This window comes from Nostoc sp. (assembly GCF_036917555.1).
Lineage (GTDB): Bacteria > Cyanobacteriota > Cyanobacteriia > Cyanobacteriales > Nostocaceae > Nostoc.
Map to the genome: position 1 here is coordinate 1 of NZ_JBALDD010000043.1, position 169,311 is coordinate 169,311.

The window sequence follows — 169,311 nt, forward strand, 5'->3', positions numbered from 1 at the left end:
TGAATTGATGAATGGTTTTCGAGCTTCTCCGATTCATTTCTCTATAGCTAGCTAATCTTCTCCTATTTTTCTTCCCCGAAGGTAACAAAAGAGGGATAATACTGACACAATTGGCAAACAATGAAAAAGTCGAAGTCCGCCGCGCAGTTGCTCAAAATCCCAACACCCCTGCACCCATCTGCAAAAGCCTCCGTGATTTGATTGTACAACCCACCACCCGCCAAACCAGTCCCACATTGCGCGGACTCAGCCGCCTTTACAACCCCAGCACTGATGATTTAGTGAGCATACTTGCAGAATATGCGAGTTCAGAAAATGCTTTTGTACGGTTCGTGACACTGCTTCATCCCCTAACTCCCCATGAAGTCTTGACTCAAGGAGCGCAGTCTGCATCCTGGCTGGAACGCTACGCCGTTGCTAATAATTCTGGGACTCCAACCGTTTTACGCCAGCAACTTGCTGAAGATAGCAACCGGATTGTCCGCGCAGCCGCTAGAGTTAAAACCAATTCGTAATTCGTAATTAAGAACCGTCAGATTTAATATAGGTTTCAGGGTTTGAATTTGTTGCTGGATTTAAGAGAATTGATATAACTTGTAAATAATTGAGGATGTTGCAGATGGCATACAGTGATTTCACACTTGCCAAAGTTCGAGAACCGTTTCAACTTGTAATTGATGAAAAGCGCAATCTATTCAAAGATGTGTCGCCTATTCAAGCTTCCGCTAGCTTAACAACGCTCTTAGAAGAATATACTCAACTAGCAACTGCCATCAACACTGAAAAAGCCCGTTCAGAATTACTAATTATGCCAGTTCTTACAGAAGTTAGACGACAGTTAAATTATCAAATTTCACTGTTTTCTGGAACAGATTTTGATGTAGATAGTAGTAAAGGATTGAATGGATTTTGTGATTTCATTCTCTGCGGTTCTGAAGAACAGTTTTACATTAAAGCGCCTGTGCTTACAATTGTTGAGGCGAAAAATGAAAATATCAAAGGTGGTTTAGGACAATGTATTGCCACTATGATAGCTGCCCAATTATTCAATCAAAATACTCAACAAGAAGTTAAGACAATCTATGGAGTTGTCACTAGTGGAACCAACTGGCGATTTTTAATGTTGGAAAGATTAACAGCATACATTGATATAGTTGAATACTACATCAATGATATTGATAAGATTCTTGGTATTCTGCTGCAACCATTTCAATCTGCTTTGCTACAAGAATCGTTATGATAATCATCGAAAATTTATCAATCACATAACTATAATTAAATTGCACTTAATATACTATGCACACTGAAACAGAACGCATTTTTGGAACTCTACAAGTTCTTGTTGAGCCTCACTTAACTATTGATTTACCAGGTCATGAAAATGGCGGTAGTATTGTTCCATTTGTTTGGGACGTATCTGAGCAAGGAAAATTTAATGTTATCAATCTCTGTTTGGCTAATGGTTGGCTACAGCTTACAGATGTAGATAAGCGAATCAGAAGTTGGCAAAAAATGGAATATGCTAAATCGTTTTATGACTTTTATTTAGGTGTTGAAGAGGAAAACTTAAGGAAAAATCAATTTGAATATTTGTTGCAGATTTTACAATATTTAGAATCATTTTTACAAGATTTAGAATCTTTTAGCTCGATGCCTTATTCTTGTAGCAGAGGTGTTATTTTACCAGGTTTAGTAATTGGTAGAACAGCAGACGGAACTTGGATTTGTATTTGTCCAACTGTTTATAAAGAAACAGCAATTCCGCAAGAGTTAATTTCTCGTTCTCCTCTATCTCAATTAACCTCTAGTGAATTATACGCAGAAAACACACTAAACTTTATTTCACAAATTAAAGCAATTACCTCAGAACTAGGCATAATTTCCTTAGAAGGTGATTTGGGTGGTGGTTATTACTATAACTACGATCATCAAATTGTTTATGGTGTTGCTGTATCTAAAGAACTAGTATTTGAACAGGCTTTCCAAAAGGCTGGAATTCTAGAGCTAAAACAATTTCATAGCTTTTATCCTGATAAAAACTATTTAGGAGACTACTATGAAGGTTATAAACTTGAAGAAATTTTTGCAAAATATCAGCAAATTAATAATTTTTTTAAGCAGACATTTTCTGAAGTAATTATGTATAAATTCAGTTTTTTTACTCAGGAACATATATACGTAATAGCTCAAACTAACCCTGGAGATTGGGTAGGACTATATCTAGAAAGTGAATTTGTTTACAATCCTTAAATTTATTAATATCAAAAATGAAACTGGAAACAGAACAACTTCTTGGTACACTAGAACTACTCTGCTCAAGTTCGTTTGTTTGGGAAACTGCAACCCAAGGTGAATTTAACCTCTGGAATTTAATGATTTCCGAAGGCTTTGTTAATCTCATCGACATAGAAGTTGCTTTTAAACATTGGCAAAAAATTGAAGAATGGGGAACTCCTACTAATCAACGAGAATATGGTGAATACGCTCCGCCGCGTTCTGAACGCAAGGACAATAGTTGGAACGAAAGTATTGCTAATGAACGCCTTGGTTACTATCAACAACTCCAGCGGTTAGTTAAAAAACATCTGCAAAATATTCAAGCATATAATTTATCTGTTCCCAAAACAGCACATCAATACTTTGAGTGGAAACATCCATATTTTTCCGTTTCTATTGTGGTTGGTGAAACTAGCGATCGCCATTATTTTTGTCTTGCCCCCACTGTCCCCGATCAAGTAAGCTATGATAATCGCAGCCGCCATCAACGCACAACACAAATTATCTGCGAAGAATCGCCAACCCAAGCAACTCAAACTCTAATAACTGAAGTTCAAATTCTCTTAGACAAACTCACCCCAATTACCAACTACGGTTACTACTACGGTGGATATAATTACACTTACCAACATCAAATTGTGGGTGCATTAGCTAAAACCAAAACGACTGCCATTGAACTTGCACTGCAAGCAGCAACGATGGTTTTCTTGGAGAAGCGAACAATTGAATTTGCTGATGGTCGCAACAATAGCCGTAAACTTAGCCAGTTTATGAATCAGTGTTTAGCTAATTGTACTTACTATAGTATCAGCTTTTGGGATGTTGGCTACACCTACGAAGTCGGACAAACCCCTGCAGGAGATTGGCTAGGGGTGCGATCACAAAGCGAATTTGAGTACAATCCTTAGAAATAGCAGAAAAAACCTCATCTTTAAAAAGTCTGATTCGCAGCTTCAAGATGGGATTGACAATAATTTTTTTATGGGCAATAAATTAGTATACTTTCGTAGGGTCGTACAAATAAATGCCCCGACAAAATTCCTATAGCAATCCGATTTAATTTGTGATTTGCTTAAGATGCTGCAACAACAGCGCGGTCATTTACTAACTTGCCATCTTCCATATAAACGATGCGATCGGCAATATCTAAAATGCGGTTGTCATGAGTAACCAAGAGAATGGTACAGTCTTGTTCTTTAGCTAGTTTTTGCATAAGGTTGACCACATCTCGTCCCGATTTACTGTCAAGGGCGGCGGTGGGTTCATCTGCTAAAACAATTTTAGGGCGACCAACCAATGCACGAGCGATCGCAACTCTTTGTTTTTGTCCCCCAGATAAATCATCAGGATAATAATTCAGGCGATCTCCTAATCCTACCTCCTCTAATATTTGGGCTGACCGGATTTTCATTTCTGGCGGCGAAATATTATTATGTACTTCCAAGCCCATTCTGACGTTCTGGAGTACTGTCAGGCTACCGTGCAAGTTGTGCGCTTGGAAAATATAACCGTTATTGCGTCGCGCTTGGGTGAGTTGTGCTGTCTTAGCACCACAAAGTTCTTGTTCCAATATCTGCAAACTACCAGATTGAGCAGAACGCAAGCCGCCTACTAAGGTGAGAAGTGTAGTTTTCCCAGAACCCGAAGGCCCAGTCATTATAATAATTTCACCAGCGTTAATATCCAGGTTGATATCAAAGAGAACTTGCTTGCGGAGTTGACCATGACCAAAATAGTGGTCGAGATTTTTAACAGAGATTACCAGAGGCATAATAATTTTAGATTTTAAATTTTAGATTTTGGATTGGGTAATTATCCCCATGTCCCATGCCCAATGCCCATTTATTAAAACATATCTGCGGGGTCAGCAGATTGTAATTTACGGGTGGCGATCGCCCCAGAAATTATGCACATAATCATAGTCAGTGTTAATACCGTCAAGGCCCGTGCTACGGTCATGTAAACTGGTAAATTGGTGGCATTACGAGTTAAATGATAAAGTCCTAAAGGTGCGATCGCTCCTGGGATAAACCCCAAAATCGCTAAAATTATCGCCTCTTCAAACACCACACCTAATAAATAGAGATTGTTATACCCCATTGCTTTGAAAGTTGCGTATTCTTTGATATGGGAATTCACATCTGTAGAAAGAACTTGATAGACGATAATCACGCCCACCAAAAACCCCATTGTGACACCCAAGCTGAAGATAAATCCGATCGCCGTATTTGTTTTCCAGTAATTTATTTCAAATTCGAGAAATTCTGCTTTGGTTAAAACTTTAACATCATTATCTAAATGAGATTGTAAAGCTGTTTTCATCTGTTTTGGGTCATAGCCTGGTTGCAGCTGCACCAAACCAAGACTGACACTGCTGGCTTCTTGTCTGGGAAATAGCCGCAGAAAGTTCTGGTCGCTGGTGATTAAAGTACCATCGGCTATGAAGGAAGCCCCGACTGAAAATAAGCCGCTAACAGTAATTGTCCGCCGTTCTATTTCGGTTGTAACAGGTTTACCTTGGTCAATTTTGGCGAGTACTTCGTTGTAATCTCCTCTAGAGGCGCGATCGAACAGAACAGTATCTGGTAGCTTAATAGCATCTATCTGGCGATTCACATCCGTTAAGTTCAACACTTGCCGATCGGGATTCAACCCCATAACTAATATTGTCGTTTTCTGATGTGTTTGGGGATTTTTCCAATCAACAATGTTGACATACATTCCTTCTGCCGACTTTACACCTGGTACATCCATTGCTTGATACAATCGCCGCCGCGTAAAGCTAGACATATATGCTAGGTTACGTGCTTGGGGGCTGATGACAAACATATCAGCCTGCATACTCCGATGCAGCATTGTATTACTTTCAAACAGGGCATTCTGAAACCCTAGCTGCATAAACATTAGAACATCGGCAAAGGCAATACCTGACAATGCTACCAGAAGACGACCTTTTTCATGACTCAGTTGCAGCCATCCTAAAGGCGTTCGCCGCCGTAGTTGCTGGATAAATCCAATCACAGTTCAATTACCGCCTTGACTTGCAAATTAGTTAAGCTAGAAGCATTTTGGCTGGATAGTTTATTCAGTTGCACATGCACTTCCACTACTCTGGCATCAATATTGCTAGAGGGATCAGCATTGATCAGATTTTGCCGCTTTACCTGCATACCAATCCAATCGACTCTTCCCCCTAATTCATTGTGTAGGGAATCACTGCTTACCAGCACCGGTTGTCCCGGACGCACTCTCTTGATATCACTTTGGTAGACTTCTACTACTGCATACATCTGGTCGGTTTGACCTAAAGCCACAATTCCTTCATTGCCAACAGTTTCTCCGGCTCGTGTATTAATCTCCAAAATTCGACCGGGTTTAGGAGCCAGAACGTATGCCTCTGCCAGTTCTGCTCTAATTTTCTCCACAGTAGCTTGAGCACTGTCTATCTCTGCTTGTGCATTTGCTATATCTGTGGGACGAACTTCAGTGGTTTGATTTAGGTTAGCTTTTGCTTCGTTAATCTGCTGTTGCAAGCTGGCGAGGGTTTGATTTTGGTTGGCTTTTGCTTCCTTAAGCTGCTGTTGTAGGGTCGCTACAGTTCTTGTTTGGGTGGCTTGGCTTTCAATTAAGGCTTGAGTAGAAGTTTCGGCGCTTAAGCGTCTTTTATCAACTTCTTCGCTAGAAATTGCTCCTGCTTTGTATAAAGTCTCGTAGCGCTGCACGTCAGCTTGGGCATTACCTTTCTCGGCTGCTACGCGAGCCACTGTTGCTTGCAAGCTGCGTTGTTGCCCAAGGAGTTCTGCTTCTAGACGATTAATAGTGGCTTGCTGAGTTTTAATGTTTCCTTGTAGTTCTACTTGTACACGATTCACCGTAGCTTGACGCGCTCCAATTTCTCCCTGTTTAGCTCCAGCTTTTACCTGGTTAAGGCGGGATTTGGCAACTTGAACTTGTTTTTGTGCTTCAGCCAAAGTAGCTTGTAGGCGAGCGCGGTTATCCATAATCGCAACTACCTGCCCAGCTTTGACGCGCTCGCCTTCTTTCACCAATAGTTGCTCCACCCGATTTCCTTCACCATTTGAAGAAGGCGCTGACAGTTTTATTACCTCTCCCTTTGGTTCCAACCGCCCTAATGCTGTTACTGTTTTTACCACAGGCTGAACTGCTACTGGTGCTTTTTGCTTTTCATTAGTAGTTGCAGCTTGAAGCTTCATCACTGTATAAACACTGATTCCACCTATTGCTAGAGATGCAATTATTGCAAGTAAAAGAGGCGATCGCAAAAGATTCTGAGAAGACCTTAAACCCTCTGAATTCCTGTTTTGCTCCATACTATTTTCCCCTGACCACCAGTAGCAACTTGTACTAAACTGTACAGTTCAATTTATGCTAAACTAAACGGACTAGTTTAGTCAACATGATATAACTAAACTTGTCAATCATGTTTGCTCGGCATTATGCAGCTGAATGCTATTCCCTATTGGGATTGATTGTCTACTACAAGAAAGTAGAACAGAGGAAAGCTGACAATAGAGGCTTTTGAGCTTTATCGAAGGGTAAGTAAGTTGGCACAATTAAACAAAACTATATGAAGAACGATAAACTACACTAAAAACCTCTTCCCTCCTACTTCCTGCTTTATTCCAACCACAAATTTTTCCGCCGACCTACTTTATGTTTATTTTCGCCATTTTGTACTGGGCATTTTGCAGCATCTATTAATATTGTTTATAAGAAAGGATGATTATTAAATGGTACGCATCAAAGCTGGCGAAGTGGATCGAGACAATTCCGTTGATAAAGTGGAGCAAATTCTGCAAGGAGCAATGCAAGAATTCCTTCAACATGGTTATGCTGGTACAAGTATGGATCGGGTAGCAGTAGCAGCAGGTGTTTCTAAAGCGACAGTCTACAGCCACTTTCAAGATAAAGAAGGACTTTTTAAAGTACTGTTAGAGCAACTGACAAGCAAAAAGAATAGCTCCATTTTTGGCACAGAACCGATTGAGGGAGAACCAGCCACCATACTGCGCCAGGTAGCAACTAAAGCATTAGGTCAGATGCTTAACGACAAAGAACATAGTGCATTTATGCGAGTAGTAATAGGGGAATCTGGGCGTTTTCCTGAGTTAGCTCAAATTTGTGTTCAAGCGATGATTAAGCCAGTAGCCCAAACTCTCACTCAATACTTGGCGGCTCCTGAATTAAACATACCTGACCCAGAGGCAACAGCGAGAATTCTCTTAGGAGCATTGGTGCATTTTCATATTACTCAAAATGTGATGCATGGACAGGACATTGTACCAATGGAAAGCGATCGCCTGATTGATGCCTTGACACACCTAATTACTAAATGCGCCGATTGATTGGTTATATCCCGGCGCGTGGCGCTTGTTTGGTCAGAAAGTCAAATTCACCTTGAGTAACAGTTGACTGTTTTTTCCATAGAAGCTACAGTACTATCTCCGGCTTTTTTCGTTCCTTACAAGCTGCCACAAATACATCTTCGAGCGATCGCCAGATAACTAGGCAGGAATAACTTGAACAACTAGGGCGCGTTTATCCAGCGACTGGATTTTACCTACTTGACTGAGATCGTTTGCAATTCGGTCTAGCAGTTCTCCCGCTTTGTCACGATATTGATGTTCTCGGCCTCGTAAACGAATGGCAAACTTGACAGAATCGCCTTTACTTAACCACTCACCTGCTTGTTCGATGCGTAAATTGTAATCAGCCACACCCACGTTTAGACCGAATCGAACTTCCTTTACCGTGGGTCTAGCACTTTGGCTCTGACGTTTTTTCTTTTGATACTGTAGCTTGCCATAGTTGAGAATCTTAGCGATTGGAGCGTCTTTACCTTGGGAGACTACAACTAAGTCAAGCTCTAAGCTTTCAGCTAGCTGTAACGCCTCATTGGTGTCGATCAGACCACGATTGTTATTCTCATGGTCAATCAAGAAGACGCTAGGTGACTTTATTTGTGAATTAATCAGTTGCTTTTGGATTGCGATAATGAATTTCTCCTATTTGTTCAATACTTTGCTTTACAAGCAGGTAATGCCAATTTAACACAACACTGAATCAGAGCAACTTTAACAACACGAAGGATAGCAATCTGTTAGAATAAACTACTGCGGCACTCGCTCTTCAGTCTTTGCGCTACTGCCCATCCAGCTTTTCAATGATTTTTTATCCGTCCGCCTAAGACTGACGCCTTGATTGGCGACAGGCCGATGTTATTTTTGGAGTCTTATGTCTTTTTCCGATCTCGGCTTGTCCAATGAAATTATCCGTGCTGTTACCGAACGAGGGTACACGGAACCCACGCCAATCCAGATGCAGTCCATTCCTGCTGTCTTGTCGGGTAGAGATTTATTAGCTGGGGCACAAACTGGCACTGGAAAGACCGCTAGTTTTACACTGCCGCTCTTGCATCGGTTGTCGTCCAACAAGAGCAAAGGTACGTCTAATGGATACCCACCAATCCGGGCGTTGATTCTCACTCCGACTCGTGAACTCGCTGCACAAGTGGAAGAAAGCGTGCGCGAATATGGTAAATACTTAAATCTCAACTCGATGGTGATGTTTGGCGGAGTCAGTATTAATTTGCAAAAACAGCGTTTGAGGGGTCGAGTGGATATTTTGGTCGCTACTCCAGGGCGACTGCTAGACCACGTACAGCAGGGTACGCTGAACCTATCGCAAATTGAGGTTTTGGTACTGGATGAAGCCGATCGGATGCTGGACATGGGTTTTATTAATGATATTCGCCGCATCCTCTCACTCCTGCCCAAACAGCGACAGAATTTGCTATTTTTCGCTACTTTCTCAGACAAGATTAAGGCACTGGCCGCCGGACTACTCAATCACCCAACGATGATTGAAGTGGCACGCCGCAACGTTACTGCCGACACGATCGCACAGAAAGTTTACCAAGTAGACCGTGACAAGAAACGCCAATTACTGGCTCATCTGATTCGACGAGATAATTGGTATCAAGTGCTAGTGTTCACTCGCACTAAGTATGGTGCTGACCGTTTGGTGAAGCAGTTGGGCGAAGACCGCATTCAAGCATTGGCAATCCACGGTAATAAGAGCCAGCCGATGCGTACCAACGCTCTGGCAAAGTTTAAAAACGGCAGCTTACAGGTATTGGTGGCGACAGATATTGCTGCTAGAGGTCTTGACATCAGCGAACTGCCCCATGTTGTTAACTTTGATTTGCCCAATGTACCAGAAGATTATGTTCATCGCATTGGTCGCACCGGTCGCGCTGGCGCATCAGGAGAAGCTGTATCGCTGGTGTGCATCGATGAACAGCATCTATTGACAGATATCGAAAAACTGATTGAGCAACGCTTGCCGAAGGAAGTGGTTGCTGGTTTTGCGCCCAACCCCGATACCAACCCCGAACCAATCCCAAATGGACGGCAACACAGAACCAAGCCTGGAGGTGATAAGCGTCCGGCTCGTAGTACTCCTAAACCGTTACCACAGACATCGGCTAAACGTAAAGCAGCGCCACCTGCCACTAATGGTGAGAAACCTGGCGCTCGTTCATCTGGATCGCGCCGTTCTGCTAAACGCGATCGCTGATATTCGTTAGCTGTTCAATAGATTGATTTTTCACGGGTTCTGGAAAACCTCACTTCCATTCCTCTGGCCTACAAATTTTCGCTATACACACAAGTCTTTATAGAGTTGTGCCAGAGACTTTTCATCCTCCCAACCCCCTCTGATATTAAGTCCGGTTAATCACTTATGATTACCGAATCTGTGCAAAAATCCTAAAAGCCTCTTTCCCCCAGCAAGAACTGCGGTCTAAATGATAAGTCTTTAGCCAGACACGATATGAACTGAAACTCTAGCAAAATTGCCTCATTAAATGTAATATCTGTCACATACAATTGTCAGAATGCAGTTAACAGTGTCATAAAGAAAAGGTGAAGGTTAACCTGTAGGGTATAACTTACCTTAGAGTTGCTTGACCTCTAGCTTCGATGGATCTATCACACTCATGACTGAACTCACGCTACGCCTACAAGAGGGAGATACCGAGACAACGATCGCAGTTGACCAAGATATATTTACAATTGGTCGTTTGCCGGAATGTAACTTGTACTTACCTTTTGGTGGAGTATCCCGTAACCATGCTCGCCTAGTAAAAACGGCTGATGGTGTGTGGACTATTGAGGATCTGGGCAGCAAAAACGGGACGCAAGTCAATAAATATCTGGTTAACTATCCCCAAGAGTTACATCACGGCGATATCGTTTGGCTGGGCAATATCAGCCTGGTTGTACTGCTCACAACCCCTGTTTCTCAACCGACACCTGAGTATCCTGGAATTTCGGACATTAATGAGCAAAGAACAATCCTTCATAATGTTGAACAATTACAACAGCAATGGATTGCAGCTGATAGCAAAGATGGCAACATCAATAATAAGGACAAAACTATTGCCCGTCTCAAAGACTTAGTGGATATAGCGAAAAATCTTTGTGCAGCCGCGTCTATAGAAGAGATTTTTTCTCAGGTGCAGCAAGTAGTTTTTCGTTACCTTGATAGTATCGATCGCTTGGCATTATTAATTGATGTCAATGGTTGCGGCCAGTTGGAATTAATGAATGCTGCCACTAGAAATGTTTCCCAACAGAAACATCTCCCCTCTGATGGCAGTTGGATTAGTCGTAGTATCTGTCAAAAGGTATTTGAGGAAAAAGTCGTCATTCAAACCGGTGATACTCATCAGGATGAACGGTTTGCTAGCGAACAGAGTATTTTAGTCAAAGGCATTCGTAGCGCGATGGCAGTGCCTTTATGGGATGAAAATAAAGTTGTGGGCGTACTGTATGCCGATGCCAATTTTTCTTCTTACCATTGGGCGAATGAAGGTGAAGAAGAATTGAGCTTTTTTTCAGCTTTAGCAAACCTTGTAGCTTCTAGCGTGCAGCGTTGGCTATTAGTAGAGAAACTCAAAACTGAAGAGATGATTCGTCACCGACTAGAACGTTATCATTCTCCAGGAGTTGTACAGCAGTTGATATCTGTAGGCGGATTACCGGGTGGTCGTTTAGCTCCCACCGAGAGCGAAATCAGTATTTTGTTTGCTGATTTAGTTGGCTTTACGGCAATTTCTGAACGGTTAACACCAACTGCGATCGCTCAACTATTAAATAATTTATTTGAAGAAATGCTAAAAGAAGTGTTTGGTTGCGGCGGCACTTTAGATAAGTATATTGGCGATTGTATTATGGCATTTTTTGGCGCTCCAGAACCGCAAGCAGATCATGCCGATCGCGCTGTTACTGCTGCCAAAGGAATGCTTACTCGTCTCGAACATCTTAATGCCAATGGTTTTTGGTACGAACCCCTACAATTACGTATTGCAATTAATAGCGGTAAAGCTGTAGTGGGAGATGTCGGTAGTTCCCAAAGGGTAGATTACACAGCATTAGGCGCAACGATTAATCTTGCTGCTCGGATGGAAGCAGTTTGTCCCCCTAGTGAGTGTGTGATTAGTGAAGCCACCCATACAATGCTTTCAGAACCCTTAGACTTCCAAGAAATGGGAGATTATCGTTTCAAAGGTATTGAGCGATTAGTTAAGGTTTATCAGACTCAATTGCAGCCAGTGCCAACAATCATTGCTCCAATCATTAATCTTTAGAGATTGGGCATAATGGAGAATAAGAAAAAATCACTAATTATGAATTACGTTAGGGGCTTCCAAACGAAAAATATCTAACTATCCTGGTTAGGATAAATCTGCTATGCATAGCTGTGACAGCCTCACTCTATGAAAGGTTGAATAGCTTCATGCTAAATTTAGCTGACTGTGCCAGCGCGAAAAATTTGTTCTGCGGTCAAATCAAACTGTGGAAAAGTTGGCGACTGGATACGGTCATCTCCTCGAAACTTACTAATGCGATACTCACCTTCTTCTAAACAGCAAACCAAAATAGTAGGTTGTTTGGGCTTGCCAATAAATTCTCTACCACCCAATGCAGCATAATCTACAATCCAGTATTCAGGAATTCCCATTTCTTCATAATCAGCGTATTTTTTCAGATAATCATCACGCCAGTTTGTACTTACCACCTCAATTACTAAAGGGATTGATGTTGCTTGAGTAACAGTTGATTCTTTTTTCCACAAAGGTTCATTAATTAAATTAGGAAGATTTAGGAGTAGCACATCTGGCGAGTAAGCTGATTCGTTTTCAAGTGGTTTAACTAATACTGTTTTTGGTATACCATAGGGCAGACTGAGGCGACTATATTCTAAAGTAATTTTTGTAGATAAAAATACAACAACCTCTTCATGGTCGCCTGTTGGTTGGGGCATTTCGACTACTACTCCATCATATAGTTCGTAACGTTCCCCTGTATTATCTGGATATTTAGCAACGAATTCATTGAATGTAACTACTTTGCGTAAAGCTTGAGTCATAGCTTAATTCCTCTATGGCTTGGATGGTTGAGAATTGCAATGCTGCAATTGTCTGAATTCTAGCAACTCTACTTGCATTTAATTTATCACTATTAATACTTATTGATTGGTATATTTTATTTCAAAAATAATTGCAAAATTGTAATATTCAGCAACCAATTCTGGGTTATAAGACTAGAATTTGGGTGGTAGCTTCCAGAATTGATCTGTGTAACACTAGGAAGCCTACCGAAGCTATTTTTTAACGGGAGGTCAGGTAATGGCGATCGCCACCATTAATCCCGCCACTGGGGAGACGCTCAAAACCTTTGAGGCGCTCAATGATGAAGAGATTGTCGCTAAACTCGATTTGGCTAATCAGGCTTTTGAACAGTATCGTCAGACTAGTTTCTCTGAACGATCGCACTGGCTGCAAAAAGCTGCTGATATTTTAGAGCAAGACAAAGCAGAATTTGCTAAGTTGATGACTCTAGAAATGGGTAAGCCATTTAAAGCTGCGATCGCAGAAGTCGAAAAATGTGCCGTCGTCTGTCGCTACTATGCCGAACACGCCCCTGGTTTTCTAGCTGATGTCAGTATAAAAACTGATGCCAACCAGAGTTTTATACGTTATCAACCAATGGGTGCGATTCTCGCGGTGATGCCGTGGAATTTCCCTTTCTGGCAAGTTTTCCGCTTTGCTGCACCAGCCCTGATGGCGGGAAATGTCTGCTTACTCAAACACGCTTCCAATGTGCCGCAGTGCGCCTTGGCAATTGAAGATATTATCCGACGGGCAGGTTTTCCTGAAGGTGCTTTTCAAACTCTATTAATAGGCGCTGCCAAAGTTGCCGATTTAATGGCTGATGACTGCGTAAAAGCTGCTACCTTGACAGGAAGCGAACCAGCCGGCGCATCCCTCGCCGTCGCCGCCGGCAAACAAATTAAAAAAACAGTTTTGGAATTAGGAGGAAGTGACCCGTTTATTGTGTTAGAAAGTGCTGACTTAGAGACAGCAGTTGTCACAGCTACTACAGCACGAATGTTAAATAACGGGCAATCATGTATTGCAGCGAAACGTTTTATTGTCACAGAAGCGATCGCAGACAAATTTGAAAAATTGCTTTTAGAAAAATTCGAGGCGCTGAAAGTAGGCGATCCTATGCAACCAGATACCGATTTAGGCCCACTGGCGACACCTGGTATTCTCCAGGATTTAGACCAACAAGTGCAAGGTGCTATTAGCAGCGGTGGTAAAGTCATCACCGGTGGACATCCTTTATCAGATCGTCCAGGAAACTTTTATCCGCCAACGATTATCATAGATATCCCCACCGACACACCAATCGCCAAAGAAGAATTCTTTGGCCCGGTAGCCTTGTTATTCCGGGTTCCAGATATTGATGCTGCCATTAAACTTGCTAATGACTCACCCTTTGGCTTAGGTGCAAGTGCTTGGACAACCAACGACCAAGAGAGCGATCGCTTAGTTGAGGAAATCGAAGCTGGTGCCGTGTTTATTAACAGTATGGTCAAATCCGATCCTCGGTTGCCCTTTGGTGGCATCAAGCGTTCTGGATATGGCAGAGAATTGAGTATCCAAGGTATACATGAGTTTGTCAATGTTAAAACTGTGTGGGTTAAATGATTATGGGTAGAGCATGGGGCATGGAGAATAGCGAATAGGTAATAGAGATGAAATTTAATTACCAATGCCTAATGCCCCATTCCCAATATTTATTCGTCAATAGTTAGGAAATAAAATGAATACAGCAGAATTATTGGTGCAGTGCCTAGAAAATGAAGGAGTGCAATACATTTTTGGACTTCCTGGTGAAGAAAACCTTCACGTTTTGGAAGCGTTAAAACATTCTTCAATTAAATTTATTACGACTCGTCATGAACAGGGTGCAGCATTCATGGCCGATGTCTACGGACGCTTAACCGGAAAAGCCGGAGTGTGTCTTTCTACTCTTGGCCCTGGGGCAACCAACTTGATGACTGGGGTAGCAGATGCTAACCTCGATGGTGCGCCCTTAGTGGCGATTACCGGTCAAGTAGGAACAGATAGAATGCATATTGAATCCCATCAATATTTAGATTTGGTGGCAATGTTTGCACCTGTTACCAAGTGGAATAAGCAGATTGTGCGACCGAGTATTACACCCGAAGTAGTACGGAAAGCATTTAAGCGATCGCAATCTGAAAAACCTGGTGCAGTTCACATCGATTTACCAGAAAATATCGCTGCTATGCCCGTCGAAGGCAAACCTTTGCGTAAGGATAATAGCGAAAAAACTTATGCATCTTTTGCTAGCATTCGGGCAGCCGCCGCCGCAATTTGCCAAGCCGTTAACCCATTAATTTTAGTCGGAAATGGGGCAATTCGCGCTCATGCAAGTGATGCAGTCACGCAATTTGCCACCTTACTGAATATACCTGTTGCTAATACTTTCATGGGTAAAGGCGTGATTCCCTACACACATCAATTAGCTTTGTGGTCAGTGGGATTACAGCAAAGAGACTTCATTACCTGTGCCTTTGATAATACAGATTTAGTAATTGCGATCGGCTATGATTTGATTGAATTTTCCCCTAAGAAATGGAATCGTAATGGTGAAATTCCGATTGTGCATATTGGGGTAAGTCCGGCAGAGATTGATAGTAGTTATATTCCCAACGCCGAAGTTGTGGGAGATATTTCAGATTCCCTCTATGAAATCTTAAAATTAGCAGACCGCCAAGGTAAACCCGATCCCTTGGCTATTAGCTTAAGGTCAGAGATTCGGGCTGATTACGAACAGTATGCCCATGATGACGGATTTCCGATTAAGCCGCAAAAGTTAATTTATGACTTACGCCAAGTGATGGGCCCAGATGATATCGTCATCTCAGATGTTGGCGCACATAAAATGTGGATGGCTCGTCATTATCATTGCCATAGTCCCAATACTTGCATAATTTCCAACGGCTTCGCAGCTATGGGTATTGCCATTCCTGGCGCTTTAGCAGCAAAACTCGTTCATCCCAAGCGCAAAGTCGTTGCTGTCACAGGCGATGGCGGCTTTATGATGAATTCTCAGGAATTAGAAACAGCCTTGCGTGTCGGTACGCCCTTTGTCACGATAATTTTCAATGATGGTGGCTATGGGTTAATTGAGTGGAAGCAGGAAAATCAATTTGGCAAAGGAAACTCATCTTTTGTGCATTTTAGCAATCCTGATTTTGTCAAATTCGCTGAAAGCATGGGTTTAAAAGGCTACCGAGTTGAATCAGCTTTAGATTTGATTCCCACTTTGAAAGAAGCCCTCGCTCAAGATGTACCCGCCGTGATAGATTGTCCCGTGGACTACCGGGAGAATCACCGCTTCAGCCAAAAAGCCGGCGAGTTGACTTGTGCGTTGTAAAAAGAAGAGACGCGATTAATCGTGTCTGTACAAGAGTTAGGAGTTATTTATTCCTAACTCCTTATTAATTTCTACTCCTTTAGTCTTTTGGTAGGGTACGTTACGTCGAAGGCTAATGCACCGCTTTACTTCACTTCATTTATAGATATATTTCTCCTCTTTCTTTGCGTCCTCTGCGTCTTTTGCGGTTCGTAAAAAAAACCACGAGTATCAAAGACTCATTCACGAGCATCAAAGACTCGTCGGCGAGTATCAAAGACTCGTCGGCGAGTATCAAAGACTCATCCACGAGTATCAAAGACTCATCCACGAGTATCAAAGACTCATCCACGAGTATCAAAGACTCGTCGGCGAGTATCAAAGACTCGTTTACAATAAATTAGAAGTTATTGATTCTAACTCATCACTGATTTTTACTCTTATTTAATCGTTTTCTGGTTGGAATTTGTGCTTTCTTGCTTTTGGGCAATATCTTCTACTGTTTTGCATTGTCTTTTGTCAATATCTGACTTAATGATGAGTCCCTTAGTATTGAGCGCTATTTCAACTTGGTATTGACCATTCACCATATTAATCGCAGCGTAAGTTACTGTACCAAACATCATCACCCCGCAAAGTAATAAACTAATTTGCAAAACTCCCAGTACTCGTTTCATTTTTAAAGCCCTAATCTCTTATATTCATCATTAAAGTTTGGTGCGGTGTGAGAACTGAGTTAAGAAGTAGCTACTGATTAGACGAGTTTTAGTTGATTATTCAGTTAACTTCAGGATGACTATAATTTCTAGGGTGCAAGACGTTATCGCTCAACAGCAAGGCTATTTAGCTAGTATAAAAACCTGATATACTCACAGCAGTTTCTCAATGAGGAATGATGGCGCGATCGCTCCGAGTAGCCCCAGAGTATATTGAAAAAGTTAAGTCAGCACCTCAGCGTAACGGCTATCCCAGCCAGCAGTCTTTGGCTACTGATATAGGATTTTCTCTCTCCACAATCAAAAGCTTTCTCACTGGTAAACCTGTTGACTATCTAAATTTTGTAGAACTTAGCAAAAAACTGGGGTTAGAGTGGCGAGACATTGCATACAAAGAACCAGAAACTCAACCAAATAAACCCCAGCCAACTAACGGGGAAGCATCACCCTTCATCACTGGCGCATCCATCACCCAGCCGCGTTATTTTTTTGGACGAGAGAAAGAATTAAAACGCCTCTTCAACTTACTCAAACGCCATCCCCTACAAAACGCCGCCATTATCGGTAAAAAGCGTAGCGGTAAAACATCCTTGTTGCACTACTTAAAAAATATCACCACCACCCCAGCAGAACAACTGCGTCCTGCTCAAAAATCTGACTGGCTACCGCATCCAGAAAATTACTGTTGGATTTTTGTAGACTTACAAGACGCACGAATGCAAAGCCGAGAAGGACTACTAAAGTACATCCTAGAATCACTGAAGATGCAAGTGCCTACACCTTGCGATTTAGATCGTTTCATGAATGTAGTCAGCGATAATTTGCATTCTCCCACAGTCATTTTATTGGATGAGATTGGCGTTGGCTTGCAACGCTGTCCAGAATTAGATGATGGCTTTTGGGAGAGTTTGCGGTCTTTGATGACTAACCACACAAGCGGGAATCTAGCGTTTGTCTTAGCTACCCCCAAATCACCAATTGAACTAGCGCACAATACAGGACACAGTTCACCCTTTTTCAATATTTTCGGCTACACCGCATATCTGGGAGCATTGACTGAGAAAGATGCGCGAGAATTGATAGCAAGTTCGCCCATTCCCTTCACTGATGAAGATGTAGAGTGGATTTTGACACAAAGTTACTGCTGGCCACTGTTATTACAAATTCTGTGTACAGAAAGATTATCTAATTTAGAAGAAGGAGAGACTGCTGATAATTGGCGTGAGGAAGGTTTACGACAAATGAAATCATTTGCTCATTTATTAGATTCATAACTAGCAGAGTAATCATGAAAGCACACCGAATTGAAACAAAGTTAACTAAAAACGGAACCTTGATTCTTGAGGATTTACCGTTTCAGGCAGGGGAAGCAGTAGAAATCATTGTTTTAGAACGTTTTCCCCAACCTTCAGAATCTAATCCTTATCCTTTACGGGGAACAGTTATTCACTATGAAGATCCCTTTGAGCCTGCTGTACCTATAGAGGATTGGGAAGTCTTGCAATGATAATTTTAGATACCCATATTTGGATTTGGTGGGTAGATAATAGTGAACGACTAAACCAGGAATATCGAGATTGGATTGCAGAATATCAATCTCAAGGGCTAGGAGTCAGCATTATTTCTTGTTGGGAAATTGCCAAACTGGTTGAGAATCGCAAACTTGCTTTTTCAATTTCAGTTGACGAGTGGATAACAGCAGCTTTAGCTTATCCAGGAGTGCAGCTACTCGAACTGACAATTCCAATTATCGTTGAATCAACCAAACTCACTGGTTTTCACCGAGATCGATCTGACCAAATCATTGTAGCCACTGCCAGAATTAACGATTGCCCGTTACTAACTGTTGACGCCAAAATTCTGGCATATCCTGGGGTGTAAACTCTCAAAAAGTGAAAGAAAAGTTGGCGTTGCTGAATTAACCTATGGATTGTTCTTTACGTCTTTGCGCTTTTACGTGAAGCTCTTTAATATCCTGATTTAGCAAAGCTGAGTATCAAATAGGAGTGCAAAAACGTTGACTTCACCACAACTACCCCCCAACGCCTACACCGATGCACCTCAACAGCACCCCAACATAATACTTGGTAGCCTGCAATTACTTTTCTGGCTTGTCTTTCGTCCTTCAGCATGGCGTAACCAGCTCAAGCGTATTGACACAACATTAGACACAGGTAAGTTTCTAATTTCCTTTATCCGACTGATAATTCAGGGATATCTTATCTTACCTATCTTAGCTAACTTACTCTTGTGCTTGGCGCTGTGGATATGGGGTGAACCAATCGCAAGTATAGCTTTTCACCTGGCATTCGGCGTAGCAGTCGGTGTAGCAGTCGGTGTGGCGGTACGCATGGCGGTACGCATGGCGGTACGCATGGCGGGAGGCGTGGCGGGAGACTTGGTGGTACGCGTGGCGGGAGACTTGGTGGTACGCGTGGCGGTTGGCTTGGCGGTTGGTTTGATCGGAGGCGTTGTGTTTGGTGTGGAGTTCGGCTGGGTGCTTGGCGTGGCGGGAAGCGTGATTGTACCTGTGAAAAGAGACGTGGCGGGAGGTGTGGCGGTACACCAAGCGGTTGGCGTTGCGGTTGGCGTGGTGGTCGGCATGGTAAACTTCGGGGCTGGCGTGGCGGTTGGCGTGGTGGTCGGTTTGGCGGTGGGAAGCGTGGCAGTACGCGTGGCGGTTGGCTTGGCGGTACGCGTGGTGGTCGGCTTGGTAGTTGGCTTGGTAGTCGGCTTGGCAGTCTGTTTGGCAATGGGAGGCTTGGCGGTCGGTTTGGCGGTGGGAGGCTTGACAGTCCGCTTAGACACAGGAAGCGTGGAGGTAGTCGGCTTGGCGGTCGGCTTGGCGATTGGGGTAGCGGTCGGCTTGGCAGTGGTCCGCTTGGCGGTTGGGATAGTGGTCGGCTTGGCGGCGGTCGGCTTGGCGGTTGCGGTCGCGGTCGGCTTAGGAGTACACGAGGCGGTTGGCTTTGCGGTCAGCGTAGGAATTACTATTAACTCATGGCGACCTATTGTATTCTTGCCATTTATCACAGCATGGAATTATCTACTCTATGTATTAGACAAAAGACGTAACGCCAGAAGCCCTTGTTTATTGCGTTATCACTCGGCTTTCTGGGACGAGTGGCAGCGTTTACATTTACCTGGTTTAGATGAATATCTGCTTTTCGTCCTCGAAAATAACCCAGTTGAAGGCAAAGCCGCTTTAGAATATTTAAATATCAGTCCCCAGCGTTGGGCTATTCAATCTGCACAAATTAAATTAGATATACAAAGATTAAAACGTTGTACTACTGTCGAAGCCATCCGCCAAGTTCATCGCAGTCTGACATCTGATCAACTAGAAAGCCCTGTTAGAGACCTGATAAATATTTTCCTTAAAATCAGTAAGAATGTTGATGCTGCCCTCAAGCAGACAAGCATTTACAATCAACGCAAAATACTTAGTGATGTCGCAAAGCGTTTAAAGCCAGAGTTGCAAGAAATCACCCGTAGTAGCAACAAATATGCCCCTCTTTTTTATCCTATAGCTGAAAGTTGGTTTCAAATAATTACGAATCATATAGAAGAACTGGTTAAAATCACAGAACTCCGCCAAGAAATTGATAATCCCTACATTATTGGCGTACCACTCAACGAGCAACTAGAAATTTTCACCGGACGCACCAGCATCGGCTTACGTATCGAGCAATTACTGCGTGATCGCCGTCGTCCACCTCTGCTACTATACGGTCAGCGACGCATGGGTAAAACTTCTCTCCTCAATAACATCGGAAAGTTACTACCTAGTAACATCATCCCCATGTTTGTAGACTTGCAAGGCGCACCTTCATCAGCAAGTGACCATGCAGGTTTTCTCTACAACCTGGCTAAAGATATGGAGAAGTCAGCAAAAAAGCAAGGTTTAACTCTACCGTCCCTAGCCCGCGAAGTGCTAAAATCTGACCCTTTCACTTATTTCTATGAATGGCTAGATAAAGTAGAACAGGCTCTAGAACAAAATACTGCTTTACTAGCACTAGACGAATTCGAGGTGCTAGACAACGCCATATCTAAAGGTCGCTTTGATGAACAGGATGTTTTGGGAATGCTGCGTAACCTCATCCAACATCGTCCCCGCTTCAAGGTGTTACTGGCTGGCTCTCATACTATCGAAGAATATCAGCGCTGGGCTAGTTATCTGATTAATGTTCAAGTAGTGCGTATCTCGTACCTCAAAGAAGCGGAAGCACGACAATTAATTGAACGTCCCGTCAAAGATTTTACCCTCCGCTATGAACCCAACGCTGTTGAGCGAGTGCTACAAGTCACCCGTTGTCACCCATTCTTAGTACAACTACTCTGTGCAGAAATTATTGTCCTTAAGAACGAACAAGACCCGTCTATCCGGCGATTGGCAACTTTAGCGGATGTGGAAGCCGCGATATCAGAAGCTTTGCAAAGTGGTGGCTTTTTCTTTGCTGATATTCAAAACAATCAAGTAGACGCTACTGGACAAGCTATTCTACGTTTTATCGCCGCTCAAGGGGAAGGGGCTATAGTTAGCCGCCAAACTTTATTGCAACAGTTTCCTGATGCTGATATTACACTCAAATTGCTGTTGCAACGTGAGTTAATTGAAGAAGTTGACGACGGCTATGGCTTCCAGGTGGAGTTGATTCGCCGCTGGTTTATTTGAATCATGTCTGATAAGTTAACTGATGACAAATACTATTTGTGCTGACGTAATTGCTCTACTATATAGTCTTCTAGTTCTTGTTTTTCTCTGTTACTAGCATTTCGTTGATAAGTTCTTCCAGTTTCTTGAATAAACCTACGTTTCTCGCTGGGAGAAGATTTTAGTTTACCTCCAGTTCCTTGCAGCTTTTGCTGTAATTCTTCCCAAGTCTTTTCACCCACACTTTCACCTAGTTTGACCAGTGCCTTTGGGAGTAACATTTTTGCTTCTCGTTGAAAATCTTCTTCTGTCTCAAGAGAAGCTAAATCTATATTGCTGAAGTCGATATCTATTTGAAACTTACTCATAAAATTGTATTTATTCTGTTCAAAATTATTACCCCAATCGGGGGAAGATGGGTTTTCAATTTTCAGCTATGAACCCAATATAGTATGATTGTACTGTTTGAAGTTGATAATTGATTTGAAAACATCAATTCCGAAAGTTGATTGAATACTTCCGGTAGTATAGCCCTACTTAATCATTCACAACAAGATTCCCGACTTCTTAAAAGTATGTAGGGAATCTAAGCCTTTTGATTTTCACTTATACAATAAGATTGCTATATCTTCAGAAAGAAGACATATCAATAATCTCCGTACAACCAAGTTAGCAATATTAGAAATGCTATCTTAAAGGCAAGGTCATTTGCTCAAACTTTGAGGATAATATTATGACTACAACGCTCAAAGAGGCTAATTCTATTGAGTCATTCCTAGGTAAAGAGGCAGAAGACCTACTTACCCACAAAGCAAAAGTTTCTCGTGATTTAATACATTTGCCGGGCCCAGACTTTGTAGATCGAATCTGGCTTAACAGCGATCGCAATCCTCAAGTATTGCGTAATCTCCAGTTACTTTATTCTACTGGTCGTCTGGCAAACACAGGCTATCTCTCGATTTTACCAGTAGACCAAGGGATTGAACACTCAGCTGGTGCGTCTTTTGCGCCCAACCCGATTTACTTCGATCCAGAAAATATTATCAAGCTAGCGATCGCCGCAGATTGCAATGCTGTTGCTACCACTTTGGGGACATTAGGTATAGTTTCGCGCAAATATGCCCACAAAATTCCCTTTATTGCTAAAATTAATCACAACGAATTGCTGACTTTTCCCAACCAATTTGACCAGGTATTGTTTGCTGATGTCGAACAAGCTTGGAATTTAGGGGCCGCTGCCGTAGGTGCGACAATTTACTTTGGCTCAGAGCAGTCTACCAGGCAAATTCAAGAAATCAGCAAAGCTTTTAAACGCGCCCATGAACTCGGTTTAGTGACTATACTCTGGTGTTATCTGCGGAATAACGCTTTTAAACAAGACAAAGATTACCACCTTGCGGCTGACCTCACCGGACAGGCGAATCATTTGGGTGTGACGATTGAAGCCGACATCATTAAACAAAAGTTACCCGAAAATAACAATGGTTACGGTGCTGTTGCCAAAGCCAGTGGTAAGAGTTACGGCAAAACCGATGAGCGGGTTTACACAGAGTTGACAACCGATCACCCAATTGATTTAACTCGTTACCAAGTACTGAATTGCTACTCTGGGCGTGTGGGGTTGATTAATTCTGGTGGCGCGACTGGTAAAAGTGATTTCGCCGAAGCAATACGCACCGCCGTAATCAACAAACGCGCTGGTGGTTCTGGATTAATTTCTGGGCGAAAAACCTTCCAACGTCCCTTTGAGGAAGGTGTAAAACTGTTTCATACCATTCAGGATGTTTACTTGTCGCCAGATGTGACGATAGCTTAGTGAGTAGGGAGATGAGGGAGCAGGGGAAGTAGGGGACAAGGGGGAATTATTACAAGTCTCTCTCTTGTCTCCCCCTCTTCGTTGTCTTCCTTGTCTCTTCCTAATGCCCAATCCCCCCTTGTCCTACTTCAAACCGAGAATATTTAAGACTATGTACAAACCCCCTGCGTATGTAGCAGAACCAAGCAGTACGCAAACTGGCAGTGTTAGCACCCAGGCTAGCAACAGATTTCTTAAGGTGTCCATTTGCAAACCCGAATGGTTCGCCGCCATTGTACCCGCTACACCAGATGACAGCACGTGAGTGGTGCTGACTGGTAGACCGAAGTAATCTGCAGCACCAATGGTTGTCATAGCTACTAACTCGGCGGAAGCTCCTTGAGCGTAGGTAAGGTGGTCTTTGCCAATCTTTTCACCTACTGTCACTACGATGCGCTTCCAACCAATCATTGTGCCAAGACCCAGTGCAATGGCAACAGCAAATTTAACCCAATTGGGAATGAATTTAGTTACTTTATCCAACTGCGTTTTATAACTGGTAAGCACCTCTTCTTGTTTGGCATTGGTTAATTTTTTTTGTTTGTCCAACTTTACAATTGTTCCAGCTACTAGATACATATCGGTTCGTAATGAGCCAAGCTCATCCTTTGAAAGCTGCTTGAAACTAGTCTTACCAGCAAGCTTATCTCCGATCGTACGGCTCTCTACAGCAAGGGCTGGTAATGTTTTTTCGGTGGCTTCGTTACTTGGCTTGAGGAAGTCGGAAAGCTCATCTGTGACGTTTTGGTTGTTTAAGAATGTTCCAGGTACTGGTTGTTGCAGCACTGAAATCACAGAGTTGGACGTAGCGGCCAACTGAGCAATCGCTCCTGCATTGGTATCTATATTCAGTGCAAACATCCCCGGAAGAATGCCCACTAAGATGAGCATAATCAGACCCATACCTTTTTGACCATCATTTGAACCGTGGGCAAAGCTGACACCAGTACATGTCAAGATTAACAAAGCACGTATCCAAGGTGGTGGTGCTTTACCATGATCTGGCGCACGGTACAACTCTGGTCTTTTGATCAGTATCTTCGCTAGGATTAACAGCAGTGCAGCGCAGGTAAATCCAACAATTGGCGAAACCAGTAGCGATGTGAAAACTTCCTGCGCCTTTGACCAATTCACACCCTCGCCAAAGACATGACCTGAAGATAACATTGAATTTGCTAAACCAACACCCATGATCGAGCCAATCAATGTGTGTGAACTGGATGCAGGTAAGCCCAAGTACCAGGTTCCCAAGTTCCACATGATCGCCGAAATCAAAAGTGCAAAGACCATTGCGAAGCCTGCACTTGAGCCAACATTGAGTACCAATTCAACGGGAAGCAGGGCAATAATACCAAAAGCAACGGCTCCAGTTGATGTCAGCACACCAATTAGGTTCCAACAGCCTGACCAAATAACGGCAATATTTGGCTTCAAGGTGTTAGTGTAAATGACTGTGGCAACTGCATTTGCAGTATCATGAAAACCGTTGACAAACTCGAAGCCGAGTGCTAGACTCAGCGCCAATGCTAGAAATAAGTATTCCATTTAGCACTCCTAGTAAGAGACAAGAATGCAGCCTGACAAAAATAATTTGTATTGCAAAAAACTATTAAAACTGGGAAAAAACCTGAAGTTATTGCAATTCAGCGAGCTACACAAAAAGTTATGGTTATAAATACAACCTTTTCCTGAACATACTCTCTGATTACATTTGCTATCTCGAAATTAAAAATGGTTCTAATTACAATTGAAGATTACAATAGATAGGTTAAGAAATAAATAAGAAACAGTAAATAATAAATTAAGAAATTTCAAATCATATTTGCAAAGAATGGGGGAGCAAGGGGAAAATTACAGCAAGTTTTTCCCCTCTGCCTTTTTCCATGCCCAATGCATACCTTATTTGGTAGCACTCGCTTGTTGTTATCTAACGTTTCTCAGTAGAAAATCTGGCTGACCACAACTTTTTTGCGATCGCTTCAAAATCTCGGCACTACAAATACCAGGTTCGCCGTTTTTGGAATAACAAAAGAAGACTTCTTGCAAAAATCTTCCTGAACCTGAACAAAAAGGTGCTACACCATCAGCAGTAATTTGATTATTCGCACTCACAAATGAATTTTTAAAATTTGTAATTGTGATACGCACGGGTTTATTGGGACGATTATAAGCTGCGGGAATAGCGATCGCATCTTTTAACTTTTTACTCAATGCCAAGTATTCTGCAGGAGTTTTCCCCGAACAAGTACCATGTTTTTCCCATTCATGATCGGGAAGTTTCGCGCTAGGAAACAAATTAGGAAACCGTCGTTTTACTTCCGACGGTAATTTTTGTGTGGAACAATTAGCAGGATAACCAGTTTGGTATTGCGGCCACAAACCATGTAGTACAAAATCAAGTTTCCTTCCAGAACCGCACTGCTGTGGGTCACTGGTACCATTTTTTGCACAATAATCTGGCGACCAAGAGAGTGTCAGTACATAAAAATCAAATTTACCCGGAGTACCGCGATTTTGAGCAATGGCAGCATTAGGTATAAAAATACCAGTAATCAGCAGAGAAGATGCAATTAAAAGTTTCTTAATCTGCATAAAAACAGTTGGTTTCCACTAAAAATAAAGTTATATACGATACATTCTTAAGAGTCAATATCAAACCGCTTCGCAAAGTCATTAGTCATTAGTTACTCTCCCCTGCTCCCTAGACCTCTTACATAAATCAAAAATAAAGAACTGCACCCCGCATTTGCTGACGTAAACGCTCCCCTCCCCAAAGCATCGGGGAGGGGTGTTAGGGACTTTTGCAAGAGGTCTTCTCATCTCCTCATTCCCCAGTTCCCGATCCCCAATCCCCAACGAATTCAAAAAAAGCAAATCTTGGTAGGGATTCTGGGATATCCTTAGATAAGTGAAAGATTTGCCAAAAATAGTAAGAATGAAGCTGGCAGCAAGAGTAAGTCAGGTAACACCTTCATTAACCTTAGCGATCGCAGCCAAGGCTAAGGCACTGAAGGTGGAAGGAATAGATGTTTGTAGTTTTAGCGCTGGAGAACCAGATTTTGATACCCCGGCGCATATTAAAGCCGCAGCAGTAAAAGCTTTGGAAGAAGGCAAAACCAAGTATGGTGCAGCAGCCGGAGAACCAAAGTTAAGGGAAGCGATCGCCCACAAGCTTAAAATTGACAACAGTCTTGATTACAAGTCAGAGAATGTGATTGTCACCAATGGCGGAAAGCATTCTCTGTACAACTTAATCGTGGCATTGATCGATGCAGGTGATGAGGTAATTATCCCTGCACCCTACTGGCTAAGTTATCCCGAAATGGTAACTTTGGTCGGTGGGGTTCCAGTAATTGTCCCTACAGATGCAACGACGGGTTATAAAATTACTCCCGAACAACTCCGTAAAGCAATCACGCCGAAGACGAAGTTATTTATCCTCAACTCCCCATCTAATCCCACAGGGATGGTTTACACGCCAGATGAAATCAAAGCACTGGCGCAGGTAGTAGTTGATGCAGATATCTTTGTTGTCTCTGATGAGATTTACGAAAAAATTCTCTACGACGGTGCAGAACATATCAGCATCGGTTCTCTAGGGAAGGAAATTTTTGACCGCACTTTGATTAGTAATGGGTTTGCGAAGGCTTATTCCATGACTGGGTGGCGTATCGGTTATTTAGCGGGGCCCGTGGAAATCATTAAAGCAGCGAGTACCATTCAAGGGCATAGTACATCTAACGTGTGTACCTTTGCCCAATATGGTGCGATCGCGGCCCTACAAAGTTCTCAAGATTGTGTCGAAGAAATGCGCCAAGCTTTCGCCAAACGCCGACAGGTAATGTTAGACAGACTCAACGCCATTCCCGGATTGAGTACCGCAAAACCTGATGGCGCTTTTTATCTGTTCCCTGATATCAGCAAAACCGGTCTAAAATCCCTAGAATTTTGTGACGCTTTGCTGGAAAAATATCAAGTTGCAGTCATTCCCGGAATTGCTTTTGGCGCTGATGACAACATTCGCCTTTCCTACGCCACAGATATGGCGACGATTGAAAAGGGAATGGATAGATTAGAGAAATTTGTCAAGTCGCGTATTTAGTTGGTTGTCAGTTGTCAGTTGTCATTTGTACTGAGCGACTTGTGCCGAGCGAAGCCGAGGTAAGCCGAAGTATTTGTCATTTGTGAGGAGAATTTCCCAACTCTCCAACTTCTTAACTCCACCTTTTCGACTCAGAACGGGTGGATTTCATTTTTAAACCTGAAGTTCCGAGTTCCAAGCTTGAAGTTCCGAGTTCAGAGCTTGAAGTTCCAAGTTCAGAGCTTGAAGTTCCGAGTTCTAAAATATCAATTAATTCCAGCACTATCAAGCTGAATTTTGCATCAAAGTATATGGTTGAATCAAAATTTGTACCGGAATCTTATCATGACTGAACGTCAGCGTTCCCCGATACTTAAACCAAATGAATTCTATACATTCGGCAGCTATTTCCAAATGAAATTTGCTCCCGCCGATATTTTGCGGGAATTAGGAGTAACCTTAACTAAAACAAGAATCAATTTACCTATCGCTGCTTCCGAATTACTGACTCGCTTACCAGACTTAAAACAACGGCTAGAAGAAGCGATCGCTCGTGTTAATCTAACTAGTAAAGCGGCTAGACGAGAGGTACTAATCGCACCCATTTTATTAGAAGTAGCCCATATCACAAAAGCAATAGTTAATATTGAGTACCCTATCGAAGTTAACCAGTACCTCAGAGGTGACTTAGACTACTATCTTCAGTCAAAACACAATGTCTTAGTGGTTGAAGCAAAACAGGCAGATTTAACACGGGGGATTTACCCAGTTAGCGACGGAGTTGATTGCCTTGGATACGTGGGTAGAATCAGATGAGCCAATCTTGTATGGTGCTGTGACTACTGGGGATATTTGGCAGTTTGGTAGTTTTGATCGCCAAGCACAAAAAGTGAGTCAAGATTTAATGTTGTATCGGGTGCCAACTGATTTGGAAATCTTGATGCAGATTTTAGTAGGAATTTTGATGCAAGGCTAAATGGATAAAGTCGAGCTAAGCAGGTGTCAGAAAATCATCAAAATCATCCCGCATAGATGCAACGCCTCAAGTATCTACTTCTGAACTTGGTTGATGATTTCCAACACTTTTTGGTAGTCCTCTATTTTTCCTTGTTGTTTAAAGATATCAGCGGCTTGCTGCAAGTCAGTAATTGCCCCCTTGTGATCTCCCAATTTAGCGCGGGTAATACATCGGTTGTAGTAAGCTTCAGCTAAGTTGGGATTAATTCGCAAAGCTTGGTTGTAATCTTCGATTGCCGCCTTTTGATCTCCCAAATCAGCGCGGACACCACCCCGGTTGTTGTAAGCTTGTGCATAGTTGGGATTAATCTGCAAAGCTTGGTTGTAATCTTCGATTGCCGCCTTTTGATCTCCCAATTTAGCGCGGACAACACCCCGGTTATAGTAAGCTTGGGCATCGTTGGGATTAATCCGCAAAACTTGGTTGAAATCTTCGATTGCCCCCTTGTTATCTCCCAATTGGGCGCGGGCAATAGCCCGATTACCGTAAGCTTCGGCATAGTTGAGATTAATCCGCAAAGCTTGGTTGTAATCTTCGATTGCCCCCTTATTATCTCCCAATTGGGCGCGGACAATACCCCGGTGGCTGTAAGCTTTGGCATCGTTGGGATTAATCCGCAAAACTTGGTTGTAATCTTCGATTGCCCCCTTTTTATCTCCCAAATCAGCGCGGACAATACCCCGATTACCGTAAGCTTCGGCAAAGTTGGGATTAATCCGCAAAACTTGGTTGAAATCTTCGATTGCCCCCTTTTTATCTCCCAAATTAGCGTGGGTAATACCTCGACTACCGTAAGCTTCGGCATCGTTGGGATTAATCCGCAAAGCTTGGTTGTAATCTTCGATTGCCCCCTTTTTATCTCCCAAATCATCGTGGACAATACCCCGATTAGCGTAAGCTTCGGCATAGTTAGGATTAATCCGCAAAGCTTGGTTGTAATCTTCGATTGCCCCCTTTTTATCTCCCAAATCATCGCGGACAATACCCCGGTGGCTGTAAGCTTTGGCAAAGTTAGGATTGAGGCGAATTGCTTCAGTATAAGCTGCAACTGCTCCTTGCAAATCTCCTTTCTTTTGCTTATCCAAACCCTGATTAAAGAAGTCTTCAGCCGTGAGTGTTGTAACTTTGGGAGCATCGGTTAGACGAATTCCCAAGAAATTTATGTCGCTAGCATAACTAGGCTGATTGATGGTCGCAGTAGTAGTAAATGTAGTCAAGGTTGCTATGGCAAAGGCTTTTGCAACCCCTATCGACAATTGAGGAAACAAGAATTGCCTTATAAATAACATAAAGAATAAATGTTATTGTCGAGTGGTTATACAAAATAATACAGGCTTACGAAGAAACTTTATGGCAATTTGTCTCTAAGCACCACAATATGTAAGATTATGCATTACGCTACTGGACATTTTTTTAATTGCAAGTCTTTTAACCTGATGTTCAGGGTTCTCAGCTTTATGTTTTCTGTTCCAAGCTTAAAGTTCTGAGTTTTAAGCTCGAAGTTCCAACTTCCAAGCTCAAAGTTCCGAGTTCTAAGCTCGAAGTTCCAAGTTCTAATACCAATTCAAAAAATGTTTGCGACAGATAGGGCATTCAAAATATAGTCATAGCCAGTCAGGGAAGCGATAATTTCTGGGGTAAGTTGAGCTAACAATTGGGCCACCTGAGATCGCAAATTATCTAAATTCTCAAACAGTTCCCATTTCAAATCTTTTTTGATATATTCTCAAACACTTGTTTTGCTACCTAAACGCTGGGTGGTGTAGCGAACTTTCGGATTGCTGACTTGGTGTCGGCGGTTAAACAAAGACTACGAGCTACTCCCTGAAACTGCCGAAACGTTTATTTACATTGCGATGATCCGAATTATGGTGAGACGATTGGCATAAAATTCTACCTCTGATAACTTTTCAAACATCCTCTAACAGCTAAACAATTGTCGATATCTGAGATGAATCCCGAATCGCCTAACTGGTAGGGACGAAAGATGGTAAAAGGAATTAGGCGTGTAGGGACGGCAGCACATCGACGCAAACACATACAGCAGTTTTACATTCATGCGAACGAAAGACTTAGAAAACAAGCCGAAAACGACGCAAAACCGAGCGAAAGCGATTAGCTTATACCATTTAGTATTATGATGTTTTTTTGGTATTTATATATATAAGTGGAAATTTTGAAATGAAAACTCGTAATGCTTTTGTCACATTTACGATTTGTGTACTTTCGGGACTCACAACTACTTTCTTTGTGAATGTGCATAAAGTAGAAGCTCGACCTACAACGGATTGTAGCAAAAATGTGACAGGCACGTACCTCGCTACAAACTCTTCTAGTGAGTTCGGTTCTTTTCGTACAATTATAACTTTCACCCAAGATGGCAACTATTTTGCCAGTAGCTCGATCCAAAGCGGTGTTCCGTCACTCCAACCCCTTAGTAACGTACAGGGCAGTTGGAAATGTATTGGAGACAGAGAGATTACTGTTACGGCATTCAATTTCAGATTTCAAACAGCGACATTACCTGCGGGCATTTCCAGAAGCGATCTTCGTGCAATTTTTGACCCGAAAACTGGGACAGTCGAGGTAGAAGGGAAACTTCGTACCTTTGATATAAATGCAAATCCGCTCGTAGATGATGTCCCGGTAATAGGAACTTTTACTTTTACAGGACAGCGTGTAAAAGCTGGAATTTAATAGTTTCCAGTGCGATCACTTTCGCGCACTACAATAACTTTTACACAATTGTACAAAACTGCAAAAATACAAATTTCTTTAATTTGCTTCTACCAGAGGGATTTTTTGGATCTCATATCCCTCTTCTGTCACTTTCCGGTAGGGCGATCGCTAGAAGCCTTATCAGGCAATCAATACAAGCTATCCTATTAGAAAAAAATGGGCGTTGTATTTGTGATTAGAAAATAATCGTGCGTAGGCGTAGCCCGTCGTAGACATCGCTTGCTATACAAAAGCTCTAGAATTGAGAAATGGCAAATGTTTTCGGAGAGTGACAGAAGATGAATAATTCGCCATTGTGCTTTTCATAGTAGTAGGCGTTCTCGCTAGCGACTAAGGGCATGGCTTTGATAACTTTGTTGTACGGTGTCATGTGGGTTCGGAGCGATTCCAGTGTGGAATATTTTTCCCGCATAAACTTGTCAAAGGCGATCACTATAGCCTTAATCTCATCCTCATGTCGGCATTCTATCTCTGCCTTGGTGTTAACGCTTGTCCGCATATCCGCAATGGCGTTTATACTAAAGTGTTAACAGGAATTGGAGACTCAAAATTGGGCGTTGCTGAATTGCAGTATGAACTCAGATGTAGAAACGTTGCAATGCAACGTCTCTACAGGGATTTTGATATCATGCACAATCATTTTCATACATGAAATCAGCAACGCCCAAAATATAGTCATAGCCAGTAAGGGAAGCAACAATTTCTGGGGTAAGTTGAACTAACAGTTGGGCAACCTTAGCTCGCAAATTGTCTAAGTTCTCAAATAGCTCCCATTTCAAATCTTGTTTAAGATATTGCCAAACTCGTTCAATTGGATTAAGTTCAGGGGAATAAGGGGGTTGGAACAATAAGATGATATTTTCTGGAATTTGTAACTTTTTGGCTTTATGAAATAAACCGTTGTCTACTTGAAGAATATTGAGGGTGTCGCGATGACAGGCTGCGAACTCGTTTAAGAATTGCTGATAACATTCACTATCGACGTGGGAAAACTGCCAAAAGAAACTATCACCTGTAAGTGGCTCTACTGCACCGTATAACCAAAATGCTTTAAACTGCCACTCTAACTCACCAATTGGCTTAACACCTTTTAATGTAATTCTTCGTCCTTCGATTGTTTTAAATCCAAATCGACTTTCGTCTTGCACGAAGTAACGAAGATTTTTGTAATTTGGTAACATGATGGCAGCATATTGAGTAATCAGTTCTAAGTCGTCGCCAAGGTTTTTTTAAAAGCTTCTAGTTTTTGCTCGTCCTGTTTTATGTTGCAAGGGCGGGGTACTTTCAATTTCACTTTCAGTCTGTAACGTGTCGAATAATGTACAGTTGCATACTCCGCTTGCACTCCTAAAACTGTGTCTAGCCACTGCTGAATTTGTGTGTACCTTTGAAATCCTCCATCAGGCTGTTCTAGTTGTTTTTTAATACTTTCAACCGCCCAATTTGGTATCACTTTTGTCCGACCTGTGCTTGTCTTAAACTCAACAACTGCATTAATCCCCTCGCGACGGTAATCCGCTAACCATCGTTGTACTGTACTTCGATGTTTGCCCAATATTTTGGCGATCGCGCAAATGTCCAGGTGTTGAACTTTAATCAGATATAGTGCTTGCACACGCTCTTTGATTCGAGCATTTTTTTGTTGGCGCAAATACATCTCCAGTTCCTCTGGGCTTTCTTTGATGTCGATATGCATTACCCCTGCCATTACATTACCTTGAATGCGACTTCTCTTACTTTTACCATCTGTCGTATTCTTTTTTCAAATTGGTATGAGCTCAAAGTTCCGACTTCCAAGCTCAAAGTTCCGAGTTCTAAGCTCGAAGTTCCAACTTCCAAGCTCAAAGTTCCGAGTTCTAAGCTCGAAGTTCCAACTTCCAAGCTCGAAGTTCCAAGTTCTAAGCTCAAAGTTCCGCGCATTCACACGAATAATCGTGCCACGCTGCAAATAAAATTTGGTAACAGAGGTGAAGAGAGGTCATCTGTTGCGAATAATGTTGCTACTAATTTCAGAACTGCTTTTTCTCGGCGATACACTTCAACTTGTTGTAATTGCCAGTTCAAAATCCAATATTCTTGAACTCCTCTAGAAGCATATAATTTTAGCTTGATTTCGCAATCGCGTCGCTCGTTTTGGACTCCAGGGGAAAGTACTTCTACAACCAGTTCCGGCGCTCCCGTTAAATGTCCTTCCTGGTCAAGTAAAATCGCAAGGCGTTCTTTACTTACCCAAACCACATCAGGAATAACGTTATCTGCATCACTAAAAATAATTCCTGGTGTTGGGACAGCCTCACCAAGACCTGTTGAGAGTGACCAAGTTCTTAATTCTCCATAAATATTACCAGTAGCTTTTTGATGTCCCCAATGCGGTGCCCTAGTCACAAATAATTCCCCATCGATAATTTCGTAGCGATTACCGTTATCTGGCAATAACTCTAAGTCTGCACTTGTCCAGCGTATCTGTTCATCAATGGTTTGGCTCATCGAAACCTCTAAAATATTGATACTAATATCCTAATGTCATTTGTCATTATCCTCCATGCCCAATGCCCAATGCCCTACATCAACTCCATCTCCTGCAACCCTTGGCGTAGTCTCTTCGCCTCTTCGGGATTATACCTTTCGTGAAGGGCGATCGCTTTTTTAAAAGCTGTTAAACTATCTTGATGATTGCCAATTTTCAGCAACACTACCCCCAAATTTTGATATGCTTCGGCATAGTTGGGATTTAAGGTGATTGCATGTTGATAATATACGATCGCATCTGTAAATAAACCCAAAGCCTTAAATGTCATCGCCAAATTATAATGTCCAAAAACAAAAGTAGGGTCAATTTTCAAAGCTGTGGCATAAGCAGTTTTCGCACCGTTGAAATCTCCTGCTGCTTTGAGTAAGTTACCCAAGTTGTTGTATGCTCCTAGTTTAAGCATGGGATAAATTGGCAATTTGATGGCAGCTTGATAGTGAGAAATCGCCTGTGGGGATTTTTGCAACCGATTGTAAGCTATTCCTAAATGATAGTGGAGTTCATATAAAATATCGTAGTTGTCTTCAGCAACGGTGATTCCTCGTCTTAGTAAATTCATACCTTGAGAAATTTTCCCAGTTTGTACATACAATGCCCCTAATTTACTGCAAACATAGGGATCATTGGGATGAGTTGCGAGAAACCCTTCCATCGCCGTAGCGGCTTTGGCATATTTGTTATTTTGAGCGATCGCACTTTTTTGATATCCTGTGTGTACAAGTGCCACCCCTGGTAAATAACCTACTTGCCAGTGAGGTTCTCTGGTTAAAATTTCTGACACACTATCATCTACCAAGGCATGGTAAGGACGGTCAAAATGAATGTCTGGATGATTGCGGAATAGCCTAGATACCAGAGAATACGGGGATTGTTCTGCACCAACTTCCTGGCGGACGAGGTTGATGAGCAGGTATTCATCTGTTGCGATCGCCTCTCGTAACTGCGGTACAATTGCTGGAGTCAGAGTTTCATCAGCATCTAATACCAAAATCCAATCACTAGTGACATATTTGAGAGCTGCATTGCGGGCAGCACTGAAGTCATTACACCATTTAAAATGATAGACTTTTGCACCGAGCTGTTGGGCAATATTGGGAGTGCGATCGATTGAGCCTGTATCCAAGACTATCATTTCATCCACTACTTTTCTCACACTGCTCAGGCATTTAGGCAATGTTGCTGCTTCGTTTTTCACAATCATGCATAGACTCAAACTCATAATTTAAAACTAGGGAGTGGGGAGTAGTGAATAGAGGGATAAGGGCAATGAGAAAGCAACATCTTTACTTCCTATTCCCTTTAACAGTGATAAACTCTGCATAGTGGAAGATTTGCCTCGATTATGAAATGTTACAATCAAGGCTTTTGGATAAAGCACAAACACTGACAGATGGTGTCAATGATGACAGTGTAATGGATAAACTGCCAATATAAATAACCAGTGTCAATTTATGCTGATCCATCTGAGTTTACAGGTAATATAAAATTGCTAGCGTAGGCGTAGCCCATCGTAGACATCGCATCAGGGAGTATTACCTGAATCTTGATTGGACTAACTATTTAGCTGTTATTACCCATTTTTTATGATTATATAACTATAATACACATTATCTAAAAGTCATATATGTAATGAAAAACTCACTTACCAGAACAGCAGAATTACTCCGCCAAAATTTCCAAAAATATTTGCGATCGCTTTACCGTTGGTTTTCAGATACACCAGAAAGGGCACTTTTAGAAGCTTACCAAGCAGCTCAGAGAATTAAAAACATTGAGAACGAACATTTTGATCAGAAAAAAATATCTTTACAATCAGTAAAATATACTGAAAATGTAATGTCTTATTGGCAAGTATATCTTAATAAGAACCTAACTATTATTAAAATTAGGCTTGCGGAATTCCAGCTTAGTCGGGGAATTGTCAATATCTCTAATTCTGTTTTATTAGAAAAATTGAAGGTTATTGATGAAGTAGTAGAGAAGTATGCTATCAAAGATGAACTAATTAACAATACTCCATTAGGGTCAACTTATCAGCCTTTAAACATTAATAATAAGGAAATAAAAAAACAGCTAAATTCATCTAATATAAATGATCCTCAAGTTAACGCTCCTCAAAAAACTGGACTGCCTAAGAGTTCTATTGGCAGAAGAATTAATAAAATTCAAGTAGATTTTGCACCGCAGACAGAAGAAGAGTTTGTCAGGAATTATCGCATTTCTAAAGGTAGAACAATAATTGCCCTGCGATTTTTAATAGTTATCATTATTGTACCGCTTTTAACTCAATATTTATCTAAAGAATTTTTAGTAACTCCAATACTAGAAAGAGTTAGAGGAGATAATATAACTAAAATATTCATCAATTCTGACATGGAAAAAGAAGCTCTCCATGAATTACATAATTTTCAAGAAGAATTGAGATTTGAATATTTTATTAATCAAGCACCACCACTTTCTTCAGAGCTAACACAAGAAAAAATAAAAAGTAAAGCAATTGAAATCTCTGAAGAATTTAGCAGAAAAAGTAATAGTAGTATTAGTAATGCTTTAGCTGATTTAATATCACTCTTTTCTTTTAGTCTAGTTGTCGCCATGAGCAAAAGAGAAATTGTGATTCTTAAGTCTTTTATGGATACGATTGTCTCTGGTCTCAGCGATAGTGCCAAGGCTTTTTTAATTATTCTGTTTACAGATATATTTGTCGGATTTCACTCACCAGATGGGTGGGAAGTCCTTCTGGCGGGATTGGCAGAACATTTAGGTCTACCAACCAGTAGAAATGTAATCTTTTTATTTATTGCGACATTTCCTGTGATTTTAAACACTATCTTTAAATACTGGATATTCCGCTATCTCAGTCGTTTATCTCCATCGGCATTAGCTACATTAAAAGAGATGGACGAGTAATTTGTAATTATCCAACGCCTAAATTCACTTACTTTGAGTAAAGAATATATTTTTTACCAAAAATCAATTAATTACAAATTACGAATTATTTTCACGCATTTGTCTTTTGATTCGCTAGGCTATGTATATCCTGGTTTTTCCGAAGTATACTATGGATTTTGAAAGCAAAGCTAATGCCTCAACTCCTACAGACAACATAGAGTTTGCTCAACCAACTACTACCCGTAAGCCGTTGGAACTGCTGCGAGATACTGAGGCTTTGCTTCGTCACCCAACTGTAGCGAAACTGTCGCTGATTTTGCCACCAAAACTGAGCAATAGATTCCAAGCAACCTCATCTTTGGCAGATGACTCCTTTAAAGAACTGGCAGAAATTGACCTAAATACTATTAGTGATTTTGAACTGCGTCCTGCACGAATTCTTGTAGGCTTGAGCTTAGTTGGTTTTGGAGCACTGATGATATTGCTGCTGCTGCTATACTTAAATACATTGCATCCAAAAATCAGTACAGTTGTACAGATTCGGCAATATTGGTATCAATATATTTGGTTTGTCAGTTTAGGTGTCACGGGAATGTTTATCTTAGGTCGTGAAGCAATGCGTCCTATGCCAAAACCACGGAAGTAAGTAGGTGAGAATAAATCGAAGTAGATTAAGTAATGTAAGAAATCTTGAGATTAGTTCGTAATGAGGGCTTTAGCCCTGATTTGAGGACTATAGTCAGTCTTCTCTACGTTCGCGCAGGGTGTCGCAGACAGACGCTACGCGTAGCTTGCTTCCCCGAAGGGGTACACTACAAACTTTTAATTATTTACGCCGCTCTACTTAACTTTCAGGAATTAACACTTCAAAATATGCTTGTCTATTAATTAGGTGCTAGGAGATTTTATACATGAATCATGATGCTTTCATTGTTCCACCAGGTTCAAAGATTTCTCTGAAAAAAAACTATGACCCAGCTTATAAAACTGATTTTCATCAGAAAACTGATGCTGCCACAAAATTACAGGTAGATATTGAACGACTAGCCAATTATCAAAATATTCTTTATGCTCAAAACACCTATGCTCTGTTAATTATTTTTCAAGCAATGGATGCTGCTGGCAAAGACAGCACTATTAAACACGTGACTTCTGGTGTTAATCCGCAGGGATTTCAGGTGTTTAGTTTTAAGGGACCCAGTGCGGAAGAATTAGACCATGACTACTTGTGGCGCTCAATGAAAGCTCTGCCAGAAAGAGGAAGAATTGGTATATTCAACCGTTCATACTATGAAGAAGTGCTAGTGGTGCGTGTCCATCCAGAAATGCTTCAGAAACAACAACTTCCTCACTTCCCTAATGGAAAAAAGATATGGAAACAGCGTTTTGAAGAAATCAATAACTTTGAAAAATATTTGGTTGATAATGGTGTAATCATTTTGAAGTTCTTTCTAAATGTCTCTAAGTCAGAGCAGAAAAAACGCTTTTTAGCACGGATTAACTCTCCTGATAAAAATTGGAAGTTTTCAGATAACGATGTCCGAGAACGAGCTTTTTGGGATGACTATATGAATGCCTATGAAGAGGTTTTTAATAATACTAGTACTAAATGGGCACCGTGGTATATTATTCCTGCCGATCGCAAATGGTTTACACGCCTGACTGTTGCCAATATCATCTGCACAAAATTAGAAGAACTAAATCTGCAATACCCAACAGTTAGTGAGGAACATAAGCAGCAACTTTTACAGGCGAAACTGATTCTAGAGCAGGAAGATTAACCTGTGAATTTGATAGGTAATGGCAAAAAAATACTGAAGTAGTTCAGATAGACTGTATAATCTATGTAAATAAGGATAAAAAATTGTAACTTTATTAATGCTATTTGTAACTAAAGAAGTTACGTAGGCGTCAACATAGTTTAATGAGTCTTTGATACTCATTAATGAAGCTCATAACTCAGTTAATGAGTCTTTAATACTCGTGAATGAGGCTTTTAACTCCGTTAATGAGTCTTTGATACTCGTGGACGCAAATCAGAACTCCATAGCACCTTGCAAATCATCAACCCAAAAGTGCAAATTAGTGCCATGAGTGGATTAGTTAGGGCTGAGGCATTACTAGAAACTACGGGTATTGGTATCCAAGGCTTTTTAGCGAAACCCTTCACCGCCGAGCAGTTATTGAACTTTGTCCAAACAATATTCCGTTAAAATCAATTTGCTACGATACTCAGTCAAATTTAAATTCTGGAGTTTTGTGACTCTGTGCTTACTCAGTTATCGACTATCAACGCCCTGAAACAGCCCACTAGTTCTGCTTGGGTTGAACAAGCGATCGCTAATTTAGACATTATCTTACTCGACCACTCCCACTGTGAGCGCAAAGCAGCAGGCGTGGCCTTGAATATGATGTTTCGCTACCCTTCCAATACTAAAATGGTTCGGGAGTTAACTGCGATCGCCCGCGAAGAACTAGAACATTTTGAGCTAGTTAACCAATGGTTAGAACGCCGGCATATTCCCCTAGCTCCCCTACCACCGCCTCCCTACGGCGCTCTTTTAAAAGCTCAAGTACGCCCCAAAGAACCTGAGCGATTTCTGGATTCCTTACTAGTCACTGGTTTAATCGAAGCTCGCTCTCACGAACGCTTGGGACTATTAGCTGCTCACTGTCCAGAGCCAGAGTTAGCAAAATTTTATCGTGGGCTAATGGCATCCGAAGCGCGTCACTACGGTATATATTGGGTTTTAGCTGCTACTTATTTCGACAAAGAAATTGTCATGCAACGGCTTGATGAATTAGCAATTGTCGAAAGCGAGTTGCTAGCGACTTTGCACCCAGAACCTAGAATTCACAGTTAGTAGACTAACCCAACAGATATGAAGCTTCAGCTAACACACCTGAGACTGCTTGTCTCCAACTACAAAGATTCTTTTCTGTTCTACCGGGATCTGCTGAAATTTGATGTCGATTGGGGCGATGAAGATAGCGGATATGCTGAGTTTAATACTGGATATCTCAAGCTGGGTTTGTTCAAAAAAGAATTAATGGCTGAAGTAGTCCCAAGAATTGAACAGCCTTCGTACGTTGTCAATCGAGATAAAATTGTCTTGATTTTCGCAGTTGATAACGTAGATGAAGTCTATGAGCAAGTAAAGGCTCAGAATGCGATCGTTGTGACTCAACCACAAGATCGCCCAAGCTGGGGAATCCGCACAGCTCATTTGCGCGATCCTGATGGCAATCTGCTCGAAATCTACAACAATCTAGGAATTATCAGTTAAAAGTTCGCCACCAACAACTATTAAGGCTGCAAGAGAGAAAAGGTAAAGACATTCTCATTCACACGCTGAACAAAGGTGGTGGACTGCCCTTGGCTAATTGCACTAACCAAGCCTTGGGTAACGAAAGAAAACAAGTACTACTCCGACTCGATGGTCTTAGTTATGAAGTAATTAATCATGAATTAGCATGATACAGAAATGGCTTTCTATTGTTGGCATTGGGGAAGATGGATTACAGGGGTTAAGTGCGATCGCTCTTTCTTTACTCGCTCGAGCGAAAGTAATTGTGGGAGGCGATCGCCATTTATCGATGCTCCCTACAGATGACCAACGTGAGAAACTAGTCTGGACATCTCCCATTAGTGCTTCAGTAGAGGAAATCATTCAGCGTCGGGGTCAGTCAATCTGCGTACTCGCAAGCGGCGATCCGATGTGTTATGGCATTGGTGTCACCTTGATGCGGCGAATTCCTGTCTCTGAAATGATGATTATCCCCGCACCTTCAGCCTTCAGCCTCGCCTGTGCTAGGGTGGGATGGTCTTTAACTGAGGTGGAAACTTTGAGTTTGAATGGTCGTCCATCCTCCCTACTCCAGTCTTACATTTATCCGGGAGCGCGGCTGTTGATTTTGAGTGAGGGAAAAGATACACCAGCGATCGTTGCTCAAATTTTGACAAATCGCGGCTATAGTGGCAGTAAAATCACTGTATTGGAGCGTATGGGCGGCGCTCATGAAAGAATTGTGGAAGGTACGGCTGCATCCTGGAGTGAAACTGAAGTTGCAGTGTTGAATGCGATCGCAGTTGATTGTATTGCTGATGCTGGGGTTATCCCATTACCAAGATTACCAGGATTACCAGATAACGCCTACCACCATGATGGCCAATTAACAAAGCGTGAAGTTAGGGCAATCACCCTTACAGCTTTAGCACCCACACCGGGAGAATTATTGTGGGATATTGGCGCGGGTTGTGGCTCAATTTCAATTGAATGGATGCGGAGTAATGCTCGGTGTCGAGCGATCGCGATCGAACAAAACTCCTCTAGACTACTGTATATTGCTGACAACGCCGCCACTCTTGGTACTCCAAATCTGCAAATCATTGAAGGTAAAGCGCCCCATGCCCTGAAAGATATGCCAGCACCAGATGCTATTTTTATTGGTGGTGGGGTGACAGCAACGGGACTTTTTGATATTTGCTGGGAAGCATTGCGGCTGGGTGGGCGTTTAGTAGCGAATGTTGTCACGGTAGAGGGTGAGCAAACTTTATTTCAATGGCATGAACGAGTTGGTGGCAATTTAACTCGTATTGCCATTCAGCGGGCGGAACCTATTGGTAAATTTTTAGGTTGGCGAGCAATGGCGGCTGTGACGCAATGGGTAGTAGTGAAGTCTTAAAAATTGAATAGTTAAAGTTCTAAGTGCGTAGACGCTTCTCCTGTCGGAGACGCTACGCGAACGTCTTGTCGCAGACATCGCTTTTGTAATTTGGTATAACTTACGTAAATTCTTGGCTTGTTATACGCGGTATAGTTTGTAAAATGTATTTTGCTAAGACCATGAAGCATTATAAGTATATTCTCTACCTCTACATACAGCAAAATGAATATCTGCTATACCTACGATCTGCTGTAAATTGGTGATGAATACACTTAATTTTTAGCACATCACAAAATCGCCCTGCCCACTGATAGTAGTAACTCTCTTCTGGGTATACTAAACCAGAGAAATCAAATTATCATAATTAGATGCAATGTTAATAGAATCAAATGAACTATTTCTAATACTTGGCTATCGCCTTGTTAAGCAATTATATTCCGGTAAAAAAACCTTAGTTTATCAAGCTATAAGAGAAAAAGATCAGCAATCAGTTATTTTAAAACTGATGCGTAATGAAAATCCTAGTTTTGCTGAAATTAATCAGTTTCATAATCAATACACCATTACCAAAAATCTTGAAATTCCAGGCATAGTCAAACCAATAAGCCTAGAAAAATACGACAATAGATATATTATGGTAATGGAAGATTTTGGCAGTATTGCCCTTAATGTCTGGCAGCAAGAAGAGTATAAAAAAGGAAATAATTCTGTTTCCTTGAGTGAGTTTTTTGATATTGCCATTGAAATTAGTGCAACTTTGGAACGGCTACATCACCATCGCATCATTCACAAAGATATCAAACCTGCTAATATTTTGATTCATCCAATAACAGGTAAAACTAAGATCATCGATTTTAGTATCGCTACTCTATTACCAAAAGAAATTCAATTTCTCACAAATCCCAACGTCCTAGAAGGAACTCTAGCTTATATTTCCCCTGAACAAACAGGACGCATGAATCGAGGTATAGACTACCGTACCGACTTTTATTCCTTGGGTATCACCTTCTTTGAACTCCTGACAGGCCAGTTGCCCTTTAGTACCACTGAACCGATGGAGTTAGTCTACTCTCACATTGCCAAAGAACCGCCAAAAGCCAGCTATATTAACTCCAATATTCCCACAATTTTATCTGATATTATCAGCAAGCTGATGGCAAAAAATGCCGAAGACCGATATCAGAGTGCTCATGGACTCAGGTATGACTTGGAGAAATGTCAAAACCAATGGCAAGCGAAACAAAATATTACAGTCTTTGAATTAGGAAGTCGAGATATCTCAAATCATTTTGCCATTCCTGAAAAACTTTATGGTCGTCAAAGAGAGATTGAAATTCTACTCACTACTTTTGACCGGGTGACAAAGGGGAACACGGAAATGATTTTAGTCTCTGGTTACTCAGGTATTGGTAAAACTGCTGTGGTGAACGAAGTCCACAAACCCATTGCTAAACAGCGTAGTTACTTCATCAAAGGAAAATTTGACCAATTCCAACGTGATATCCCGTTGTCAGGATTGGTACAAGCTTTGCGGGATTTAATTGAGCAAATACTCTCCGAAACAGATGCCCAAATTCAACAGTGGAAAACCAAAATCTTATCGGCATTGAGTACGCAATCTCAGGTAATCATTAATGTAATTCCTGAACTTGAAATCATTATTGGCAAACAACCTGTACCTGCTGAACTTACTGGTAGCGCAGCTCAAAATCGCTTCAATTTATTGTTCCAGAGATTTATCCAAGTGTTCTCTACTAAAGATCATCCTCTGGTCATCTTTTTAGATGATTTGCAATGGGCTGATACGGCTTCCTTGAAGTTCATTCAATTATTAATGGATGGAACTTCTTCCCGCTTTGCTAAGGATGCAGAGAATATATCTGAAAATAAAGGTAGTTTACTACTCATTAGCGCCTATAGGGATAATGAAGTTTCAAATCTACATCCGCTACATTTAACACTACAAGAAATTGCTAAGATAGGAGGAGTAATTAATACAATTAAACTTTTACCTTTAAGTCAGATTGATTTAAATCATCTAATTGCTGATACGCTGCGTTGCCCAGAAGTCATTGCTGTGCCTCTGACTCAAATGGTGTTTTTCAAAACTAAAGGGAACCCCTTCTTTGCATCTCAATTTCTCAAGCTATTATACGATGACGGACTAATTGAATTAAATTTCGATGCTGGTCATTGGAAGTACGATATTACCAAAATTAAAACTTTATCTCTTACAGATGATGTAGTAGATTTTATGGGCATACAAATAGAAAAGTTGCCCCAAAATGTACAAAATGTATTAAAAATATCTGCTTGTATTGGTAATGATTTTGACTTAAAAACATTGTCACTTGTTAATGAAAAATCTGTCATAGATACTGCATCTGACTTATGGCAAGCATTACTTGAAGGATTGATTATCCCTCATAAAGATGGTTATAATTTTGCACCAGAAAATGATAGACAACTATTAAGCTTTTCAACTAGAGAATCAGAAAATTTATCAACGACTAATTCCCAACTACCCAGATATAAATTCGTACATGACAGAGTTCAGCAAGCAGCTTATTCTCTAATTCCCAAAGACCAAATCAAGCAAATGCACTTAAAAATTGGGCTGCTTCTCTTGAAGAATACTCCAGTTGCTGAACGGGAAGAAAATATTTTTGAGCTTGTCAATCATTTCAATATTGCAGCTGAATTTATCACCCATCAAGCTAAACGTAATGAGTTAGCTGAAATGAGTCTAATTGCTGGACGTAAAGCTTTAGTATCAACAGCTTATTCTTCGGCACTTAAGTATTTAACTACTGGAATTGAGCTACTAGCAGATGATAGTTGGGATACTAAATATAATATCACCTTAGCTTTATATAATACAGCAGCAGAAGCGGCATATCTCAGTGGTGACTTTGAATATACAGAAAAATGTGTCCAGATTGTGTTAGTAAAAGCGAAAACTCCACTAGATCGAGTGAAAGCTTATGAAGTTGAAATACAGTCTTATGGTGCACAAGGGAAAGAACTAGAAGCTGTCCATATTGCAAAAACCTTTTTGAAAACTTTGGGAGTAGAGTTTCCTACAAATCCCAGCCAATCAGATATTCAGTTAGCAATAGAGACAACATGTGCAAAATTGGCTAATAGATCCATTCAAGACTTAATTGAACTGCCGGAAATTACAGAAGCACAACCACTGATAATCATGCGTATTCTATCTAGTGTAATTGCTCTTGCTTATACAGTTGCGCCGGAATTATTAGTCTTTATTATTCTGAAACAGATCAATTTATCAATCAAATTTGGTAATTCTCCTTTGTCTGCTTTTGCGTATGTGATGTATGGAGTCATGTTGTGTGGAGTAATCGGAGACATTGATTCTGGATATAAATTTGGGAAACTAGCTGATAGTTTGTTGCCTAATTTCCAAACAAGAGAAATAACTGGCAAAGTTATGGAAACATTTAATCATCTTGTCAGACATTGGAAAGAGCATTTAAAGGAAACATTGAAACCTTTACTTGAGGCTTATACTACTAATCTTGAAGTAGGAGATATGGAATTTGCAGCTTATGCTCTTTATGGTTACTCTCAACATGCATACTTTACAGGACAAGAACTAATAAAACTTGAACAAGATATAGAAATATATAGCAAGACTATTAAGCAAATAAAACAAGAAAGAGTATTTTATTGGAGTGAAATATTTCGGCAGACAATCTTGAATCTTCTAGGAGATGTTCAAAATCCGCAGAGTTTAATCGGTGAAGTTTATGATGAAGATAAAATGTTACCACTTCATCTGAAAGCTAAAGATGGAGGGGCACTTTTTTTCTTATATTTCTGCAAACTTCACCTATCTTATCTGCTGGCTGATTACTCTCAAGCTCTTAAAAACACAGTCATGGCAGAAAAGTACTTATCTGCTGTTATAGGTATGTTCGTGACTGCTCAATTTTATTTTTACGATTCATTGACGCATCTAGCAGTATATTCTGATTTCAAGGAAGTTGAACAAAAAGAAGTCCTTCATAGAGTGACAGAAAATCAGAAAAAAATGCAAAACTGGGCAGATCAGGCTCCCATGAATCACTTGCATAAATTTTATTTAGTAGAGGCGGAACGGCATCGAGTTCTTGGTCAATATCTTGAAGCGATAGATAATTATGAGTACGCTATTTCCCTTAGCAAAGAAAATGAGTACATTAACGAAGAAGCTCTTGCTTGTGAATTAGCTGCTAAATTTTATCTCGAATGGGGTAAACAAAGAATCGCCCAACTATACCTCACTGATGCCTACTATTGCTATGTTCGCTGGGGAGCATTAGCCAAAGTTTATGACTTGCAAAAACGCTATCCTCAATTACTTCTCCCCATGATTCAGCAAGAAGAACTTAGCTATTCTTATAGTGAAAAAAATCTACCTGAAGTGAGCTTACACTTATCTACACTTAGCAATAAATCTACTCTGGTGACGAATGAAACTGTGATTGGCTCTAATAGTATTTCAGATATGTTAGATTTGGGAACTGTCATTAAAGCTTCTCAAGCAGTGTCTGGAGAGATTCAACTAGAGGCACTCATTTCTACTTTAATGGAAGTTGTTATGGAGAATGCAGGAGCTTCTAAATGTGTGCTGATATTGAGTGAAGCTAATAACTTAGACTTAACTGTTGCTGCAATTAGTTCTGGTTCAACTTTTAGAGATACTCACACAGATTTTTTATCTATTCCTTTAGAATCTAGCGATTGTGTTCCTATTTCTTTGATTAATTATGTAAAACGAACTCAAGAAATATTAGTAATTGATGATATTAAAGCAAAAGCTTATTTCACAGTAGATAGTTATATTAACCGTGAGAAACCAAAAAGTATATTATGTATTCCGATGCTTAATCAAGGCAAGTTGCTAGGGCTGATTTATCTAGAAAATAATTTAACAACAGGAGCATTTACAAGCAATCGCCTAGAAGTTCTCAAACTCTTAACTATCCAAGCTGCAATTTCTTTAGAAAATGCCATTCTCTACAATAATTTGGCTGAAGCGAATGAGCAATTGGAGGAATACAGTCATATACTAGAGGAAAGGGTGATAGTAAGAACAGCAGAACTTAACGAAAAAAATCAGCATCTGCAAGAAGCTATAGAAGAATTACAAAGTACCCAAAGTCAATTAATTCAAAGTGAGAAAATGTCTTCATTAGGGCAAATGGTGGCGGGAATTGCCCATGAAATTAATAACCCCATCAATTTTATTCATGGTAATATTACTCACGCAAGTGACTACGTTCAACAATTGCTAGATTTGATTAATATCTATCAGCAACAATATCCCCATCCCTCAGCAATAGTAGAGCAAAAAATTGAGGAAATGGATGTACAATTCCTGATAGAAGACCTTCCAAGGGTTCTCGATTCTATGAAGGTGGGAAGTTCCCGGATCCGAAATATTATTCTGAGTTTACGTAATTTCTCTCGTCTAGATGAATCGGAAATGAAGCCTGTAAATATTCATGAAGGCATCGACAGTACCTTAATGATTTTGCAGCACCGACTCAAGGAAAAGAGCGAGCGCCCAGAAATTGAGGTCTTTAAAGAATACGCCCAATTGCCGAATGTTATTTGCTATGCCGGTCAACTCAACCAAGTGTTTATGAATATTTTAAGTAATGCAATCGATGCTTTAGAGGACTACAACTATGGAGAAGATTCTCCCAGCAAAAATCCTCAGATTTGTATTCGTACTGAACTAGGAGAAGTAAACACGTTGAAGATTCGGATTGCTGATAACGGTTATGGCATGACTGCACAGGTGCAGCAGAAAATATTTGATCCATTTTTTACCACTAAGGCAGTAGGAAGTGGTACGGGGTTGGGGTTGTCAATTAGCTATCAAGTGGTTGTGGACAAACACAAGGGTCAGTTAAGCTGCAAATCAACTCTGGGAGAGGGAACTGAGTTTGTGATTGAGATTCCAATGCAATAGTGAGACAAGCTACCGTTACTAAAAAATTTGGCGTTATTAAGTACAAATCTCTTTTTCGGGCAGATGCTCTAGTACAATAGGAGTATAGACGGCTTACAGCGATCGCTTCTTCATCATTCTCTAAAAGTAAAGATTGTTTTGCGTTTTTGAGCCTTAATAAGCGGAGAATGAAGGTTTAAGAGTTCTCGCCATCGGGGAGGATTGAGAAACTTGTCAGGACATAAAGGAAAAATCCTGGTAGTAGACGATGAAGCCAGCATCCGCCGAATTTTGCAGACACGTCTTGAGATGATTGGCTACGATGTAGTAAAAGCAAAGGATGGCGAAGAAGCTTTGTTAGCTTTTCGTCGAGAAGCTCCAGACTTAATAGTAATGGAAGTGATGATGCCAAAACTGGATGGTTATGGTGTCTGTCAAAAAATGCGGAAACAATCGGATGTACCAATTATCATGCTTACAGCTTTGGCAGATGTTGCAGAGCGAATCGCTGGACTGAATATAGGCGCTGATGACTATATGACGAAACCTTTCTCACCCAAAGAACTAGAAGCCCGAATTGCCTGTATACTTAGGCGACTTTTACAAAAAACCAGTGTCAATGTCATTGATAATTCTAGGCTAATCCATCTGGGCAATCTCAAAATTGATACAAGTAAGCGGCAAGTCCATAAAAATGAGCAACGCATTCGCCTGACAGGTGTGGAATTTAGCTTGCTAGAGTTATTGGTCAGTCATTCTGGAAAAGTTTTTTCCCGATTAGAAATCTTGCAGCAACTATGGGGTTTTGTACCAGAGATTCATGCAGATACCCGTGTAGTAGATGTGCATATCTCCCGATTGCGGACAAAAATAGAATCCGACCCAAACTTGCCAGAGTTGATTGTCACAGCAAGAGGTAGTGGTTATTTTTTCCCACGAATTATTTCTAAGAAAGCAGGAATAGCAGAAAAATATGACTAAGCTCATCTTAATTACAGGTATTAGCAAAGGTCTAGGTTATGCGATGACCGAAGGTTTTATTCAAGAGGGACATACTGTTATTGGTTGCGCTCGTTCATCAGATGCTATTGATAAAATACGCCAGAAGTTTAGCGCGCCCAACGATTTCACATCTGTAGATGTGGCAAATGAACAGCTTGTAAAAAAATGGGCACTAGACGTACTTCAAAAATACGAACCGCCAGATATAGTGATTAATAATGCAGCAATTACTAATTACCCAGCACCTTTGTGGGAAATACCATCCGAAGAATTTTCCGATCTAATAGATATCAATATCAAAGGAGTAGTGAATATAATTCGCCATTTCGTACCAGCAATGGTAAAAAAGAAGCGGGGTATTATTGTTAACTTTAGTTCTGGCTGGGGACGTTCGACTTCAGCCCAAGTTGCACCATACTGTGCTTCCAAGTGGGCAATAGAAGGATTAACTCGTTCTTTGGCACAAGAATTGCCGACTGGTATGGCAGCTATACCTCTCAATCCAGGGATTATTCATACAGATATGCTCTCTATTAGCTTTGGAGAAGAAGCTGCTAATTATACACCCGTGTCCGATTGGGTATTGAAAGCTGTGCCATTTATTCTCAAGTTAAAACCCAAAGATAACGGGATTCCCTTGACTATACATTAAAGAGTGAATCTCAATTGCATAGGCGTAGCCCGTCGTAGACATCGTTGCGATTAGGTGCCGACAGTTGAATCATCTCAGAAAAACGTGAATACTTAACCTCAATTCATACCGCCATTGTGCAATGCCAGAAATTTAAAATACGGTTCGGTTGGGAACTTCACCAAACCGTATTAGGAAGATATCAACGAACGCTTCTCAACTCTATACTTGCCGCGATCGCAAAATCATTGAGAGATGGATGTTGTTTTTGTTTTGCTTGTAATTCCTCGCCCAAATGCTTGTAGGCAGATGGATCTATTGGCATGAAAAACTCCTCAAGCAAGTTCCCTGGTTGACGACGGCTACTCAGACCCATATCCTGAAGCAATTCATCAATGTAGTGGAATGTAAAAGGAATTAAACATGCTCCACTGACGAAAGCATAGGGTCTATCTTTCTTCCTCCATTCCAACTCTGCTTTTACATCCTCTAGCATCTGTTGCGGGGATGGTAAAGGTATACTTCCTTTGAAATACTCTGATAACCACCTAGCACCAATTTCTGCTGATAACTGGGCACAGAAAGTATAGTTATAACCAACAAAACCCATCTGTGGAACATGAGGGTGAATGAGATGGCGGTAAAGATGGATAGTGCCTTGCTCATCAAATACGTGCCTGTGGTACTTCTTTTCTAAAAAAGGGATATCCTGAAGAAAACCTGTGCCAAAGACAACAACATCTGCCTGTATTTGTTCGCCGTTATCCAATTCGACGCCACTAGCAAAAAACTTGTTGATCTTTGTCTTCACAGCACGAATTTTGCCTGCGCGCACATATTCAAAAAAGCCTTTAGGTACCAAGCCGATACTACAACCAATCAATTTGTTCATCGGTTGTTTGGGCACCATTCCACAAGCATCAAGGGGAAACTGTAAGCGCAAGATAGTCTCATTTAGCCGCCAGAATGCCCACACCAATGGCTTCCCAAAACTATGCAGCCACTTTTCCCATCCTTGAAGTTTATGATAGGGCATCCAAATTTCTGCAAACCGAGTCAGGAAAATATACTTGATGTTCAACAGACCGAGAAAGAAGTTGGGAACTTTCCACGCGGCTTGACGGAAGACAAGGGTACATTCCTTGGCCTTGCTAGCTGCGAGATTCGCCAAATCGGTGGCTGATTTGCCAAAACCGACAACAACCACTCGCTTACCCTCAATTACAGAGCTGTCATTAAAGTCGTTAGTATGTATTACTTGACCTCCAGTGGCAATGAACTCTTCCATTCCCGGCAAGTTAGGAATGTAGGGAATATCACAAAGGCCATTGCACACAATCACAAAGTCGAACTCGTAATTTTGTTTTCCGATCTCCTTACCATCTTCTTGAAAGCTAACACTTACTATCCATCCAAGAGTATTTCCTGATTTGCGCTCCAGTTTAGTTACTTTTGCACCGAACTGAATTCTTTCTGCTACACCAAAGTATTGAGCATAGGATTCAAGGTAAGCGCATATTTGCTCTCCTGAAGGCCATTCTGGATAAGAGGCAGGCATAGGAAAGTCTGAGAAAGCATAGGTATCTCTGGGATTTTGGATCGACAGTCCTGGGTAAGTTCTCGACTTTTCCCAGACACCACCAAGTCCCTGCCGTTTCTCAAACAATGTCACTTCGTAACCTTGCTCGAGAAACGTCTTTGCTGAGACTAATCCGCTGACTCCAGCCCCAATGACGCATACTTGTTTCACCGTCATCTTGGATTCTCCTAAATTATGAAATTAGTGTAGGAATCTGATATGAGCGATCGCTAACCCCACTCACATACTCCGACTGTTCTTGTGACTTGATTACATGAGTTAAGTATTCATATTGAGACGGTAAAGTTGAAGTTAGGTAATTGGCTCTTTCGCTAATTTCCACAAATGCAGCCTCGGCATTGTGATTTCCGATATGTTCTAAGATGGGAAGACTGTTTTCAGGCATGTAATTTAGCCCCAGCAACATTACCGAATAAGAGTAAGACTCGAAGCCGTGGTATTTCGGGTTGATAGTCTTATTGCTTGGCAGCCTATTTTTCCATAACCTTAATTTTTCCTGTAATTCTTCTGGAACTTTGATCTTGTTCTTAGTTGCTTTCCAGAACTCTGTGTCAGTGCGATCGCTAGCATAGTAATGAAGTGTCAAAAATTCTCGCACACCATCTATGCAGTCAGCGACAACTTTGTTATAGCTGTGAATTAGCTCTTGATTGAAAGACTTGCTGGGAAAGTGGTTAACTAACTCTTCAATTCCATGTTGAATGAAGAAGATGCCAGTAGATTCTAGTGGTTCAACAAATCCACTGGAAAGGCCAATTGCTACACAGTTTTTCACCCATGAGTTTCTGTTACGTCCAATCCGCATCTTGATATGAGAGGCCTGACGATTATCAGCAGCGGCTCCCAAATGCTGGCGAAATTCCTGTTCTGCGTCCTCAGCAGAAATGAATGCACTCGAATAAACATACCCAGTACCATTTCTGCCATACAAAGGTATATTCCAGACCCAACCAGACGAAAGTGCAGTTGAGGTGGTGTAAGGGTTGATGCCATCCTTTTTGATATCAGTTGGTATCTGCATTGCGATCGCGCGATCGCACAACAGTGAATCTGAATAAGAAATGAATGGCTCACCAAGGGCTTTGTTGATCAAAAGACCACGGAAACCAGTACAGTCAATGAAAAGGTCGCCACTGAGAATGCCATGCTCTTTGGTTGTGAGACTATCTATGCTCCCATCCTCAGTTAACTTAATATCCACCACATCATCAACAATTTGCTTCACTCCCCTTTCCATTGCATAATCTTTCATGAATCTTGCGAGTAGATTCGCATCAAAATGATAGGCATAGGGGTACTGAATCTTTAACTTATCCAAGATATTTTTCTTGACGATATGCTCTTGGGAAAATTCATTTTGAACTTTGTCGTCGAATACTTTACCATCTAAATATCTCGGCGATTGTTGACGATCGCACAGCCAGGGAATTAGAAAGCAAGCATAATCAAATGCTTGTTGGTCTTTCTTCATTTTTAGCCACCATTCAGAGATATCAAAGCCGTCAATTACCTCATATCTCTGGAAAGGATGGTAGAAGTGTTGCCCTTTTGCATTCCAGTTGACAAACTTAATTGCCATCTTATATGTGGCATTACACTTTGGCATCCATTCATATTCTTGTAACCCAAGAAAATCAAAGAATACCTTGATGGTACTAAAAGTTGCTTCTCCAACTCCAACTTTTGTGATGTTAGATGATTCCACCAGAGTGATTTTAATATTTCTATCTAGTGCTTTACTTAAATAAGCTGCCGTCATCCAACCGGCTGAACCACCACCAACAATTACAACATTTTGGATGTTCTGTGACATAGTTAAAGTTCCTCTTTCAGTATGTAAGTCAATTTCAAAAAGCTTGCTTAATAACTTATGCCGTTTTCAATTGCTGCTCAATTTTGTGAGTCTCAGCATATACCAAAAGCTCATTTGTAAATTGTGTGAAAACTGTAAATAAGTTCTCAACTAATTCAAAAGCTTCTTGTCGAGTTGCTTCTGATAGTTGAATATCTTGTAAAAATTGCTCTATTCCAGATGTACCCGTGATGTGACCAGTTTCAACATTTAGATGAAAATCTGCAAAATATCGGCATGGTTTTTGGGTAATGGCTTTAATTTCTTTACAAACCTCTGCCGTAGTTGAAAACATTATGTTACCTGTCGCTTCAAGAACTTCAATAACTATGATTTTCTGAATAGGAGTAGCGTTTGAAGTATATCGATATAGCTGATAGTTTAGCCAGCGAGCATTCTTAGTTTCTTCATTCCAAAGAAATTTTAATGCATCACTAAATTTTAATGATTTGTCAAGTTCTAGGTTTTTCAAATCTTCCAAAAACCACAACCAATGATGGTCATCTTCATAAGTATGCTTGTTAATTAATGCCTGAATTGGATCGTTTGTTGGTTCTACTCGCAAAAAATACTTATTAAGTTCTCCAAAATTCATAATAAAATGAGCAGCAGATGGTGCCCAAGCTAACCTTTGTCTGGGATTTATACTTTTGTTTTGCATAAAATCAAACAAGGGTAATTGAGCATATTCTTGTTTTTTTTGTTCAATTAATGCTAATACTTGTTGCATTTTTAATCACACCGATTTTCAATGTTTAAGATGAAAGCAAAATTAAATTCTCTACTTTTTTTACTCAGGATAATCTGCCCCAGTTTTGGTTGTTAAATCCCCAAACTTTGGTTGATAGTCATTAGAGCAAAACCCACTACTTTAATAACAAATAGTATCTAATTTGTTATCTTGCAGGGTTGGTAGATAATTAGTCTTTTAAGAAGTGATAAATCGCGTCTTTACATCAGGGTTTTAGGCTTGTCTGAACTGTATTTTGTTATATCGTATTAAGGCTAGTGCTAAATTGTAACCAGCTAATTTACTGTTATTCGTTTTTACTTTAACTTCAATATCTCTATGTAATAAACGTAGCTTTTACTTAAGTGGACTTGTTAAGAAATGGTCTTACATGAGCGTTTTCTTTGCCCAGAAAAACCAAATCAGTTAGTTAAGCCTTCTACCCTAGTTAAAATTTGAAAGCAGACTCGTATATACTTGGAAAGATTTTTAGATTCGTTACAGATAAATATAGTATCAATAATTACTTTTAGCACTTCAGTGGTACTATAGACTCAATAGTACGCCCAAATTCTTCTGGTGCATATTGCAAATGTACTTGAGTACCAGACCAAGAAAATGTACCCAGAATCACAGAACAGACTAAGTAATGGAGGCTATAAACTCCTGGTTCTATGTGGTCGGCATAGGCGATAATGCGATCGCCTACTCTTCTCTCAGTAGTGGTAGTGCGATCGCTCTTGTTACAAAAGCTCATATAGTCAATCATAGATATTCTCATGGCGCAAAGTTTCATCAGACAAGTCTAGACTGTTAGCTAAATGACTAAGTACCACTGTAGAACTCAGCAGCAGGTTTATTCCAACCAGTCTTCTGGTGAATAAAAACCCGTATTCCAAGATATTGAATTAGCCTTAAAGCCTCTTGTGCCTTAATATTGCCTCTTGGCTGTCTTGGCTTTAACCAGATGGTGTAATACTCAACTACCGCAGCACAAAATGTATCTTCTACAATAACTCGCCCCTATGAATCTGAATACTCTGTAAAGGTCAACCTCATGCCTGCAAACGATTTAAGGCATGGAGGTAGGTTGTTAACTGTCGGATCGGATAGTCTGACTTTAGCAATTAATCTACTTATAGCTGCTGGAGTTGTATCCACAAATCTAGCTAGTCCAGACTAAGACATTCCTGATTGTCCAGTAGTTTTGATAGTAAAGTATTCAGTACCATCTTCATCAAGACTACGCAATAATTCTTTCGCTAGGTTTGACTGTTTATCTACCATCAGATTCCTGGATTTTTCTTCATCAAAAGTAAGCCCGTGACGTTCTAAATATGGGCGTAAATTTATTTGAATGAATAAATCTTTTAGTTCTTGGGCAATTTTTTGGGGTGGATTTCCTGATAATGCGATCGCAATTAAACGTTCTGCTGCTCGAAATTCATCACAGTCTATTGCAAGGGTTGCAGCACTACGATGTAATACTGAACGAGTTGGTTCGGCATCAAGTTGATTGGCAATCAGCGCAGCGGCTTGAAATTCTTTTTTAAAAGCTTGTCGAGAAACTTAACGAACTTTCTTTAAGTCTCCTCTGAGTTTAACAGTAAAAGCTGCTTCGGCCAAATCCATCGCCTGTTTATGCAACTCCTGAATCTGACTCATTTTTCCACAATAAAAGATAAGGGTCTGCTAAATTCAACAACAATAACGAGAAGTGCTATATAAGGTGGGTGATTTGAAGAGTAAGATTGACTGGCAATTGCCACTCACTGGGGAAGGTAGACTGAAGTTGTGTTAAGTAATTAGAGGTTAAACTATGGTTTGGAAAATAACTCCTGAAGAATTGTTGGAGCGTTACGCTGACGGGGAACGTAACTTTGCTGGAATTGAATTGGTTTATTCTGGCTGGCCTTCCTCCAGTTCCAAGTATAGTAGTCCAGGGATTGATCTTGACGGTGTGGTTTTGCGAGATATCAACTTGCAAGGAGCTTACTTCGATCAAGTCTACCTGACTGGAGTCGATCTGACTGGAGCCGATTTGGGAGGAATTTTCATGCGTGGTTGTAATTTGGTTGAAGGGATAATTCGTGATGCCAATTTGCGTACTGCTAATTTGGAGCAAAGTGGCTTCTTCGATGCTGATTTGCGGGGAACTAACTTGGATTACATGAACGCCTGTGGTGCTGGATTTCGTGGAGTTCAAATCGGTTCTTTCGAGCGTGCTATTCTCGCTTATACTGACTTTGAAGGTGCCCATATCAGTAGCAATTTGATCTGTCGAGGTCAGAATTTGATTTGGCACACCACTATGCCCGATGGAAATGTTGTTGAAGGTCCACAGTGGGGGAATGGTCGTGATGCCAGATGAGGATAATTCTTCATCAGTTGCAGTAATTAGAGAAGCCGATAGGGTATCAAACTGTGATACTGTTTAAGACTCAATATTTATATCTTGCAAGAATTCACAAGAAAAGAGCGATCGCCTTCTGTTATCTCAGTAGCGGTAGGCCGAATGCTTTTGTTACAAAAGCTCATATAGTCAATCGTAGATATTCTCCCGACGCAAAGCCTCATCAGGCAAGCCTGGACTGTTAGCTGAATAGACTTGCAGCCCACCTCCTCCACTTTGCTGCTTTCTCTTCTGGAGACAATACGCGTAAACGTTCAGGACGCAAAGATCAGTACATCTCCCTGAACTTCTAAACTGTAGAATGTCCCAGGTTGTAGTTTTCCCAACACCTCAGATAATAAATACAAATCGCCATGTTTGTTGACTTTGAGAATATGTGTCACTGCCTCGATCTCCCATAGGCTTTGAACATTTATAAATTCCCTTTCTTACATCTTAAGTTGTCACGACTTATCCTCAACCACCAATGTAGATTCAGCAGTACGCCCAAATTCTTCTGGTGCATATTGCAAGTGAACTTCAGCACCAGGCCAAGAAAATGTACCAGGAGTAACAGAACGGACTAAGTAGTGCAGGCTATAAACTCCTGGTTCCAAGTGGTCGGCGTAGGCGATAATGCGATCGCGGTAGATATTTCTAAAGCCAAGTTCCCAGCTATCAGCTTTTGCTTGTAATGCAGCAGTAGCAGTTTGAAAACTCGCATCCACCGCCTCAAAACCTGATGGTAAGGGATCTTTAATCACCAGATGATCCACAGGATGATCGGCGATGATTTCTAAATCAATATCAAACACCTGTCCAGAGGCTAAAGTCAAGGGTTTATCGAAAGCATAAAGACCTGTTTTTTGCAAAACTTTTTCTTTATTTCCTTGACTAATTTCTCGTGTTATGCGTAGTCCGTTAAACTTGCCTGGTTGATTACCTTGCAAGCGATAATTATAAGCAACTAGATAGTGCAAAGTGCCATTACCTGATTTTTGCAGCGTTAAATCATTACGACCACGAGGTAATTTATTCATCGGTAGATTTAGCTGTAAGCTAGGATTTTGGTAGCCATTAAACCGATTTTCTCCTAACTTATTACCAGGTAATTCCACTGTGGCAACAAAATTAGGCGGTGTGGATTGCAGTTGGCTATATTCTACTAAAGCTGTTAAAGCTTGGGCATTATTATAGTTAGTTTGCCATGTACCATCGCGTCGCAGTGCCAAAAGACTCTGGAATAACTTATCTATAACTTCTGGTTTACTTTGTTTGGCAATAAATAAGCGTAAAGCTTGCGCTTGCGTCGTGGTAGATGAACTCATCCATCCCCAACTGCTGGGTAAACTTACAACTGCTGTGCGGCCAGTTTCATAGATATTCTGTTGCAGCTTGTTCACTAATTGCTGAGATTCATCTTGCCAATCTGGAAATTGAGATAAGTATCGTGCTAGTTTAATTTGAGTTGCTACATCAAAATTATTGCGTTGTTCATAAATATCTGCAAGGAAAGTATTGCGTTTGTCTCCCAATTCTGCTAGAGCGATTAAAGCATGAAGTTGCAGTTGCCTTTTACAGAGTAATTGTTTGCAAAAGTCGTATTCTCCAGGGTTTGCTAAAACTTTTTGCAGATAAGCTTTCAGGCGAGATACCATTGCATAATCGACTAAATTAGGAAATACCTGACTGGCTTTAGCCAAAGATTCTCCTGTATAAGAAGAAACCCAAGGGTCGGATTTTTCTTGTCCTGGAAAAGCGGCAAAACCACCATCGGCTATTTGAAGCTTTTGTAATTTTTCAATTGCTTGATTAGCTTGTTGGCTAGGATTAAATTCTGCAAAGTTCTGACCATATTTTTTAGCAAGAGTTTGCAGATTCGCCGCAATTATTAACTGACTCGCCGCCGGTTCTGTAAACGGTAAATCATCATCTTCTAAAACTTGTTTTGCTGGTGCTTTAATTTCTGGTATCAAAGTACTCGCCAATTGAATATCTAAACCTCCTGCATCAGGGAAGGTATTTTTATCGACATTTAGGGGAATTTTCACCTGTTTTTCAGTGACACCAGATTCAACGACTTGTTCTGTAATTTCAATTGGCTTAATTTCCAAAGGTACTTCAAAAGCATCTGTGGCTGTACCATTTAGCTGAGTATTAAAGCGAACTTTCCCAACTCCCACACTATCCGCCACCATTGGAAAGCGATAAGCGTGAGTTGCGGATTCAGCTTTGGTTTGCAAAGAAGTTGCTGTGGGGTTTTTATCAGCAAACTTCACCGTACCGCTAAGTTTGCCATTAATTGAGAGATTTCCTGTATTCCCAGTGTTGTTAGTTACAGATAAACCAGCGAGAATGCGATCGCCTGGACGGGCAAATTGTGGCAAAATGGCATTAGTTAGCAGTGGCTTGGTGCTGATAAACGTCGCGTCCCCATTCCCGAAACGCAGATTTCCATCGGTGGCGACAGCCATCACTCGCCATGTAGTTAAGTCATCCGGGAGTTTAAAGGTTATCTGTGCATTACCATTTGCATCGGTAAGGACAGAACCGTTGTAGTAAGCTAAGGGTTTAAAATCGGTGCGAGTGCGAGTATTGGCTGCACCAGTTGAGAAACCACCGCCATAACCCCAACCTTTCGGTTTAGCTACATCTTGTGCTTGTAATATGACATCTGGGCGATTATCGCTAAAGCGGGTAGATATTGGCTGTTCTGCATAAACTGTATCTACCAAATCTGGCGGACGATAACCAGAAAGTTGTAACACCGCCTCGTTTACCACCATGACTGTAAACTGTCCTTTGGTGGGGTTTCCTTGATTATCCTTCAATTCTAGCTGTACCATTTCTTCTGCACCAGGTTCTAATGATGCTTGCACTGGCTTAACTTGCAGTTTTAAATACTTATCTTCCAAGTTAACTTTAAAAGGTGTAAAACCAATCTTCACCAAGTTATCTAAACTTCCCGCTTCCACTTGGTTTATGGGTTTACCTTGTCTGATTAACACAGCTTCAATGGCTGCGTTTGGCAGCATTTCTGGGGTGACTTGAAACTGAATTTGTGGTGCGCCTCCCTGAACTTTAATAATCTGCTGATAAAGGGGTTTATCTTTAATCACTGCAAAGTACAATTCTGCATCTGGATAGGGAGATTGAATTAGGGCAGTAGCAGTTTCACCAGGTTTGAATTCTTTTTTATCTAATTTAACTTCTAAAATATCTTCTTCTCTAGAACCCCAAAAGACTGGATTTTCTCCAGTTGCCCAAATTTGTAAATCTGTAGCACTTAATTCACCTTTAGCATCGCTAAAATTAACTCTAATCCGATATGAAGCAGATTCCGGTGCTGTTAAATTCACTGATTGCGGATTACTCGCAGATGTAATTTCTGCTTGTCCCACTGTTTTATATTCAACTTGATTTTTTGGTGTTCGGCTACCTTCCACTAACTGCGTGACGCTGCTATATTTAATCTGTTGTAATTCTAGATGCACCCGTTGACCTGTGATTGGTTTTCCTGTAGGGTCAGTAACAATCACTTCAATGGGAAAAGGTTTACCAGCATCAGCGATGAAATTACTTTTTAACCCAATGAGGCGATTACTTGGTAAGGCTGTAAATGTTTTGGAATTCGCTACAGACAGATTAGAAACATCTGCAACTTGTACATCCACTTGGTAAGTCATCGGATATGGTAAATCATTAGCCACATTCACAGTTTGACTACTTTTACCATTAGCATCTAGTTGGGCATTAGTTTGCAATACATCACTAGATATAGTAGGCGTTTCCTCTGGCCATAACCATTGCCTACCAAAAGTAAATCCTTCCCAATCTTTAGGAACAAAATCAGCCTGCTGACGAGTGATAAAATATTTTGCTTCTCCACCTTCCACAGGCGCACCAAACAAATAATTGCTTGTAGCATTAATATTAACTTTCTCATCAATGTATGCAAATTCTTTATCTAAGTTGAGTTCGACTTTAAAATTGGGTGGCTTAAACTCAGCTACCCGAAATTCTCCAGAAATTTCTTGCCCATTTTTACCTTTCGCCTCGATTGTATAGTAGCCTAAGCGCTGAGTAGTTTTGATTGGTAGTTCCAGAGAAAAACTGCCAAATTCATTTGTAGTTTGCGTACCTAAGCTGGTTTTTTGTCCATCAGGATTTACCAAAGTTAATTGGTAAGCAGCATTTTTATCTTGCTGAATTACACCATTTTGTAAATAGTCTGCAAAACCAGTTAACCAAGCATTTTCGCCTGGTTGATATAACTGTCTATCTGAGAAAATTACCCCACGTGATTCTGGCTTACTATCTTGCCAACCTGCGTCAATACCGTAGCCATAAACACCGCTATACTCTTCAGTTCTAGCGAAGGCCCAATCTTGATTTTCACGGGCAATTACTAATAGTTGTGGTGATTTACTAGAGCTTTCATTGCCAGAATAACATTGCTGTAATCCTTCACGAACAATTCTAAAAATTCCATTTTCATCTGTTTTACCTATTGCACAAGGTAAAGGTTCTGGACGAGATTTTGCTTGTAATTTTGATTGATAAATTTCGATAGCGCCATTTTTAACTGGCGAACCATCTGTAAGATGATTGATGCGAATTAACCCTGACTCAGGAAACCACTGAGTAAATACGCCCAAATTTGTCAATTCAACTAAGCCATAAGTCGTAGGTTCGCGCCACAGTTCCTTACCATTCTCTTGATATTTATTAGTCCGGGCTTGGACTCCATAAGCTAACATTCCCGTAGCTGCACTTATTTTTTCTCGGAGAGGAACAGCAATATCAACTGATTGATTTTTTTTACCCGATACCTTAAAGCTTTGCCATTCAGAAGGTTGTGGTAATAAATCACTGCTATTATTAAAATAAACTAAATCTGTCGGTTTAACTACTCGATAAGCTGCTTTATATTTAGATTCTGGTAGATTTCCTGTACTAATATTTAACTGTAAATCTTTACTTGTAGGAAAAATATTCAAATCTGATGGTACCCAGATATCCCCAGCTAAATCTCCAGTATCATATTTAAGTGTAACGGGTTTACCCAAAGTTTGCCCAAACTTATCTTTGAGATTTCCGCCGACAGTAATTGTATAAGTCTTGGCAGGTTCTAGCGCATAAGGATTGATTCCGACAATTTTATCTTCATCATTTATTTGGACAATTCTCGAAATCTCTTTTGGTGATGGATTAATAGAAATATTTTCTTTAGCTGAATCTGGCAATAAAACATTATTAAATTCTAGCTGTGGACTACCTTTAATAAATCTTCCAAAAGTTCCCCCTGCATCTGGTTGTCCGTAAAAGTTAATTTTCTGAAATGCCAAAGGCGAATAAGTTGCTAACTTCGTTGCAAATTCTTTCTCTGTAGGCAGATTACCATAAGCAGGACGTATTCCTGGAGAAAATACCAAGCGATAACTGGTTGCTTTTTCCAGATTTTGCTGTGGGACGAGGTTATAAATCCAATTGCGTGCTGAAGGGTCAAATTTTTCTAAAGGGTCTTCTTCATTTTTTAATGGTTTTTCTTCTTTGTTTAATTCAACTCTAAAACCTGTACCTTTATTTTTACCTTCGGGAATTAACTGTATATGTTCTTGGATAGAAGCTAAATCCAATTCGACATTGGAAGTAAACTGTAACTTCTGTTGTAAATCAATTGGCTCAATCTCAGCTTTTTCAATGGGATTTACACCGGGTAAATTAGTTAGGTTGATAGATTCGGTGTTGAAAGTCCAAGGTAAATCTTTGTCTAGGCGATGATTTTTTAAATCCGCTAAACCTGCTTTGAGAGTGACTTGAAATCTTGTCGCTATTGGTAATGCTTTATCAGCTTGAAATCCTACCATGCGCGGTGTTAAAAAGCGAAATTTACCGGGTAAAGGCGGCCAAAGGGCAAATTTTTGTAATATTTTTTGCTGTTCTGGACTATCAAGACTTTCAACTAGGATTAAAGCTTCTTTAAAACGGATGCGGATTTGATTGAGGGGTTTTGCATCTCCAATGGGACTAATTTGTTCAATCCAGTCTGGTAATTTTGGTGGTGTAAGTGGGGATACTGCTGGCAGTTGTTCTTTACTTGAGTTGATACCAAAAAAATTACACCCTGCCATCCCTAATATAAATGTAAATATCAGAATAAACTGTATTGTTTTCTTCCGGCTTAAAGAACGCCTAATTTTTTTTAAATAACCGCCAAAAATGCGAAGAACGCGATAAATTATTTGATGCTGGAAGTGCAGTAAAACTCTGATAATCATCTTTCTAGTAATTAAAAATAAAAAATTTACGAACTATAGCAAATAAAAATTTGCATTCTTTTATAGAATGGGCAATACCAAGACTAATAAAGGACGCAATACGATTAGTTATTTATACCCAAAGATTAGATGTAACGTATGTTTATTTACATAGATAACTAATCTAGTGTTATTGTTCCAAAAATGACTACAAATCTTAACTATAAATAAGTATTTAAATTTCTCAAACATTAATTTACATCTGCTAAGTTAGTAAAAACTAATTATTAAGGATTTGAAATATTTACTGATATAGATGTAATCGCTGCGTCAAGATTAAGGTAGGTTTTCTTGGACAGGGAATTCCCTGATGAAACTAATTTTACGATCGCTACTCAAACTTAAGCACACTAGTAAGATTATCCTGGCTGTGCTGCTAATCTGTCTGGTGGTACGCTTACTCCCTTATTTTGCGCCCATTCGTGCCGCAGATATTGCCCAAAATCAGTTGGCAATGCAATTTAGCGATCGCAATGGTTTACCATTAGGAACATTGCTCACGCGTGACCAAGAGCATACATCAGTAGTACCACTCAATCAGGTTTCGCCCCAGTTTATCCAGGCGATTTTAGCCGCCGAAGATGGCAGCTTTTACCATCATGGGGCGTTGGATGTGAAAGCTGTTATCCGCGCTAGCAAAGAAGCCATCCATGCGAAACGAATTGTTTCTGGTGCTTCCACAATTACCATGCAGTTAGCGCGGATGTTAGATCCAGTGCCCCACAGTTTCTCTGGTAAACTGAGTGAAATTTGGCTATCTTGGCGGTTAGCAGCAGGAATGAACAAAGATGAAATTCTCTCTGCATATATCAATCGGCTGCCAATGGGAGGGAATATATATGGTGTGGAAGCAGCGGCGCGGACTTATTTTTCCATTCCAGCTAGTGAATTGAATCTTGCCCAAGCTAGTTTGTTGGCTGCTATTCCCAATAATCCCACATATTTTAATCCTTATGAGCATTGGGAACGGCTGAAGCAGCGACAAAAATATGTCCTTAATCGGATGGTACAGGAAAAGTATATTAATGGAGCGATGGCTGCGCCAACGTCTGCGACGAACGCAGCCCGAACACACACCGAAAAGGTTGTGTTTCAGTCTCGCCAGCAGGGAATTATCGCTGCACCACACTTTTTATTTTGGTTAGCCAATCAGTTTGATAAGACGCAAACAGAACAAAATTCCCCTATTCTCACGACTATAAATCGCCCTTTGCAGCAGTTTGTCGAAGCACAGGTACAGCAGGTAATTTCTTCCCTAGCCGCTAACAATGTCCATGATGCAGCTGCGTTGGTGATTGATAACCACACTGGTGAAGTTTTAGCTTATGTCGGTTCACCTGATTACTTTAATGAAGCCAAACTGGGACGCAATGATGGAGTGCAAGCACTACGTCAACCAGGTTCTACCCTCAAACCTTTTGTCTATGAACTAGCTTTAGAAAAAAGTGTCATTCGCCCAAATACCATTTTGGCAGATGTTCCTGCCCATTATGCAATTCCCGGCGCGAAACTTTACAGCCCCACAGATTACACCGAAAGGTTTCTTGGCCCTGTGCGGGTGCGAATCGCTTTAGCAAATTCTTTAAATGTACCCGCAGTGCGCGTGTTAGAAAAAGTAGGTGTGGAAACTTTCTTAGAACAACTGCATCAACTGGGATTTGAACACCTCAATCAAACTCCAGAATATTATGGTTTGGGTTTGACTCTAGGCAGTGGCGAAGTCAGTCTCTGGGAATTAGCCCATGCTTACCTGACCATAGCACGACAAGGAGAAGCTACCCCTTTAGTAAGCACATTTTCCAATTCCCCAATCCAAAATCGTTCGACTGAGCGAAGTCGAAGTCCCAAATCTCAAATCCAAAAGCCGACAATTTGGCAATTAATCACCAACATACTCAGTGACAGTCATGCTCGTGCAACAGCATTTGGTGTAGACTCGGTGTTAAATTTACCCTTTCCTGTTGCTGTTAAAACTGGCACTTCTTCCAATTTTCGTGATACTTGGACTGTTGGCTTCACCACAGATTACACCGTCGCTACTTGGGTAGGCAATTTCACTGGCGAACCAATGCGACAAGTTTCAGGTGTGACAGGTGCAGCACCCTTATGGAATCGAATTATGTTACATCTGCACGAACATCAAGAACCAGCAGCTTTTCCATCTCCAGAAGGTTTAGTGCAATTACCTGTTTGTGCAATTTCTGGATTACGACCCACCCCAGATTGTACCTCAGTGGTGCAGGAATATTTTTATCCTGAAGATAAAAGTAATTACGAACGTGACAATCAATTCAATTTGCCACCAGAGTATGATGAATGGTTGGCAAAACAACAGCAGTCAAATTTTACTTCTACCAATTTGAGAATTTTATCTCCGCATCATGGCGATTTATTTTTACTTTATCCTGGTGAAGAAGCAAAGCAAAAACTCGAATTTAAGCTAGTGGGAAAGAAATCTGCACCAGTGGAGTGGTGGTTAAATGGCGAAAAGTTAGATACAAACTCAGCTAATTCTTTATTTTGGAATTTACGTCCTGGTAAGTGGACTTTGGAAGCCAAAAGCGGGGAAATGAGCGACAAAGTAAGTTTTCAGGTGGAGTTAGCTAATATTAAACCTACGCGCCGAGGATTTTCTATTAGTAATAATTGAAATAGCAACGATGGCTCTCTGTCAATGGGTAACTATTTAACGTATCTGCTTGATAGGAATCTCAATCACAAACTCTGTACCCTTACCAGGTGCAGAAATACACTTAATTTTTCCTTTATGTTTTTCCACTATAATCTCGTAACTAATAGATAATCCTAAGCCAGTACCTTTACCGATAGGTTTAGTAGTAAAGAAAGGGTCAAATAATCTAGTTTTATCTTCTTCAGTTATTCCTAAACCATTATCTTTAATACTAATAATTACGCATTCGTCATTTTTCACTTGAGTATGGATAATAATAGAATTCAGCTGTCTTTCAATATCTCCTTTTAAATACTCTACTTCTCGTTGATGTAAAGCATCAATAGCGTTACTGAGAATATTCATAAATACCTGATTTAATCCTCCTGCATAACATTCAACAAGAGGTAAATTATCATAATCTTTGAGAATTGCAATTTCTTGCTGTTTATGATTTTCTTTGAAACGATACTGTAAAATTAATAGGGTACTATTAATTCCTTCATGAATATCAACAAATTTCATTTCTGCTTCATCAAGGCGTGAAAAGTTACGCAAAGTTAGGACAATTTCACGAATACGTTCAGTACCAACTGCCATTGATAATAATATTTTCGGCATATCATCAACAATAAACTCTAAATCTATCTCATTAATTAGATGATTTATTTCTGAGTTGTCACTATAATATTGTTGCTTATACAGTTTAATTAAAGTTAGTAATTGCTGACTATATTCTCTAATATACATTAGATTACCATAAATAAAATTAACTGGATTATTGATTTCATGAGCAACGCCAGCAACTAGCTGACCTAATGAAGACATTTTTTCAGTTTGAATAAGTTGTACTTGAGTGTGTTGCAATTCTTGGAGTGTATTTTGTAGCTGAATATTTTTATGTTTTAATTTTGCCGTTCTCTCCGTAACTTGCATTTCCAATCGATAATTCGTTTCTTCTAAAGCGGCTTGAGCAATTTTTTTAGCTTTTAAGTATTGCTGTAATAAGTGCAATACTAAAAGCCATGCCGGAATCAACATTGCTAAACTTATAATAGACTCCGAAATTGCCCATAAAATTCTTTGATAATATTCATCAACATTCTGCTGTAATTCAAGCGAGATATTATACTTTCTTTTCATCACCCCATCAGCATAAATTTGCTTCTGAGTTTCATATTTGTGGCTGAAAAGTAATTGTTGTGCTGTTTCTTTTTGATTTTTATCAACTAAATCAAAAGATTGATATTCCATTGCAACCAGGCGCTGATTAGCAGCATCAATTCTCTTAGCATCCTCATTTTTATATGCTTTAGGAGCTAGTTGAATCGATTCTTTAATAGCAATATCAAGCTTAGGTTCAAATTGGCGATATCGTTGCTCCCAAATAGTGTTTCCTGTAGCAGCATTCATGCGGGCTGACATAGTTAGTACTTCATCAAAATAAGTAATTTCATCACTTAATCTTTGGAGTTTAAATTCATTTTTAGAAATACTATTGAAGTCATAATATGCTTGCAAATTGAGCCAGACTTGAGGAATGAATAAGAGCAGAGTAAGCAGTACTGTTATAGTTATTAGTTGAGAGGAAGCAAATCTCAGTTTAGAAGGTAGGTGCATTTTAATACTATTGTTTTAGATATATTTTAATTCGGTGTTATCGCTATTAGTACTCTTGTAGAAGTTTAGACTCATCAGTATTAATACCGAAAAAATCTCTCAACAATCCTATATTTTCATTTTGGTAAAGTTCAAAGTTAATTTCATTTATTTGTTTAATTTTAATCTTTCTGCCATAAACAAATCCTAAATTAAAACTCATGAAATCTAACTTTGAAAAATTATAAGGAACTGGATATATAAATTTAGCAAAAAATTGATAGATGAATAAATGTAGTTGATTAGTCTTTAAGTCATTACCCATTGTAAATCCTATTACAAAGGCTTCATCTTGCGAAGAAATCCCTCTATCTAAAAGTATGTGAATATAATCATGATGGAGCAGACTAATTTTTCCAGGTAATGCCACTATGCTATTAGGGTTCTCTAGTAACCAAATGGCAAAAGGCATTTTCGGCTCACCATATAACTTAAATACTAATGTATGTACTTTTTTCAAATTCATTTGAGCTATATCTAGTTGAAAAGCTTTATCTAAATCAAAAGCCATATTCTGTATATTTATAATCAAACAACTAACTTATTAATATTTGTTTTTCTTCTAATTTGTCTATAATTATCAATAAAATTATTTTTATTTTTATAATTAAGTATAGTAAAAATAATTTTACATAAAATTTCAGTATTATCACTGAAGCTTGTGCTAAGGGCAAAAGCATCTAAATGAAGAATCATCGACTGATATAAATTGTTGCAATTCTGCTGTGAAAAAAGATGTTGCTGCAATAGCTCGATCGCACTTTGGTTGATGAACTGTTTCTCACAGTCGATCGCTGGTTAACTTGGGTAGATGCATCTAAACCTGTGCCAGAAGATGCACGCGAGGGTTTAACTGCTCGTGATTTGGCGCTTTGTCGTATCAGTGCTGAACGCAATCCAGGTAATAAATTTGCCGCACAGATGTTTGGCTCAGAATTGACAGATAGACTTGTGCGATCGCATTCTCTAAATTAGTCATTTGTCATTGGTCATTGGTCATTTGTTATGACTCTCAATTTTCCATGTCCACTAATTTAGAATCGTACTGTACTTTAGCATTGCAAGTTACCTGTAATGCAGTCAACCAAACAAGCGATCGCCGCCGACCGTGGTTAAATAATTTACTTGCCCACCAGCGGTTTGAACTATATGCCAAAAGTTACCACCAGTCACACTTTTACCCCGCTAATACTATGCTGGAAAGAGAAGTAGACCGCAAACACAGCAAACCACCATTGAGCGCTTAACCCAATTGGGGATAATTTGAATTTGGGAATGGTACATAGGGCATTGGGCATTGGAATACAAAAAATAATTCCTGCCTCCTGCCCCCTGCCTCCTGCCCCCTGCCCCCTGCCCCCTGCCTCCTAATGACAAAACCAATAGAAGTCCGCAATCCCCGAACTGGCAAATTTGACTACGTAATTATCCCGCCGCCTCCAAGGTTGGTGGTACAGCAATGTAAGCGGACGCGCCGGGCACAAGTTCGCTGGCAGCAGTTGGGTTTAGAAAGGAGAATTGAAGCTTTACAGCAGTGGAAGGATGCGATATTATCTGGACGCGATCGCCTCACGGAAGCTTTGGTAAACGATACAGGAAGATTGTCAACCTCGGTATTAGAAATAGATTCTTTCCTCTCCAGCATCAATCGCTGGTGTCGGTTAGCACCAGAATTGCTGCAAGAATCTGCAAAAAATACAGCCATTCCCTTTATTGCCTTGCAACAAACATCCGTTCCTTATCCCCTAGTTGGAGTAATTAGCCCGTGGAATTTCCCGCTGTTACTATCCACCATCGATACCATTCCGGCATTGTTGGCGGGTTGTGCTGTGATTGTTAAACCCAGTGAAATTGCTCCCCGCTTCGTAGCACCACTCAAAACAGCACTCAACGCCGTTTCTGAATTGCGCGATGTTTTAACTTTTGTCGAAGGAGCAGGCGAAACTGGATCTGTTTTGATTGAAAATGTAGATTTAGTATGCTTTACAGGCAGTGTAGCCACAGGGAGAAAAGTTGCACAAGCTGCTGCAAAACAGTTTATTCCAGCTTTTTTGGAATTAGGAGGAAAAGATCCTGCGATCGTTTTAGAATCAGCCAACTTAGAATTAGCAACCTCAGCAATATTGTGGGGTTCCGTCGTCAACACCGGACAGTCATGCCTCTCAATTGAGCGAATTTATGTTGCAGACTCTATATTTGAAAAGTTTTATCATCAACTAGTAGCCAAAGCACATCGCCTTGAGCTAGCCTACCCTACAGTCGAAAGTGGAGAAATTGGCCCCATCATTGCTGAAAAACAAGCAGCTATTATTAGCGATCATCTCCTAAATGCAGTGGAAAAAGGAGCAGTAATTCATTGCGGCGGTGTCATTGAAGACTTAGGTGGCGGTTGGTGGTGTCGTCCGACAGTACTTACCCAGGTTAATCATTCCATGAAAGTGATGACCGAAGAGACTTTTGGCCCAATTATGCCAGTAATGCCTTTTTCCACAGTTGAAGAAGCAGTCTCTCTAGCGAATGACTCAATTTATGGATTGAGTGCTGCTGTGTTTGCCTCAGAATCCGAAGCTTTAGAAATTGCCCAACAGATAGATGCAGGTGCTATCAGTATCAACGATGCTGGACTCACCGCCATCATGCATGAGGGAGAGAAAAATGCCTTCAAATTCTCCGGTTTGGGAGGGTCACGCATGGGTGCGGCAGCGCTAAAACGATTCATGCGAAAAAAAGCTATTTTGATCAAAACTAACGATACTAATGACCCTTGGTGGTTTGATAACAAAGAATAGTGAAGGGATAATGGAGAATTGATAACCGGAAAAATAAATACTAATGACAAATTAGCTGCTCTAATAAAGTATGTACAAACAGGAGTTTAATATGTCTATAATTAAAACAGAAATGCCCATGATGGCCCGTCATGAAGGAGAGTGGTCGGGTTCTTACACACTGGTTGATACAGAAGGAAAAATCTTAGATAAATATACTTCTCATTTAAGCTGCCAATTTATCGAAAATCCTCCCTATTCCTACCACCAAATAAATCGCTACAAATGGCCTAATGGTAAACAAGAGGAACACCATTTTCCTGGTTTATATCGAGATAAAAAAGTGTGGTTTGACACCGAACGTCTTGAGGGTAATGCCTGGGAAGTAGACGATGCAACTATTATGTTTCGATTTGCTTTTAAGAACGCTCCGGGTGCTTACTTGTATGAAGTGATTTTTCTCAGCCCTTGCAATAACTATCGTTTCCGCACCTGGCATTGGTTTAAGAATGATCAACTCTACCAACGTACATTGGTGCAAGAAGAACGGATAAAATAGACATAGTAGTAAAACGTTTGTAAAGACTTAGCAGTGCTACGTCTTTACAAACGTTTGAGTAATTAAGCAGACATGATATAACTCTCATCTCAAATCTCAACTTAGTAAGGTACATGCATGGCCAAAGGTGACAAAATAAACTTTTTTACCCCTAGCGGTTTCCCAGAATTTCTTCCTAGTGAAAAGCGTCTAGAATTACACTTGCTAGATATCATCCGTAGAGTTTTTGAAAGCTATGGATTTACGCCCATCGAAACACCTGCTGTAGAACGTTTAGAAGTGCTGCAAGCTAAAGGTAATCAAGGCGACAATATCATTTATGGAATTGAACCCATATTGCCACCAAATCGCCAAGCCGAGAGAGATAAATCAGGCGAAACTGGTTCGGAAGCAAGAGCTTTAAAGTTTGATCAAACAGTTCCTTTAGCGGCGTATATTGCCCGTCACCTGAATGAATTAACCTTTCCCTTTGCTCGTTATCAAACCGATGTAGTTTTTCGGGGAGAACGCGCGAAAGATGGGCGTTTTCGTCAGTTTCGTCAGTGCGATATTGATGTAGTTGCTCGTCGTGAACTCAGCTTGCTCTATGATGCTCAGATGCCTGCAATTATCACTGAGATATTTGAAGCAATTAATATTGGTGATTTTCTGATTCGCATCAATAACCGAAAAGTTCTTACTGGTTTCTTTAAATCATTGGGAATTGCCGAAAATCAAATTAAATCGTGTATTGGGATTGTTGATACTCTAGAAAAGATTGGTGAAACTAAAGTAAAACAAGATTTAGAGAAAGAAGGAATTTCAGCCGAACAGGCGCAAAAAATTATTGAATTTATTAAAATTGACGGTTCGGTTGATGAAGTCTTAGATAAGCTCAAGCACCTCGCCGAAAATCTGCCAGAAACCGAGCAATTGAGCTTAGGAGTTACCGAATTAGAAACGGTAATTGCTGGGGTGCGTAATCTCGGAGTTGCCGAAAACCGTTTCTGTATTGATTTATCCATTGCCCGTGGTCTTGATTATTATACTGGCACAGTTTACGAAACAACTCTATTAGGACATGAAGCTTTAGGTAGTATTTGTTCTGGCGGTAGATATGAAGAATTAGTCGGGGTATTTTTGGGTGAAAAAATGCCTGGTGTAGGTATTTCTATTGGCTTAACTCGTTTAATTAGTCGCTTGTTAAAAGCTGGAATTCTTAATACCTTAGCTGCTACACCAGCCCAAGTGATGGTAGTGAATATGCAAGAAGATTTAATGCCCACTTATTTAAAAGTTTCTCAACATCTGCGTCAGGCGGGAATTAATGTCATAACTAACTTTGATAAGCGTCCTTTGGGTAAACAATTTCAATTAGCAGACAAACAAGGAATTCAATTTTGCGTAATTATTGGTTCTGAAGAAGCAGCAGCACAAAAGTCATCACTCAAAGATTTGAAAACAGGCGAGCAAGTAGAAGTACTACTAGAAAATTTAGCTGAGGAAGTTAAAAAAAGGCTTACTTAATAGTTTACTTATAAAGTAGCAACTGTCTATTGCAATCTGCCTCATATACCCTACTTATTTGGAAGTCCTTTATGAGTTTGTCGGATGTCCCTAATCTTTGGGTTCCTTTAGCACTTTTAGGTTTAATTGTTATAGCTGCTGTATTTTTCAGCCGCAGCAATTGATATTTAAAGTATTACAGTTGAGGTGGAGGTATCAGTTCTATGTTCGCTGTTGTCACACCTGATACAATCCATTTGCCCCCAGGTGCGGTAGTACGCCTACTCGGAAGTTGGCAAGATTATCAAGCATTGAATGAACAACTAGGCGATCGCTCCTCTCCTCGTATTAAGTATCGAGATGGAGAAATTATTTTGATGGCACCGCTACCAGAACATGGGCGTAAAGTAAGTGTAATTGCAGATGTAGTAAAAGTTTTGCTCGATCATCTGGGACGAGAATACGAGGCATTTACCCCAATCACAATGGAATTACCACAGGAAAGTGGTATAGAACCAGACTACTGTTTTTATATTGAAAACTGGGAGGCAATTGCAGGTAAAAATCGCATCAATTGGGGCGTTGATCCATCACCTGATTTAGTAGTGGAGATAGATATCACCAGCTACACTGATGTGAATGACTACCTACCTTATCGAATACCAGAAGTTTGGTTGTTCAGGAAGAACCAGCTTGTGATTTACAGATTGCAAGACGATCGCTACACTGTTGAAACCAGTAGCCGTTATTTCCCCAACATTAATGTGTCAGAGGTAGTCACAGAGTCTCTAAAAATTGCCTACGAGCGTAATACTAGCGCCGCTATTCGGGAATTACGGCGGAAATTAGCGAGTGAGAATTAAATATTTTGCGTTGGCGTAGCCCGCCGAAAATCTTCATTAATGGCGACTACTTGGTACGATAAAATACAGAATGTCATAACTTACTTTCAAGTAAATAGAAAAGGAATGCGTACATGGGAAAAGGGAGATTAGAAGCATTCAGCGATGGGGTTATTGCCATCATCATCACCATTATGGTGCTAGAAATCAAAGTGCCGCATGGATTCGATTTAGCTGCGCTACGTCCACTAATCCCGGTATTTCTCAGCTATGTGTTGAGTTTTATTTATATCGGCATCTACTGGAACAATCATCATCACCTACTACAAGCAGTCCGACACGTTAATGGCCGTATCCTTTGGGCTAATCTGCATCTGCTGTTTTGGTTATCGCTAATTCCCTTCGTCACTGGCTGGATGGGCGAGAATCACTTTGCCGCCATACCAGTTGCCTTTTATGGTACGGTGTTGTTGTTGGCTGCGAGCGCTTACTTTATCCTTACCCGCACCCTGATTTTTTCCCACGGCAAGGATTCGACTCTAGCGATCGCAGTCACTGGAAACTTTAAGGAAAAGATATCGCTGGTATTCTATGCTCTGGCAATTCCACTTGCCTTTGTGAACTCATGGTTTGCCTGTGCATTATACGCTTTAGTCGCGATCATCTGGCTGATTCCTGACCGTCGAATTGAGAAGACTCTCACTTCCTAAACGAATTACGAATCACCTACAAGTGCAATACCTAAACACAAAAAATATCAAAACTGCAAAACCAGTTGCAGCATAAAACACACTACTAATTCCGCCAAAACCGAAGGCATAACCCATCAATAAGGGCCCTAATGTTTGTCCTAATCCATAGAATGTCCCATTTACCGATATAATCGTCGCCAAATATTCTCTTGGTGCTAAATTTGCTAAAAGTGTTTGGATGCTAGGAAAATTAATACCAAGTCCAATCCCAAAAATTGTACTCGGAATTAATAGTAACCAGATATTTGACACAAAGGGAACTATTAACATCCCTAAAGCATAAAAAACATAAGATGCACTAATTAAACTTGTGGCGGGAAATCTTCTCGCTAATCTACCTAACTGGGAGGCTGTGATGGTAATTGCTAGGGAAACACTAGAAAGTAGCAATCCAATAATGGTGGGCGGCGCTTTGAAGGTATCGTTAATTAGCTGTGGTAAATATGTGACATAAGCACCATAAAGGAAAACAAAGTTAGCAGCACTGGCAATAAAAAGTCCAAATAGCTGACGATTTTTCAGAACTTTTACGGCATTGCTCAAATACTCTTTGAGGTTGCGATCGCCTTTTGGTTCGGGATTCTTAAGTGCAAACAATACCAACAACCCAAGAGGTATTGCTAATATGGGCAACATGAAAGGATAATACCAGCCCATTGTTGCTAATGCGCCACCGATTATTGGATAACTTGATGTGCCGATGCTGCTAATACTGGCATTGTAACCCATTGCAGTAGTCCGTCTGTCTCCGGTGTATAAATCACCGATTAAAGTGATACTTAGAGAAAGCAAAGAAGCAGCACCAATTCCTTGCAGCAAACGTAACCACAGTAATAAATTAAAATCACGGGCAAAGGCGCAAGCTGTACCAGCTATGCCAAATATAAATAGTGAAGGAACAATAATTCTCTTTCTGCCCCATCTATCGGCAAGAATACCAATAACTGGCCCTAAAATCAGAGATGGTAATGTAAATGCTGTAATCAATAAACCCAAATTTTTCGGGTTAATATTTAAGTCTTTAGCTAACTTAGGAAAAGCCGGAGTCACGCTAGAAACGCCGATAACAGCAATCAATACAACTGCACAAATAATCTGAAAGTTTAACTCTAAATAAATAGGTTTTTGGTCTTGAAAATGGTTACGATCTTTTGGTGAATTCATATTATTTACCATGTATACAAAGCCAGACAATTAAGTTAATAGTAATTCTGTATGAAGATGCACTTTATAAAATCCCCCTGCTGGCTCCTCTTAAAAAAAGGGGGTAAAATATATTGCAGCTTCATAAAGAAACAGTATAAGCCTCAAAGTCATGTAAATCTAAGTATTCTTTCCAAGAATGAAAATACAATAGTTTGTAACTCAGTGAGGCATAGAACTTAGGTCTCAAAACCAAATATACAGTCTGTTGGACTCTTGACTATTGGAACTTCTAAGCAAAAGAAGTCAGAAGCTCCAGAGTTATCTGTAAAATGTGGTGTATCTCCAAGAGTTCTCCTACAGTCCTACAAAATACAAAAAACCGAGATATTCAAAGCAATAGATACAGCTATCCCAGTAAAAGTAATCAAACAGGCAATGCTTCTTTTAGAAGGTTGTGGATAATTACCGATCAAAATAGTCATAATATGAGCTAATCTTGAAGCTTTCAGCATTTTCACCCTTATTCCAACAAATAAAAATATGTTATTTAAACACTTGTAGTGTCATTTTTAATTAATTATGCCTACCCAGTCAGTTTTGGGTGTGGAAAAAAATTACAAATCAGTCATGAAGCTTCCGCGTTCCTTAACTGCTATTGAAACTTTTGGCTTTGGTTTGTCTGGCTTACTTTCATGGTTTACCTCTGCACCATTCATAACTTCTGGGCTAGGAATACAAGCCTTGTTTGTGTGGATACCAGCAACGATTATAGGTGTAATGCTGTGCTTTCAAGTGCAAGCGTTGGGCAGGCAATGGCCGGATGTGTCAGGAGGAACACCTAATTACACCAGCAGACTGCTGAAAAATTTTCCGCTTTTAGGACGCTACGCAGCACTAGGATATTTTGTTGGTTGGGTTTCATTTCCGATCAACGGTGTCATTCTTACAGAATTGATTAAAGTTCAGCTTGAACCTTGGGGCATTCATTGTCCAGAGATGGTGATGAAAATTGGCTTCACACTACTTCTATTCAGTATCGCGTTTAGTGGTACACGCGCTTTGGCGATTCTGCATTTATGTTTTATTATTCCAGCAGTAGGATTAGTGCTTCTGTTTTCTGTTCAAGGCATAGGCTGGTTAGCGTTTTCGCCACAAAGTCCTGGTTTGTTTGCTGGCAGTTTGCCTAGTTTTTCGGCTGTTGAATGGCCGAAGTGGTTTTTCTTCGCCGTTTATGCTGTTTATAGTGTTGAAACAGGTGCGGCGTTTGTAGCGGATAGTCAAAAACCCCATCAAACTTTACGTTTATTATCAGTAGCTGGTTATTTAATCGCTATCATTTCTCTGTGTGGCTCTTGGGTGTTGATACGTTTAGCTAGTAACCCAGAGTTAGAAGGCGATTTATTTAAGACTTTTGTAGCAGCTTCACCTTTTTGGGGCCAGGCAGCTTCATTAATTGTAACGTTATTGATTTGCTCTAGTTGCCTTCTTGGTGCTGCTATCGGGGTAGCGAATACTCCTCGTATTTTGTACCAACTAGCTTTAGACGGGTATATGTCTCCAGTCTTTACAGTTGTTTCCCGTCAAGGGGTATTGCAACCTAGCCTAATATTTGCCTTTATATTTAGTTTGTTTTATTTACTTTCGAGCGATCTTAATAATTTAGTGATAACTATCACTATTAGCTATTTGTTATGTATTATCACATTCCACTTTGGGCTATGGTTAAACCGTGGAGAGCCTGGAATACGATGGCCTTGGTTATCCTTGGGCTTTTGTTTTGTGGAGATAGTAGCTTTAGTAGTTGGTGGTTTAGCCTGGAGGTGGCAAAACTTAGCTGCTGGGCTACTGTTACCTATGATAGTTTTAGTAGCTGATGCGGCTATCCGGCGAATTCCTTTTGCACCTTTCGATCTTAGATGGTGGGTACAACGTCGACAATCATACAGTACTCAGATTAAAGATTTTGTCGGGTTTCAGGTAGGAATTTTAGTAGCATTAATTTGCAGTACTGCCACTATTATCTGGGTAGTTAAGGAGCAGTTTGAAAAACTCCCTAGTGGTGCAGATAAAAATCTTTTTTTCATTCTGCTGATGGTAATCTCATTTATGGCAGTGGCGATCGCTTGTTGGACTACTTTACCACAAATTGCATCGATTGCTGAAGCGCGCGAAGTGGCTGAAAGTCGCTTCATTACTGCCTTAGATACTGTCCTAGATACAGTTTTAGTGCTAGATGAAAATGGCGTAATCACTCAAGCTAACTCGGCTGCTGAAGCATTATTAGGAATAAATGTCAATCACTTGCTGGAGCGTCATCTTGATGATTTTTTTCCGCAATTAGGTGATACCCCTGCTTTTTGGCAAAGCAGAAGTGAGCAAATCTTACAAAAATCCCCAGAAGATAAGCAAATCATTGAAACAACGATTTCACACAAAATCAATCACCAGCGCCAAGAATATATTGTTTTCTTACGGGATATTAGCGATCGCAAGCAAGTAGAAGCAACTTTGCGCCAGCAAGCGGTTGAACTGGAAAAAACTTTACAAGATTTACAGCACACCCAAGGACAGCTAATTCAAAACGAGAAAATGTCTAGCCTCGGTCAACTTGTTGCTGGTGTGGCACACGAAATCAATAACCCTGTTAATTTTATCCACGGGAACCTCACTCATATTGATAACTATACCCAGGATCTAATTAGTTTAATCGAGCTTTATCAAGATGTCTATCCAAATCCAGTACCAGAAATTCAAAATTTGATCGCAGAAGTTGAACTTGATTATCTGTTAGAAGATATGCCCAAAATCCTTTCTTCAATGAAAGTCGGTACTGAGCGTATCTGCGAAATTGTGCTTACCTTACGCAACTTCTCTCGACTGGACGAAGCAGAGATGAAACCTGTCAACATTCATGAGGGAATAGATAGCACACTGTTAATTTTGCATAATCGTTTGAAGACAAAATCAGAACATCCCGTGATTGAGATTTACAAAGAGTATGGAGAATTACCAACCGTAGAATGTTATGCCGGACAATTGAACCAAGTATTTATGAATATTCTTAGTAATGCTATTGATGCGTTAGACAAGTACAACGATGAAAGAACAGTAGCAGAAATCAAAAACTACCCTAGTAAGATTATCATTTGTACTAAAGTATTAAATCCTGATTGGATAGCTATCTCTATTCAAGATAATGGCCCTGGAATCAGCGCAAGTGTTAAACAGAAGCTATTCGATCCTTTCTTCACCACAAAACCCGTGGGTCAAGGCACGGGTTTGGGATTATCTATTAGCTACCAAATTGTAGTGGATAAACACGGTGGCAAGATAGAGTGTATTTCTGAGTCAGGACAAGGGGCAAAGTTTTGCATTGAAATACCGAGTAAATCAGTATATATTGCCAAGAAAGGCAACATTAGTACTCTTTAATCTAGTTTGTTAAGATAATAACTCTTTTTCACTTTCAATAAAGAAAATCTGAAATCCTTGATTGAAATAACTTTATTTCATTGTTAATTAAATGAAATTTATTTTTAATCTAAAGTCCAAAATTTTCATGCAATCAAATTCCCAAAAATCATAACTATTTTTTCTTGCCACGCACAATAGGAATGACCTAAACCTTATACACCACCCATTGAAGCTTCTTATATTCTACAGGTGAGAACTTTTCTTTGAAGCTAAACAATCCACTTGTTTCCGAACCACCTAAATTTAAATAGCGATATCCTGCTTTTTGCAGGAGCCGACAGCATTCCACAATCAAGTACTCTGAAAGGTTAGGAAATTCTTGATGCAGGGTGATACTAGCATAAAGCCCCACTGTATCATCACTTACAGGCTCCATAGCAAAGAAAGCCGCAGCCTTACCACCAATCCGAATCAACCGTGAGAAGTACATTTTGCCGTTGTTGCCCAGTGGGGGGTAATGAATAATGTTGTCATAGTCTGAGGTCTGGGAGATGTGCAACTGCTTGATATCCAAATAGTCAAAGAACTTATTGACGATATCATGTGCTTCAGCAGCATTCTCTTCGCCGAGAAACTCAGATGTGGTTTGCTCTCCAAACTTAGAGCAGAAGTAGCGATAGTTGGTCTTAAGACCACTGCGTTGATGCACCTTTACCTTTTCCAAAACAGCATTGACATCAAGGATTTGTTCAGCAAAGGTATCATCTTCTTCCATAGCTTGGGCGTGCCAGGGATAATCCTCGATTGGTGAAAAGCCAATGCCTAAAAGGCGATCGCGTTCTTCTGTCGTTAACTTTTTCACGAACACAGGAACGCCACTTAGCTCTAATAAATGCCGACATAAACGCAGTAAGCTCTCTGGATCGAATTCTCCCATCGGGTTAACAACATGGAAGTGCCAGTTACCTCCGAGTGAGAAGCGATTACCAATACCGATACCAGCTAGCATCCGACCATCAAAGTACTTCAGTCCGAGGCGATCTGGCCCGAGTCCATTAGCTGCTTGGCAGACATAATAAAAGCTGTTACCGTAAGTCTGCGTTTTGTCTAATAGGCGAAAATCTCGAAACAGCTGCCGATCTTTGCCACTAATGTAGCTGACCCGACCGCCAAATCGTTTGATTATTCGTTCAGCTAGCAGATCCTTTGCTTCCAGTGTGTTGCTTTCTGTAGTTGGAATCTCTGCTTGTTCCCACATACAAAGAAACTGTTTGCGCTGTGCGTCAGCAAAGGCAAAATCTTGCACTACTAATACCTGAGCCGGAGAACCCCAAAGAATTGTGGCGACCTTATCGCCGTAGACACAAATAGTAGTGGGATTAAAGAAATGCTCTGGAATCCAACGATGTTGGGATTTGGAGTCTTTAAGGGTGAAAGCATCACCAAACCGGGTAAGTACTCGTGTTTCAATCCCTTGAGCTATTAGTTGACGCCAACGAGAAACAATGTTGTCTGGATCGAATTCCATAAAACGACGCTCATCAACACCACTGAAGTAAACTTCACCCCCTGTATTACCAAGGGTTTGGTGAATATCGTCAAGCACAGTCTGCACCACATTATTCCCTTCAAAGGTAGACATTACAGAAGGCCGATTTCCTAGTTCAGCCTTGATAGGTAATACTCCGGTCATGGGTAAAGTTCTCCTTTTTTTTTAGTTAGTACGTTTCTTAAGCGAATAAATCACCCAACATGGATGCTCGAGTTCACTCACCCAGGTAAAGGGTTCGTTCCCTTGAGCGAGAGGTCGTTGCGCTTGAATGACCTCAAACCCCGCCTGCTCAAACGCAATTCGGTAGTCTCGATCCGTCCAGTAGTAGTCATATAAGACTATCTCTGTTCCCCGAATCGAGACTCGAACTCTTTCCCCTGACTGAAGGCTATGATTCTCTGGAAAATCATTTTGAAACGACAGCCAATCATGGGAGTAATATTCCTCTGAACAAGTCACGACGATCGCCATGCCATCATTTTTTAGTAGGCGATCGCACTCTCTGAGTGTTTCTATCATCTGAGGAATGGAGGAATATTCGAGCAAGACAAAACTTTGAAAAATCAGATTAAAGTTAGCATCTGCAAAAGGCAACGGCAATGCATCAATCAAATAGTATGTTCCAGTTGGATCGATTTGATGAGCTTGGGCTAACATTTCGGCATTGATATCAACACCGATCGCATCCCATCCCAAGGACTTGAGAAACCGAGTCGATCGCCCTGCTCCACACCCAAAATCTAGAGCTAGTAAACCGTAAGCAGGGTTTTGAATACGTTGGGGAATATTGGCGAACGCAAGATAATATGTCCCTTCAATTCCTAAGTTGGAATACTGTTCTGAAAATCTTTGGTATGCATGGGTCTGCTCGTGTGCAATTTTAATAACTGACACAAAAATATCTCCGAAATATTTGAAACTTAGTAATAGCTAGCAAATCTAAAATTTACATAAAGAATACGTAACTTGTGTATTTATTGAAATATAAAACGATAATACTAAAAAGTATTGCCCAAAGTTAATTATTATTTATATTAACTAATATCTTATTAAAAATTATTGAAGTTGAAGTAAGTAATATACTTAAATATTAAACATTCTGTAAATATTTTGAGATTTTTAAGAATAAGGCATTTGGGTAGCATCTATGCAGAAAGTTATGTTAATAACCTGTTAACTGACTGTATAAGTTGTATATAAAGCATAAATGCGAAATATCTCTTGAGATACTTCGCATTTATGTGCTAAAAAGACAGCAGTTTGCAAGTTAATGAGCTGCAATTTTTAAACTCAAGAACCAGATATAAAGCAAATTTTATTTCTGAGTCTTGTAACTTCTGTTCGTCGTACTTTCTGCATAGAGAAAGGGAATTATAACTAATTAGCCGGACATGATATTAATACAAACTTTTTCAGCCCCATTTAGCAATCCGTTTTCATCGTCAGATAGCACGGGCGTGTTCTCCTATTTGGACAAATATAAAACCGATAAGTTTTGCAACTGACAAATATATTTTTGATTTAGAGATGACTGTGATTCCTTTAAGTGGTCTGAAGTTCTAAAAATGGGTAGTCGGTGTATCCTGTAGCGTCAGAGGCATAAAATGTTTTTGGATCTGGGGTGTTCAAATGTGCGTTAAGTTCTAAGCGTTTTGGTAAGTCAGGATTAGCAAGATATAACTTGCCAAAAGAAACTAAATCTGCATTGCCACTAGTAAGAATACTATCTCCTGTTGGGCGATCGTAGCTACCATTGGTAATCAAAGTACCTTGGAATACTTGGCGGAAGTAGGGTGTAACGGGGTTCATGACTTCGCAGGTTGCTAAATCGACTTCGTTCGGTTCCATCAGGTGAAGATAGGCAAGTTCAAAGGGGTTAAGAGCATTGATTGCATAACTAAAAGTCTCTTGAGGGTTGGAGTCATACATTCCATAAAAAGCGTTACTTGGCGAAAGTTTGATACCAACACGGTTTGCACCCCAAACGCTAGCGACTGCTTCCACAACTTCTAAGAGGAATCGGCTACGCTTTTCTATTGAACCGCTATACTCATCTGTGCGCTGGTTCGAGCCATATTGGAGGAATTGGTCGATTAAATAGCCAAATGCACCGTGAAGTTCAATCCCATCAAAACCAGCTGCCAAAGCATTTTCGGCACTTTTGCGGAATTGCTCAACAATCTCAGAAATTTCTGGGGTTTCTAAAGCGCAGGGAGTTTCCAACGATACTTTATCTATGGGTGTGTGGAGTGAGCCAATCCCAGCGATGTCTGACGACAAGCCGCTTTGCATCTACGCACTAGGAGCAACTTGCAACTCTCCACCAAGTAAAGCCGAGTGAGAAACTCTCCCAGAATGCCAAAGTTGCAAAAAAATTCTGCCCCCTTGTTCATGTACTGCATTAGTTATCAACCGCCATCCTGCCACTTATTCTTCTGAGTAAATTCCTGGACAGTTAATGTATCCTAAACTCCGAGGTGAAACCATTGTACATTCGGTAACGATCAGCCCTGCACTAGCGCGTTGGGTGTAGTAAGTTGCCATCAGCGAGTTGGGGATGCTTGCAATTGCCTGCAAACGTGTCATCGGTGCCATTACGATCCGATTTGGTGGGGTGTAAGAACCAAGTTGAACTGGTGTGAAAAGATTGATATTGGAATTCATGGCTTAAATTTCTATTACGGCGTTGCACATTACTGGCTGAGGTTTTGAAACGGGGAATATCGTTTTCATCAGGAGAGCTTTTCGTCACGCGATTCCACCGTTGACACGAATATTTTGTCCAGTGATCCACCTGGCTTCGTCGCTAGCGAGAAATGCTACTACATCGGCGATTTCTTGCACATCTCCCAGTTTGCCAAACGCAGCCATTTGGGACAACCTGTCTATCTGTTCTTGTGTTTTGCCTTCTCGAAATAATTCTGTATCGGTGGGGCCAGGAGAAATAACATTAACTGCGATCGCTTTTGCACCCAATTCTTTAGCTAGTACCCGTGTGATTTGTTCAACAGCACCCTTAGTTGCGACATAGGCACTATAAGTTGGCAGCATCATTGCCGTAGTTGATGAGGAAAAGTTGATAATCCGCCCGCCTTCTGATATATGTTGTGCAGCTTGTTGACAAGTAAAATAAGTGCCTTTGACATTAATGGCAAAAATCGCGTCGAAATCTTCTTCACTCACCTCAGTAATTGGTTTATAGAAGGCGATTCCGGCATTATTGACCAAAATATCGACTTTACCAAAGCGCTCAAGTGTTTGCTTAAATAACCGTTCGATGTCGGGTATTTTGCTAATATCAGCTTGAATAGCGATCGCCTCTACTCCTAACTTTTCAATTTCTGCAACAACTTCTTGTGCTTTGCCTGCATTACCCGCATAGTTGACGACAATAGATGCGCCGTTACCAGCTAACTTGAGTGCGATCGCTCGTCCAATTCCCCGTGATGCACCTGTAATAATTGCAACTTTCCCTGCTATTGATGCCATAGATTAATCGAGTTTTTTTTGGTTCACCAAAGTGATTATCTGCTCTTACAGTACTGTTCCAAGGTTAAATTTAGCGATCGCAGTTATATATTAAAATGTCATGAATGCTTTCTTTTTAACAGAAAAGAATGGAAGTGAGTTCAAAGTGTATTGTATAGATAGACACCTAGATACTACTTTACAAGTTCTCCAAGAAAGAGCGATCGCTATAGTTAACGCTCTTGAGTGAAGATTGGTAGGAGACAAGATTGAGACATCTCCCCTGCTCCTCCTCTCTACTCCCCTTAATTAAAATTCTGGAACGATCGCAACACCATCCCTAAGATTAAGCAACCCTGAAATAATAACTTTATCTTCTGGCTGTAATCCTTCAATAACTTGGTAATTATTACCTTTGATCTCGCCTAGCTTCACTCGCCTTTGCCGAGCTACTTGTTGGGATACACCTTGGGGAGATGTCTTTTCAACTACATAAACAAAAGTGTCCCCGCCTACACGAGTCATTGCTGTTGTGGGAATTAAAACTCCGGGACGCTGATTCCAGAATACTCTAGTCCTGACCAATTGATCTGCACGTAGCTGACCGTTAGTGTTGTCAAAAAGTGCTTTAATCAGTATCGTTTGTGTTTCATTGCTGGCATTAGGTGCAATAAAAAATATCCTACTTCTACCAAGTTTTTGACCTTGTGTGTTCATCACCTCTACTGGCATACCCTTACGCAATTGAGACCCTTGCTGTAATGGTACAGAGATATTCACTTCTAAAGGTCGATTTTGGGTGATATTAACTAATGGTGTAGAATTATTAACTAAATCACCGACTTTCACAGGGATGTTACCAACTGTGCCACTAAAGGGAGCGGTAATTTTGTCAGACTGGGGCTGTTGTGTTTGAGTATTTACATTAGATTTTTGCAAGGATTGTTCAGCCTGCAAGATGGTGGCTCGTTGTGCTTGAATCCTGGAATCTATTGCATCCAGACTAGTCTTAGCATTGGCGAGCCGATTAGCAAACTGATTGCTAGTCTGTCGAGACACGGCTCCTTGTTCAGCTAGGCTAACAAACTTATCATAGTTCTGTTGGTACAATTGCACATTCGCAACGTAGGATGGTCGTTCTATTTCTAAAGATTTGAGTGTGACGCGGGCATTTGCCAGTTGCACTAAAAATGCTTGAGGTAGATTATTATTCCTAGCGATCGCTACCTGTGGCGTAGGATCTACTTGGAGAATTGCCGCTCCTTCGACGATTGGATCTCCCGATCTGACAAGTATCTGGGTAACTTGACCCTGAATCCTCGGCTGGAGCGTGACTGAGCGCAGGGATTTTAGACTAGCAATAAAATCTGAACTTTCCTCAATTATGCCGCTTTGTACTGTTGATATTTTGACTCTTACCCCTTGAGGTTGAGCATTAGCATTTGAAGGTGCTGAATTTTGGGGAGTGAGTAAACGCCAAATTAGAGTTGCTCCGCCCCCTAACAATAGGAGTGCGGCTAAACTCAACCAAAGCCACCGCCGTTTTCCAGAAGGTGGCTCAAATGACGTTTGTGGAGCTTTTTCTCCAAAATCAGTTTGAGGCTCAGGGGATGTCATGGCTTTTGAGGAACTTAAGGAACAAATTAACTGGAATTCAATCAAAATTTCATCTGTTGATCTGGAAATTACTGATTTAGCATGAGGTTTTGTGGCAAATTATGTGTTACCCCATTCAAATATACAGTTTTGATGATTCTGTCTAAATCTACCGAAAGGTGAATCCGCTCTTTAAATTTCTGACTTCAGCTGTATCCTTCAAAAAGTCGGGGATCATTTTGTTCATAACTCCTGCACAGATTTCTATAGATACATTGACATAATTTTATCGGAATCACTTTTATCTACAGCAGATTTCAAGTTGGTGAGGTACACAAGTTAAGTCTGTTACCCACGTATAAAGCGTATTTTACCTCTGAGTTATGCTGTAAGTATAAATCAATACTAACAGGTTGCTTGTTTCAGACATTGAAATTCAAACTAGCTACCACAATCAGCTCACCGCGTTGAACTCATATTGTATTAAGTAGTAAGAATAACTGTTAAATATTGATGCAAAATAGGCTAATTTCTTGAATTTGCTTCGGAAAGTTTCAGATTATGTTTTCAACCATTAATAAATTTCAGGAGCAAATCAGGTGTTGACCTCAACCTTACTCGCTGCTGCAACCACGCCTCTGCAATGGAGTCCTACAGTTGGACTGATTATGATTATTGCTAATATCGTTGCCATTGCCTTTGGCAAATCTACCATCAAGTATCCCAACGCAGAACCAAAAATACCCTCAGTCAATTTCCTTGGTAATTTTGGTTTACCAGCCCTTTTAGCAACTACTGCCTTTGGTCATATCTTAGGAGTGGGTACTATCTTAGGGCTGCATAACCTGGGAAGAATTTAGGTTCTTACCCAAGTTAGCCTTTATTTGATGATTCTTTTGTCTCCAGCTTTGAGCCAGAGAACTAACAACACTCTCTGGCTCTTTTTTAACTAAATAGATGCTTTAGTCCAATAACTCAACACAAAACTACGTCAATGACAACCTGACATTGCTCAATAAGTGCAAAGATGCTGTTAAAGGCGATGTCTACGGTGGTCACTGACTTGTACTGAGCGCAGCCGAAGTAGCTTTGTCGTACCCCTGCGGGGAAGCAAGCTACGCGCAGCGTCTCGTAGAGAAGTGCTGGCTACGTCTACGCATTCCGAAAAGTGCCTGTAGAAGCCAAGCAAAAAGGCAAATCTATTTGGGTTGCAGATGATAACCAAAATCTTTAAACTGAAATTATTGGTATCTAAACAGCATGATAGATATAACAGACTCATCAAAAATAATTGCCAGCAAAGGCGATGATCCGCTAATTTTTTCACCTTTAAACTTGCAGTCACAAGAAGACATAGAACTTGAGCGAAAACTGCGAGAACTCAAGTTTAAACAAGAACTAAGAAAAGATTGGATTTTATTTATTGTCAGGGATGTAGTAATTTTTCCTGCCGCCATCCTTTTTATTTTTGCTGTCAGTGGTTATTCCCTATTTATTCAGATTCATGGGTGACATACAGCAGAATTCAGAATTCTGCTGTAAATAGTTATTTTAGCAAAAGAGTATCATATTGTACAAAAAATATTGATATTGCCTATAGGTATTAACTTATCTGAAAAAGTTTAGACAAAATGCCAGCATTCTAGAAATTTGATTGCTATATTAGATTAAATAACTATTCTGGCAAAGGTTGAAAAGCTGTGCGGGATGATTTACAGGGCTTGGGAATTAGTCAAAACGATCTGCAAAATCTGACTAATTTACCTGTCAATGGGAAACTTTTAATCATTACAAATCCTCTCAAGAGATTAGCAAACATATATATAGAAAAACTTAAAAGCTCTGAAGGAGCAACTGTAGTTTTTATTGGATTTTCTACATTTGTTTTTGTCTATATTTTATTTGATATCATTATTAAAATGTTTGTTACGTGGATAACAATTCCATCATGGATATTATTAATTTTCTTAGGGCTTTGGGTTGGTGGTCTGACGCAAAGCGTCTTATATTTTATCTGGAAAAGTAGAAGTAAGATTGTAAAAGCAAATATGACAAAATCTCTGCAAATCCTGTTAAATGAGGTTAATAGATATAATACCGTTATTAGAGTTATAGATATCAATGACCAAATAGAAGAAGCTGGAAATCCAGAAGTGATTATAAAGGAAAGAGAGGATGTAATCGAAGCACTTAAACTCACCAAAGCTGATTTAGTTCGCGCTTTGAAGACAGAAAGGATTTTAAGAGAGAATAAGAATTTTATCTTGAGTAATACAGAACTATTTGTCAACAATTTAGCAACTTTAACAGCTATGCAAGTAAATGAACAGGCTACTGAGCATGGAAGGTTACTCAATGAAGCATTACAAATTGCATTAGATGTGCAATACGAGATGAAAAGATTGCAGACTCAACGTTAAGATAATTCGTAATTAAGTTTTGTAATGGGAATTTAGAAAGCACTCGTGAATTCACTCGGTACTTAGTAAGAGTTAAAGAAAGCGTAGATGCTGCTGATAAATTCATAGAGGTTGCTGGGTGGGTTGGCTTCCAATCTACTAGTCAGATATTCTCAATGGCTTTTTTCCATAATCTTTCCCACGGTTGCGATCCCCGGTCTAACATAAAGAATATTCGTAAAGCGATCGCTTATCCACATGGACTGGAAAGAAATTAGAGGGAACTGGGTAATCATTCCCCAAAATCCCATAGGTATCGTTCATTTTTTAGGAGGTGCATTTGTCGCCACTGCACCGCATATCACTTATCGCTGGTTACTCGAACAACTGGCAAGTAAAGGCTATGTTGTAATTGCTACGCCTTTTGTGAATACATTGGATCATACTGCGATCGCAAAATCCGTGCTGTTAAACTTTGACCGCACCCTCGAACGATTGCATGATTCTGGGGCATTACGCAAGCTTTACTTTCCCATCTACGGCGTTGGACATAGTATGGGCTGTAAACTCCACTTGCTGATTGGTAGCCTTTTTAAAGTAGAACGTGCAGGCAATATTTTAATATCCTTCAACAACTACGCTGCTAAAGAAGCTATCCCTTTAATAGAGCAGTTCAATTCTACTTTGAATATCGAATTTACCCCCTCGCCGTTGGAAACTAACAAACTTATCCAAGAACGTTACAATATCCGGCGCAATTTATTAATAAAATTTAGTAATGATACCATCGATCAATCGGCAGCTTTAACCAAAATCTTACAAGAACGTTTTGATGAGATGGTAACAGCACAAACGTTACCAGGAAATCATACAACACCTTTAGGTCAAGATATTAAATGGCAAACAGGAACATCTTTCACCCCCTTTGACGCTTTAGGGCAATGGTTCAAGCAAGAAGCATACCGCGACTTAAACCAGTTAAAAAGCAACATTCTTTTATGGCTAAATCCTTTGGGAGCGCCATAATATTTTATGACTGTTAAACAGTCGTAAATTCGATGAGTAAATAGAAATGAGTTATAGTGCTTCTCATTTGAGTCTAATAAAGACCAAACCCTCAACTCCTTACGCCTGTTGCTACAACATAGGGTACTCTCTGTTTTTAAGACAGAGGAGTCAAAGTCTATTGCATACATACACGCGTAACGGCTACTCTACGAGTTCTTCGTTCGCGCTAGCGTCTCCCCTTCTCCCAAAGGGAGAAGCAGTACGCGCAGGGTACGATAAGCGCTATAGCAACATCTCTGTATTGATACTACTCGCTTATTAGCTCATATCATATTTTTATTTTCTATTTTGACAAAAAACTATTAATAAGTGTTTTCAACAAATTTATATGTTTCAAATACTAATAATTGATGACGACTATTCAATAAAAATACTCCTGAAAAGGATGTTGGAAAAACAGGGTTATGAAGTAGTTACTGCCAGTAGCGGCGAGGAAGGAATAGAAAAGGCACTAGCTTATCGTCCAGCACTAATTATTTGTGATTGGATCATGCCGGGTTTGACTGGACTGGAAGTTTGCCACCGCATTAAGACAGACCCCAAATTTTTTACCACATTCTTTATTTTATTAACATCCTTAGATTCCGTTGCCGATTGCGTCAAAGGTCTAGATGCTGGTGCTGATGATTTTATCTCTAAACCTATTGAGCATAATGAATTACAAGCACGGGTAAGAGCGGGATTACGCCTGCATCAGTTGAGTAGAGATTTGCAGGCTCAAAAGTTGCTTCTCGAATCAGAAATGTCAGAAGCAGCAGAATATGTGCGATCGCTACTACCTCTTTCTATGACTGAACCCTTCAATATAAATTTCCGATTCATTCCCTCACGACAACTTGGTGGTGACTGTTTCGATTACTATTGGCTCGATGATGACTATCTGGCAATTTACTTACTCGATACTGCCGGACATGGACTCAAAGCCACTCTTCCCTCTGTTTCTGTGCTGAATCTGCTGCGTTCTCGTGCGCTGAAAAGTCTCGATTACTATCAACCGAGTGATGTATTGAAAGCTTTAAATGATACTTTTCAGATGAATTATCAAAATGATAAATACTTTACGATTTGGTACGGAGTTTACAACCGAATCAACCGCCAGCTAATTTATGCTAGTGCAGGTCATCCACCAGCAGTTTTAGTAACTGGCACATCTCCAAGAAAGTCTGAAGTTAAACTATTGAAAACCCCTGGTATGCCAGTTGGCATGTTTCCAGAGGCAAAATATGTTGATGGGTTTTGCAATATCGAAAAATTCAGTACCCTTTATATTTTTAGTGATGGCGCTTATGAAATAACTAAATCAGACGGCACATTTTGGAGTTTGGATGCTTTTATTCAGCTACTAGTTAGCTTACAAGATCCTGTTGATAGCCAACTCGATCGCGTACTCAGTTATTTAATAGCTCTGAACTCCAAAGATGCTTTTGATGATGATTTATCTATTTTGCAAATGAAGTTTGATTAATTACGTATTAGACACTAAAACCTGATTAAATGCATCTTGACTAGGAAAGATTTCAAATACTTTATCCATATTAGTCAGTTCAAATAATATCCTAACTTGCTCATTAATTGAGCAGAGAGCAAGCTTAGTATCTGCGGCTCGCAAGGTTTTAAAAGCTAATACTAAAGCTCCCAAACCGGAACTATCCATAAACGTTACATCTTTAAAATCAACTAACACAATTTTCGCACCACTTTCTAGAATCTCAGTGATTTTTTGCCGAAAGTCTTGTGAAGTTGTGGCGTTCAAATTCCCACTGAGCTTAATAACTTTTACTTGTTCTCTCATCATTATGTCACTCTGACTTATGTAAATAATACTCTGATTTCGCTATTATAGAACATTTAAAAATGCTTGTAAAATAAAATTTAAGATTAAATATTGAGTAATCATTGATAATTAATCAGGATAGATAAAGATTAATTATAAAATTTTGAATTTATTTTTTTGTAATTAAAAAAAATCATTAGCTTAATTAAGTATAGTTTTCCTACTAGAAATAGACCAATTATAAATCAACCAGCTAAGTAAGTTGGCATGATAAAAAACTGGTATATTTAGTTTTGTAAAAATGTTATAAAGACCAATTTATAAGCCGTTCGTTGATTTGATGTTTTATCATATATGTTGATTTTTAACGCCGACTTACTTGCATCTTATGGATTTAGATATATACTTACATACAAGCTGAAGTTACTGCTTTTCAGATTATTTACCAAAAATTTTTGCAAAACTGAGATTCTCCAATAAATCTTATGATAATTGCTGTCATTAAGCAATTCCAAATTTAACTAGTCGCAGCGATGCCTACGGGGGGCTACGCCTACGCATAGTTAAACTGAGTCTAGCAATAGCTTTTCCTCCCTGAGTACTTCTGATAGTAACTAGGATCTACATTTATTTATGTCCAATTACTTACATAATTGAAAGAATTTACCTCTGGACTACCGCTCTAGAGCCAAAAATTTAGGTTTCAACAGCGCCAAGCAAGCTAGAACCGACACCTTGGCTTTGAAGGAAGTTTTCTCAAGGCGATCGCTGTGCTATTTTAGTATTCCCAATATTTGTCATTTCTCGACAGACAATACAAAAAGTAAAGAGTTATGAATTTGTAACTCCTAACTCCTGTACAGACGCGATTAATCGCGTCTGTACTCCTCACTCGCTCAAACAGGACTCACTTTGGCTCTGTAAAGCAGTTTCTCAGCTTGAAGGTAGCCAGTGTAGCGTACTTTGACTGTTTCTCCAGGTTGTGCAGTTCCCTCCAGCAATTGATGCAGTTGGGGATCGTAAGGTAATTCTGCTCCCACAGGTGCGATCGCTTCCACTCCCCACGCTTGTAAAAGCTTTTCCAGGGGTTTCTGCACCAACGGTACTATTTTGACTGCTGCTAGCTGGGGATTCTCCTGCGCTTTCTGTGCTGCTGTTGGCCATTGCAATAATAAAGACTCCAGCAGTTGCAAACTCGACTGCTGGAGTTCTTGTAGTAATATCTCTCGCTGCTGTTCTAATTGAAGTTGCGAGCGATCGTACTCTCTTCTTAAATCTGTAATTTCTTGTAACAATTCCTGAGTAGGCGCTGTTTTCTCTTGTAACAACTCTACGGTTGAAAAAGTTGCGATTAATTCATTCAATGGCATCTGTAGCACTGGCGAAAGCCTAAGCAGCACATCTACCCGCATCTGCTCTAACTTTCCTTGGCGTAAGCGCAAAAGTTGACGCTCTGAGACACCAGCAGCGCGACTCAGCCCTTTAAAACTAGAAATATTTACCTGTTGCATTAAATCTTGCAACTTTTGGGTATGGGGCATTGGACATGGGGCATTGGGCATGGGGCATTGGGCATGGGGCATTGGGCATTGGCGATTAAGTTTTTCTTTGTCCCCTATTCCCTATGCCCTACTCCCTATTCTTTATTCTTCCAGTAAACTTCTCAACATCCAAGCTGTCTTTTCGTGTACTTGCATCCGCTGAGTCAATAAATCGGCGGTAGGTTCGTCGTTAACTTCCTCTATCACGGGGAAAATAGACCGTGCAGTTCTAACTACGGCTTCTTGTCCTTCCACAAGTTCCTGAATCATCTCCCCAGCTTTCGGAACTCCGGGAGTTTCTGGAATCGAACTCAGTTTGGCATATTCGCTGTAGGTTCCTGGTGCGGGATAGCCAAGTGCTCTAATTCTCTCGGCTATTAAATCAACTGCTAAGGCTAATTCTGTATACTGGGTCTCAAACATCAAATGCAATGTTTGAAACATCGGCCCCGTTACATTCCAATGGAAGTTATGAGTTTTCAGATACAGTGTATAAGTGTCAGCCAACAGGTGAGATAAACCATCGGCAATTTTAGCCCTACTCGCCTCGTCAATGCCGATATTTACATTTTTTACTGTTACTTTCGATGACATAATTTTCTCCTAATTAGGTTATATGTAATTGGGGATTGGAAATTGGGGATTGGGAATTGGGCATTGGTTATTAATTATTCTCCCTCATCTCCCCATGCCCCATGCCCAATCCCTATTTTCTATGCCAAGTGCATCTTCAAAACGCTACGGGGTGCTTTACGGACTCTTGCTAAAACGGTTTCTTTGCCTAAACGCTGGCAAGCTTCATACCGATGGCAACCAGAAAAGCCATAATATTGTCCATCTACTTCTAGGACATCAATAGGTTCTTGCTGCCCAATCTCCGCAATCGATTCCATTAAGGCTTGTACTTTATTTGGATCGTTTGTACGGGGCAATGGCCGTTTTATCTGATTTAATGGAATTTCTTGGACTTTAACCATAAAGAGTTTATCCAACTAGTTCTGTTTTTTGTCTCTAAATAAATCATAGTCATTATGACTTCGTTTTGCAACTAGTGTTTAGGGCAAAATTGGTAATGGTATCATTGGAGCATTCATGCGACAAAAAAACCGCGCTACAAAACAATTGGAAAATCGGCTCCAACGACGCATTAAGGGGCAGAAGACGCTTAAGTACTCGCTATCGCTTCCCTATCAGGTAGCCATGAAATTTTCGTTTTGGCGTTTTCCCCACACTGTGCTGACAACATTTTGTCTATTGGGACTGACTGCTGCATCAGGGCCTGAGAGCAACATCCAGGATATAGAACTGAAAATTGGGATTGTGCAGCGATTTGGCGCCGAAGCCACAGCCAAGCTGCAACTGGAACCCATAAAAGGCGATCGCTTAAAGCTAAAATTTCAAGCGGGCAATAAGCAGCAAATCTTGTTTACTAAGAATCCTGTAAAGCTGGAAACAGTCATGCAAGCTTTACCCCAGTCAGCAGTTGAAGAAGTAGTAGTTTTGGGCACATACCGCACTTTTGAAAATGCGGAAGACAGTGCTAATAAATGGCGTTCTCAGGGAATGGAAGTAGAAATAGCCCAGCCAGAACGCTGGCAGGTTTGGGCAAAACGAGATGTTTACAGCACTCCTTTACTGCGACGCTTGTTATTACAAAACATCCAAGCCTCTACCCAAGAAAAAGTATATCTTGATACTAAAGTTTTAAAGCAAGTGCCGCGAGTGAGTTGGGTGGTGGATGGTAATCGCTATAGCCCGAATGACTTGGAAATTAGCACTGATAAAAATTTGATTCGGGTAAATAAAAGCGAAAAACAAGAGTTTGCTCGTCTTTATGCCGGTCGAATGAATTTGCAGCCAAATTCTTATGGCACATACACTCTCGTTAACCAAGTACCTTTAGAAACTTATTTGCGTGGGGTTGTTCCTTACGAAATAGGCACAGATGCACCAAAAGCGGCGCTAGAGGCTCAAGCAATTCTCGCCCGGACTTATGCCTTAAGAAATTTACGTAGGTTTGTGGCAGACAATTATCAGTTGTGTGCAGATACTCACTGCCAAGTTTATTATGGGCTGAAGGGGGCAGTTGCCAAAACAGACCAAGCGATCGCCTCAACTAGGGGTAAAGTACTAACTTATAAAAATGAACTTGTAGACGCCCTGTATTCTTCTACCACTGGTGGCGTCACTGCTTCCTTTAGCGATGTCTGGAATGGCGACGATCGTCCCTATCTGCATCCTGTACTAGATGCTCCGACTAATTTTTGGGACTTGTCTAAGCAGAGTTTAGCAGATGAAAAAAACTTCCAAAAATTTATTAACATGCAACAAGGATTTAATGAAAGCAAGTGGGATATGTTTCGTTGGCATAAGGAAACCCCTTTAAAAGATATTATCAAGGACTTGCAGAAATTTTTACAGGTGAAAAACAGTCCCCATGCCAAATTTAAGACAATTCAGGCTATGGCAGTAGTGAAGCGAAGCCAGAGTGGACGTATCCTCGAACTTGCAGTTAAAACCGATCGCAGTACCTTTATTTTGCACAAAGACGAAGTTCGCAGTGCTTTTGCAGCCCCTACAAGTACGCTTTTTTACATAGAACCGCTGAACAAAGGCAAACCGGAACTCTGGGGATACGCTTTTATTGGTGGTGGATTAGGACATGGAGTCGGCTTGAGTCAAACTGGCGCTCAAAATTTAGCGAAACTAGGTTGGTCAAGTCCAAAAATTCTCCAATTTTACTATCCTGGTACTCAGATTCAAATTCTCAAAAAAGAGACTAAGCTTTAAGCTAATTGCCATTGAAGTTGCATCTTGAGCCAGGAATCGGGAGTTAAGAAGAGGCAAAAAATAGACAGGAAACTCTATACTTAAAAAATTAAGCAGGAACACAAGATTTACTGTGTTCTTGCTCAATATAAAATTAGACTTTTTGTCAAAGTCGCTTTCAGAGGTATACACGGCATTGCATTGCAAGGGTGTTAACTCTAAATATCCTGCTTCTATTTTGTCAACATTAGTAACTCTTGCAAGAGGTTTATGTTTGAGTCGCTTAACTGTTAATAAAGGTCTTCTTCTTTGTGAGTTTCGATTGTTACGTCAGAGGTTGGGTAAGCGACACAAGTCAGTACATATCCCTTTTCTATTTGTTCATCATCTAAGAATGACTGATCGCCCTGATCGACAGTACCCTTGGTGATTTTACCTGCACAGGTCGAGCAAGCACCAGCGCGGCAAGAGTAGGGCAGGTCAAGACCAGCTTCTTCGGCAGCGTCTAAAATATAGACATCATCATCAACATCAAGTGTTTGGTTCAGGCCTTCAGCATCGTTGATTAGTGTCACTTTATAAGTTGGCATTGAGTAATCCTCTCTTTTGCAAACGGCAGTATAAGTTATCTTAAGGCAAAGGTCACGGCTGTTCTGTGGAATTAGCCGCTGGTTTAAATTTGCTTCAATTCTGATACTACGAGAAAAATTAAACGATGTAACTGGAAATTGAACCCGATTAGTAATGAAATTTAGTTACTTAATCCCGATAAGTTTTCTTTATATTATTTTCTACCCTAGTCCGGTTGTGATTAGAAAAAGTTATATATCTGTAAAGTAAATATGAGTAAGGTTAATGTTACCTATATTTTGTAGGACTTACGTAGAAGAGGTTCTCCAATTCCTTTAAAAAGCAGTAGGGCTGTTTCATTTTCTAATCTGACTAAACACGCCCGTTATATATAAATGAAAGAAACATTAACAGTACAGTAGAGATATAATTTTTCTTTTGCCAATTTTTTTGTTCATTATATTGACAAATTTCTGACATTATGAGTTAAAAAGGGACTTTATTTTGAAGTCTTCCTTTTTGAGTACACGTAATTCTATCTAGCTTCAAATAAAGTCTGATTTGTCCTTGAGGGGGTAGGACGAATGTTGTAGAGTCTAGACTGGTGAACCCCATGAAGAGAGAATCTCACCACTAGAAGCGTGGAAAGATCAAAAACAGAACTAATGAGGATCATGTATAATTCAGAAGCAGCTTTGGAAAAAGCAAGAGTGCGTGTAGGTTTGGTAGGTACTGGGTATGTAGCAAAGTTTCGGGCTGAGGCATTGCTTCATGATGAGCGATCACACATAGTCGCGGTTATTGGTCATACAAGAGAAAAAACCGAAACCTTTGCCAAAGAGTACCAGATTGAAGTCTTGAGTACTTGGCAAGAGCTAGTAGAGCGTGAAGATATAGACCTAGTAGCAATCTCCACTATTAATCGAGATCATGGTGCGATCGCTCGTGCAGCACTTGCCAATGGCAAACACGTAATTATAGAGTATCCCCTTTCGTTGGATGTAGTCGAAGCAGAGGAACTGATTGCTTTAGCCAAAGCACAAAAGAAACTCTTGCACGTGGAACATCTAGAACTTTTGGGTGGTTTGCATCAAGCCTTGAAGCAAAACTTAGCCAAAGTTGGTGAAGTGTTTTATGTTCGCTACAGCACCATCAATCCCCAAAATCCTGCACCTCGGAAATGGACTTATAACCATGAGTTGTTCGGCTTTCCCTTAATTGGTGCCCTGTCTCGCCTACATCGCCTAATCGATTTATTTGGTACAGTATTTACTGTTAACTGTCACCAGCGATATTGGGAAATAGAACCGGAATACTACCAAACCTGTTTATGCATTAGTCAACTCTGCTTTAACAGTGGACTTTTAGCTCAAGTAGTCTATGGCAAAGGCGAAAGTATTTGGCAATCAGAACGCAAGTTTGAAGTTCACGGTGAAAAAGGTGGTTTAATTTTTGATGGCGACACCGGAATATTCGTCCAGCCAGGGGAAACAATATCTATAGAGGTTGGCCCTCGCCGGGGTTTGTTCGCCAAAGACACGAGTATGGTTTTAGACCATCTTTTTGATGGGACTCCTTTGTATGTTACCCCAGAGGAGAGCTTGTATACCCTCAAGGTTGCTGATGCTGCACAAAAAGCTGCACAGACAGGGTTAACTATGTTTATGAAAGATACTTTAGATAAAAGTTAATGAAAACTGAGAAAACTGAACTAATTGTTATTTTATCCCAACGAGAATTAGACAAAATGCGTCAAGCTGGGCGTTTAGCTGCTACACTTCTCCAGCATCTGGAACCGTTTGTGAAGCCAGGGGTCAGCACTCTTGAACTAAATGATGAAGCTGAACGTTGGACGCAAGTGCATGGAGCAAAAAGCGCACCCCTTGGCTATAAGGGTTATCCTAAGTCGATTTGCACTAGTGTCAATGAGGTAATTTGTCACGGCATTCCCAACGCCAAGCAAATTCTTAAGGAAGGCGACATCATTAATATTGATGTCACGCCGATTGTTGAAGGTTATCACGGCGATACATCCAAGACATTCTTTGTTGGTACTCCTTCTCCAAAAACGAGAAAGCTGGTAGAGGTGACAGAGGAGTGTCTGCGCCTGGGTATTGCTGAAGTTAAACCTGGGGCACGCATTGGCGATATTGGTGCAGCCATTCAAGAGTATGCTGAAGGACAAGGCTTTTCTGTAGTGCGAGATTTCGTTGGACACGGCATCAGTAACATTTTCCATACTGCACCAGATGTTCCCCACTATGGCACACGGGGTAAGGGCAAGCGCCTCAGACCAGGCATGGTTTTTACCATAGAACCAATGATTAACGAAGGTACTTACGAAGTCGAGGTTCTGGGCGATAAATGGACTGCTGTAACGCGCGATCGCAAGCTTTCTGCTCAATGTGAGCATACCTTAGCTGTAACTGAAGATGGGGTTGAAATTCTTACCTTACCTGAAGGTGATAATTACTGGGCTGTATAATAACACCTACAAAAAAATTCCTTTCGTTTGGGATGAACCAAAGCCAGTAGTCTGAGGCGGTAGCCCATAAGTAGAGCTAGCTAGAATAATTAAAAGCAGATATTGCTGCTTTAGTTCTGAACCTGAAAGGACAAATCTTTATGGTTTCAGCCACTATTAATACAGGCAATATTAGCTCTGAGGCATTCGTTGCTGGCTATCTGAATGATGTACGCTACGAGTTAATCGACGAACAACTAATCAACTTAAAATCTACTGGACTTCATGAACAAGTAGCTGGGTTAATTAATCGTAAGCTCAACGTAGCAATTGATCTGCTCAACTTACCTTGGTTTATTCCCATGAAATGCCTGATTAAACCATTAGGTCAAAATTCAGCCTTTAGACCTGATGTTGTGATTCTTAATCAGACGGCTTTGGCGAATGAACCATTATGGAAAACTGAGCCAGTGATTACACTAGGCAAGTCTGTTAAATTGGTCGTGGAGGTTGTCAGCACCAATTGGCAGAATAACTATGCCCGGAAAGTGGAAGACTACGAAGCTTTAGGGATTGGGGAGTATTGGATCGCAGATTATTTAGGGTTGGGAGGCAAACGCTACATTGGCTTATCCAAACAACCAGTGATTACAATTTATCAGTTAGTTGATGGAATTTATCAAGGACAACAATTTAGGGGAACAAAACGCCTCATCTCCCAAACATTTCCAGATATAAATTTGACGGCAGAAAAGATATTTGTTGCAGGTCGCTAGAGTTAGAGATTGGGAACATGTGGTGCTCTCTGAGGAGAAGTATGTGAACTGCTAATAATTCGTTAGTGGGGGTTATGTTGGAAAAGTGCAAAAACGGTATAACATGACTCTTGATACTGTTTTGATGTCAACAATTATCGATATAGCGCTTTTCACTTAAGTGCAATACAGACCTAACCCCCAACCCCTTCCCTACTAGCGTTGGGGAGTAAGATTCAAAGCCTCTCTCCTAAAAGGAGAGAGGAATGGAAGTGAGGTCAAACTGTGTTGCATCCAAGCAAGAACCGCTATAAATCCAGTGCTTCTTAAATCTTCAGAGTTAATAGCAAAGACCTGTTCAAATCGGGTGTACTTCTGTTATCTCTTCCCACTCGTTATTTTTCCACCTTATTTTCTCGGTGTTGCTGAATGAAAGTGTGAAACTCCATGTTTTAAACTGTTTCCTTTGCGCCTTTGGAGGAAACCAAATTCATACTTTTAATCAGCAACGCCGTTTGATGATGGGGAAGTGATGAGGTAATTTTTTACCCTCTAAGTTTAGGAGAAACTCATTAATGGCAGAATTAATCACAGATGCAAATCCTCTTAACGGTACTCCAGGCCCTGACACTCTAATTTACTTTAAGGTAGATGATCCGATAGGAGATAATTTTCTTCCGAGTAGTTATTTGGAGCAAGTTTACATAAACGGATTCGACGGTAACGACCTTATCAGCGATGTTTCTTTTAGCTACGATATCATCAATGGCGGTGCTGGGAACGATACTATCTATGGGTATAGTAACTTCGATGTCATTCAAGGAGATGATGTAGATGGCGTTGCAGGCAACGATTACCTCTATGGGGGAGAGGACACTGATGGTCTCTTTGGCGTTGGTGGCAATGATACTCTCATTGGGGGTACTGGCAAGGATACTCTTGATGGGGGTGCTGGCAACGATGTTTTCGGGTTCGACTCAGTTTCAGATAGTCAACCTGGTTTGTTACGGGATATTATCCAAGACTTTGTTGGAAACGGTAACTTGCCAGGAGATCGAATCGATTTATCTCGCATAGATGCTAACTCCACCAAAGGGGGCGACCAAGCTTTCACTTACATTGGGACTCGCACATTCTCCGCAGCAGGTCAAATCCGTTATTCAGGAGGTATTCTCCAAGGTAATACTGATAGTAATCTATCGGCTAATTTCGAGATTCAGCTTGCAGGATCACCACTACTAGTGGCAAGCGATATTATCGCTTAACGAACTTTGGGGGTTTAAGTCCCCTGTCTCTACAGGCAGCGTTAGAAATACTAACTGTAGGTTGGGTTAAGCGGAGCCTCACCCAACGTTTCCGCGCTTGCTGGGTTTCGTTCTTCAACCCAACCTACAAAAAATTAAATTTCGACCCTTTTTTAGGGTGACGTGTACTAAGTTCCTATATTGAATTTGGACAGTCGTTGATTGAATTCGGACAGTCGTTGATTGAATTTGGACAGTTGTTAATTGAATTCGGGCAGTCGTTGATTGAATTCGGACAGTCGTTGATTGAATTTGGACAGTTGTTGATTGAATTCGGGCAGTCGTTGATTGAATTTAGGCAACCCCCAAGAATTTATATAAAGCCATTTAATATATTTGTAATTCTAATCAATATTTATTGCATGATAAAGTAAAACATATATGGAGGTAGGATTATGACCCAAGCGTTGCCCAAATTACTAACCTTCAATGAATTTATCGAATGGTATCCCAACGATGGAAAACGCTACGAATTGCACAAAGGAGTAATTATTGAAATGCCGCCTCCGATCGGTTCGCATGAAAAAGTTGTAGGATTTATAGCCCGTAAGCTAACTGTCGAGTTTGATTGCCTGAATCTTCCCTACACTATACCCAAAACTGCATTGATCCAAACTCCTTCTGCCGAATCGGCTTATTCGCCTGATGTGTTGCTGCTAAATCTTGATAATCTCGACAATGAACCACTTTTTCAAAAACAGTCAACAGTAAGCCTTGCAGCATCGGTTCCAATAGTCATCGAAGTTGTTTCAACCAACTGGCGAGATGATTACTACAATAAATTTGGAGATTATGAAGAAATGGGAATTTCTAAATATTGGATTGCTGATTATGCTGCATTGGGTGCAAGAAAGTTCATCGGTAATCCCAAACAACCCACTATTTTTGTGTGCGAATTATTTGATGGTGAATATCAAATGACAGCGTTTCAAGGTAACACCGTGATTTCATCACCTACTTTTACCCAATTAAATTTAACTGCACAGCAGATTTTTAATGCGGGTAACTAATTTTTTATCTAGTCTTATAATTATCTTCCCAACTTATTGGAGATGCCTTCACAACCACCAGGAATAGTACCTCTAGTTTTTTCGCCACCCCAAGCGCAACAGTAGTTACGTGTAGACTCAGACATCCGTTGCACATTGCTGAAATCGGCATTTTCCACCACAGCGCCAGTTTGTTCGCCAGTTTGATAATTTGGTGGTTGAGTGCGACTACGGGGTGATGCTTTATCCACTACACCGTAAAATAGGCGAATCCCGTTGATGTCGGCACCACTGAGATTAGCATGATATAAAATTGTACGGGAGAGGTTGGCTTTTACTAAATCACAACCGCTCAGATTAGCGCGGACAAGATTAGCTTCGCTCAGGTCAGTCCAACGTAAATCAGTACCAGAAAGGTCTGCTGCGGCTAACGTTACGCCTAAATCGATGACACGCACACCTTCTAGGCGGTCTTCTGCATATCCGCCACTGCCATCGAGAATGGCTCGACCTAATAGCCGATCGCGTTGTAAGGGTGACAGCAACTTGGAACGTGAGAGAAAGCGGAGAATTTTCGCTTTACCACTGCCATCTACACTACTTAAAATTGCCGCAGTGCGTCCTTCGGCGATCGCTCTCTCTTGAGGCCAATCTTCTAATAATCCTTCTTGATCTAATACTAAGTCTGAAACGCCTTGAAAATAGGAATCAATTGTCTGTTGCTGGGTAATAATGTTTTGCTGAACTGTTAGCAGGTTTTGCTGAATTGTCAAGTCTTTGGAAATGACATATTGTCGCCACGCCACGTAGACGGCGATGACGGCGATCAGAATTTGCCCCAAAGCACCAAACCAATCTGCTAGGGTTCCAGCAATGTCCCAGTTAATCTGGCGTCCCCAAACAAGTAAGCGATCGCCTACACCTGTGAACCTGATCAAGCCGATAATGGCTACTATTAGTCCCAAAAAGGCCACAAACAAGGTGCGTTCTTGGGGTGAAAACCATTCGTTTAAAACTTCTTGCAACCAAGGCAATAATATCGCTAGGGATAATAGCAAAGCCATCAGCGTTCCAATAATGCCAACGATCCAGTTATTGAGGATAACTCCAATGAAGGTGATGGCGATCGCGATTAGAGTAATCAACAATGCCCTCGGCTTAACTGTAAATTGCTTGGTAATGGGTTGTTTGAAGTCAGAACGGGCTTGTTGGAGAGCAGTTGTATATTGCGGAGATTGCAAAGATGCAATCGCTGCTAGTGCTTGTTGTGTCGCTAGTACTTCTGAGCTTAGGTTTTTCTCGGTTGCACTCCCGTCAAAGTCATCTGGTTGCAAATCGTTTTCGGGGGCTGGTTCTGGGGTTGGTAGATTAGAAGAATCAGATTCAATCGTCATGTTTTCTATTTTGCCCCCTCAATCCAGGTTATGCAGCGTTCCTACCGTAGTAAATTCTTAAAAAGTAGGCTGAAGATTATCCTGCTTGTCCTTTTGGCAACTACGACTATTGCCCTGACAGTCATCGCCAGACCAGTTGCTCACCTGACTTTAATAGCCTGGAGCGATCGCGATGACCGTCAACCTCTGCCTCCTGGCACAGTTGATGATGCCAGTCACTTGAACCAGACACAGGTGACAATTAAGCAGGTTAAGAGTCAGCCTGGAGTTGCTGAGGTAATACTACAGTCTGTACTTAGAGATGCCTTGCGTCAAGGTAAGAAGGTAGCGATCGCAGGTTCACGCCACACTATGGGAGGTCATACTCTGTATGCTAAGGGCATTTCCCTGGAGATGCTCCACTTCAACTGGATGCAATTCAACCCGGCAACTAAAATTCTGACGGTGCAATCGGGAGCTAAATGGTCTGAGATTATTCCCTACCTAAATGAACGTGGCTATTCTGTCGCCGTGATGCAGTCCAACAACGATTTTTCTGTCGGCGGCACGATGAGTGCTAATGCTCATGGCTGGCAACATAATAGTCCCCCCTTTGCTAGCACTGTTGAAGGTTTCCGGTTAATGCTGGCAAGTGGCAAGGTTGTGGAGTGTTCCAGACAGCAAAACCCAGAGTTATTTTCTCTAGTTTTAGGCGGTTACGGACTATTCGGGATCATTCTTGACGTGGACTTGAGAGTAGTACCCAATGAGACGTACATAGCTGAACGGTTCGTGATTAAAAGTGAGAACTATATTGATATTTATCGGCAACGGGTAGATGATGCAGCCACTATTGGTATGGCATACGGTAGACTTTCTGTTGCACCGGAAAGCTTTTTACAAGAAGCTATTCTCACAACCTACCACCGAATTCCAGAAACAACTCACACTATTGTCTCTTTAGAAAAACAAGCAGAGTCTGGATTACCTCGGACGGTTTTCCGTGGCAGCATCGGCAGTGACTATGGCAAAAGCTTGCCCTGGCAACTAGAAAAAATTGTTGGGGGAGAAGCCGGAAACCGGGTTTTGAGAAACCAGATTCTTAATCGTTCTTCCGCCTTATTTGAGAATCATCACCAGGCAGAGACTGACATCCTGCATGAATACTTTATTCCCCCTAAATCTCTGGAAGCATTTTTAGCAAAGTGTCGCACTATTATTCTCCAATACGAAGGGGATTTGCTCAATATCACAGTGCGAAATGTTCACGAAGATAACGACAGTTTTCTCAGATATGCCGATCAGGAAGTTTTTGGACTGGTGATGCTGTTTCATCAGCAACGCACCCAAGAGGCGGAAGCAAAGATGCAGGTAATGACCCAGAAACTGATTGAGGCAGCCCTAGCAGTCGATGGTAGGTACTATCTTCCCTATCGTCTTCATGCCACACCTGAACAATTTCGTAGAGCTTATCCACAAGGTGCTAAATTTTTTGCCCTCAAGCGCAAGTATGACCCTAATGGGATTTTCCAGAATTATTTTTACCTGAAATACGGCAGTTAAAGGGGAGTATTGATATATGTTGTGGGGTGGGCGTCTCGCCCGCCCTGATTAATCAGCGTGCAAGATATCCACCCCACAGAATTGGGTAATTTATTTGTTAGAATTCCCAATCCTTTGCACTCAATTAAGGTGCAAGGGCATTACCGCGAATTAGACTACCAATGGTTTTGGCAGTAATTTTCAGTTGGGTGATCGGATTAGCTGGGACAACCGTCTTATACAGATAGCTATCGAATGTTAGCCGTTGCACATCGAGATCATCACACATTTCTACAAAAGCTTCGCGGGTAGCATCGGAACGATAGAACACAGTTTGCAGAATGTCCAACACCTTGTAGGTGAGTCCGTATCTTTTATCCCAACGCTTCAGGTAAACCTTGAGGTCGCCTTCTGTAGGAATACGGCTACCACCGTTAGATGCTTCTACAATGGTTTCGGCACACATCCGCCCAGATTTAGCGGCAAAATAAATACCTTCACCAGAAGACTTGGTAACGTAACCAGCAGCATCTCCCACCAAAGCGATGCGACCGACAACACGACGGGGACGGGGATGTTCAGGAATGGGGTGGGCTTCGACTTTGATGATTTTACCGCCTGCAAGCTTTTCAGAAGCACGAGCACGGATACCAGCTTGTAACTGTTTGATGCTGGCTTTATTGATTTGCATTGTACCAGTACCGACAGCTACGTGGTCATATTTGGGGAAAACCCAAGCGTAGAAATCGGTAGAAACGTCATCACCAACATACATTTCGGCCAGGTCGTTGTAGTAGGCCATTTTGTCTTCGGGTAAGCGAATTCGCTCTTGGAAAGCGATCGCATAATTGTAATCTCCAGCGTCCATTTCTTTGGCAATACGGGAATTAGCCCCATCTGCCCCAATAATTAGATCCACTTTCAGAGTTTTGGCAATACCCTGTGATATCCCATCTGTGTGGTCAATGTAATGAATGGTATAGGGATCGGTATTGTTTCCTGGTATATCGAGTTTATGAACAGTGGCATTAATTAAATTTGCGCCTAATTTTGCCGCGCGATCGCGCAAAAAGCCATCCAGCACTTCCCGGCGGCACATTCCTATATATTCGTCTTCATTTATCAGATTGATATCAACCTCACGATTGGAAGGCGAAATCATTTTCATCTTCCGTACCCGGCGATCAATAATCTCTGGTGGTAAGTCAAATTCACTCACCATACATAGAGGAATTGCTCCCCCACAAGGCTTTGCATTGTCTAGCTTCCGCTCAAACAGGTAGGTTTCAATCCCAGAGGCTGCCAGTGTTTCTGCGGCAGATGAACCAGCAGGGCCTGACCCAATAACAGCAACCCGTAGTGTCAAAGGTCTTTCTCCCAATCTTCACATTTACCGAGAGCATACTACCACGGTCTTTTGGGTGATTTGGCGCTTTTCCTCCAGGTTTCTGCACAAATGCAATATTCCTTAATGTTTCGATACGAAAAGCGAGATGGAGAATTTGGTTAATGGAAAATTTATTCCCGAAATCAATAAAGCTATCCTCATCGTCACCACTGGTAAACACGCTGGCGATGGCTCTATCACTGGACTTAACCGTGCAATCACCCTTAGCCTTGAACTGGACTCCATTGAATCTTTTCTAACTGCGATCGCTAGTGGTGACGTAAAATTTACAGGTATAATTTTTTTAACCCAACCTAATTACTACCCTTAGTATTAATCGTTGTGTGGTAGCTAAATCTTGTTCATCCATAAATAACGATGTATGGTATATATAAGACACAGTAATCCTACCAAGGATCTGTAGATTTAGTTGCAGAGGTATAGCAGCAGTGGGCATAGTAGTTGAGAACGTCTCCAAACAATTCGGGAGTTTCAAGGCAGTTGATCAGGTCAGCCTGGAAATTAAGAGTGGTTCGCTAGTTGCATTGCTCGGGCCATCGGGATCGGGTAAATCTACGCTATTACGGTTAATTTCAGGTTTAGAAATGCCAGATAGCGGCAAAATCCTGCTTACCGGTAAAGACGCTACATACCAAAGTGTGCAACAACGAAATATTGGCTTTGTGTTTCAGCACTATGCCCTATTTAAGCATCTGACTGTTAGGCAGAATATTGCCTTTGGCTTAGAAATTCGTAAGGCACAGCCAAAGAGAATTAAGGGGCGGGTAGAACAGTTACTCGAATTGGTGCAATTGAGTGGACTAGGCGATCGCTATCCATCACAACTTTCTGGTGGTCAAAGACAACGGGTAGCTTTAGCCAGGGCATTGGCAGTAGAACCGGAAGTTTTATTGCTAGATGAACCCTTTGGCGCACTTGATGCTAAAGTCCGCAAAGATTTACGGGCATGGTTACGCCGCCTCCATGATGAGGTTCATGTTACCACGGTTTTTGTTACTCACGACCAAGAAGAAGCAATGGAAGTCTCCGATAAGGTTGTGGTGATGAATAAAGGACGTGTGGAACAGGTGGGGACACCAGCCGAAATTTACGATAATCCTGCGACGGCATTTGTAATGAGCTTCATCGGGCCAGTGAATGTATTACCCAGCACCTCAAAGATTTTTCAAAGCAGTGGGTTTGATGCACCATACCCACAAGTCTTTTTGCGTCCGCAAGATGTGATTTTGGAAAAGGTTGCCAACGGTGCTACTACTGCTGCCACAGTGAGCCGATTGATACATTTGGGTTGGGAAATTCAGGTAGAATTAACTTTTGATGACGGGCAAGTGGTGATGGCGCATTTAACACGCGATCGCTTTAATGATTTAGAGTTAGAACCGAAACAGCGAGTCTATGTGAAGCCAAAGGATGCAAAGTCCTTTCCAGTGTCTTATTCAATTTGAAGGAGGCAGGAGTTGATATTAGCCATCTTAAATCATCCATGAACAATGAGATTCCCGACTTTTTAGAGAAGTCGGGAATCTTGTTATTGCGATTTTTACCAATCAGATAGGATTGCTATGTGTCTGAAATAATTAGCTACCCTTGGTTACACCATCTCCAGGCCCGGCGGTGACAATCACCAGATTTTCTGGCTTAATTAAATCTTCAATTGCCTGCTGCATATCAGTCATAGTAACTGCTTGAATCCGCTGGGGAAACTCTCGGATTTCTGACCGTGAAAGCCCCAAGACAGCATTATCCAAAATGATACTTGATACACTACTGGGATTAGCTAAATCCACGGGGTAGCTATTAGTAATTGAGCGTTTTGCGGTGTTGAATTCAGCCTCAGTTACTCCTTGCTCACGCAGCTGTTTGAGTAAAGCGAGAGTACTGGCGATCGCTTTTTGAGCATCAAGAGGAGCAGTCTGCATTTGAATCAAGAACGGGCCAGGATTTATCCCAGCGGCAAAACCACTGTATATACCATAGGTTAGACCTTGGCGATCGCGCACTTCCGTACCCAGGCGGCTGGCTAAGGTATCACCACCCAAAATTTGATTTAGCACCAGTGCCGCATAATAACGTGGGTCTTTCCGAGAGATGCCATTGTAGCCGATATATGTCACAGCCTCAGCTTTACCGGGAATTACTTTGTTTAGTTGTGTCAAAGTTTGCGGAAATGGTACGGTTTGGATTTTGAGAACAGGTGGCTTACCTGTGGCTTGCCATTTACCAAACACCTCATTTAGCAAAGCTTTTACTTTAACTCGATCGAAGTCTCCCACTAAAGCGATCGTTGTGGTATCCGGTCGGTAATGTGTCTGGTAGAAACCAAGCAAATCATTACGAGTAATGGTCTTTAGACTCTCGGCTGTGGGAAAGCTGTGGAATGGATGATTTTCAGGGTAAATTGCCTGCTGGAATACTTGCCTTCCCAAACCTCTAGGGTCATCTAGCTGGACTTTCAGCCCTGTCAGTGCCCTTTGGCGACTCAGTTCTAACTGATCGGCTGGGAAAGTGGCGTTTTCTAACACATCTGCTAGAGTTTGAATCAATATTGGCAGATTTGCTGAAAGTCCCTCACCACTAACGTTAGTTCCCTCACGGCTAGCACTGAAGCTCAAATCGGCTCCCAGGTCTTCTAAGGTTTTTGCTAGGGTCAGAGCATTTTTAGTCTGCGTCCCATTCATTAAGTTATTTGCAGTTAGATTCGCTAACCCAGCTTTTTGATTGCCATCAAATTCAGCACCAGCGTCAATTTGTCCGCTCAGGTTAATCGTGGGAAGGTTGCGATCGCTTAACAACAAAACCTTCAAACCATTCTTTAAGGTAAACTCTTCTGGTAGTGATTGTTTATTAGAATCTGTCTCTGATGTAGCAGGTGGCAAATATTTTGCCAGTTCTGCTGGATCTACAGGTTTACCAGGGCTGAAATTTTCCACCGTGCGACTAGAACCAGCGTTAGAAGTTCCTGGTTTACCATCTGGTTGAGTCGGCTCAAAGAAGCCGATGGTTTCTTGAGCCGGATTGAGGTAAGTTTTCGCTGCTTTCTGGACTTGAGCAGGGGTAACTTTAGCGATCGCAGCCAGATACTTTTCAATAAAATGATAATCTCCTGCGATCGTTTGGTTATATCCCAGTTGATTAGCCTGACTAGTGATATCTTGGTTTCCCAAAATATAAGAAGCTTGCAGTTGTGTCTTCGCCCGGTTCAATTCTTCTGAGGTGACAGGCTCCTGTTGCAATTTTGCGAAAGATTCCTGGAGTACCTGGGCAATTTTACCCAACTCTTGACCGGGAGCCGCCGTAGCATTAATTTCATACCAACCCGGTTCGATCAGTTCAGCAGCACCGCCACTCACTGAACTCGCCAGTCCAGATTCCACCAAAGCCTGATAAAGCCGAGAGCTACGCCCACCTGTGAGAATAGCGTCCATCAAATCAATTGCCGGAACATCAGGATGTTTGATATCTGGCAGAGGATACACTGCTTGCAATAATGCTGCACTTCCAGGTTGCTTGAGGACTATCGGCGCTTTTTTCGCAACAGGGGTAGATGAAGAAGCGTCGGCAACGGAAGAAGATGCCGAGGAATTATCAATTGCTCTGCTGGCATTATGGAGTGGCGTATTCTTTTTTGCTCGTTGCGATAACTTACCAAAAGTTTCTTGGACAACTTTGAGTGCAGGTTTTGTGGCAAAATCTCCGGTAATCACCAACGTGGCATTTTCTGGGCTGTAGTAGGTTTGGTAATAATTCCGTACCTGCTCCACCGTGAATTTTTCTACATCGGCTTTTGTGCCTCCCACCGATAAACCATAGGCTCGATTGGGGAAAGCAGCTCGCATCACTGTCTTACTCAGGCGATAACCTGGTGAATTTTCGTACCCCTGTAACTCGGAGATCACCACCCGCTTTTCACTGGTGAGTTGTTCAGTCCCAACTAAGGAGTTTTCCATGCGATCGGCTTCCAGTGTCAGCAGTGCTTCCAATTTGTCTCGCTGCACTGTGCCAAAGTAAGCTGTTTCGTCATAACTAGTAAAAGCATTAAACTGGCTACCCAAAGCACTAAACAACCGTCCAAACTGTACTGGACGGTCATTTGTGCCTTTGAACATCAAATGTTCTAGCTGGTGAGAAATACCATTCTCTCCCTTAACCTCGTTGCGTGAGCCAACTTTATACCAAACTTGCACACTCACGACTGGAGCGGTATGGACTTCTTTGGTTAGTACCGTTAAACCGTTGTCTAATACCGTTTTTTGCACTCCTTGGGTGAATGAGACAGCAGAGACAGGTGTGACTGCTGTTGGTGTTGCAGCATTAGTGAAATTGCCAGGCATTGGCACGATAGTTAAAAGCAGGCTGAAGAAAAATCCTAGAAGCATGTACGATCGCCGTTTCATAAGCAATACAAAATTTCCAATTTAAAAATAAAACCCCAAAGGGTATTTCAAAATCTAAATCTAACTCAAGTTGCTAGTAGACTGTGGCGGAAGTTTGCCCACCTTTGACAAGTCGCTCAAGCAATTTGTTTGGTTAATTAAGATGGTGATCTGGATTTTTGTCGTTAAATCTACTGAGGTTAATCAGATTTACAGATAAAATTTTGACGTAATCTCAGAAATTATTCTAAGTAAGTATATTAACAACCTTTACAATGTGTTCCATTTGACACGATTTTCGGAATATCATTTTTTAAAATTGGTTTTAGACGTATTGTCATCCCATATAAAGCAGTTATCTCTATCAAACTAGCAATAACTTTTTGAGATATGCAAACAAGAAACTTAATTGGATCGTTTACATTAGGTATGCTGTTAACAGCAATACCTGTATTATCAGCTAATGCCTCAGAAGTAGTACCAAACTTATACCAGTTTCAAGGTAAGAATGTCAGCATTAGTTACTCAACGACAAGCTTTATTGGCAAGCCCCTTTTTACTTATAAAGATAAGCAACAGACATTAAACTTTCAAGGTACAGAGCAGATCCGTAGTGTAGAAACAGAGATTGGTACACTAGTAACTGTAACTATCCGTAAAACAGTAGATACTGGCAATACCGTGTTTACCTTGATCTTACCCCGTGTAAACCTTGGAAAAAGCAACTCAGCCGCAGTGGAAACTAAGGGAATCACAACCACAAACCTCTTTTCTGTGATTCCTAAATTCAACCAGGGGCAAAGACAAACTTATACCACAATCCATTTGACTGGTACAGCCCAAGCTGTTGCGTTTTAACTACACAAGAAGGATAAAGATATTAAACTTTTTGCTTAGATGGAGCAAAGCATTAAGGGTGAAAGTAAATAATTGTTTACCTTCACCCTTTGCCAAGGTTAATATCGTGTCATTTATGAAATAGATAATAATTTAAATCAAGTAACGATTATTTTAATTCAGCATCAAAGTAAAATTTATAAATAATTTTAAGATATCTTTTAAAAAGAGGTAATTTAGGCGATGCCTACGGCGGTAAACTACGCTCTCTGCCCTATTCTCTAGAATTACCGTTTAATTTGTTTAGGAAACTTAGGAACTAACAAAGATTGTCCTAATTCACCTTGCTCATTATAGAATTTAATTTGACCTTGTTCATTACATAACCATACTTCAATAGCTTGAGCTTCTAAATATAAACTTCTTTTAAATTCCATTTCTTCCAAAGTGTTACCAGTTGATTTGACTTCTATACAAATTTCTGGTGCAATAGACGCTGATACTTCCTCTTCAATTTGAGAAAATCGTTCTTCTGAACACCAGACAACATCAGCAACTTTCACACCGTCTGATGTGTTGATAGCACATTCTGGCATTACTTCTCCTGTGTTCAATAAAGATTCCAATAAACGTTGGATTCTTCCTTGATAAAAAGAATGTTTAATTTTGACTGGACTCATGACGATTTGACCCCATTTATTTAATTCAATTTTGAAGGGTAAATCTTGTAATTGTTTGTGTTCACAAACTTCTTCCCATCTCATAGTTAATATTTGCCTGGAGTGATTGATTGAATTTTAACTCATCTATCAATATTAAGACTCACCCTCTGATTGCAGATAAGAGAGTGGAAGCAAATCCAGTCGTACTATTCTATGGGCAGAATACAATAAATGGTATCAATATCTGGTTACACTCATTGCTATGGAACACGAAGCCTTAACAATCTGTTTTCCGCCTGACTTGCTTGCAAAAGCCAGGAACCTGATGGAAGGCAGTGAATCATTTAATGATTTAATAGTTAAGGGTTTAGAACGGGAGATGCGACACCGCCGGGGATGGGCTGCTGATCGCACAAAGGCTGAAAACCTCTTTGTTAATGGCGGCGAGATCGGTGCATTGTTGAGATCGCACGATTGGTCGCAAACGCCGTTAGGAGCCGTCGAAACCTGGTCGGACAGCCTAAAAACGGCTGTGCAGATCCTGTTGACAGAACTAGATCGAGTCCAGCCGCTAGAATCCGAGCTGCTGCCGATTAGCACATCAACAGATACCTTGCCTCAAGCTGCCCAAGCCGATGCGTTTCCAGTCAAGCTTACCAATGCACTACGCCCGCTGACTGATGCTAATGAAATTCAGGCGATCGCTGCCCTTGTTCTGGGCGAATCTCTAGGCGCAAGCCGCGTTATTTACATCGAAGTGTTACCGGACGGCAAGGAGGTCATCGTTCATAAAAACTACACAAACGGCGTTGCCGAACTGAGCGGACTGTACCATCTCGAAGACTTTGGGCGCAACCTAACGGACGACCATCGAGCGGGGCAAACGGCGATCGTTCCCGATGTGGCAAACTACCCTAAATACACAGCCAGCCAGAAGGTAATGTATCAAACGATTGATATTGCCGCACATATTGATGTGCCGTTGATCAAGAACGATCAATTTGTCGCGTTGCTGGCGGTGCATCAAGCAAACCCTCGTCCGTGGACGGAAGACGAGGTGAAACGAGTCAAGGAAACAGCAGAGCAGACGTGGGCAGCCGTCGAGCGTGCCCGTGCTGAAGCAGCATTACGCGAGAGCCGCACCGAACTCGAAGGGCAATTGCGGAAGTTCGATGCGCTCGTCGCTGCAATTCCCGATTTTATTTACACCTTTGATTTGGCGGGACGGTTCACGTATGTCAGCCCGGCGTTGCTCAATCTTTGGCAGAAAACTTCGGATGAAGCTTTGGGAAAGAACTTTTTTGAGCTGGATTATCCAACGGATTTAGCGACTCGACTTCAGCAACAGATTCAACAGGCGATCGCCACACGCCAGCCGCTCAAGGATGAAACGCCCTATACTAGCGCAATCGGCACAGGCACCTATGAATACATTTTTGTGCCACTTTTCGGCATAAACAGCGCAGTAGATGCAGTGGCAGGCGTGACGCGAGACATCACCGAGCGCAGACAGGTAGAGCAAGCCTTGCGCCAAAGCGAGGAGCAGACTCGAAATATTCTGGAGAGCATCGCTGAAGCCTTTTTTGCACTGGATGAGAACTGGCAGTTTACTTATATAAATCCATCTGCCGAAACACTACTCGATCGCACTCCAGGCGATTTAGTTGGCAAGAATTTGTGGTCAGAGTATCCAGGACTGATTGGCAATGAATTGGCCCAGGTTTACTGGAGCACCATGCGCGATCGTGTGGCTGCGTCAATGACCGCGTTTTACCCTGAACACGATCGCTGGTATGAGGTTCGCACCTACCCCGCCCCAAATGGGATCGCCGTTTATTTCAGAAATGTGACCGAGCAGATTCAAACTGCCGCAACCCTGCGTCAATCCGAAGAACGCTACCGGACGCTGTTTGAGTCGATCGACGAAGGTTTCTCTATTATTGAAGTGCTATTTGACGAAAATGATACGCCCCTCGACTACCGCTTCTTAGAGATCAATCCCACCTTTGAGCAACAAACGGGACTTCGACAAGCAGTCGGGAAAACGGCGCGTCAGTTAGTTCCAGATTTAGAAGACCATTGGATTCAGATTTACGGTCAAGTTGCTCTAACGGGTGAACCTGCTCGCTTTGAAAATGGCTCTGCTGCAATGAACCGATGGTTCGATGTCTATGCCTGTCGCATGGGTGAAGCCCAAGCACGAAAAGTTGCCATTGTCTTCAAGGATATCAGCGAACAGCAAGCTGCGCTACGCGAACGCAAACGGGCAGAAGAAATTTCGCGGCGAGCCGCCGAATTTAATGCTTTCCGCGTCTCTCTCACCGACGCGCTCCGCCCACTTGCCGACCCAGTAAAGATTCAGGCTACAGCCAGCCGTGTGCTGGGTGAATATCTTGGCGCGAACCGTGTATTGTACTTCGAGGTTCGCGGCGCTGATTACGTCGTTGAGCGTGATTATGTTAATGGAGTCGCAGCACTCGCCGGCAACTACCCAATTGATTCCTTCGGCCCCAAGCTGCTCGCAGCCTACCGCACTGGTTGCGCCGTGTCCGTCTTTGATGTGGAAGCCGATCCCAACCTCTCCCCGGAACAGCGAGCAGCCTACGCTGCAATTGAGATCGGTGCTTACATCGGCATACCCCTGATCAAGAGGGGCGAATTTGTAGCGGGGCTGGCAGTTAACACATCCGAGGCGCGAGCTTGGACACCAGACGAGGTGTCCTTGGCGGAAGAAGTAGCCGATCGCACTTGGGCGGCAGTGGAACGCGCCCGCACCGAAGCAGCTCTGCGCGACAGCGAAAACCGCTTCCGCATGGCGATCGAAGCTGCTCAATTAGGCACCTGGGACTGGAATCTGATCACCAACCAATTGATTTGGGATGAGGGTTGCAAAGCCATGTTTGGCTTACCACTAGAAGCCGAGAGCAGCATTGAGGTCTTTTATGCCGGACTGCACCCCGACGATCACGAACGACTAGAACAGGTGCTGCAATGGACTTTCAACCCAAAAAGCAACGGCAAGTATGACGTAGAATATCGCACGATCGGGATTCAGGATGGGATTGAACGGTGGATTGCAGCCAGAGGACAAGCTTACTTTGATGCTGCCAACAATCCCCAACGCTTTATCGGCACTGTACTCAATATCACTGAGCAAAAACGCATTCAGGCAGAACGAGAACAACTCCTTGCCAGTGAGCAAGCCGCAAGAGAAGCAGCCGATCGCGCCAACCGTATCAAAGATGAGTTTTTGGCAGTGCTGTCCCATGAATTGCGATCGCCTCTCAACCCAATCTTGGGCTGGACGCGCTTACTACAAAACGGCAAACTGAGCGAAGCCCGTAGAGTCGAAGCCTTAAAAACAATCGAGCGCAATGCCAATTTACAGACGCAACTAATCGAAGACTTGCTCGACATCTCGCGCATCATGCAGGGCAAACTAAGCTTAACAGCGGCTCCGGTCAGTTTGACCTTTGTGATTTCTGCTGCCGTTGAAACGGTGCGTCTGGCAGCAGAAGCAAAAAATATTGTGATCGCTCTCGATCTTGATTCTAAGATCGCTCCGATTTCTGGCGATGTAGCCCGCTTGCAGCAAGTAGTGTGGAATTTGCTTACCAATGGAGTTAAGTTTACACCCCACGGCGGACAAGTAAGCGTTGAACTGCGGCAACTCGACGGGCTTGCTCAGATTCGGGTAATCGATACTGGTAAGGGCATCAATCCACAGTTTTTGCCCTATGTATTTGAGTATTTTCGCCAAGAAGACGGCTCAACCACACGCAAATTTGGCGGGTTGGGATTGGGGCTAGCGATCGTGCGACAAATTGTAGAAATGCACGGGGGCACGGTGACAGCAGAAAGTCAGGGTGAGAATCAAGGCGCAACCTTCATCATCCAATTGCCCCTGATGCAGCAGGCAACATCGATCGCATCCGAGCCAATCCACACACAAATAGAAGCAGAAGTGCCTTTAGACGGCGTTCAAATTTTGCTGGTGGATGATCAGCCAGATACCCGCGAGTTTCAGGCATTTGTCCTGGAACTAAGCGGGGCAAATGTGACAGCCGTCGCTTCTGGCTTAGAAGCTTTGCAAGCTTTAGAGCAGTTCACTCCTGATGTGCTAGTGAGTGATATCGGTATGCCTGAAATGGACGGCTATATGCTGATGCAGCAGATTCGCTCTCGCCCACCGAATCAAGGAGGAAACATTCGGGCGATCGCATTAACCGCTTATGCCGCAGAAATTGACCAACAAAGAGCACTTCAGGTAGGATTTCAAACTCATATTACAAAACCTGTAGAGCCAGAGAAGTTAGTGAGGGCGATAGTTAGTTTAGTCTCGTAGGGTAGGCAATGCCCACCCGACAAAGTTGCTAAAATTTCACATCTAAAGCACGTACCAAAAAAGCCCATTTGTCTGCGGCTTCTTCGATAATTTTAGCTGTAGGTTTACCTGCGCCATGTCCTGCTTTAGTCTCAATTCTAATTAGCGTTGGCGCATCACCTGCGTGAGCCTCTTGTAAAGCAGCAGCAAATTTGAAACTATGAGCAGGGACAACGCGATCGTCATGATCGGCTGTGGTAATTAAGGTTGCTGGGTAAGCTGTATCTGGTGTGATGTTATGTAATGGCGAATAAGCATACAGCGCTGGAAACTCTTCTAGATTATCTGCTGAACCATATTCGGAAGTCCAAGCCCAACCGATGGTAAATTTATGGAACCGCAACATATCCATAACACCGACTGCTGGTAAAGCTGCACCAAACAAATCTGGACGTTGCGTTATACAAGCACCCACTAATAAACCGCCGTTACTACCACCTGCGATCGCTAGCTTCTCAGTCTTAGTATACTTGTTAGCAATCAACCACTCAGCAGCCCCAATAAAGTCATCAAAGACATTCTGTTTTTTATCCTTCATTCCTGCTTGATGCCATTCTTCGCCGTATTCTCCACCGCCGCGGATATTAGGCATAGCATAGATACCACCCATCTCCATCCATACCAACAAACTCACAGAAAAGCCAGGTGTCATTGAAGCATTAAAACCACCATAAGCATAGAGATAAGTAGGGTTATTTCCATCTAATTTAATGCCCTTTTTGTGCGTAATAAACATTGGTACTCTAGTACCATCTTGGCTATGATAAAAGACTTGTTTTGTCTCGTACTCATCAGGATTAAAATCTACCTGTGGTTGACGGAAAACCTCACTTTTTCCTGTCACCATGTCGTAACGATAAATAGTACCTGCTATGGTAAAGCTGGTAAAGCTATAAAAAGTTTCAGTATCATAATGCTTGCCTCCAAAGCCTCCGGCTGAACCGAGTCCGGGTAGTTCTACCTCTCGAATAAATCCACCTTTGAGGTCAAAAATTTTGATTTGACTGTGAGCGTCTTTGAGGTAATCAGCAACGAACTGATTATTAAGTATACCGACACTTTCCAAAGTTTCTGCTGATTGGGGAATAATTTCTTGCCAATTTTCTGGTGCAGGGTTTTTCGTGTCAATCGCAATCACTCTTCCTCTTGGTGCATTTAAATCTGTGCGAAAATAAAAAACGCTATCATCATTGTCTATAAAGCTGTAATCTGCCTCAAATTGGTTAATTAGTTCTACAACTTCCGCATTAGGGTTAGTTATATCTTTGAAGAAAACCAAATTTTTAGAATCAGTACCTAGCCAAATTGAAATTATTAAATAGCGTCCATCTTCAGTAACGCCACCACTAAAACCCCATTCTTTTTGGTCAGGACGATGATAAATTAGTACATCTTCTGATTGAGGTTTACCTAGTTGATGATAGCAGAGCTTTTGATAATAATTGACATCTTCTAATCGAGTTTTTTCATTTGGCTCATCGTAACGGCTGTAGAAAAAACCTTGATGATCGTGTGTCCAAGATGCACCAGAAAATTTAATCCACTTCAGGTGGTCTTGGAGGTCTTCACCAGTTTCAACATCGCGTACTTTCCACTCTTGCCAATCAGAACCAGAGGAGGATAGACCATAAGCTAAAAGTTTACCATCCTCGCTAATCGACAATCCCGAAAGAGCAACAGTGCCATCTTCTGAGAGTTTATTGGGATCGAGTAAAACTTTGGGTTGGTCATCGAGGGTTTTCAAGGTGTAAAGGACACTTTGATTTTGCAGTCCGTCATTTTTGAAATAAAAGTAGCGTTCGGTGGAACCGTCTCGCAGAAATTCACCTTCTTTAAAAGGAATACCGTATTTTTCATAATCCCAAAGTTTGGTAAGGCGCTGTTTAATTTTTTCCCTAGCAGGAATTTCACTCAGGTAGCCAAAAGTAATTTGATTTTGTGCCTCAATCCAAGTTCTTGTTTCTTGGGAGTCAGGATCTTCTAACCAACGGTAAGGATCTGCAACTAAAGTACCGTGGTAGTTATCGACTTGATTCCTCTTGGGTGTGGATGGGTAGGTGAGGGATTTTTCAGACGAAGGCATAATTTCAGGTTAAAAGTACTATTTTACATATTACAAAGATATACCCAATATTTGGAGTATATACTAAGCTAATGTGCGCCCACCTTCGGAGCATTGATCGTCTTTTTATTGCTCATTATTCTTGATTCCTAACGATATTGATTGGGATTGATATTACAAAACGCGATCGCTCCACTATTAGATGCCTTCGTATAACAGCTGTGCCCCATCATTTCCTCGGTTCAATAATGGCGATCGCTTCTAAGTCTACAAAAGGCAAGTCAGGCATTAGAATATTTTATTGTTCAAGTGAACAATATTCATCTCAACCAATTGCAACAAACTAGTGATACGTAATCAGAGAAGACTGAATCAGCTTCATCTAATGAGTCAAACAAATCAGAAGCAGAGGTAACAAACCAGAACAAACAATAGCTGATTAGCTAATTGTGTCCATGCTCGTGGTTATTCTTTCAAATAGGATTTATTCAGACTGACTCAAAAATATGAGATTCCCAACTTTTTTAATAAGTTGGGAATCTTATTGTTTTTTCACTCCAGCACTCATTATCCCAATCGCTTCAAAATTTGCAAGACTTCATATAACTCTGAGTGACTAATCTTATTTTTTCAAGATATCATCATCAATTGATGGATTCTCATTTATATCTGGATTTTCTGCCGTCCAATTATCATCTGTTCCAGGAGATTCAGAAACTATCACAAACTCAGTCTCTTTTCTATTGTTATTCCCCCATTCATCCAAAACATCTTTAATTAACACTTCTTGCAACCAAATTTTAGCGACAACAGTTAGAGGTAGCGCTAGAAATAACCCTAAAAAGCCAAAGAAAGTCACGAAAAATAGCTGGGCAATTAAGGTTATGGCTGGCAGCAATGATACTTGATGCGCCATAACAACGGGCGTGATGAAATTACTCTCAACTTGTTGAATAATAAAGTAGAGAATCAAGACAGCGATCGCTTTCCAAGGTTCATCCAAGAAGGCGATCGCCATTGCTGGGATTACACTCAATGTTGGTCCCAGATTGGGAATCAAGTTAAAAAATCCCGCTAAAACCGCTAAAGCAAGTGCTGCCTTGACATGCAAAATTGATAAGCCAATCAGACTCATCAGACCGACTACACAGATGGCAATGGAAGCGCCTGTAATCCATCCCTCCAAAGAGACTTCACATTTATCTAAAATCCCATCTACCCGCCGCCGATAAAATGAGGGGAAAAGCCGCACAAATACTTTGCGATAAGCTATGGGGTCGGCTAACATCATTCCTGTTAAAACCAACACTAGCAAAATCTTGAGGACGACTTCTAAAGAACCAGATACAAAAGCAAAGGAGTTTCCCAATAGCCGATTGGCGAAGGGCTGTACTTGTTGGATGAGACTATTGATATCTGGGATATAAGGAACTAACTGGTCAGGAATACGAGTTCTCAGGGCATCAAGCCAACTATTAAAGCGTCCAAACCCTTTAGGAACTTGATAGGTTAGTTCTTGAAACTGCTGGGCAAATGGCGGCACAATTAGCCAGAAAAAACCCACGACACCTGCGAAAAAGATAGCTACTGCTAGGAGGACGGCGAATCCACGCCTCATCCCAAATCTTTGAAAGCGTTTCGCTAGGCGATTTAAGGTGGTGGCTAACACAACTGCGGCAAACATGAGCAAAAGCACTTCCCGAATTTGCCACAGGATGTATAAACAAAGAAGTATGGCGATTAAGCCGATCCATTGACCGAGGTTCACAGGCTAACTCCCAACGGTTGGCGAGATGCAATTTTCTTGTAATTAAGCTAGGTTAGCTGATTTTAGGAACTTGTGCGTAAAACTCTTGAGTTAATTTTGTTTTTGTGCTTGAAATCGCCACAGTAGAGCGATCGCTACGATCGCAATCGGCAACAATATTATAATCAGCGCGTTGGTTGCTGTCGCCGGAATTGAGAGACTTGGCCCTGCATACTTAATCAATACCGATAACAAAGCCGAGAGCAAAAGCAGTTTTAGAATTAATCCTAGTTGATTTTCCATAAAAGTACGGCAATACAGATTTTTGTGGTACATACAAATTTGCGCTGTACCGTGTAGTTTCTAGAATAAACCCACAGATACAATCCTTGTAGTTTTCACAAAAATATAATTTCTAGTACCTGTCAGAAGTGAAAGATGTGAGGTGTGATCGCTATTGCACTTTGTTAGTGCTGTCTGAACACAGACAGCACATTATACACTATTAAAGCTATACAGAAAGTAACCAAAGCAGCCTTTGAGTAATTTAAATTAAGCACAAAGTAATGCAGAGTTTTACCAAACTTTATTTGCTCCGAACTGGCTCAATTCTATATTTAGCTTTAATCAACTCAGGCAATTCTATCAAAAAATTTTTCACTCTAGCTTGAATATATTTAGAATTTTTAGGTACACGTTTAGCTATATACCTTAAGAAAGCAATCTGATAGCCAAACTTATATTTAATTGCAGAAAATATATTAGACTTAACCTGGTTAGCTGAACCTTTATCTAGGTTTTTTAACTTTGATACTTCACGATGATATACGGGATGTTCTCCCCAAACGCAGGCAAAGTGTACAAGAGCAGGAGACACTACCTGATTGTATTTTTTAAAAGTAGATTGACCTGTAATCGCATCTATATTAAAAGAACCACGAAGACCGATAGGTGTTCGCATCATCTGACCATGATCTTCAAACATACTTTGATTGTGTAACATCATAGCTAGACCAAAAATACGTTCATCATTAGGGCCATCACCACGAAATTCACTAATACCTAGCTTTTTCCAGTCCCTTGCCAATTCTAGTGCTGTTTCAAAAAATGCCTTAGCAGTATCGTTTTTTTCAAAATAATAGAGACCTCCATTAAATCTAGGTAATTTTGTGAGATTAAATCGTTTGAGTGTATCATCTACATCAATGAACTTATCTTTATCGCCTGCTTGAAGATATACATTACCTGCCACACTAAAACTTCTGCCTTTAAAATCATCAAAAATAAAGTTAATATCCCTCACTGCTATGCAATCACTATCAATAGAAAGTGTATATTTGAATGGAGAATAATTATATATATGAAGCTTTTGTTTTACGTTAGAACCGTATTCATATTTAATATTTATAACGTAATCATAAAGTTCTAGTAAATCTTGATCATTTTCATTATCAGTAACAATAGCACGCGGAATAGTTGGTGAATGAAGACGTAGAGAACGTGCTAATGACTTTGCCATTTCGAGATAATAAGATGCTCCGTAAGCATAGGTAATAATGCCACGTTGTGAAATCAACATGTTTTTTTATTAATTAACAGTATTTAAGCTTTAGTTGTCTAGCTGAATTCTAACTTACACGCCAAAGGATAGATATCTAATAATATTAACTAAGCTTAAATTCTCTATAAAGTGTCCGTAAAGTCTAGTCTAGATTTTATTTATATCTGTTTAAACAGACCTAGTTAGTTGCCTTTATAAAAATGAATATATACAGCAATAAACAACCAATAAACAACACAGATATCAGATTTTATATTCATCTAACCCTAAAATTAAATGTAGAAAATAGATTTCTATTACATTTATTAACTTGATATTGAAATCATTGTCAGAAACTAGCGCGATCGCTGGTAGTATACTTAGTGTTAGTCTGGCTTTGCTAGTAAACACAAAGCAGTAGGGTGCGTTACGGTATTAACCCTAATGCACCCTTTAGTTGAGACAATTGTTACTATCTTGAAAATATTCTTTGCTAATTGTGTCAGTAGGGAAATAATAGTTTTTTTCAACAACTACGGTATTATGGTTGTGGGCTAAAACTGCACAACTTTAAATTGCTCTTGGTATAATAAATAACTTTGCGATTAAAGTTTACATATATATTTTGAAACTTCCACAGTTGTAAGCACCCGGCGACTAAAAATCGCTAAAGAATCTGTCTTAACATGAGTTGGGCAAATAACCCTGGTTGATTTGCCAAATCAGTGAAACTACCTTGCTGTACTACCTTGCCAGCTTGGAGTACGTAAATTCAATCAGCGTTTTGGATGGTACTAAGGCGATGAGCGATTCTCTTTCAGAGAGGCTTCGCCAACGCAATTCTCGTCACTTTTAACTGCTTTAAGCTTTGACTGACAATTGCCTGGGTTCTATTATCTAAGGCACTAGTCGCTTCATCAAATAGCAAAATCCTGGGTTTGAACGCCAACGCCCTCGCAATCAACAGCCGTTGTCGTTGTCCGCCAGAGAGATTACTACCTCCTTGACTCACCACTGTATGGATTTGCATTGCCAAGCTTCATCCATCGTCAGAGACTTTGAATTTTTCCCTGACTGCAACGATAAGGGGGTTAGGTTTTTCGTGGGTCTTTCCAGATGACCTGAAAAGTCAGAATCCAGCAACTTTACAGAACGCTTTTTTACGTCAAACTCAACCAGCCAAAAACTTGTTCAACAGTCAGTTCCAATTCGATACCCTCAAGAATGGGTAATTTATCAGTACCTTCGTATAATTCCACTCGCTGTCCAGGAAAAATCCCCAGCACGCTTTCGTCTTCTGGGTTGATTAACCAGCCAAGTTCAGTACCATTGCGTGAACAATGCAATAATTTACTCAATACTTTTTTTAACCTTTGCTCTGGGGAAAGAATTTCAATTGCCCAGTCGGGATGAATTTCAAAGCGATTAGCAATTCTGCCAGATGGAGTTTTAGGAATTCTATCCCAGCGAAACACAGAGACATCAGGAACGATCGCAGCGCCACCAAAAGTACAGCGCAGTTCGGGCAAAGCCAAAGCAATTTTTTGCCTTTCGATTATCTGATTGATGACATGATAAGATTCGCTCCGCAGTAGGCTATGTTCACCTTGGGGCATGGGTTTTTGAATGATTTCCCCGTTGATAAAGTCTGATGCTGGCTCCGTTTCCGGCAGTTTCAGGAACTCGTCTAAAGTTAGTTGGGGTTTACTGGCAATAGCCATAGTGAGTGAAATAGAGGGGATGATTTAATTATGTGCGTTAGCGATCGCCTACTCTTAAAGCTTGCTACGCCTAGCCTTCTTCGTTTTTGACAGGTGCTAGAAATTATATTTTTGGGAAACCTACAAGGCGATGAACTTGGACGGATACATCACCAAAGGCTAGGGGGACAATAGTACCTGTGGTTAATGTCAGTTCTGTTGTGTATTGCCCATTTGTTAAGTCTCGAAATACTAGCAACTGAGAATTTTTGAGATTGACAACCCAATATTCAGCGATGCCTGCTTCTGCATAGATGTCTTTTTTATCACCTAAGTCTTTGCTCAAGGTGGACTGAGAAAATTCGATAATCCAGAAAATCTCTTCAGGGTAGGGATGGTGTTCTAAGTAAACCTCGCCTAAAGGTTTGACAATAGCAATATCGGGGACGGGTTCTGAGTCGTTGAGTAGGGTGATGGGTTTGGCATCGCGGATTTTTGCGCGTTCACCTAGCAGTGTGCAAAGATAATCGGCTGCTTCGGTATTGTAGTAGGCATGGGGTTCTCGTTCTGGGGGCATAACTATGAGGTCGCCGCGCAATAGTTCAATGGGTTGGTCATCAAAGATCCCTGCTTCTATTGCTCGGTGATAACGTTCAATTGTCCATTTATAGGTAGTTACCGTCATAGCCGCCTTTTTTCTACCGCTTCGACAATAGCTATTAGCTACGCAAGTAGGGGAGCCAGTGCGTTGGGCGAGTTCCCCGACTTGTAGCAACTGGCGTTATGTTATCGCTTTAGCGTAACGCACCATCGACAATTCAGGGTGTGTTAACCTTCAGCCGACCCCAGTATCTCCAATTCCTCTGGCGTGAGGGGATTATTTCCTGACTTCAGTGCTTCTATCCACTGTAGCCGTCGCTGTTTTACATCTTCTAAGTAATCAAGTGCCCCACTGTCTACAGCAGCCTGAAAGTCTTCTAATGCCCCTGCCAAATCGCCAGTCAAAACTCTAGCAAGCCCTCGACTGTCTTGATAGCTTTTATTGTCAGGGTCTAGAGTAACTGCTTTTTCACCAAAGTGGAGAACAGCTTTAGCATAGCCGTGTAAACAGCCAACCCAGCAAATGCTATTTTGAAATCCAGCAAAGTTACTCAAACTAGGGTCAAATATTTGGGCTTGCTTGAAAGCTTCTTGTGCTTCTTTAATTTTGCCTTCTCTCACCCAACTGATGCCCTGACTCAAAGCAACTGCAGCCGCAAAAGCTGGTTTGTTCGCCAAGCCTGGATATACACTTACTGCTTCATGCAGTCCTTTGGCATTAAGCCATTTTGTACCACTGTTCCATAAAATTATTGTAAGGTTGGCACGGCTGAGGTTGGCACGGCTGAGGTTGACACCACTGAGGTTAGCCCGGCTGAGGTCGGCATCACTGAGGTTGGCATCGCTGAGGTTGGCACGGCTGAGGTTAGCACGGCTGAGGTTGGCACCACTGAGGTTGGCACGGCTGAGGTCGGCATCGCTGAGGTTGGTATCGCTGAGGTTGGCACCGCTGAGGTTGGCACCGTTGAGGATAGCCTCACTGAAGTCAGCACCGTTAAGGATGGCACGGCTGAGGTTGGCACCGCTGAGGTTGGCACGGCTGAGATCAGCACCTCTGAGGTAGGCAAGGGTAAGGTTAGCAAGGGTAAGATTGGTACGGCTGAGATAGGCAAGGGTGAGGTATGCATTGCTGAAATCGATACCTCTGAGGTCGGCACTGTTGAGGTCAGCATAGCTGAGGTCGGCACCCTTGAAGTTAGTACCCCTGATAAATAGCCCTAAATTGTCCCTAAAGGCAGAGACACCAAGGCAATGGCTATAGCCTATAATACGGAGCGAGCGTTGTGAGTCAAATTGATCACTATCTAATTGACCGCAGGGGTGAAACGTGATTTTGTCTTTTAATTGATCTTTTGTTTGAGCGTAACGATGCAACTTTAAAAGCACAATCATCACATTCAGCCCTGTACACACATCTACTTGACGTAATCCCAACTGAATTTCTCGCTCTGGCAATTGCTCCCTCAATTGTTTTTTCTTCATCTGAGGCAGGTTTACATCGTCTGCATCAATAAATTCGCCATCGCACCAACGGAAGTAAAAATACTCCAATCTTTTGAACAGTTTGCACAAGCGTTCAACGTCGTGAAATTCTGAACTCTCAGTCAACAACCCCATCAAATATTCCACGATCGCAGGCGTTAAATTCCCATAACCTAATAAATCGTAAATCTGCTTATCCATTGCGACTGTGGAAACCAAGTCTTCTTCGCGCTGACGCTTGCTTACCTTCGTTGTCCAATCTTCAAAGCTTTCTAGTAACCGTTCCGCGAATAAAAACTCGCTAAAACTCTTATGCACAAACTCCACAGAGCCACCTTTATCGCCTGAAGCGGGTTTGATATAAAATGCCGTCAACAGGTTATTGAGTAGCTTATCTTGTTGATTTTTTTGGGAGGCATTCTCCTGTCTGGCTTGCTGAATTAACTTTGCAGCTGGGTTGTTGCTATCTTTGAGCCGTGCTTCTAACATCGTCACTCTGGCTGATTCATTCCCAGACTGCACCACACACAAAGCGGCTTCCGTGAGAAATTGCCGTAAATCCTCACTCTCTAATCCAGTCAAGCGGGAGTTATCATTCTGATTTTCACTGTCACGCTGTTTTTCTAGTACCCACTTTATTGATTCGTCATAGATGCGGATTTTTGCCTTAATAGCGTCTGCGCCTGCAAACATTTGGATGTTGAGACGGTTGTCTCGGTGCATTCGCGCCAGTAAATAGAGTAGTAAAGGTTCTCGCGCCAGGTTGTTTTTGACTTCATCAGGACAAGCCTGCAAAAATTCTTCAAACTCACTCTTGTTAACTTGAGCTGCAACTGACCATTTTTCTAGCCATTTTTGCCGAAGTGAGTCATCCATTGGCTGAAGTTCGACGCGCTTCAAGCTTTTGGTTTGTGAAAGCAGGCGCTCAATTCCTTGCAGCGCTAGGGGACGACCGGTAATCAAAAACTGATGACGGCAAAAGGGGTCTTTTTGAAACTGTTCCACCTGTTCTAAAAATTCCTTTAAGCCGCCGCTGGCTCGTCCTTCTAGCAACAACTCGTCAAACCCATCCAGTAAAAACAAAAAGCGAGTATTCTTATCGGTCAGCCAGCCGGAATCACTGGTGACAAAATCAAGGTGTTGTAAATAGTTCTCTAGGGTATCAGTTAAGTTATCTTTTAGTACCCGCAAATCTCGCAACCGAATCAGAATTGGGGTAAAATTCGGATGTAATTCGCGCTGTACCCAATCGGCAAACATCCGACAAAAAACACTCTTCCCACGTCCGGCTTCACCCTGAATAAACAAAACTTGTTTGTGTTTCGTGTCTGGGTCATTCAATATTGCCTTAACCCACGCTTCCAGTTCCAGACTTGCATTGTTTTTGACATCCAGTTCTTTGACTTGCAAAGGTACATACAAATCTCGAAAGGTAATATGGGTTTCATCAAAAATTTTTTCTTCTGGCTTTGGTTTAATTACCTGTTCTAAATAATCTTCAATATTCAGATTTTTCTCTAGCTTTTCTTTTCCTCCAGCGCTGTACCATTTCCAAAGTTTGTCCGCTTTCTCTCCGACTTCTACCAATGCGTCTTGCATATATTCATCGGTATGACGCGCCACCCGTTCAGTAAAGGTTTTTGCTTCTGCCTGCGTTAATCCGGCTTCTTGCAAGCGTTGCTGTAAAATCTGATTAAATGATTCTGCTAGTTGAGATTCGTGAAAATAGAGAATAGCTTTTTTCACTTCCCGCTCATCAAATTCTTGCTCACCCAATTTCTGAATCTGCAAAGCTAAAGTCTTAGAAGCTTCACGGTTTTGATCAATTTTCTTGAGTAATTCCGAATCTTGTTTGAGAATGTCCTGAAAGCTATCTATATAGGCAGCTTGACTAACGAGTACCACACAGTTTTCTAAACTTGGCTCTTTGTGAGTTGCATCAATAATGAACTTTAAGATGGTAATAGCGACAGGTGCAAAAGGAATCACTTCCTTGGTAATTTGACCGAGAGGAGAATTAAATACATCTAATAGCGACGAAATCTGTTCTACATAAGGTTTGAAGTTTTGAACATTGGGTTTTTGCTCCTTAATTGCTTTTGCCAAATCAAGCACGGCTTTAGCAGCTTCGGCTCCTGTCTTTGTTACCTCTACGCCTTGTCCCCAGTTCAAATCTTGAATGTTTCGCAAAAAGTTCCAGAGCTTCGTCATCGCCATAGACTATTCTCCAACAGCATCAATTTGGTAAAAATGCACCTGTTTAGCGCTTTTCGTTTGTATGCAATAGACTTTGACCTCTCTCCAAACCTCTCTCCTAAAAGGAGAGAGGCTTTGAATCTAACTCCCCTTCCCTTATAGGGAAGGAGTTGGGGGTTAGGTCTATATTGCACTTAGCTGAGAACCGCTATATTACTTAACTCATAGTCAACCAGCTAAAAACTTGTTTAATTGTCAGTTCTAACTCGGTATCAGTGAGTGTAGGCAACTGATAAGCTATTGTATATAATTTCACTCGCTACTTATGAAACGCTGTTAGCACAGTTTTAAGTTTTCCACAGAAGCGTAAAAGCGCAGAGAGTTTTTAAAGTTTGTTGTCCACGAGTATCAAAGACTCGTTAATGGAGTTCAAAGGTGGATTCATCCAGTTCAAATACTCGTCAACGGAGTTCAAAGGTGGATTCATCCAGTTCAAACACTCGTCAACGGAGTTCAAAGGTGGATTCATCCAGTTCAAACACTCGTTAACGGAGTTCAAAGGTGGATTCATCCAGTTCAAACACTCGTTAACGGAGTTCAGAGGTGGATTCATCCAGTTCAAATACTCGTTAACGGAGTTCAGAGGTGGATTCATCCAGTTCAAACACTCGTTAACGGAGTTCAGAGCTTCATCCACGAATCTCAAAAACTCAGCAATTAATTACGAATTACGAATTACTTTTAACTTCGTTGCCAAATTTTAATAGTCTTATCCAAACTCCCGCTAACCAACATCTCGCCGGAAGCTGTGAAAGCTAATGCTGTGACTATATGAGTATGACCTGTAAACGTACCCAGCAATTCTCCGGTTTGTAGATGCCACAACTTGATGGTTTTATCAGCACTACCGCTAGCGATAATTTGTCCATCGGGACTTAAAGCGATCGCATATACTCTATCTCTATGCCCTTTAAGGGTATGAAGTAATTTTCCAGTCTCCAATTGCCAAACTTTAATCGTTTGATCCCAGCTACCACTCACGAGCATACCATCTGCACTGATTGCTAAGGAACAAACGATGTGAGAATGACCCATGAGGGTATGCAGTGGTTGTGTATCTTTTAAACTTTTGATTCCCGTTTGGGGTGAGGTGCGCCAAACTTTGATTTTACGGTAGCTACCTGTAACTAGAGTTTCCCCGTCTTCACTTAAAACTAGGGAATGAGCAGCTGTATCATCTAAAGAAAGGGCGATCGCTACCTGACGTTGCATCAAATCCCAAAAAAGAATTTTTCTGTCATCTCCGCCTGTAGCTAACATTCTGCCATCTGGGGTAAAGGCAGCACACCGGACTACCCCATTGTGTTTGTGCAAAATATCTATCAAGTCTAAAGCGCCTACGTGCCAAAGCTTAATTGTCGAATCTGCACCGCAACTGACTAAAGTCTGTCCATCTGAACTAAAAGCTAGGGAATTCACTTCATCCACCAGCCCAGATATTACCCAAGGATACTCTGATAATGTCTCTATTAATTCACCCTTGCTTAAATCCCAGAGTTTCGTTTCTCCACGACTACCACTTGCCAATATGGGTAAGGCTTTGCCATTGTTACACCCGGAACTGAAAGCTAGGCAATTAATGCCTCTGGTGTGTCCTTCCAAAGTCTGCCAGCATTCCCAGTCACCGACTATACCCTTGAGACAATGTTCTGATGGTAGAGTTTGTATTGTATCTGCGATCGCTCTCTCATTAATTACTGGCGACGTGTCTTTTTTACCCATAAGTGATTCTAAATACCAACTCAACCCCCCCGCATATAACAAATTACTCGGTGTGACATACAGTTTTGGTTCGCTAAACTCCAGTTGATTTGTAGGTAAAAAGCCTGTTATTATGCTTTGCTTCTCGTAACCTAAATTACCTGTAGATGGATAAAACAAACATAGAAAAATTAATACTTGGTGATTTTTTAAATCTTCTTGAGTAACTGACCACCTAATTTTGTCTTTCTTAATACCATTAAAACTTTCTCCATCAGCAACGTAAACTTGAACACTTAGCTGAGGATGATCTTTGAGCGTATAAGGAAATTTACTTTCGCCACCCAAATTTCCCTCCTCATCTAAAATCATGTTTTGCAAAGTATCTTGTGACACCTTTTTTACTAACTTGCCCAAGCGTTCAGTTATTAGCCTGTCAACAATATGCTCCCGTAAAAGATAATCTTGGGCTTGTTGTTGGAAATATTTGGGAAAAGGTATCGTCCACTCAGGAGGCTCAGGATATTCCGGCGGCGTCGGCGGCGGATTTTTGGCGAGAACTTCTGCTTGTTGGCGAGAAAGTTCTTGGAGTCTAGCCAATGGCTCGCCCCAAAAGGCCATAACTTCAGTGTGACAACCTTTAACTTGACTTTCCAGCAAAGATAAGTCATAAGTTTTAGGTTTTTTCACACGTTGAAGGAAGTCAGTTTGTTGAGCTTTGAGTAAGCTAATCCAATCCATCTGCATTCCTGCGGCAAACTATTGCATACCTACGGTAAGCTATACAAATGCAATTACTCAAGTTTATAACCTTAGTTAATTAAAAATTCAGTAATATTAACAGTCTAATAAAACACAGCCATTAACAAATGTTTCTGTGAAAGAGATAGATGGATAGCACTTAGACATTTCATGAACTGATGCAGTTGAAGTATATAGAATTAGATGATATCAGTCAATTCTAACGGAGATGGATAACGAGATACTGTTTTCCTAAAAACACTTCTAGCTGTAAAGGAAAGTTGAATTTGAGACGGATTTCAAAGATTGCAGTAACGTTAAGTCAGCAAATAGCTACATAAAATAACCTAGTAACGATAATTCTAGGAAATATCATCTGAAATCGAAATAAATGGTGAAGATTGGCTAATTTTAACCTTTGCGTTTTGGTTGTCTAGGTGTAGTACTTACATCAGAAGAGTCACCAAAAGTATCCCTTGCTTCAATCTGTTTAATTTTCATTTGCAAGTTCAAGTCATCGCTGCTAACAATTGTTTCTAAATTAGCTAATCTCCGTTCTAGCAGTTCTATTTGCTGCTGGTGCAAATAGTTAGTTTTTGATTTTTGCTCATCGGAACGCCAAACAGCAATAGTACCAACAGCTGCGCCACCAATAGCAACTAAAGGAAGAATAGCACCGCTTCTAGTAACGGCTGACAATGGGACGCAAACTCCTAGAATGGCTACCGTAATTACCCAAATTCTTGTGGTAGCAGATAATCTGACATCTTGATATTGTTCTAGATTGGGTTGAGATTTTTTAGCCATAAGTCAATCCATTGAAAAGTTATTTCCTACATTTGCACAAATATTTACTAAAATACTTCCTACAATTGGGTTAAGTATAATTGCTATCCTAATATTTTTGTAATTATAGTTACTCAGTTATTTGCGATCGCTAGATTGGGATTGTTAGGAGCATTTGCACCTGGACAATAGAAAAATTTTCTGAAAAGTGCTTTTTTCCAAGCTGCTAAATCGAGGGTTTCCAGTCTCCTTACGATACCATTCACCTGAAAATTCTCTATCTAGTACAGATGTCGAAGGGTAAGGTAGAAAGAAATAGGGGAATTTGCCAGTTGATTTAGAAAAGGCACCTTTTCCAGTAGTGATTTTCTTCAACGGCTTTAACTGTGATGCTTAACAATATCAATGGTTGGCGGTTAAACTTGCTGAACGTGGACTAGTGGTGATTCTCTTTAACTGGATTGCGGAAATTATACCAGGAATAATTAGTCTGAATCCAGGAGTTGATTTTCAAAAGATGAAACCAACAATTTATCGTAGTGTGTCCACTGCTTTGGCTTTGCCAACACTGCTAACGAAAGTGGAGCAGTTACAGTCTGAGGGTATTTTAGCTGGAATGCTTGATCTGCAACGAATAGTTTTAGGTGGACACTCCGCAGGTGGTAGAGTAGCAATCGAAAATGCTGATCCCCACTTTTTCCCTCAAGTTGCAGCATCTTTTGGTTATGGTTTACACACTATGGCAACGTTATTATTGGGATATGAAGCAGGTACTATCTTACCCTTACCAGACTTCCTACCACTTCTACTGATGGGAGGAACCTGCGATGGAGTAATTGCTTACAGCAGCTCGCTATGGTGTAAGTCCTGGAAATACTACCACCCCAGTCATCCGTACATTCCAAGAAGCAATTACTGGAGGACGAAATGACAGCTATCTAGTACTTTTGGATGGGGCAAATCACTTTTTGATAGTTGATCAGCCAGACTGCACCTTAGATACACCCTTGTTGGACTTTCCCGCCACCCAACCCCAAGAAAGCTTCCGTTTGCTGATGGGTGAAATCATTAGTTTGTTTATTGACACTCATGTTCACCACCAACCAGAAGCATCCCAGTTGCTTGAGCAATTATTGAATACTGCCAATCCTCTGATAAAATCCTTTGAGGGTAAATAGTTAAGTTTATTATGACAAGTGCATCTTATATTTTTCTAGCTGGAGCAAGTCGCGGTGTTGGTCGAGAAATTGCTCAATATCTCACAGTGCAACAGCTAAAGGTAAAAGCACTCCTGAGAACAGCAACAGTTGCTAGTGAACTAGAAAGAATCGGTATTGAAGTAGTTCAGGGAGATGCCTTAAATCTTGGCGATATAGAACGCGCAATGGTAACAGATGCACCTATTCACACTGTTATCAGTACAATTGGCGGTTTACCATCAGATGTAGAAAGGCCAGATTACCCTGGTAATAGAAATCTGATCGATGCAGCAGTTAAAGCTGGAGTACAAAAGTTTATTCTTGTATCTTCCATAGGTGCTGGCAATAGTGTTGTTGCTGCGTCACCCCAAGTTTTAGAGGTACTGGGAAAAGTTTTAGCTGAGAAAGACAAAGCTGAACAACACTTAATTGCCAGTGGACTTACCTATACAATCATCCGTCCTGGTGGACTCAAGTCAGAATCAGCAACGGGTAATGGCGTTTTAACTGAAGATCCGCGGATTATTGGTAGCATCAATCGTGCAGATGTCGCGCAGTTAATTGGTCGCTGTTTAAATAGCCAATACGCCAATAATAAAATTTTGTCAGCGGTAGATCGAAACATGCTGTTTGGGCAAAGAGAATTTGCAGAATTTAGTTTAGGTTAGTGCCCCAAAAGCTTCTTCTCAATGCCCAATGTCTTTTAGATCAACTTGTCAGGTGTAATGGGTAAATCACGGATGCGCTTACCTGTGGCATGGTAAACTGCATTGGCGATCGCAGCTGAAACACCTGTGATCGCAATTTCGCCTACACCTCGTACACCTGCTGGATTGAAGTTGAAATCAGGTTCGCCGACGAAGGCCACCTGAATGCGAGGAATATCTGCATGGGCTGGGAAGTGATAGGTAGCAAGGTCATAAACCACGGGGTAGCCGATGTTTGGATCAACTTGGCACTCCTCCATTAAAGCTTGCCCAATACCCATGATCACGCCGCCACGGACTTGACTGGCGACTGTCTTAGAGTTGATCACTCGCCCGATATTCATCACTGACACCCAGCGCGTTACCCGCAAACGCCCGATTTCTTCATCCACACTGACTTCGCAAAAATGTGCGCCCCAAGACTGGAATGCCCATTTCTTGGTTTCATCGCCAGGAGCAGAGGATGCTGTGGCCTCAATTGCTGCTTGGCCGGACTGACTCAGAGTTGCAAACGCCTCCTGTGCAGTCTTAGCATTAGCAGTTTTCAGAACTTGCTCACAAGCTGACATGACCGCCGGAACCAGAGATGCTGTCATCATGGAACCACCCGCCATGCCTCCATCTGGTAGTAAGGAGTCGCCCAACTCTACATGTATCTGCTCGACGGGTAGCCCCAATGCGTCTGCTGCTGTGGCTGCAACAACGGTATATGTGCCAGTGCCCATGTCATTCCCGGCGGTGAGAACATGGGCAGTACCATCTGGTAGCAGCCGTACCTTGACTGATGCTGCACCTCGCCTGCCAGGGTAGGTTGCTGCCGCCATCCCCCAACCAACGAGTTTACCATCAGATGTCAAAGAACGCGGCTGTTTTGGTCTGTCTTTCCAGCCAAATTGCTCCGCACCCAAGAGCAAACAGTCAGCAAAATGTTTGGCTGAGAATGGCTGACCTTCGCGTTGGTGTTCTTTAGTTTGGTTTTTTAGGCGCAGTTCTACTGGGTCAATCTTTAGCATCCAGGCCAGCTCGTCCATCGCTGACTCCAACGCCCACATCCCAGGATTCTCTCCTGGCCCGCGCATGAATGTTGGTGTACCGATGTTCAGCACTCCTAGTTCCTGCTTCAGTTGCAAATTCGGTGCTGTGTACATAACTGGCGTGACCGCAGTACAGGGTTCTGTAAAGACATCCACTGGTGAGGTACAGGATTTAACCTCATGGGCGATCGCAGTTAAACTACCATCAGCAGTTGCTCCCAAGCGCATAGTTTGCTCGGTTTCGGAACGGTGTCCGGCGTTCGCTGTCATTTGCCGTCGGCTGAGGACGACCCTGAGAGGACGCTGAAGTTCACGGGCAGCCGCAGCACAGAGAATACCGTGGGGCCAGGGAAAGGCTTTAGAGCCGAAAGCTCCACCCAAAAAAGGTGTGACGACATGAACTTGTTCAGTTGGGAGTCCAAAGAGTTCTGCATAAGTGCGCCCAGTTGCCAACACCCACTGAGACGGTTCGTAAACAGTGAGTGAGTTTGCATCTTGCCAGTGGGCAATGATGGCATGGGGTTCCATCGGCGCGTGCAGTTCGATGGCTGTCTTGTAGGTAGCGTCAATTTTCGTTGTTGCACTCGCCACCCCTGCCGCAAAATTCCCCTTTTCAAACTTTAGCTCTTGACCCATCTGCGGTGGTGCCTCCTTGAAGGTGGCTTTCGCAGCTTCCACGACTGGCTTTTGGCTTATGTATTCCACCTTAACCAAATGCGCCGCATCACGTGCCCGCTCGAAGGTGTCTGCTACTACCAAGCCGATAATTTGTCCTGCATAGTGAATTTTGTCATCCGACAACGGCAGACGGGCCTCGTAGATTTTCGAGGTCATAAAGTCGTTGGCTGGCATAAACACTTCAGGCGAGTTTTTATGCGTGAAAACATCTATCACACCTACTGCCTTTTCTGCCACACTGGTGTCGATGCTTTTAATTTGCCCATTGGCAATGCTGGCGGTGACAAGATAACCGTGAACCAGACCTGGAATTTGATGTTCTGCGGCGTAGGTTGCCGTGCCTGTAACCTTTGCCCGTCCATCCTTACGGTTGATGGCAGTCCCAATTACTTTGTTCATGCTACGCCTCCTCCTTTGGCTGACACCGTGAGTGCGCGGCGAATTGCCCGCTTTGCCAAGTCAACTTTGAAACTGTTATAAGTTAATGGTTTAGCTTCTTGAAGTGCAATTTCTGCCGCCTGTTGAAATGTTGCAGTATTGGCACTCTTGCCAATCAAAAACTTTTCTGCTTCCTTTGAGCGCCAAGGTTTATGGGCTACGCCACCCATTGCCAAGCGCACATTCTGAATCTGCTCACCCGCTAAGTCAATCGCAGCTGCCACAGAGACTAACGCAAAGGCATAGGAAGTGCGATCGCGTAACTTTAGGTAAACCCCTGATTTGGCAAACGGCATTGGGGGCAGAACCACAGAGGTAATCAACTCACCTGGCTCTAAGTTGGTATCTCGCTGGGGTGTGTTCCCTGGTAGTCGATGAAAGTCTGTCAATGGTATTTGCCGCTTACCCTTGGGGCTTTCCACAACAACAACAGCATCTAGGGCAGCAAGAGGGACACACATATCCGAGGGTTGAACTGCCACGCATTGGTCACTGGCCCCAAGGATGGCGTGCATCCGGTTGATGCCCGTTGCTGCCGGACAGCCGCTTCCCGGTTGCCGTTTGTTGCAAGGGAAGGCGGTATCGTAGTAGTAGGGACAGCGAGTGCGTTGCAGTAGGTTGCCCCCTACGGTTGCCATATTGCGGATTTGCTGAGACGCACCAGAAAGAATCGCCCGGGACAGTATTGGATAATCGCGGCGAACATCAGGATGGTCTGCCACTGCTGTGTTAGTTACCAGCGCTCCAAGGCTCAGACCACCCTCACTTGTGCGTTCAATGCGCTTCATCTCTAATCGAGAGATGTCGATAAGTTGCGATGGTTCATCTAGGAAAACCTTGAGACGGTCAACCAAATTCGTACCGCCCGCAATCAATATCGCATTTTGGTCATTCGTTGCCCGTTCAACCGCATCTTTCACAGAAGTGGCACGGGTGTAAGTGAAGTTGTTCATCTGAGCATCTCCTGGGGTTCATTGACCATCACATCTGCGGCAGGAGAGGGCGGTTTTTGTCCCGTTATCTGCTGGACTGCTGCCACAATGCCGTTGTAAGCGCTACATCGACACAGATTACCACTCAGTCGCTCCTTAATTTCAGCTTCAGAGAGTTCAGCCAACTGTGGGGGACTAGCCAAATCTGGCGTAACAACGCTGGCACAGCCGCGTTTGACTTCATCAAGTAAGGCAACAGAAGCACAAATCTGTCCTGGGGTACAATAGCCGCACTGGAAGCCATCGTTATCAATGAATGCTGCTTGCACTGGATGGAGAGTATCGCCCTTCGCCAGCCCTTCAATGGTGACGATCGCTTTGTCTTCCTGCATCACTGCCAAACTCAGGCAGGAATAAACTCGCTCACCATCGATCAGAACAGTACAGGCCCCACACTGTCCATGATCACACCCCTTTTTGCTGCCCACTAGCCCCAAGCGATCGCGCAGAGCATCTAAGAGTGTGACACGCGGCTCAAGGTCGAGGGTTTGCTGCTCACCGTTAACAGTAAGTTTCACGTTCATCTCACCAGGGTTACTTTGGCTAGCTTCCTTTGCTATAGTTGCCTGATTGAGTAATGAGGGAGTCGCTATAGCCGTTCCGGCAGCAGTCAGTGCCTGTCCAGAAAAACCGGGTTGGGATGTTATTTCTGCCCTTTTTTTGTGTTCCATAATTCGTACTTCTAGATTGAATAATGCGGTAATTCTGAGAACTTAGGGATATACATAGCTATTTAGTATTGTGTACATAATTAAGGTTGAGTGCAGGTAAGAGTCTGGGGAAATAAGGAAAAAATCAGACAAAGTACGCTTTCCCAAATAGCTGAATCACCTTCTCAGCCGTGGATTTAGCATAATATTGCTGTTTGTCCCACCTCTATTGACTAGAGCGATAGTTCACTCAGTATTTCTTAACAAAACGAAATATTTTGTACTGGGTTAAAATGTCTATTTGAGGCTAAATTCTCAGTTTTGGTTTTTAGGCGATGTCTACGACGTGGCAAGAGAAGTAAATCTGGCGTTGCAGAACAGTGGGATGAGTTTGGGCAAGCAGGGAAGGCAGGGGGAGAGATGAGCCTTAGTTGCTAAATCATCTCGCAAAGGGAGCAACGCTGTAAATCTCTATTTTAAGCACGCCAGCGGAGTATTTGATCCTTAACAGGATTGACAAATTCTCGTCCTTCAGCGACAGACCGAGCATACTCCCGCTTCAACTGGTAATACCACTGCGCCTGCATATCTGAGTCTTTAATCAGCCGTAGCACAGGATTATATTTCAAACCAATCTGCTGCTTTTCTACCACCGTTCGGTCTTGGTCAATAAAAGTCCGCGCCAGTACGTGTAACAGTGGTTTGAAAAATCCCACCCAAGGAAGTGTCCAGTAAAGAGCAAAAGTTACCTCCGTTTCTGTGTCTGAAATCGGTGTAACTGCTGTCAAATTAACGACTCGATTATTACCAATAGAGGTTTCTTCAATTCTGACTCCAGGTAAACGAAAAGAAATCTCTGTTTCCGGGACACCACCGCCAATCAGCCAGTATAATCGACCTCCATTCGCAGGTAATCGGTGTCGTCGCATCGTAAAGCCATAGGGCGAAGCATCAAATTGCTTTACTTCCTCGTGCAATTGCTCATTTCGCCACCACCAAGCGCGATGAACATAAGGTGAATGAGCCGGGTCCATCAGACCTACTACCGCATGATCTATAAAACAAGGAAATTTTACCACCTCTACAAACTGGTGAGAGCGATCGTCAAACCCTGGAATTACTGGAATTTCCATCTCAGAAGCTGGTTGAGGGTTATCGGGATCGGGCATATATATCCAGATATTCCCTTGGGCTTCGCGAACACTATATGACTGCACATCAAAGCGGCTCAAATCCATTTGCTGCTCCTCTACAAGAGAAGGTATCGCAGTGCAGCGCCCAGCGGAGTTAAAGCGCCAACCGTGATAACAGCATTCAACTTCCTGCCCATTGAATCTCCCATAACTCAAGGGCACACCACGATGGGGACAAATATCCGTCATTGCAGACACTTTGCCATCCTGACTGCGAACTAACAGCACTGGTTCTCCTAAGAAAATGCGGCTGATCATCATACCTGGCTTGATTTGATTGCTAGGCAGAGCATAGTACCAAGTATTACGTAATACAAAGTTATCGCTATTTTTCATAACTAATTGCGTCTGCCTTTGACACAACGAAAGTCCTGGTTTGTGGAAAGGAAGGTTATGTTGGAAAACATTCTTTCAGGTTTTAAATTGCTGTAGGTAAATTCAACTGATACAGTTATTGGTCGTGTTCGTAATTTTCTCAGATTTAGGTTGTTCTGGGAGAACTGCGGGTGTGAAGTTGCATTATTCGCCAGAAATTTGTACAAATACCGTTCTTTTTCGCGGACCATCTAACTCAAAAAACAACACCGATTGCCAGGTTCCCAGAGCTAATTTACCATCCACAATGGGAATTATCTCACTCGTGGTCAACATCATTGCCATTAAATGAGAGTGAGCATTAATCGGCTCATCTTCTGGAACATCTCTTAAATGCAAATCATTATGCAAATAGCGGTCTGATTCTGGTGCTAATTTTTGCAAGAACACTTTTATATCTTCTAATAATCTGACTTCATTTTCGTTGATAGCTAACGCTGTTGTAGTGTGTCGAGAAAATACTAAAGCTTGTCCATTTTTAATTGATGTTGAGGTAATAAAATCTTGAATTTGTGGGGTGATATTATGAATATTAATTTTTGGCTTAGTTTCAATTTCAATTAACTTATTAATAATTGGCATCTGTTGAATTTTATATTTGGGATTACAAACGAGGTACGCTAACACAGCTTAACGCCCTGATAAATTTAAGGAAAAATTTAAAATCCAAAATTGAATGACTCCTAACTCTTAACTATAGTTTCCAACCCCTGCACTAATCTCTCTATACCTTCTTTTACCGTCTCTTTTTGCAGCGCCCCATAAGCAACGCGTAGGTAGCATCCGTCATCCATGCCAAAGGTTGTACCTGGAATAACTGCTACTTTATATTCCTGAATCAGTCTTTTGACTAACTCAAAAGCATCCATCTGGGTATGAACTTTGAGGAAAAAATAGAAAGCGCCATTGGCAGGAATAATGCTACATAAGCTTTGTAGACGGTTAAGGGAGTCTAATACTAGTTGGCGTACTTGAGCAATGCCTCCTATATTACTCTTCAAATACTCCTCTTTTGCCTGCAATGCCCCTAAAGCTGCATATTGAGAAATGACTGGCGGACAAATCAAAATTGTATCCTGGACTTTTTTAACAGCGACAAGTAAGTGTTTGGGAATCACCATATACCCAATGCGCCAACTGGCAAAACCGTATGCTTTGGAAAGGCTATAGAGAGAAATGGTGTACTCACTACTATTACCAAATGCACCAGGTGAAATGTGTTTTATCCCGTTATAGGTAAAGTATTCATAAGCTTCATCGCTGATGTGATAAATACTGCGATTAGCACAAATTTGATTTACTTGGCGCAATGCGGCTTGTGAATAGACAACTCCAGTCGGATTATTTGGTGAAATCGTTACCACAGCCCGTGTTTTGGGAGTAATTGCTTGAGCGATCGCTTCTTTTCGCAGTTGGTAATTTTCATCTGTCGCAACTAATACTGGATGACAACCAGCCATTGCGATCGCCATTTCGTGGTTGAAATAGTAGGGCGTATTCAGAATAATTTCATCGCCTGGGTTAGTGATAGCAAGAATGGCATTCATAAATCCCATATTGCTCCCTGCTGTCACAACGATGCAGTTTTCCTCATTGATTTCAATCCCGTTGAAGGCTTGCAATTTTCCGATAAGTGCTGTCAGCAAAGGCGGAATTCCCTCAACTGATTTGTATAAATTATTAGCTGGTTCGGCTAAGAATTTGGCTAAAAATTCTATGGCTTCATGTGGTGGGTTGTAAGAAACAACACCTTGTCCAAGAGAGATTGTTCCAGGAGAGTTTTTAATCAGTTCCCCAACCATAGGAATAATTGGCGACTGTACCGCCTGCATACGAGAGGTTAGGGATTCCATATTACCTTGCCTATGTACCTGCCTTTAGTATCTCTTAATAGGGGAACAATCAACTAGTACAGTACCGCGGAAATAAACCACCCATTCCAAATTAATGAAACCTTTACTGGCTAACTTCTCAACCCCTCAAGCCAAAATCAAAGTCTCAACATCATCCAACACATTCGGTAGAGGCGACCTATCAATCAGATATTCGCCGAACACGCACCCGGTGGAGCATAACTCATGCATTTTTTGGTGTCATACTTACAACATTGCCAACCAACGTAACCGTTTCACCAGCGACTACAATCCCATCCCCATCATGACAGCCGTATAGCACTCGTTGCTGGTGGTTGGCATATTCCTGCATACGGGCATAGTCCTTTGGTGTATCCTGCACATGCGGCACAAACGCAAAGTCTACTAGACCTAATCCCTGGTAGGTAGTAAGCGGTGCATACGGCGCATCATCACACAGCCGCGCCGAGGCTATCTCCGGTGTCATCATAATTGCCCCAGCCGAAATGCCAATTAACACGCCTTGATGGAGAGCATAGTGCTGAAGCCGCTCCATTAAACCGCGTTGCTGGAGCCAGTATAAGAAGTAATAGGTATTACCGCCAGATAAATGAATTGCATCACAGGCAAACAACTGATCGAGAAGATCAGATTTGTATGCCACATCGAGTTCAACGTAGAACGCGAGTTCGAGATCATACTGTTGATAGTACTGTTGTTTTACCGTAAAGTACTGACGTTTTGGATCGCTTGACGAGGAAATATAGCCAATGCGTGCAGTGATCGTGCCTAATAGTTGAAGCAGATACCAATCCACCTGCTGATTTGCTGCGATAACTTGATCGCTATAAAGCACCAATTGTCGCATAAGGCGATGGCTGAAACAATAATTTGATTATAAATTCGCTCAACAGCAGCATATCCGCTCGTGTTGCTCACGCCTGTTTTAGGCAAATAATGGTACTATTGACACTCGATTCCCCTTAGCAACTTCAGGGCGGAGTGTACACTGTACCATATCAATTTTAAGACCGGCCCCACGTTAGACCAGCTGGGTGCACTCATGCTCTGGGTACCAATCAACCAGTAAGTGACTTTCAAAAAATAAAATAAAATAATTATTGTAGAAAGTAGGAGTCAGCGCAGCCGACGGCAGCACTGACTCCCTGTTTTGTAGTAAATTCAACTATGTCAGGTTGGAGTTTTTAGTCAATCGAAATCTGCTGAGGGCCAGTGGCTTTGCCGTTATGTGCATCCGTTGTGGTGCTGCTGGTGTAACTATTTGAGCGGATCTGTTTATCTAGCCAGCTTTTAACTGGATCATCTGCAAGATTGAGTCGAAGCACACCAGAGAAAAACCCACCCACAAATGAGACTGGATGCCGAGTAAATTCTCTGAATATAGGTGACAATTCATCAATGAACATAAAAAGACTCCTGGCACTGCCGTAAAAAATTATTACTTCTTAATTGATCGTAACGTGTTAAAGGATTGGGTATGGGGCATAGTAGTTCCAAGTTCCCAGTTCCGAGTGCTGAGTAAAGAAGTGAGATTCCCCACTCAGCACGGGCTAAACCTTAGCTATCCGCTAACAGCACTCTGAAGGGCATGGGGCATTGGGTTTAGTAGTCCCCTTGTCGCCTTTATCTCTTACACTCCCTACTCCCTTATGATTTCGCGTTATGAGCTTGGTTGCTGATCGGGAAACATACACTTATCAGAATCACAACCACTAGGGCCAGCCTCTGTCATTTCGCCTAAATCGTAGCGGCTTAGTACTGCACAGAAATCATCTGTTTTGCGCCGCGCTTTCACCTCTTGAGTTAAGCGATCGTAGGTTGATTTATTGATTGGTTCAAATGGTAAACGTGGGAATGATTGCAAATCGTCAAAACGCGCTAAAAGAGCCGCTGAAATATATCCTTCATCATTCTGGATGGTTTCGTAAATGCGCTGTCCCAAAGGCTCGATTTCATCAGAGCGAAGTTCCAAAGTAGCTGATGTGTTGTGAGTCACGTACCAGCGTTGAACCTGGAGGACAAAATCAAATTGGGCTAAGACTGAAAATTTAGAAACATCAATTTCATCAGCCCCTGGTAAATCAGCCCAAGTCACAGAAACAGGGATTTCCACTAGCCATTCACTCACCCGTGAATCAAAAGGATCGTTAAGCAAATTGCCCTGTTCATCTTTGTCTGATTGAGAGGGAATGACGTTGTAACCGTAGTCAATACAAGCTAAGGCTACTGGGTCATTTTTGCCGAAGGTGATTCGACGAATAAATCTTTGGGCTTTGGGAGGATGCCACCCTGAACTAGCATTAGTTAATAAAGCTTTAGTGCCACTGGGTTGGACTGTGGTGCAACGATTTGGGCGCTTGAGATTGTGGCGATCGCAATAATCCCAAACCACCCGATGTACAATATCTCTCCAAGAAATTAGATATTTCTCTTCCTTACGCTTGAAAGCTAATCCTTGTGTAGTTGCGGGCCTTCCTTCTTCCCACCAGCGTAGCCAATCAACACCAAAAGCATGGACAAAGAAATCAAATAAACCTGTAAAAGAAACTCCCACAATCGGGTCTAATTCACGGCTGTATTGATAACGTGGTTCCAGGAATTTGTGATTTAAAAGTGCTGCTACAGATAGCGCCCCAGCAGTGAAAGCTTCCTCCTGTTCTTTGTAGTTATGTGGGTCGATTTGATTAAGGTGAACCTCAGACAAATTGCAATGGAAGTTACTACCGATGATTTCCAGATTTGTTACCCTAGAGGCTTTTTATCCTCTAGTTCTACTGCTTAATTATTCGCAGTAGTTCCGCGTACATTTTGCAGATGTGACTTCAGATAATAAAAGTGTTTCGGCTCCGCTCAACACAAGTGTTTTTCACATCCGCCCCCGCACTCTTGGAGAGATTATATTCTAGACATCAATTTTCGATGTAATCTAGTTTCACTCTCTACGCTGTACGGTGTCAAAGGCTTTTTACTTCCTTTGATTACCACGGGATTAGCATCTCAGCTTTCCCCGTTTTTGCGAGGTTTTTAACGTGAGGCAAAATCAATTACCACACGGATTTAAACCGTAACGAGCTAAACGATGTTCTAGCTCATTAGCATCCAGATTTGGATAACGTTCTTTTAACCATTGTTTTGCTGTTCCTTGTTCATAAGCTTGCAAAAAATTTACTTTCACAGCCTCTGTTGGCAGCAAATCAATGTTTGATCGCGCTACAGCTTCACCAGCCCATTGGATCGCCCCTTCTCCACTGTAATATTGTTTGCGGACAGCACCAACACATTCTTCTAAGGTCGGCTTACTGTGAAAAACTCTTGTATGGTTTGCCATCCTGAGTGCATCACGCTCTGGATCAATTCGCCAGTTGCCATTTTCATCTTGCTGCCATAAGTTATCTTTGGCATCGGCGAACAAACTATCTTCGCTAGAACCTTGCCTCATACCAGCTGATCGCCTAATATTACCGGCAACAATTGTTACAGCAGCTTGATCGATTAACAGACAGCATTCAACTGAATTTAATTGTCTTCCCACAGCTTTATTCAAGATGGAAGCACAACACTGATAAAGTCCGGGCAATTTCACCGGATTTGCAACCCCTCCAAAGCCGTTGAGAGTTTCTCCTGATTTGCGGACATCACTGATATCAACTAGTACTTTAACTTCTGCTGAAAATTGTTCATCAGTAGAGAGTTCTAATAAGGCTTGATATGATTCAACCCAACCTTCACGGCTATCTCCAACGTGAATAGTGACGTTATTGTCTTCTATATGAGTTTCAGTATATTCACGCCGCTGTTGGACAGGAGTGCTGCCAATTTCGCCTTGTACAGTGACATTCAGTTGATTACGAATGAGGGGCAACTGGTTAATAAATTGTGGTTCTAAGACGGCTCCAGTACCACAGCCCATCATTGCCAGATCCATCATTAACCCGAAGGCACTCCAGTCTTCGAGATTGGTAGAGGTGCAATTATATGCCCCGGAAAAGTTCTTTGGCTTGGTTATCCAGTCTGTACCACCAACCCAGAGCCAGCGCCCACTAGGCATAGCTTTCAAGTTGCGCTGCATCTTATCCAAGATGACAGCTTCTTCTTGAGTTAGCTTTCCCAACTCGACTAAGCCGAGTAGAGTGCGATCGCATACTTCATCCCATGTTTCCCTTAGTCCCGCCTTTGTACGGCGGCTATATGTTCTAAAAAATACGGGATTAGCAGCCGGTGCAGTTTCTGGAAACCTTGCACTCTGGCGTGTTCTTTCGAGATTCTGAACCATATATTAAGTGTCTTGTGTGCGGACAGATTATGACTATACGCCAAGTAGTTTTAGTATTAAAGATTGTCAAATTGTCCACTTTACGCTACCTCTACCCTGCACCAATTACAACAGAAATTTATGATGTATAATGTCCCTCTCCCTTGGGTAGGAAATAGATACTCAGTTTCAATTAGCACATTTTAAATATAAGTAAATTATCTCTACTACCTTATCTTCAGGCTGATTATCACTACTTAACACTGCCTCAGTTACTCAAGACTTTTTATTACTTTTTCTCAACTCAGTAGAGACAGTTAAACAATCCCGTTAAACAAGTTGTGGCTGCAAGTAAAATCTAAACAATTATTTCCGAACTCTTGGGAACTATAAATTGAGTTACAGGAAATTGATTATGAATGATGAATGGAAACCTCTAAATCCTGATGATGTTGTACATTTTCATCAAGAAGCATTTGAAAATTTACCCCGAACTCAAATAGTGTTTCAGTTATTAAAGGAAGTCAAGAAAATTTGGGCAAAATACTGTACATCGTCAGGATCAATAATATTTGGGGAAGGATTTGAATGTTATGTTTTAATACCTGGTCAACAATGGCGAACAGGCAAAATTAGAGTACGCCTAGAATTTTGCCCTGATGAAACTGAAATCGAAGACAAACCAGAAGAGAATGGATTAGAAATCAAACAGGAAAGCTCTCCGCTCGACGACCTTCGGCAGCAACTCAAGGAAAGTGAAAATTAATACCAAAATTGTAACCGTCGATGCACGTTGGTAGACACCAATATAATAGAAAATTATCTGTATCCGTGTGCGCTAAAAAAAACAAAATGGTATGGACTCCCCTACATGCAAAAATACATCGTACCATCCGATCACGCCACTTATTTGAGCGCAACCAGCGGCTATTAGTCGCTGTTTCCGGCGGACAAGATTCTCTATGTTTAATAAAATTACTTTTAGATTTACAATCCAAATGGGGATGGTATTTAGGTATTGCTCACTGCGATCATCGCTGGCGTTCTGACTCCGAAGCTAATGCTAACCACGTCGAAAACTTAGCTAAAACTTGGGGTATATCTTTTTATTTAGAAACAGCGAATAAAGCGATAAATAGTGAAGCTGCTGCACGTGATTGGCGATATCAAGCTTTAAGTGCGATCGCTCAGGCAAATAATTATCAATATATGGTTACAGGACATACCGCCAGCGATCGCGCCGAAACTCTCCTCTACAATTTAATTCGCGGTACTGGTGCTGATGGGTTACAAGCCCTGACTTGGCAACGCTCGTTAACTACAGGCATTATGCTAGTGCGTCCACTTTTAGAAATCACTCGTTCACAAACAGAACAATTTTGTCAAGAATTTAAATTACCAATTTGGGAAGATTCCACCAATCAAGATTTGCAATATGCCCGTAACCGCATTCGCCAAGAATTGATACCATATTTGCGAGATAATTTCAACCCCCAAGTAGAATCAGCCTTAGCCCAAACAGCAGAACTTCTCCAAGCGGAAGTGGAATATTTGGAAAAAACTGCCCAGCAGTTGCGGGAAAAAGCTATGGGATGGGGCATTGGGCATGAAGAAGATTCTCTTACTCCTCTTCTTCCCTTGAGGTTAAATCGTCGGGTATTGCAGAAAGCACCATTGGCGTTGCAACGTCGGGTGATGCGTCAGGTATTACAGCAAATACTGACTGATGCCCCCAGTTTTGAACACATTGAAAAATTAACGGCTTTAATTATAGCGCCCAACCGATCGCAAACCGATCCATTTCCTGGTGGTGCGATCGCTCAAGTAGAAGGCGACTGGATCTGTTTGAAATAGTTATTTAAAGTCTTTTTGTTATCAGCAACGATGCACATTATTAATTTCATAATATTAAGAAAAAAGCTAGCTATTGCTGAAGAAATAGTAGAAGTGCCTAGGGAAGTAGTAGAAAATATGATTCCCTCTAATCATATTTGATTTAGAGAGAATTCATTAGTTAAGTTAAGAGATAAATTAAGTGAGTAACTCTACTTATTTTTAAATTAGCATCTAACAACTAAGGAAATTGAACTGCATAAGAGTCAGATTCATTTTCTTCTTGAGGATTAGGTTGTGATTGATAGCTAGGGGGAGGCGGATATGTATTATTACCCCACTGTTGACTTACACTAGGAACAGACTGGTAAGCATTAGGATTATAATTTTGTCGCTGGCAAGATTTTAAACTTCCTGAAATTAAAAAGGCGAGGAATGCCATACCATACGCAGGTGCTTTGTTATCTGACATAAATAAAGAGTGAAGCTGAAAATGAGCAAGCTTTAGGGATAGTGGAAGATTTAATGTACCGGGAACACACCCCAGAAGAAGACGAACTTTATCAGTTATTAATTACTTTAATTGAAAAGTTTGAACAAGAATATTATCAGCCAAGCCAGCAAAATAATTTTACGTCTATGTTATTATTTATTTTAGAATAATTTGGGAGAAGTAGAGATGATTTAGTATCAGTTTTAGGGGCAAAAAATTTGGTTGATAATATTTTAAATGGACAAGAGAAGATAAATATAGAACAAGCTCATAAGCTGGGAGAGTTTTTTAATGTAGATTCTAGTTTATTTATGGAGTAATAACTAAGCTCATAGTTCGTACTTGAACTTTAGCTAGGCTAAAGCCCAAGTACTTGTTAAGACGCTAGTAATTCTGGCTGAGGCATTAAACTTTGGAGAGTATGACGCAACTGAGCGATCGCTTGGACTTGATAATCACTAGTTTCCTGGAATTGATCCAAAGATTCTCCAATTCCTTGCAGCTTTTGCCGTAATCCATCTAGAGAATCCTGAATTGGTTGTAGTGCTTCTTGGTAAAGATTCACTCGACCATAGGATTCAGCAGTTGTTCTTCGTATGGATAGCAAGTTTTCCTCGATCGCTTTCAATTCTTGGTGCTTTTCATCTAGATCGTGAGTTTGATTGTCAATCATTCCCTTATTTAGCTCAAGACCAGAACGAATTTGCTCAATCTCACGTTCCAGCTTTTGGATTTCCTGTGAATATTGTTGTCGCTGGGTTTCAATTTGTAACAGAATCGGTTCTAAATTGATTTTGTTGTTACTTTCTTCTTCAGTAACAGTATGTCCTTGCCGCCGTAGCAGTACAGTTTGGTGTTGCTTGAGAAACTTCTGATGCTGTAGCATATTGCGGCGTTGTCCCACCAAACTGGAGTTTAGCATCTGATAAAGGTCTTTTTCATCAGTTAGTTCTAGTTCTAAATTGATGTGGTCATGGTCAGATGCGTGATTTAACTTAGTTTGGAGTTCTTCTATAGCTTCTTGTTTATATTTCAGTTCTTGTTCTTGATCGTGAACAAAGCTAGCGTCGATTTCTAACTTATGCTGCAAGTCTTGCACTATCTTTTGTAGTTCTTCTAAAGGCATTTTATCCAAAGCCTCCACATCAGCTTGCTTGCCGAGAACTACATCACCAGATGTTGCAGCTAAAGAGTGAATTTGTTGATATAACTCTTCGGCGTTTCGTAACTGCTCTTTGACGATCCGAGCATACTCTTGCTTACTGGTAAGGTCTGCTGTATTTATTTGTAATTGGGCTGTTTGCTGAACTAGAGAATTTTGCGCTTCTTGCAATGCATTTTGGCGATCACTCAAGGTTTGTGACAAGCGCTCAACATCTTCTTGCTGTTGGGCGATCGCAATTTTTTCTTTCTCCAGTTTTTGCCAGTGTGGGGTCAGAGTAGCTTGCTGCTTTTCGACCAATTCAAAGGCTAGATGCAGGTGTTCTCTAACTGTTTCTGTAGGAGTAACACGACTAGACAAGCGATCGAGTAACTCACTCATTACTCGACTTTGCTCCTCATCCAAAACCGTCCCTTGTTGAAAATCCGCTTGGCGTTCTTCCAGGCGACGCTGCTCACCCCGTAAATGCTCCCAAGCGCCTTCCAACTCTTGGCGGTTGCGCTCAATTTCTGCTTGCAATCGTTCAATTTCTTGGCGGGAGGTGTCAACTTCCTGTTTTTGCTCCTCTAGGTGTTGTACCTCATCCTCCAATTCTTGCAACTGTTCAGACCGTACCTCCATGTCCATTTCACGGCGATTCAACTCTTGCGCCTGAAACGTTAGTGACTGTTTCCACTGATCGATCTCATCTTCCTTAAGCTTAAATTTCTCCAACTGGCGGGAAAAATTCTGCAAAATGTTGACGAGTGGACGTCCTGCTTCTTGAACCCGCTGCACTTGACGATTCGGATTCAGTTCAACCAGTACCAAAGCACCATCATTTAATTTGCTTGCGTCCTCAGCGGCAATCACTTCTTCCGACACAGTACTCCAATTCTGGTCAGTTCGCTGACAAGCTAGCAGTTTCAGTTCAGTTTTCGCACCGCCACCGAGTAAACCACCTTTCTGTTTTTGTACTTCTGCTAAATACAGCACACCGTTAGTCCTTTATTGATGCACTTAAAGTTCATGTTTTGAGATATACCTTAAATAATTCTGTTAACTTGTCTCACTGAACCAAGGTTAAGGAGAACAAGACAGACAAAACTATAAACGCAAGATGTTACGTCTTGATACTTATAGAAGCGACCTGGTCGCGCCTTTATATTTTGTACTGGTGACAGTGATGATGACTTCCGTGTTAACACTAGCTTTGTCAAAGTGTATTACGAAAGATAAAGGTTTATAGCTTAATGTATTTCCTAATGACGATCACAATAGAGTAAAAATCTTTTCAATACTCCATAATCAATACTTAAAGATGAATTCATAATTCACAATGGGCTACGCCCCGCTGTGCTAACAGAATTCAGCAATACTTAAGGAGTACTTTTTAACTAAATGCAGGGAAATTTAAATGAAATTGATATTTGCAGTATTCTGCAATTGATTGAATTGGGACAGCGAACTGGGCAACTATGGGTAGAAGCTTATAGCTCTCACCAGAACAACAAACTGGGTGGAGAGGGAACAACTATTTATCGCCCTAAACAACAGTCTTGGTTCGTCTTTTTCCTTAATGGTCAAATTATCTATTGCCAAGAAGGTGAGAGTAGTTTATCCAGAATTAGCGATTATTTACGTCATTATCAAGTTGAGATGCAACTCACCGACAAACAAATTAGCTCCCTACCACCAACTGACGCACCAGAGTATGCCTATCTTTGGGCACTCTTGGAGCAGAATATCATCAACCCAAAGATAGCTGGTAGTATCATTTACGGTTTGGTGCATGAAACTCTCTTTGACCTGCTGAGTTTACGCCAAGGTAACTTCATTTTCCATCAAGGTGCGGCACTTGCCCCGCAATTAAACACTTTTGAGATTGCTCCATTTGTGACAAAAATTACTAAGCAGTTGCAAGAGTGGAAGCAACTCTATCCACACATTCAGTCTCCAGAACAATTGCCAGCGCTCTCTGACAAAGTTCAGCTACAATCTTCTTTACCAGAAGCAACCGTGAGTAAGCTACAACATTGGGCTGATGGTAAAACATCCTTGCGACAACTGGCTCGCCATCTCAACCGAGACATTTTGACAGTCGCTAAGGCAATATATCCTTATGTACAACAAAGTTGGCTACAACTAGTATATTCAGAGACTAATCAACCAGATACACACACGAATAGCAGGGAATTTAAGGGAAAACCGACAGGGCGGATAGTATGTATTGACGATGCGATCGCCATCGGTGAGACTATAAATTCCATCTTACAACCACAAGGTTATGAAGCGATCGCTCTTACCAATCCTTTAGAGGCACTAAGTCTGGTTTTTCAACTCAAACCGGATTTAATTTTATGCGACATTGCCATGTCGGAATTGGAAGGATATGAGGTTTGCGCCATGCTGCGACATTCAACAGCATTTCGGCTCACACCGATTATCATGCTTACTGGGAAAGATGGGTTTATGGATCGAGTCAAAGCTAGGATGGTCGGGGCAACAGATTATTTAACAAAACCGTTTACAGACACTGAGTTACTCATGCTCGTAGAGAAATATATCAACAATCAATGAAAATTGGGCATTGGAGAGCCAGCGCTGTTAGCGGGTTTCCCGACTTGAGCCGACTGGCGTCATTGGGAATTAATTATTTCTCCCTCATCTCCATTATCTTCCTCGTCTATAGGACATATAAAGAGATCAAAGATTTGTTGATCTACTAAAAGATGAGTTAAAAGATGTTATCACAGAGTCAGTTAACTGAGTGAAACGTCAATCTCCGGGAAAATAGTGAAGACATAAAATTAATTTATACAGTTAATACTTGCGGAGGATCAAGGAATGTTCCAATTAGGAACGTCTAAATCAGGAGGTAAATAGACACTTATGAGCACAGTTCTGATTGTGGAAGACAGTATAGCGCAAAGGGAGATGATTACAGACCTCCTGAAAGCAACTGGCCTAACAGTTACCCATGCTAGTGATGGATTAGAAGCATTAGAGGCAATTCAGATAGCACCTCCAGATTTAGTGGTATTAGATATTGTCATGCCCCGAATGAACGGCTACGAAGTTTGTCGGCGGTTAAAATCCGATCCAAAAACCCAAAATGTCCCAGTGGTTATGTGTTCTTCCAAAGGTGAAGAATTTGATCGCTATTGGGGCATGAAGCAGGGTGCAGACGCTTACATAGCCAAACCGTTTCAACCAACCGAGTTGGTAGGAACAGTCAAACAACTGCTGCGAGGATAAGGATAAAAACAACATGGTCAGCAAACCGGACTTTTTAAGTGGCAGCGGTCAAGACCACTTTCGACCAGAATTACAAGTAGAAAGTCCTGAAGGTGAGTTACATTTGAGGTTTTACATTCCCTCGCATCAGGAGTTTGCACTACAAGCAACTGGCATCCGAGAGGTAATTGAACTAAGTCCTGATAGAATCACCCCAATTCCTAATGCTTCTCCTTTACTTTTGGGTACTCTAAATTTACGAGGTCGAGTTATTTGGGTGGCCGATTTGGGTCAATTTCTGGGGGAAGCAAGTGCATTAAACACGGATAGAGCTGAAATTTCGGTGATTGCCATTGAAGAACAAGACACAATAGTGGGTTTAGCAGTAGAGGAAATCGGTGGTATGGACTGGTTGGATATCCAGAATCTTATGCCACCAACTAGTGTTCCAGATACGATGGCTCCCTTTTTACGTGGAGAGTGGTCATTAGGTGCTAGAAATAACCAGTGTCTACGACTGCTCGATCAAATGGCAATTGTACGAAGTGCTAGGTGGGCAGGATGAAATTGGAGGAGGAAATGGCAGCAAGTATTGATAATTACGAGCCAACATATCAACAGGCGATGACCGCCTATGTTCAAAGAAATTATGAGGTTGCGGCCACTTTAGTTGACCAAGTGGTGCAAAATTTACCAGATGACCCCAATACCCATTTGTTGCGGGGTCATATCTACTATGTTTTACAGCAGTACGATGTAGCAAAAGAAGAATATCAACAAGTATTAGGCTTGACTAATGATCAAGAAATTATTGGTTTTGCCAAGAATGGAATTGACAATATTAATCAATATTTACAGTCATTCGGTGGGCAGATCGATCCATCAAAAAATCAAGAGGAAATAGATTCCTCAGAGATATCTGATGTACTGGCATATAGCGAACCAGAATTAGAAGATTTGAGTGCTGGTGAAGAGTTTGACAGCGAGAACCTTGATTTAAACTTTTTTGTAGAGCATCTAGAAAATATGAATGGCGTTGAAGATACATCTTCAAAAAGTCCATTTGATCTGCCCACAGAAGATAGTATTGGAACAGAAAAAATCTCAGATTCTTCTATAGCTTTTGGTGATGATCCTTTTGCCATAAATGAAGAATCACAGGAACAAGAGTCAAATAAAAACTGGGAAGAGAACACAGAATTGGAGTTACCTGCTTTTTGGCAGGAAAGTATCTCAGAAGATATTTCCGAAGAATCATTAGCAAATAGTCAATTCTCAGATAATGGGATAAGTTCTCCTTACGGAAATTCAACTATTGACAATAATAACTCTTCATCTTCTAACTTACAAACTGGTAATAACAAGAATAATTTCCCGGATTTGTTGAGTGAGCCAAAGTCTCCAGAGCAGAGTATGGGAAATTTAGAATATAAAAAATCTAGTTTTGGAGACGAAACTTTACTGATTGTTGCAGAAGAACTGAGAAATGATTCGCCAATAACAAATAAATTGGAGGACAACAGTCAAGATAACTTGTCTGAAACCGAATCCCATAGCTGGATAACACCAAAACAAGTGGAGGCAGAATCAGCTTTTCAGCCGAATTTACCTGATAATGAATCATCTTTTAATAGTAATTTACCTCAGAAGGAAAAGCAGTTTAAATCAGGTGAATTCATCAGTAAAAATAGCTTAGATGACGATGAAAATTTTGATATGGAAGCATTTGAGTCTGCCTTCGGCTCAGAGAGTTTAAACTCTTATGAAGACTCAAGCAATATACTGAATGGAGAAAATTCTAAGAGCAATATCGAGTTTTTAGATGACTTTGAGGAATTTGACGATTTAGGCAATATTCCAGGGTTTGACCTGATCGAAGGAGATTCTAACTTTGGTAATGCAGCAATCCATTCTGCTCCAGTAGAAACTAGTGATACTGGACGCCTTCAAAGCGCGGAGGCTTTTTTAAGTAATGCAGCTGCTAGCGATCGCGAAGAGGAACTGTTCTCAATGACTGGTTCCCATGAAGCCGTTCCAGTCTTTAGCCAAACAGATGTCTCAAAACTAGAACCCAACGTCAGCATCGAGCAAGGATGGTTAGCACCATTAGAAAATGCCTCCATCGAACGGAAACAATGGCTAATTGCTGGAAGTGTGGGCATTGTCTCAGCGCTGGTTGTAGCCACAGTTAGCTTTGTCGCCACCACATTTTCGCCACCCCAACAACGAGAATCAGTACGAAACACAGGTTGGGCAATGTCACTAGCCGCTGGGATTGCAGGTTTTGCTACCGCAGGCTTCATGGGGAATCTAGCGCTTAAACAAATTCGGCGCACAACTGATGACCTCCAAGCTCAGTTTGAGGCTGTACGTCAAGGAAATCTGAATGCTCAAGCCACAGTGTTTTCTGAAGATGAATTGGGGCATTTATCAACTGGCTTTAATGAAATGGCGCGGGTAATTTTCACAACCACAAGTGAAGCCCAACGGAAAGCCGATGAACAAGAGGAAGCCAAAGAAAACCTGCAACGTCAGGTGATTCGTTTGTTGGATGATGTGGAAGGAGCTGCTAGAGGCGATTTAACAGTCCAAGCGGAAGTGACAGCCGACGTACTAGGAGCCGTAGCCGACGCATTTAACCTGACAATTCAAAACCTGCGGGATATCGTTCAACAGGTAAAAGTGGCGGCGAAGGATGTGACAAAAGGTGCAACCAACTCTGAAACTTTTGCTAGAGCCTTATCTAGTGATGCTTTGCGGCAAGCGGAAGAGTTAGCGGTGACGCTGAATTCTGTACAGGTAATGACTGACTCGATTCAGCGGGTAGCAGAGGCGGCGCGGGAAGCTGAAACCGTTGCTCGTGATGCTAGTACAATCGCTCTCAAAGGTGGTGAAGCAGTCGAAAATACCGTAGCAGGGATTTTAGAAATTCGAGAAACCGTTGCCGAAACTACTCGCAAAGTCAAGCGGTTAGCGGAATCTTCCCAAGAAATTTCTAAAATTGTGGCGTTGATTTCTCAAATTGCTTCGAGAACAAACTTGTTAGCACTCAATGCTAGTATTGAGGCGGCAAGAGCCGGAGAAGCTGGGCGCGGGTTTGCGATCGTTGCAGATGAAGTGCGCCAGCTAGCAGATAAATCTGCCAAATCCCTGAAGGAAATTGAACAAATTGTGATGCAAATCCAAAGCGAAACAGGTTCTGTAATGACTGCGATGGAAGAAGGCACACAACAAGTAATTAAAGGTACAAAATTGGCAGAAGATGCCAAGCGATCGCTCGAAAACATTATTCAAGTGGCGAATCGTATCGATATTCTTGTGCGATCTATTACTAGCGACACTGTGGAACAAACGGAAACCTCCCGCGCCGTCGCTCATGTAATGCAATCAGTAGAACTGACCGCGCAAGAAACTTCCCAAGAAGCACAGCGGGTTTCAGGTGCCTTACAACATTTAGTAGGTGTATCCCGTGACTTGATCGCCTCCGTTGAACGTTTCCGAGTGGAAACTATGGAAACCAGATAAATTGTCATTTGTCCTTTGTCTTTGTTATTTGCTAATGACCAATGACCAATGACCAATGACTAATAACTAATGACTCTTGACTCTTGACTAAAAAACTATGCTGCCGGAACAACAACAGCGGATTTTGGGTTACTTTATCGAAGAAGCCAGGGATCACCTGAATACCATTGAGCAGGGCTTGCTGAATTTAGAGGGTACCCTGAACGACCCGGAAATGATCAGTGAGGTCTTCCGGGCGGCTCACTCCATCAAAGGAGGAGCGGCGATGCTTGGATTGACTAGCATCCAGCATACCTCCCACCGTCTGGAAGATTGTTTCAAAATTCTCAAAGATAATCCGGTTCAGATTGACCAAAAGTTAGAGTCTTTATTTCTTGGTGTCTCTGATACCCTAAAATCGCTGTTAGAGCATTTGAGTGGGCCTTATGGTCTTTCTGAAGATGCAGCTAATACTTTGATGTCAGAAACTGAGCCAGTCTTTCAATGGCTATATCAGCATCTAGAACTACTTGTAGAACAAGCAAAGAGTGGAGTAGCCAGCAGTTCTGACACAACAGAACTTACAACCTCTATAGAGAATGTTTCCACAGTTACAGAAATTATCATGCGGCGAGATATTCCCGATATTCTGGCAGAAGACACCCATCAGGAATCTCCAGACTCGGTAGCATCCCAGGAGGCGCTAGACGCTCGTGGACTCGCTAACGCTGCACGATCGCCAGTCACTGCTAAAGAAAATAATAACTGGAGCGAGTTTCAAGCCCAAGTGCTGCAAACACTGCGAGAAATGTTGCAATTATTTAAGCAAACTATAACACCTTTAACTCGGCAAAACCTCCAGCAATGCTGTCACCAGTTAGTCAAACTTGGTGAAACTTGGAATTTGCTCAAATGGTGTGGTTTATGTCAAGCAGCAGCCAGTGCGATCGGCAATCCTGAAAACACTTATCTGACTTTAGCTAAAATTGTCATTACCGAAATCAAACAAGCTCAAGAATTAGTCCTGCAAGGTAGAGAAGCCGAAATTGCAATTAGTCAGCAACTAGAAGCACTTTTGAGCTTTGCAGAAATTGAGTTATTAGAAATTACACCTAATTTGTTTGATGAACAATCTGCGGCTTTCACAGAATCAGAGCCAATTCTATCTGGTAACACCAATACGTTAGCCCAGACAACTGAAGAACTGAATCTAGACAAAGATAGTAGCGATAGCTACGCCAACGTCTCCGACGAACGCCCCTCCCTTCAGTTACAAGGAACACCACTAAACGAAAGTAGAAACACTAGTCTTACTTTCACCACACATGACGAAGCACATCCAATCAGTAACAATCTTGACCCCAATGGGCCAGAGGTAGGAATAGCTGAGTTAAATACCCTTGCTGATTTATTTGACGGTGAGACTCCCGAACTAGATGAAAGTTGGCATCAAGAAGAAACCTTAGATATTGTTGCTATCGATGACTTTGGAATTGATTTGAGCAGCACTGAGGCTGAAGACGCTCATAACGATTTATCTGACTTACTCTCCTTTAATGAAGATATAAGCAACGCGCTGCACCCAATAAGTACAGCCACAATAGAAGATTTATCCTTGTTATTTGGCGACCATTTTTTAGAAAAAGATAATTCAGAACCGCAAAATCAACAAATATCTGCTACACCTCTAGATTTGAGCGATATTAACGAATTTGAGATAAATTTAGACTCATCTTCTTCCAAAATTTTACAAGAATTTATTGATATTCTTAGTGATACAAACCAGACTACTAGCAAGATTGTCCAAAATAGTGCAGTTGAAGATTTATTGACACTGGGGTTAGATGATGATGAACTATTGCCAACAAGCAAAGTCACTCAACCAGAAACTGAGCCGTTCACCAGTGTGGAACTATCTACCAACCAACAAAACAATTTTGATAACTTATTCTTAGAAACTAAAAATGCAAATTGGGTAGAAGAAATTACCCCTAGTGACTACATAGAATTACCTCAGCCAACAGACTTGTCTTTGGACAACTTGTTTGCTGAAATGGAAGAACAGCCACAATTATCGACAAGTGAACCAGAAATCAGTGATTTATTTGATACATTTCCAGTAACAGAACCTGAGTTTTCTCAATCAGAAAATGATCTGAGCAACTTCTGGAACCAGGGAACCACAGAGGAAAAGGACGAATTCGATTCCTTAATTGAGCAGAATGTGGAAACGGCGTTAGATGAAAGTTTGTTTACTGCGGCGGCTGATGACATTTTTGCTGATAATCAGCAGTCCATACCTTCTCCTATAGCCAGTTTTGATATAGAAGAAGATTTTGATATCAATTTCCAGCATCAAGAACAGCTAGATTTGATATCATCAGATTCTGGAGATAATTTATTTGATGAATTTACATCAAGTAGCTTAACTATTTCTCCTATAATCAACGATATCTCCACGCCTGAAACGCCTTTGTTATCGCAGCATCCGGTGGAAGAAATTCTCAAACCACAACAACCAGAATCTTTAGATTTTGTTCCAAAATTTACTAATCAGACCCTAGATATATCTGCTGTTGATCTGGAAGTTAATTTATTAGGTTCTTTTGATGATAATCTGCAACTTCTGTTTGAAGATGTTGCTACAAATGAATTGACCTATATTCAGATGGACACTACAGAGAATACTGTGGATGAACTATCAGAAACTGTCAATTTTAAGGAAACTTCAGATTCAGCATTACCCGAAGAACAGCCAAGTGATTTGTTCGGCTCTTTCAATGAAAATCCACAACTGCTGCTTGAAGATGTAGTGACAAATGAATTGACATATATTCAGATGGACACCACAGAGAATACTGTGGATGAACTATCAGAAACTGTCAATTTTAAGGAAACTTCAGATTCAGAATCATCCCAAGCACAGCTAGGTGATTTGTTCAACTCTGAAGATGTCGCTACAAATGAATTGACATATATTCAGATGGACACCACAGAGAATACTGTGGATGAACTATTAAAAACCATCAGTTTTAGGGAAAATTCAGATTCAGCATTACCCGAAGAACAGCCAGGTGATTTGTTTAGCTCTTTCAATAAAAATCCACAAGTGCTGTTTGAAGATGTAGTGACAAATGAATTGACATATATTCAGATGGACACCACAGAGAATACTGTGAATGAACTATCAGAAACTGTCAATTTTAAGGAAACTTTAGATTCAGCATTACCCGAAGAACAGCCAGGTGATTTGTTCGGCTCTTTCAATGAAAATCCACAAGTGCTGTTTGAAGATATCACTACAAATGAATTGACATATATTCAGATGGACACCACAGAGAATACTGTGGATGAACTATCAGAAACTGTCAGCTTTGGGGAAACTTCAGATTCAGAATCATCCCAAGCACAGCTAGGTGATTTGTTCAACTCTGAAGATGTCGCTACAAATGAATTGACATATATTCAGATGGACACCACAGAGAATACTGTGGATGAACTATTAAAAACCATCAGTTTTAGGGAAAATTCAGATTCAGCATTACCCGAAGAACAGCCAGGTGATTTGTTTAGCTCTTTCAATAAAAATCCACAAGTGCTGTTTGAAGATGTAGTGACAAATGAATTGACATATATTCAGATGGACACCACAGAGAATACTGTGGATAAACTATCAGAAACTGTCAATTTTAGGGAAACTTCAGATTCAGCCCAGACAAGCCCAGAAGTTTTAGAGATTGAGGAAAATAATAATTTAGAAACTACCTTTTATCTAAGAGAAAACACAGTTGTTGAAAATAATTTATTGTTTACAGAAACCACTGAAATAGTTACTCAAGAAGATGAATTTGCAGACTTGGCAGCATTATTAGGAGAGGACGTAGCACCCATCCCTAAAGCTAAGAAGATACCAGAAGTAGATTTTGCTGCCCTGGAAGACTTGCTAAGTACAGATAACAATAGCGATGTCTACGACGGGCTACACCAACGCCAGCCTTTCAACACTCAACCAGTCTTAGCTAAAAATGCTATTCCATCACCAGCCATAAAAGATGAATTTGGTGACTTAGAGAAGTTGCTGGCAGAAGCGAATCAAACAATATCGCATTCTACTGTAGTAAAATCGAACATCAACAAAACTACTGGTCCCTCTACTCGTCGGGCTGCGAGATTTGAAGAAACGATGAAGGTTCCAGTTAAGCAACTGGACGATATGAGTAATTTAGTTGGGGAGTTGGTGGTAAACCGCAATACCTTAGAGCAGGATCATGAACGACTACGACAGTCATTAGATAACTTGCTGATTCAGGTACAACAACTCTCAGATGTGGGTGCAAGGATGCAGGAGTTATATGAGCGATCGCTACTGGAAGCGTCTCTGTTAGCTGGACGCAAAAAGAAAGACCCCGGCTTACAAGCCCCTGATTCCAATGCTGATCGGGGTTTTAGCGAGCTAGAAATGGATCGTTTTACTCCCTTCCATACACTCTCACAGCAGATGATTGAGCGGATTGTACGAGTACGTGAGTCAGCTAGTGACATTGATTTTGTTACCGAAGAAACCGAACGAGTCGCCAGGCAGTTCCGCCAAGTAACCACCCAGCTACAAGAGGGATTAACTAGAGCGCGAATGGTGCCTTTTGCTCAAACTATTGATCGCTGGCGGCGAGGAGTGCGCGACAACGCCATCAAATGTGGCAAACAAGTAGAGTTGGTGATCGAAGGTGGCGATACCTTAATTGACAAGATGATTTTGGATCATCTTACCGATCCACTGACTCACATGCTGAATAATGCGATCGCTCACGGTATTGAAACGCCAGAAGAGAGACAAGCTGCTGGTAAACCACCTGTAGGAATCATTACTATCCGTGCCTTCCACCAAGGCAACCAAACAATCATATCCGTAGGCGATGATGGCGCAGGTATCGATTCTGCAAGGGTTAAGGCTAAGGCTGTGAAGATTGGTATGATTACAGAAGTGCAGGCAAAAGCTATGTCTCGTCTGGAAGTCTACGATCTGCTGTTCCAGTCTGGTTTTACAATCAAAGACCAAGCCGATGAAATTTCTGGTCGTGGTGTGGGTATGGACGTAGTGCGCTCCGAAATTAGCGAAATTCGGGGAACAGTTAACACCGATTCTGCGATCGGCAAGGGAACCACCTTCACCATTCGTTTACCACTGACTCTGAGTATTTGTAAAGCTCTCTGCTGCGTCTCAGATAGAGCCAGGGTAGCCTTCCCAATGGACGGTGTAGAAGATACGCTAGATATTCCAGTCAAAAATATTCAGCACGATGCCAATGGGCAATCATTTATTTCCTGGCGCGATACGGTGCTACCATTCCGACCCCTAAAGGAACTTTTAACCTTCAATCGCCAAATCAGTCGCGGTAATGTCTATGGCGGTACCAGAGATGATGATATGGTTTCTGTGGTTGTGGTGCGATCGGCAAATACCCTGATTGCTCTACAGATTGACTTGGTGTTAAGCGAACAAGAAATTGTAATTAAGCAATTTGAAGGACCAGCACCTAAACCAATTGGTGTTGCTGGTGCTACAGTCTTGGGTGATGGTCGGATTATGCCCATTGCTGACGTACTAGAAATAATTGACATCTTCCAAGGACGGATTTCTACACAAACTGGTGGCAATTCTTGGCAACAGAAACTTACTCCTCCAGATACCTCTCCCGCGAAGATTGACCCGACAGTGCTGATTGTCGATGACTCAATTACAGTCCGAGAATTGCTATCCCTGACATTTAACAAAGCAGGTTATCGCGTAGAACAAGCACGTGACGGACAGGAAGCTTGGGATAAACTCCGCTCCGGTTTGCCTTGTGATATCGTATTTTGCGATATTGAAATGCCGCGTTGCGATGGTCTAGAATTACTCTCTCGCATCCAGAAAGACTCTAACCTTAACCACTTACCGATCGCTATGCTCACCTCACGGGGTGCAGATAAACACAGACAAATTGCTGCTCAACTCGGTGCTAGTGGCTACTTTACCAAGCCCTATCTTGAAGAAGCTCTACTTGAAGCCGCGGCGCGGATGCTGAAAGGGGAGAAACTTGTTAGCTGAACTAATTAAAAGACGCTGATTATAGCCAAAACTCTACACAGTCTTAGGTTTTGCTTTTAGTACAATTTAATAGGACAATTGTTCTATAAATGAAAATAGCACGTATTCCCCCCGGCTTCTGACGGGGCTTTTTGTTTGAGAATGATTATCTAAATTAGAGCTTACCACTTTTCAAATATTTTTTAAAAGAACATATTTGTGCTTTTTCTATAGGTCTTGCACATTTGTTCTGAAACTTTAACTTTTCAAACATAAAGCGATTACACAAATAGAGAGTTTGACTCATGTTAGATATAACAGGTAATATGTCTTGTGCTTTGGGAAATAATAGCTTTGTTAACAATAGACATGTCCTTAAAATAAAGTTTGTGGGTTAGTCAGGCTACAGCTTAAATTGTTTACTTTCACTAACTATTAATATTTAAATTTTTTGGGAGAAAATAAATTTTATTTCTACCAATATTTTTGCCCCTAAACTGATAATTTAGCCGTAATTTATGCTCAAACCCCTATTCTTTCGTATACCTAATTTAGCGTAGGCGCAGCCCACCGCAGGCATCGCACATTCCCTTGTAATCGCTGAAATGCCTTTGTCATATATATTTACCATTTTCGGATAAGTCTTTTACAAAAACCAGAAATGTTTCTTTCGGTTGACGTAAAATTATTTAAGTCCAGTAAGTCCACTTAATCCTAACCATACATACATTTAATTGATAATACAAGGCTTTATTTTTGGTAATTTTACGTACTACAAAAAATATTTTGGATACATGCAGCTTGTTTGCCCCAAAAAAATATATCATTTTAATTTTGCAATACTTGAATTGTTTTCTAGAATTTTATGCTTATTCGGGGTGTTAAGCTGTCGCGCAGAGATTGGCGATAACTATTTCGAGATGAAATTATTCAAAAGTCTCGATCATCTGCGCTCATAAGGAGCAATGAAAATTTCTTTTTCCTACTCCTTAGTACAGATGCGATTAATCGCGTCTCTCTCCATTCCTCACTCACCAGAAAGCGTAAGCACTGATAAGATGCGAACAATTGCAGAAATTAACGAGAAAATTAAGCGCCAACGTGCGGTGGTGTTGACAACTGAAGAATTAAAAGCACGAGTTGTAGAAATCGGTGTTACTAAAGCTGCTAAAGAAGTTGATGTAATTACCACTGGTACTTTTGAGCCGATGGAATCAAGTGGTGCAATTATTAATCTGGGACATACTGACCCCCCGATAAAAATTCGCCGTTGTTGGTTAGATGGCGTGCCAGCATACTCTGGTTTTGGTGCAGTAGATTTATATTTGGGTGCGAGTTGTGCTGTAGAGACGACAGATGGGGAAGAAGTGCGAGAACGTGGTGGCGGTCATGTAATCGAAGATTTGATCGCTGGTAAATCTATACACGTAAAAGCGCAAGGACAAGTAACAGATTGTTACCCCAGAGCAAATTTTGAAACTACAATTACCAGTGACACAATTAATCAGTTTTATTTATTCAATCCACGCAATCTTTATCAAAATTTTATTGTTGGTGTAAATGGTGGCGATCGCCCCCTCTTTACCTATCTCGGCCCTTTACAACCGCGTCTGGGGAATGCTGTTTATTCTAACCCCGGTGCTATTTCCCCCTTACTCAACGACCCCGATTTACAACTTGTTGGTATAGGTACTCGAATTTTTTTAGGCGGTGGTGTTGGCTATGTCGCTTGGGAAGGCACTCAGCACTTCCCCTTACAAAAGCGTTTAGCTAATCGTACACCGATTGGGCCTTCCGCCACTTTAGCTTTAATTGGTGATGCCAAGCAAATGGATGCTCATTGGGTGCGGGGGTGTTATTTCAAAAGTTATGGCCCCTCATTAATGTTAGGGGTTGGTGTACCACTACCTGTATTAAATGAACAAGTAATTGAACACTGTGCCGTCCAAGATCAAGACTTAGTAGCCCCAATAGTAGATTTTTCCATTCCCCGGCGCGTCCGTCCCACCTTTGGTTTGGTAAGTTACGCCCAACTCAAATCTGGGCGGATCACCATAGAGGGCAAAGCAGTACGCTCTGCCCCCTTAGCGAGTTTGTTTTTTTCTAGGGAAGTCGCTCTAGAGTTGAAAAAGTGGATCGAAGCAGGTACGTTTACCCTTACAGAACCAGTTTCTCCAATTCCGATGGAGCGATCTTTTCTACCCCAAGACCGTCGGACGGATTTTTGACTTTGGGGAGAGCGGGGAGCGGGGAGCAGGGAGCAGGGGGCAGGGGAGACAAGGAGACAAGGGGAAATTATTGAACAAGTCTCTCCCTTGTCTTTCCCTCTTCCTTGTTTACCTTGTCTCTTCCCCATTCCCAATGCCCAATGCCCAATGCCTAATGCCTTATTCCCTACTCTTGAGTTGGTTTCGGTCGCTTGATGGGTTTAGGAGCGGGTGTTCTTGGTATAGGTTTTGACACAACTGAAGGGTCGCCACCTGTACTTGTTTTCTTGATGGGGCGAGGGGTTTCGCCAGTGCGTCTGGGGGGGAATGGTTTTCTACCACCAGCACCACCTCCACTGCCAGCACGAGGCCCACCTTTAAATGGTGGTTTGCGTTTTTTGGGTAAATCAGCGATCGCCTCAGCTTTTTCTACTACTAAAACGTCTGCTTCCCGCTTGGCTTGGAAGTCCCAGAATTTACCCACTGCTTTGGTGGTTAGCACACCCCTCAGTTTCAACTTAAAATACTTGGGTTTGTCAGTTGATTTGCGTGGAGCCTGCCTAATTTTGACTACCAAGCTTTTAGCATCAAAAGATTGGTATACTACTTCACCACGAACAGAAAAACCACCATCTGCAACTTCTGATGAAGGTCTGGGGGCAGTTGTATTTAGTTCAGAGTTCTCGGATAAGCCATCATCGAGTGTCTCTAACTCTTGCAACTCAAAATCTGATTCGTCCTCATCTGTTGAGTTTTTAGCCAGATTTTCTGGCTCCCAAACTCCGACGATCTGGATGTGCAAGGTATCATTTTCTTGTCTAGTACGTGGATATACTACCCATAAGTGTTCTTTTTCTAAGTCTAGATGATTCTTAACTAAGCTCATAATCCGGCCTAGGAGGACGGCATTGAGTTCTACACCATCTGCGGTTAGCAGCGTACCTTGAGTAAATTGTTCGCTGCTAGCATGATAGCGACCTCGGACTAACCCGATCGCTCGATACTGCATCGGTTCACTAGGAGGCGGAATCGGTTGCTGGCGATTAATCAAGTTCCCATTTGAGTCAGTCTCACTGGAGTTGACAGGCAAATTTTCAACTTCTTTAGAGGACTGAGCTGCTATGTGAACATTAGTGGCTGCCTCTACGTTAGTTGGGCCCTGGTTAGAGGCAGAAGAATTGGAAGATTCAGGCAACGGCATCAGGTCGGAATTCATAAAAACTCCTTGCGGCGGAGACACATCCCATTGTGGGATTTTACAAAGGCAGCTGAAAAGAGCATTTGTGCGACTAATGAAAGTATATTGGCTTTTCACAAAATCACACTAGGGTACTCTATACAATCCTAAAGGCGCTAAATTTAATGTATAAACACTAAATGTCTAATTTAGCGGCTTTACACTAGTTTCGGAAGCATATCATAGCTACAATTCTGACGGCTCCTCCTAAAGTCATCACTTACTTTAGCAGTGTGGATAGTTAATTGTTATAAAATTCACAGGCAATTGGCGGTATTCCGCAAAGTTTTGGAAATTTTTAACTTTACGATTTGTGTAAATGATAATGTCATTAAAGTTCAGGAGAAAGACAAAACTGTGTCTCAACCGCGCAATCGTTGGATAGTTCAAGTCGTCTTAGCGGTGGCAATTCTTGCTTTTGTGGGTGTTTCGGTGATTCCCATAATTGGAGCATTTAATAATACGCCACCCTCAAGCCAGAATACCGCTAACACCAGAGGTAGTTTGCCCTCCGCTGACCAAAAATCAAAACTGGAAGACGAAGTACGGGGTTATGAACAGGTTTTGCAAAGGGAACCAGAAAATCAGACTGCGCTTAAGGGCTTATTACAGGCGCGGCTGCAATTACTGAGTCAAAAAGATAAAAATGAGGTTAAACCAGCTGATATCCAAGTTGTCATTGAACCCCTAGAAAAGCTAGCAAAGCTGAATCCCGAACAGTCAGAATATTCAGTGTTACTAGCTCAAGCCAAACAGCAAATTGGCGATCGCGAAGGAGCTGCTCAAGCTTATCGCTCGATTTTGTCTACGAAACCAGGCGATTTGAAGGCTTTGCAAGGAATGGTGGCTTTATTGATCAGTCAGCAACGCCCCGAAGCAGCCATTGGTTTGTTGCAAGAAACCCTCTCTAATGCAGCCCAAGCAAATACAATTCAGCCTGGAAGTGTAGATATAGTAGCCGTGCAGGTGCTGTTAGGTTCTGTTCATGCTTCTCAGAAACGCTACGCTCAAGCTAGCTCTGTTTATGACCAGGCAATTAAGAAAGATCCCAAGGATTTTCGCCCCGTCGTGGCAAAAGCGATGCTCCTGAAACAACAGGGCAAAGACGCAGATGCAAAACCTTTATTTGATAGTGCCGCAGCTTTAGCACCTGCTAAGTACAGAGACGAAATTAAGAAGGCAGGAACGGTTTCTCCCATTCCTAAGTCTGCTACTTCTCCTCCGCCTTCATTGGGAAATACTCCCAAGTAATGGGCATTGGACATTGGGAAAGAGGAGGCAGAAGGCAGATCGCCCTTGGGAGAAGGCAGAAGTTCTTGAATTTTGAATTTTAAATTGATTTCTCCCCTACTTCTCCCTCTTATGCTCCTTTAATGGCAGCAACAATACCAAAGACTAAAAACAGGCATCCGCCAATCAGGGTAAGTTGACGCTCAGAAATGCGTCCGGCAATCATTTTGCCGCCGATAACTGCGATCGCAGCACAAATGGCATGTCCTAAAATTGCACCTATTGTCACTCCAATCGGATTATTGCCTGCTGCTAGGGCAATGGTGGCAATTTGGGTGCGATCGCCCCACTCTGCCATAAATGTCAACACAAAGGCTTTTATGACAATTGCTAAGGAAGTCTTTTGCTTTGGTAACTGTAAATCTGCTTGTTTTACCGCAGCCTCAGCCTCTTCTACAACTTCTGTATCACAAGCAGCAGCTGACATCTTACTAGCGTCATATAACAGCTTGATACCAAAGGCTATAAATAAAGCTATTTCGGCATAATGAATATAAACTTTTGGCAACAAAGATACCGCTTGTCCAAATAGCACCGAAAGGATTGTCATCGCCGCCAAAGCAGCTGTCACACCGATAAATACCAGCCGCCGCGGGTGGTGCATTGCCAAAATTACAGCAATAAAAAATGTTTTATCGCCTAGTTCTGAAACTGTAATGAGTAATAAACCTGCGGTAAAAGCTGTTAACACTCTCTCAAGCTCCTGAAGAATCGTTTACCGATGTGAAGCTTGATGAGAGCCAAAAGACCTCACCAAGTTTACACTTTTCGGTGTGAACTTAGTGAAGGTCTCGCTTTCAAATATTGATTATTTGCCACCTGAACCAGGCTCATCGCCAGTATGTTGATTCAGATGTACTGGCTTTCAAGTTTTTTTGCCAGTAGCTACTCCCCTTCTATGCGATCGTGATTATACATATTTCTTATGTATAAGTCAAGGTGGAAGCGAATGGAGAGGTATAACTTTAGAGTAAAACAGCACATACAGAACGATTCAGTGCTTACTGAGGTAAAAACTGATCATCTGTGACTTCTGCTAGCTGGTATGGACAGTTCAGAGGAAAGGATTCCATTGACAAGCCAGTTTCAGCTTTTGCTTGCTTAACTGCTTGTGCATAACACTCAGCAAAAACTATCTCAAGATAGGATTTGAGACTAGGTGAATCATCTAGAGCTTCTTTGACACGTCTACGATGTTCAATGATGCTTCCTTCCCAGCTACCACTTCTTTTGTCGGGCTGAAATTGCCATTTGAGTAAATGCATCAGAATTACAATCAGATTACTCTTGAGACTCCGGCGCTCACTCCTTCCCATATCAGCAATTTCTTCAATTAGGTTCTCCCACTCAATGTTTGCGTAATCCTGACTTTGCAATTTTTCTACAGTCGTTTCTATCCATTGCAAGTAATCAGTCTCATATAGGGTTTGGGAATGCGCCTTTAGGGAAGACATAGCAGTTTCCATCAGAAATGTTTAGATAATTTTTCGCATCTATTTACAATTAACATTGGTGCGTTAACAAAGTGTAACGCACCCTACGAACTCTAGGAATTGGGATAAAAATCAAATTATTGCATCCTGTCCGATCACGCAAGTCCAACCAACTTGGCGCTTAGTTCCCATAAGCGATCGCCTTTTTCGTCATCACGAGCTTGAGAAGAGACTTTTTGCACAAAAGACTTACCATCTTTCTTCTGGCGATTTCCCCAACTCCAATAAACACCGGATTGATTATATTCAGGATCGGCAGCCACAGCAGCAACCCGTTCTCCTGCTAACTCCTGAGACACATATCCCCCAGTAATATACTTCTGGAATAATGGGAAGATTTTCTGAAACAGGGGATAGTGGTTTCTAAATAGCGGCGTTTCTGCAACACATCCTGGATAAAGAGAATTGAAGACGATATCGGTTGACTCGTGATAGCGCTCATGCAGTTCCCGCATAGTCAACACGTTGCAAACTTTGCTGTCTTTGTAAGCTTTGACTGGTTCAAATTTTTTGCCATCAATCATCGATATTGGCTCTTTAAACCCTTCTGCAAAGCCTTGCAAATCGCCCAAGTCGGGACGTGGTGGAATCTTTCCACCCAGTTCATCTGGATTGTGCGTGACTGTTCCTAAAATTACGAGCCTTGGTTCTAAAGATGACTTCTTCAGATCCTCTAGCATTAGGTTGCACAATAGGAAATGCCCCAGATGATTGGTGGTGACAGTTAACTCGTAACCTTCTGGACTGCGTAAAGGCTCTTTGATTAAGGGCATATAAATTGCAGCGTTGCACACCAAAGCGTCTAAAGACTTTCCAGTGGCTCGGAAGTTCTTCACAAACTGTCGAACACTTTCCAAGGAGCCAAGGTCAATATGTATGCTGGTATAACTGTTGTAGGGGATTTCCACAGCTTGAGCAGCTTTTTGTGCCTTTGCTAAATCCCGACATGCCAGTACCACATACCATCCTTTATCAGCAAGAGCTTTTGCAGCATATAAACCCACCCCGGAAGAGGCACCCGTAATTACAACCGTTGGTTTCTGATGTTGTTCCATTCTGTTGAGCGTGCATTGACTGTTTCTAGGATCTCATACCAGTGAGCCATGATTGTCATCAGCTTTTTCAAAGCTGGATTAGGCTGAACTAACCTCGTATTCCAAATAACAGAGACTAATCGTCAATAGAAAAGTATATAATTATACAAAAATTGCTTAAAAAAATATAATTACAATAATATTTGTGATCTACTAATAGAGTTTAAAATTGTATCAATGCAATCTTGGATTTTTCTGCTTTCAAGTATTTTTTCAGATGTATATTATTATTACTGGGCCAAAAATTATATAGCGTTTCCTAATCATATAAAGTACATCATAGTCACTTTCTCGCTTGTGGGGAGGTGGTTGGGGTGGGGTTCTTATTCCTCACCCAACCGAGAACCGCTATAAGTAAATTGCCTAGCTGTTTAACAATTTATACACTGTGGATAAGCTTCTACAATCTGTAAAAAAAATTCTCCAAGACAAGCCTCTCGATTCAATTCAGTGGTTTGTCCTCTATCAATCGTGGTTGGGCAAAACTTACAGTGAAATGGCAGAGGTATCAGGCTACGGCAACAATTACATCAAGGAAGTTGGTTCTGAGTTGTGGCAAGACCTTTCTATAGCACTTGGAAAAAGAATAACGAAAAAAAACCTGCATTTAGCCTTGAATAACCACTTGCAAGACGAGATAGGTAATCAGGAAAATCAGATCCAACAAAAGTTCGGTGAAGAATTTAGCTTAGAAATGATTTCTGCAGACTTTTTTTCAGCATGCAAGATAGAATTTCCCAGCGGCCCTGTAGCACTAGGTTCTCCTCTTTACATCAATCGCCCTTCCCTGGAAGAACTTGTTTGTAATGAGATTTTACACCCTGGTTGCTTAATCAGGCTCAAAGCACCTAGAAAGATGGGAAAAAGTTCTCTGCTCAATCGGATGATTGCTTATGCTAGAGAGCAAGATTATCAAATTGTTTATTTGGACTTTCAAGAAGCTGACCAAGACGTTTTTGCTTCCCTGGATAAATTTTTGCGTTGGTTTTGTGTAAATGTCAGTAGGCAGTTAAATCTCCTTCCTTGTTTAGATGATTTTTGGGATATAGAAATGGGCAGCAAGGTAAGCTGCAAAATTTATTTTGAAGCTTATCTATTGCAATACATTAATGATAGTCCTGTAGTTTTGGCTTTGAATGAAGTCCATCGGATTTTTGAACATCCTAATATTGCCCAAGACTTTCTGCCAATGCTGCGATTTTGGCATGAACAAGCAAAGCAAGATCAGACTTGGCAAAAACTGCGGATGATAGTGGTTCACACAACAGAAATTTATATTCCGCTTAAGCTCAACCAATCGCCTTTTAATGTAGGGATAACAATTACACTGCCACCATTTACTCTTAAGGAGGTACAGAATTTAGCATTACGTTACGGACTAGATTGGGCAGGAAACTCGGAAGGGGCAAAACGCCTTGTCCCCCTACAAGCAATGGTAGGAGGACATCCCTATTTAGTGAACCTTGCATTTTATCATCTATGTCAGGGAGAAATGACGCTGGAGGTGTTATTAGAAACTCCATCTACACCAGTAGGAATTTATGGTCAGCATTTACGAGAACTGTTGACACTACTCCAAGAAGAACCAGAATTAATGTCAGCTATGCAACAGGTAATTGCAACAGTTCAAAAAGTAGAGTTAGACGCGATCGCTGCTTACAAACTAGAAAGTATGGGTTTAGTTCAACTAAACGGCAATCAAGCTAGTGCTATGTGTGAGTTGTATCGTCTTTATTTTAGCCAACAGTTTGGAAAGCAAAATAGTGTTAATACTTCTAGTGAATTTTCTAGCTAGTTTTGAGGGTTCATAGTAAATATTAAAGTTCTTACTACAACCCTAATTACTCATCGAATTTATAGAAATTGTATCAACTGTCACAATACAGATTTATTGATATCTAGAAGTAATTTAAAATTAAAAATCAATTAAATGAAAAATTATCGATACCAAGTTGGTGGTACTCTCACTAGTGACGCTCCTAGCTATGTTGAGCGTAAAGCGGATGTGGAACTTTACGAAGCTTTGAAACAGGGTGAATTTTGCTACATTCTAAGCTGTAGGCAAATGGGTAAATCTTCACTTATGGTAAAAACAAAGCACCGCTTGCAAAAAGAGGGCTTTAGATGTGCCACCCTTGACATGAGTAATATTGGTTGTGAAAATATAACTCCAGAGCAGTGGTATAAAGGAGTTGTCGGTGACTTATGGTTAAGTTTTAAACTGTTAGGAAAAGTCAATTTAAAAACCTGGTGGCAAGAACAAAGCGATCTTTCTTTGATTCATAAAATTAGTCGGTTTATTTCAGAAGTTTTGTTAGCTCAGTTTCCTAACGAAAGACTATTTATTTTTATTGATGAAGTTGATAGTATACTCAGCCTCGATTTCTCAGTTGATGACTTTTTTAGCTTGATTCGGTTCTGTTATAACCAACGAGCAATTAATCCAGAGTATCATCGGATTACATTTGCAATTTTTGGGGTTGCTACACCTTCAGATTTAATTATATATCGAAATAATACTACCCCGTTTAATCTTGGTAAAACTATCCAAGTAAATGGTTTCACCTTTGAAGAAGCTCAACCACTTTCTTTAGGACTAGATATTAATGACAATCATCCTCAGACAGTTTTGAAAGAAGTATTAGCTTGGACAGATGGGCAACCATTTCTTACTCAAAAGCTGTGTCGGCTACTTGTGAGTTTATCTCAAGATGATATGGGCAGAAAGCTGAAAATTCCCGCTGGCACAGAAGAATTTTGGATAGAAAATGTGGTGCGATCGTACATCATCGAGAAATGGGAATCACAAGATGAACCGGAGCATTTGCGAACTATTCGCGATCGCATCCTTAGAAACGAAAAATTTGCCGCCAGATTGTTAGGAATTTATCAACAAATTCTCCAAGGATTGAAAGTACCAGCAGATGATAGTCGAGAACAGGTAGAACTGTTACTGTCTGGTTTGGTAATCAAAAAACAAGGTTGTCTCCAAGTAAAAAACCGAATTTATCAAGAAGTTTTTAATTTAGAATGGGTTGGAAAAAAATTAGCTTACTTGCGCCCCTACTACGAAAACTTCAATGCATGGGTAGCCTCAGAAGAAAAAGATAAATCTCGCCTATTGCGTGGACAAGCCTTGATGGATGCTCAAATGTGGGCAAATGGGAAAAGCTTGAGCAACTTAGATTATCGGTTTTTAGCTGCTAGTGAAGAATTAGATCGGCGAGAAGTACAGCAAGCATTAGAGGCTGAACGTGCTCAAGAAGTCGAAGCACGACTTCTTGAGCAACAAAAAAGGCTGGCTCAACAAAAGAAAAATGCCACAATAGTGACACTTTTGCTCGTGGGCATGACAATCAAGCTGGTGATTTCTATACTGTGGGGAGTATCGCTTTTACGAAAGATTGATGCTTTAGAATCACAGCTAAAATGCACCGATCCTACTACACCCCTTCAATTTTCTCACTGTCCAAAGTCAAGAGCTGCTAGAGAAACCTCAGAATAATGATCGTTAAAAAAACTTAGTTAAGGACTCAGCTGGAAATTAGCTAACTTTTCGTGGTACTCATGACGATGTTTATTAGCTCAATACAAGTGCGACGCCGAATAGCCCGTCGTAGACATCGCTAATATTGTAGCGCCAGTCTTTAAAGTCAAGCGACGCCGAATAGCCCGCACTTCGACATACTTCGACTGCGCTCAGTACAAGAAGCTCAGTGACCATCGTAGACATCGCTCATGTATGATCAGGACTTACGCAACTGTCACAAGCGAGGGCGCGGCGCAGCCGTGCCAAGCGCCAAACAACTAGACAATAAACATAGGAATATCCGGACGTT

The 169,311-nt window shown here is 41.4% G+C and carries 133 protein-coding genes and 6 pseudogenes; 72 read left to right on the plus strand and 67 right to left on the minus strand.

Going from position 1 to position 169,311, the window contains the following annotated elements; genetic code table 11:
• Window positions 1-110 precede the first annotated feature (110 nt).
• The 4 genes from V7K60_RS16995 (at window position 111) to V7K60_RS17010 (ending at window position 3,185) form a co-directional block, all read left to right on the plus strand.
• The gene (locus tag V7K60_RS16995) at window positions 111-515 is read left to right on the plus strand and encodes a hypothetical protein (RefSeq protein WP_334927027.1); all 405 of its coding nucleotides are present in this window, start codon (window positions 111-113) and stop codon (window positions 513-515) included.
• Window positions 516-619: 104 nt separating this feature from the next.
• Window positions 620-1,240: a hypothetical protein gene (locus V7K60_RS17000; protein WP_334927028.1), complete on the plus strand. Its 621-nt coding sequence runs from the start codon at window positions 620-622 to the stop codon at window positions 1,238-1,240.
• A 56-nt stretch (window positions 1,241-1,296) separates the two neighbouring features.
• The gene (locus V7K60_RS17005) at window positions 1,297-2,250 is read left to right on the plus strand and encodes a hypothetical protein (RefSeq protein WP_334927029.1); all 954 of its coding nucleotides are present in this window, start codon (window positions 1,297-1,299) and stop codon (window positions 2,248-2,250) included.
• A 17-nt stretch (window positions 2,251-2,267) separates the two neighbouring features.
• Window positions 2,268-3,185: a hypothetical protein gene (locus V7K60_RS17010; RefSeq protein WP_334927030.1), complete on the plus strand. Its 918-nt coding sequence runs from the start codon at window positions 2,268-2,270 to the stop codon at window positions 3,183-3,185.
• Between the two features lie 164 nt (window positions 3,186-3,349).
• Here V7K60_RS17010 and V7K60_RS17015 read toward each other — a convergent pair whose 3' ends face one another.
• The 3 genes from V7K60_RS17015 to V7K60_RS17025 form a co-directional block, all read right to left on the minus strand.
• Complete coding sequence (locus V7K60_RS17015) at window positions 3,350-4,048, minus strand: DevA family ABC transporter ATP-binding protein (protein ID WP_334927031.1); 699 nt, start codon at window positions 4,046-4,048, stop codon at window positions 3,350-3,352.
• A gap of 74 nt (window positions 4,049-4,122) precedes the next feature.
• Entirely contained in the window at window positions 4,123-5,298 is a 1,176-nt protein-coding gene (gene devC / locus V7K60_RS17020) for an ABC transporter permease DevC (protein ID WP_334927032.1), read from the minus strand.
• Entirely contained in the window at window positions 5,295-6,608 is a 1,314-nt protein-coding gene (locus V7K60_RS17025; protein WP_334927033.1) for an HlyD family efflux transporter periplasmic adaptor subunit, read from the minus strand. Before V7K60_RS17025 ends, devC begins: the two co-directional genes overlap by 4 nt.
• 420 nt (window positions 6,609-7,028) lie before the next feature.
• Between V7K60_RS17025 and V7K60_RS17030 the strand changes: the two genes are divergently transcribed.
• Window positions 7,029-7,643 (plus strand): TetR/AcrR family transcriptional regulator, encoded by a 615-nt coding sequence (locus V7K60_RS17030; RefSeq protein ID WP_334927034.1) that lies wholly within the window; start codon window positions 7,029-7,031, stop codon window positions 7,641-7,643.
• A 159-nt stretch (window positions 7,644-7,802) separates the two neighbouring features.
• Here the strand turns inward: V7K60_RS17030 and infC are convergent, their stop codons facing one another.
• Entirely contained in the window at window positions 7,803-8,294 is a 492-nt protein-coding gene (gene infC, locus V7K60_RS17035) for a translation initiation factor IF-3 (protein ID WP_334927146.1), read from the minus strand.
• 238 nt (window positions 8,295-8,532) lie between these two features.
• Here infC and V7K60_RS17040 point away from each other — a divergent pair, with 238 nt between their 5' ends.
• Entirely contained in the window at window positions 8,533-9,876 is a 1,344-nt protein-coding gene (locus V7K60_RS17040; protein ID WP_334927035.1) for a DEAD/DEAH box helicase, read from the plus strand.
• A gap of 421 nt (window positions 9,877-10,297) precedes the next feature.
• Complete coding sequence (locus V7K60_RS17045) at window positions 10,298-11,950, plus strand: adenylate/guanylate cyclase domain-containing protein (RefSeq protein ID WP_334927036.1); 1,653 nt, start codon at window positions 10,298-10,300, stop codon at window positions 11,948-11,950.
• A gap of 158 nt (window positions 11,951-12,108) precedes the next feature.
• Here the strand turns inward: V7K60_RS17045 and V7K60_RS17050 are convergent, their stop codons facing one another.
• Window positions 12,109-12,732, minus strand: coding sequence for a Uma2 family endonuclease (locus tag V7K60_RS17050; protein ID WP_334927037.1), 624 nt, complete (start codon window positions 12,730-12,732; stop codon window positions 12,109-12,111).
• 259 nt (window positions 12,733-12,991) lie between these two features.
• On the opposite strand from V7K60_RS17050, the gene V7K60_RS17055 reads away from it, so the two are divergent.
• Both V7K60_RS17055 and V7K60_RS17060 read left to right on the plus strand, forming a co-directional pair.
• On the plus strand, window positions 12,992-14,359 hold the full coding sequence (locus tag V7K60_RS17055; protein WP_334927038.1) for an NAD-dependent succinate-semialdehyde dehydrogenase: 1,368 nt from the start codon (window positions 12,992-12,994) through the stop codon (window positions 14,357-14,359).
• A gap of 115 nt (window positions 14,360-14,474) precedes the next feature.
• The gene (locus V7K60_RS17060) at window positions 14,475-16,118 is read left to right on the plus strand and encodes an acetolactate synthase large subunit (protein WP_334927039.1); all 1,644 of its coding nucleotides are present in this window, start codon (window positions 14,475-14,477) and stop codon (window positions 16,116-16,118) included.
• Window positions 16,119-16,257: 139 nt separating this feature from the next.
• Here the strand turns inward: V7K60_RS17060 and V7K60_RS17065 are convergent, their stop codons facing one another.
• Both V7K60_RS17065 and V7K60_RS17070 read right to left on the minus strand, forming a co-directional pair.
• On the minus strand, window positions 16,258-16,479 hold the full coding sequence (locus tag V7K60_RS17065; RefSeq protein WP_334927040.1) for a hypothetical protein: 222 nt from the start codon (window positions 16,477-16,479) through the stop codon (window positions 16,258-16,260).
• A 58-nt stretch (window positions 16,480-16,537) separates the two neighbouring features.
• On the minus strand, window positions 16,538-16,774 hold the full coding sequence (locus V7K60_RS17070) for a hypothetical protein (protein WP_334927041.1): 237 nt from the start codon (window positions 16,772-16,774) through the stop codon (window positions 16,538-16,540).
• A gap of 215 nt (window positions 16,775-16,989) precedes the next feature.
• Here V7K60_RS17070 and V7K60_RS17075 point away from each other — a divergent pair, with 215 nt between their 5' ends.
• The 4 genes from V7K60_RS17075 (at window position 16,990) to V7K60_RS17090 (ending at window position 21,491) form a co-directional block, all read left to right on the plus strand.
• On the plus strand, window positions 16,990-18,087 hold the full coding sequence (locus V7K60_RS17075) for an ATP-binding protein (RefSeq protein ID WP_334927042.1): 1,098 nt from the start codon (window positions 16,990-16,992) through the stop codon (window positions 18,085-18,087).
• Between the two features lie 14 nt (window positions 18,088-18,101).
• A complete protein-coding gene (locus tag V7K60_RS17080; protein ID WP_334927043.1) occupies window positions 18,102-18,320 on the plus strand; it encodes a hypothetical protein in 219 nt (72 codons plus the stop codon).
• Window positions 18,317-18,694, plus strand: a complete 378-nt coding sequence (locus tag V7K60_RS17085) for a type II toxin-antitoxin system VapC family toxin (RefSeq protein WP_334927044.1) — start codon at window positions 18,317-18,319, stop codon at window positions 18,692-18,694. Before V7K60_RS17080 ends, V7K60_RS17085 begins: the two co-directional genes overlap by 4 nt.
• A 136-nt stretch (window positions 18,695-18,830) precedes the next feature.
• Window positions 18,831-21,491 carry an nSTAND1 domain-containing NTPase gene (locus tag V7K60_RS17090; protein ID WP_334927045.1) on the plus strand — a complete coding sequence of 887 codons (2,661 nt, stop codon included), beginning with the start codon at window positions 18,831-18,833 and terminating at the stop codon, window positions 21,489-21,491.
• A 32-nt stretch (window positions 21,492-21,523) separates the two neighbouring features.
• Here the strand turns inward: V7K60_RS17090 and V7K60_RS17095 are convergent, their stop codons facing one another.
• Complete coding sequence (locus V7K60_RS17095) at window positions 21,524-21,838, minus strand: hypothetical protein (RefSeq protein ID WP_322691125.1); 315 nt, start codon at window positions 21,836-21,838, stop codon at window positions 21,524-21,526.
• A 365-nt stretch (window positions 21,839-22,203) separates the two neighbouring features.
• Here V7K60_RS17095 and V7K60_RS17100 point away from each other — a divergent pair, with 365 nt between their 5' ends.
• Complete coding sequence (locus tag V7K60_RS17100; RefSeq protein WP_334927046.1) at window positions 22,204-23,286, plus strand: class I fructose-bisphosphate aldolase; 1,083 nt, start codon at window positions 22,204-22,206, stop codon at window positions 23,284-23,286.
• 123 nt (window positions 23,287-23,409) lie between these two features.
• On the opposite strand, the gene V7K60_RS17105 is transcribed toward V7K60_RS17100, so the two are convergent.
• Entirely contained in the window at window positions 23,410-24,870 is a 1,461-nt protein-coding gene (locus tag V7K60_RS17105) for an inorganic phosphate transporter (protein ID WP_334927047.1), read from the minus strand.
• 378 nt (window positions 24,871-25,248) lie between these two features.
• Window positions 25,249-25,917, minus strand: a complete 669-nt coding sequence (locus V7K60_RS17110; RefSeq protein ID WP_334927048.1) for a ribonuclease T2 family protein — start codon at window positions 25,915-25,917, stop codon at window positions 25,249-25,251.
• Between the two features lie 343 nt (window positions 25,918-26,260).
• Between V7K60_RS17110 and V7K60_RS17115 the strand changes: the two genes are divergently transcribed.
• The 3 genes from V7K60_RS17115 (at window position 26,261) to V7K60_RS35300 (ending at window position 28,382) form a co-directional block, all read left to right on the plus strand.
• Entirely contained in the window at window positions 26,261-27,427 is a 1,167-nt protein-coding gene (locus V7K60_RS17115; protein ID WP_334927049.1) for a pyridoxal phosphate-dependent aminotransferase, read from the plus strand.
• A 324-nt stretch (window positions 27,428-27,751) separates the two neighbouring features.
• Entirely contained in the window at window positions 27,752-28,222 is a 471-nt protein-coding gene (locus V7K60_RS17120; protein WP_442944414.1) for a hypothetical protein, read from the plus strand.
• The gene (locus tag V7K60_RS35300) at window positions 28,197-28,382 is read left to right on the plus strand and encodes a hypothetical protein (protein WP_442944415.1); all 186 of its coding nucleotides are present in this window, start codon (window positions 28,197-28,199) and stop codon (window positions 28,380-28,382) included. Before V7K60_RS17120 ends, V7K60_RS35300 begins: the two co-directional genes overlap by 26 nt.
• Before the next feature lie 74 nt (window positions 28,383-28,456).
• Here V7K60_RS35300 and V7K60_RS17125 read toward each other — a convergent pair whose 3' ends face one another.
• Window positions 28,457-29,641, minus strand: a complete 1,185-nt coding sequence (locus V7K60_RS17125; protein WP_334927050.1) for a tetratricopeptide repeat protein — start codon at window positions 29,639-29,641, stop codon at window positions 28,457-28,459.
• A 347-nt stretch (window positions 29,642-29,988) separates the two neighbouring features.
• Entirely contained in the window at window positions 29,989-30,132 is a 144-nt protein-coding gene (locus tag V7K60_RS17130; RefSeq protein ID WP_334927051.1) for a hypothetical protein, read from the minus strand.
• 31 nt (window positions 30,133-30,163) lie between these two features.
• On the opposite strand from V7K60_RS17130, the pseudogene V7K60_RS17135 reads away from it, so the two are divergent.
• Window positions 30,164-30,313 (plus strand): annotated as a pseudogene (locus V7K60_RS17135) (transposase); the annotation flags it as partial.
• 292 nt (window positions 30,314-30,605) lie between these two features.
• A complete protein-coding gene (locus V7K60_RS17140) occupies window positions 30,606-31,121 on the plus strand; it encodes a hypothetical protein (RefSeq protein ID WP_334927052.1) in 516 nt (171 codons plus the stop codon).
• Window positions 31,122-31,398: 277 nt separating this feature from the next.
• On the opposite strand, the gene V7K60_RS17145 is transcribed toward V7K60_RS17140, so the two are convergent.
• The 5 genes from V7K60_RS17145 to V7K60_RS17165 all read right to left on the minus strand — a co-directional run bounded on the left by V7K60_RS17145 (window position 31,399) and on the right by V7K60_RS17165 (window position 34,912).
• Window positions 31,399-31,662 carry a hypothetical protein gene (locus V7K60_RS17145; RefSeq protein WP_334927053.1) on the minus strand — a complete coding sequence of 88 codons (264 nt, stop codon included), beginning with the start codon at window positions 31,660-31,662 and terminating at the stop codon, window positions 31,399-31,401.
• A gap of 127 nt (window positions 31,663-31,789) precedes the next feature.
• On the minus strand, window positions 31,790-32,344 hold the full coding sequence (locus V7K60_RS17150) for an IS630 family transposase (protein ID WP_334927054.1): 555 nt from the start codon (window positions 32,342-32,344) through the stop codon (window positions 31,790-31,792).
• Window positions 32,345-32,370: 26 nt separating this feature from the next.
• Window positions 32,371-32,871, minus strand: coding sequence for a helix-turn-helix domain-containing protein (locus V7K60_RS17155; RefSeq protein ID WP_334927055.1), 501 nt, complete (start codon window positions 32,869-32,871; stop codon window positions 32,371-32,373).
• Window positions 32,872-33,083: 212 nt separating this feature from the next.
• Window positions 33,084-33,650 (minus strand): Uma2 family endonuclease, encoded by a 567-nt coding sequence (locus V7K60_RS17160; RefSeq protein WP_334927056.1) that lies wholly within the window; start codon window positions 33,648-33,650, stop codon window positions 33,084-33,086.
• A 74-nt stretch (window positions 33,651-33,724) separates the two neighbouring features.
• A complete protein-coding gene (locus V7K60_RS17165) occupies window positions 33,725-34,912 on the minus strand; it encodes a tetratricopeptide repeat protein (protein ID WP_334927057.1) in 1,188 nt (395 codons plus the stop codon).
• A gap of 410 nt (window positions 34,913-35,322) precedes the next feature.
• On the opposite strand from V7K60_RS17165, the gene V7K60_RS17170 reads away from it, so the two are divergent.
• From V7K60_RS17170 to V7K60_RS17215, 10 genes are all read left to right on the plus strand, one after another.
• Window positions 35,323-36,603, plus strand: a complete 1,281-nt coding sequence (locus V7K60_RS17170) for a proton extrusion protein PcxA (protein WP_334927058.1) — start codon at window positions 35,323-35,325, stop codon at window positions 36,601-36,603.
• A gap of 151 nt (window positions 36,604-36,754) precedes the next feature.
• Window positions 36,755-37,231: a hypothetical protein gene (locus tag V7K60_RS17175; protein ID WP_334927059.1), complete on the plus strand. Its 477-nt coding sequence runs from the start codon at window positions 36,755-36,757 to the stop codon at window positions 37,229-37,231.
• Window positions 37,232-37,496: 265 nt separating this feature from the next.
• A complete protein-coding gene (locus V7K60_RS17180; RefSeq protein WP_334927060.1) occupies window positions 37,497-38,366 on the plus strand; it encodes a polyphosphate kinase 2 family protein in 870 nt (289 codons plus the stop codon).
• A gap of 273 nt (window positions 38,367-38,639) precedes the next feature.
• Entirely contained in the window at window positions 38,640-38,798 is a 159-nt protein-coding gene (locus V7K60_RS17185; RefSeq protein ID WP_334927061.1) for a hypothetical protein, read from the plus strand.
• A 54-nt stretch (window positions 38,799-38,852) separates the two neighbouring features.
• The gene (locus V7K60_RS17190; protein ID WP_334818744.1) at window positions 38,853-39,449 is read left to right on the plus strand and encodes a tRNA-(ms[2]io[6]A)-hydroxylase; all 597 of its coding nucleotides are present in this window, start codon (window positions 38,853-38,855) and stop codon (window positions 39,447-39,449) included.
• Window positions 39,450-39,467: 18 nt separating this feature from the next.
• The gene (locus V7K60_RS17195) at window positions 39,468-39,872 is read left to right on the plus strand and encodes a VOC family protein (protein WP_334927062.1); all 405 of its coding nucleotides are present in this window, start codon (window positions 39,468-39,470) and stop codon (window positions 39,870-39,872) included.
• A gap of 187 nt (window positions 39,873-40,059) precedes the next feature.
• On the plus strand, window positions 40,060-41,271 hold the full coding sequence (cbiE, locus tag V7K60_RS17200) for a precorrin-6y C5,15-methyltransferase (decarboxylating) subunit CbiE (RefSeq protein ID WP_334927063.1): 1,212 nt from the start codon (window positions 40,060-40,062) through the stop codon (window positions 41,269-41,271).
• A 355-nt stretch (window positions 41,272-41,626) separates the two neighbouring features.
• Complete coding sequence (locus V7K60_RS17205; protein WP_334927064.1) at window positions 41,627-47,239, plus strand: AAA family ATPase; 5,613 nt, start codon at window positions 41,627-41,629, stop codon at window positions 47,237-47,239.
• 210 nt (window positions 47,240-47,449) lie between these two features.
• Window positions 47,450-48,199 carry a response regulator transcription factor RpaB gene (rpaB, locus tag V7K60_RS17210; RefSeq protein ID WP_334927065.1) on the plus strand — a complete coding sequence of 250 codons (750 nt, stop codon included), beginning with the start codon at window positions 47,450-47,452 and terminating at the stop codon, window positions 48,197-48,199.
• Window positions 48,192-48,872: an SDR family oxidoreductase gene (locus V7K60_RS17215; RefSeq protein ID WP_334927066.1), complete on the plus strand. Its 681-nt coding sequence runs from the start codon at window positions 48,192-48,194 to the stop codon at window positions 48,870-48,872. The genes rpaB and V7K60_RS17215 overlap by 8 nt, the downstream gene beginning before the upstream one ends.
• A 181-nt stretch (window positions 48,873-49,053) precedes the next feature.
• Here V7K60_RS17215 and V7K60_RS17220 read toward each other — a convergent pair whose 3' ends face one another.
• The 4 genes and pseudogenes from V7K60_RS17220 to V7K60_RS17235 form a co-directional block, all read right to left on the minus strand.
• Window positions 49,054-50,607 carry a flavin-containing monooxygenase gene (locus tag V7K60_RS17220; RefSeq protein ID WP_334927067.1) on the minus strand — a complete coding sequence of 518 codons (1,554 nt, stop codon included), beginning with the start codon at window positions 50,605-50,607 and terminating at the stop codon, window positions 49,054-49,056.
• A 16-nt stretch (window positions 50,608-50,623) separates the two neighbouring features.
• Window positions 50,624-52,264: a tryptophan halogenase family protein gene (locus V7K60_RS17225; protein WP_334927068.1), complete on the minus strand. Its 1,641-nt coding sequence runs from the start codon at window positions 52,262-52,264 to the stop codon at window positions 50,624-50,626.
• Between the two features lie 55 nt (window positions 52,265-52,319).
• On the minus strand, window positions 52,320-53,033 hold the full coding sequence (locus V7K60_RS17230) for a hypothetical protein (protein WP_334927069.1): 714 nt from the start codon (window positions 53,031-53,033) through the stop codon (window positions 52,320-52,322).
• A 529-nt stretch (window positions 53,034-53,562) separates the two neighbouring features.
• Window positions 53,563-53,736 (minus strand): annotated as a pseudogene (locus tag V7K60_RS17235) (hypothetical protein); the annotation flags it as partial.
• Between the two features lie 654 nt (window positions 53,737-54,390).
• Between V7K60_RS17235 and V7K60_RS17240 the strand changes: the two are divergent.
• On the plus strand, window positions 54,391-54,549 hold the full coding sequence (locus tag V7K60_RS17240; protein WP_334927071.1) for a hypothetical protein: 159 nt from the start codon (window positions 54,391-54,393) through the stop codon (window positions 54,547-54,549).
• Between the two features lie 303 nt (window positions 54,550-54,852).
• Window positions 54,853-55,404 (plus strand): pentapeptide repeat-containing protein, encoded by a 552-nt coding sequence (locus V7K60_RS17245; protein ID WP_334927072.1) that lies wholly within the window; start codon window positions 54,853-54,855, stop codon window positions 55,402-55,404.
• Window positions 55,405-55,700: 296 nt separating this feature from the next.
• Here V7K60_RS17245 and V7K60_RS17250 read toward each other — a convergent pair whose 3' ends face one another.
• Together V7K60_RS17250 and V7K60_RS17255 are read right to left on the minus strand one after the other, a co-directional pair.
• Window positions 55,701-55,829, minus strand: coding sequence for a hypothetical protein (locus tag V7K60_RS17250; RefSeq protein ID WP_334927073.1), 129 nt, complete (start codon window positions 55,827-55,829; stop codon window positions 55,701-55,703).
• 60 nt (window positions 55,830-55,889) lie between these two features.
• Window positions 55,890-61,559, minus strand: coding sequence for an alpha-2-macroglobulin family protein (locus V7K60_RS17255; protein ID WP_334927147.1), 5,670 nt, complete (start codon window positions 61,557-61,559; stop codon window positions 55,890-55,892).
• Between the two features lie 496 nt (window positions 61,560-62,055).
• On the opposite strand from V7K60_RS17255, the gene pbpC reads away from it, so the two are divergent.
• Entirely contained in the window at window positions 62,056-64,395 is a 2,340-nt protein-coding gene (gene pbpC, locus V7K60_RS17260) for a penicillin-binding protein 1C (RefSeq protein ID WP_334927074.1), read from the plus strand.
• Window positions 64,396-64,431: 36 nt separating this feature from the next.
• Here the strand turns inward: pbpC and V7K60_RS17265 are convergent, their stop codons facing one another.
• Window positions 64,432-66,036: a sensor histidine kinase gene (locus V7K60_RS17265; RefSeq protein ID WP_334927075.1), complete on the minus strand. Its 1,605-nt coding sequence runs from the start codon at window positions 66,034-66,036 to the stop codon at window positions 64,432-64,434.
• A gap of 46 nt (window positions 66,037-66,082) precedes the next feature.
• A complete protein-coding gene (locus V7K60_RS17270; RefSeq protein WP_334927076.1) occupies window positions 66,083-66,586 on the minus strand; it encodes a hypothetical protein in 504 nt (167 codons plus the stop codon).
• Window positions 66,587-66,837: 251 nt separating this feature from the next.
• Here V7K60_RS17270 and V7K60_RS17275 point away from each other — a divergent pair, with 251 nt between their 5' ends.
• The 7 genes and pseudogenes from V7K60_RS17275 to V7K60_RS17305 all read left to right on the plus strand — a co-directional run bounded on the left by V7K60_RS17275 (window position 66,838) and on the right by V7K60_RS17305 (window position 72,439).
• A complete protein-coding gene (locus V7K60_RS17275; protein WP_334927077.1) occupies window positions 66,838-67,050 on the plus strand; it encodes a hypothetical protein in 213 nt (70 codons plus the stop codon).
• Window positions 67,051-67,169: 119 nt separating this feature from the next.
• Window positions 67,170-67,342: pseudogene (locus V7K60_RS17280) on the plus strand (nitrilase-related carbon-nitrogen hydrolase); the annotation flags it as partial.
• 103 nt (window positions 67,343-67,445) lie between these two features.
• A complete protein-coding gene (locus V7K60_RS17285) occupies window positions 67,446-68,864 on the plus strand; it encodes an aldehyde dehydrogenase family protein (RefSeq protein ID WP_334927078.1) in 1,419 nt (472 codons plus the stop codon).
• A gap of 91 nt (window positions 68,865-68,955) precedes the next feature.
• Window positions 68,956-69,402, plus strand: a complete 447-nt coding sequence (locus tag V7K60_RS17290; RefSeq protein WP_334927079.1) for a DUF3598 family protein — start codon at window positions 68,956-68,958, stop codon at window positions 69,400-69,402.
• A gap of 117 nt (window positions 69,403-69,519) precedes the next feature.
• Complete coding sequence (hisS, locus tag V7K60_RS17295; RefSeq protein ID WP_334927080.1) at window positions 69,520-70,908, plus strand: histidine--tRNA ligase; 1,389 nt, start codon at window positions 69,520-69,522, stop codon at window positions 70,906-70,908.
• Between the two features lie 203 nt (window positions 70,909-71,111).
• The gene (locus V7K60_RS17300) at window positions 71,112-71,750 is read left to right on the plus strand and encodes a Uma2 family endonuclease (protein WP_334927081.1); all 639 of its coding nucleotides are present in this window, start codon (window positions 71,112-71,114) and stop codon (window positions 71,748-71,750) included.
• A 113-nt stretch (window positions 71,751-71,863) separates the two neighbouring features.
• Window positions 71,864-72,439, plus strand: coding sequence for a TMEM175 family protein (locus V7K60_RS17305; RefSeq protein ID WP_334927082.1), 576 nt, complete (start codon window positions 71,864-71,866; stop codon window positions 72,437-72,439).
• Window positions 72,440-72,451: 12 nt separating this feature from the next.
• Here the strand turns inward: V7K60_RS17305 and V7K60_RS17310 are convergent, their stop codons facing one another.
• Window positions 72,452-73,645: an MFS transporter gene (locus tag V7K60_RS17310; protein WP_334927083.1), complete on the minus strand. Its 1,194-nt coding sequence runs from the start codon at window positions 73,643-73,645 to the stop codon at window positions 72,452-72,454.
• A gap of 561 nt (window positions 73,646-74,206) precedes the next feature.
• Between V7K60_RS17310 and V7K60_RS17315 the strand changes: the two genes are divergently transcribed.
• Window positions 74,207-77,059 carry an ATP-binding protein gene (locus tag V7K60_RS17315; RefSeq protein WP_334927084.1) on the plus strand — a complete coding sequence of 951 codons (2,853 nt, stop codon included), beginning with the start codon at window positions 74,207-74,209 and terminating at the stop codon, window positions 77,057-77,059.
• Window positions 77,060-77,246: 187 nt separating this feature from the next.
• Here V7K60_RS17315 and V7K60_RS17320 read toward each other — a convergent pair whose 3' ends face one another.
• The 4 genes and pseudogenes from V7K60_RS17320 to V7K60_RS17335 all read right to left on the minus strand — a co-directional run bounded on the left by V7K60_RS17320 (window position 77,247) and on the right by V7K60_RS17335 (window position 82,082).
• Window positions 77,247-78,734 (minus strand): hypothetical protein, encoded by a 1,488-nt coding sequence (locus tag V7K60_RS17320; RefSeq protein ID WP_334927085.1) that lies wholly within the window; start codon window positions 78,732-78,734, stop codon window positions 77,247-77,249.
• Between the two features lie 21 nt (window positions 78,735-78,755).
• Window positions 78,756-79,487 (minus strand): class I SAM-dependent methyltransferase, encoded by a 732-nt coding sequence (locus V7K60_RS17325; RefSeq protein WP_334927086.1) that lies wholly within the window; start codon window positions 79,485-79,487, stop codon window positions 78,756-78,758.
• A 648-nt stretch (window positions 79,488-80,135) separates the two neighbouring features.
• A pseudogene (locus tag V7K60_RS17330) lies at window positions 80,136-81,257 on the minus strand (alkene reductase).
• 84 nt (window positions 81,258-81,341) lie between these two features.
• Window positions 81,342-82,082 carry an SDR family oxidoreductase gene (locus V7K60_RS17335; protein WP_334927087.1) on the minus strand — a complete coding sequence of 247 codons (741 nt, stop codon included), beginning with the start codon at window positions 82,080-82,082 and terminating at the stop codon, window positions 81,342-81,344.
• A gap of 100 nt (window positions 82,083-82,182) precedes the next feature.
• On the opposite strand from V7K60_RS17335, the gene V7K60_RS17340 reads away from it, so the two are divergent.
• Window positions 82,183-82,311: a hypothetical protein gene (locus tag V7K60_RS17340; protein ID WP_334927088.1), complete on the plus strand. Its 129-nt coding sequence runs from the start codon at window positions 82,183-82,185 to the stop codon at window positions 82,309-82,311.
• A 59-nt stretch (window positions 82,312-82,370) separates the two neighbouring features.
• Here V7K60_RS17340 and V7K60_RS17345 read toward each other — a convergent pair whose 3' ends face one another.
• On the minus strand, window positions 82,371-83,678 hold the full coding sequence (locus V7K60_RS17345; protein ID WP_334927089.1) for an efflux RND transporter periplasmic adaptor subunit: 1,308 nt from the start codon (window positions 83,676-83,678) through the stop codon (window positions 82,371-82,373).
• A gap of 578 nt (window positions 83,679-84,256) precedes the next feature.
• Between V7K60_RS17345 and psaK the strand changes: the two genes are divergently transcribed.
• The 5 genes from psaK (at window position 84,257) to V7K60_RS17370 (ending at window position 88,589) form a co-directional block, all read left to right on the plus strand.
• A complete protein-coding gene (gene psaK, locus V7K60_RS17350) occupies window positions 84,257-84,517 on the plus strand; it encodes a photosystem I reaction center subunit PsaK (RefSeq protein WP_334927090.1) in 261 nt (86 codons plus the stop codon).
• 400 nt (window positions 84,518-84,917) lie between these two features.
• Window positions 84,918-85,169 (plus strand): hypothetical protein, encoded by a 252-nt coding sequence (locus V7K60_RS17355; RefSeq protein WP_334927091.1) that lies wholly within the window; start codon window positions 84,918-84,920, stop codon window positions 85,167-85,169.
• Between the two features lie 188 nt (window positions 85,170-85,357).
• Window positions 85,358-86,077 carry a hypothetical protein gene (locus tag V7K60_RS17360; RefSeq protein ID WP_334927092.1) on the plus strand — a complete coding sequence of 240 codons (720 nt, stop codon included), beginning with the start codon at window positions 85,358-85,360 and terminating at the stop codon, window positions 86,075-86,077.
• 237 nt (window positions 86,078-86,314) lie between these two features.
• Window positions 86,315-87,082 (plus strand): DUF1350 family protein, encoded by a 768-nt coding sequence (locus V7K60_RS17365; RefSeq protein WP_334927093.1) that lies wholly within the window; start codon window positions 86,315-86,317, stop codon window positions 87,080-87,082.
• Window positions 87,083-87,452: 370 nt separating this feature from the next.
• Window positions 87,453-88,589 carry a PP2C family protein-serine/threonine phosphatase gene (locus tag V7K60_RS17370; protein ID WP_334927094.1) on the plus strand — a complete coding sequence of 379 codons (1,137 nt, stop codon included), beginning with the start codon at window positions 87,453-87,455 and terminating at the stop codon, window positions 88,587-88,589.
• On the opposite strand, the gene V7K60_RS17375 is transcribed toward V7K60_RS17370, so the two are convergent.
• The 4 genes from V7K60_RS17375 to V7K60_RS17390 form a co-directional block, all read right to left on the minus strand.
• Window positions 88,590-88,916 carry an STAS domain-containing protein gene (locus V7K60_RS17375; RefSeq protein ID WP_334927148.1) on the minus strand — a complete coding sequence of 109 codons (327 nt, stop codon included), beginning with the start codon at window positions 88,914-88,916 and terminating at the stop codon, window positions 88,590-88,592.
• A gap of 878 nt (window positions 88,917-89,794) precedes the next feature.
• On the minus strand, window positions 89,795-90,439 hold the full coding sequence (grpE, locus tag V7K60_RS17380; protein ID WP_334927095.1) for a nucleotide exchange factor GrpE: 645 nt from the start codon (window positions 90,437-90,439) through the stop codon (window positions 89,795-89,797).
• Between the two features lie 102 nt (window positions 90,440-90,541).
• Window positions 90,542-91,033 (minus strand): Dps family protein, encoded by a 492-nt coding sequence (locus tag V7K60_RS17385; protein WP_334927096.1) that lies wholly within the window; start codon window positions 91,031-91,033, stop codon window positions 90,542-90,544.
• Window positions 91,034-91,152: 119 nt separating this feature from the next.
• A complete protein-coding gene (locus tag V7K60_RS17390; protein ID WP_104907642.1) occupies window positions 91,153-91,416 on the minus strand; it encodes a ParB N-terminal domain-containing protein in 264 nt (87 codons plus the stop codon).
• 115 nt (window positions 91,417-91,531) lie between these two features.
• On the opposite strand from V7K60_RS17390, the gene V7K60_RS17395 reads away from it, so the two are divergent.
• Window positions 91,532-93,229, plus strand: a complete 1,698-nt coding sequence (locus V7K60_RS17395; RefSeq protein WP_334927097.1) for a SpoIID/LytB domain-containing protein — start codon at window positions 91,532-91,534, stop codon at window positions 93,227-93,229.
• A 269-nt stretch (window positions 93,230-93,498) separates the two neighbouring features.
• Here V7K60_RS17395 and V7K60_RS17400 read toward each other — a convergent pair whose 3' ends face one another.
• Window positions 93,499-93,798 (minus strand): ferredoxin, encoded by a 300-nt coding sequence (locus tag V7K60_RS17400; protein WP_292744684.1) that lies wholly within the window; start codon window positions 93,796-93,798, stop codon window positions 93,499-93,501.
• A gap of 654 nt (window positions 93,799-94,452) precedes the next feature.
• On the opposite strand from V7K60_RS17400, the gene V7K60_RS17405 reads away from it, so the two are divergent.
• The 5 genes from V7K60_RS17405 to V7K60_RS17425 all read left to right on the plus strand — a co-directional run bounded on the left by V7K60_RS17405 (window position 94,453) and on the right by V7K60_RS17425 (window position 99,311).
• Complete coding sequence (locus V7K60_RS17405) at window positions 94,453-95,469, plus strand: Gfo/Idh/MocA family protein (protein ID WP_334927149.1); 1,017 nt, start codon at window positions 94,453-94,455, stop codon at window positions 95,467-95,469.
• Window positions 95,469-96,263 (plus strand): type I methionyl aminopeptidase, encoded by a 795-nt coding sequence (gene map / locus V7K60_RS17410; RefSeq protein ID WP_334927098.1) that lies wholly within the window; start codon window positions 95,469-95,471, stop codon window positions 96,261-96,263. The genes V7K60_RS17405 and map overlap by 1 nt, the downstream gene beginning before the upstream one ends.
• A gap of 140 nt (window positions 96,264-96,403) precedes the next feature.
• Entirely contained in the window at window positions 96,404-97,018 is a 615-nt protein-coding gene (locus V7K60_RS17415; protein WP_334927099.1) for a Uma2 family endonuclease, read from the plus strand.
• A gap of 554 nt (window positions 97,019-97,572) precedes the next feature.
• Window positions 97,573-98,262 carry a calcium-binding protein gene (locus tag V7K60_RS17420; protein WP_334927100.1) on the plus strand — a complete coding sequence of 230 codons (690 nt, stop codon included), beginning with the start codon at window positions 97,573-97,575 and terminating at the stop codon, window positions 98,260-98,262.
• Window positions 98,263-98,696: 434 nt separating this feature from the next.
• On the plus strand, window positions 98,697-99,311 hold the full coding sequence (locus tag V7K60_RS17425; protein ID WP_334927101.1) for a Uma2 family endonuclease: 615 nt from the start codon (window positions 98,697-98,699) through the stop codon (window positions 99,309-99,311).
• A gap of 20 nt (window positions 99,312-99,331) precedes the next feature.
• Here V7K60_RS17425 and V7K60_RS17430 read toward each other — a convergent pair whose 3' ends face one another.
• Window positions 99,332-100,684 (minus strand): pentapeptide repeat-containing protein, encoded by a 1,353-nt coding sequence (locus V7K60_RS17430; protein WP_334927102.1) that lies wholly within the window; start codon window positions 100,682-100,684, stop codon window positions 99,332-99,334.
• Between the two features lie 93 nt (window positions 100,685-100,777).
• Between V7K60_RS17430 and V7K60_RS17435 the strand changes: the two genes are divergently transcribed.
• On the plus strand, window positions 100,778-102,226 hold the full coding sequence (locus V7K60_RS17435; RefSeq protein WP_334927103.1) for an FAD-binding oxidoreductase: 1,449 nt from the start codon (window positions 100,778-100,780) through the stop codon (window positions 102,224-102,226).
• 124 nt (window positions 102,227-102,350) lie between these two features.
• Here V7K60_RS17435 and chlP read toward each other — a convergent pair whose 3' ends face one another.
• Window positions 102,351-103,571, minus strand: a complete 1,221-nt coding sequence (gene chlP / locus V7K60_RS17440; RefSeq protein WP_334927104.1) for a geranylgeranyl reductase — start codon at window positions 103,569-103,571, stop codon at window positions 102,351-102,353.
• Between the two features lie 127 nt (window positions 103,572-103,698).
• Between chlP and V7K60_RS17445 the strand changes: the two genes are divergently transcribed.
• Window positions 103,699-103,923, plus strand: a complete 225-nt coding sequence (locus tag V7K60_RS17445) for a hypothetical protein (RefSeq protein ID WP_334927105.1) — start codon at window positions 103,699-103,701, stop codon at window positions 103,921-103,923.
• A gap of 118 nt (window positions 103,924-104,041) precedes the next feature.
• Window positions 104,042-105,058 carry a sulfate/molybdate ABC transporter ATP-binding protein gene (locus V7K60_RS17450; protein ID WP_334927106.1) on the plus strand — a complete coding sequence of 339 codons (1,017 nt, stop codon included), beginning with the start codon at window positions 104,042-104,044 and terminating at the stop codon, window positions 105,056-105,058.
• A gap of 132 nt (window positions 105,059-105,190) precedes the next feature.
• Here the strand turns inward: V7K60_RS17450 and V7K60_RS17455 are convergent, their stop codons facing one another.
• Window positions 105,191-108,007, minus strand: a complete 2,817-nt coding sequence (locus tag V7K60_RS17455) for a M16 family metallopeptidase (protein WP_334927107.1) — start codon at window positions 108,005-108,007, stop codon at window positions 105,191-105,193.
• 369 nt (window positions 108,008-108,376) lie between these two features.
• Here V7K60_RS17455 and V7K60_RS17460 point away from each other — a divergent pair, with 369 nt between their 5' ends.
• A complete protein-coding gene (locus tag V7K60_RS17460) occupies window positions 108,377-108,844 on the plus strand; it encodes a hypothetical protein (RefSeq protein ID WP_334927108.1) in 468 nt (155 codons plus the stop codon).
• 266 nt (window positions 108,845-109,110) lie between these two features.
• Here V7K60_RS17460 and V7K60_RS17465 read toward each other — a convergent pair whose 3' ends face one another.
• A complete protein-coding gene (locus V7K60_RS17465; RefSeq protein ID WP_334927109.1) occupies window positions 109,111-109,587 on the minus strand; it encodes a Uma2 family endonuclease in 477 nt (158 codons plus the stop codon).
• Between the two features lie 277 nt (window positions 109,588-109,864).
• Between V7K60_RS17465 and V7K60_RS17470 the strand changes: the two genes are divergently transcribed.
• Window positions 109,865-113,830: a PAS domain S-box protein gene (locus V7K60_RS17470; RefSeq protein ID WP_442944419.1), complete on the plus strand. Its 3,966-nt coding sequence runs from the start codon at window positions 109,865-109,867 to the stop codon at window positions 113,828-113,830.
• A gap of 28 nt (window positions 113,831-113,858) precedes the next feature.
• On the opposite strand, the gene V7K60_RS17475 is transcribed toward V7K60_RS17470, so the two are convergent.
• The 12 genes and pseudogenes from V7K60_RS17475 to V7K60_RS17530 all read right to left on the minus strand — a co-directional run bounded on the left by V7K60_RS17475 (window position 113,859) and on the right by V7K60_RS17530 (window position 128,750).
• Window positions 113,859-115,952 carry a prolyl oligopeptidase family serine peptidase gene (locus tag V7K60_RS17475; protein ID WP_334927111.1) on the minus strand — a complete coding sequence of 698 codons (2,094 nt, stop codon included), beginning with the start codon at window positions 115,950-115,952 and terminating at the stop codon, window positions 113,859-113,861.
• A 601-nt stretch (window positions 115,953-116,553) separates the two neighbouring features.
• Window positions 116,554-117,699 carry an AI-2E family transporter gene (locus V7K60_RS17480; protein ID WP_334927112.1) on the minus strand — a complete coding sequence of 382 codons (1,146 nt, stop codon included), beginning with the start codon at window positions 117,697-117,699 and terminating at the stop codon, window positions 116,554-116,556.
• A 90-nt stretch (window positions 117,700-117,789) separates the two neighbouring features.
• Window positions 117,790-117,981: a hypothetical protein gene (locus V7K60_RS17485; RefSeq protein WP_334927113.1), complete on the minus strand. Its 192-nt coding sequence runs from the start codon at window positions 117,979-117,981 to the stop codon at window positions 117,790-117,792.
• Between the two features lie 283 nt (window positions 117,982-118,264).
• Entirely contained in the window at window positions 118,265-119,257 is a 993-nt protein-coding gene (locus tag V7K60_RS17490) for a hypothetical protein (protein ID WP_334927114.1), read from the minus strand.
• A 628-nt stretch (window positions 119,258-119,885) separates the two neighbouring features.
• Window positions 119,886-120,254 (minus strand): annotated as a pseudogene (locus V7K60_RS17495) (ATP-binding cassette domain-containing protein); the annotation flags it as partial.
• Between the two features lie 124 nt (window positions 120,255-120,378).
• Window positions 120,379-120,939 carry a Uma2 family endonuclease gene (locus V7K60_RS17500; RefSeq protein WP_334927115.1) on the minus strand — a complete coding sequence of 187 codons (561 nt, stop codon included), beginning with the start codon at window positions 120,937-120,939 and terminating at the stop codon, window positions 120,379-120,381.
• Between the two features lie 103 nt (window positions 120,940-121,042).
• Window positions 121,043-121,603, minus strand: a complete 561-nt coding sequence (locus V7K60_RS17505) for a Uma2 family endonuclease (protein ID WP_334927116.1) — start codon at window positions 121,601-121,603, stop codon at window positions 121,043-121,045.
• Window positions 121,604-121,746: 143 nt separating this feature from the next.
• A complete protein-coding gene (locus V7K60_RS17510; protein ID WP_334927117.1) occupies window positions 121,747-125,217 on the minus strand; it encodes a pentapeptide repeat-containing protein in 3,471 nt (1,156 codons plus the stop codon).
• A 364-nt stretch (window positions 125,218-125,581) separates the two neighbouring features.
• The gene (locus tag V7K60_RS17515; RefSeq protein WP_334927118.1) at window positions 125,582-125,893 is read right to left on the minus strand and encodes a hypothetical protein; all 312 of its coding nucleotides are present in this window, start codon (window positions 125,891-125,893) and stop codon (window positions 125,582-125,584) included.
• 44 nt (window positions 125,894-125,937) lie between these two features.
• The gene (locus tag V7K60_RS17520; RefSeq protein WP_334927119.1) at window positions 125,938-127,704 is read right to left on the minus strand and encodes a WD40 repeat domain-containing protein; all 1,767 of its coding nucleotides are present in this window, start codon (window positions 127,702-127,704) and stop codon (window positions 125,938-125,940) included.
• Window positions 127,705-128,109: 405 nt separating this feature from the next.
• Window positions 128,110-128,505 (minus strand): hypothetical protein, encoded by a 396-nt coding sequence (locus V7K60_RS17525; protein ID WP_334927120.1) that lies wholly within the window; start codon window positions 128,503-128,505, stop codon window positions 128,110-128,112.
• Between the two features lie 113 nt (window positions 128,506-128,618).
• On the minus strand, window positions 128,619-128,750 hold the full coding sequence (locus V7K60_RS17530) for a hypothetical protein (protein ID WP_334927121.1): 132 nt from the start codon (window positions 128,748-128,750) through the stop codon (window positions 128,619-128,621).
• 143 nt (window positions 128,751-128,893) lie between these two features.
• Here V7K60_RS17530 and V7K60_RS35305 point away from each other — a divergent pair, with 143 nt between their 5' ends.
• The 3 genes from V7K60_RS35305 to V7K60_RS17540 are packed head-to-tail and all read left to right on the plus strand — an operon-like array spanning window position 128,894 to window position 130,351.
• Window positions 128,894-129,415: a hypothetical protein gene (locus tag V7K60_RS35305; protein WP_442944417.1), complete on the plus strand. Its 522-nt coding sequence runs from the start codon at window positions 128,894-128,896 to the stop codon at window positions 129,413-129,415.
• A gap of 37 nt (window positions 129,416-129,452) precedes the next feature.
• Window positions 129,453-129,662, plus strand: coding sequence for a hypothetical protein (locus V7K60_RS35310; protein ID WP_442944418.1), 210 nt, complete (start codon window positions 129,453-129,455; stop codon window positions 129,660-129,662).
• Between the two features lie 11 nt (window positions 129,663-129,673).
• On the plus strand, window positions 129,674-130,351 hold the full coding sequence (locus tag V7K60_RS17540; protein WP_334927122.1) for an SDR family oxidoreductase: 678 nt from the start codon (window positions 129,674-129,676) through the stop codon (window positions 130,349-130,351).
• Window positions 130,352-130,386: 35 nt separating this feature from the next.
• Here the strand turns inward: V7K60_RS17540 and V7K60_RS17545 are convergent, their stop codons facing one another.
• The 9 genes and pseudogenes from V7K60_RS17545 to nrdJ form a co-directional block, all read right to left on the minus strand.
• Window positions 130,387-132,501, minus strand: coding sequence for a xanthine dehydrogenase family protein molybdopterin-binding subunit (locus V7K60_RS17545; protein ID WP_334927123.1), 2,115 nt, complete (start codon window positions 132,499-132,501; stop codon window positions 130,387-130,389).
• Window positions 132,498-133,493 (minus strand): FAD binding domain-containing protein, encoded by a 996-nt coding sequence (locus V7K60_RS17550; protein ID WP_334927124.1) that lies wholly within the window; start codon window positions 133,491-133,493, stop codon window positions 132,498-132,500. The genes V7K60_RS17545 and V7K60_RS17550 overlap by 4 nt, the downstream gene beginning before the upstream one ends.
• Window positions 133,490-134,203: a 2Fe-2S iron-sulfur cluster-binding protein gene (locus V7K60_RS17555; protein WP_334927125.1), complete on the minus strand. Its 714-nt coding sequence runs from the start codon at window positions 134,201-134,203 to the stop codon at window positions 133,490-133,492. The genes V7K60_RS17550 and V7K60_RS17555 overlap by 4 nt, the downstream gene beginning before the upstream one ends.
• Window positions 134,204-134,658: 455 nt before the next feature.
• Complete coding sequence (locus V7K60_RS17560; RefSeq protein WP_334927126.1) at window positions 134,659-135,711, minus strand: aromatic ring-hydroxylating dioxygenase subunit alpha; 1,053 nt, start codon at window positions 135,709-135,711, stop codon at window positions 134,659-134,661.
• Between the two features lie 183 nt (window positions 135,712-135,894).
• Window positions 135,895-136,332 (minus strand): secondary thiamine-phosphate synthase enzyme YjbQ, encoded by a 438-nt coding sequence (locus V7K60_RS17565; RefSeq protein WP_334927127.1) that lies wholly within the window; start codon window positions 136,330-136,332, stop codon window positions 135,895-135,897.
• Between the two features lie 101 nt (window positions 136,333-136,433).
• Window positions 136,434-137,603, minus strand: coding sequence for a pyridoxal phosphate-dependent aminotransferase (locus tag V7K60_RS17570; protein ID WP_334927128.1), 1,170 nt, complete (start codon window positions 137,601-137,603; stop codon window positions 136,434-136,436).
• Between the two features lie 223 nt (window positions 137,604-137,826).
• A complete protein-coding gene (locus tag V7K60_RS17575) occupies window positions 137,827-138,471 on the minus strand; it encodes a Type 1 glutamine amidotransferase-like domain-containing protein (RefSeq protein WP_334927129.1) in 645 nt (214 codons plus the stop codon).
• A gap of 337 nt (window positions 138,472-138,808) precedes the next feature.
• Window positions 138,809-139,030, minus strand: coding sequence for a hypothetical protein (locus V7K60_RS17580; protein ID WP_334846271.1), 222 nt, complete (start codon window positions 139,028-139,030; stop codon window positions 138,809-138,811).
• 254 nt (window positions 139,031-139,284) lie between these two features.
• A pseudogene (nrdJ, locus tag V7K60_RS35315) lies at window positions 139,285-141,897 on the minus strand (ribonucleoside-triphosphate reductase, adenosylcobalamin-dependent).
• A gap of 394 nt (window positions 141,898-142,291) precedes the next feature.
• On the opposite strand from nrdJ, the gene V7K60_RS17595 reads away from it, so the two are divergent.
• Both V7K60_RS17595 and tilS read left to right on the plus strand, forming a co-directional pair.
• Window positions 142,292-142,642 (plus strand): KGK domain-containing protein, encoded by a 351-nt coding sequence (locus tag V7K60_RS17595; protein WP_334927130.1) that lies wholly within the window; start codon window positions 142,292-142,294, stop codon window positions 142,640-142,642.
• 86 nt (window positions 142,643-142,728) lie between these two features.
• Window positions 142,729-143,730 carry a tRNA lysidine(34) synthetase TilS gene (gene tilS, locus V7K60_RS17600; RefSeq protein ID WP_334927131.1) on the plus strand — a complete coding sequence of 334 codons (1,002 nt, stop codon included), beginning with the start codon at window positions 142,729-142,731 and terminating at the stop codon, window positions 143,728-143,730.
• A gap of 220 nt (window positions 143,731-143,950) precedes the next feature.
• Here the strand turns inward: tilS and V7K60_RS17605 are convergent, their stop codons facing one another.
• Window positions 143,951-144,181 (minus strand): hypothetical protein, encoded by a 231-nt coding sequence (locus V7K60_RS17605; protein WP_334927132.1) that lies wholly within the window; start codon window positions 144,179-144,181, stop codon window positions 143,951-143,953.
• A gap of 41 nt (window positions 144,182-144,222) precedes the next feature.
• On the opposite strand from V7K60_RS17605, the gene V7K60_RS17610 reads away from it, so the two are divergent.
• A complete protein-coding gene (locus V7K60_RS17610; protein ID WP_334927133.1) occupies window positions 144,223-144,372 on the plus strand; it encodes a hypothetical protein in 150 nt (49 codons plus the stop codon).
• A 206-nt stretch (window positions 144,373-144,578) separates the two neighbouring features.
• On the opposite strand, the gene hmpF is transcribed toward V7K60_RS17610, so the two are convergent.
• Entirely contained in the window at window positions 144,579-146,339 is a 1,761-nt protein-coding gene (gene hmpF, locus V7K60_RS17615) for a pilus motility taxis protein HmpF (protein ID WP_334927134.1), read from the minus strand.
• Window positions 146,340-146,744: 405 nt separating this feature from the next.
• Here hmpF and V7K60_RS17620 point away from each other — a divergent pair, with 405 nt between their 5' ends.
• The 6 genes from V7K60_RS17620 to V7K60_RS17645 all read left to right on the plus strand — a co-directional run bounded on the left by V7K60_RS17620 (window position 146,745) and on the right by V7K60_RS17645 (window position 160,379).
• A complete protein-coding gene (locus V7K60_RS17620; RefSeq protein ID WP_334927135.1) occupies window positions 146,745-147,923 on the plus strand; it encodes a response regulator in 1,179 nt (392 codons plus the stop codon).
• A 312-nt stretch (window positions 147,924-148,235) separates the two neighbouring features.
• The gene (locus tag V7K60_RS17625) at window positions 148,236-148,601 is read left to right on the plus strand and encodes a response regulator transcription factor (protein WP_069073698.1); all 366 of its coding nucleotides are present in this window, start codon (window positions 148,236-148,238) and stop codon (window positions 148,599-148,601) included.
• Between the two features lie 13 nt (window positions 148,602-148,614).
• Complete coding sequence (locus V7K60_RS17630) at window positions 148,615-149,145, plus strand: chemotaxis protein CheW (RefSeq protein ID WP_334927136.1); 531 nt, start codon at window positions 148,615-148,617, stop codon at window positions 149,143-149,145.
• 14 nt (window positions 149,146-149,159) lie between these two features.
• Window positions 149,160-152,105 (plus strand): methyl-accepting chemotaxis protein, encoded by a 2,946-nt coding sequence (locus V7K60_RS17635; protein ID WP_334927137.1) that lies wholly within the window; start codon window positions 149,160-149,162, stop codon window positions 152,103-152,105.
• Window positions 152,106-152,202: 97 nt separating this feature from the next.
• The gene (locus tag V7K60_RS17640; protein ID WP_334927138.1) at window positions 152,203-158,172 is read left to right on the plus strand and encodes a hybrid sensor histidine kinase/response regulator; all 5,970 of its coding nucleotides are present in this window, start codon (window positions 152,203-152,205) and stop codon (window positions 158,170-158,172) included.
• 1,037 nt (window positions 158,173-159,209) lie between these two features.
• Window positions 159,210-160,379: a homocysteine biosynthesis protein gene (locus tag V7K60_RS17645; protein ID WP_292859842.1), complete on the plus strand. Its 1,170-nt coding sequence runs from the start codon at window positions 159,210-159,212 to the stop codon at window positions 160,377-160,379.
• A 166-nt stretch (window positions 160,380-160,545) separates the two neighbouring features.
• On the opposite strand, the gene V7K60_RS17650 is transcribed toward V7K60_RS17645, so the two are convergent.
• On the minus strand, window positions 160,546-161,574 hold the full coding sequence (locus tag V7K60_RS17650) for a hypothetical protein (RefSeq protein ID WP_334927139.1): 1,029 nt from the start codon (window positions 161,572-161,574) through the stop codon (window positions 160,546-160,548).
• A 378-nt stretch (window positions 161,575-161,952) separates the two neighbouring features.
• On the opposite strand from V7K60_RS17650, the gene V7K60_RS17655 reads away from it, so the two are divergent.
• Entirely contained in the window at window positions 161,953-162,846 is an 894-nt protein-coding gene (locus tag V7K60_RS17655; protein ID WP_334927140.1) for a tetratricopeptide repeat protein, read from the plus strand.
• Window positions 162,847-162,955: 109 nt separating this feature from the next.
• Here V7K60_RS17655 and V7K60_RS17660 read toward each other — a convergent pair whose 3' ends face one another.
• The 3 genes from V7K60_RS17660 to V7K60_RS17670 all read right to left on the minus strand — a co-directional run bounded on the left by V7K60_RS17660 (window position 162,956) and on the right by V7K60_RS17670 (window position 165,433).
• A complete protein-coding gene (locus V7K60_RS17660; RefSeq protein ID WP_334927141.1) occupies window positions 162,956-163,576 on the minus strand; it encodes a TMEM165/GDT1 family protein in 621 nt (206 codons plus the stop codon).
• A gap of 310 nt (window positions 163,577-163,886) precedes the next feature.
• A complete protein-coding gene (locus V7K60_RS17665) occupies window positions 163,887-164,351 on the minus strand; it encodes a DUF29 domain-containing protein (protein WP_334927142.1) in 465 nt (154 codons plus the stop codon).
• 122 nt (window positions 164,352-164,473) lie between these two features.
• A complete protein-coding gene (locus V7K60_RS17670; RefSeq protein ID WP_334927143.1) occupies window positions 164,474-165,433 on the minus strand; it encodes a protochlorophyllide reductase in 960 nt (319 codons plus the stop codon).
• Between the two features lie 427 nt (window positions 165,434-165,860).
• Between V7K60_RS17670 and V7K60_RS17675 the strand changes: the two genes are divergently transcribed.
• Together V7K60_RS17675 and V7K60_RS17680 are read left to right on the plus strand one after the other, a co-directional pair.
• Entirely contained in the window at window positions 165,861-167,267 is a 1,407-nt protein-coding gene (locus V7K60_RS17675) for an AAA-like domain-containing protein (protein WP_334927144.1), read from the plus strand.
• A gap of 135 nt (window positions 167,268-167,402) precedes the next feature.
• A complete protein-coding gene (locus V7K60_RS17680) occupies window positions 167,403-168,977 on the plus strand; it encodes an AAA-like domain-containing protein (RefSeq protein WP_334927145.1) in 1,575 nt (524 codons plus the stop codon).
• The last annotated feature ends 334 nt before the right edge of the window (window positions 168,978-169,311 follow it).

What these genes read in the sequence shown, in the direction of transcription:
- V7K60_RS17000 (WP_334927028.1), top strand. Translation starts at nt 620, where the DNA reads ATGGCATACAGTGATTTCACACTTGCCAAAGTTCGAGAACCGTTTCAA.
- V7K60_RS17005 (WP_334927029.1), top strand. Translation starts at nt 1,297, where the DNA reads ATGCACACTGAAACAGAACGCATTTTTGGAACTCTACAAGTTCTTGTT.
- V7K60_RS17010 (WP_334927030.1), top strand. Translation starts at nt 2,268, where the DNA reads ATGAAACTGGAAACAGAACAACTTCTTGGTACACTAGAACTACTCTGC.
- V7K60_RS17015 (WP_334927031.1), bottom strand. Translation starts at nt 4,048, where the DNA reads ATGCCTCTGGTAATCTCTGTTAAAAATCTCGACCACTATTTTGGTCAT.
- V7K60_RS17025 (WP_334927033.1), bottom strand. Translation starts at nt 6,608, where the DNA reads ATGGAGCAAAACAGGAATTCAGAGGGTTTAAGGTCTTCTCAGAATCTT.
- V7K60_RS17030 (WP_334927034.1), top strand. Translation starts at nt 7,029, where the DNA reads ATGGTACGCATCAAAGCTGGCGAAGTGGATCGAGACAATTCCGTTGAT.
- V7K60_RS17040 (WP_334927035.1), top strand. Translation starts at nt 8,533, where the DNA reads ATGTCTTTTTCCGATCTCGGCTTGTCCAATGAAATTATCCGTGCTGTT.
- V7K60_RS17045 (WP_334927036.1), top strand. Translation starts at nt 10,298, where the DNA reads ATGACTGAACTCACGCTACGCCTACAAGAGGGAGATACCGAGACAACG.
- V7K60_RS17050 (WP_334927037.1), bottom strand. Translation starts at nt 12,732, where the DNA reads ATGACTCAAGCTTTACGCAAAGTAGTTACATTCAATGAATTCGTTGCT.
- V7K60_RS17055 (WP_334927038.1), top strand. Translation starts at nt 12,992, where the DNA reads ATGGCGATCGCCACCATTAATCCCGCCACTGGGGAGACGCTCAAAACC.
- V7K60_RS17060 (WP_334927039.1), top strand. Translation starts at nt 14,475, where the DNA reads ATGAATACAGCAGAATTATTGGTGCAGTGCCTAGAAAATGAAGGAGTG.
- V7K60_RS17070 (WP_334927041.1), bottom strand. Translation starts at nt 16,774, where the DNA reads ATGAAACGAGTACTGGGAGTTTTGCAAATTAGTTTATTACTTTGCGGG.
- V7K60_RS17075 (WP_334927042.1), top strand. Translation starts at nt 16,990, where the DNA reads ATGATGGCGCGATCGCTCCGAGTAGCCCCAGAGTATATTGAAAAAGTT.
- V7K60_RS17080 (WP_334927043.1), top strand. Translation starts at nt 18,102, where the DNA reads ATGAAAGCACACCGAATTGAAACAAAGTTAACTAAAAACGGAACCTTG.
- V7K60_RS17085 (WP_334927044.1), top strand. Translation starts at nt 18,317, where the DNA reads ATGATAATTTTAGATACCCATATTTGGATTTGGTGGGTAGATAATAGT.
- V7K60_RS17095 (WP_322691125.1), bottom strand. Translation starts at nt 21,838, where the DNA reads ATGAGTAAGTTTCAAATAGATATCGACTTCAGCAATATAGATTTAGCT.
- V7K60_RS17100 (WP_334927046.1), top strand. Translation starts at nt 22,204, where the DNA reads ATGACTACAACGCTCAAAGAGGCTAATTCTATTGAGTCATTCCTAGGT.
- V7K60_RS17105 (WP_334927047.1), bottom strand. Translation starts at nt 24,870, where the DNA reads ATGGAATACTTATTTCTAGCATTGGCGCTGAGTCTAGCACTCGGCTTC.
- V7K60_RS17110 (WP_334927048.1), bottom strand. Translation starts at nt 25,917, where the DNA reads ATGCAGATTAAGAAACTTTTAATTGCATCTTCTCTGCTGATTACTGGT.
- V7K60_RS17115 (WP_334927049.1), top strand. Translation starts at nt 26,261, where the DNA reads ATGAAGCTGGCAGCAAGAGTAAGTCAGGTAACACCTTCATTAACCTTA.
- V7K60_RS17120 (WP_442944414.1), top strand. Translation starts at nt 27,752, where the DNA reads ATGACTGAACGTCAGCGTTCCCCGATACTTAAACCAAATGAATTCTAT.
- V7K60_RS17140 (WP_334927052.1), top strand. Translation starts at nt 30,606, where the DNA reads ATGAAAACTCGTAATGCTTTTGTCACATTTACGATTTGTGTACTTTCG.
- V7K60_RS17145 (WP_334927053.1), bottom strand. Translation starts at nt 31,662, where the DNA reads ATGCGGACAAGCGTTAACACCAAGGCAGAGATAGAATGCCGACATGAG.
- V7K60_RS17150 (WP_334927054.1), bottom strand. Translation starts at nt 32,344, where the DNA reads ATGTTACCAAATTACAAAAATCTTCGTTACTTCGTGCAAGACGAAAGT.
- V7K60_RS17155 (WP_334927055.1), bottom strand. Translation starts at nt 32,871, where the DNA reads ATGGCAGGGGTAATGCATATCGACATCAAAGAAAGCCCAGAGGAACTG.
- V7K60_RS17160 (WP_334927056.1), bottom strand. Translation starts at nt 33,650, where the DNA reads ATGAGCCAAACCATTGATGAACAGATACGCTGGACAAGTGCAGACTTA.
- V7K60_RS17165 (WP_334927057.1), bottom strand. Translation starts at nt 34,912, where the DNA reads ATGAGTTTGAGTCTATGCATGATTGTGAAAAACGAAGCAGCAACATTG.
- V7K60_RS17170 (WP_334927058.1), top strand. Translation starts at nt 35,323, where the DNA reads ATGAAAAACTCACTTACCAGAACAGCAGAATTACTCCGCCAAAATTTC.
- V7K60_RS17175 (WP_334927059.1), top strand. Translation starts at nt 36,755, where the DNA reads ATGGATTTTGAAAGCAAAGCTAATGCCTCAACTCCTACAGACAACATA.
- V7K60_RS17180 (WP_334927060.1), top strand. Translation starts at nt 37,497, where the DNA reads ATGAATCATGATGCTTTCATTGTTCCACCAGGTTCAAAGATTTCTCTG.
- V7K60_RS17195 (WP_334927062.1), top strand. Translation starts at nt 39,468, where the DNA reads ATGAAGCTTCAGCTAACACACCTGAGACTGCTTGTCTCCAACTACAAA.
- cbiE (WP_334927063.1), top strand. Translation starts at nt 40,060, where the DNA reads ATGATACAGAAATGGCTTTCTATTGTTGGCATTGGGGAAGATGGATTA.
- V7K60_RS17205 (WP_334927064.1), top strand. Translation starts at nt 41,627, where the DNA reads ATGTTAATAGAATCAAATGAACTATTTCTAATACTTGGCTATCGCCTT.
- V7K60_RS17215 (WP_334927066.1), top strand. Translation starts at nt 48,192, where the DNA reads ATGACTAAGCTCATCTTAATTACAGGTATTAGCAAAGGTCTAGGTTAT.
- V7K60_RS17220 (WP_334927067.1), bottom strand. Translation starts at nt 50,607, where the DNA reads ATGACGGTGAAACAAGTATGCGTCATTGGGGCTGGAGTCAGCGGATTA.
- V7K60_RS17225 (WP_334927068.1), bottom strand. Translation starts at nt 52,264, where the DNA reads ATGTCACAGAACATCCAAAATGTTGTAATTGTTGGTGGTGGTTCAGCC.
- V7K60_RS17230 (WP_334927069.1), bottom strand. Translation starts at nt 53,033, where the DNA reads ATGCAACAAGTATTAGCATTAATTGAACAAAAAAAACAAGAATATGCT.
- V7K60_RS17240 (WP_334927071.1), top strand. Translation starts at nt 54,391, where the DNA reads ATGAATAAATCTTTTAGTTCTTGGGCAATTTTTTGGGGTGGATTTCCT.
- V7K60_RS17245 (WP_334927072.1), top strand. Translation starts at nt 54,853, where the DNA reads ATGGTTTGGAAAATAACTCCTGAAGAATTGTTGGAGCGTTACGCTGAC.
- V7K60_RS17255 (WP_334927147.1), bottom strand. Translation starts at nt 61,559, where the DNA reads ATGGCAGGGTGTAATTTTTTTGGTATCAACTCAAGTAAAGAACAACTG.
- pbpC (WP_334927074.1), top strand. Translation starts at nt 62,056, where the DNA reads ATGAAACTAATTTTACGATCGCTACTCAAACTTAAGCACACTAGTAAG.
- V7K60_RS17265 (WP_334927075.1), bottom strand. Translation starts at nt 66,036, where the DNA reads ATGCACCTACCTTCTAAACTGAGATTTGCTTCCTCTCAACTAATAACT.
- V7K60_RS17270 (WP_334927076.1), bottom strand. Translation starts at nt 66,586, where the DNA reads ATGGCTTTTGATTTAGATAAAGCTTTTCAACTAGATATAGCTCAAATG.
- V7K60_RS17285 (WP_334927078.1), top strand. Translation starts at nt 67,446, where the DNA reads ATGACAAAACCAATAGAAGTCCGCAATCCCCGAACTGGCAAATTTGAC.
- V7K60_RS17290 (WP_334927079.1), top strand. Translation starts at nt 68,956, where the DNA reads ATGTCTATAATTAAAACAGAAATGCCCATGATGGCCCGTCATGAAGGA.
- hisS (WP_334927080.1), top strand. Translation starts at nt 69,520, where the DNA reads ATGGCCAAAGGTGACAAAATAAACTTTTTTACCCCTAGCGGTTTCCCA.
- V7K60_RS17300 (WP_334927081.1), top strand. Translation starts at nt 71,112, where the DNA reads ATGTTCGCTGTTGTCACACCTGATACAATCCATTTGCCCCCAGGTGCG.
- V7K60_RS17305 (WP_334927082.1), top strand. Translation starts at nt 71,864, where the DNA reads ATGGGAAAAGGGAGATTAGAAGCATTCAGCGATGGGGTTATTGCCATC.
- V7K60_RS17310 (WP_334927083.1), bottom strand. Translation starts at nt 73,645, where the DNA reads ATGAATTCACCAAAAGATCGTAACCATTTTCAAGACCAAAAACCTATT.
- V7K60_RS17315 (WP_334927084.1), top strand. Translation starts at nt 74,207, where the DNA reads ATGCCTACCCAGTCAGTTTTGGGTGTGGAAAAAAATTACAAATCAGTC.
- V7K60_RS17320 (WP_334927085.1), bottom strand. Translation starts at nt 78,734, where the DNA reads ATGACCGGAGTATTACCTATCAAGGCTGAACTAGGAAATCGGCCTTCT.
- V7K60_RS17335 (WP_334927087.1), bottom strand. Translation starts at nt 82,082, where the DNA reads ATGGCATCAATAGCAGGGAAAGTTGCAATTATTACAGGTGCATCACGG.
- V7K60_RS17340 (WP_334927088.1), top strand. Translation starts at nt 82,183, where the DNA reads ATGAATGCTTTCTTTTTAACAGAAAAGAATGGAAGTGAGTTCAAAGTG.
- V7K60_RS17345 (WP_334927089.1), bottom strand. Translation starts at nt 83,678, where the DNA reads ATGACATCCCCTGAGCCTCAAACTGATTTTGGAGAAAAAGCTCCACAA.
- V7K60_RS17355 (WP_334927091.1), top strand. Translation starts at nt 84,918, where the DNA reads ATGATAGATATAACAGACTCATCAAAAATAATTGCCAGCAAAGGCGAT.
- V7K60_RS17365 (WP_334927093.1), top strand. Translation starts at nt 86,315, where the DNA reads ATGGACTGGAAAGAAATTAGAGGGAACTGGGTAATCATTCCCCAAAAT.
- V7K60_RS17370 (WP_334927094.1), top strand. Translation starts at nt 87,453, where the DNA reads ATGTTTCAAATACTAATAATTGATGACGACTATTCAATAAAAATACTC.
- V7K60_RS17375 (WP_334927148.1), bottom strand. Translation starts at nt 88,916, where the DNA reads ATGAGAGAACAAGTAAAAGTTATTAAGCTCAGTGGGAATTTGAACGCC.
- grpE (WP_334927095.1), bottom strand. Translation starts at nt 90,439, where the DNA reads ATGCCCCATACCCAAAAGTTGCAAGATTTAATGCAACAGGTAAATATT.
- V7K60_RS17385 (WP_334927096.1), bottom strand. Translation starts at nt 91,033, where the DNA reads ATGTCATCGAAAGTAACAGTAAAAAATGTAAATATCGGCATTGACGAG.
- V7K60_RS17390 (WP_104907642.1), bottom strand. Translation starts at nt 91,416, where the DNA reads ATGGTTAAAGTCCAAGAAATTCCATTAAATCAGATAAAACGGCCATTG.
- V7K60_RS17395 (WP_334927097.1), top strand. Translation starts at nt 91,532, where the DNA reads ATGCGACAAAAAAACCGCGCTACAAAACAATTGGAAAATCGGCTCCAA.
- V7K60_RS17400 (WP_292744684.1), bottom strand. Translation starts at nt 93,798, where the DNA reads ATGCCAACTTATAAAGTGACACTAATCAACGATGCTGAAGGCCTGAAC.
- V7K60_RS17405 (WP_334927149.1), top strand. Translation starts at nt 94,453, where the DNA reads ATGTATAATTCAGAAGCAGCTTTGGAAAAAGCAAGAGTGCGTGTAGGT.
- map (WP_334927098.1), top strand. Translation starts at nt 95,469, where the DNA reads ATGAAAACTGAGAAAACTGAACTAATTGTTATTTTATCCCAACGAGAA.
- V7K60_RS17415 (WP_334927099.1), top strand. Translation starts at nt 96,404, where the DNA reads ATGGTTTCAGCCACTATTAATACAGGCAATATTAGCTCTGAGGCATTC.
- V7K60_RS17420 (WP_334927100.1), top strand. Translation starts at nt 97,573, where the DNA reads ATGGCAGAATTAATCACAGATGCAAATCCTCTTAACGGTACTCCAGGC.
- V7K60_RS17425 (WP_334927101.1), top strand. Translation starts at nt 98,697, where the DNA reads ATGACCCAAGCGTTGCCCAAATTACTAACCTTCAATGAATTTATCGAA.
- V7K60_RS17430 (WP_334927102.1), bottom strand. Translation starts at nt 100,684, where the DNA reads ATGACGATTGAATCTGATTCTTCTAATCTACCAACCCCAGAACCAGCC.
- V7K60_RS17445 (WP_334927105.1), top strand. Translation starts at nt 103,699, where the DNA reads ATGGAGAATTTGGTTAATGGAAAATTTATTCCCGAAATCAATAAAGCT.
- V7K60_RS17455 (WP_334927107.1), bottom strand. Translation starts at nt 108,007, where the DNA reads ATGAAACGGCGATCGTACATGCTTCTAGGATTTTTCTTCAGCCTGCTT.
- V7K60_RS17460 (WP_334927108.1), top strand. Translation starts at nt 108,377, where the DNA reads ATGCAAACAAGAAACTTAATTGGATCGTTTACATTAGGTATGCTGTTA.
- V7K60_RS17465 (WP_334927109.1), bottom strand. Translation starts at nt 109,587, where the DNA reads ATGAGATGGGAAGAAGTTTGTGAACACAAACAATTACAAGATTTACCC.
- V7K60_RS17470 (WP_442944419.1), top strand. Translation starts at nt 109,865, where the DNA reads ATGCGACACCGCCGGGGATGGGCTGCTGATCGCACAAAGGCTGAAAAC.
- V7K60_RS17475 (WP_334927111.1), bottom strand. Translation starts at nt 115,952, where the DNA reads ATGCCTTCGTCTGAAAAATCCCTCACCTACCCATCCACACCCAAGAGG.
- V7K60_RS17485 (WP_334927113.1), bottom strand. Translation starts at nt 117,981, where the DNA reads ATGGAAAATCAACTAGGATTAATTCTAAAACTGCTTTTGCTCTCGGCT.
- V7K60_RS17490 (WP_334927114.1), bottom strand. Translation starts at nt 119,257, where the DNA reads ATGTTGATTTCACAACGTGGCATTATTACCTATGCTTACGGAGCATCT.
- V7K60_RS17500 (WP_334927115.1), bottom strand. Translation starts at nt 120,939, where the DNA reads ATGGCTATTGCCAGTAAACCCCAACTAACTTTAGACGAGTTCCTGAAA.
- V7K60_RS17505 (WP_334927116.1), bottom strand. Translation starts at nt 121,603, where the DNA reads ATGACGGTAACTACCTATAAATGGACAATTGAACGTTATCACCGAGCA.
- V7K60_RS17510 (WP_334927117.1), bottom strand. Translation starts at nt 125,217, where the DNA reads ATGGCGATGACGAAGCTCTGGAACTTTTTGCGAAACATTCAAGATTTG.
- V7K60_RS17520 (WP_334927119.1), bottom strand. Translation starts at nt 127,704, where the DNA reads ATGCAGATGGATTGGATTAGCTTACTCAAAGCTCAACAAACTGACTTC.
- V7K60_RS17525 (WP_334927120.1), bottom strand. Translation starts at nt 128,505, where the DNA reads ATGGCTAAAAAATCTCAACCCAATCTAGAACAATATCAAGATGTCAGA.
- V7K60_RS17540 (WP_334927122.1), top strand. Translation starts at nt 129,674, where the DNA reads ATGACAAGTGCATCTTATATTTTTCTAGCTGGAGCAAGTCGCGGTGTT.
- V7K60_RS17545 (WP_334927123.1), bottom strand. Translation starts at nt 132,501, where the DNA reads ATGAACAAAGTAATTGGGACTGCCATCAACCGTAAGGATGGACGGGCA.
- V7K60_RS17550 (WP_334927124.1), bottom strand. Translation starts at nt 133,493, where the DNA reads ATGAACAACTTCACTTACACCCGTGCCACTTCTGTGAAAGATGCGGTT.
- V7K60_RS17555 (WP_334927125.1), bottom strand. Translation starts at nt 134,203, where the DNA reads ATGGAACACAAAAAAAGGGCAGAAATAACATCCCAACCCGGTTTTTCT.
- V7K60_RS17560 (WP_334927126.1), bottom strand. Translation starts at nt 135,711, where the DNA reads ATGAAAAATAGCGATAACTTTGTATTACGTAATACTTGGTACTATGCT.
- V7K60_RS17565 (WP_334927127.1), bottom strand. Translation starts at nt 136,332, where the DNA reads ATGCCAATTATTAATAAGTTAATTGAAATTGAAACTAAGCCAAAAATT.
- V7K60_RS17570 (WP_334927128.1), bottom strand. Translation starts at nt 137,603, where the DNA reads ATGGAATCCCTAACCTCTCGTATGCAGGCGGTACAGTCGCCAATTATT.
- V7K60_RS17575 (WP_334927129.1), bottom strand. Translation starts at nt 138,471, where the DNA reads ATGCGACAATTGGTGCTTTATAGCGATCAAGTTATCGCAGCAAATCAG.
- V7K60_RS17580 (WP_334846271.1), bottom strand. Translation starts at nt 139,030, where the DNA reads ATGTTCATTGATGAATTGTCACCTATATTCAGAGAATTTACTCGGCAT.
- V7K60_RS17595 (WP_334927130.1), top strand. Translation starts at nt 142,292, where the DNA reads ATGAATGATGAATGGAAACCTCTAAATCCTGATGATGTTGTACATTTT.
- tilS (WP_334927131.1), top strand. Translation starts at nt 142,729, where the DNA reads ATGGTATGGACTCCCCTACATGCAAAAATACATCGTACCATCCGATCA.
- V7K60_RS17605 (WP_334927132.1), bottom strand. Translation starts at nt 144,181, where the DNA reads ATGTCAGATAACAAAGCACCTGCGTATGGTATGGCATTCCTCGCCTTT.
- V7K60_RS17620 (WP_334927135.1), top strand. Translation starts at nt 146,745, where the DNA reads ATGCAGGGAAATTTAAATGAAATTGATATTTGCAGTATTCTGCAATTG.
- V7K60_RS17625 (WP_069073698.1), top strand. Translation starts at nt 148,236, where the DNA reads ATGAGCACAGTTCTGATTGTGGAAGACAGTATAGCGCAAAGGGAGATG.
- V7K60_RS17630 (WP_334927136.1), top strand. Translation starts at nt 148,615, where the DNA reads ATGGTCAGCAAACCGGACTTTTTAAGTGGCAGCGGTCAAGACCACTTT.
- V7K60_RS17635 (WP_334927137.1), top strand. Translation starts at nt 149,160, where the DNA reads ATGGCAGCAAGTATTGATAATTACGAGCCAACATATCAACAGGCGATG.
- V7K60_RS17640 (WP_334927138.1), top strand. Translation starts at nt 152,203, where the DNA reads ATGCTGCCGGAACAACAACAGCGGATTTTGGGTTACTTTATCGAAGAA.
- V7K60_RS17645 (WP_292859842.1), top strand. Translation starts at nt 159,210, where the DNA reads ATGCGAACAATTGCAGAAATTAACGAGAAAATTAAGCGCCAACGTGCG.
- V7K60_RS17650 (WP_334927139.1), bottom strand. Translation starts at nt 161,574, where the DNA reads ATGAATTCCGACCTGATGCCGTTGCCTGAATCTTCCAATTCTTCTGCC.
- V7K60_RS17665 (WP_334927142.1), bottom strand. Translation starts at nt 164,351, where the DNA reads ATGGAAACTGCTATGTCTTCCCTAAAGGCGCATTCCCAAACCCTATAT.
- V7K60_RS17670 (WP_334927143.1), bottom strand. Translation starts at nt 165,433, where the DNA reads ATGGAACAACATCAGAAACCAACGGTTGTAATTACGGGTGCCTCTTCC.
- V7K60_RS17680 (WP_334927145.1), top strand. Translation starts at nt 167,403, where the DNA reads ATGAAAAATTATCGATACCAAGTTGGTGGTACTCTCACTAGTGACGCT.